The organism is Pseudomonas sp. 9_2_1, from assembly GCF_059295275.1.
Genome location: NZ_CM181239.1, coordinates 5,855,435 through 6,079,831, shown reverse-complemented (window position 1 = coordinate 6,079,831; position 224,397 = coordinate 5,855,435). Strand labels below are relative to the sequence as shown.

Annotated in this window: 209 protein-coding genes, 1 other RNA gene and 1 pseudogene (2 of these 211 only partly in view); 120 read left to right on the top strand and 91 right to left on the bottom strand. The window is 63.3% G+C overall.

Going from position 1 to position 224,397, the window contains the following annotated elements; genetic code table 11:
* Positions 1-685, bottom strand: the 5' portion of a protein-coding gene (gene phoR / locus AC5O5I_RS27575) for a phosphate regulon sensor histidine kinase PhoR (RefSeq protein WP_494511858.1). The gene continues 623 nt to the left of window position 1, outside the view; the window shows 685 of its 1,308 coding nt (coding positions 1-685); it begins with the start codon at positions 683-685; its stop codon lies off the left edge, out of view.
* Between the two features lie 48 nt (positions 686-733).
* Entirely contained in the window at positions 734-1,423 is a 690-nt protein-coding gene (phoB, locus tag AC5O5I_RS27570; RefSeq protein WP_003253341.1) for a phosphate regulon transcriptional regulator PhoB, read from the bottom strand.
* Between the two features lie 172 nt (positions 1,424-1,595).
* Between phoB and AC5O5I_RS27565 the strand changes: the two genes are divergently transcribed.
* The gene (locus tag AC5O5I_RS27565; RefSeq protein ID WP_172228671.1) at positions 1,596-1,964 is read left to right on the top strand and encodes a COG4315 family predicted lipoprotein; all 369 of its coding nucleotides are present in this window, start codon (positions 1,596-1,598) and stop codon (positions 1,962-1,964) included.
* A 120-nt stretch (positions 1,965-2,084) separates the two neighbouring features.
* Here AC5O5I_RS27565 and ubiA read toward each other — a convergent pair whose 3' ends face one another.
* Both ubiA and AC5O5I_RS27555 read right to left on the bottom strand, forming a co-directional pair.
* Complete coding sequence (gene ubiA / locus AC5O5I_RS27560) at positions 2,085-2,975, bottom strand: 4-hydroxybenzoate octaprenyltransferase (protein WP_172228673.1); 891 nt, start codon at positions 2,973-2,975, stop codon at positions 2,085-2,087.
* Positions 2,975-3,532 (bottom strand): chorismate--pyruvate lyase family protein, encoded by a 558-nt coding sequence (locus AC5O5I_RS27555; protein WP_494511857.1) that lies wholly within the window; start codon positions 3,530-3,532, stop codon positions 2,975-2,977. Before AC5O5I_RS27555 ends, ubiA begins: the two co-directional genes overlap by 1 nt.
* 116 nt (positions 3,533-3,648) lie before the next feature.
* Here AC5O5I_RS27555 and rubA point away from each other — a divergent pair, with 116 nt between their 5' ends.
* From rubA to AC5O5I_RS27535, 4 genes are all read left to right on the top strand, one after another.
* Positions 3,649-3,816 carry a rubredoxin RubA gene (gene rubA / locus AC5O5I_RS27550; protein WP_172228677.1) on the top strand — a complete coding sequence of 56 codons (168 nt, stop codon included), beginning with the start codon at positions 3,649-3,651 and terminating at the stop codon, positions 3,814-3,816.
* Between the two features lie 16 nt (positions 3,817-3,832).
* A complete protein-coding gene (locus tag AC5O5I_RS27545; RefSeq protein ID WP_494511856.1) occupies positions 3,833-4,981 on the top strand; it encodes an NAD(P)/FAD-dependent oxidoreductase in 1,149 nt (382 codons plus the stop codon).
* 187 nt (positions 4,982-5,168) lie between these two features.
* Positions 5,169-5,468: an HU family DNA-binding protein gene (locus tag AC5O5I_RS27540; RefSeq protein WP_172233148.1), complete on the top strand. Its 300-nt coding sequence runs from the start codon at positions 5,169-5,171 to the stop codon at positions 5,466-5,468.
* Positions 5,469-5,616: 148 nt separating this feature from the next.
* On the top strand, positions 5,617-5,991 hold the full coding sequence (locus tag AC5O5I_RS27535; protein ID WP_172233151.1) for a helicase: 375 nt from the start codon (positions 5,617-5,619) through the stop codon (positions 5,989-5,991).
* 136 nt (positions 5,992-6,127) lie between these two features.
* On the opposite strand, the gene AC5O5I_RS27530 is transcribed toward AC5O5I_RS27535, so the two are convergent.
* The 6 genes from AC5O5I_RS27530 to exbB form a co-directional block, all read right to left on the bottom strand.
* A complete protein-coding gene (locus AC5O5I_RS27530) occupies positions 6,128-7,531 on the bottom strand; it encodes an aminoacyl-tRNA deacylase and HDOD domain-containing protein (RefSeq protein ID WP_494511855.1) in 1,404 nt (467 codons plus the stop codon).
* Between the two features lie 78 nt (positions 7,532-7,609).
* Positions 7,610-9,688, bottom strand: coding sequence for an ATP-dependent DNA helicase RecG (recG, locus tag AC5O5I_RS27525; protein ID WP_172285890.1), 2,079 nt, complete (start codon positions 9,686-9,688; stop codon positions 7,610-7,612).
* Positions 9,689-9,691: 3 nt separating this feature from the next.
* On the bottom strand, positions 9,692-10,618 hold the full coding sequence (locus AC5O5I_RS27520) for a hydrogen peroxide-inducible genes activator (protein WP_087500924.1): 927 nt from the start codon (positions 10,616-10,618) through the stop codon (positions 9,692-9,694).
* 94 nt (positions 10,619-10,712) lie between these two features.
* Positions 10,713-11,444 (bottom strand): energy transducer TonB, encoded by a 732-nt coding sequence (locus tag AC5O5I_RS27515; protein ID WP_172232091.1) that lies wholly within the window; start codon positions 11,442-11,444, stop codon positions 10,713-10,715.
* Positions 11,441-11,869, bottom strand: coding sequence for a TonB system transport protein ExbD (gene exbD, locus AC5O5I_RS27510; protein ID WP_003253367.1), 429 nt, complete (start codon positions 11,867-11,869; stop codon positions 11,441-11,443). The genes AC5O5I_RS27515 and exbD overlap by 4 nt, the downstream gene beginning before the upstream one ends.
* A gap of 3 nt (positions 11,870-11,872) precedes the next feature.
* A complete protein-coding gene (exbB, locus tag AC5O5I_RS27505; RefSeq protein WP_494511854.1) occupies positions 11,873-12,853 on the bottom strand; it encodes a tonB-system energizer ExbB in 981 nt (326 codons plus the stop codon).
* Positions 12,854-13,043: 190 nt separating this feature from the next.
* Here exbB and AC5O5I_RS27500 point away from each other — a divergent pair, with 190 nt between their 5' ends.
* Entirely contained in the window at positions 13,044-13,901 is an 858-nt protein-coding gene (locus tag AC5O5I_RS27500; protein WP_494511853.1) for an SDR family oxidoreductase, read from the top strand.
* Between the two features lie 69 nt (positions 13,902-13,970).
* Here AC5O5I_RS27500 and AC5O5I_RS27495 read toward each other — a convergent pair whose 3' ends face one another.
* The 5 genes from AC5O5I_RS27495 to AC5O5I_RS27475 all read right to left on the bottom strand — a co-directional run bounded on the left by AC5O5I_RS27495 (position 13,971) and on the right by AC5O5I_RS27475 (position 18,675).
* A complete protein-coding gene (locus AC5O5I_RS27495) occupies positions 13,971-14,702 on the bottom strand; it encodes a hypothetical protein (RefSeq protein ID WP_494511852.1) in 732 nt (243 codons plus the stop codon).
* Positions 14,703-14,761: 59 nt separating this feature from the next.
* Positions 14,762-15,142 (bottom strand): RidA family protein, encoded by a 381-nt coding sequence (locus tag AC5O5I_RS27490; RefSeq protein ID WP_016489827.1) that lies wholly within the window; start codon positions 15,140-15,142, stop codon positions 14,762-14,764.
* Between the two features lie 23 nt (positions 15,143-15,165).
* Entirely contained in the window at positions 15,166-17,274 is a 2,109-nt protein-coding gene (spoT, locus tag AC5O5I_RS27485; protein ID WP_172285886.1) for a bifunctional GTP diphosphokinase/guanosine-3',5'-bis pyrophosphate 3'-pyrophosphohydrolase, read from the bottom strand.
* A 59-nt stretch (positions 17,275-17,333) separates the two neighbouring features.
* Positions 17,334-17,597 carry a DNA-directed RNA polymerase subunit omega gene (rpoZ, locus tag AC5O5I_RS27480; RefSeq protein ID WP_003253383.1) on the bottom strand — a complete coding sequence of 88 codons (264 nt, stop codon included), beginning with the start codon at positions 17,595-17,597 and terminating at the stop codon, positions 17,334-17,336.
* Between the two features lie 205 nt (positions 17,598-17,802).
* Complete coding sequence (locus AC5O5I_RS27475) at positions 17,803-18,675, bottom strand: LysR family transcriptional regulator (protein WP_172285885.1); 873 nt, start codon at positions 18,673-18,675, stop codon at positions 17,803-17,805.
* 245 nt (positions 18,676-18,920) lie between these two features.
* On the opposite strand from AC5O5I_RS27475, the gene AC5O5I_RS27470 reads away from it, so the two are divergent.
* The 3 genes from AC5O5I_RS27470 to AC5O5I_RS27460 all read left to right on the top strand — a co-directional run bounded on the left by AC5O5I_RS27470 (position 18,921) and on the right by AC5O5I_RS27460 (position 22,697).
* The gene (locus tag AC5O5I_RS27470; protein WP_372242450.1) at positions 18,921-20,264 is read left to right on the top strand and encodes a glutamine synthetase family protein; all 1,344 of its coding nucleotides are present in this window, start codon (positions 18,921-18,923) and stop codon (positions 20,262-20,264) included.
* 4 nt (positions 20,265-20,268) lie between these two features.
* Complete coding sequence (locus AC5O5I_RS27465) at positions 20,269-21,042, top strand: gamma-glutamyl-gamma-aminobutyrate hydrolase family protein (protein WP_494511851.1); 774 nt, start codon at positions 20,269-20,271, stop codon at positions 21,040-21,042.
* A 113-nt stretch (positions 21,043-21,155) separates the two neighbouring features.
* A complete protein-coding gene (locus AC5O5I_RS27460) occupies positions 21,156-22,697 on the top strand; it encodes an APC family permease (RefSeq protein WP_494511850.1) in 1,542 nt (513 codons plus the stop codon).
* 162 nt (positions 22,698-22,859) lie between these two features.
* On the opposite strand, the gene gmk is transcribed toward AC5O5I_RS27460, so the two are convergent.
* Together gmk and AC5O5I_RS27450 are read right to left on the bottom strand one after the other, a co-directional pair.
* Entirely contained in the window at positions 22,860-23,480 is a 621-nt protein-coding gene (gene gmk / locus AC5O5I_RS27455; RefSeq protein ID WP_172229259.1) for a guanylate kinase, read from the bottom strand.
* A 14-nt stretch (positions 23,481-23,494) separates the two neighbouring features.
* Positions 23,495-24,358, bottom strand: a complete 864-nt coding sequence (locus AC5O5I_RS27450; RefSeq protein WP_172229257.1) for a YicC/YloC family endoribonuclease — start codon at positions 24,356-24,358, stop codon at positions 23,495-23,497.
* A 228-nt stretch (positions 24,359-24,586) separates the two neighbouring features.
* Here AC5O5I_RS27450 and rph point away from each other — a divergent pair, with 228 nt between their 5' ends.
* Positions 24,587-25,309 (top strand): ribonuclease PH, encoded by a 723-nt coding sequence (rph, locus tag AC5O5I_RS27445; protein ID WP_172229255.1) that lies wholly within the window; start codon positions 24,587-24,589, stop codon positions 25,307-25,309.
* Positions 25,310-25,332: 23 nt separating this feature from the next.
* The gene (locus AC5O5I_RS27440) at positions 25,333-25,701 is read left to right on the top strand and encodes a DUF4870 domain-containing protein (RefSeq protein ID WP_172229253.1); all 369 of its coding nucleotides are present in this window, start codon (positions 25,333-25,335) and stop codon (positions 25,699-25,701) included.
* A 133-nt stretch (positions 25,702-25,834) separates the two neighbouring features.
* Here the strand turns inward: AC5O5I_RS27440 and crc are convergent, their stop codons facing one another.
* Positions 25,835-26,614, bottom strand: coding sequence for a catabolite repression control protein Crc (crc, locus tag AC5O5I_RS27435; protein ID WP_172229251.1), 780 nt, complete (start codon positions 26,612-26,614; stop codon positions 25,835-25,837).
* A gap of 80 nt (positions 26,615-26,694) precedes the next feature.
* On the opposite strand from crc, the gene pyrE reads away from it, so the two are divergent.
* Positions 26,695-27,336: an orotate phosphoribosyltransferase gene (pyrE, locus tag AC5O5I_RS27430; protein ID WP_003253405.1), complete on the top strand. Its 642-nt coding sequence runs from the start codon at positions 26,695-26,697 to the stop codon at positions 27,334-27,336.
* Between the two features lie 174 nt (positions 27,337-27,510).
* On the opposite strand, the gene argB is transcribed toward pyrE, so the two are convergent.
* The 4 genes and pseudogenes from argB to coaBC form a co-directional block, all read right to left on the bottom strand.
* On the bottom strand, positions 27,511-28,416 hold the full coding sequence (gene argB, locus AC5O5I_RS27425) for an acetylglutamate kinase (protein WP_172287983.1): 906 nt from the start codon (positions 28,414-28,416) through the stop codon (positions 27,511-27,513).
* A 30-nt stretch (positions 28,417-28,446) separates the two neighbouring features.
* A pseudogene (locus tag AC5O5I_RS27420) lies at positions 28,447-29,814 on the bottom strand (phosphomannomutase/phosphoglucomutase); the annotation flags it as partial.
* 145 nt (positions 29,815-29,959) lie between these two features.
* Positions 29,960-30,415, bottom strand: a complete 456-nt coding sequence (dut, locus tag AC5O5I_RS27415) for a dUTP diphosphatase (protein WP_494511849.1) — start codon at positions 30,413-30,415, stop codon at positions 29,960-29,962.
* A 5-nt stretch (positions 30,416-30,420) separates the two neighbouring features.
* Positions 30,421-31,632 (bottom strand): bifunctional phosphopantothenoylcysteine decarboxylase/phosphopantothenate--cysteine ligase CoaBC, encoded by a 1,212-nt coding sequence (gene coaBC / locus AC5O5I_RS27410; RefSeq protein ID WP_186671865.1) that lies wholly within the window; start codon positions 31,630-31,632, stop codon positions 30,421-30,423.
* Positions 31,633-31,760: 128 nt separating this feature from the next.
* On the opposite strand from coaBC, the gene radC reads away from it, so the two are divergent.
* Positions 31,761-32,441 (top strand): RadC family protein, encoded by a 681-nt coding sequence (gene radC, locus AC5O5I_RS27405; protein WP_172223127.1) that lies wholly within the window; start codon positions 31,761-31,763, stop codon positions 32,439-32,441.
* Between the two features lie 243 nt (positions 32,442-32,684).
* Here the strand turns inward: radC and AC5O5I_RS27400 are convergent, their stop codons facing one another.
* Both AC5O5I_RS27400 and AC5O5I_RS27395 read right to left on the bottom strand, forming a co-directional pair.
* On the bottom strand, positions 32,685-33,680 hold the full coding sequence (locus tag AC5O5I_RS27400) for an IS110 family RNA-guided transposase (protein WP_494511534.1): 996 nt from the start codon (positions 33,678-33,680) through the stop codon (positions 32,685-32,687).
* 337 nt (positions 33,681-34,017) lie between these two features.
* Positions 34,018-35,625 carry an ABC transporter substrate-binding protein gene (locus tag AC5O5I_RS27395; protein WP_172287607.1) on the bottom strand — a complete coding sequence of 536 codons (1,608 nt, stop codon included), beginning with the start codon at positions 35,623-35,625 and terminating at the stop codon, positions 34,018-34,020.
* A 361-nt stretch (positions 35,626-35,986) separates the two neighbouring features.
* On the opposite strand from AC5O5I_RS27395, the gene rpmB reads away from it, so the two are divergent.
* Both rpmB and rpmG read left to right on the top strand, forming a co-directional pair.
* A complete protein-coding gene (gene rpmB, locus AC5O5I_RS27390) occupies positions 35,987-36,223 on the top strand; it encodes a 50S ribosomal protein L28 (protein ID WP_172223119.1) in 237 nt (78 codons plus the stop codon).
* Between the two features lie 11 nt (positions 36,224-36,234).
* Positions 36,235-36,390 carry a 50S ribosomal protein L33 gene (gene rpmG / locus AC5O5I_RS27385; protein ID WP_003253507.1) on the top strand — a complete coding sequence of 52 codons (156 nt, stop codon included), beginning with the start codon at positions 36,235-36,237 and terminating at the stop codon, positions 36,388-36,390.
* Between the two features lie 66 nt (positions 36,391-36,456).
* Here rpmG and AC5O5I_RS27380 read toward each other — a convergent pair whose 3' ends face one another.
* Positions 36,457-36,660, bottom strand: coding sequence for a hypothetical protein (locus AC5O5I_RS27380; RefSeq protein WP_172223115.1), 204 nt, complete (start codon positions 36,658-36,660; stop codon positions 36,457-36,459).
* Positions 36,661-36,743: 83 nt separating this feature from the next.
* Positions 36,744-37,103, bottom strand: a complete 360-nt coding sequence (locus AC5O5I_RS27375; RefSeq protein ID WP_112249410.1) for a cupin domain-containing protein — start codon at positions 37,101-37,103, stop codon at positions 36,744-36,746.
* 196 nt (positions 37,104-37,299) lie between these two features.
* On the opposite strand from AC5O5I_RS27375, the gene AC5O5I_RS27370 reads away from it, so the two are divergent.
* Positions 37,300-38,793, top strand: a complete 1,494-nt coding sequence (locus AC5O5I_RS27370) for an aldehyde dehydrogenase (protein ID WP_172223110.1) — start codon at positions 37,300-37,302, stop codon at positions 38,791-38,793.
* A 105-nt stretch (positions 38,794-38,898) separates the two neighbouring features.
* Positions 38,899-40,038 (top strand): MFS transporter, encoded by a 1,140-nt coding sequence (locus AC5O5I_RS27365; protein ID WP_172287602.1) that lies wholly within the window; start codon positions 38,899-38,901, stop codon positions 40,036-40,038.
* A 61-nt stretch (positions 40,039-40,099) separates the two neighbouring features.
* Here the strand turns inward: AC5O5I_RS27365 and AC5O5I_RS27360 are convergent, their stop codons facing one another.
* Together AC5O5I_RS27360 and AC5O5I_RS27355 are read right to left on the bottom strand one after the other, a co-directional pair.
* Positions 40,100-41,647 (bottom strand): phospholipase D family protein, encoded by a 1,548-nt coding sequence (locus AC5O5I_RS27360; RefSeq protein ID WP_172223100.1) that lies wholly within the window; start codon positions 41,645-41,647, stop codon positions 40,100-40,102.
* Between the two features lie 60 nt (positions 41,648-41,707).
* The gene (locus tag AC5O5I_RS27355) at positions 41,708-43,138 is read right to left on the bottom strand and encodes an aminotransferase-like domain-containing protein (RefSeq protein ID WP_172287600.1); all 1,431 of its coding nucleotides are present in this window, start codon (positions 43,136-43,138) and stop codon (positions 41,708-41,710) included.
* A 178-nt stretch (positions 43,139-43,316) separates the two neighbouring features.
* Here AC5O5I_RS27355 and AC5O5I_RS27350 point away from each other — a divergent pair, with 178 nt between their 5' ends.
* Complete coding sequence (locus AC5O5I_RS27350; RefSeq protein WP_172223092.1) at positions 43,317-43,547, top strand: DUF1127 domain-containing protein; 231 nt, start codon at positions 43,317-43,319, stop codon at positions 43,545-43,547.
* A gap of 39 nt (positions 43,548-43,586) precedes the next feature.
* On the opposite strand, the gene AC5O5I_RS27345 is transcribed toward AC5O5I_RS27350, so the two are convergent.
* The gene (locus AC5O5I_RS27345; protein WP_172223088.1) at positions 43,587-44,879 is read right to left on the bottom strand and encodes an NAD(P)/FAD-dependent oxidoreductase; all 1,293 of its coding nucleotides are present in this window, start codon (positions 44,877-44,879) and stop codon (positions 43,587-43,589) included.
* A gap of 256 nt (positions 44,880-45,135) precedes the next feature.
* Here AC5O5I_RS27345 and AC5O5I_RS27340 point away from each other — a divergent pair, with 256 nt between their 5' ends.
* Positions 45,136-45,489, top strand: coding sequence for a YkgJ family cysteine cluster protein (locus AC5O5I_RS27340; protein ID WP_172223084.1), 354 nt, complete (start codon positions 45,136-45,138; stop codon positions 45,487-45,489).
* A gap of 2 nt (positions 45,490-45,491) precedes the next feature.
* Here AC5O5I_RS27340 and dadR read toward each other — a convergent pair whose 3' ends face one another.
* A complete protein-coding gene (gene dadR, locus AC5O5I_RS27335; RefSeq protein WP_003258963.1) occupies positions 45,492-45,980 on the bottom strand; it encodes a transcriptional regulator DadR in 489 nt (162 codons plus the stop codon).
* 156 nt (positions 45,981-46,136) lie between these two features.
* On the opposite strand from dadR, the gene dadA reads away from it, so the two are divergent.
* The 5 genes from dadA (at position 46,137) to AC5O5I_RS27310 (ending at position 51,897) form a co-directional block, all read left to right on the top strand.
* Entirely contained in the window at positions 46,137-47,441 is a 1,305-nt protein-coding gene (gene dadA / locus AC5O5I_RS27330) for a D-amino acid dehydrogenase (RefSeq protein ID WP_172223080.1), read from the top strand.
* A gap of 144 nt (positions 47,442-47,585) precedes the next feature.
* Entirely contained in the window at positions 47,586-48,659 is a 1,074-nt protein-coding gene (gene alr / locus AC5O5I_RS27325; RefSeq protein ID WP_494511848.1) for an alanine racemase, read from the top strand.
* A gap of 109 nt (positions 48,660-48,768) precedes the next feature.
* The gene (locus AC5O5I_RS27320) at positions 48,769-49,317 is read left to right on the top strand and encodes a cupin domain-containing protein (protein ID WP_172223072.1); all 549 of its coding nucleotides are present in this window, start codon (positions 48,769-48,771) and stop codon (positions 49,315-49,317) included.
* 136 nt (positions 49,318-49,453) lie between these two features.
* On the top strand, positions 49,454-49,876 hold the full coding sequence (locus AC5O5I_RS27315; protein ID WP_172223069.1) for a c-type cytochrome: 423 nt from the start codon (positions 49,454-49,456) through the stop codon (positions 49,874-49,876).
* 164 nt (positions 49,877-50,040) lie between these two features.
* The gene (locus AC5O5I_RS27310; protein ID WP_494511847.1) at positions 50,041-51,897 is read left to right on the top strand and encodes an acetyl-CoA hydrolase/transferase C-terminal domain-containing protein; all 1,857 of its coding nucleotides are present in this window, start codon (positions 50,041-50,043) and stop codon (positions 51,895-51,897) included.
* A gap of 123 nt (positions 51,898-52,020) precedes the next feature.
* Here the strand turns inward: AC5O5I_RS27310 and AC5O5I_RS27305 are convergent, their stop codons facing one another.
* Both AC5O5I_RS27305 and rep read right to left on the bottom strand, forming a co-directional pair.
* On the bottom strand, positions 52,021-52,593 hold the full coding sequence (locus tag AC5O5I_RS27305; RefSeq protein ID WP_172232644.1) for a xanthine phosphoribosyltransferase: 573 nt from the start codon (positions 52,591-52,593) through the stop codon (positions 52,021-52,023).
* A 65-nt stretch (positions 52,594-52,658) separates the two neighbouring features.
* Positions 52,659-54,668: a DNA helicase Rep gene (rep, locus tag AC5O5I_RS27300; RefSeq protein ID WP_172285942.1), complete on the bottom strand. Its 2,010-nt coding sequence runs from the start codon at positions 54,666-54,668 to the stop codon at positions 52,659-52,661.
* Positions 54,669-54,921: 253 nt separating this feature from the next.
* On the opposite strand from rep, the gene AC5O5I_RS27295 reads away from it, so the two are divergent.
* The gene (locus tag AC5O5I_RS27295) at positions 54,922-56,586 is read left to right on the top strand and encodes a putative bifunctional diguanylate cyclase/phosphodiesterase (protein WP_172285943.1); all 1,665 of its coding nucleotides are present in this window, start codon (positions 54,922-54,924) and stop codon (positions 56,584-56,586) included.
* Between the two features lie 49 nt (positions 56,587-56,635).
* Here the strand turns inward: AC5O5I_RS27295 and AC5O5I_RS27290 are convergent, their stop codons facing one another.
* Positions 56,636-58,024 (bottom strand): NorM family multidrug efflux MATE transporter, encoded by a 1,389-nt coding sequence (locus AC5O5I_RS27290; RefSeq protein WP_494511846.1) that lies wholly within the window; start codon positions 58,022-58,024, stop codon positions 56,636-56,638.
* 153 nt (positions 58,025-58,177) lie between these two features.
* Here AC5O5I_RS27290 and AC5O5I_RS27285 point away from each other — a divergent pair, with 153 nt between their 5' ends.
* Positions 58,178-59,104 carry a LysR substrate-binding domain-containing protein gene (locus AC5O5I_RS27285; RefSeq protein WP_172231453.1) on the top strand — a complete coding sequence of 309 codons (927 nt, stop codon included), beginning with the start codon at positions 58,178-58,180 and terminating at the stop codon, positions 59,102-59,104.
* A gap of 11 nt (positions 59,105-59,115) precedes the next feature.
* On the opposite strand, the gene hglS is transcribed toward AC5O5I_RS27285, so the two are convergent.
* Positions 59,116-60,510 (bottom strand): 2-oxoadipate dioxygenase/decarboxylase HglS, encoded by a 1,395-nt coding sequence (hglS, locus tag AC5O5I_RS27280; protein WP_172285944.1) that lies wholly within the window; start codon positions 60,508-60,510, stop codon positions 59,116-59,118.
* 201 nt (positions 60,511-60,711) lie between these two features.
* Positions 60,712-61,602, bottom strand: a complete 891-nt coding sequence (locus AC5O5I_RS27275; RefSeq protein ID WP_172222527.1) for a LysR family transcriptional regulator — start codon at positions 61,600-61,602, stop codon at positions 60,712-60,714.
* A gap of 135 nt (positions 61,603-61,737) precedes the next feature.
* On the opposite strand from AC5O5I_RS27275, the gene amaB reads away from it, so the two are divergent.
* Together amaB and amaA are read left to right on the top strand one after the other, a co-directional pair.
* Positions 61,738-63,228 carry an L-piperidine-6-carboxylate dehydrogenase gene (amaB, locus tag AC5O5I_RS27270; RefSeq protein ID WP_494511845.1) on the top strand — a complete coding sequence of 497 codons (1,491 nt, stop codon included), beginning with the start codon at positions 61,738-61,740 and terminating at the stop codon, positions 63,226-63,228.
* Positions 63,229-63,377: 149 nt separating this feature from the next.
* Complete coding sequence (gene amaA / locus AC5O5I_RS27265) at positions 63,378-64,664, top strand: L-pipecolate oxidase (protein ID WP_172222535.1); 1,287 nt, start codon at positions 63,378-63,380, stop codon at positions 64,662-64,664.
* A gap of 108 nt (positions 64,665-64,772) precedes the next feature.
* On the opposite strand, the gene AC5O5I_RS27260 is transcribed toward amaA, so the two are convergent.
* On the bottom strand, positions 64,773-66,200 hold the full coding sequence (locus AC5O5I_RS27260) for a mechanosensitive ion channel family protein (protein WP_172222539.1): 1,428 nt from the start codon (positions 66,198-66,200) through the stop codon (positions 64,773-64,775).
* A gap of 309 nt (positions 66,201-66,509) precedes the next feature.
* Here AC5O5I_RS27260 and ycaC (AC5O5I_RS27255) point away from each other — a divergent pair, with 309 nt between their 5' ends.
* The 4 genes from ycaC (AC5O5I_RS27255) (at position 66,510) to AC5O5I_RS27240 (ending at position 70,839) form a co-directional block, all read left to right on the top strand.
* A complete protein-coding gene (ycaC, locus tag AC5O5I_RS27255) occupies positions 66,510-67,139 on the top strand; it encodes an isochorismate family cysteine hydrolase YcaC (RefSeq protein WP_172222542.1) in 630 nt (209 codons plus the stop codon).
* 117 nt (positions 67,140-67,256) lie between these two features.
* Entirely contained in the window at positions 67,257-67,823 is a 567-nt protein-coding gene (locus tag AC5O5I_RS27250; protein WP_494511844.1) for an antibiotic biosynthesis monooxygenase, read from the top strand.
* A 39-nt stretch (positions 67,824-67,862) separates the two neighbouring features.
* Positions 67,863-68,681, top strand: a complete 819-nt coding sequence (locus tag AC5O5I_RS27245) for an alpha/beta fold hydrolase (RefSeq protein WP_172222550.1) — start codon at positions 67,863-67,865, stop codon at positions 68,679-68,681.
* Between the two features lie 175 nt (positions 68,682-68,856).
* Positions 68,857-70,839, top strand: a complete 1,983-nt coding sequence (locus AC5O5I_RS27240; RefSeq protein WP_172222553.1) for an amidohydrolase — start codon at positions 68,857-68,859, stop codon at positions 70,837-70,839.
* Between the two features lie 166 nt (positions 70,840-71,005).
* Here AC5O5I_RS27240 and AC5O5I_RS27235 read toward each other — a convergent pair whose 3' ends face one another.
* The 3 genes from AC5O5I_RS27235 to AC5O5I_RS27225 form a co-directional block, all read right to left on the bottom strand.
* Entirely contained in the window at positions 71,006-72,604 is a 1,599-nt protein-coding gene (locus tag AC5O5I_RS27235; protein ID WP_172222556.1) for an MFS transporter, read from the bottom strand.
* A 1-nt stretch (position 72,605) separates the two neighbouring features.
* On the bottom strand, positions 72,606-73,868 hold the full coding sequence (locus tag AC5O5I_RS27230; RefSeq protein ID WP_494511843.1) for an OprD family porin: 1,263 nt from the start codon (positions 73,866-73,868) through the stop codon (positions 72,606-72,608).
* An 88-nt stretch (positions 73,869-73,956) separates the two neighbouring features.
* A complete protein-coding gene (locus AC5O5I_RS27225) occupies positions 73,957-74,868 on the bottom strand; it encodes a LysR substrate-binding domain-containing protein (protein WP_494511842.1) in 912 nt (303 codons plus the stop codon).
* Positions 74,869-75,003: 135 nt separating this feature from the next.
* On the opposite strand from AC5O5I_RS27225, the gene ycaC (AC5O5I_RS27220) reads away from it, so the two are divergent.
* Entirely contained in the window at positions 75,004-75,633 is a 630-nt protein-coding gene (gene ycaC / locus AC5O5I_RS27220) for an isochorismate family cysteine hydrolase YcaC (protein ID WP_172222571.1), read from the top strand.
* A gap of 176 nt (positions 75,634-75,809) precedes the next feature.
* Here ycaC (AC5O5I_RS27220) and AC5O5I_RS27215 read toward each other — a convergent pair whose 3' ends face one another.
* Positions 75,810-76,103: a hypothetical protein gene (locus AC5O5I_RS27215; protein ID WP_494511841.1), complete on the bottom strand. Its 294-nt coding sequence runs from the start codon at positions 76,101-76,103 to the stop codon at positions 75,810-75,812.
* Between the two features lie 831 nt (positions 76,104-76,934).
* Between AC5O5I_RS27215 and AC5O5I_RS27210 the strand changes: the two genes are divergently transcribed.
* Positions 76,935-77,213 (top strand): type II toxin-antitoxin system RelE/ParE family toxin, encoded by a 279-nt coding sequence (locus AC5O5I_RS27210; RefSeq protein WP_172222579.1) that lies wholly within the window; start codon positions 76,935-76,937, stop codon positions 77,211-77,213.
* 12 nt (positions 77,214-77,225) lie between these two features.
* The gene (locus tag AC5O5I_RS27205) at positions 77,226-77,510 is read left to right on the top strand and encodes a HigA family addiction module antitoxin (protein ID WP_172222584.1); all 285 of its coding nucleotides are present in this window, start codon (positions 77,226-77,228) and stop codon (positions 77,508-77,510) included.
* A gap of 4 nt (positions 77,511-77,514) precedes the next feature.
* Here the strand turns inward: AC5O5I_RS27205 and AC5O5I_RS27200 are convergent, their stop codons facing one another.
* Positions 77,515-79,302, bottom strand: coding sequence for a monovalent cation:proton antiporter-2 (CPA2) family protein (locus tag AC5O5I_RS27200; RefSeq protein ID WP_494511840.1), 1,788 nt, complete (start codon positions 79,300-79,302; stop codon positions 77,515-77,517).
* Positions 79,303-79,543: 241 nt separating this feature from the next.
* The gene (locus AC5O5I_RS27195; protein ID WP_494511839.1) at positions 79,544-80,518 is read right to left on the bottom strand and encodes a GlxA family transcriptional regulator; all 975 of its coding nucleotides are present in this window, start codon (positions 80,516-80,518) and stop codon (positions 79,544-79,546) included.
* Positions 80,519-80,697: 179 nt separating this feature from the next.
* On the opposite strand from AC5O5I_RS27195, the gene AC5O5I_RS27190 reads away from it, so the two are divergent.
* Positions 80,698-81,060 (top strand): helix-turn-helix domain-containing protein, encoded by a 363-nt coding sequence (locus AC5O5I_RS27190; protein WP_172222597.1) that lies wholly within the window; start codon positions 80,698-80,700, stop codon positions 81,058-81,060.
* A gap of 71 nt (positions 81,061-81,131) precedes the next feature.
* Positions 81,132-81,758 carry an isochorismate family cysteine hydrolase YcaC gene (ycaC, locus tag AC5O5I_RS27185; RefSeq protein WP_172222600.1) on the top strand — a complete coding sequence of 209 codons (627 nt, stop codon included), beginning with the start codon at positions 81,132-81,134 and terminating at the stop codon, positions 81,756-81,758.
* 54 nt (positions 81,759-81,812) lie between these two features.
* Here the strand turns inward: ycaC (AC5O5I_RS27185) and AC5O5I_RS27180 are convergent, their stop codons facing one another.
* The gene (locus tag AC5O5I_RS27180; protein ID WP_494511838.1) at positions 81,813-86,861 is read right to left on the bottom strand and encodes a trifunctional serine/threonine-protein kinase/ATP-binding protein/sensor histidine kinase; all 5,049 of its coding nucleotides are present in this window, start codon (positions 86,859-86,861) and stop codon (positions 81,813-81,815) included.
* A gap of 238 nt (positions 86,862-87,099) precedes the next feature.
* Between AC5O5I_RS27180 and AC5O5I_RS27175 the strand changes: the two genes are divergently transcribed.
* Genes AC5O5I_RS27175 through AC5O5I_RS27165 form a run of 3 tightly spaced genes read left to right on the top strand, consistent with a single transcriptional unit; the run spans position 87,100 to position 88,958 of the window.
* Complete coding sequence (locus AC5O5I_RS27175; protein ID WP_494511837.1) at positions 87,100-88,086, top strand: response regulator; 987 nt, start codon at positions 87,100-87,102, stop codon at positions 88,084-88,086.
* Positions 88,083-88,469, top strand: a complete 387-nt coding sequence (locus AC5O5I_RS27170) for a response regulator transcription factor (protein WP_172219317.1) — start codon at positions 88,083-88,085, stop codon at positions 88,467-88,469. The genes AC5O5I_RS27175 and AC5O5I_RS27170 overlap by 4 nt, the downstream gene beginning before the upstream one ends.
* Positions 88,470-88,520: 51 nt before the next feature.
* Positions 88,521-88,958 carry a DoxX family protein gene (locus tag AC5O5I_RS27165; RefSeq protein ID WP_172219315.1) on the top strand — a complete coding sequence of 146 codons (438 nt, stop codon included), beginning with the start codon at positions 88,521-88,523 and terminating at the stop codon, positions 88,956-88,958.
* 102 nt (positions 88,959-89,060) lie between these two features.
* Here the strand turns inward: AC5O5I_RS27165 and AC5O5I_RS27160 are convergent, their stop codons facing one another.
* Entirely contained in the window at positions 89,061-90,551 is a 1,491-nt protein-coding gene (locus AC5O5I_RS27160) for a YifB family Mg chelatase-like AAA ATPase (RefSeq protein ID WP_494511836.1), read from the bottom strand.
* 255 nt (positions 90,552-90,806) lie between these two features.
* On the opposite strand from AC5O5I_RS27160, the gene AC5O5I_RS27155 reads away from it, so the two are divergent.
* A complete protein-coding gene (locus tag AC5O5I_RS27155; RefSeq protein ID WP_494511835.1) occupies positions 90,807-92,825 on the top strand; it encodes a DUF4034 domain-containing protein in 2,019 nt (672 codons plus the stop codon).
* A 2-nt stretch (positions 92,826-92,827) separates the two neighbouring features.
* On the opposite strand, the gene AC5O5I_RS27150 is transcribed toward AC5O5I_RS27155, so the two are convergent.
* Both AC5O5I_RS27150 and AC5O5I_RS27145 read right to left on the bottom strand, forming a co-directional pair.
* Positions 92,828-92,977, bottom strand: coding sequence for a hypothetical protein (locus AC5O5I_RS27150; RefSeq protein WP_372242405.1), 150 nt, complete (start codon positions 92,975-92,977; stop codon positions 92,828-92,830).
* Between the two features lie 13 nt (positions 92,978-92,990).
* A complete protein-coding gene (locus AC5O5I_RS27145) occupies positions 92,991-93,254 on the bottom strand; it encodes an accessory factor UbiK family protein (protein ID WP_172219293.1) in 264 nt (87 codons plus the stop codon).
* Between the two features lie 372 nt (positions 93,255-93,626).
* Between AC5O5I_RS27145 and glnK the strand changes: the two genes are divergently transcribed.
* The 5 genes from glnK to AC5O5I_RS27120 all read left to right on the top strand — a co-directional run bounded on the left by glnK (position 93,627) and on the right by AC5O5I_RS27120 (position 97,379).
* Positions 93,627-93,965 (top strand): P-II family nitrogen regulator, encoded by a 339-nt coding sequence (gene glnK, locus AC5O5I_RS27140; RefSeq protein WP_002555808.1) that lies wholly within the window; start codon positions 93,627-93,629, stop codon positions 93,963-93,965.
* Positions 93,966-94,011: 46 nt separating this feature from the next.
* Positions 94,012-95,343 (top strand): ammonium transporter, encoded by a 1,332-nt coding sequence (locus tag AC5O5I_RS27135; RefSeq protein ID WP_172219292.1) that lies wholly within the window; start codon positions 94,012-94,014, stop codon positions 95,341-95,343.
* Positions 95,344-95,771: 428 nt separating this feature from the next.
* A complete protein-coding gene (sutA, locus tag AC5O5I_RS27130) occupies positions 95,772-96,101 on the top strand; it encodes a dormancy-specific transcriptional regulator SutA (protein ID WP_172286945.1) in 330 nt (109 codons plus the stop codon).
* A 145-nt stretch (positions 96,102-96,246) separates the two neighbouring features.
* Positions 96,247-96,921 carry a hypothetical protein gene (locus AC5O5I_RS27125; protein ID WP_494511834.1) on the top strand — a complete coding sequence of 225 codons (675 nt, stop codon included), beginning with the start codon at positions 96,247-96,249 and terminating at the stop codon, positions 96,919-96,921.
* Positions 96,918-97,379, top strand: a complete 462-nt coding sequence (locus AC5O5I_RS27120; RefSeq protein ID WP_172286947.1) for a hypothetical protein — start codon at positions 96,918-96,920, stop codon at positions 97,377-97,379. Before AC5O5I_RS27125 ends, AC5O5I_RS27120 begins: the two co-directional genes overlap by 4 nt.
* 167 nt (positions 97,380-97,546) lie before the next feature.
* Here AC5O5I_RS27120 and AC5O5I_RS27115 read toward each other — a convergent pair whose 3' ends face one another.
* From AC5O5I_RS27115 to lptM, 6 genes are read right to left on the bottom strand one after another with little or no spacing between them, the layout of a single operon-like run.
* Positions 97,547-98,242, bottom strand: a complete 696-nt coding sequence (locus tag AC5O5I_RS27115) for an HAD family hydrolase (RefSeq protein ID WP_494511833.1) — start codon at positions 98,240-98,242, stop codon at positions 97,547-97,549.
* On the bottom strand, positions 98,239-99,138 hold the full coding sequence (gene xerC, locus AC5O5I_RS27110) for a tyrosine recombinase XerC (RefSeq protein ID WP_494511832.1): 900 nt from the start codon (positions 99,136-99,138) through the stop codon (positions 98,239-98,241). Before xerC ends, AC5O5I_RS27115 begins: the two co-directional genes overlap by 4 nt.
* Positions 99,138-99,848 (bottom strand): DUF484 family protein, encoded by a 711-nt coding sequence (locus AC5O5I_RS27105; RefSeq protein ID WP_172219288.1) that lies wholly within the window; start codon positions 99,846-99,848, stop codon positions 99,138-99,140. The genes xerC and AC5O5I_RS27105 overlap by 1 nt, the downstream gene beginning before the upstream one ends.
* Positions 99,849-99,861: 13 nt before the next feature.
* Positions 99,862-100,692 carry a diaminopimelate epimerase gene (dapF, locus tag AC5O5I_RS27100; RefSeq protein WP_172219286.1) on the bottom strand — a complete coding sequence of 277 codons (831 nt, stop codon included), beginning with the start codon at positions 100,690-100,692 and terminating at the stop codon, positions 99,862-99,864.
* 4 nt (positions 100,693-100,696) lie between these two features.
* Positions 100,697-101,944, bottom strand: coding sequence for a diaminopimelate decarboxylase (lysA, locus tag AC5O5I_RS27095; protein ID WP_172219284.1), 1,248 nt, complete (start codon positions 101,942-101,944; stop codon positions 100,697-100,699).
* 9 nt (positions 101,945-101,953) lie between these two features.
* Positions 101,954-102,169, bottom strand: coding sequence for an LPS translocon maturation chaperone LptM (gene lptM / locus AC5O5I_RS27090; protein ID WP_172219282.1), 216 nt, complete (start codon positions 102,167-102,169; stop codon positions 101,954-101,956).
* A 190-nt stretch (positions 102,170-102,359) separates the two neighbouring features.
* On the opposite strand from lptM, the gene cyaY reads away from it, so the two are divergent.
* The 3 genes from cyaY to rnk all read left to right on the top strand — a co-directional run bounded on the left by cyaY (position 102,360) and on the right by rnk (position 103,475).
* The gene (cyaY, locus tag AC5O5I_RS27085; protein ID WP_172219280.1) at positions 102,360-102,692 is read left to right on the top strand and encodes an iron donor protein CyaY; all 333 of its coding nucleotides are present in this window, start codon (positions 102,360-102,362) and stop codon (positions 102,690-102,692) included.
* A gap of 1 nt (position 102,693) precedes the next feature.
* A complete protein-coding gene (locus tag AC5O5I_RS27080; RefSeq protein WP_172286950.1) occupies positions 102,694-102,918 on the top strand; it encodes a DUF1289 domain-containing protein in 225 nt (74 codons plus the stop codon).
* Positions 102,919-103,064: 146 nt separating this feature from the next.
* Positions 103,065-103,475: a nucleoside diphosphate kinase regulator gene (gene rnk / locus AC5O5I_RS27075; protein ID WP_114171205.1), complete on the top strand. Its 411-nt coding sequence runs from the start codon at positions 103,065-103,067 to the stop codon at positions 103,473-103,475.
* A 118-nt stretch (positions 103,476-103,593) separates the two neighbouring features.
* Here rnk and AC5O5I_RS27070 read toward each other — a convergent pair whose 3' ends face one another.
* Complete coding sequence (locus tag AC5O5I_RS27070; protein WP_172219278.1) at positions 103,594-106,449, bottom strand: class I adenylate cyclase; 2,856 nt, start codon at positions 106,447-106,449, stop codon at positions 103,594-103,596.
* Between the two features lie 170 nt (positions 106,450-106,619).
* On the opposite strand from AC5O5I_RS27070, the gene AC5O5I_RS27065 reads away from it, so the two are divergent.
* Complete coding sequence (locus AC5O5I_RS27065) at positions 106,620-107,078, top strand: YaiI/YqxD family protein (RefSeq protein WP_172219276.1); 459 nt, start codon at positions 106,620-106,622, stop codon at positions 107,076-107,078.
* Between the two features lie 222 nt (positions 107,079-107,300).
* Here the strand turns inward: AC5O5I_RS27065 and elbB are convergent, their stop codons facing one another.
* Together elbB and AC5O5I_RS27055 are read right to left on the bottom strand one after the other, a co-directional pair.
* Entirely contained in the window at positions 107,301-107,960 is a 660-nt protein-coding gene (gene elbB, locus AC5O5I_RS27060; protein WP_172219274.1) for an isoprenoid biosynthesis glyoxalase ElbB, read from the bottom strand.
* Between the two features lie 174 nt (positions 107,961-108,134).
* The gene (locus AC5O5I_RS27055) at positions 108,135-108,779 is read right to left on the bottom strand and encodes a DedA family protein (RefSeq protein WP_172219272.1); all 645 of its coding nucleotides are present in this window, start codon (positions 108,777-108,779) and stop codon (positions 108,135-108,137) included.
* A 213-nt stretch (positions 108,780-108,992) separates the two neighbouring features.
* Between AC5O5I_RS27055 and ppk1 the strand changes: the two genes are divergently transcribed.
* Positions 108,993-111,242: a polyphosphate kinase 1 gene (gene ppk1, locus AC5O5I_RS27050; RefSeq protein WP_172219270.1), complete on the top strand. Its 2,250-nt coding sequence runs from the start codon at positions 108,993-108,995 to the stop codon at positions 111,240-111,242.
* On the opposite strand, the gene ppx is transcribed toward ppk1, so the two are convergent.
* Positions 111,229-112,731 carry an exopolyphosphatase gene (gene ppx / locus AC5O5I_RS27045; protein WP_172219268.1) on the bottom strand — a complete coding sequence of 501 codons (1,503 nt, stop codon included), beginning with the start codon at positions 112,729-112,731 and terminating at the stop codon, positions 111,229-111,231. The genes ppk1 and ppx overlap by 14 nt on opposite strands.
* A 244-nt stretch (positions 112,732-112,975) precedes the next feature.
* Here ppx and trxA point away from each other — a divergent pair, with 244 nt between their 5' ends.
* The 5 genes from trxA (at position 112,976) to AC5O5I_RS27020 (ending at position 118,440) form a co-directional block, all read left to right on the top strand.
* Complete coding sequence (gene trxA, locus AC5O5I_RS27040; protein ID WP_009684153.1) at positions 112,976-113,305, top strand: thioredoxin TrxA; 330 nt, start codon at positions 112,976-112,978, stop codon at positions 113,303-113,305.
* A gap of 324 nt (positions 113,306-113,629) precedes the next feature.
* Complete coding sequence (gene rho / locus AC5O5I_RS27035; protein ID WP_003253661.1) at positions 113,630-114,889, top strand: transcription termination factor Rho; 1,260 nt, start codon at positions 113,630-113,632, stop codon at positions 114,887-114,889.
* A gap of 219 nt (positions 114,890-115,108) precedes the next feature.
* On the top strand, positions 115,109-116,575 hold the full coding sequence (gene ubiD / locus AC5O5I_RS27030) for a 4-hydroxy-3-polyprenylbenzoate decarboxylase (RefSeq protein WP_172219266.1): 1,467 nt from the start codon (positions 115,109-115,111) through the stop codon (positions 116,573-116,575).
* On the top strand, positions 116,575-117,543 hold the full coding sequence (locus AC5O5I_RS27025; RefSeq protein WP_494511831.1) for a CDP-6-deoxy-delta-3,4-glucoseen reductase: 969 nt from the start codon (positions 116,575-116,577) through the stop codon (positions 117,541-117,543). The genes ubiD and AC5O5I_RS27025 overlap by 1 nt, the downstream gene beginning before the upstream one ends.
* A gap of 246 nt (positions 117,544-117,789) precedes the next feature.
* On the top strand, positions 117,790-118,440 hold the full coding sequence (locus AC5O5I_RS27020; RefSeq protein WP_172287058.1) for a gamma-glutamylcyclotransferase: 651 nt from the start codon (positions 117,790-117,792) through the stop codon (positions 118,438-118,440).
* Between the two features lie 131 nt (positions 118,441-118,571).
* On the opposite strand, the gene AC5O5I_RS27015 is transcribed toward AC5O5I_RS27020, so the two are convergent.
* The gene (locus AC5O5I_RS27015) at positions 118,572-119,549 is read right to left on the bottom strand and encodes an NADPH:quinone oxidoreductase family protein (RefSeq protein ID WP_172232277.1); all 978 of its coding nucleotides are present in this window, start codon (positions 119,547-119,549) and stop codon (positions 118,572-118,574) included.
* A gap of 157 nt (positions 119,550-119,706) precedes the next feature.
* Here AC5O5I_RS27015 and AC5O5I_RS27010 point away from each other — a divergent pair, with 157 nt between their 5' ends.
* Entirely contained in the window at positions 119,707-120,111 is a 405-nt protein-coding gene (locus AC5O5I_RS27010) for a flagellar basal body-associated protein FliL (RefSeq protein ID WP_172232280.1), read from the top strand.
* Between the two features lie 239 nt (positions 120,112-120,350).
* Here AC5O5I_RS27010 and AC5O5I_RS27005 read toward each other — a convergent pair whose 3' ends face one another.
* The 4 genes from AC5O5I_RS27005 to AC5O5I_RS26990 all read right to left on the bottom strand — a co-directional run bounded on the left by AC5O5I_RS27005 (position 120,351) and on the right by AC5O5I_RS26990 (position 125,738).
* On the bottom strand, positions 120,351-121,463 hold the full coding sequence (locus AC5O5I_RS27005) for an ABC transporter permease (RefSeq protein ID WP_494511830.1): 1,113 nt from the start codon (positions 121,461-121,463) through the stop codon (positions 120,351-120,353).
* A gap of 1 nt (position 121,464) precedes the next feature.
* Positions 121,465-124,185, bottom strand: coding sequence for a ribosome-associated ATPase/putative transporter RbbA (rbbA, locus tag AC5O5I_RS27000; protein WP_494511829.1), 2,721 nt, complete (start codon positions 124,183-124,185; stop codon positions 121,465-121,467).
* Positions 124,182-125,141 (bottom strand): HlyD family secretion protein, encoded by a 960-nt coding sequence (locus tag AC5O5I_RS26995; RefSeq protein WP_172219513.1) that lies wholly within the window; start codon positions 125,139-125,141, stop codon positions 124,182-124,184. Before AC5O5I_RS26995 ends, rbbA begins: the two co-directional genes overlap by 4 nt.
* 147 nt (positions 125,142-125,288) lie before the next feature.
* Positions 125,289-125,738, bottom strand: coding sequence for an EVE domain-containing protein (locus AC5O5I_RS26990; protein ID WP_172219511.1), 450 nt, complete (start codon positions 125,736-125,738; stop codon positions 125,289-125,291).
* 179 nt (positions 125,739-125,917) lie between these two features.
* Between AC5O5I_RS26990 and AC5O5I_RS26985 the strand changes: the two genes are divergently transcribed.
* Positions 125,918-126,070 carry a hypothetical protein gene (locus AC5O5I_RS26985; protein WP_172219499.1) on the top strand — a complete coding sequence of 51 codons (153 nt, stop codon included), beginning with the start codon at positions 125,918-125,920 and terminating at the stop codon, positions 126,068-126,070.
* Positions 126,071-126,088: 18 nt separating this feature from the next.
* Here the strand turns inward: AC5O5I_RS26985 and AC5O5I_RS26980 are convergent, their stop codons facing one another.
* The 4 genes from AC5O5I_RS26980 to AC5O5I_RS26965 all read right to left on the bottom strand — a co-directional run bounded on the left by AC5O5I_RS26980 (position 126,089) and on the right by AC5O5I_RS26965 (position 127,473).
* Positions 126,089-126,697: a 5-formyltetrahydrofolate cyclo-ligase gene (locus AC5O5I_RS26980; RefSeq protein WP_172287061.1), complete on the bottom strand. Its 609-nt coding sequence runs from the start codon at positions 126,695-126,697 to the stop codon at positions 126,089-126,091.
* A 79-nt stretch (positions 126,698-126,776) separates the two neighbouring features.
* Positions 126,777-126,956: non-coding RNA, 6S RNA (ssrS, locus tag AC5O5I_RS26975), on the bottom strand.
* A gap of 17 nt (positions 126,957-126,973) precedes the next feature.
* Entirely contained in the window at positions 126,974-127,294 is a 321-nt protein-coding gene (locus AC5O5I_RS26970; protein WP_172219495.1) for a cell division protein ZapA, read from the bottom strand.
* Complete coding sequence (locus AC5O5I_RS26965) at positions 127,291-127,473, bottom strand: TIGR02449 family protein (protein WP_029886233.1); 183 nt, start codon at positions 127,471-127,473, stop codon at positions 127,291-127,293. The genes AC5O5I_RS26970 and AC5O5I_RS26965 overlap by 4 nt, the downstream gene beginning before the upstream one ends.
* A 181-nt stretch (positions 127,474-127,654) precedes the next feature.
* On the opposite strand from AC5O5I_RS26965, the gene AC5O5I_RS26960 reads away from it, so the two are divergent.
* The 10 genes from AC5O5I_RS26960 (at position 127,655) to gcvP (ending at position 140,139) form a co-directional block, all read left to right on the top strand.
* Positions 127,655-128,209 carry a YecA/YgfB family protein gene (locus AC5O5I_RS26960; protein WP_172287062.1) on the top strand — a complete coding sequence of 185 codons (555 nt, stop codon included), beginning with the start codon at positions 127,655-127,657 and terminating at the stop codon, positions 128,207-128,209.
* A 21-nt stretch (positions 128,210-128,230) separates the two neighbouring features.
* Positions 128,231-129,565, top strand: a complete 1,335-nt coding sequence (gene pepP, locus AC5O5I_RS26955) for a Xaa-Pro aminopeptidase (RefSeq protein ID WP_172219489.1) — start codon at positions 128,231-128,233, stop codon at positions 129,563-129,565.
* Positions 129,562-130,761 carry a 2-octaprenyl-6-methoxyphenyl hydroxylase gene (gene ubiH / locus AC5O5I_RS26950; RefSeq protein WP_494511828.1) on the top strand — a complete coding sequence of 400 codons (1,200 nt, stop codon included), beginning with the start codon at positions 129,562-129,564 and terminating at the stop codon, positions 130,759-130,761. The genes pepP and ubiH overlap by 4 nt, the downstream gene beginning before the upstream one ends.
* Positions 130,758-131,240, top strand: a complete 483-nt coding sequence (locus AC5O5I_RS26945) for a DUF4442 domain-containing protein (RefSeq protein WP_494511827.1) — start codon at positions 130,758-130,760, stop codon at positions 131,238-131,240. Before ubiH ends, AC5O5I_RS26945 begins: the two co-directional genes overlap by 4 nt.
* Positions 131,241-131,249: 9 nt before the next feature.
* The gene (locus AC5O5I_RS26940) at positions 131,250-132,467 is read left to right on the top strand and encodes a 2-octaprenyl-3-methyl-6-methoxy-1,4-benzoquinol hydroxylase (RefSeq protein WP_172285298.1); all 1,218 of its coding nucleotides are present in this window, start codon (positions 131,250-131,252) and stop codon (positions 132,465-132,467) included.
* A 221-nt stretch (positions 132,468-132,688) separates the two neighbouring features.
* Positions 132,689-133,690 (top strand): extracellular solute-binding protein, encoded by a 1,002-nt coding sequence (locus AC5O5I_RS26935; protein ID WP_172219481.1) that lies wholly within the window; start codon positions 132,689-132,691, stop codon positions 133,688-133,690.
* 115 nt (positions 133,691-133,805) lie between these two features.
* Positions 133,806-135,428 (top strand): ABC transporter permease, encoded by a 1,623-nt coding sequence (locus AC5O5I_RS26930; RefSeq protein WP_172285299.1) that lies wholly within the window; start codon positions 133,806-133,808, stop codon positions 135,426-135,428.
* Between the two features lie 123 nt (positions 135,429-135,551).
* Entirely contained in the window at positions 135,552-136,634 is a 1,083-nt protein-coding gene (gene gcvT, locus AC5O5I_RS26925) for a glycine cleavage system aminomethyltransferase GcvT (RefSeq protein WP_494511826.1), read from the top strand.
* A 50-nt stretch (positions 136,635-136,684) separates the two neighbouring features.
* Positions 136,685-137,068: a glycine cleavage system protein GcvH gene (gcvH, locus tag AC5O5I_RS26920; protein ID WP_494511825.1), complete on the top strand. Its 384-nt coding sequence runs from the start codon at positions 136,685-136,687 to the stop codon at positions 137,066-137,068.
* A gap of 197 nt (positions 137,069-137,265) precedes the next feature.
* Positions 137,266-140,139, top strand: a complete 2,874-nt coding sequence (gcvP, locus tag AC5O5I_RS26915) for an aminomethyl-transferring glycine dehydrogenase (RefSeq protein ID WP_494511824.1) — start codon at positions 137,266-137,268, stop codon at positions 140,137-140,139.
* Between the two features lie 48 nt (positions 140,140-140,187).
* Here gcvP and AC5O5I_RS26910 read toward each other — a convergent pair whose 3' ends face one another.
* The 3 genes from AC5O5I_RS26910 to AC5O5I_RS26900 all read right to left on the bottom strand — a co-directional run bounded on the left by AC5O5I_RS26910 (position 140,188) and on the right by AC5O5I_RS26900 (position 143,921).
* The gene (locus tag AC5O5I_RS26910) at positions 140,188-140,502 is read right to left on the bottom strand and encodes a DUF2388 domain-containing protein (protein ID WP_172219471.1); all 315 of its coding nucleotides are present in this window, start codon (positions 140,500-140,502) and stop codon (positions 140,188-140,190) included.
* Between the two features lie 88 nt (positions 140,503-140,590).
* On the bottom strand, positions 140,591-142,276 hold the full coding sequence (locus tag AC5O5I_RS26905; RefSeq protein ID WP_172219469.1) for a GspE/PulE family protein: 1,686 nt from the start codon (positions 142,274-142,276) through the stop codon (positions 140,591-140,593).
* A gap of 268 nt (positions 142,277-142,544) precedes the next feature.
* Complete coding sequence (locus AC5O5I_RS26900; RefSeq protein ID WP_494511823.1) at positions 142,545-143,921, bottom strand: CYTH domain-containing protein; 1,377 nt, start codon at positions 143,919-143,921, stop codon at positions 142,545-142,547.
* 144 nt (positions 143,922-144,065) lie between these two features.
* Here AC5O5I_RS26900 and argE point away from each other — a divergent pair, with 144 nt between their 5' ends.
* Both argE and argA read left to right on the top strand, forming a co-directional pair.
* The gene (gene argE, locus AC5O5I_RS26895) at positions 144,066-145,208 is read left to right on the top strand and encodes an acetylornithine deacetylase (protein ID WP_172219465.1); all 1,143 of its coding nucleotides are present in this window, start codon (positions 144,066-144,068) and stop codon (positions 145,206-145,208) included.
* A 124-nt stretch (positions 145,209-145,332) separates the two neighbouring features.
* Positions 145,333-146,631 (top strand): amino-acid N-acetyltransferase, encoded by a 1,299-nt coding sequence (argA, locus tag AC5O5I_RS26890; protein ID WP_172219463.1) that lies wholly within the window; start codon positions 145,333-145,335, stop codon positions 146,629-146,631.
* Between the two features lie 161 nt (positions 146,632-146,792).
* Here argA and AC5O5I_RS26885 read toward each other — a convergent pair whose 3' ends face one another.
* Positions 146,793-148,169 carry a glutamine synthetase family protein gene (locus AC5O5I_RS26885; RefSeq protein WP_172219461.1) on the bottom strand — a complete coding sequence of 459 codons (1,377 nt, stop codon included), beginning with the start codon at positions 148,167-148,169 and terminating at the stop codon, positions 146,793-146,795.
* 573 nt (positions 148,170-148,742) lie between these two features.
* Between AC5O5I_RS26885 and AC5O5I_RS26880 the strand changes: the two genes are divergently transcribed.
* The 7 genes from AC5O5I_RS26880 (at position 148,743) to AC5O5I_RS26850 (ending at position 157,051) form a co-directional block, all read left to right on the top strand.
* A complete protein-coding gene (locus AC5O5I_RS26880) occupies positions 148,743-150,101 on the top strand; it encodes a glutamine synthetase family protein (RefSeq protein WP_172219459.1) in 1,359 nt (452 codons plus the stop codon).
* A 48-nt stretch (positions 150,102-150,149) separates the two neighbouring features.
* A complete protein-coding gene (locus AC5O5I_RS26875) occupies positions 150,150-151,511 on the top strand; it encodes an aspartate aminotransferase family protein (RefSeq protein WP_494511822.1) in 1,362 nt (453 codons plus the stop codon).
* 168 nt (positions 151,512-151,679) lie between these two features.
* Positions 151,680-152,777, top strand: a complete 1,098-nt coding sequence (locus tag AC5O5I_RS26870) for a polyamine ABC transporter substrate-binding protein (protein ID WP_172219455.1) — start codon at positions 151,680-151,682, stop codon at positions 152,775-152,777.
* 158 nt (positions 152,778-152,935) lie between these two features.
* Positions 152,936-154,030, top strand: coding sequence for a polyamine ABC transporter substrate-binding protein (locus AC5O5I_RS26865; RefSeq protein ID WP_172219453.1), 1,095 nt, complete (start codon positions 152,936-152,938; stop codon positions 154,028-154,030).
* A 71-nt stretch (positions 154,031-154,101) separates the two neighbouring features.
* Positions 154,102-155,244: a polyamine ABC transporter ATP-binding protein gene (gene potA, locus AC5O5I_RS26860; RefSeq protein ID WP_172219451.1), complete on the top strand. Its 1,143-nt coding sequence runs from the start codon at positions 154,102-154,104 to the stop codon at positions 155,242-155,244.
* A complete protein-coding gene (locus AC5O5I_RS26855; RefSeq protein ID WP_172219449.1) occupies positions 155,241-156,161 on the top strand; it encodes an ABC transporter permease subunit in 921 nt (306 codons plus the stop codon). The genes potA and AC5O5I_RS26855 overlap by 4 nt, the downstream gene beginning before the upstream one ends.
* Positions 156,158-157,051 (top strand): ABC transporter permease subunit, encoded by an 894-nt coding sequence (locus AC5O5I_RS26850; RefSeq protein WP_172219447.1) that lies wholly within the window; start codon positions 156,158-156,160, stop codon positions 157,049-157,051. Before AC5O5I_RS26855 ends, AC5O5I_RS26850 begins: the two co-directional genes overlap by 4 nt.
* A 105-nt stretch (positions 157,052-157,156) precedes the next feature.
* On the opposite strand, the gene AC5O5I_RS26845 is transcribed toward AC5O5I_RS26850, so the two are convergent.
* Complete coding sequence (locus AC5O5I_RS26845; protein ID WP_172219445.1) at positions 157,157-157,612, bottom strand: REP-associated tyrosine transposase; 456 nt, start codon at positions 157,610-157,612, stop codon at positions 157,157-157,159.
* A gap of 459 nt (positions 157,613-158,071) precedes the next feature.
* On the opposite strand from AC5O5I_RS26845, the gene AC5O5I_RS26840 reads away from it, so the two are divergent.
* From AC5O5I_RS26840 to AC5O5I_RS26770, 15 genes are all read left to right on the top strand, one after another.
* Positions 158,072-158,344: a DUF3077 domain-containing protein gene (locus AC5O5I_RS26840; RefSeq protein WP_172219443.1), complete on the top strand. Its 273-nt coding sequence runs from the start codon at positions 158,072-158,074 to the stop codon at positions 158,342-158,344.
* Positions 158,345-158,555: 211 nt separating this feature from the next.
* The gene (locus AC5O5I_RS26835) at positions 158,556-159,644 is read left to right on the top strand and encodes an efflux RND transporter periplasmic adaptor subunit (protein WP_172219441.1); all 1,089 of its coding nucleotides are present in this window, start codon (positions 158,556-158,558) and stop codon (positions 159,642-159,644) included.
* Positions 159,641-160,708 carry an efflux RND transporter periplasmic adaptor subunit gene (locus AC5O5I_RS26830; protein ID WP_494511821.1) on the top strand — a complete coding sequence of 356 codons (1,068 nt, stop codon included), beginning with the start codon at positions 159,641-159,643 and terminating at the stop codon, positions 160,706-160,708. Before AC5O5I_RS26835 ends, AC5O5I_RS26830 begins: the two co-directional genes overlap by 4 nt.
* Positions 160,705-163,758: an efflux RND transporter permease subunit gene (locus tag AC5O5I_RS26825; RefSeq protein ID WP_494511820.1), complete on the top strand. Its 3,054-nt coding sequence runs from the start codon at positions 160,705-160,707 to the stop codon at positions 163,756-163,758. The genes AC5O5I_RS26830 and AC5O5I_RS26825 overlap by 4 nt, the downstream gene beginning before the upstream one ends.
* A 247-nt stretch (positions 163,759-164,005) precedes the next feature.
* A complete protein-coding gene (gene oscA / locus AC5O5I_RS26820) occupies positions 164,006-164,188 on the top strand; it encodes a sulfur starvation response protein OscA (RefSeq protein WP_007975618.1) in 183 nt (60 codons plus the stop codon).
* Between the two features lie 49 nt (positions 164,189-164,237).
* Positions 164,238-165,245 (top strand): sulfate ABC transporter substrate-binding protein, encoded by a 1,008-nt coding sequence (locus tag AC5O5I_RS26815; protein WP_494511819.1) that lies wholly within the window; start codon positions 164,238-164,240, stop codon positions 165,243-165,245.
* A gap of 197 nt (positions 165,246-165,442) precedes the next feature.
* Positions 165,443-166,261 carry a sulfate ABC transporter permease subunit CysT gene (gene cysT / locus AC5O5I_RS26810; RefSeq protein WP_172230435.1) on the top strand — a complete coding sequence of 273 codons (819 nt, stop codon included), beginning with the start codon at positions 165,443-165,445 and terminating at the stop codon, positions 166,259-166,261.
* Between the two features lie 11 nt (positions 166,262-166,272).
* The gene (gene cysW / locus AC5O5I_RS26805) at positions 166,273-167,145 is read left to right on the top strand and encodes a sulfate ABC transporter permease subunit CysW (RefSeq protein ID WP_172285307.1); all 873 of its coding nucleotides are present in this window, start codon (positions 166,273-166,275) and stop codon (positions 167,143-167,145) included.
* Between the two features lie 3 nt (positions 167,146-167,148).
* A complete protein-coding gene (locus AC5O5I_RS26800; RefSeq protein ID WP_172285308.1) occupies positions 167,149-168,138 on the top strand; it encodes a sulfate/molybdate ABC transporter ATP-binding protein in 990 nt (329 codons plus the stop codon).
* 382 nt (positions 168,139-168,520) lie between these two features.
* Positions 168,521-169,318, top strand: a complete 798-nt coding sequence (locus tag AC5O5I_RS26795) for an energy transducer TonB (RefSeq protein ID WP_172232965.1) — start codon at positions 168,521-168,523, stop codon at positions 169,316-169,318.
* A gap of 27 nt (positions 169,319-169,345) precedes the next feature.
* The gene (locus AC5O5I_RS26790; protein ID WP_494511818.1) at positions 169,346-170,065 is read left to right on the top strand and encodes a MotA/TolQ/ExbB proton channel family protein; all 720 of its coding nucleotides are present in this window, start codon (positions 169,346-169,348) and stop codon (positions 170,063-170,065) included.
* Position 170,066: 1 nt separating this feature from the next.
* A complete protein-coding gene (locus AC5O5I_RS26785; RefSeq protein ID WP_172230265.1) occupies positions 170,067-170,468 on the top strand; it encodes an ExbD/TolR family protein in 402 nt (133 codons plus the stop codon).
* Between the two features lie 199 nt (positions 170,469-170,667).
* On the top strand, positions 170,668-171,249 hold the full coding sequence (locus AC5O5I_RS26780; RefSeq protein ID WP_172230262.1) for an alpha/beta hydrolase: 582 nt from the start codon (positions 170,668-170,670) through the stop codon (positions 171,247-171,249).
* 64 nt (positions 171,250-171,313) lie between these two features.
* Positions 171,314-172,144: a sigma 54-interacting transcriptional regulator gene (locus AC5O5I_RS26775; protein WP_172285312.1), complete on the top strand. Its 831-nt coding sequence runs from the start codon at positions 171,314-171,316 to the stop codon at positions 172,142-172,144.
* Between the two features lie 175 nt (positions 172,145-172,319).
* Positions 172,320-173,105 carry a MetQ/NlpA family ABC transporter substrate-binding protein gene (locus tag AC5O5I_RS26770; RefSeq protein WP_172230256.1) on the top strand — a complete coding sequence of 262 codons (786 nt, stop codon included), beginning with the start codon at positions 172,320-172,322 and terminating at the stop codon, positions 173,103-173,105.
* Between the two features lie 259 nt (positions 173,106-173,364).
* Here AC5O5I_RS26770 and AC5O5I_RS26765 read toward each other — a convergent pair whose 3' ends face one another.
* Positions 173,365-175,728, bottom strand: coding sequence for a penicillin acylase family protein (locus AC5O5I_RS26765; protein WP_494511817.1), 2,364 nt, complete (start codon positions 175,726-175,728; stop codon positions 173,365-173,367).
* An 86-nt stretch (positions 175,729-175,814) separates the two neighbouring features.
* Here AC5O5I_RS26765 and AC5O5I_RS26760 point away from each other — a divergent pair, with 86 nt between their 5' ends.
* Positions 175,815-176,366, top strand: coding sequence for a sugar O-acetyltransferase (locus AC5O5I_RS26760; RefSeq protein ID WP_172285314.1), 552 nt, complete (start codon positions 175,815-175,817; stop codon positions 176,364-176,366).
* A 60-nt stretch (positions 176,367-176,426) separates the two neighbouring features.
* Here the strand turns inward: AC5O5I_RS26760 and AC5O5I_RS26755 are convergent, their stop codons facing one another.
* Complete coding sequence (locus AC5O5I_RS26755; protein ID WP_172285315.1) at positions 176,427-176,990, bottom strand: DUF6436 domain-containing protein; 564 nt, start codon at positions 176,988-176,990, stop codon at positions 176,427-176,429.
* 218 nt (positions 176,991-177,208) lie between these two features.
* Between AC5O5I_RS26755 and bipL the strand changes: the two genes are divergently transcribed.
* Positions 177,209-178,135 carry a phospholipase BipL gene (gene bipL, locus AC5O5I_RS26750; protein ID WP_172231778.1) on the top strand — a complete coding sequence of 309 codons (927 nt, stop codon included), beginning with the start codon at positions 177,209-177,211 and terminating at the stop codon, positions 178,133-178,135.
* On the opposite strand, the gene AC5O5I_RS26745 is transcribed toward bipL, so the two are convergent.
* Positions 178,136-178,888 (bottom strand): DUF2059 domain-containing protein, encoded by a 753-nt coding sequence (locus AC5O5I_RS26745; RefSeq protein ID WP_172231775.1) that lies wholly within the window; start codon positions 178,886-178,888, stop codon positions 178,136-178,138.
* 113 nt (positions 178,889-179,001) lie between these two features.
* Between AC5O5I_RS26745 and AC5O5I_RS26740 the strand changes: the two genes are divergently transcribed.
* Positions 179,002-179,634 carry a 2OG-Fe(II) oxygenase gene (locus AC5O5I_RS26740; protein WP_172231787.1) on the top strand — a complete coding sequence of 211 codons (633 nt, stop codon included), beginning with the start codon at positions 179,002-179,004 and terminating at the stop codon, positions 179,632-179,634.
* Positions 179,621-180,112, top strand: a complete 492-nt coding sequence (locus AC5O5I_RS26735) for a 2-thiouracil desulfurase family protein (protein WP_172231772.1) — start codon at positions 179,621-179,623, stop codon at positions 180,110-180,112. Before AC5O5I_RS26740 ends, AC5O5I_RS26735 begins: the two co-directional genes overlap by 14 nt.
* A 122-nt stretch (positions 180,113-180,234) precedes the next feature.
* Here AC5O5I_RS26735 and AC5O5I_RS26730 read toward each other — a convergent pair whose 3' ends face one another.
* A complete protein-coding gene (locus AC5O5I_RS26730) occupies positions 180,235-180,720 on the bottom strand; it encodes a transporter substrate-binding domain-containing protein (RefSeq protein ID WP_494511816.1) in 486 nt (161 codons plus the stop codon).
* Between the two features lie 198 nt (positions 180,721-180,918).
* Here AC5O5I_RS26730 and AC5O5I_RS26725 point away from each other — a divergent pair, with 198 nt between their 5' ends.
* Positions 180,919-181,395: a DUF4399 domain-containing protein gene (locus AC5O5I_RS26725; protein WP_172233421.1), complete on the top strand. Its 477-nt coding sequence runs from the start codon at positions 180,919-180,921 to the stop codon at positions 181,393-181,395.
* 47 nt (positions 181,396-181,442) lie between these two features.
* Here AC5O5I_RS26725 and serA read toward each other — a convergent pair whose 3' ends face one another.
* Complete coding sequence (gene serA, locus AC5O5I_RS26720) at positions 181,443-182,672, bottom strand: phosphoglycerate dehydrogenase (protein WP_172286931.1); 1,230 nt, start codon at positions 182,670-182,672, stop codon at positions 181,443-181,445.
* 171 nt (positions 182,673-182,843) lie between these two features.
* Here serA and AC5O5I_RS26715 point away from each other — a divergent pair, with 171 nt between their 5' ends.
* The 4 genes from AC5O5I_RS26715 to AC5O5I_RS26700 all read left to right on the top strand — a co-directional run bounded on the left by AC5O5I_RS26715 (position 182,844) and on the right by AC5O5I_RS26700 (position 187,020).
* Complete coding sequence (locus tag AC5O5I_RS26715) at positions 182,844-184,241, top strand: FAD-binding oxidoreductase (protein WP_494511815.1); 1,398 nt, start codon at positions 182,844-182,846, stop codon at positions 184,239-184,241.
* Between the two features lie 26 nt (positions 184,242-184,267).
* Complete coding sequence (locus AC5O5I_RS26710; RefSeq protein ID WP_172231549.1) at positions 184,268-184,933, top strand: fumarylacetoacetate hydrolase family protein; 666 nt, start codon at positions 184,268-184,270, stop codon at positions 184,931-184,933.
* 174 nt (positions 184,934-185,107) lie between these two features.
* A complete protein-coding gene (locus AC5O5I_RS26705; protein WP_172286933.1) occupies positions 185,108-186,028 on the top strand; it encodes an SdiA-regulated domain-containing protein in 921 nt (306 codons plus the stop codon).
* A gap of 89 nt (positions 186,029-186,117) precedes the next feature.
* Positions 186,118-187,020, top strand: coding sequence for an SdiA-regulated domain-containing protein (locus AC5O5I_RS26700; RefSeq protein ID WP_172229480.1), 903 nt, complete (start codon positions 186,118-186,120; stop codon positions 187,018-187,020).
* Between the two features lie 133 nt (positions 187,021-187,153).
* Here the strand turns inward: AC5O5I_RS26700 and rpiA are convergent, their stop codons facing one another.
* A complete protein-coding gene (gene rpiA / locus AC5O5I_RS26695) occupies positions 187,154-187,828 on the bottom strand; it encodes a ribose-5-phosphate isomerase RpiA (protein ID WP_172229478.1) in 675 nt (224 codons plus the stop codon).
* A 134-nt stretch (positions 187,829-187,962) separates the two neighbouring features.
* Between rpiA and ilvA the strand changes: the two genes are divergently transcribed.
* Both ilvA and AC5O5I_RS26685 read left to right on the top strand, forming a co-directional pair.
* Positions 187,963-189,477, top strand: a complete 1,515-nt coding sequence (gene ilvA / locus AC5O5I_RS26690) for a threonine ammonia-lyase, biosynthetic (RefSeq protein ID WP_172229476.1) — start codon at positions 187,963-187,965, stop codon at positions 189,475-189,477.
* A 148-nt stretch (positions 189,478-189,625) separates the two neighbouring features.
* Positions 189,626-190,051, top strand: a complete 426-nt coding sequence (locus AC5O5I_RS26685) for a DUF2269 domain-containing protein (protein WP_172229474.1) — start codon at positions 189,626-189,628, stop codon at positions 190,049-190,051.
* A gap of 129 nt (positions 190,052-190,180) precedes the next feature.
* Here the strand turns inward: AC5O5I_RS26685 and AC5O5I_RS26680 are convergent, their stop codons facing one another.
* On the bottom strand, positions 190,181-190,837 hold the full coding sequence (locus tag AC5O5I_RS26680; RefSeq protein ID WP_172229472.1) for a histidinol-phosphatase: 657 nt from the start codon (positions 190,835-190,837) through the stop codon (positions 190,181-190,183).
* Positions 190,838-190,978: 141 nt separating this feature from the next.
* Here AC5O5I_RS26680 and AC5O5I_RS26675 point away from each other — a divergent pair, with 141 nt between their 5' ends.
* Together AC5O5I_RS26675 and ptsP are read left to right on the top strand one after the other, a co-directional pair.
* Entirely contained in the window at positions 190,979-191,458 is a 480-nt protein-coding gene (locus AC5O5I_RS26675) for an RNA pyrophosphohydrolase (RefSeq protein ID WP_003249017.1), read from the top strand.
* A gap of 22 nt (positions 191,459-191,480) precedes the next feature.
* Entirely contained in the window at positions 191,481-193,760 is a 2,280-nt protein-coding gene (ptsP, locus tag AC5O5I_RS26670) for a phosphoenolpyruvate--protein phosphotransferase (protein WP_172229469.1), read from the top strand.
* Between the two features lie 134 nt (positions 193,761-193,894).
* Here ptsP and AC5O5I_RS26665 read toward each other — a convergent pair whose 3' ends face one another.
* Entirely contained in the window at positions 193,895-194,641 is a 747-nt protein-coding gene (locus tag AC5O5I_RS26665; RefSeq protein WP_172233464.1) for an NRDE family protein, read from the bottom strand.
* Positions 194,642-194,770: 129 nt separating this feature from the next.
* On the opposite strand from AC5O5I_RS26665, the gene AC5O5I_RS26660 reads away from it, so the two are divergent.
* The 3 genes from AC5O5I_RS26660 to AC5O5I_RS26650 are packed head-to-tail and all read left to right on the top strand — an operon-like array spanning position 194,771 to position 197,400.
* Positions 194,771-195,553 carry a sulfite exporter TauE/SafE family protein gene (locus AC5O5I_RS26660; protein ID WP_494511814.1) on the top strand — a complete coding sequence of 261 codons (783 nt, stop codon included), beginning with the start codon at positions 194,771-194,773 and terminating at the stop codon, positions 195,551-195,553.
* 16 nt (positions 195,554-195,569) lie between these two features.
* The gene (gene lgt, locus AC5O5I_RS26655; protein WP_172230059.1) at positions 195,570-196,379 is read left to right on the top strand and encodes a prolipoprotein diacylglyceryl transferase; all 810 of its coding nucleotides are present in this window, start codon (positions 195,570-195,572) and stop codon (positions 196,377-196,379) included.
* A 49-nt stretch (positions 196,380-196,428) separates the two neighbouring features.
* Positions 196,429-197,400 (top strand): thymidylate synthase, encoded by a 972-nt coding sequence (locus tag AC5O5I_RS26650; RefSeq protein WP_172230056.1) that lies wholly within the window; start codon positions 196,429-196,431, stop codon positions 197,398-197,400.
* A gap of 73 nt (positions 197,401-197,473) precedes the next feature.
* Here the strand turns inward: AC5O5I_RS26650 and cadR are convergent, their stop codons facing one another.
* Positions 197,474-197,917 (bottom strand): cadmium resistance transcriptional regulator CadR, encoded by a 444-nt coding sequence (cadR, locus tag AC5O5I_RS26645; protein WP_172230053.1) that lies wholly within the window; start codon positions 197,915-197,917, stop codon positions 197,474-197,476.
* Positions 197,918-198,000: 83 nt separating this feature from the next.
* Here cadR and AC5O5I_RS26640 point away from each other — a divergent pair, with 83 nt between their 5' ends.
* The 5 genes from AC5O5I_RS26640 to AC5O5I_RS26620 all read left to right on the top strand — a co-directional run bounded on the left by AC5O5I_RS26640 (position 198,001) and on the right by AC5O5I_RS26620 (position 205,186).
* On the top strand, positions 198,001-200,214 hold the full coding sequence (locus AC5O5I_RS26640; RefSeq protein ID WP_494511813.1) for a heavy metal translocating P-type ATPase: 2,214 nt from the start codon (positions 198,001-198,003) through the stop codon (positions 200,212-200,214).
* A 9-nt stretch (positions 200,215-200,223) separates the two neighbouring features.
* Positions 200,224-201,093, top strand: a complete 870-nt coding sequence (locus AC5O5I_RS26635) for a LysR family transcriptional regulator (protein WP_494511812.1) — start codon at positions 200,224-200,226, stop codon at positions 201,091-201,093.
* Positions 201,094-201,357: 264 nt separating this feature from the next.
* Positions 201,358-202,416: a putative 2-aminoethylphosphonate ABC transporter ATP-binding protein gene (locus AC5O5I_RS26630; protein ID WP_172287164.1), complete on the top strand. Its 1,059-nt coding sequence runs from the start codon at positions 201,358-201,360 to the stop codon at positions 202,414-202,416.
* A gap of 1 nt (position 202,417) precedes the next feature.
* A complete protein-coding gene (locus tag AC5O5I_RS26625; protein ID WP_172232554.1) occupies positions 202,418-204,142 on the top strand; it encodes a putative 2-aminoethylphosphonate ABC transporter permease subunit in 1,725 nt (574 codons plus the stop codon).
* Between the two features lie 18 nt (positions 204,143-204,160).
* Positions 204,161-205,186, top strand: coding sequence for a putative 2-aminoethylphosphonate ABC transporter substrate-binding protein (locus AC5O5I_RS26620; RefSeq protein ID WP_494511811.1), 1,026 nt, complete (start codon positions 204,161-204,163; stop codon positions 205,184-205,186).
* A 108-nt stretch (positions 205,187-205,294) separates the two neighbouring features.
* Here the strand turns inward: AC5O5I_RS26620 and AC5O5I_RS26615 are convergent, their stop codons facing one another.
* A complete protein-coding gene (locus tag AC5O5I_RS26615; RefSeq protein ID WP_172230744.1) occupies positions 205,295-206,659 on the bottom strand; it encodes a GTPase/DUF3482 domain-containing protein in 1,365 nt (454 codons plus the stop codon).
* Positions 206,652-208,043, bottom strand: coding sequence for a DUF2868 domain-containing protein (locus AC5O5I_RS26610; RefSeq protein WP_172230741.1), 1,392 nt, complete (start codon positions 208,041-208,043; stop codon positions 206,652-206,654). Before AC5O5I_RS26610 ends, AC5O5I_RS26615 begins: the two co-directional genes overlap by 8 nt.
* 54 nt (positions 208,044-208,097) lie before the next feature.
* On the opposite strand from AC5O5I_RS26610, the gene AC5O5I_RS26605 reads away from it, so the two are divergent.
* Positions 208,098-208,613: a dihydrofolate reductase gene (locus tag AC5O5I_RS26605; RefSeq protein WP_172230738.1), complete on the top strand. Its 516-nt coding sequence runs from the start codon at positions 208,098-208,100 to the stop codon at positions 208,611-208,613.
* A 72-nt stretch (positions 208,614-208,685) separates the two neighbouring features.
* Here the strand turns inward: AC5O5I_RS26605 and AC5O5I_RS26600 are convergent, their stop codons facing one another.
* Together AC5O5I_RS26600 and AC5O5I_RS26595 are read right to left on the bottom strand one after the other, a co-directional pair.
* On the bottom strand, positions 208,686-208,892 hold the full coding sequence (locus tag AC5O5I_RS26600; RefSeq protein ID WP_172230747.1) for a hypothetical protein: 207 nt from the start codon (positions 208,890-208,892) through the stop codon (positions 208,686-208,688).
* Positions 208,893-209,040: 148 nt separating this feature from the next.
* Complete coding sequence (locus AC5O5I_RS26595) at positions 209,041-210,432, bottom strand: L-cystine transporter (protein WP_172286539.1); 1,392 nt, start codon at positions 210,430-210,432, stop codon at positions 209,041-209,043.
* A gap of 244 nt (positions 210,433-210,676) precedes the next feature.
* Between AC5O5I_RS26595 and AC5O5I_RS26590 the strand changes: the two genes are divergently transcribed.
* Positions 210,677-211,732, top strand: a complete 1,056-nt coding sequence (locus AC5O5I_RS26590) for an HAD family hydrolase (protein WP_494511810.1) — start codon at positions 210,677-210,679, stop codon at positions 211,730-211,732.
* A 175-nt stretch (positions 211,733-211,907) separates the two neighbouring features.
* On the opposite strand, the gene ilvD is transcribed toward AC5O5I_RS26590, so the two are convergent.
* A complete protein-coding gene (gene ilvD / locus AC5O5I_RS26585; protein WP_172286541.1) occupies positions 211,908-213,749 on the bottom strand; it encodes a dihydroxy-acid dehydratase in 1,842 nt (613 codons plus the stop codon).
* A 161-nt stretch (positions 213,750-213,910) separates the two neighbouring features.
* Here ilvD and AC5O5I_RS26580 point away from each other — a divergent pair, with 161 nt between their 5' ends.
* The gene (locus AC5O5I_RS26580; protein WP_256676330.1) at positions 213,911-214,171 is read left to right on the top strand and encodes a hypothetical protein; all 261 of its coding nucleotides are present in this window, start codon (positions 213,911-213,913) and stop codon (positions 214,169-214,171) included.
* A 44-nt stretch (positions 214,172-214,215) separates the two neighbouring features.
* Here the strand turns inward: AC5O5I_RS26580 and AC5O5I_RS26575 are convergent, their stop codons facing one another.
* Positions 214,216-215,412, bottom strand: a complete 1,197-nt coding sequence (locus AC5O5I_RS26575; protein ID WP_172227216.1) for a class I SAM-dependent rRNA methyltransferase — start codon at positions 215,410-215,412, stop codon at positions 214,216-214,218.
* 194 nt (positions 215,413-215,606) lie between these two features.
* Here AC5O5I_RS26575 and AC5O5I_RS26570 point away from each other — a divergent pair, with 194 nt between their 5' ends.
* Together AC5O5I_RS26570 and mutM are read left to right on the top strand one after the other, a co-directional pair.
* Positions 215,607-216,425 carry an HDOD domain-containing protein gene (locus AC5O5I_RS26570; protein WP_172227239.1) on the top strand — a complete coding sequence of 273 codons (819 nt, stop codon included), beginning with the start codon at positions 215,607-215,609 and terminating at the stop codon, positions 216,423-216,425.
* 3 nt (positions 216,426-216,428) lie between these two features.
* The gene (mutM, locus tag AC5O5I_RS26565; RefSeq protein WP_172227218.1) at positions 216,429-217,241 is read left to right on the top strand and encodes a bifunctional DNA-formamidopyrimidine glycosylase/DNA-(apurinic or apyrimidinic site) lyase; all 813 of its coding nucleotides are present in this window, start codon (positions 216,429-216,431) and stop codon (positions 217,239-217,241) included.
* A gap of 111 nt (positions 217,242-217,352) precedes the next feature.
* On the opposite strand, the gene AC5O5I_RS26560 is transcribed toward mutM, so the two are convergent.
* The 3 genes from AC5O5I_RS26560 to AC5O5I_RS26550 all read right to left on the bottom strand — a co-directional run bounded on the left by AC5O5I_RS26560 (position 217,353) and on the right by AC5O5I_RS26550 (position 219,849).
* Positions 217,353-217,604 (bottom strand): YfhL family 4Fe-4S dicluster ferredoxin, encoded by a 252-nt coding sequence (locus AC5O5I_RS26560; protein ID WP_172227220.1) that lies wholly within the window; start codon positions 217,602-217,604, stop codon positions 217,353-217,355.
* 101 nt (positions 217,605-217,705) lie between these two features.
* Positions 217,706-218,191, bottom strand: coding sequence for a pantetheine-phosphate adenylyltransferase (gene coaD / locus AC5O5I_RS26555; RefSeq protein ID WP_172227222.1), 486 nt, complete (start codon positions 218,189-218,191; stop codon positions 217,706-217,708).
* Between the two features lie 227 nt (positions 218,192-218,418).
* Positions 218,419-219,849 (bottom strand): coniferyl aldehyde dehydrogenase, encoded by a 1,431-nt coding sequence (locus tag AC5O5I_RS26550; RefSeq protein WP_494511809.1) that lies wholly within the window; start codon positions 219,847-219,849, stop codon positions 218,419-218,421.
* Between the two features lie 151 nt (positions 219,850-220,000).
* On the opposite strand from AC5O5I_RS26550, the gene AC5O5I_RS26545 reads away from it, so the two are divergent.
* Positions 220,001-220,666: a TetR/AcrR family transcriptional regulator gene (locus AC5O5I_RS26545; RefSeq protein WP_494511808.1), complete on the top strand. Its 666-nt coding sequence runs from the start codon at positions 220,001-220,003 to the stop codon at positions 220,664-220,666.
* Between the two features lie 35 nt (positions 220,667-220,701).
* Positions 220,702-221,556 carry a sulfurtransferase gene (locus AC5O5I_RS26540; protein ID WP_494511807.1) on the top strand — a complete coding sequence of 285 codons (855 nt, stop codon included), beginning with the start codon at positions 220,702-220,704 and terminating at the stop codon, positions 221,554-221,556.
* 83 nt (positions 221,557-221,639) lie between these two features.
* On the opposite strand, the gene AC5O5I_RS26535 is transcribed toward AC5O5I_RS26540, so the two are convergent.
* The 3 genes in view from AC5O5I_RS26535 to AC5O5I_RS26525 are tightly spaced (at most 60 nt apart) and all read right to left on the bottom strand, a layout consistent with a single transcriptional unit that may run on beyond the window.
* Positions 221,640-222,632 (bottom strand): hydrolase, encoded by a 993-nt coding sequence (locus tag AC5O5I_RS26535; RefSeq protein WP_494511806.1) that lies wholly within the window; start codon positions 222,630-222,632, stop codon positions 221,640-221,642.
* A 60-nt stretch (positions 222,633-222,692) separates the two neighbouring features.
* Positions 222,693-224,093 (bottom strand): M16 family metallopeptidase, encoded by a 1,401-nt coding sequence (locus tag AC5O5I_RS26530; protein WP_494511805.1) that lies wholly within the window; start codon positions 224,091-224,093, stop codon positions 222,693-222,695.
* Positions 224,090-224,397 carry the 3' end of a M16 family metallopeptidase gene (locus tag AC5O5I_RS26525; protein WP_494511804.1) on the bottom strand. It continues 1,030 nt past the right edge of the window, so 308 of the gene's 1,338 nt are visible here — the last part of the coding sequence; the start codon falls outside the window, past its right edge; its stop codon occupies positions 224,090-224,092. Before AC5O5I_RS26525 ends, AC5O5I_RS26530 begins: the two co-directional genes overlap by 4 nt.

Below are 224,397 nucleotides of genomic sequence, written 5' to 3'. Positions count from 1 at the left end.
CCAGGTAACCGGTGATGACTGTCAGCGGCGTGCGCAGTTCGTGGGACACGTTGGCGACGAAGTCCTTGCGCATCTGTTCCAGCTGGTGGATGCGTGTGACATCGCGCACCAGCATCAGGTGCTCGTTGTTGCCGTAGCGGGTGATGTGCAGCTGCACGCGCATGCGGTCGTTGATCGGTGAGGGGATTTCCAGCGGTTCGAGGTAGTTCTCTGCCTCGAAGTACTCCTTGAAGCGCGGGTGGCGGACCAGGTTGGTCACCTGCTGGCCGCCGTCCTGTGGGGTCTTGAAACCCAGCAGGGTCTCGGCGGCGCGGTTCCACCATTCCAGGTTGCCATCGCTGTCGAGCATGATCACTGCGTCTCGCAGTGCGGCGGTGGACTCCTGCACCCGGTCGATCACTGCCTGCAGGCGGCCGCGCACGCGCTGGTCGCGGCGTTGCAGGTGGTAGATGCTGTCAAACACCTCGCCCCACAGGCCATAACCATCGGGCGGTGCTTCGTCGGGTTGGTGGTTGCGCAGCCAGTCATGCAGGCGCAACAGTTGCTTGAGGGTCCAGCCCAGGTAAAGCGCAAGGCCGATGGCCAGGCTCCAGCCATAGTAGCCGCTGACCAGCCCGCCTATCAGGCAGACGGTGATCAGCAGCAGCAAGTGGCGAATCAGGGTCGCGTGCCAGTTCTGGTTCAATTGACGGTCCTTGTACAACGACGTGCAGCTTGGCGCTTTTGAACTCGATCAGCTCTTGGTCGAGAAGCGGTAGCCAGTGCCCCGGACGGTTTGTACCAGATTTTCGTAGGCTTCACCCAGCGCCTTGCGCAGGCGCCGAATGTGCACATCGACCGTGCGTTCTTCGACATAGACATTGCCACCCCAGACCTGGTCCAGCAGCTGGCCGCGGGTGTAGGCGCGCTCCTGATGGGTCATGAAGAACTGCAGCAGGCGATATTCGGTAGGGCCCATTTCGGCCGGCTTGCCATCGATGGTCACGCGGTGGCTGATCGGATCGAGCAGCAGGCCACCCACTTCGATCGGCGCTTCGCTGTCGCTCGGGCCAGTGCGGCGCAGCACGGCTTTCAGGCGGGCGACCAGCTCACGAGGTGAGAACGGCTTGGTGATGTAGTCGTCGGCGCCTACTTCCAGGCCCTGGATCTTGTTGTCCTCTTCACCCTTGGCGGTAAGCATGATGATCGGGATGTCGCCGGTCAGCTCGTCGCGCTTGAGGCGGCGGGCCAGTTCGATGCCGGAGGTGCCTGGCAGCATCCAGTCGAGCAGGATCAGGTCCGGCTTGCGGTCGACGATGATCGCATGGGCCTGTTGGGAGTTTTCCGCTTCCAGGCAGTCATAGCCGGCCATTTCCAGGGCAACGGCGATCATCTCGCGAATAGGCGCTTCGTCGTCGACGATCAGAATGTTCCTGCCAACCATGCTCAAAACCTCTCCTGGATTCGGTGTCTTGGCCCGCATTAGATAACGGAATTATTGCAGCTGTGTGACAGGGTGTTGGCCGTTCTGGCGACATTCCATGACTGAACTAGGCTTCAGAGGGCCGCTGAAGCGGCAATCCGAACTCATTTCCCCCGAAACAATGGTGAATCCAATGACACGACAAACGCTGAGCTGGATGGCCCTTTTCACTGCGCTGGCGCTCCCGGGGGTGGCCTCGGCCCACCATGCCATGGAGAAGGATGGCATGTGGGTCGATCATGCTGGCATGACGCTGTACACCTTTGACAAGGATGCGGGCGGCAAGTCGATGTGCAATGGCGAATGCGCTACCAACTGGCCGCCATTGATGGTCAGTGATGGCGAAAAGGCCGAGGGCAAGTGGACGCAGATCAAGCGTGATGACGGCAAGATGCAATGGGCCTATGACGGCAAGCCGCTGTACACCTTCGTCAAGGACAAGAAGGCCGGCGACATGACCGGTGACGGTATGAAGGACGTGTGGCACGTTGCCAAGCCTTGAAGGTGCCGGGGCCGCTGTGCGGCCCATCGCCGGCAAGCCAGCTCCCCCAGGCCATGTACAAGCCCTGAAGGTGGCGCCGTACCTGTTGGAGCTGGCTCGCCGGCGATAGCGCCATCAGCATTAACGCAACGCGTAATCCAGCACCACCCCGATGAACACCAGCAACCCCGCCCAATGATTGTGCAGGAACGCCTTGAAGCACGCGTCCCGGTCCAGCTTGCGCGTCGACCAGTACTCCCAGGCGAAGCACGCCGCCGCACCCAGCAGCCCCAGGTGGAACCAGCCACCCAGCTCGAAACGGCTGCCCGCCAGCAACAGGCAGCCGAGCGATAGCAGCTGCAAGGTCAGGATGATGTTGCGGTCGGCCTCGCCGAACAGGATCGCGGTCGACTTCACGCCAATTTTCAGGTCGTCATCGCGGTCGACCATGGCGTAGTAGGTGTCGTAACCCACCGTCCACAGCAGGTTGGCGATATACAGCAGCCAGGCGCTGGCCGGCAGCCCGCCACCTGCGGCAGTGAAGGCCATGGGGATGCCCCAGGAATACGCTGCCCCCAGTACCACCTGCGGATAGTAGGTGTAGCGCTTCATGAACGGGTAGCAGAACGCCAGGGCCACGGCGCCGAACGACAGCCACACCGTGCGGCTGTTGGTGCACAGCACCAGCAGGAAGCTCACCCCGACCAGGATGGCGAACAGCGCCAGTGCCTCGCGTGGCCGGACCCGGCCACTGGCCAGGGGGCGGTCGGCGGTGCGCTTGACGTGGCCGTCCACCTTGCGGTCGGCAAAGTCGTTGATGCAGCAGCCGGCAGCGCGCATCAGCACCACGCCCAGACCGAATATGAGCACGTTGGCCAAGGTCGGCGAACCGTTGCCGGCAATCCACACTGCCGACAGGGTTGGCCACAGCAGCAGGTAGATACCGATCGGCCGGTCCATGCGGCTGAGCTGGACAAAGTCCCACGCGCGCGGGTGCAGACGGTTGAGCGACTTCAGCAGTTGCAGGTACATCAGCGGTTATCCTCCTTGGCCGCTTGCCACACTGCCGGCAGAAACACTTCTGCTACCAGCAGTTCCAGGCCACCACGTTCGAAGCGCGAGCGACGCCCCCAGAGCGCTGCATCGGCCGCTGCAGGCGGCAGCCAGGCCTGTGGATAAGTGCAGACCTCGATCGGGTGGCGGATGAACGCCTGGTCGCAGAACAGCAACTCTCCCAGCGAACGGCTGCCCAGGGTTTTCAGGTCCAGGCCGCCGCGCTCCAGGGCACTGCGGCTGGCAACGCTGCGGGCGAACACCCAAGGCTGGCCATGGCCACGCAAGTACACCTCGCGCACCCAGCCTTCGGCACCCGCAGCGATACCCAGCGCCTGGCATTCGTCATCGCGCAGCGGCTGCCAGCCCTCGAACAGTGGGGTGACGGAAAACTGGTCATTGGCCAGGCGGGTCAGGCGGCGAGTCAGCGAGCCCTCGTCGAACAGCCAGTCAAGGATCGGCTGGTCGATGTCGGTCGCCAGCTGTGAATACGGCAGCCACGCGACAGCGGCTGCTTGCGGGGATTCGTACGACACGTTGGTATGCTTTGTTACAGCCAGAGAGGCGGCGAGCTTAGCATGATTGCCCTGACTGCTTGCATACTGCCGGCAGGGCCGCTACAAAGCCCTACCCTGTGTGAGGACTGAGCCTGATGAAAAAATGGCAGTGTATTGTTTGTGGCCTGATTTATGACGAAGCCGAGGGCTGGCCGGACGACGGCATCCCCCCTGGCACCCGTTGGGAAGATGTACCGGAAGACTGGCTGTGCCCTGATTGCGGCGTCGGCAAAAGCGACTTTGAAATGATCTTCATCGGCTGATAGAGGAAAGCACGACATGACGTCCCCCGTGGTAATCATCGGTACCGGCCTGGCGGGCTACAACCTGGCCCGCGAGTTTCGCAAGCTCGATACGCAGACGCCGCTACTGCTGATCACCGCCGATGACGGTCGGTCCTACTCCAAGCCCATGCTCTCCACCGGCTTTGCCAAGCACAAAGGCGCCGATGGCCTGTGCATGGCCGAGCCGGGTGCCATGGCCGAGCAACTGAACGCAGAGATACGCACCCACACCCGTATCAGCGGCATCGATCCGGGCCACAAGCGCCTGTGGATCGGCGAAGAAGCCGTGGAATATCGCGACCTGGTGCTGGCATGGGGCGCCCAGACCGTGCAGGTGCCGATCGAGGGCGATGGCAGCCGGCTGGTGTTCCCGATCAACGACCTGGAAGACTACGCGCGCTTCCGGGCTGCAGCTGATGGCAAGCAGCGGGTACTGATCCTCGGTGCCGGCCTGATCGGTTGCGAGTTCGCCAACGACATGAGCCTTGGCGGTTTTCAGGTCGACGTCGTCGCGCCGTGCGAGCAGGTCATGCCAACCTTGCTGCATCCGGCTGCTGCCAGCGCCGTGCAGGCCGGGCTGCAAGCCCTGGGTGTGCGTTTCCACCTTGGCCCGGTGCTGACCCGCCTGCAGCAGGCAGCTCATGGCCTGGAGGCGCATCTGTCGGATGGCAGCGTGATCGCCTGCGACCTGGTGGTCTCGGCCATCGGCCTGCGCCCGCGTACCGACCTGGCCGCCGCCGCCGGCCTGCAGACCAACCGCGGCGTAACTGTCGATCGCCAGCTGCGCACGTCGCACGCCAATATCTACGCGCTTGGCGACTGTGCCGAGGTCGATGGCATCAACCTGCTTTATGTAATGCCGCTGATGAGCTGTGCCAGGGCCCTGGCGCAAACCCTGAGCGGGACACCGACGGCGGTTGCCTACGGGCCGATGCCGATTACCGTAAAAACCCCTGCTTGCCCACTGGTCGTTTCGCCGCCGCCTCAGGGCCGCGAAGGTACCTGGCAGGTAGAGGGGCAGGGCAGTGACCTCAAGGTGCTGTGCCTGGATGCCGACGGCAAACTGCTGGGCTACGCACTGACGGGTGCAGCCGTGATGGAAAGGCTGGCGCTGAATCGCCAACTGCCGCCGCTGATGGCGTAAACAGCGGTCGTTCTGTCGGTTTTATCCTGTTGTTGCCTGCACAATGGCCGCCCAGATACTGGCGCGGCCCCGGTGCACGTGCCATTCTCACTTCCGTCTGCCGCAGATTAGAGCCTGCGGTGCCTTGAGCGCTGCTCCCCGAGGCAGCACGGCATAACAACAAGAATTCCGTCAAAGAGGCTTCACTATGCGCAAACCAGAACTCGCCGCAGTCATCGCCGAAAAGGCCGATCTGACCAAGGAAAAGGCCAATCAGGTTTTGAACGCGATTCTCGACAGCATCACCGGTGCCCTGGACAAGGACACCGTGACCCTGGTCGGTTTCGGCACCTTCGAAAAACGCCATCGCGGCGCGCGTACCGGCAAGAATCCGCAGACGGGTGAGCCGGTCAAGATCAAAGCCAGCAATACCGTGGCCTTCAAACCAGGCAAAAACCTGAAGGACAGCGTCAACGTGCCTGCCAAGCCGGCCAAGAAGGGCAAGTGATCGCTGCCTGACTATCCCAGTGTCAGCCAAACGGGCGCCCCAGAGCGCCCGTTGTGCTTTCTGAAGGCAAAATGCTCCGAATTTGCGTAAATAGTTCTGGAAGAGGATAAACTGCGCGCCTTAGTCATTTTTAATTCGAGGCGCGTTGATGAAGTTCCGCTTTCTTCTCTGGGCCATGGGGCTGTTGATGGCCAGGGCCAGCCGTAAAAACCCGGCATTCCAGCAGCAGCTCAAGGGCAAGGACCTGGTGTTCCAGATGCAGACTCTGGACGGCAAGGTCGCCCGGCACTTCATCGTCAGTAACGAGCGGATTGGCAGTAAAGGCGGTGCACACCCGCAGCCGGCCTTCGCCATTGCGTTCAAGGACGCTGCCTATGGCTTTGCCACCCTGCAGGCGAGCAACAAGCAGTTGGCGTTCATGCAGGGGATTCAGGACAAGAATATCCAGATCAAGGGCAACCCGGCGCTGGTGATGTGGTTTCAGGGCTTGATGAAATACCTGAAACCGAAGAAGAAGGGCTGAAATTTGTAGGGGGCTGCCTTGCAGCCCAATCGCCGGCAAGCCAGCTCCTACAGGTTCGGTACACGCCTGAGGGAAGTGGTGTTCCTGTGGGAGCTGGCTTGCCGGCGATTGGGCCGCAAAGCGGCCCCATTTGATGTCAGTGCGGTGCGTGGAACTGCGAGGCCAGCTCCCGCAACAGGCTCTCGGCTTCGAGCACCTTGTTCACCACGTCGTCTGCCTTGTGCCGGGTAATCCCCAGCCGCTCCAGCAGCTCGTCAGGTATCTCTTCCTGCGGCCCCGAGCCAATTCCTCGCGAGCGCAGCAGGCGGGTTGCCAGGCACACCAGGTTGGGGAATGCAGCATACGCGCCGTCATAAGCAGGGTCGTGCTGGAAGCGCAGCGCGGTCTGGAGTTCCTCCGGCATGTCCCACAGCTTCATCAGCCATGCGCCGATCTGCTCGCGGCTGATGCCCAGCAGGTGCTGTTCTACATAGGTGTGGTGCAGGTGCGGGTTGACCTCCAGGTGGCGGCAGATCAGCGAAAAGTGTGGCGGGAACACGTGCGCCAGCAGCAGGTAGCCAAAGTTGTGCAGCAGGCCGGCCAGGTAGGTCAGGCCCGCCTCGGGGCGTTCAGCCCGTGGCATGGCGCGGGTCAGGCCTTCGATGATCGCGGCGGTGTAGATCGATTGCTGCCAGTAAGGCGTGGCCTGTTGCGGGTGGTCTTTCGGCAAGCTCAGGGTTTTGCCCAGTGCCAGGCCCAGGGCCAGGTTGATCACCAGGTCGAAGCCCAGCACGCGCACGATGGCGTCTTCCACCGAGCGGATCTTGCCCGGTGAGGCGTAGTAAGGCGATGCCGCCCAACTCACCACCTGCGCCGCCAGCGCCGGGTCGGTTTCGACCACGCCGGTGATGTCGTCGATGCTGGCGTTAGGGTCTACCCGCAGCTTGATGATCTTCTGTGCGGTGTCGGCCAGCGGCGGAATTTCGATGGTTTCTTCCAGGCGTTTCTGGATTCGCCGGGCCGTAAAGGCTTGTACCGCCTGGCTGATTTCGTGGGTGTCATCATCGGGGCGATCGAGGTTGGGGTTGATCGCCTCGACCTCCTGCCCAAACGTGCTGGCACTGGCCTTGGCCAGCATCCGCTTGAAATGCGCACGCTCGATTGCCAGCAACAGGCCGGCTTCGCCGGACTGGATGTAGACGGTTTCGGCGTCGAGCAGCGTTTTTTCGTACTGGCTCGGTGAGCTGGTCAGGGCCGGTATGCCCGGCAGGGCCTTGAGCTGGTGCTTGTCGAGCATCTGCTTCAGGCGAGGCATCGACACCGCAGTCAGCTTGCGGCCGGTCAGTTCCGTCAGCCGGTTCAGGTCCAGCAGCTGGCTCTGCGGGAACAGCACCATCAGGGCGCCGACCTCGTCGTCGAGCAGCACGGCCTGTACCCGCGACGCTGCCGGCAGGTGCGAATCTTCGGCCACCTCGCGGTAGGCTACGCCAAGCTTGTCGAGCAGCAGCCTGATGACAGAGGGTGCATGTGGGGTTGCGGTGTCCAGGGCAACTTCAGTCATGGTCCGTATCCACTGATTCTTTTAAACGCGAAGTATAACCAGCCCCGGGGCAAATCTGGATCCATTCTGGGACTGGCGTCACACTTGGCCATATTGCTGGCCATGCCGCAGCCAGCGGTCGAGCAGCGGGCTGACATGATCGGGCCAGCGTGCGATCAGCGCCTGTGCCGCGTCGCGCACGGCCGGCAGCAGGTCGGCGTCGCGCATCAGGTCGGCGACCTTGAACTGCAGCAGGCCGGTCTGGCGAGTGCCCAGCATCTCGCCCGGACCACGCAGCTCCAGGTCTTTTTCGGCGATGATGAAGCCATCGTTGGTTTCGCGCATGATGCCCAACCGCTCGCGGCCGATCTGCGACAACGGCGGGTGGTACAGCAGCACGCAATGGCTGACGGCGCTGCCCCGGCCTACCCGGCCGCGCAGCTGGTGCAACTGAGCCAGGCCCAGGCGCTCGGGGTTCTCGATGATCATCAGGCTGGCATTGGGCACGTCCACGCCCACCTCGATGACCGTGGTGGCGACCAGCAACTGCAGGTTGCCGGCTTTGAACTCGGCCATGATCTCGGCTTTTTCCGCCGGCTTCATTCGCCCGTGGATCAACCCCACCCGCAGCTCGCCCAGGGCGCTGCCAAGCTCCTCGTAGGTGCTTTCTGCCGCCTGGCAGGTCAGTTCTTCGGACTCTTCGATCAGGGTGCACACCCAGTAGGCCTGGCGCCCCTCGGCGCAGGCCGCGCGGACCCGCTCGACCACTTCGAAGCGCCGGCTGTCGACCACCAGTACCGTGTTCACCGGGGTGCGCCCGGGGGGTAGTTCGTCCAGTACCGAGGTGTCCAGGTCGGCGTAGGCGCTCATCGCCAGGGTCCGCGGGATGGGCGTTGCGGTCATGATCAGCTGGTGCGGGCACATCTCGCCGGCCACGCCTTTCTTGCGCAGGGCCAGACGTTGCTGCACGCCGAACCGGTGCTGTTCGTCGATGATCGCCAGTGCCAGATGCTTGAACTTCACTTCTTCCTGGAACAGCGCATGGGTGCCGACCACCATGGGTGCGCCGTTGGCAATCTGCTCCAGGGCGCTGACCCGGGCCTTGCCCTTGAGCTTGCCGGCCAGCCAGGCGACTTCGATGCCCAGCGGTTCGAGCCAGCGCTTGAAGGTGATGTAGTGCTGCTCGGCGAGGATCTCGGTGGGCGCCATCAACGCCACCTGGTAGCCGGCCTCCAGCGCTTGCAGCGCAGCCAGGGCGGCGACCACGGTCTTGCCGGCGCCCACGTCACCCTGCACCAGGCGCAGCATCGGTTCGTGCTGGCTCAGGTCATAGGCAATTTCGTTGGCCACCCGCTGCTGCGCGCCGGTGGGCTGGAAACCGAGGTTGGCCAGGTACTGCGCCTGCAGGCGCTTGGCCTTGGGCAATACCGGTGCCCGCAGGCTGCGCAGGCTCTCGCGCAGGCGTTGCTGCGACAGCTGGTGGGTCAGCAGCTCCTCGAAGGCCAGGCGGTGCTGGGCCCAGTGCTGGCCCTCGGCAAGCTCGTCGAGGTCGGCGTCCGCCGGCGGGTTGTGCAGGTAGCGGATGGCATCGTCCAGCGGCGCCAGCTGGTAGTCCCGGGCCAGCTCGTCCGGCAGCCAGTCGGGCAGGCTGCGCGGGCCGAGCAGGCTCAGGCTTTGCTGGCACAGCAGGCGCAAGCGTTGCTGGGTGAGGCCTTCGGTGGACGGGTAGATCGGCGTCAGGGTCTGCTCGACCGGTGGCGGCGGCTCGTCGCCGTTAAGCGCGCGGTACTCCGGGTGGTAGATTTCCAGGCCCGAGGCACCGGGGCGCGCTTCACCGTAGCAGCGCAGGTGAGTGCCACGCTTAAGGCCTTCCTTTTGCGCGTTACTGAAGTGGTAGAAGCGCAGGCTCAACACCCCAGTGCCGTCGCCCAGGCGCACCACCAGGCTGCGACGCTTGCCCATGGTCACGTCGGCGCCGCTGACCACGCCCTCGATCACCGCGTCCTGGCCGGGCCGCAGCTGGCCGATCGGCACCACGCGGGTACGGTCCTGATAACGCAGGGGCAGGTGGAACAGCACGTCCTGCAAGTTCTCCAGGCCGACCTTGGCGAGTTTTTCCGCCATGGCTTCGCCAACCCCTTTGAGCACGGTGACCGGGACTTTCGACAGCTCACTCATGACTCAGGCCGGTTGTTCTGCAGGGGCCTTGGCCACCGAACACAGACGGATCGAGTCGGCGAGGATCTCGATGGCTTTGGGCCGTGGGAAGCTGGCGCGCCAGGCGATGGCTACCGTGCGGAACGGTGCCGGTGCAGTCAGTGGGCGCACCTCGATGACCCCGGGTGCATAGTGATGGCTGTGCACTGCCGACAGCGGCAGGATCGATACCCCAAGGCCCGATGCGACCATGTGACGGATGGTTTCCAGCGAGCTGGATTCGACCGTGGTGTGCCTGGAGCCTTCACCACCCTTGTTCAGGGTTGGGCAGGCTTCGAGGACCTGATCGCGGAAGCAGTGGCCCTCACCGAGCAGCAGCAGGCTCTTGTCGTTGAGCATGGCGGTGTCGATGGTCTTTTTTGCCGTCCACGGGTGGTCGGCGGGCATCAGCGCGCAGAACGGTTCGTCGTACAGCGGCAGGGTCAGCACGTCGGCTTCGTTGAACGGCAGGGCGATGATCACTGCGTCGAGTTCGCCGTTGCGCAGTTTTTCGCGCAGCACGTGGGTGAAGTTTTCTTCGATGTACAGCGGCATCTGCGGCGCTACGCGGTGCAGTTGCGGGATCAGGTGCGGGAACAGGTAGGGGCCGACGGTATAGATGGCACCCACCTTGAGCGGGGCGGTCAGCTGGTTCTTGCCGGCCTGGGCCAGCTCGCGAATGCCCTGGGCCTGCTCCAGTACCTTCTGGGCCTGGGCGACGATGCTCTCGCCGACCGGGGTCAGGCGCACCGCGCTCTTGCTGCGTTCGAAGATCAGCACGCCAAGCTCATCCTCGAGCTTCTTCACACCGACCGACAGGGTCGGTTGGCTCACGTGGCAGCGTTCGGCGGCATGGCCGAAGTGCTGTTCCTGGGCGAGTGTGACGATGTAGCGTAATTCTGTGAGGGTCATAACGTGCGTCCATGAAGTTGCGGGCCCAGCATAGCGGCTGCAATTGATAGACGCACGTTATCAGACTTGCCGATTTGTGACAGAACCAAAAGTCTCAGCGGCGGTCAAGCGAGTAGACAAACGGTGCCACGACTTCGATCGTGCCATTGTTCAGCAACTCGGGCGGCGGCTTGGGTACCTTGCCGGCCCGACGAATCATTTCCAGGGTCGCCCGGTCCAGTGCTGCACTGCCCGAACCACCTGCCATGGCGTACGACACTACCTTGCCCTCGGCGTCGACCACGAAGCGCAGGCGGTTGATGCCCTGCAGGCCGCGGCGGCGCGCGTCTTCGGGGTACCGCTTGTACTTGGCCAGGTGGCGCAGCAGGTCGCTCTGCCAGGTAGGCAAGGCGTTGCTGTTGGACGCAATGCTCGGTGCCGGTGCCGCGGATTTCTGCGGTGGCGCGGTGCTGGGCGGGGCGTCTACGGTCTGCTCGGTTGGCGGTGCTTCCTTGGGCGGCTCAGGCTTTTTCTCGGGTTTGGGCGGCTGCGGCTTGACCTTCGGCTTGGGCGGCTTGTGGATCGCAATCTTGGGTTTCGGCGCTTCCACCACCTTTGGCAGCGGCGGTTCTTCTACCGGTGCCGGTGGCTGCGGGGCGGCTTTAGGAGGTGGTGGCGGCGCGGGCTCCGGCAGCGGTGCCAGTTCGACCATCATCGCTGCCGGGGGCAGTTCGATGGCCTGAGGCACCGACCAGTTGAGCGTCAGCAGCACGGCGACCACGTGCACGCCCAGCACGATCGCCAGGCTGCCACCGTAGCGCGCCATGTTCGAGCGCGTTTTTGTCATTTCTTGGCTGCCGTCTCTAGTCCGACCAGGCCGACTTTCAGGTAGCCGGCCGCGCGCATGTTGTTCATCACTTCCATCAGGTCACCGTAATCCACGCCTTTGTCGGCCTGGAAGAAGATGGTGGTTTCCTTGTCACCCTTGGTCTTGGCGTCGAGCATCGGGCCAAGCTGGTCGGGTGCCGCTACCTGATCGTCGCCGACATACAGCTTCTGGTCGGCCTTGACGCTGACGAACACCGGTTTTTCAGGCCTCGGCGCCGGTTTGGCGGTCGAGGCCGGCAGATCGACCTTGATGTCGACCGTGGCCAGGGGGGCGGCGACCATGAAGATAATCAGGAGCACCAACATCACGTCGATGAACGGCGTAACGTTGATTTCGTGGTTTTCGGCGAGGTCGTCGCCACCTTCGTTGAGATGCAGGCCCATGGCTTACCCCACTTTCACCATGTGCGGGGCAGCGCGCTCGCTGCCCTGATGGTCCAGGTCACGGCTGACCAGCAGCAATACCTGAGCGGAGGCGTCGGACACCTGGGCCTTGTAGCCGGCGATGGAGCGGGCGAAGACGTTGTAGATGACCACGGCCGGAATGGCCGCGACCAGGCCCAGGGCGGTGGCCAGCAGGGCTTCGGCGATGCCCGGGGCGACCACGGCCAGGTTGGTGGTCTGGGTTTTGGCGATGCCGATGAAGCTGTTCATGATGCCCCAGACGGTACCGAACAGGCCGACGAAGGGTGCGGTGGAACCGATGGTGGCGAGCACGCCGGTGCCGTTGCTCATGGTGCGGCCGCTGGCGTGTACCAGGCGCTCCAGACGGAAGCTGACGCGTTCCTTGATGCCTTCTTTCTCGCGAGCGTTGGCCGAAAGGCGCATTTCTTCGAGAGCGTCGTGGACCAGGGTGTAGGCCAGGGTGCCTTCCTTGTTGGAGACTTCGCTGGCTTCCTTGAGGGTGGCGGACTTCTTCAGCTGGGCAATTTCACCACGCAGGCGACGCTTGGCGCCCATCAGCTCGAAGCCCTTGGCGATCCAGATGGTCCAGGTGATGATGGAGGCGATTGCCAGGCCGATCATGACGATCTTCACCACGATGTCGGCGTTCTTGTACATGCCCCACGGCGACAGGTCGTGGGCCATGCCCAGCGAAGTGTCTTCGACCAGGGCTTCAACGCTCGGGTCTACTGCAGCTGGCGCATCAGCCGGTTTGACAGAGGCGTCGCCAGCTGGCGCCTGGGTATCGGCAGCCGGTGCCGCTGCAGGTGCAGCTGGGGCAGAGGCGGCGGCAGGGGTGGTGCTGTTGGCGGTTGGCTCATCGGCCATGGCTACCGGGGCCAGCACCAGGCTGAGGGTCAGCGCGGCGATGGCGCGCCAGGCGCGCGACGGGGTTGGCGAAGCGGAAGGTTGAATACGTGTCATGCTGGCCGGACCTGATGAAGAAAAAAGTGAACGTTCTCCAAGGCCTCGAGATTGGCCGAGAACAAATTGGCGGCCATTATTGCAAGTAATTCTTGTTAACAAAAGTAATCTTGTTGCTTTTTTCGCCTATGGTCTAGCCGCCCATCGTGTAGCGTGGCTGGGCTGATCAACTGGTCTAGGGAGTTTAGAGATGTCAGACCTTTCCGTAATGGTGGTGGGATGTGGTGATGTAGGTGGGCGTCTTGCCCGGCAATTGCTGGCCCGCGGCTGGCAGGTAAGCGGCCTGCGTCGCGCGGTCGCGCAGCTGCCCGCAGGTGTCGTGCCGGTTGCCGCAGACCTTGCCGACGCATCGATTCCGCCAGCCTGGCCGCAGCGCGCGCCGGACTACCTGGTGTATTGCGTGGCGGCCAGCCAGCACGACGAGGCGGGTTACCAGGCGGCCTATGTCGACGGCCTGCGCCATGTGCTGGCCTGGCTGGCCGAACGTGGCCAGCGCCCGCGTCGCCTGCTGTTCGTTTCCAGCAGCAGCGTGTATGCGCAAAAAGACGGGGAATGGATCGAGGAAAGCGCGGCCACCGAGCCTGAAGGCTATTCCGGGCGGGTGATGCTTGAGGCCGAGCAGCTGGCGCTGGCCAGCGGTATGCCGGCGAGCGTGGTGCGCCTGACCGGCATCTATGGCCCCGGCCGTGAGTGGCTGCTGAGCCAGGTGCGCCAAGGCTACCGCGTGGCCGATGAGCCGCCCCTCTATGGCAACCGCATCCATGCCGAGGATGCCGCCAGCCTGCTGGCGTTCCTGCTGCAGGCCGACGCCCACGGCAAGGTGTTGGACGACTATTACATCGGTGTCGACGACGACCCGGCGCCGCTGGCCGATGTAGTGGCCTGGCTGCGTGGGTATATGGGGGTCACAGAGTGGTCCGATGAGCAGCGGGTGCGGCGTACCGGCAGCAAGCGCTGCAGCAACGCCCGCGCGCGCGCATTGGGCTGGGCGCCGGTGTATCCGAGTTACAAGGAAGGCTATGCGGCAATCCTGAAAGGCGTGCGCTGAGACTGCCGGCCTCTTCGCGGGTGAACCCGCGAAGAGGCCGATAAGGTCCAAGCGCGAGTTCAGTCGCTTTCAGTCCTTCTCCAGCACCCACTGACGCGTACCCGCGGCCAACTGTGGCATTTCATCCGACTGCGCACGGTTCACCGCCTGGAAGATCTCCAGCTTGTCGCCATCGCGCTTGATGATGAACGGCGCACCACGCTGGTTGCGCTCCAGCCACAGGCTGTCGTTGCTGCCACCCATGGTCGCGCAATCGCCGGCCAGGCACAGGGCGAAGCGGTCCGGGCCTGGCAGGCCGGTCACGCTACCGGTATCGCCGAAGCGCACTTTCGCGCCTTGACCCTGGCCTTCGAGAATTTTCCATTCCCCACCCAGGTAAGCCTGGTACAGCGCTTTTTCAAAGCTGCTGCCCAATGGCGCGTTGCCCGCGACGGGGTTCGTCACGCGGACGAATGCCTGTTTGCTGCCGCTCTGGTCGCTGGTCAGCAGTTCGTCACCATCGAGCTCCAGCTGCTCGGTCTGGCCACCAAGGAAAGTGGCCTGCAGCTGTTTTTCAACCGCGCTCAGCTGGCCGTCGGCAGCCTCGAAACCATTGCTGAAGCTGGCCTGGTGGTTGGCGACGTCGAGCTTCCATTCGAATACCGGGCCATGCTGGTTCAGGGCCTGGCGCAGGCTGTTGCCTTTGACGGCGGCTTTGATGGCGTCCTGGTTGATCCAGGTGCCGTTGAAATCTTCAGGTTTGTGGCTGGCGCAGCCGCCCAGTAGCAGGGCTGCCAGCGCGAGGGGCAGTGCTTGACGCATGACGGGGAAACCTTGCAGAGAAGGGAGGGTGACGGGCAGGGCGCCCGTCACCCGAGGCATCATTCGATGACCAGGATGGCGTCCATTTCGACCTGAGCGCCTTTTGGCAGTGCGGCAACGCCGATGGCGGCGCGGGCCGGGTACGGCTGCTCGAAGTAGCGGCCCATCACCTCGTTGACCTTGGCAAAGTGGCTCAGGTCGGTAAGGAAGATGTTCAGCTTGACGATGTCCTTGAACGAACCGCCTGCAGCTTCAGCCACGGACTTGAGGTTCTCGAACACTTGCACGGTCTGGGCTTCGAAGCCTTCGACCAGTTCCATGGTCTTTGGGTCCAGCGGGATCTGGCCCGACATGTATACGGTGTTGCCGGCCTTGATCGCTTGCGAGTAGGTGCCGATAGCGGCAGGGGCTTTGTCGCTGGTAATGACGGTCTTGCTCATGATGACTCCTTGCGGTTGGCGGACTACGTACGCATGCGGGTGATGCGGACCACTCCGGTCAGGGTACGCAGCTTCTTGATCACACGCGCCAGGTGCACGCGGTCGTGCACGCTGACCACCAGCTGGACCACGCTGATACGGCCGTCGCGTTCGTCCATGCTGATCTTCTCGATGTTGCCGTCGGCGGCGTTGACGCTACTGGCCAGCAGGGCGATCAGGCCGCGCTGGTGCTCCAGTTCGACACGCAGTTCGACATTGAACTCGCCCGAGATGTCCTTGGCCCACGAAAGCTGCACGCACTTCTCGGGGTTGTGGCGGATTTCGCTGATGTTGCGGCAGTTTTCCAGGTGCACCACCATGCCCTTGCCGGCCGACAGGTGGCCGACGATCGGGTCACCCGGGATTGGCGTGCAGCACTTGGCGTAGCTCAGCACCAGGCCTTCGGTACCGCGGATCGCCAGCGGGCCTTCCGGCGCCGGCAACTGCTCGCCTTCGGCCGACAGCAGGCGGCGCGCGACCACGTAGGCCATGCGGTTGCCCAGGCCGATGTCTTCGAGCAGGTCTTCGATCAGTTCCAGGCGGTATTCGGCAAGAATTGCCTGGACGCGCTCCTGCGGGATTTTCTCCAGGCTGCTGTCGAAGCCGGTGAGCACCTTGTTCAGCAGGCGTTCGCCCAGGCTGATGGACTCGGAGCGGCGTTGCTGCTTGAGCGCGTGGCGGATGTGCGTGCGCGCCTTGCCGGTGACCACGAAGTTGAGCCAGGCCGGGTTCGGCCGTGCGCCCGGGGCGCTGACGATCTCCACCGTCGAGCCGCTTTGCAGCGGTTCGGACAGTGGCGCCAGGCGGCGGTTGATGCGGCAGGCGATACAGCTGTTGCCGACATCGGTGTGCACCGCGTAGGCGAAGTCGACCGCGGTGGAGCCTTTGGGCAGCTCCATGATCCGGCCTTTGGGCGTGAACACGTAGACCTCGTCCGGGAACAGGTCGATCTTCACGCTCTCGATGAATTCCAGCGAGTTGCCAGCACGTTGCTGCAGCTCGAGGATGCCCTTGACCCACTGGCGGGCGCGGGCATGGCTGCCCTTGGGCTGGTCGTCGTCATTGGACTTGTACAGCCAGTGCGCGGCGATGCCGTTGTTGGCCATCTCTTCCATCTCGCGGGTGCGGATCTGGATTTCGATGGGCACGCCGTGCATGCCGAACAACGTGGTGTGCAACGACTGGTAGCCGTTGGCCTTGGGGATCGCGATGTAGTCCTTGAAGCGCCCGGGCAGCGGCTTGTACAGGTTGTGCACGGCGCCGAGCACGCGGTAGCAGGTATCGACCTTGTCGACGATGATGCGGAAGGCGTACACGTCCATGATCTCGTTGAAGGCGCGGCGCTTGCCACGCATCTTCTTGTAGATGCCATAGAGGTGTTTCTGCCGGCCGCTGACCTCGCCCGCGATGCCGTCGGCAGCCAGGCAGTTGGCCAGCGACTGCTCGATCTTGGCGACGATCTCTTTACGGTTGCCGCGTGCGCTTTTTACTGCCCGGTGAATCAGCGACGAGCGCATCGGGTGCATGGCCTTGAAGCCGAGGTCTTCGAATTCCACGCGCACGGTGTGCATGCCCAGGCGGTTGGCGATGGGGGCGTAGATCTCGAGGGTTTCCTTGGCGATGCGTCGGCGCTTTTCGCCAGACAGCACTTCGAGGGTGCGCATGTTGTGCAGGCGGTCGGCCAGCTTGACCAGGATCACGCGGATATCGCGGGCCATGGCCATGGCCATTTTCTGGAAGTTCTCGGCCTGCGCCTCGGCCTTTGTCTCGAAGTTCATCTGGGTCAGCTTGCTGACCCCATCTACCAGTTCGGCCACTGTCTCGCCAAACTGCTGGCTGAGGGCTTCCTTGGCGATGCCGGTGTCTTCGATCACGTCGTGCAGCATGGCCGCCATCAGGCTCTGATGGTCCATGTGCATGTCGGCGAGGATGCTGGCCACAGCCAGTGGGTGGGTCACATAGGGCTCGCCGCTGCGGCGGCGCTGCCCATCGTGGGCCTGTTCGGCGTAGAAATAGGCACGCCGGACCAGGTTGACCTGTTCAGGGCCCAGATAGGTCGACAGCCGTTCGGCCAAGGCTTCTATACCCGGCATGGGATAACCTCCTGCCGAGGAAGAGGGCCTTGCGCCGTGCGACGTCGACCTGGCATCAATCAGACAGCCTCGTTGTTCTCGTCCTCGAACGCGGCGAACACCGGATCCTCGGTGACGATCTCTTCAGCGGCGATGAACTCGTTGGTGACGATGCCTTCGGCGATTTCACGCAGGGCAACAACGGTTGGCTTGTCGTTTTCCCATGCTACGCGTGGCTCTTTGCCGCCGGTCGCCAGCTGGCGAGCGCGCTTGGTCGAGAGCATGACCAGCTCGAAGCGGTTATCCACGTGTTCCAGGCAGTCTTCAACAGTTACGCGGGCCATGGTCTTCCTCAGTAGCAAATGCGGTGGGCGTGCAGCCCGATAATGGGCAGGCGGACTCGATAGTATAAAAATTCACCAGCCAATAGGGAAGCGCTGTTTTGTCGGGCCGCTTTATCCTCGGGCCTGCCGGCGCACCCTGTGGGAGCGGGTTTACCCGCGAAAGGGCCGCAACAGACACCCTCGATGCATGAGCCCGACGATAACCTCAGAGCATCGCACCGCGCAACCGCGGGGTCAGCTCTTCGAACAAAGTCTGCACCGAGCGCAATGCCCGACAATCCGGGCGGGTAAGCAGCCACAGCTGGGTATCGCAGCCCGGCAGCGGCCCGCTCAGCGCATCCACCCCTGGCAGCGCATGCACCATGTAGTCCGGCAGCGCCGCCACGCCCAGCCCGGTGCTGACCAGCTGGGCGATGGTCGACATGCCACTGCACTGGTAGCGCGGGCTCAGCCCTGGGTGCTGCTGGTTGCGCCAGACCACCGTGGGATGATCCTGCATCGAGTCGTCGGGGGCGATCCAGGGCACGCTGGCAGGCGCCTCGTCCAGGCGCTCGCGCCATTGGGGCTGGCCGCAGATGACATAGGAGGTGGAGCCAAGGTTGCGGCCCACCAGGTGCTCCGGCGGCGTGTTGGTCAGGCGCAGGGCAATGTCGGCATCGCGCCGGCTGAGGTTGGCGAAGGTGTTGGAGGTGCCCATCTCCAGCGACAAGGCGGGGTAGTTGGGCATGAACTCGGCCAGCGCCGGCAGTAGCAGGCTGTGCATGACGGCCTCGGTGCAGGTCAGGCGCACCGTGCCGCTGACCACCTGCTCGCCACTGGTCATGGCGATACGCGCCGCCTCCAGCGCCTGTTCGGCGCGCTCGGCCTGCTCGGCCAGGGCCTGGGCAGTGTCGGTCGGCAGGTAGCCCTTGCGGCTCTTGACGAACAGCGCGGTGCCGAGTGCCGACTCGAGTCGGCGAATCGAGCGGAATACGGTCGAAACGTCGACTTTCAGCAGCTCGGCGGCCTTGGCCAGGGAGCGGCCACGTTCCAGCGCCAGTACCAGTGAAAGGTCGGCATGTGTGATCTGATATTGCATTGGTGCACGCTCTGCTTGCCGAATTGCCAATGTCTGTTGCGTCAGGGCCATTTTATAGTGAAACGGCCCCCCGGAATCAATGCGCCCGGTCGGGCAACCAGTCCCCACGATGGGAAAGTGAAAAAAACAACAGCTGCAACCATCGTCGCCCGTGAGGCGCCAGCCGTATCCCCACATCGCCGCAGCAAATCAAAGGATGTACAGCCATGACGTCGGTAACCCCGTGCGCCAGTTCTTCCAGCGAGATGAGTGACTTCCTCCAGGCCCATCCGGACACGCAGTACGTCGATCTGCTGATCTCCGACATGAACGGCGTGGTACGTGGCAAGCGCATCGAGCGGGCCAGCCTGCACAAGGTGTACGAGAAAGGCATCAATCTGCCGGCGTCGTTGTTTGCCCTGGACATCAATGGTTCCACCGTCGAAAGCACCGGCCTTGGCCTGGACATCGGCGATGCCGACCGCATCTGCTTCCCTATTCCCGGCACGCTGTCCGATGAGCCGTGGCAGAAACGCCCCACCGCCCAGCTGCTGATGACCATGCACGAGCTCGATGGCCAGCCGTTCTTCGCCGACCCGCGTGAAGTGCTGCGCCAGGTGGTGAGCAAGTTCGACGACCTGGGCCTGACCATCTGCGCCGCGTTCGAGCTGGAGTTCTACCTGATCGACCAGGACAATCTCAACGGTCGCCCGCAGCCGCCGCGTTCGCCGATCTCCGGCAAGCGCCCGCATTCGACCCAGGTGTACCTGATCGACGACCTCGACGAATACGCCGACTGCCTGCAGGACATGCTCGAAGCGGCCAAGGAGCAGGGCCTGCCCGCCGATGCCATCGTCAAGGAAAGCGCCCCGGCGCAGTTCGAGGTCAACCTGCACCACGTGGCGGATCCGCTGAAGGCCTGCGATTACGCGATCCTGCTCAAGCGCCTGATCAAGAACGTTGCCTACGACCATGAAATGGACACCACCTTCATGGCCAAGCCCTATCCGGGCCAGGCAGGCAACGGGCTACACGTGCATATCTCGCTGCTGGACAAGAAAACCGGCAAGAACATCTTCGCCAGTGACGACCCGCTGCAAAGCGACGCGTTGCGCCACGCCATTGGCGGCGTGCTGGAAACCATGCCGGCGTCGATGGCTTTCCTGTGCCCGAACATCAACTCCTATCGCCGCTTCGGCGCACAGTTCTACGTGCCCAATGCGCCGAGCTGGGGCCTGGACAACCGTACCGTAGCCGTACGCGTGCCTACCGACAGCAGCGACAACGTGCGCCTTGAGCACCGCGTAGCCGGTGCCGATGCCAATCCGTACCTGATGTTGGCGGCAATCCTGGCCGGCGTTCATCACGGCCTGACCCACCAGGTCGAGCCACAGGCGCCAATCGAAGGCAACTCCTACGAACAGCTGGAGCAGAGCCTGCCGAACAACCTGCGCGATGCCCTGCGCGCGCTGGACGACAGCGAAGTCCTCAACCAATACATCAGCCCGGACTACATCGATATCTTCGTGGCCTGCAAGGAAAGCGAACTGGCCGAGTTCGAAGTGTCGATTTCCGACCTCGAGTACAACTGGTACCTGCACACGGTGTAAGCCCATGAGCGCAACTGCGGTCCCCTTGATCGGTGTCAGCGCCTGCCGTCAGCAGGTGGGGAAGAACTCGTCGCACACAGTGGGCGACAGGTATGTCGAGGCAGCCGGGTTTGCCGGCTTGCCACTGATATTGCCGGCCCGTGACGCAGGCAGCGATACGCAAGCGCTGCTGGGTCTTCTGCACGGCATTGTTTTTACCGGTTCGCCTTCAAATATCGAACCGCATCATTACAATGGCGCCCCCAGTGCGGCGGGTACCCGGCACGACCTGGCGCGTGATCGGCTGACCCTGCCACTGCTGAAGGCGGCCGTTGCCGCCGGTGTGCCGGTGCTGTGCATCTGCCGTGGCTACCAGGAATTGAATGTGGCACTTGGCGGCAGCCTGCACCAGCGCGTGCAGGAACTGCCTGGTTACCTTGACCACCGCGAACCTGAGGACGCACCGACAGAGGTGCAGTACGGCCCTCGTCACCCGGTCGGCATCGAGCCAGGCGGGTTGTTCGAGCGCCTGGGCCTGGCCGCGCAGTTCGAGGTCAACTCGCTGCACAGCCAGGGCATTGACCGCCTGGCCCCAGGCCTGCGCGTCGAGGCACGGGCCCCGGACGGCCTGATCGAAGCAGTGTCCATGCCTGCGGCGCCGGGTTTTGTGCTTGGCGTGCAGTGGCATCCGGAATGGCGCTTCAACGAAAACCCGGTCTCGCTGCGCCTGTTTCAGGCGTTTCGCGAGGCCTGCATTGCCTACGCAGCACGGGAGGGCGCACGGCAGAAGGCATCCTGACGTCAGCCGAAGGTCTCGGATGACGTGTTCCCGGCAGCAAGCTTTCAATGAGTGAAAGCGGGCCTTGTGCGCAAGGCCCGCCAAAACAATTCCAAAATTTACGGCAAATACTCATGAGCAATTACACAGAAACCGGCCGCCCACCCGATATGGCGGCCGACGCGGGCAACACCCACAACAGCAAGGGTCTGGCCAAAGGCCGGCTGGGATTGCTGGCTACCGTGGTGCTGGGCATTTCCACCATCGCGCCGGTTTATACCCTGACCGGTGCCCTCGGCCCGACCGTGCGCGAGGTGGGTGCGCACCTGCCAGCCGTGTTCATCGTCGGGTTCCTGCCGATGCTGCTGGTGGCCCTGGGCTACCGTGAGCTGAACTCGGCAGAGCCGGACAGCGGCACCTCGTTTACCTGGTCGGCGCGTGCCTTCGGGCCGATGATTGGCTGGATCGGCGGCTGGGGGCTGGTGGTTGCCACCACCATCGTGCTGTCGAACCTGGCGGGGGTGGCGGTCGACTTCTTCTACCTGTTCCTTGGTCAGATTACCGGCAAGCATGAGCTGGCGGCGTTGGCTGACAACCTGTTGATCAACATTGTCACCTGTTGCGTGTTCATCGCCCTGGCGGTGTGGATCTGCTGTCGCGGCATAGCCACCACCATGACGGTGCAATATGGCCTGGTGGCCCTGCAGTTGCTGGTGTTGATCGGTTTTGCCTTCGCCGCCTTCGGCAGCACCACGGCGCCGCCACCGCTGGAGTTCGATTTCGCCTGGTTCAACCCGTTCGGTGTCGAGTCGTTCTCGGCCTTTGCCGCAGGGCTGTCGCTGTCGATCTTCATCTTCTGGGGCTGGGATACCTGCCTGACGGTCAGCGAAGAGTCGGTGGGCAGTGAAGAGATGCCTGGCAAGGCGGCCACCTGGACCGTGATGCTGATCCTCGGGCTATACCTGTTCACCGCCATCGCCACCCTGCAGTTTGCCGGGATCAGTGAAACGGGCCTGGGCCTGAACAACCCGCGTATCCAGGAAAACGTGTTTGCTCACCTGGCGGGCCCGGTCATGGGGCCGCTGGCGATCCTGATGTCCATCGCCGTGCTGGCCAGTACGGCGGCGTCGCTGCAGTCGACCTTCGTGGCGCCGGCGCGCACCCTGTTGGCCATGGGTTACTACGGCGCGGTGCCGCCGAAGTTCGCCAGTGTCTGCCCGCGGTCGCAAACCCCGCGCTACGCAACCATTTGCGCCGGCCTGGCCGCAGGCCTGTTCTACGTGACCATGCGTACCCTGAGCGAGAACGTGCTGGCGGATACCATCACCGCGCTGGGCATGATGATCTGCTTCTACTACTCGCTGACCGCGTTTGCCTGTGTGTGGTATTTCCGCCACAGCCTGTTCGGCAGCTTGCGCCACTTCGTCATGCGCGGCCTGTGCCCGCTGGTGGGTGGGGTGATCCTTTCGGTGATCTTCGCGCGTACCGCCATCGACAGCGCCTCGCCGGACTTCGGCAGCGGTTCGCATGTGGGCGGGTTGGGGCTGGTGTTCGTGATTGCCGCGATCATCTCGGTGCTGGGCATCGGGCTGATGATGCTGTCGCGCATGCGTGCGCCGGCTTACTTCCTGGGGGCTACCCTGCGTCAGCAGGCTACCCTGCCTTTGGCCGAATAAGCTGGGGGCGCTTTGCGCCCCTATCGCCGGCAAGCCAGCTCCCACAAAATCTCCACAGTCCTTCAGGTCCTTCAGGTCCGTCGAGTCCTTCAGGTTCTGCAAGGTATCTGTGGGAGCCTGGCTTGCCGGCGAAAGGGCTGCAAAGCAGCCCCGTGCGGTGTTTCAGGAGAGCAGTTCTTTCAGCAGCCCGCTGTTGCGCTGTTGCTGCTTCTTCAGCACCAGCCGGTTCGAACGGAACACTGCCTTCAAATCCTCAAGCGCCACGTCGAAATCATCGTTGATGATCACGTAGTCATACTCGTCGTAGTGCACCATCTCGCTGACGGCTTCTTTCATGCGTCCGGCGATGATCTCTTCGCTATCCTGCCCGCGGCCATCCAGGCGCTGACGCAGCGCTTCCTGGCTTGGTGGCAGGATGAACACCGACAATGCCTGCGGCATCAGCTTGCGCACCTGCTGGGCACCTTGCCAGTCGATTTCCAGGATCAGGTCGTAGCCCTGGTCCAGGGTCTGTTGCAGCGCGCTGCGCGAGGTGCCATAGAAGTTGCCGAACACCTCGGCATGTTCCAGGAAGTCGCCCTGCTCGATCAGCGTGGTGAATTCCTCGTGGACGACGAAGTGATAGTTCACCCCGTGCTGCTCGCCCGGGCGCATGGCGCGGGTGGTGTGCGAGACCGAGACGCGGATCTGCTGGTCGTCCTTGGTCAAGGCGTTGACCAGGCTGGTCTTGCCGGCGCCCGAGGGTGCCGAAACGATGTAGAGGGTGCCGCTGCTGTGGTTCATGGTCGGGGGTGGCCTTACTCGATGTTCTGTACTTGTTCACGCATCTGTTCGATCAGTACCTTCAGGTTGACCGCTGCTTGCGTGCTGCGTGGGTCGAAGGCCTTGGAGCCAAGGGTGTTGGCCTCGCGGTTGAGTTCCTGCATCAGGAAGTCCAGGCGCCGGCCGGCAGCACCGCCACCCTTGAGCACCCGGCGTACTTCGGTGACGTGGGTGCTGAGGCGGTCGAGTTCCTCGGCGACGTCGCTTTTCTGCGCCAGCAGCACCATCTCCTGCTCCAGGCGCTGTGGGTCCAGCTCGGCCTGCATGTCGCCGAAGCGGTCGAGGATCTTTTGCCGCTGCGCCGCCAGCATCTGCGGCACCAGGGCGCGCAGGGTGCTGACTTCGCTGGCCATGTTGTCCAGCCGTTCGTTGATCAGGCGGGCCAGTTCCTGGCCTTCACGCTGACGCCCGGCCTTGAGCTCGGCCAGCGCATCGTCGAACAGCGCCATGGCTTCGGCGTTCAGCGCTTGCGGGTCGCTGGCGTCGGCCACCAGCACCCCCGGCCACGACAACACTTCCAGCGGGTTCAGCGGTGCCGGCTGCTTGATCAGGCCGGCCACTTCCTCGGCAGCCGCGACCAGTTGCGCGGCGCGCTCGCGGTCTACCTTCAACGGCTTGCCGTTACTGTCTTCGTTGAGGCGCAGGGTGCATTCCACCTTGCCCCGCGACAGGCCTTGGCGCAGGCCTTCACGTACGCTGCCTTCAAGGTCGCGCAGGGCCTCGGGCAGGCGCAGGTGCGGCTCAAGGTAACGGTGGTTGACCGAACGCAGCTCCCAGACCAGGGTGCCTTGGCTGCCGGCGCGCTCGACACGAGCAAAAGCGGTCATGCTGTGCACCATGGGGAGTACCTCGCGTAGATGAATGAACGGTGGCAGCCTCTCGGCTGCAAGGCGCAGGATTGTAGCGCAGTGCGGCCTTGGCGCCCAATCTGCCTATGTTACAGAGGGGGGCGTGCAGCAGCAGGAAAAGGCGACGGGCTGTGTCAGCAGCGACGATAGGCATGTCTTCCCCGGGCTGCGGGCTCTATAATGCTCGGCAGATTCAAAGTCCCAGTACAGGTATCCCAGATGAAACGTCCAAGTGGTCGCGCCGCCGATCAGCTCCGCTCGATCCGCATCACCCGCAACTACACCAAGCACGCCGAAGGGTCGGTACTGGTCGAGTTCGGTGACACCAAGGTCATCTGCACGGTCAGTGTGGAAAACGGCGTGCCGCGCTTCCTCAAAGGCCAGGGCCAAGGCTGGCTGACCGCCGAATACGGCATGCTCCCGCGCTCCACTGGCGAGCGTAACCAGCGTGAAGCCAGCCGTGGCAAACAGGGTGGCCGCACCCTGGAAATCCAGCGTCTCATTGGTCGCTCGCTGCGTGCCGCGCTGGACATGAGCAAGCTCGGTGACATCACCTTGTACGTCGACTGCGACGTGATCCAGGCTGATGGCGGCACCCGTACCGCCTCCATCACCGGCGCCATGGTCGCCCTGTGCGACGCGCTGGCAGTGATCAAGAAACGTGGCGGCCTGAAGGGCGGCAACCCGCTCAAGCACATGATTGCCGCCGTGTCGGTGGGCATGTACCAGGGTGAAGCCGTGCTCGACCTGGACTACCCCGAAGACTCCGCTGCCGAGACCGACCTGAACGTGGTCATGACCAGCGCCGGCGGCTTCATCGAAGTGCAGGGCACTGCCGAAGGTGCGCCGTTCCAGCCTGAAGACTTCAATGCCATGCTTGCCCTGGCGCAGAAGGGCATGAACGAAATCTTCGAGCTGCAGCAGGCGGCATTGGCCGACTGAACCCAGCCAGGGAGGTGCGGGGCATGAGCGATTCGAACCTGTCGATCACCCCGCCCAATGCCGAAATCCGGCAGTGGGCGATGTTCTGCCACCTCTCCGCGCTGCTGGGCCTGGTGGTGCCGCTCGGGCACTTGCTGGGCCCGCTGGTGCTGTGGCACCTGAAGCGCGAGCAAGATCCTTTCATCGACGCCCAGGGCAAAGAGGCGCTGAACTTTCAGATCAGCGTGACGGTTGCCGGGTTCATCTGCTTTTTGCTGATGTTCGTGTTCATCGGGCTGGTGCTGTTCGCCATGCTGACGGTGGCGGTGCTGATCCTGATCATCATTGCGGCGGTGCGGGCCAATGAAGGCAAGCCGTATCGCTACCCGATGATCTGGCGGCCGATCAAATAGCAATTGGGGCCGCTTCGCAGCCCATCGCCGGCAAGCCAGCTCCCACAGGTGCAGCACAGGTTTTGAAGTCTGTGGTGACCCTGTGGGAGCTGGCTTGCCGGCGATGGGCTGCAAAGCAGCCCCAATCGGCTTTTTAGATGGTCAACGTCCAGTCATAATCCACAATCAGCGGCGCATGTTGCGAGAAGCGCGGCTGACGCGGCAGGCGGGCGTTACGCACGAAGCGGCGCAGGCCCGGAGTGAGGATCTGGTAGTCGAACCGGTAGCCCAGGTTGAGCATCTCGGCCTGTTCGTTGTCCGGCCACCAGCTGTACTGGTCGCCTTCACGGCTGACTTCGCGCAAGGCATCGACATAACCCATCTCACCGGTGATCGCATCCATCCAGGCGCGTTCCGGTGCCAGGAAGCCCGGCGACTGCTGGCTGTCACGCCAGTTCTTGATGTCGAGCTTCTGCTGCGCCACGTAGAACGAGCCGCAGTAGATGTACTCGCGGCGCTTGCGACGCTGCTTGTCCAGGTACTTGGCAAAGTCGTCCATCAACTTGAATTTCTGGTTCAAGTCTTCGTCGCCGTTCATGCCCGAAGGCAACAGCAGGGTGGCAATACTGACTTTGTCGAAATCTGCTTGCAGGTAACGCCCGTAGCGGTCGGCTGTCTCGAAGCCCAGGCCGGTGATGACTGCCTTGGGCTGCATGCGCGAATAAAGCGCCACACCACCTTGGGCGGGCACCTCCGCGTCGCAGGCATAAAGGAAATAGCCATCGAGCTGGAAAGCTGGGTCGTCGAGTTCAAAGGCCGAGGCGCGGGTATCCTGAAGGCAGATGACGTCGGCATTCTGGGCTTGTAGCCAGCTGAGCAAACCACGCTCGGCCGCAGCCTGAATGCCATTAACGTTCACACTGATGATCCGCATAAATGGCCCCAAAAATCTCGTGCGTGTATGATACCCGAGCTCAACCCATTTAGCTAAATCCGTGGTGTCCGGGACTATTCATGCAGCCGTATCAGCGCGACTTTATCCGTTTTGCCATCGATCGCGGTGTACTGCGCTTCGGTGAATTCACCCTGAAATCGGGGCGTACCAGCCCGTATTTCTTCAATGCCGGCCTGTTCAACACCGGTTCCGCATTGGCCGAACTGGGGCGTTGCTACGCCGCCGCCATCGTCGACAGCAAGATCCCCTTCGATGTGCTGTTCGGCCCGGCCTACAAGGGCATTCCGCTGGCGGCGACTACCGCCGTGGCCCTTGCCGATCAGCATCAGCTCGATGTGCCATGGTGCTTCAACCGCAAGGAAGCCAAGGACCACGGCGAAGGTGGCAGCCTGGTTGGCGCGCCGCTGGCGGGTGACGTGCTGATCATCGACGACGTGATCACTGCCGGAACCGCTATCCGCGAAGTCATGCAGATCATCAACGCCCAGCAGGCCAAGGCCGCCGGCGTGCTGATCGCGCTGAACCGCGAAGAGCGTGGCAATGGCGAGCTGTCGGCCATCCAGGAAGTGGAACGCGACTTCGGCATCCCTGTGGTCAGCATCGTCTCGCTGACCCAGGTGCTGGAGTTCCTGGCCGATGACCCGCAGCTGAAGCAGCACCTGCCGGCTGTCGAGGCCTACCGGGCGCAGTACGGGATCTGATCCTGGCCTGGCAATGAAAAAGGCGACCTTCTTGTGAAGGTCGCCTTTTTTATGCCGCCTGTTCCGGCTCATCGCCGGCAAGCCAGCTCCCACAAGTGCCCCACAGGTTTCAAGGTTTGTGGGGGTTCTGTGGGAGCTGGCTTGCCGGCGACAGGGCCGGTGAAAGCTAGCCAGTCAGCGCGGCTTGCAGTTGGTAATCAGGGTGCCCACGCCGCTGTCGGTGAAGATCTCCAGCAGCACAGCATTCGGCACGCGGCCGTCGATGATGTGCGAGCTGTTGACGCCGCCCTGCACCGCATCCAGCGCGCATTTGATCTTCGGCAGCATGCCGCCGTAGATAGTGCCGTCGGCGATCAGTTCGTTGACCTGCTCGGTGGTCAGGCCGGTCAGTACCTGGCCCTGCTTGTCCATCAGGCCGGCGATGTTGGTCAGCAGCATCAGTTTCTCGGCCTTCAGCGCCTCGGCCACCTTGCCTGCGACCAGGTCGGCGTTGATGTTGTACGACTCACCGTTGGCACCTACGCCGATTGGCGCGATCACCGGGATGAAGTCGCCCTTCACCAGCATGTTCAGCAGGTCGGTGTTCACGCTGACCACTTCGCCTACATGGCCGATGTCGATGATTTCCGGGGTGGTCATCTCGGGGGTCTGGCGGCTTACGGTCAGCTTGCGGGCACGGATCAGCTCTGCGTCCTTGCCGGTCAGGCCGATGGCGCTGCCGCCGTGGCGGTTGATCAGGTTGACGATGTCCTTGTTGACCTGGCCACCCAGCACCATCTCGACCACGTCCATGGTCGCCGAATCGGTGACGCGCATGCCATCGATGAAGTGGCTTTCGATCGACAGACGCTTGAGCAGGTCACCGATCTGCGGGCCACCACCGTGGACCACCACCGGGTTGATGCCCACTGCCTTCATCAGCACGATGTCGCGGGCGAAGCCGGTCTTGAGCTCCTCGCTTTCCATCGCGTTGCCGCCGTACTTGATCACCAGGGTCTTGCCGACAAAGCGGCGAATATAGGGCAGTGCTTCGGACAAAACCTCGGCTACATGGGCAGCGGCATCGCGATCGAGGGTCATGCAGGGCTCCTGTATGGAACAGATAGTCGGTCAGAACGGCAGTTGCAGCTCAGGCTCAACCCGCAGCAACTGGGTACGGAAAACATCCTTGATACGTTGCAACTCGGCGTCGCTGTCGGCCTCGAAGCGCAGCACCAGCACCGGGGTGGTGTTGGAGGCGCGAACCAGGCCCCAGCCGTGGGTGTAGTCGACCCGCACACCATCGATGGTGGTCAGGCTGGCTTCGCCCCAGTCAGCGTCGCGTTGCAGTGCATCAATGATGCTGAATTTACCCTCGTCGGTCACATCAATATTGATTTCCGGCGTGGAAATATCGTTCGGGAAGGCGGCGAACAGGTCTTCGGCGCTCTGGCCAGCCTTGCTGAGGATCTCCAGCAGACGCGCGGCGCTGTAGATGCCATCGTCAAAACCGTACCAGCGTTCCTTGATGAAGATGTGACCGCTCATCTCGCCGGCCAGCAGCGAACCGGTCTGCTTCATCTTCTTCTTGATCAGCGAGTGGCCGGTCTTCCACATCAGCGCGCGGCCGCCATGCTGCTCGATCAGCGGGGTCAGGCGACGGGTGCATTTGACGTCGAAGATGATCTCGGCGCCTGGGTTACGTGCCAGCACGTCCTGGGCAAACAGCATCAGCAGGCGGTCGGGATAGACGATGCTGCCGGTGTTGGTCACCACGCCGACGCGGTCGCCGTCGCCGTCGAAGGCCAGGCCGATATCGGCGCCGGTTTCCTTGACCTTGGCGATCAGGTCTTCGAGGTTTTCCGGCTTGCCGGGGTCCGGGTGGTGGTTGGGAAAGTTGCCGTCGACTTCGCAGAACAACGGAATCACTTCGCAGCCCAGGGCTTCGATCAGCTGCGGTGCAATCACCCCGGCAGCGCCGTTGCCGCAGTCGACCACCACCTTGAGCTTCTTCGCCAGCTTCACGTCGCCGACGATCTGCTGGAAATAGCGCTCAAGGATCCCGACCTTCTCCACGCGGCCTGCGGCCAGGGTCAGGTCGTTGGTTTTCAGGCGGGTCAGCAGGGCCTGGATCTGTTCGTTGGCCAGGGTGTCGCCGGCAATGACGATCTTGAAGCCGTTGTAGTCCGAAGGGTTGTGGCTACCGGTCAGCATCACCCCGGACTTGCCGGCCAGCACGTTGGCGGCATAGTACAAGGCTGGGGTGGGGACCAGGCCCACGTCGCTGACCTGGCAACCGGCGTCGACCAGGCCCTTGATCAACTGTTCCACCAACATCGGGCCGGAGAGGCGGCCATCGCGGCCAACCGAAACCTGCGGTTCGCCCTGGGCCAGGCTTTGCGCGCCGATGGCGCGGCCGATCCAGTAGGCGGTTTCGGCGTGAAGGGTCTTGCCGACCACGCCGCGGATGTCATACGCGCGGAAAATGCTGTCTGGCAATGCGGCGGGGACCAGGTGGGCCATGTCGTTCATCTCTGGAAAACTCCATTAGTCAAAGGCTTTCTGGGCAGGCGCAAACTGAACGCTTGGACGGTGGTTTTGCCAGAGAGTTCGCCATCCGTGGCCTGAACGGTCTGTTGTCGGCTCAGTGGCTGCCGGAGTGACCGAAGCCGCCAGCGCCACGCTGGCTCTCGTCAAAGGCTTGGACTATGTCGAAGTGCGCCTGCACCACCGGGACCAGTACCAGCTGGGCGATGCGCTCGCCAACGGCGATGGTGAACGGGGTGTTGCCGCGGTTCCAGCACGACACCATCAGCTCGCCCTGGTAGTCCGAGTCGATCAGGCCGACCAGGTTGCCCAGCACGATGCCGTGCTTATGGCCCAGGCCCGAGCGCGCCAGGATCATCGCCGCCAGGCCCGGGTCGCCGATGTAGATCGACAGCCCGGTAGGGATCAGCAAGGTCTGGCCCGGCTCGAGAACGGTGTCCTCCTTGAGCAGGGCGCGCAGGTCCAGGCCGGCGGAGCCGGGGGTGGCGTACGTCGGCAGAGGGAAGTCGGTACCCAGGCGTGGGTCGAGGATCTTGGCTTGAAGAGCGTGCATGTAACTTATTGAACCTGATTGAGCCGTTCGGCGATGAAGGCGACCAGTTGCCGGGCGATCTTGCCTTTGCTGGTCTGCGCGAAGAGGGTTTGGTGCTGCTGGCGGTCGATCACGGTCAAGGCGTTTTCTTCGCTGTTGAAGCCGATGCTGGGGTTGGCCACATCGTTGGCGACGATCAGGTCGAGGTTCTTGTCCTTGAGCTTGCGCGTGGCGTAATCGAGCAGGTGTTCGGTTTCGGCGGCAAAGCCGACGCTGAACGGGCGGTCGGTACGGCCAGCAATGGTGGCAAGGATATCGGGATTGCGCACCATCTGCAGCAGCATGCCGTCGCCGGTCGTAGGATCTTTCTTCAGTTTTTGTGTGGCAACGACTTCAGGGCGGTAGTCCGCAACCGCAGCCGAGGCAATGAACAGGTCGCACGGCATGGCCGCCTCGCAGGCCGCGAGCATGTCCCGCGCGCTGACCACGTCGATGCGGCTGACCCGGTCGGGGGTTGGCAGGTGCACAGGGCCCGTGACGAGGGTTACCCGAGCCCCGGCTTCGGCAGCCGCTTCGGCCAGGGCGAAGCCCATCTTGCCGGAGCTATGATTGGTGATGTAGCGCACCGGGTCGATGTTTTCCTGGGTCGGGCCGGCGGTAATCAGCACGTGCTTGCCGGTGAGTGCCTGGCGCTTGAAGCTTTCTGCGGCGCACCAGGCCAGGTCGGTGGCCTCAAGCATGCGGCCCAGGCCCACGTCGCCACAGGCCTGGCTGCCGGAGGCCGGGCCGAACACCTGGATGCCACGGCTCTTGAGCAGCTCGAGGTTGGCCTGGGTGGCCGGGTCGCGCCACATGGCCTGGTTCATGGCCGGGGCCACGGCGACGGTAGCATCGGTGGCCAGCACCAGCGTGGTCAGCAAGTCGTCGGCCATGCCCTGTGCCATGCGCGCCATCAGGTCGGCGGTAGCCGGGGCGATCAGCACCAGGTCGGCCCACTTGGCCAGTTCGATATGGCCCATGGCCGCTTCGGCGGCAGGGTCGAGCAGATCCATGTGCACCGGGTGGCCCGAGAGCGCCTGCAGGGTCAGCGGGGTGATGAACTCGGCACCCCCACGGGTCATGACGACGCGCACTTGCGCGCCGTGCTCGAGGAGACGGCGAATCAGTTCGGCGCTTTTGTAGGCGGCAATGCCGCCCCCCACGCCGAGAACGATGCGCTTGCGATACAGCCGCTGCATAGGCTTGCCTTTTTCCAGTGAGAGCGGGCGGCGACGTTTGAAAATGCCTGCGGCAGAACGTCGCATGTACGAGGCGAAATAGATTAACACAGGGCCGAAACGGGCCGCAGCATGGGCAGAGGGGCGGGATGAATATCAGGGACTGGCCGGCTGAAGAGCGGCCGAGGGAGAAGTTGTTGCAGCGAGGGGCTGCCGTGCTGTCGGATGCAGAGTTGCTGGCGGTGCTGCTGGGCTCGGGAGTAGCCGGGCGTAACGTGCTGGACCTCGCGCGGGGGCTGCTGGTGCGCTTTGGTGGCCTCAGGCAGTTTCTTGAGGCTGATCGTGAAGCCGTGCTGTGCGAGCCGGGTATTGGCGTCGTGAAATACGCACAGCTGCAGGCGCTGTTGGAGATTGGCCGGCGGTACCTGGATGCAAGCATCGAGCGCGCAGCAGTGCTTGATGGCCCGTGGGCGGTGCGGCGCTATCTGAAGGCGATGCTACGGCATGAGGCCAGCGAAGTATTCGGTTGCCTGTTTCTGGACACCAAGCACAGGCCGCTGGCCTTCGAGGTCTTGTTCAGGGGCACCATAGACCGGGCCAGTGTCTACCCGCGAGAAGTTGTGAGGCGGGCGTTGCAGCATAACGCCGCAGCTTTGATCCTGTGTCACAACCATCCTTCGGGCAACAGTGAGCCGAGCCAGGATGATGTGCACCTGACCCTGTCGTTGAAGCGGGGGTTGGCGTTGATCGATGTGCGGGTGCTGGATCACATCATCATTGGTGACGGGGAACCATTGTCGATGGTTGAGCAGGGGTGGATTGTGGCCTGAGGCGGGTCAATAGGGTCAGGGCTGCCGGGCGCCTGTCTTGAGATGTCTGGCGCCTGGGAGATCGAGCGCCGCCCGCGGCGGCGCATCGCGGATAAATCCGCTCCTACATCTGTTGCAACGTGCCGAACCTGTTACGCCATAGTTGCCAGCCCTGACGCATGACTTGAGACTTGCAAGCCGGCTGACAACCATGGCCTCACAGGCATGGCCACGTTGCAACAAATGTAGATACTCTGTTGGCGGTCAAGCTTTTCTGAGGTGTTCAGAGCTGAAAAGCTTGGCCGTATCAAATGGCACATCCCCGCGCATGCATGCCCAGATACCTGTCAGGTATTTGCGCATGACAGCGGCGATAGCTTGCATTTTTTTCTTGCCTCTACCGATCAGCGACTCGTAAAAGGCCTTTGCATAAGGGTCACAGCGCACCGCAGTCAACGCTGGCATATACATGGCTGCGCGTAGATACGCATTCCCACTCTTACCGAGCCGGCCTGGCTTGTCGATGCTTGTTCCAGATTGTGTCTGTCGAACATCCAGCCCCGCATGGCGTGCTACCTGAGAGGACTTGAGCAGTTCAGGCAGTGTGGTCAATTCAGCCAAAGCTGCAAGTGCCGTAACTTCTCCTATTCCGGGGCCTGCGAGTAGTTGCTTGTATTGCTGGGTGAGGGTTGGACATTGGGCGATCAGTTCGCGTCCTGCTTTACGAAAGCGCTCAATGCGAGTGTCCAGGGTGGCAATCGCCTCCTCCTGATCCTCGATCAAAATAGAAATGGTCGTAGCGGTCGCCTGCAGTGCATGCAGCTCATTTTTCGCCCTGGTGCGGTGTCCTACCAGCCGATTGATGTGCCGACCGAGGGCCCTGAGCTCAAGCTGTACAGGGCTTGGCGGTGTCCACAAGCGCGGCGTCATACGCTCGCCGTACTCGGCTAGCAACTGAGCATCTATTGCATCAGTCTTGCTGTTGACCAGCATGAGCTTGGCGAAGTTATGGAAACTTTTGGGGTTGATGACTGAAACAGGAAGGTCGGCCGCATGCAGCTCAAGCGCGAGGTCCAAATAATAGATCCCCGTGGCCTCCATCACGATCGTCTTGGGTTTGAGGGCCTGCAGTTTTTTCACCGCTGCCTTGCGGCCAGCGGGTGTCTGGGCGATGTCCCATTGCCCGACAGGGCGCCCATCTTTACGCACCCCAGCAATCGAAGTACGCGAACCGATATCCACGCCAACACAGACACTCATTCTTCCCACCGCATGTGAGTTAGGTAACAATGGCCTCCGGTTCCCCGACCTCGAAATTCATGCCGCTGCAACCTTGTAATGCGAAGTCCGACTAGTCGGCTTCTCGATACTCTTCGTAGTGGGCAATGAGGCGGGGGACCTCTCTACATACAAGGTCAGGGCAAGCCTGCCTTCAGGAGCGATCGGTCTCCCCGGAAGTGCTTCTCGAACCTGACCAGAATAACCTCTCTCGTCAGGGTCAGACACAACATACAAGGAGCGGATTTATCCGCGATGCGCCGCGCGGGCGGCGCTCGATTTCACAGGCGCCACACCCCTCAAGGCAGGCGCCCCTAACTCACTTGGTCACCGAAACCTTACTGAAGTCCAGCCGCCCGAACGGGCTCACCTGATATCCCTCAACCCCCTGGCGCAGCAGCGTCGCCGCCGTTGGATGCGCCAGTGGCACCCACAGCGCCTGCTGCTGGATCAAGGTCTGCGCCTGCTGATACAGCCGGCTGCGCACGCTCTGGTCATTGGTGGTGCGCCCGGCGCTGATCAGCTGGTCCAGGCGGTTGTCGCAGAAGCGTGCGAAGTTGGTCCCCGACTCCACCGCCGCACAGGAAAACTGCGGGCTGAGGAAGTTGTCCGGGTCGCCATTGTCGCCCGCCCAGCCCATGAACAACAGGTCATGCTCGCCCGCCTTGGCGCGGCGGATCAGCTCGCCCCATTCGATCACGCGGATCTCCGCTTTCACGCCGATCTTGGCCAGGTCGGCCTGCAGCATCTGTGCACCCAGGCTTGGGTTGGGGTTCAGCAGGCTACCCGACGGACGGGTCCAGATAGTGGTGCTGAAGCCTTCTGCCAGGCCAGCCTTGGTCAGCAGGGCCTTGGCTTTTTTCAGGTCCAGTGGGTAGCCGGGCAGATCCTTGGCGTAGCTCCAGGTATTGGGCGGGTAGGGCCCGTTGGCGGCCACCGCAGAGTCTTCGAATACCGCCTTGAGGTAGGCCTGCTTGTCGAAGGCCAGGTTGATCGCCTGGCGCACTTCCGGCTTGTCCAGCGGCGGGTGCTGGCTGTTGATGGCGACGAAGGCGGTCATGAACGCCGGGGTGGTGGCGACCTTGAGGTTGCCATCCTTGCCGGCCTCGGCAATGTCCAGCGGCTTTGGCGACAGGGCCACCTGGCACTCGCCACGCTTGAGCTTCTGCAGGCGCACGTTGGCATCGGTGGTGATGGCGAAGATCAGTGGGTCGACCGCCGGCTTGCCGCCGAAGTAGTCCGGGTTGGCGCGATAGCGCACCACGGCGTCTTTCTGGAAGCGCTGGAACACGAACGGACCGGTGCCGATCGGCTGGCTGTTGAGCTTCTCGGGCGTGCCGGCCTTGAGCAGCTTGTCGGCGTATTCGGCGGAATAGATCGAGGCGAAGCCCATGCTCAGGGTGGCCAGGAACGTGGCGTCGGGGTGGCTGAGGGTGAAGCGCACGGTGTTCGGTGCCGGGGCCTCGATCGCCTTGATCAGGCTGGCCAGCTGCAGCGACTGGGCATGCGGGTAGCCGCCTGGGGCGCTCTTGTGCCAGGCGTGGGCGGGGTAGAGCATGCGCTGGAAACTGAACAGCACATCGTCGGCATTCATTTCGCGGCCGGGCTTGAACCAGGCAGTGGTGTGGAACTTCACGCCATCGCGCAGGGTGAAGTCATAGACCAGGCCATCGGCCGATACTGTCCAGCTAGCCGCCAGGCTCGGTACGACCTTGCCTTGCGCCGCATCGAACTCCACCAGGCGGTTCATCAACACATCGGCCGTGGCGTTGGTGGTGGTCAGCGAGTTGTACTGAACCACATCGAAGCCTTCCGGGCTGGCCTCGCTGCAGACGCTCAGCGGGGCAGCCTGAGCAACGCCGGCGGCGAACAGGGTGCCCGCAGCGAACAGGGAGTTGAAAAACAAGGAAAGGGCGGCAGCACGCATAGTGGCTCCTTGGCTGTCAGTGGCCCATCTGCCAGTGCAGTCTGGAAAAGGCCTACCCTAGTGCGCCCGCCGGTAAATGACCACACCCTTTTTTACAAATCTCGCGACGAGCGGTCGACGGCTGGCGGGGCCTGCCGCTATGCTGGCCCGGCGCGTTCTGGCTTGCAGCAATGTGCATCTACAGTTGTTGCAGCCAAGTCTTTCTGGTATAAAGCAGCGCTCTTTTCTAGGGGCTCGGCCTGTCGCATAAGCGGATCCGGTCGATAAGACCTCCAGAATCACGGCGCCCTGGCGCCAAAGACTGAGAGATTAAGCGGCCAACCCATGCCGGGTTGGGCATGTGGTTTTAGAGGGCTGAGTCATGTCGAGAGTCTGTCAAGTTACTGGTAAGGGTCCAGTAACCGGGAACAACATTTCCCACGCAAACAACAAAACCCGTCGTCGTTTCCTGCCGAACCTGCAGCACCACCGTTTCTGGGTTGAATCCGAGAAGCGTTTCGTGCGTCTGCGCGTTTCCGCCAAAGGCATGCGTATCATCGACAAGCGCGGTATCGACGCCGTTCTGGTCGACCTCCGCAAAGCTGGCACCAAGGTTTAAGGGAGAGCATCATGCGTGAATTGATCCGTCTGGTTTCGAGTGCCGGTACCGGCCACTTCTACACCACCGACAAGAACAAGCGCACCACCCCGGACAAAATCGAGATCAAGAAATACGATCCGGTTGTTCGCAAGCACGTGGTGTACAAGGAAGCCAAGATCAAGTAATTGATCGGCGACCTGAAAAAAACCCGCATCCGTAAGGACGCGGGTTTTTTTATGTCTACAGCCGGCTCAGTTGAAGTCGAAGCCCTGGATCAGCAGGTCGGCGCCGGCCTTGATCTGGATGCGTTCAACGTCGTACTCGCGGGTGCATATCTCATTGGGGCCAACCACCCGCTTGCGGCCGGTGAGGGTGCAGATGGTGTCCTTCAGTTCTGGCGCGTACCGGGTGCCGATCAGGTGGGCGAGGGTTTGCAGGGCTTCTTCGTTGGTCATGGTGATCTTCCTGTTGAAGTTGCGTGGCCCGACATGGGCAGGGCCATGCTCACGCACGCCAGCTGGCTTGCTGCGCTAAATAGTTATTTCTGTTCAAACATCACATAGATCTTGCGGCAAGGCTCCAGCACCTCCCAGGTGCCCTTGAACCCGGCCGGGATGACAAACCGATCACCGGCACGCAGGGTTTTCGCCCCGCCATCCTGGTCGCGCAGCACCGAAACACCCTGGACGATCTCGCAGTACTCGTGCTCGGTGTAGTTCACTGTCCACTGGCCCACCTCACCTTCCCACACACCGGCGGCAAACTGCCCGCAAGGGCTGGAGTAGTGGTTGTAGACCGCCTGGTCCGGTTCGCCCTTGAGGATTTTTTCCGCCGCCGGGCGGTAGCGTTCGGCTTCGGTGATGACCTGTGCGAAGTCGATGATGCTGGCGATACTCATGGTGCGGCTCCTGTTGTTGTTTAATAAAATGAACATCAGTAGGCTTTTGAGCCTTCCGTGTCAAATATATTGATAGTTTACAGCGGCTGGTTTAGGGTATCGCTTGCCCGTGTGCGCTCGTCGCCCGGCCAGAATTTCGACAACGCCTGTGAGTCCTCAGTGCGGCGTTGCACCTAAACAAGAGGAGGAGTTTCGTATGACCACCCTGACCCGTGCGGACTGGGAACAACGTGCCCAGCAACTGAAGATCGAAGGCCGTGCCTTCATCAACGGCGAATACACCGATGCCGCATCCGGTGAAACCTTCGAGTGCCTGAGCCCGGTCGACGGACGCTTCCTGGCCAAGGTTGCCAGCTGCGACCTGGCCGATGCCAACCGCGCTGTGGAAAACGCCCGTGCCACCTTCAATGCCGGTGTCTGGTCGCAACTGGCCCCGGCCAAGCGCAAGGCCAAGCTGATCCGCTTCGCCGACCTGCTGCGCAAAAACGTAGAAGAGCTGGCGCTGCTGGAAACCCTGGACATGGGCAAGCCGATCGGCGACTCCTCCAGCATCGACGTACCGGGTGCGGCCCAGGCCATCCACTGGACTGCCGAAGCCATCGACAAGGTCTACGACGAAGTCGCCCCGACCCCGCACGACCAGCTTGGCCTGGTAACCCGCGAAGCGGTGGGTGTGGTTGGCGCCATCGTGCCGTGGAACTTCCCGCTGCTGATGGCCTGCTGGAAGCTCGGCCCGGCGCTGGCCACCGGTAATTCGGTGGTGCTCAAGCCGTCCGAAAAATCGCCGCTGACCGCCATTCGCATTGCCCAGCTGGCCATCGAAGCCGGTATCCCGGCTGGCGTGCTGAACGTGCTGCCAGGCTACGGCCACACCGTGGGCAAGGCCCTGGCCCTGCACATGGACGTCGACACCCTGGTGTTCACCGGTTCGACCAAGATCGCCAAGCAGCTGATGGTCTACGCGGGCGAATCGAACATGAAGCGCATCTGGCTGGAAGCTGGCGGCAAGAGCCCGAACATCGTCTTCGCCGACGCCCCGGACCTGCAAGCTGCCGCCGAGGCTGCTGCCAGCGCCATCGCCTTCAACCAGGGCGAAGTGTGCACCGCAGGCTCGCGCCTGCTGGTCGAGCGTTCGATCAAGGACAAGTTCCTGCCTATGGTGATCGAAGCCCTCAAAGGCTGGAAGCCAGGCAACCCGCTGGACCCACAGACCACTGTCGGTGCCCTGGTCGACACCCAGCAAATGAACACTGTGCTGTCCTACATCGATGCGGGTCACAAAGACGGCGCCAAGCTGGTCGCCGGTGGCAAGCGCACCCTGGAAGAGACTGGCGGTACCTACGTCGAGCCGACCATCTTCGACGGCGTGACCAACGCCATGAAGATCGCCCAGGAAGAAATCTTCGGACCGGTGCTGTCGGTGATCGCCTTCGACACCGCCGAAGAGGCCGTGGCCATTGCCAACGACACGCCGTATGGCCTGGCGGCGGGCATCTGGACGTCGGACATCTCCAAGGCCCACAAGACCGCCCGCGCCGTGCGCGCCGGCAGCGTCTGGGTGAACCAGTACGACGGCGGCGACATGACCGCACCGTTCGGTGGCTTCAAGCAGTCGGGCAACGGCCGTGACAAGTCGCTGCATGCGCTGGAAAAATACACCGAGCTGAAGGCAACCTGGATCAAGCTGTAATCCAGAGGTTGGGGCCGCCACGCGGCCCTAGCAATAGCCGGGTCGGCTCACGCTGCCCCGGCTTCGTTGTTTTTGCTGTTCAAGAATTTTGCAAGGGAGGCTGCAATGCGTTGGGGTACCTACTTCGCCGTACTGGCGTCCGTGCTCAGCGTCGGGCTGGCGCTCGGCGTCAGCATGCCGCTGGTGTCCCTGCGCCTGGAGGCCTGGGGCTATGGCAGCTTCGCCATCGGCGTGATGGCGGCGATGCCGGCGTTGGGCGTACTGGTGGGTGCCAGCCTGGCCAGCCGCCTGGCCGGCTGGGTCGGCGTGCCTGCGGCCATGCGCCTGTGCCTGTGGGGCGGGGCGCTGTCGATCGGCCTGGTCGCACTATTGCCCAGTTATCCGTTGTGGCTACTGTTGCGCCTGATGATCGGCATGTCGCTGACTGTGGTGTTCATCCTCGGCGAAAGCTGGATCAACCAGCTGGTGGTCGAGCGGTGGCGCGGCCGGCTGGTGGCGCTGTATGGCAGCAGCTACGCCCTCAGCCAGCTGGCCGGGCCGTTGGTGCTGGGCTTTCTCGGCTCTGACGATGACTTCGGCTTCTGGGCCGCAACCGGCCTGCTGCTGTTGGCGCCGCTGATACTTCTGAAGCGTGGCGGTGCACCCAGCACGGAAGCCTGCAATGTCACCTTCCGCGACCTGTTCGCCTTCTGCCGGCGGTTGCCGGTGATCGCCTGGGCCATCGCCCTGTTCGCCTCGTTCGAGGCGATGATCCTCACCTTGCTGCCGGTGTATTGCCTGCAGCAGGGCTTCACTACCGAAATCGCCTTGTTCATGGTCAGTACCGTGGTGGTGGGGGATGCGGTGCTGCAGCTGCCCATTGGCGCGCTGGCCGACCATATGTCGCGGCGTACCTTGTTCACCGGCTGTGCGGTAACCCTGCTGGTGTCCAGCCTGGCGATTCCGCTGTTGCTGCATACCCCGGCCATCTGGCCATTGTGGGTGTTGTTCGGCGCCAGTGCCGGGGGCTTGTTCACCTTGTCGCTGGTGCTGATCGGCGAGCGCTACCGCGATGATGCGCTGGTACGGGCCAATGCCCACGTGGCGCAGCTGTGGGGTATTGGCTGCCTGCTTGGGCCGTTGCTGGCGGGGGCGGGGAGCCAGTGGGTCAGCGGGCATGCGTTGCTGTTGCTGATGGCTGTCGGGGCTGCCGGGTTGGTGGTGCTTACCCAGCGGCGCGGGGCTTTTGAGCCGGCGTCTGCCTGAGGGATTTTGGGGCCGCTTTGCGGCCCATCCGACCGGTCCGGCGCCCCCGGCAAGGCCGCTCCTACAGCATCTTTTCCAGGCCAACTGCCTTGCTGATCCACGCATTGAAGCGCCGCCAGAGCCCACCCGGCTCGGCTGTCAGCATGTGCCGCCGGCCATCGTCCTCGGTCGCCCATACCATCTTGTCCCCCACCAGCTTCACCTGGTAACTCAACGCTGGCGCCATACCCTGGATTGCCAGTTCACGGGTGTATTCCGCCAGCTCCGGGCTATCCACCAGTACGCCGACCTCGGTATTCCACAGCACCGAGCGCGGGTCGAAGTTGAACGAGCCAATGAAGGTCTTGCGCCGGTCGAAGACGATTGCCTTGCTGTGCAGGCTCGAGTCCGAGCTGCCCCGGAAGCTCAGGCGCCCGGCGCTTGGGTCACCTGGCTGGCGACGCAGCTCGTACAACTGCACGCCATGCTCCAGCAGCGCGCGGCGGTAGGGCGCATAGCCGCCGTGCACCGCCGGCACGTCGGTGGCCTCCAGCGAGTTGGTCAGCAGCTTGACCGAAATGCCGGCGTCGGCACTGTGGGTCAGGTACAGCAGGCCGGATTCGCCAGGCACGAAGTACGCCGACACCAGAATCAGTTCGTGCTGCACATTGCCGAGGTCGGGGGCCAGCTGCTGGGTCAGCAGCAGGTGCGGGTCCGGTTCGTCGTCGGCCAGGACTTTGCTGGGCGCATCCCACAGGGCCTGGCTATGGGCCCAGATCAGCTCGTTGCGCCAGATATCCAGGCGAGGCTGCGACTGATAGGCCATCAGGCGGTCGTACAAGGCTTTACGCCTGGTACGTGCCTCGGCCAGGGATGTCTCCAGGCGATGGCGGCTGGCGCGCAGGTCGGCGGCGTCCGGCTGCCGCCAGAGAAAATCGCCGATGGGGCGGCTGAGGGCGCTGTTCCAGTATTGATCGAACCCATGTCCCAGCTGCTCGGCCACCGGGCCTACGCCGAGCAGGTCAATGTCGGTGAAATTGAGGTTGGGCTCGGCATCGAAATACTCGTCGCCCAGGTTGCGCCCGCCAACGATCGCCATGCTGTTGTCCACCAGAAACAGCTTGTTGTGCATGCGCCGGTGCTGGCGCGACAGGTTGAACAGGCGGCCCACGGCGCGCGTCACGCCGGTGCTGCGGCCCAGATGCAGCGGGTTGAAGACGCGGATCTGGATGTTCGGGTGGGCGTCGAGGGTGCCCATGATGGTGTCCAGGCCGTCGCTGGTGGTGTCGTCGAGCAGAACGCGCACGCGTACCCCACGGTCGGCGGCGCGCAGCAGTTCATGGACCAGGGCGCGCGTGCTGAGGCCGTCGTGGACGATGTAGTACTGCAGGTCAATGCTGGCCTGGGCGTTGCGGATCAACTCGGCGCGGGCGCGGAATGCTTCGTTGCTGTTGGGCAGCAGGCGAAAGCCCGAGCGGCCACCGTAGGGTGAGGCCTGGCGCAGCACCGAGCGACCGAAGGCCGAGTCATGGGCGGGCAGCGCCTGGCTGGTTTCGCGGGGTGGGCCGACGCTGGCGCAGCCGACAAGGCCGAGCAGCACCAGCAGGGGCAGGGCTCGCTGGAGTCTCAAGGGTGGATCGTCCTGTGCGGCGAAAGCTTGAAGGGTTGGACCGTGGTGGGCGGCGCAAAGTTACGCGCCGGCGCTATCTTCATCCAGTAGACGAAGGGCGGTTTCACCCACCTTGCGCACGGCAGCTTCGATCTGCGGCGTCGGCCGCGCGGCGAAGTTCATGCGCAGGCAGTGGCGGAACTTGCCCGAGGCCGAGAAGATGCTGCCGACGGCAACTTGCACGCCTTGCTCCAGTAAAGCCCGGTTCAGCCGTAGCGTGTCGAAATGTTCTGGTAATTCCACCCACAGCATGAAGCCGCCCTGGGGCCGGCTGACCCGCGTGCCCGCCGGGAAGTAGCGGGTTACCCAGTCGCTCATCTGGTCGCGGCCGCGCTGATACTGGCTGCGCATGCGGCGAACGTGGGGCTGGTAGTGCCCGCCGGCGATGAAGTCGGCGATGGCCAGTTGCGGTTGGCTGGCACTGCTGCCGGTGCTGATGTACTTCATGTGCAGCACCCGCTCAAGGTAGCGTCCGGGTGCCACCCAGCCCACCCTGAGCCCAGGGGCGAGGGTCTTGGAGAAAGAGCTGCAGAACAACACCCGGCCATCGTCGTCGAACGACTTGAGGGTGCGTGGGCGCGGGTAGGTGTAGGCCAGGTCGCCATACACATCGTCTTCCAGAATCGCCACATCGTAGCGTTGGGCCAGGCTCAGCAGGGCCTTCTTGCGCGCTTCGGGCATGATGTAGCCGAGCGGGTTGTTGCAGCTGGGGGTGATCTGGATGAGCTTGATCGGCCACTGCTCCAGGGCCAGCTCCAGGGCTTCCAGGCTGATGCCGGTGACCGGGTCGGTGGGGATTTCCAGCGCTTTCATGCCCAGGCCCTTCAGGGTTTGCATGGCGCCGTGGAAGCTGGGGGAGTCGACTGCAACAATGTCGCCTGGCTCGCACACTGCGCGAATGCTGCACGACAGCGCCTCATGGCAGCCGGTGGTGATCACCAGGTCAGCCGGGCCGAGGCGGCAGCCGGAGTCGAGCATCAGCCGGGCCACCTGTTCGCGCAGGGCCAGGTTGCCATGGATGTTGTCGTAGTACAGGCCAGGCATGTCCTGGCGCCGACTCAACTGGGCGAGGCTGCGCAGCAGCGGCTTGAGGGTGGGGCTGTCGATATCGGGCATGCCCCGCCCGAGTTGCACCACATCCTTGCGCGGGGTGCTGCGGATCAGCTCCAGCACCTGTTCCCACTGCGAGATATCCACCGGGCGCTGGGCCGGACGGCTCACGGCTGGCAGGGCTGGCAGGTGGCGGTGGTCGCTGACGAAGTAGCCGGACTTGGGCCTTGGCGAGACCATGCCGCTGTCCTCAAGCGTGCGGTAGGCCTGCTGCACGGTGCTCAGGCTCACCCCGTGCTCTGTGCTGAGTGCGCGCACGGATGGCAGCCGCTGCCCAGGGCGGTACAGGCCTTGTTCGATACGGGCACCCAGCAGCTCGGCAAGGTTCAGGTAGAGGGTCACGGCATACTCCTGCGCTGCAATGGCATAACGACCGGTACAGTTACCCTGAAAATACAGCATTCAGTCGGCCTACGGCCAATTCTGTATGGGAATAATAAGGCTGTATTGGATCTGTATTGCCGCTAGTGCCGACGCGCATGCTTTCTCCACGGTATCAACTGAATGGGAGAACGCAGCGATGAGTGGCATGAGCGATGTGCGCTTGCAACTGATGGCCAGGGAGCTGGAAGCCGGGCAGCAGGCCAAGGTGTTCAACGCGCCGCAGGGGCTGGGGCGCTGGGGGCTGATGCTGCATCGCTGGCACACCCGCAGGGCGCTGCTGCAGTTGACTGATGACGAGTTGCGCGATGTCGGGCTGAGCTGGGAGCAGGCGCGGATCGAGGGGCGTAAACCCTTCTGGAAGGACTGATCTGGCAGAGGCTGCGCTCCTGCACAGACCGCGTTGCTTTCAGACCAGCTCTTTAAGACGATGCCAGAGCATCCCCAACGCCAACAGCGGCGAGCGCAGGTGCTGGCCGCCAGGGAAGGTGATGTGCGGCACTTTGGCAAACAGGTCGAAGCGCCCGCTCTCCTGGCCGCTGATAGCCTCGCCCAGCAGGCGCGCTGCCAGGTGGGTGGCGTTCAGCCCATGCCCGGCGTAGGCCTGGGCGTAATACACGTTCGGCTGGCTGGCCAGGCGGCCCACCTGCGGCAAGCGGTTGGCACCAATGCCGATCATGCCCCCCCACTGGTATTCGATGCGCACGTCGGCCAATTGCGGGAAAACCTTGAGCATCTTGGGCCGCATGTACGCGGCGATGTCCTGCGGGTCACGGCCTGAATAATGGCAGGCACCGCCGAACAACAGGCGCTGGTCGGCGGAGAGACGGTAGTAGTCCAGCGCCACGCGCTGGTCGCACACGGCCATGTTCCGAGGCAAAAGCGAGTGGGCACGTTCTTCACCCAGCGGCTCGGTGGCGATGATGTAGCTGCCGGCTGGCAACACCTTGCCGCCCAGCTCGCGGTTGAGGTTGTTGAGATAGGCGTTGCAGCACAGCACCAGGTTTTTCGCACGCACCCGGCCCTGGGCGGTATGCACCTGTACTTCAGCGCCGTAGTCGATGCGGGTGACCTCGGACTGCTCGAACAGCTTCACCCCCAGGCGGCTGGCCACGGCCGCTTCACCCAGGGCGAGGTTGAGCGGGTGCAGGTGGCCGGAGCCCATGTCGACCAGCCCGCCGACATAGCAGTCGGCGCCGACCACGCTGTGGATATCGTCCTTGCCAACCAGGCGCAGCTCGTGCTGGTAGCCGAGGCTGCGCAGCTCTTCGGCATCCTCGGCAAAGCCCTGCAGTTCGGCGGGCTTGTTGGCCAGGTCGCAGTAGCCCCAGGTCAGGTCGCAGGCGATGGCATGCTTTTCGACCCGCTCGCGGACGATCTGCACCGCCTCCAGGCCCATGAGCTTCAAGCTGCGCACACCGTCCTCGCCGATTACCGGCAGGAACTGCTCCAGGCCATGGCCGACGCCGCGGATCAGCTGCCCGCCATTGCGCCCGCTGGCGCCCCAGCCGAGTTTGCGTGCTTCCAGCAAGATCACCGAAAAGCCGCGCTCGGCCAGCTCGATGGCAGTGTTCAGACCCGAGTAGCCGCCGCCGACGATGCATACGTCCGCTGAGTGGTCGCCTTGCAGGAATGAATGGTCAGGGTGTGGCGCGCTGCTGGCGGCGTAATACGAGGCGGCGTGCTGCGCGCTATGGATCATGGGCTGTGTCCTGGGGCTGGTGGGCTAGGGGAGGAGGATAAGCCGGGGCTCCGGGGCGGGCAACCGGCCTCAAGTCTGGTGCGGTCAATTGTAGGAGCGGCCTTGGGTCGCGAAAGGGCCGCAGAGCGGCCCCGGCAATATCAGTGGCGAAGCTGAGGCACTGGGGGCGCTGCGCACCCCTTTCGCGACACAAGGCCGCTCCTGCACGAAGCCGGAGCGCCTATAATCCGGCAAGTCATCAACGTTGAACTCAGCCATGTCCTGCAACCGCCACAAAATCCACTTCCTGCGCGAACTCATCCCCTCGTTCGAGTGCGAGCCCGGCTGCCACGATTGCTGCGGCCCGGTCACCACCTCGACGGAAGAAATGGCCCGCCTGCCGCGCAAGTCCCAGGCCGAACAGGACGCTGCCATGGAGCGCCTGGACTGCGTGCACCTGGGCCCCGACGGCTGCACGGTGTACGAAGAGCGCCCGATGATCTGCCGCCTGTTTGGCACCACGCCGCGCATGGCCTGCCCACGTGGCCGTGGCCCGCAACCGATGATCGAGCCCGCCGCCGAGCAGCTCGTCCACCAGTTCATCGCCACCACCCGGCAGGTGCTGGTCTAGCCTCAGTCCGGGATCGGCAGGCAGAGGCTCTCCTTCACTTCCTCCATCACGATGTAGCTCTTCGACTCGCGCACGTGCGGCAGCTTCAGCAGGATGTCGCCGAGCAGCTTGCGGTAAGACGCCATCTCCGAAATACGCGCTTTCACCAGGTAGTCAAAGTCACCTGACACAAGGTGGCACTCCAGTACATGGGGCAGTTTCAATACCGCCCGGCGGAACTCCTCGAAGGTATCGCCCGACTTGTAGTCCAGGCTTATTTCGACGAACACCAGCAGGCTGCCCTTGAGGTGCTGCGGGTTCAGGCGAGCGTTGTAGCCCATGATGATGCCCTCGCGTTCCAGGCGGCGAACCCGCTCGGTGCAAGGCGTGGTGGAAAGCCCAACTTTCTCGCCCAGTTCGGTGAAGGAAATCCGCCCGTCATTCTGCAGGATACGCAGGATGTTACGGTCGATCTTGTCCAGTTCACGCTTGCTCTGGTGCTGGGTTCTCATAGGGGATGCCCCTCCGTGAAAGGCGATTTTGCCGAGAATTCTCGCCAATAATAGGCTTTTATATAGTGAATTGCACTGGCTTCGAATTTTTATACTGCGCCCATTCATGCCATATCAATAAAAGTCTGCGGCGTGCCGCGTATGAGGGATAAAACGATGCGAGTTCTGGTACTTGGTAGCGGTGTAATCGGAACCGCCAGTGCCTACTACCTGGCCCGGCAAGGTTTCGAAGTGACGGTGGTCGACCGCCAGCCGGCGGTGGCCATGGAAACCAGCTTTGCCAACGCTGGCCAGATCTCGCCCGGCTATGCCTCGCCTTGGGCCGCCCCAGGCGTGCCGCTGAAGGCCATCAAGTGGCTGCTCGAGCGCCACGCCCCGTTGGCCATCAAGCTCACCGGCGACGTCGACCAGTACCTGTGGATGGCGCAGATGCTGCGCAACTGCACCGCCAGCCGTTATGCGGTGAACAAGGAGCGCATGGTGCGCTTGTCCGAGTACAGCCGTGACTGCCTCGACGAGCTGCGCGCCGAAACCGGCATCGCCTACGAAAACCGCAGCCTGGGTACTACCCAGCTGTTCCGCACCCAGGCCCAGGTGGATGCTGCAGCCAAGGACATCGCCGTGCTCGAGCAGTCCGGCGTGCCTTACGAGCTGCTGGACCGTGATGGTATTGCCCGCGTCGAACCCGCCCTGGCGGGTGTGAAAGACATCCTGGCCGGTGCCCTGCGCCTGCCTAACGACCAGACCGGCGACTGCCAGCTGTTCACCAACAAGCTCGCCGAAATGGCGCTGAACCTGGGCGTGGAGTTCCGCTTCGGCCAGGACATCCAGCGCCTGGACTTTGCAGGCGATCGCATCAATGGCGTGTGGATTGACGGCAAGCTGGAAACCGCCGACCGCTACGTGCTGGCACTGGGCAGCTACTCGCCGCAGATGCTCAAGCCGTTGGGCATCAAGGCCCCGGTATATCCGTTGAAGGGCTACTCGCTGACCGTGCCGATCACCAACGCCGACATGGCCCCGACCTCGACCATTCTCGACGAAACCTACAAGGTCGCGATCACCCGTTTCGACAACCGCATTCGCGTCGGTGGCATGGCTGAAATCGCCGGTTTTGACCTGTCGCTGAACCCGCGTCGGCGCGAAACGCTGGAGATGATCGTCAACGACCTTTATCCTCGCGGGGGTGATCTGAGCCAGGCCAGCTTCTGGACCGGCCTGCGCCCGGCAACGCCGGATGGCACGCCGATCGTTGGCGCCACGGCGTTCCGCAACCTGTTCCTGAACACCGGTCACGGGACCCTGGGCTGGACCATGGCGTGCGGCTCCGGTCGCCTGCTGGCCGACCTGATTGCGCGCAAGAAGCCGCAGATCAGTGCCGAAGGCCTGGATATTTCCCGTTATGGCAACAGCCGGGAAGCGGCCGGCCACGGGCAGACTGCGCCGGCTCACCAGCAGTAAGATCGCCTATATCGGCCGCTTCGCGGCTAAAGCCGCTCCCACAGGATTGCGCAAACCTTGGCAATTTGCGGTCCCTGTGGGAGCGGGTTCACCCGCGAAGAACCCAGCATCGTTTTCAACCCGAACCACCATAAGGCAGCCGCCATGCGTCCCGCCCGCGCCCTGATCGACCTCCAGGCCTTGCGCCACAACTACCGTCTGGCCCGTGAACTGACCGGTGCCAAAGCCCTCGCCGTGATCAAGGCCGACGCCTATGGCCACGGCGCCGTGCGTTGCGCCCTCGCGCTGGAGGCCGAAGCCGACGGTTTCGCCGTGGCCTGCATCGAAGAAGCGCTGGAGCTGCGCGCCGCCGGTATCAAGGCCCCAGTGCTGCTGCTGGAAGGCTTTTTCGAAGCCAGCGAACTGGCCCTGATCGCCGAGCACGACCTTTGGTGCGTGGTGCACTCGCTGTGGCAACTGGAAGCCATTGAACACGCCCAGCTGCACAAGCCAATCACCGTCTGGCTCAAGCTGGACAGCGGCATGCACCGCGTCGGCCTGCACCCCAAGGATTACCACGACGCCTATCAGCGCCTGCTGGCCAGTGGCAAGGTTTCACGCATCGTGCTGATGAGCCACTTCGCCCGCGCCGATGAGCTGGATGCCGACGCCACGGCCCAGCAGATCGCCGTATTCGAAGCCGCCCGCCAGGGCCTGGCCGCCGAGTGCAGCCTGCGCAACTCGCCCGGCGTGCTGGGCTGGCCGCAGGCACCCAGCGACTGGATACGGCCAGGCCTGATGCTGTACGGCGCCACGCCATTCGAAGTGGCGCAGGCGCAAGCCCAACGCCTGCAACCGGTAATGACCCTGCAATCACGGGTGATCAGCGTGCGTGAGTTGCCCACCGGTGAGCCGGTAGGCTATGGCGCCAGGTTCGTCAGCCCGCGCCCGACCCGCGTTGGCGTGGTCGCCATGGGCTACGCCGACGGCTACCCACGCCAGGCGCCCAATGGCACCCCGGTGCTGGTGGCCGGCCAGCGCACCCAGCTGATTGGCCGGGTGTCGATGGACATGCTCAGCATCGACCTGACCGATGTGCCGCAAGCGACTGTCGGCAGCCCGGTCGAGCTTTGGGGCAAGCAGGTGCTGGCCAGTGAGGTGGCGGCGCACGCCGGCACCATCCCCTACCAGATCTTCTGCAACCTGAAGCGGGTACCGCGGGACTACTGCGGCGAATGACACGCTGAAGCGGACAGGATGAAGGGCGGTGTGTTGTAAATACTGAACGGCATTGCCATGATATCGTTCACATCCACCCCCCTTACCACCGTTTCAGGAGGCTCCAGCTTTGGACGTCGGCGAACGACTGCAAGCCATCCGCAAGCTCAAGGGCCTGTCCCAGCGCGAACTCGCCAAACGTGCCGGCGTGACCAACAGCACCATCTCGATGATCGAGAAGAACAGCGTGAGCCCCTCGATCAGCTCACTGCGCAAGGTGCTGAGCGGCATTCCCATGTCCATGGTCGAGTTCTTCTCGGTCGAGCTGGAATCCGAACGCCCCGCGCAGATCGTCTACAAGGCCCATGAGCTGATCGATATCTCCGACGGTGCGGTGACCATGAAACTGGTCGGTAAGTCGCACCCCAACCGTGCCATTGCCTTTCTCACCGAGGTGTACCCGCCAGGTGCCGACACCGGCGCCGAAATGCTCACCCATGACGGCGAAGAGACCGGCATTCTGCTTGAGGGACGGCTGGAACTGGTGGTCGGTACCGAGCTATTCATCCTTGAAGAGGGCGACAGCTACTACTTTGAAAGCACCCGCCCGCACCGCTTTCGCAACCCGTTCGACCAGCCCGCGCGGCTGATCAGTGCGGCGACCCCTTCAAACTTTTGATCCAGCGCAGTGCATTGATTCGGCAATACCCCTTTCCCGTGTAGGGTCGTTTCACGGCCTCTGGGTTCCCGCTATACTTTTCAACGCTCGCCGATCCGTGGCCGCGAGCGTGATTAGCCACCATGAGGGTGTACGCGTGAACCAAATCAAGAAGATGCTGGCCGTACCAGCAGCCGTATTCGCCCTCTGGGCAATGAGTGCAACCGCTGCGACCAATGACGACATCGCCAAACGCCTGGAACCGGTTGGCCAGGTGTGTGTCCAGGGCCAGGAATGCAAAGGCATGGAAGTAGCTGCAGCAGCCGCTGGCGGCGCTGCGAAAACGCCGGACGATATCATCGCCAAGCACTGCAATGCCTGCCATGGCAGCGGCCTGCTCGGCGCGCCGAAGATTGGCGATACCGCCGCGTGGAAGGAACGCGCCGACCACCAGGGCGGGCTCGATGGCATCCTCGCCAAGGCCATTACCGGTATCAACGCCATGCCGCCGAAAGGCACTTGCGCAGACTGCTCGGATGACGACCTGAAGGCGGCGATCCAGAAAATGTCCGGGCTGTGAGTGACAGCTGAATTGTGTGAAGCCCGCCATCGATGGCGGGTTTTGTTTTTGTGCTGCCTGTGCCGGCCGCTTCGCGGCTAACGCCGCGAAAGGGCCAGTACAGGCAACCAACCCTTTGAGCTCATGTCCAACCCCTGAACCCACGGATGACTCAGGAGGCCCAGATGCATCTCTGCTCCCTCGACCAAGCCGTCGAGCAAGTCCTGTCACAGCTGCCAGCCCACATCCACATGGGCCTGCCGCTGGGCCTGGGCAAGCCCAACGCCTTCGTCAATGCCCTGTACGCCCGCGTGCGCGAGCTGCCTGAGCGGCGTCTGACCATCTACACCGCACTGTCCCTGGGCCGCCCGCCACTGGGTGATGGCCTGCAACGGCGCTTTCTCGAACCCTTCGTCGAGCGTGTCTTCGCCGACTATGAAGAGCTCAGCTACCTCGCCGACCTGCGCAACGACACCTTGCCGGCAAACATTCGTGTCGAACAGTTCTTCATGCAGCCCGGCAGCCTGCTGCACAGCGAATCGGCTCAGCAGGACTACGTCAGCAGCAACTACAGCCATGCCGCCCGCGACATCAACGGCAAAGGCCTGAACCTGGTCGCGCAACTGGTGGCTGCCAGTCCCGAAAAGCCTGTGCATCTGAGCCTGGCCTGCAACCCCGACATCACCCTCGACTTGTTGCCGATGATCGCCAAGCGCCGTGCGGTCGGCGAAACCATCCTCATGCTGGGCCAGGTGCACGCCGAGCTGCCCTACATGCCGGGCGACGCCGAGCTGCCCATCGACAGCTTCGACCTGCTGATCGATGAAGCGGAGCAACGCCGCCTGTTCTCCACACCGAACATGCCGGTCAGCACCCAGGACCATTGCATTGGCCTGCACGCCAGCAGCCTGGTGCGCGACGGCGGTACCCTGCAGATCGGTATCGGCGCCATGGGCGACGCCGTTGCCGCTGCACTGCTGGCGCGCCAGGGTGACAACGCGGGCTACCGTGCGCTACTCGATGCGCTGGATGTCGGGCCGTGGCAGGCGCTGATCGAGCGGGAAGGGGGCCTTGACGCCTTCGCCCAGGGCCTGTACGGCTGCAGCGAAATGTTCGTCAATGGCCTGTTGGTGCTGGCCGAGGCAGGGCTGTTACGGCGCCCGGCGGATGAGCAGGGCCCGTTGTTGCATGGCGGCTTTTTCCTTGGTCCTGGTGCGTTCTACCAGCGCTTGAGGGATATGCCGCTCGAACAGCGGGCGCGTTTTGCCATGACCCGTATCAGCTTCATCAACGAACTGTACGGGCAGGAAGAACTCAAGCGCCGTCAGCGCCGCGATGCGCGCTTCATCAACACCGTGTTTGGCATGACCCTGCTCGGCGCCGGCGTGGCGGACCAGCTGGAAGATGGCCGGGTGCTCAGTGGCGTAGGTGGGCAGTACAACTTCGTCGCCCAAGGCCATGCGCTGGAGGGCGGGCGCTCGATCCTGTTGTTGCGCAGCTGGCGCGAGGCGGGTGGAGAGGTCAGTTCAAACCTGTTCTGGAGCTATGGCCACTGCACCATCCCTCGGCACCTGCGCGACATTGTGGTGACCGAATACGGCATCGCCGATTTGCGCGGGCAGACCGACAGCGAAGTGATTGCGCGGTTGCTGGCGGTGAGTGATTCGCGCTTCCAGGACGCGCTGATCGAACAGGCGAAGAAGGCCGGCAAACTGGCCCGGGATTTCCAGCTGGAGCCGCGCTTTACCGATAACACACCGCAGCGGCTGGAGGCGATCAGGGCGCAGCATGCGCGGCTGTTCCCGGAGTATCCGCTGGGCACGGACTTCACGACTGAAGAGCGGGACTTGTTGCGGGCGCTGAACTGGTTGAAGAGCAAGTTCAAGCTGAGCGAGATGCTGGAGCTGGGCAAGGCAGCGCTGGAGGCGCCGGGGCCGGAGGGGTATGAGCGGCATCTGGCGCGGATGGGGCTGGATGCTCCGCAGGGATTGAAGCAAGAGCTTTATCAGCGCTTGTTGCTGGCAGGGTTGGCAGCGACCTGAAGATTGCAGGGGCTGCTTTGCAGCCCATCGCCGGCAAGCCAGCTCCCACAGGTACTGCACAAGGCTCGGCCTCTGTGAAATTACTGTGGGAGCTGGCTTGCCGGCGATGGGGCCGGTACAGGCTTACTCGATGAAGGACACCACACCGCCTTCCAGCGACTTCACCCGGGCCAGCGATTCAACGCGGTAGCCCTGGCTGTCCAGCTCGGCACGGCCGCCCTGGAACGATTTTTCGATGACGATACCCACGCCAGCTACGGTAGCACCGGCCTGCTTAATGATCGAGATCAGCGCCTGCGATGCCTTGCCGTTGGCCAGGAAGTCGTCGATCACCAGCACGCGGTCGCTGCTGTTGAGGTGGCGCGGCGAGATGGCCACGGTGTTCTCGGTCTGCTTGGTGAAGGAATACACCGAGGCAGTCAGCAGGTTCTCGGTCAGGGTCAGCGACTGGTGCTTGCGGGCGAAAATCACCGGCACACCCAGCTTCAGGCCGGCCATTACCGCCGGGGCAATGCCCGAAGCTTCAATGGTGACGATCTTGGTCACGCCGGCATCGGCGAACAGGCGGGCAAACTCGTCACCGATCAGCTGCATCAGCGCCGGATCGATCTGGTGGTTGAGAAACGCGTCGACTTTGAGAACCTGGTCGGAAAGCACGATGCCTTCTTCGCGAATCTTCTGATGCAGTGCTTCCACTGTAGTTTCCTCGATGTAACAAAGGTTGCCGCTAGCTAGCGGCAAAGTTTAAGAGTAATGGTTGATCAGCGTTTGAGCATTGCCCGGATATCGGCCAGCGCGTTGTTGCCGCGTGCGGCCTTTACCTCGACCGGTGCATCGTCCAGGCCTTCCCAGGCCAGGTCGTCCGGTGGCAGTTCGTCGAGGAACCGGCTGGGCGTGCAGTCGATGATTTCACCGTACTGCTTGCGCTTGGCAGCGAAGGTGAACGCCAGGGTCTGGCGGGCGCGGGTGATGCCCACGTAGGCCAAGCGGCGTTCCTCTTCGATGGTGTCGGCCTCGATGCTGGAGCGGTGCGGGAGGATTTCCTCTTCCATGCCCATGATGAACACGTAAGGGAATTCCAGGCCCTTGGAGGCATGCAGGGTCATCATCTGCACACCTTCGGCGTTTTCTTCCTCTTCCTGCTGGCGCTCGAGCATGTCACGCAGCACCAGTTTGCCGATGGCGTCCTCGATGGTCATGTCACCCTCTTCATCCTTCTCGAGGGTGTTTTTCAGCGCTTCGATCAGGAACCAGACGTTGCTGATGCGGAACTCGGCAGCCTTGTCGCTGGCGGTCTGCTGGCGGATCCAGTTCTCGTAGTCGATGTCGCGGATCATCTCGCGCAACGCAGCAATCGGGTCGTCCAGGGCGACCTTGTGGCGAACCCCGTCCAGCCAGTGCTTGAAGCGCTGCAAACGCTCGGTGTAGCGCGGCTCCAGGTGCTCGCCCAGGCCTAGCTCCTCGCTGGCGGCGTACATCGAAATACCGCGCTCGGTCGAGTAGTTGCCGAGTTTTTCCAGGGTGGTGGAGCCGATTTCGCGGCGCGGTACGTTGATCACCCGCAGGTAGGCGTTGTCGTCGTCCGGGTTCACCAGCAGGCGCAGGTAGGCCATGAGGTCCTTGACCTCCTGGCGGCCGAAGAAGCTGTTGCCGCCCGACAGACGATACGGCACCTGGTGGTGCTGCAGCTTCAGTTCGATCAGCTTGGCCTGGTAGTTGCCGCGGTACAGGATGGCGAAGTCGCTGTACGGGCGGTCGGTGCGCAGATGCAAGGTAAGGATTTCCATGGCCACGCGTTCAGCCTCGGCTTCCTCGTTCTTGCAGCGGATGACGCGGATCTCGTCGCCGACGCCCATCTCGCTCCACAGCTGCTTCTCGAAATCGTGCGGGTTGTTGGCGATCAGCACGTTGGCGCAGCGCAGGATGCGGCTGGTGGAGCGGTAGTTCTGCTCCAGCATGACCACTTTCAGGGAGGGGTAATCCTCCTTGAGCAGCATCAGGTTTTCTGGGCGGGCGCCACGCCAGGCATAGATCGACTGGTCGTCGTCGCCCACCACGGTGAACTGGTTGCGCATGCCGATCAGCATCTTCACCAGCAGGTACTGGCTGGCGTTGGTGTCCTGATATTCGTCCACCAGCAGGTAGCGCACGCGGTTCTGCCAACGTTCGAGCACGTCGGGGTTTTCCTGGAACAGCTTGACCGGCAGCAGGATCAGGTCGTCGAAGTCCACCGCGTTGAACGCCTTGAGCGTGCGCTGGTAGTGGGTGTAGACAATGGCGGCGGTCTGCTCGCGCGGGTTGCGCGCTTTTTCCAGGGCTTCGGGTGGCAGGATCAGGTCGTTTTTCCAGGCACCGATCATGTTCTTGATCTCGTCGATGCCGTCGTCGCCTGAGTATTCCTTTTGCATGATGTCGGACAGCAACGCCTTGATGTCCGACTCGTCGAAGATCGAGAACCCCGGCTTGTAGCCCAGCCGGGTGTGCTCCTTGCGGATGATGTTCAGGCCCAGGTTGTGAAAGGTGCACACCGTCAGGCCACGGCCTTCCCCCGGACGCAGCAAGGTGGCGACCCGTTCCTTCATCTCGCGCGCGGCCTTGTTGGTGAAGGTCATCGCCACGATGTACTGGGCGCGGATGCCGCAGTTCTGGATGAGGTGGGCAATCTTGCGTGTGATCACGCTGGTCTTGCCCGAACCTGCACCGGCGAGCACCAAAAGAGGGCCGCCGACGTAGTCACGGGCTTCCTGCTGCCGGGGATTGAGTCGGGACATGCTAGAAACCGGGGGTCGCCAGAAAATAGCCGCGCATTCTAACAGGCATGTGGCGGTTGTGGCGTGACCGTCTGACGTGTGAGTCAAATATGTAAACGGGATTTGCCGGGCGGCGCAGTTTCGCGCAGGATGCACGACAAAATACGTCGGGCTGCTACGCCCTGAAAACATGTATAAAAGTGAAAATCATTTTCATTGAATACAGTAGCATACCCGCCAGATCTCGTTGCACCGTGAAGCCTAAGGAGCCCGCTTGTCCACGCCTGTCGAACCTTTGCGTTTGCTGCTGTTGGCTGATGAGCCGGATTGGACAGCTTTGCTGCACGCGTGCATGCCTGCCCTGAATGGCAGCGCCGTGCTGCTCACGGCACCGAACTGGGAGGCGGTCGACAGCCTGTTCAGCCATGACCGCCAGGCCGTGATACTGGCAACCCCTGCCATGCAGCCAGCGCCGGGGCGCTGCGAGCTGCCGACCATCCTGTTGCTGGAGGATGAGCCCGAAACGGCGCCCAGTGGTGCCAGCGACTGGCTGGTCCGTGATCAGCTCAATAGCGATAACCTGCGCCGCTCGTTACGCCATGTGCGCGAGCGGGGTGTGCTGGTGGCCACCTTGCAGCGCCTGGCCGAACAAGATCCGCTGACCGGCATTGCCAACCGCCAGGGTTTTCAGGCACTGCTGACCGCGCGCCTGGCCGAAAACGAGGGGCGCGGCATTGCCCTCGGCCACCTCGACCTGGACAACTTTCGCCACGTCAACGACGCCCTTGGCCACCAGAGTGGCGACCGGCTGATCTTGCAGGTGGTTGCACGCCTGAAGCATCAGTTGGAGGCGGGCGACCAGCTGGCGCGGCTGGGCAGCGACGAGTTTGCCCTGCTGATCGACACCCGCCGCGACGCCAACCGCGCCGAATGGATGGCCGAACGCATCGTCGAGGCCCTGGCCGAACCTTACTGGGTCGATGGCGAAAGCCTGCTGCTGGGCTGCAGCCTGGGCCTGGCCCACGCCCGCGCGCAGGGTGGCGCCGACCCGCTGATGTGGCACGCGCACATCGCCATGCGCCAGGCCAAGGGCAGCCAGGGCTGCACCTTCCATGTGTTCAACGAGCGCATCAACCGTAATGCGCGCAGCCTCGCCGACCTGGAAAGCGAACTGCGCCGTGCCTTGCGCCGGGATGAACTGGAGCTGCACTACCAGCCGCGGCTGAACATGGCCGACGGGCGCATCGTCGGCCTGGAGGCGCTGGTGCGCTGGCGCCATGCCGAGCGTGGGCTGTTGCCGCCCAGCGAGTTCGTGCCGTTGGCCGAGCAAAGCGGCCTGATCGTGCCGTTGGGCTACTGGGTGATTTCCCGCGCCCTGCGTGACATGCAGGTGCTGTGCGAGCGTGGCCTGGAACCGCTGCACATGGCGGTCAACCTTAGCTTCCGCCAGTTTCAGGACAGCCAGCTGTTGGCTACCTTGAGCCGTCTGATCCTTGAGCATGGCGTCGATGCGCGCTGGCTGGAGTTCGAGCTGACCGAAACGGCAGTGATGCGCCGCAACGAGCTGGTGCGCCAGACCATGGACGCGTTGGGGCGCCTGGGCGTGCGCTTTTCCCTCGACGATTTCGGCACCGGCTTTTCTTCTTTCGTACACCTCAACAGCCTGCCGATCGCCTTGCTCAAGGTGGACCGCAGCTTCGTTGCCGAAATGGAAATGCGCGAGGAGAACCGCAAGCTGGTGCACGCCATGATCAACCTGGCGCACAACCTCAACCTCGAGGTGGTGGCCGAGGGCGTGGAGAGCGAAGAGCAGCTGGCACTGTTGCGCGAGTTTGGCTGTGACCAGGTGCAGGGCTTTCTGGTCAGCAAGCCTTTGCCCGTGGCGGAGTTGATGGAGTTTTTGATGGATTGCAGCAAGCCGAAGCTGGTTAGCCTGTGACATCGCGAGGGAGGGCTTTGCCCTCCATCGCAACACAAAGCCCCGGCAATCACACAGACACTGCAGAACCGTCAGCCACACCGGCTTTGCGCAGCAGCCGCTTCATCCGCCATTCAAAGCCGAAGGTCAGCGCCACGGCAGCAAACGCCAGCCCCAATGCCAGCCCCCACCAGATGCCGACCGCGCCGCCGCCCAGGTTGAATGCGAACAGCCAGGCACTCGGCGCGCCCACCAGCCAGTAACAGCACAAGCCGATCAGGAATGTGGTCTTGGCATCCTTGAGGCCACGAATCGAACCCATGGCGATGGTCTGCATGCCATCGAACAGCTCGAACCAGGCCGCGACCATCACCAGTTGCACCGCCAGTTGGTAGATGGCGGCGAAGGCCGGGTCGCTGCGGTCGATAAACAGCCCTACCAGTGCATCGGGCAACAGCCAGAACAGTGCCGCAAAGCCGAACATGATCAGCCCGCCGAAGCCAATCCCGACCCGCCCGGCGCTGCGTGCCGCCAGCAGATTGCCGGCGCCGTAATACAGGCCCACGCGCATGGTCACCGCATACGACAGCCCGGTCGGCACCATGAACGCCGTGGAGACGATCTGCAGGGCGATCTGATGCGCCGCCAGCTCGGTGCTGCCCAGCACACCCATGCACAGGGCGGCGAAGGCGAACAGGCCCACTTCCACCATGTAGGTGCCGCCAATGGGCAAGCCCAGCCACCACAACTCGCGCAGCGCCGGCATTGACGGGCGCGACAGGCCCTTGCGTAGCGGGTAGGCGGCATACGCCGGGTGCCAGCGGATATACAGCGCCAGGGCAATGGCCATGCCCAGCGATACCACCGCGGTGACCAGGCCAATGCCCATCAGGCCCAGCTTCGGCAGGCCGAACATGCCTTCGAGCATGGCGACATTGAGCAGGTAGTTGAGCACCGTGCCGACCACGCTGATGACCATCACCGGGGTCGAGCGGCCGAGGGCGCTGGTGAAACCGCGCAGGGCCATGAAGGTCAGGTAGCTGGGCAGCGCCAGTGGCAGCAGGGTCAGGAACTGCGCCGCCGAGGCCACGTTCTCCGGCTGTTGGCCGAACATCAGCAATACCGGCTCAAGGTTCCACAACGCCAGCGCGGCCACCAGCGCCAGGCCCCAGGCAAGCCACAGGCCGTTTTGCGCCAGGCGGGTAGCGCCCTCGATATCGTTGGCGCCCTTGCGGATGGCCACCAAAGTGCCGACGGCGGCGATCACGCCCAGGCAGAAGATGGACACGAACGAATAGCTGGCTGCGCCCAGTCCACCACCGGCCAGGGCTTGCGGGCTGATGCGGGCCATCATCAGGGTGTCGGTCAGCACCATCAGCATGTGCGCCAACTGCGAGGCGATCAGCGGCCCGGCCAGGCGCAGCAACGCCTTGAGTTCTGTGGTGGGCGCGACGTGCATGGGCTGTCCTTCTTCCGGAGGTGATGTAGCGAAGCGCGATTCTGAGGCTTCGGTCAACTTTGCACAAAAGGATAAAACCGATTGTTGGCATGACTTTGACTCATGCATATATGCTTTCAGGAGTTGCCTCACAGCTCGTATGGCAGGTACCAGATGTCTCGTCAGCTCCCACCGTTGTATGCCCTGCGCGCATTTGAAGCTGCCGCACGCTCAAGCTCTTTCACCCGCGCGGGTGAAGAGCTGTCGATCACCCAAAGTGCGGTCAGCCGGCATATCCGCACGCTGGAGGATCACTTTGCCTGCCGCTTGTTCGTCCGCAGTGGCCGCAGCCTGCAGCTGACCGAAGCGGCGCGGGTGCTGCTGCCTGGGGTGCGTGAAGGTTTTGCCGCGCTGGAGCGGGCCTGCGATACCTTGCGCGGCGAAGATGACATCCTGCGCATGAAGGCGCCTTCGACGCTGACCATGCGCTGGTTGCTGGCGCGCTTGAGTCGCTTCCGTCATTTGCAGCCGGGCAATGAAGTGCAGCTGACCAGCGCCTGGATGGACGTGGACCATGTGGACTTCAACCAGGAGCCGTTCGATTGCGCGGTGTTGCTCAGTGACGGGGCATTCCCGGCGGACTGGGAGGTGCGCAAGTTGTTCCCGGAGTTGCTGATCCCGGTGGGCGCGCCGGACCTGCTGGACGAGGAGCCGTGGGACGTGCGCCGGCTGGCCTGCATCGAGCTGTTGCACCCCACGGTGGACAAGCGTGACTGGCGCGAATGGCTGGAGCGCATGGGGCTCAGCGACAAGGTCTCGCTGAAGGGCGGCCAGGTGTTCGACACTCTGGAACTGGGCATGATTGCTGCTGCGCGTGGTTACGGGATTTCCATGGGCGACTTGCTGATGGTGGCCGAGGATGTGGCGCAGAAACGGCTTAGCCTGCCATGGCCGACGGCGGTGCCCAGCGGGATGGACTATTACCTGGTGTGGCCCCGTACACGGCCGGGGGGCGAGCGTTTGCGGCGGTTGAGCGCGTTTCTGGATGAGGAGGTGGCGGCGATGGATCTACCTGATGTGGAAATCCTGCCGCCCCTCTGATTCCCGCAGCCTTACATCGAGCCCAGATTCAAGGCCTGTGCACAGGCCTGCAACGACCGGCGCTCGCTTTGTGCATACAGCGCCAGCTCATCCTGCACCTGCAGCCCCAACGCCGCTTCGAACGCATCGCGGTTGGCGTTGCTGCCGTACTCGGCCTGGGCATCGTCACCCAGGTTGGACTGGAAGATCCCTGCAGCACTCACCGGCAGGAAGTCCTCGTACACCAGCGCCTCGAAGTGCACATGACCAGCGTCGATCAGGCCCTGCAGGGTGGTCGGTCGATCGTCCTGGCCACGCGCAGCCAGCCCTTTTTCGGTGGCAAAGTAGCGGAAGTACGCCAGGCCCTGTTCACGCATCTGCGCCAGGTCATCCGGGAATTCGACAAAAGTTTCCTGCAGCAGCGCCCTGTAGCGCTCGGCGTTGGCCTCGGCCGGCACACCGCCCAAGGCGGCCCGGGTCGCATCCAGCAGCTTGTCGTACAGCTGGCGCCCTTTCGGCGTCAGCGCCGCACCGCGCTGCTCGATTTCGCCAAAGCGCGCAGTGTGGCTGCCCTCGCTGCCTTGTTGGTCGCGGAAGGCAACCTTTTCCTGCAGCGCCTTGAAGCTGGTCTGGCGCAGCAGGATCGGGTGGCGGCGGGTGGGCGGGCCTTCGACCACGGCCTTGGGCGGGATGCCCTTGGCCGGCATGCCCATCTGGATGGCGTCGATATCCAGGGTGCGTGGGGTCAGGTGGTTGATGTGCGGGCCCTTGAAGGCGACCACGTCGGCGATCAGGCGATGCTGGTCGTGCAACTGCTGGTACTGCTCGGCAGTGACCGTGGCATCATGGTGCCAGCGGAAGGTGTGCAGCGCTTCCTGCACAAATGCGTCGGCATCTGCAGCGTTCAGGCCACCATCGCGTTCGCACTGGGCAATCAGCGCGAGGGCGCGATCCGTGAATATCTGGCGTTTGGCGAGGATGCTCTGGGCCAGTTCACGCAGCTGCGGGTTGTCGATCAGCTCCAGGCGCAGCAGCGAGGTGAACACGCGGAACGGGCTGACGTGCAGCGACTGCTCGTGCACCGCGCGAAACGCGGTGGAGTGCACCGGCACGCCGGCAGAGCTGAGGTCGTAGTAGCCGACCGGCTGCATGCCCATGACGGCGAACAGACGGGCGATGGTGGCCAGCTCTTCAGCGGTGCCGACGCGGATGGCGCCGTGGCGTTCCTGATCCAGGCGCTCGATTTCGCCGGTCCAGCGCAGGGCTTCGGCTACCTCGGGTTGCTGGGCCATGACCTGCTGGTTGATTTCGCTCACCAGCTCCAGCAACGTGCCGTAGAGCGGCACTTCCTGTTTGTACATGAGCGACATGGCGGCAGAGAACTGCGCGCGGATGCTGTCTGGGCTGACGAAATCGTGGGCGGGCATCGCTAGCTTCCTGGTTAGGTTTGGACGCTTACATGAAAGCTGGGAATGCACTTGGCTCACAAGCGAAAAAAAGTGAGTGTGTCATTCCTTTTTTGATCGACCTTCAGGGCCCTTTCGCGGGCATGCCCGCTCCCACAAGTACTGCACAGGGCTTGAACCTGCGCGGTCCCTGTAGGAGCGGGCGTGCCCGCGAAGAGGCCCTCAAGCCTGAAGCTGCTCATCAATCCATTCCACCAACGCCCGCACCTTTGGCACCTCCGCCGCATGCTCGGCATACGCCAGATAATGCGCCCCGCCACTGCGCATTGCATGGTTCCACGGCACCACCAGGCTACCGTCGGCCAGTTCCTTGGCCGCCAGATAACGCGGTACCAACGCCACCCCGCAGCCAGCCTGCGCCGCGCTCAGCGCCATGTAGAACGTATCAAAGCGTGGCCCGTGGTAGGCACTGACGCTCTGCAGCCCCAGCTCCTGGAACCACTCATGCCAGGCCTCCGGCCGCGAGGTGCTCTGAAGCAGTACCAGTTCGGCCAACTCTGCGGCATCGCCCAGCTCGCGCCCGGCCAGCAGCTCCGGCGCGCACACCGGCACCACTTCTTCGCGGAACAGCTCAACGCAGGTGGCCCCCGGCCACGTGCCCTGGCCATAGAAGAACACCACGTCCGCCGACCCCTGCAGCAGCGCAAACGGTTCCATCTCGTTGCGGATATCAAGGTGGATATTGGTGTGGCGTTTGCCAAAGCCCTTGAGGTGAGGAATCAACCAGCGCACGCCAAAGCTCGGCTGAGTAGCTACCTTCAGTATCTCGGTCTGCTCGCCATAGGTCAGGACATAGCGGCTGGACATGTCGACCTGGGTGAGGATCTTGTTGACCTCGGCCAGGTACAGACTGCCAGCCGGGGTCAGTTGCAGGCGCCGGCGAATGCGCAGGAACAGGTGGTGGCGCAGCATCTCTTCAAGCTGCGCTACCTGCTTGCTGACCGCGCTCTGGGTCAGGTGCAGCTCTTCGGCGGCACGGGTAAAGCTTAAATGGCGCGCGGCAGCTTCAAAGCACTGCAGGGCGGTCATGGAGGGCACCAGGCGTTTGGACATAGCGGTCTCTGCGGCTCGAATCATTACCTGACGGAATGATATGCGGAATAAAGGTCGTTTGTTGCACTGGTGTGATCGGATTAATACTGATCCACATCATTTTTCCACCCCATCACCGATATAGGAGATGCACAAATGGTTGCTGGATTGCTCGAGCGCCTTGGCGTTGCCGCCGATGCTTACACCCAGGGCGACTACCCTGTTCACACGCCGATCGACGGCAGCCAGATCGCCTCGGTGAAACTGCTCGGCAAGGCCGAGACCATCGCTCGCATCGATCAGGCCCAGAGCGCCTTCGAAGCCTGGCGCAGCGTACCGGCCCCACGCCGTGGCGAGCTGGTGCGTCTGTTCGGTGAAGTGCTGCGCGAGCACAAGGCGGACCTCGGCGAGCTGGTATCGATCGAAGCCGGCAAGATCACCCAGGAAGGCCTGGGCGAAGTGCAGGAAATGATCGACATCTGCGACTTCGCCGTCGGCCTGTCGCGTCAGCTGTACGGCCTGACCATCGCTTCCGAGCGCCCTGGCCACCACATGCGTGAAACCTGGCACCCGCTGGGCGTGGTCGGCGTGATCAGCGCCTTCAACTTCCCGGTAGCCGTCTGGGCCTGGAACACCGCCCTGGCCCTGGTGGCCGGTAACTCGGTGCTGTGGAAACCGTCTGAAAAAACCCCGCTGACCGCGCTGGCCTGCCAGGCGCTGTTCGACAAAGCCCTGAAAGCCTTCGGCGATGCACCGGCTGGCCTGGCCCAACTGGTGATCGGTGGCCGTGAAGCTGGCGAAGCCATGGTCGATGACCCGCGCGTACCGCTGGTCAGCGCCACCGGCAGCACCCGCATGGGCCGTGAAGTCGGTCCGCGTGTCGCTGCCCGCTTCGGCCGCAGCATCCTGGAACTGGGCGGCAACAACGCCATGATCCTGGCCCCGAGCGCAGACCTGGACCTGGCCGTGCGCGGCATCCTGTTCTCTGCTGTCGGCACCGCCGGTCAGCGCTGCACCACCCTGCGTCGCCTGATCGTGCACCGCTCGATCAAGGACGAAGTGGTTGCCCGCGTCAAAGCCGCCTACGGCAAAGTTCGCATCGGCGACCCACGCAAAGACAACCTGGTTGGCCCGCTGATCGACAAACTGTCGTTCGACGCCATGCAGGGTGCGCTGGCCAAGGCCCGCGATGAAGGCGGCCAGGTATTTGGTGGTGAGCGCCAGCTGGCCGACCAGTATCCGAACGCCTACTACGTGTCGCCAGCCATCGCCGAAATGCCGGCGCAGAGCGAGGTAGTACGCCATGAAACCTTCGCCCCGATCCTGTACGTGCTGGCCTACGACGACTTCGAAGAGGCCCTGCGCCTGAACAACGAAGTGCCACAAGGCCTGTCGTCGTGCATCTTCACCACCGACCTGCGTGAAGCCGAACGCTTCCAGAGCGCTTCGGGCAGCGACTGTGGCATCGCCAACGTCAACATCGGCACCAGCGGCGCCGAGATCGGCGGCGCGTTTGGTGGCGAGAAGGAAACCGGCGGTGGCCGTGAGTCCGGTTCGGATGCCTGGAAAGGCTACATGCGTCGCCAGACCAACACCGTGAACTACTCGCGCGAGCTGCCGCTGGCGCAGGGTATCGTGTTCGACTGATGACCGCAGGCGGGGGCTCTGCCCCCGTTTCGCCGGCAAGCCAGCTCCCACAGAGAGTGTTGTCTACCGTACGCTCTCTGTGGGAGCTGGCTTGTCGGCGACAGGGCCGCACCGCGGCCCCAACAAGAACAAATTGCTGGAGCCGGGCCATGTCCGAACTGCGTCAAGAATGCTTGTGGGAATTCGTCAGCAAACCGACCGTCGCCGACCAGGCCCTGGCCGGTGAGCACAAGGCGGATGTCTGTGTGATCGGTGGCGGCATTACCGGCTTGTCTGCGGCTATCCACCTGCTCGAACAGGGCAAGTCGGTGATCCTGCTGGAGGCCTGGAAGATCGGCCATGGCGGGTCCGGGCGCAACGTCGGCCTGGTCAACGCCGGCACCTGGATTCGCCCGGACGACGTCGAAGCGACCCTCGGCCAGAAGACGGGCAGCCGCCTGAACAAGGTACTCGGCGAGGCCCCGGCTGAAGTGTTCGCCATGATCGAGCGCCTTGGCATCGACTGCCAGGCCCAGCACAAAGGCACGCTGCACATGGCGCACAACGCCACCGGCATCGCCGACCTCGAAGCGCGCCATGCGCAGTGGAGCCGCCGGGGTGCCGACGTGGAGCTGCTGACCGGCGCCCAGTGCCAGGAGTACTGCGGTACCGACAAGATTTCTGCCGCGCTGCTCGACCGCCGCGCCGGCACCATCAACCCCATGGGTTACACCCAGGGCCTGGCGGCTGCCGTGGCGCGTCTGGGCGGCAAGCTGTTCCAGCAATCGTCGGTCGAAGGCCTTGAACGTGACGGCGATGCCTGGCGGGTGAAGACCGCTCGCGGGTCAGTGCGCGCCGACAAGGTGGTGATTTCCACCGGCGCCTATACCGAAGGCGACTGGAGCAACCTGCAGAAGCAGTTTTTCCGTGGGTATTACTACCAGGTGGCTTCCAAGCCTCTACACGGCGCTGCGGCCGACAAAGTGCTGCCTCATGGCCAAGGCTCCTGGGACACCCGCACGGTGCTCAGCAGCATCCGCCGTGACGACCAGGGCCGGCTGTTGCTCGGCAGCCTGGGCCGGGTCGACAACAAGCCGGCGTGGTTTGTGCGCAGCTGGGCGGACCGCATCCAGAGCCACTATTACCCGGAGCTGGGCAAGGTCGAGTGGGAAATGCACTGGACCGGTTGCATCGACTTCACCCCCGACCACTTGATGCGCCTGTTCGAGCCGGCGCCGGGGCTGGTGGCGGTGACTGGCTACAACGGCCGCGGCAACACGACCGGCACCGTGATCGGCCGGGCGTTTGCCGAGTTCCTGCTCAAGGGCGAGGCGGACAGCTTGCCGATACCGTTCTCGCCGATGGCCGGCGTGAGCGCGCCGTCACTGCGCACCGCGTTCTATGAGTCCGGGTTCTCGCTGTACCACGCGGGGCAATGCTTGAGAGTTGTGTTGTAAGTACCGGCCTCTTCGCGGGTAAACCCGCTCCCACAGGTACAACACAGTTTTCGAGACTTGTGATGTACCCGTGGGAGCGGGTTTACCCGCGAAGAGGCCAGTATAGGCTTACTTGTGCAACCAGCTAAGGAAGCCGCCCTTCTTGATCAGGGCCGGCTTCTGCAGCAGCAACGACTCCCGGCTCTGCCGCCGGAAGCGCTGCAACTTGCTCAACGCCGTCTGCACTTCGCCGCGCTGTACCAGGCAGCTCTTCACCTGTTCCTTGTCGATCCGGTACAACACGCAGCTGGTCAGGGTGCGGAACTCGGCAAACGAATCTTCTTCGTCAATGATCCCCTCGACCCCCAGCACCTCACCCGGCCCCATGCGCCCGGCTTCCAGCAGCTTGTCGCCATCGCGCACCGCTGCCGAGACCACACCGCTACCGATTACCAGCAGGTGATCGGAATGCTCGCCCACGCCCAGGATCACCTGATCGGCCAGGTACTCCACTGTCGTCATGCGCTGGCTTAGTGCATCGCGTTCTTCATCGCTCAACGAGCGGAACACCCGCACTTCATCCAGCACCTCGCGCTGGCGGCTGCGCGGCGGCATCGCCAGGTCGACATTCCACATCACCCCGCTGGCCTCCAGGTGCCGGTGGGCCAGGTCGAACAGCTGGTTGCGCGCTTCGGTCTTGAGTGCGGCGTCAGCAATGAAACCACTGGCTTCGTACTCCACCGACTCCAGTGTCGAGGTTTTCACCGAAACCTTGGGCGCTGGCGAGGCGAGCAGGGCGCTGGTGCCCTGCAAGGCCTTTTCCAGGGCGTCGAACACCCGCCTTGGGCGAACCTTGGCCGGCACCACCACGCTGATGGTTACCCCGTGGCGATCGGCCGGGCGGCTATGGTTGAGCAGCTTGGCCTTGGCCGCCACCGAGTTGGGGATGACCGCCAGGCTGCCGGTGCCGGTGATCATGCGCGTGGCCCGCCAGTCGATATCCACCACCTTGCCCTCGGTGCCATCTATGGAGATCGAATCGCCGATCTGATAGGGCCGCGTGGTATTCAGCACGATGCCGCTGAACACGTCGGCCAGCGTGCTCTGCAGCGCGAGGCCGATGACGATGGCCATCACCCCGGACGTGGCCAGCAGGCCCTTTACCGGCAGCTGCAGCACATAGCCTGCAGCAGCGACCACTGCGACCAGGAATATCAGCGCGCCCAGTACATCCTGCAGCAGCCGGCCGCCATGGCTGCCCCTGGCCACCAGCAGCAGGCCGAACACCACGGTGATCGTGCGCGCACCAAACAGCCACCAGCCGATTGCCAGCACCGTGGCCATCAGGTTGCGCGAAACATCGTCAGGCCAGGGTGGCGGTTGCAGCGGGCTCATGCCGGCGGCCACCAGCACCGAGCTGAACAGCAGGAATATCACCAGCCGTGCGCCGATGCGCCAGGCGCGGCGCTGAACAGGGATGAGCTGCCAGAGCACCAGGTCAAGCAGGATCAGGGCGGAGCCGAGCAACAACGGGGACGACTGGATGAACGCCAGCATGGAAGTCTCGGGGGTGAGGGGAGGCTGTGGGTAGTAATAGAGCAGGTTGCCGTCGCAGGCAATGTGAACCTGTGCCGGCCTCTTTGCGGATGAACCCGCTCCCACAGCTCTGAGTTTGGTGAAGTCCCTGTGGGAGCGGGTTCACCCGCGAAGGGGCCAGCAAATTCAGCGCCAATCCATCGTTCACATAACAGAACGCTAAAGCCAAAAACCGCTATCTACCGCTGAAAAGGTGATGGATTTAATCTTCTCCCATCAACGCGAAACACCCAACTTACTGAACAATCAAAACCTTCTGGAGCAACGACCATGACCAACTTCAAATACAACCGCCTGAACAAAGACGACGCCGCCGTACTGCTGGTCGACCACCAGGCGGGCCTGCTGTCGCTGGTCCGCGACATCGAACCGGATGCCTTCAAGAACAACGTGCTGGCCCTGGCCGACCTGGCCAAGTTCTTCAACCTGCCGACCATCCTCACCACCAGCTTCGAGCAAGGCCCCAACGGCCCGCTGGTACCGGAACTGAAGGCACTGTTCCCGGACGCCCCGTACATTGCCCGCCCAGGCCAGATCAACGCCTGGGACAACGAAGACTTCGTCAAGGCAGTGAAGGCCACCGGCAAGAAGCAGCTGATCATTGCCGGCGTCGTGACTGAAGTGTGCGTGGCCTTCCCGGCCCTGGCAGCCCTGGAAGAAGAATTCGACGTGTTCGTGGTGACCGATGCTTCCGGCACCTTCAACGCCATGACCCGCGACGCCGCCCATGACCGCATGAGCCAGGCCGGTGCGCAGCTGATGACCTGGTTCGGCGTGGCCTGTGAGCTGCACCGCGACTGGCGCAATGACGTGGAAGGCCTGGCCGCGCTGTGCTCCAACCACATCCCTGACTACCGCAACCTGATGACCAGCTACAACGCCTTCAACGCCAGCAAGTAAACCGCTACGCCCCGGGCACCGACGGTCGGTGCCCGGCAAGGGCAGCACACCCATCCAATCCTCCGCCCGTTCACCGTTGCACAGTGGATGCGGGCAAGCTCATCCCAAGGAACGCCGATGAACACCGCACTCCAGGACAACCGCAACGTGGTGACCCTGGTCATCCAGCACAAGGTTCGCGCCGCGTCGCTGGCCGACTACGAAGCATGGCTCAAGCGCACAGTAAGCACCGCGCGGCACCAGCCGGGGCACCTGGACGTCAACGTCATCCGCCCCGACGACGGCGGGCTGCACTTCACCACCGTGGTGCGTTTCGCCGATGCCAGTTTGCTGCAGGCCTGGGTCAACTCGGCTGAGCGCCAGGCGCTGGTCAGCGAAGTGCTGCCGCTGCTCGAAGGCGGCGACCATACCCAGGTCCACGATGACCCGGAGTTCTGGTTCACCCCGCCGAGCACCACGGCCGCGCAGCCACCGCGCTGGAAGCAGGCGCTGCTTACCTACCTGGTGATCTGTCCGATGACCATGATCATCCCGCAATTGCTGGCGCCGCTGTTCGCCCGTTTCCCCCAGTTGGGCGGCCCGATCACCGGCAACCTGATCGTCAACCTTTTCGTCATCCTGCCCGTGGTGTTCTACATCATGCCTTGGGTAACCCGCCGCTGTGCCACGTGGCTGCGCGGCTGAGCCACGCCTTTCCCTCGACACTTTCAAGGAGATACCGACATGAGCACGTTCGTTACCCGCGATGGCACCTCGATCTATTTCAAGGACTGGGGCAGCGGCAAACCGGTGCTGTTCAGCCACGGCTGGCCGCTGGATGCCGACATGTGGGATTCGCAGATGGAGTTCCTGGCCAGCCGCGGCTACCGCACCATTGCATTCGACCGTCGTGGTTTCGGCCGGTCGAGCCAGCCATGGTCCGGCTATGACTACGACACCTTTGCCGACGACATCGCCCAGCTGATCGAGCACCTCGACCTGCGTGAGGTAACGCTGGTGGGCTTCTCGATGGGGGGCGGGGATGTCAGCCGCTACATCGCCCGCCATGGCAGCGAGCGGGTGGCCGGGCTGGTGTTGCTGGGCGCTGTGACGCCGGTGTTCGGCAAGCGTGACGATAACCCCGAAGGTGTCGACCTGTCGGTATTCGAAGGTATCCGCGCCGGCCTGCGTGCCGACCGTGCGCAGTTCATCGCCGATTTCGCCACGCCGTTCTATGGCCTGAACCATGGGCAGCAGGTGTCCCAGGGTGTGCAGACGCAAACCCTGAACATCGCGCTGATGGCGTCGATCAAGGGCACCCTGGATTGCGTGACAGCTTTCTCCGAAACCGACTTCCGGCCGGACATGGCCAAGGTCGATGTGCCGACGCTGGTGATCCATGGTGACGACGACCAGATCGTGCCGTTCGAGACCACCGGCAAGCAGGCGGCGGAGCTGATTCGTGGGGCTGAGCTGAAGGTGTACGCCGGGGCGCCGCATGGGTTTGCAGTGACCCATGCGCAGCAGCTGAATGAGGATTTGCTGGCGTTCCTTCAGCAGTAATTGCGCTGGGGCATTCGAGGCGTCGAACCGCCGCGAAGAGGCCAGGCCTGGCAGCACAAAACCTGATCAGGGCTAACCTTCTACAACCCACCGCACATCCATCCAAGCCTTGGCCCGGCACCAACCGGCATGCTCCGCAGTTGCGCCTGCCGCCGCCCCCGAGACGGAGAACCCCATGTCCCAGGACCGCAACGACCAGACCCGTCGCCAGTTCCTCGCCACCAGCACGGTGCTCGGTGCTGCCGGTGCGCTCTGGTCCGCATTGCCATTCACCGGCCAAGCCGGTTCCGCTCACGCATCCACCCAAGGAGGTTCCATGACCGCCGACCTGATTCTGTTCAACGGCAAACTGCACACCGTTGACCGCGAAAAGCCCACCGCCACCGCCGTCGCCATCAAGGATGGCCGGTTCGTTGCCGTGGGCAACGACGCCGAGGCCATGGCCCACAAGGGCGCCACCACGCAGATCATCGACCTCAAGCAGCGCACTGTCATTCCGGGCCTGAACGACTCGCACCTGCACCTGATCCGCGGCGGCCTGAACTACAACCTGGAACTGCGCTGGGAGGGCGTACCCTCGGTGGCCGATGCCCTGCGCATGCTCAAGGACCAGGCCGCGCGCACGCCCACCCCGCAGTGGGTGCGCGTGGTCGGTGGCTGGAACGAATTCCAGTTCGCCGAAAAACGCATGCCGACCCTGGAAGAAATCAACCAGGCCGCCCCGGACACGCCAGTCTTCCTGCTGCACCTGTACGACCGCGCCTTGCTCAACCGCGCCGCGCTCAAGGCCGTCGGCTACGACAAGAGCACGCCGAACCCGCCCGGTGGCGAGATCCAGCGCGACAAGTTCGGCAACCCGACCGGCATGCTGATCGCCCGTCCGAACGCGATGATCCTCTACGCGACCCTGGCCAAAGGGCCGAAGCTGCCGCTGGAATACCAGGTCAACTCCACCCGCCAGTTCATGCGCGAGCTGAACCGCCTGGGCCTGACCAGTGCCATCGATGCCGGCGGCGGCTACCAGAACTTCCCGGACGACTACTCGGTGATCCAGGAGCTGGCCGACAACAACCAGCTGACCGTGCGCATCGCCTACAACCTGTTCACCCAGAAGCCCAAGGAAGAGCTGGACGACTTCAGGAAGTGGACCTCCAGCGTCAAGCTGCACAGCGGCACCGACTTCTTGCGCCACAACGGCGCCGGCGAGATGCTGGTGTTCTCCGCTGCCGACTTCGAGGACTTCCTCGAACCGCGCCCGGACCTGCCGCAGACCATGGAAGAAGAGCTGGAGCCGGTGGTGCGCCACCTGGTCGAGCAGCGCTGGCCGTTCCGCCTGCATGCCACCTACAACGAATCGATCACGCGCATGCTCGACGTGTTCGAGAAGGTCAACCGCGACATCCCGTTCAACGGCCTGCCGTGGTTCTTCGACCACGCCGAAACCATCACCCCGCAGAACATCGAGCGCGTGCGTGCGCTTGGCGGCGGTATCGCCATCCAGGACCGCATGGCCTTCCAGGGTGAATACTTTGTCGACCGCTACGGCGCCAAGGCCGCCGAGCAGACCCCACCCATCAAGCGCATGCTCGACATGGGCGTGCCGGTGGGTGCCGGTACCGACGCCACCCGCGTGTCCAGCTACAACCCGTGGACTTCGCTGTACTGGCTGGTCAGCGGCAAGACCGTCGGCGGCATGGAGCTGTACCCCGAAGGCCTGAGCCGCGATACCGCCCTGCAACTGTTCACCCAGGGCAGTGCGTGGTTCTCCAGCGAGCAGGGCAAGAAGGGCCAGATCAAGGTCGGCCAGCTGGCTGACCTGGCGGCGCTGTCGCTGGACTTCTTCAGCGTCGAGGAAGAAGCGATCAAGGGCATCGAGTCGGTGCTGACCGTTGTCGATGGCAAGGTGGTGTACGGCGCGGGTGAATTCGACAAGCTCGGCCCGCCGCAGGTACCGGTGCTGCCGGAATGGTCGCCAGTGACCAAGGTGCCGGGGCACTGGCGCGTTGGTACCCCGTCGCTGGCAGCGGCGGTGCACCAGTGCTCCGGGCCGTGTGGGGTGCATGCGCACAGCCATGACAAGGCGCGCAAGTCGAGTGTGCCGGTGAGCGACTTCCAGGGCTTCTGGGGTTCACTGGGTTGCTCGTGCTTTGCCTTCTGAGCTGAGCTGATGTGAAGAAGGGGGCCAGTATCTGGCCGCCTTCTTTGTGTTGACTGTTCTGGCCCTATCGCCGGCAAGCCAGCTCCCACAAGACCTCTACTGGCCTTGAGAGCTGTGTAATCCTGTGGGCGCTGGCTTGCCGGCGATAGGGCTGCGAAGGTCAGTATCAGTGGTGAGCCTTGTGCTCCCCACCAGCCAGTAGATGCCTGATCTTCACTTGCACCCCCTCGGTCTGCAGCAACCGCACCCGCGCCTCGATCTTCAACTCACCACGGGTCACCCGATGGTGATGGCGCAGGTGCTCCAGCCACGATTCCTCGAAGAAGAACTCCAGCCACAACGCCGGGTCCGCACTGTCGCGCATCAACCCCCAGGACAACGCGCCATTGCGCTTGCGCATCGCCTCCAGCTCACGGGTCGCCTGCTGGAATGCGTCGGCCTTGGCCGGGTCGATGTGGTACTCCACGGTCACCATCACCGGCCCGCTGTCCTTGTCCATGTCATCGCTCAGCACCGGCACCGGCCAGTGCAGCGACGGCGTCAGCTCTTCGGCCTCGGTTTCCGGCAGGGTCACTTTGCAGGTCAGCAGGGTACCCAGCGCCAGGCCGCCAGCAGCCAGCAGCAGGCTCAAGGTGATCGACGCATGGCTGGCCAGCGTGCCCCACAGCAACCCGCCAGCGGCCATGGCGCCGAAGAAGATGAGGATGTACACCGACAACGCCCGTGCCCGCACCCAGGCCGGTACCGACGTCTGCGCGGCCACCTGCAGGTTGGACAGCACGGCGATCCACGCCGCACCGCTGAGCAGCATCGCCGGCAGCAACACATAAAAGTTGCGTACCAGCGCCAGGGCCAGCAGGAACAGGGCATACAGCAGGCTGGCCAGCAGCACCAGGCGGTCCCGGCTGATGCGTTCGCGCAGGCGTGGCAGCAAGGTGGCACCGGCCACCGCGCCAATGCCGATGGCGGCCAGCAGCAGGCCGAAGTCGGCGGCCGTGCCATGCATCTCGCCGCGTACGATCAACGGCAGCAAAGAGGTGCCGGCGCTGGCGCAGAAAAAGAACGCCAAGGCCCGCAGCAGCACAGCCTGCAACGGCTTGGCGCTGCGGGCAAAACGCAGGCCGGTGCGCATGGCGCCGATAAACCGTTCGGCCGGCAGCAGCGGCTCTTTCACTTCGCGCTTCCACAGCAACAGCACAAGGATGACGCCGGCGAACGAAACCGCGTTCAGGGCGAACGTCAGCCAGGGCCCGACCAGGCTTACCACCACCCCGGCCAGGGCCGGGCCGATGGCGCGGGACACGTTGATGCCGACGCTGGAGATGGCCACTGCATTGGCCAGGTCTTGCTTGCCCACCAGTTCCGGCGTCAGTGCACTCCAGGCCGGCATCATCAGTGCCGTGCCGATGCCCAGCGCCAGGGTCAGTCCCAGCAGCAGGGTAACGTTCATCAGCCCCAGCAAGGTCAGGGTCGCCAGCACCACGGCAACCGCTGACATCCACAACTGCACCAGCAGCAGGTAGCGACGCTTGTCGACGATATCTGCTGCGGCCCCCGCCGGCAGGGCCAGGAAGAACATCGGTAGCGAACCGGCCACCTGGATCAGCGCCACGTGCAGCGGGTTGGACGACAGCGTGGTCATCAGCCAGCCGGCACCCACTTCGTGCATCCAGGTGCCGATGTTGGAGGCGATGGTGGCAATCCACAGCATGCGGAAGGTGGTGTTGCGCAACGGGCTCCAGGCGCCTGAAGGGGAATTGCTCATATCAGAAGCTGCCTTTGAGTGGGTATTCGATGATCAGGTAGAAGCGGTCGATGTCGTCGCCTGCCTGGGCCTGGTTGGCACGATGGCTGACGTGGGAGAACGACAGGCTCAGGTCCTTGGCAGCGCCGGACTGCACCACGTACTTCAGGTCGATGTCGCGCTCCCAGTGCTTGCCGCCCTGGCCGTACTGGTTGACGTAGGCACCACCCGCCGGTGCGTGGCTGCCGTCGATGCCACGGCCGCTGACGTAGCGGCCCATCAGGCTCAGGCCGGGTACGCCAAGGGTGGCGAAATTCAGGTCGTAGCGCAGCTGCCACGAGCGTTCGCCCGGGCCGTTGAAATCGGCGTATTTGATCGAGTTGGCCAGGTAGATCGAGTCACCGCCGACGAAGTCGAACGGGGTATCGCCCTCGACCTTCTGGTAGGCCAGGCTCAGCGCCTGGGCGCCCATGCTGTACTTGGCCAGCAGGCTGTAGGCGAGGGTATAGATCGCCCCGGCGCTGGCGTTGCCGGTGTCGCGGGTGTTGTACAGGTTGCCGTCCAGGCGCCAGTTGCCCTCGGCCAGGTTCAGGTTCAGGTAGGCCTGGCGCCAGGTATCCTCCAGTTGCCCGGCATACAGCGCAGCGCCGAAAGGGCCGGCGGGCGCGAAGGTGGCGCCGGCCAGGCTGATGGCGCGGTTGTGGGTGCTGGCGCCATAGCCGTTGAAATCATCGTGGGCCGAGCTGTTGTCCTGGTTGTTGAAGGCGGTGAAATGCCCAGCCTGCAGGCGCCAGTCTGGCAGGTCGGTGTTGTCCACCAACCAGCCGCTGGCGTATTCCGGGTGCAGGCGTTTGTCGCTGGTGTCGAACACCGGGGTTTCCACGGTCATCTCGCCGTAGCGCAGCTGGGTGTTGCCCAGGCGCAGCTTGAGCGCGGCGCCGGCGCTGGAGTAGTCGGACTCGGCGCGGCCATCGCTGTCGCGCGGCAGCAGGCCGGTACCGGCATGGCCACGACCGCCGTCGAGCTTGAGACCAAGGAAACCGTGGGCGTCGATGCCTACGCCGACGGTGCCCTCGGTGAAGCCGGAGCGGGTTTCACCGATGAAGCCTTGGGCCCATTCCTGGCGGTAGTTCTGGCCGCTGGCGGAGGGCGAGCGGAAGTCGCTGTGCAGGAAGTAATTGCGGCTGAGCAGCGACCAGCCGGGTTCGTCGGCCTGGCTGAGTGCCGGGCACAGGGCGAGGGTGGCGAGCAGGGCGCGGCCTGGTCCGGGGGTGGCGCGGATCATGGGGGCTCCGGGGGTTATGATCCGGGACTGTGGATGAAGGGTAGGGCAGGGGTCTTGTATGTGTGTGCTTTACCTGGCTTTACCTGACTCAAGCCATATCGCTGATTGCGAACTCTTCGGCCAGATGATCGATCAGCGATCGAACCGACGGCAGCAACCCGCGCCGCGACGGGAAAATCGCATGCACGATGCCGCAGCGTGGATGCCAGTCCGGAATGAGCTCCACCAGGCGGCCCTCCGCCATGTCCTCGCGCACAGCCACCCGTGGCAAGTGCGCAATACCCACCCCTGCCACCACGAAATGGCGCAGGGCGAACAGGTCGTCAGTGACCATGCGCGGGGTATGGGGGATGACGATGCTGCGGCTGTTGTCCTCGCCCTGGAACAGTTCCCACTGATACTCCCGCTGGGCACTGCCCCAATGCACGCTGGGCAGCGTGCCGAGCAGCTGCGGGTCGAAACCTTCGGGCAATTGCGCCAGGTATTGTGGGTGGCCGACCAGGCACTGGGTACTGTTGCTGAGCACCTTCATCACCATGTCGGTGTTCTCCAGCGGCGGAAAACGCACCCGCAGGGCGATGTCGAAACCCTCGTGCAACAGGTCGACGCGGCGGTTGGTACTTTCGATGAACAGCTCTACCTGCGGGTACTTGAGCATATAGCGGGTCAGCATCGGCCCGACCCAGGAATTCAGCAGGGTGGTCGGGCAGCTGATGCGCACCAGCCCACGCGGCTCGCTGCGATTGCGCTCGATGATCTCCGCCGCGCCCTCGGCTTCCACGCGCATGGCCAGGCAGCGGTTGTAGTAGGCCTGGCCGATTTCAGTGAGCGAGCAATGGCGGCTGGTGCGGTGCAGCAGGCGCACGCCCAGGCGCTCCTCAAGGTCGGAGATGCGCCGGCTGAGCTTCGACTTGGGCATGTCCAGCGCCCGGCCAGCCGGAGCGAAGCCACCGTGCTCCACAACCTGGGTGAAGTAGTAGAGGGAGTTGAGGTCTTCCAATGATCGTTCTCCAGATGGAACGCTAAAGGCAATTTTCGCAGTCTACCGCCGTGAAGGGGATGATTTTAATCTGTGCCCATCAACGCGAAACACCCCGGATTGCTGAAAAATTCATAACCCTTAGGAGCACGGACCATGAGCAAATTCACCTACAACCGCCTGAACAAAGACGACGCCGCCGTACTGCTGGTCGACCACCAGGCCGGGCTGCTTTCCCTGGTCCGCGACATCGAGCCGGACAAGTTCAAGAACAACGTACTGGCCCTGGCTGACCTGGCCAAGTTCTTCAACCTGCCGACCATCCTCACGACCAGCTTCGAGCAAGGCCCCAACGGCCCGCTGGTGCCAGAGCTGAAAGCACTGTTCCCGGACGCCCCGTACATCGCCCGCCCAGGCCAGATCAACGCCTGGGACAACGAAGACTTCGTCAAGGCGGTGAAGGCCACCGGCAAGAAGCAGCTGATCATTGCCGGCGTGGTAACCGAGGTTTGCGTAGCCTTCCCGGCCCTGGCAGCCCTGGAAGAAGAGTTCGACGTGTTCGTGGTGACCGACGCCTCCGGCACCTTCAACGAAATGACCCGCGACGCCGCCCATGACCGCATGAGCCAGGCCGGTGCGCAGCTGATGACCTGGTTCGGCGTGGCCTGTGAGCTGCACCGCGACTGGCGCAACGATGTGGAAGGGCTGGCGGCGCTGTGCTCCAACCACATTCCGGATTATCGCAACCTGATGACCAGCTATAACGCGCTGACTGCGGGTAAGTGACAGCCTGTAAGTTCTAAGCGTCAAGGCCGGCTCCCTCTATAGGGAGCCGGCCTTTTGCGTTTGCTGTGCCGGCCTCTTCGCGGGTAAACCCGCTCCCACAGGTAATGAACAGCTTCAGAACTTGCGGTGACCCTGTGGGAGCGGGTTCACCCGCGAAGAGGCCGGCACGGGCGATATCAATTCATGGGCTGCGACTCAATCCCATCCAGCAATGCCTCAATCAGCCCTTCTGCCGTCTCGACTGCATTCAGGTTGCTCCAGAACAGGCTCTTGCCGGTTTCATCCAGGTGCTCCAAGGCTTTGTATCCACAGTCATAGGCACCGCGCAGGTATTGGGCGACATGCACCAGGGCATCGTGGGCAGAGACGCCAGGGTTTACTGTGAATAACGGGGGGTGGCCGGCATCGCAGCGGCTGAAAGGGCGTTGTGTGGTGTTGGGGAGGGGTGGATCCGGGACAATCTTTTTCATAGCCAAACTCCGATAGAGGTTGGCCGGCACCATCCGTTTCCACGCGAAGGGTGGCGGCTGCACACGGGGTGGAAAGCCGGGCTATCGGAACCCCGGCAGGCCATAAGGCCTCCCGCGTGCAGCTGCCATGACAACTGCCATTCCGATTACCTGCCGGGTTTCCACACCCGATCGCTGAACCGACAGCGACCCGGTTAGCCTAGAGAGCAGGCCTTCCCCGGACAATCAGACGGGTGTCGACACGGGGTGTAGGATAAATCCTTGGGATTGGCGGTAACGTAGGAAATGGTTCGCGGGGAAGTAGGACCTTGCTGAAAATTGGACGATCTTGTGATGGGTTTTTTGTGTCCGCGTAACGGCAGCGAGGTGATCGTCAGGAGATCGCAGGATGGCCTCCAGTTGTATGGCGATAGGTTTGTGGCGCCTGCGAAATCGAGCGCCGCCCGCGCGGCGCATCGCGGATAAATCCGCTCCTACATTTGTTGCAACGTGGCCATGCCTGTGAGGCCATAGTTGTCAGCCGGTTTGCAAGACTGAAGACCTGCGCCAAGGCTGGCAACCATGGCGTAACAGGTTCGGCACGTTGCAACAAATGTAGGAGCGGATTTATCCGCGATGCGCCGCGCGGGCGGCGCTCGATCTCACAGGCGATATAACTCTCAAGGCATGCTTTTTGGGAAACCTCTTACATTGAAAACGGATGGCATGACGGGGCCAAGCAGGAAGGCCAAGCGCAAACTGGGCAACCCGGAAATCCTTCAGGTGTGCCCCCATGTTCCGTCCAAGTACAAGCTTGAAAAGTGTAAGGCATGACCTTACACTCAACCGTCAATGATCAGAAGTTTCAGGCACAAGGGCCTGAGGCTGCTCCATCAGCAGGGTGACGCATCTGGCGTGCGTGCGGATCATGTCAATCGCTTGCGGCGTTTGCTTGCTTCCCTGGAGGTTGCACAAACGCCAGCAGACATGAACCGTCCCGGTTACCGCCTTCATCCTCTGCACGGAAAGCTGGATAGCTTTTGGGCAGTGAATGTTTCAGGTAACTGGCGTCTGGTGTTCCGCTTCTTGGGTACCGATGTGGAGCTTGTTGATTATTTGGACTACCACTAAAAGGCTTCAATCATGCCTATGTTTGATCCTCCCCATCCAGGGGAGTCCCTGCGAGAAGACGTGTTGCCTTCAATTGGCATGAATGTCTCTGAGTTAGCTCGTCACCTAGGTTATTCGCGGGGGCAGTTATCCACAGTACTCAATGGACGCGCCGCCATTTCTGCCGATCTTGCTTATCGCCTTGAGCTGGCGGGTCTCGGCCCTGCCAGGCAGTACCTTGCCGAACAGGCCGCTTACGATCTTTGGCAGGCTGCCCACCGTGAGCATCCTCAGATAGAGCGGTTAGTGTTCGCCTGACGACTTACCCCGCATCCGAATCAAACAACCGCTCCAACTCCACCCGCGCCTCCTTGGCCGTCTGCATCACTTTGGCCCGGTCATCGCGCACCTGCCCTTGGGCCAGCAGCACCTCTTCATCATGCTGGGTAAACCGCGCAACCCGGTCCGCCGCCTGTTCATCGCTCAAGCCCAACCCCACCAGCGCCCTGCGGGTCATCTCCAGGCTGGAGTAGAACGTCTCGCGAATCGGCTCGGCACCCACATCCACCAGCTTGTGCACATGCTGGCGGTTACGTGCCCGGGCCAGCACTTTCAGGTGCGGGTACAGACGCTTGATGCGCTCCGCAGTGCGGGTGGCGACTTCGGGGTCATCGATGGTGATGACCACATACTCCGCTTCGCCCACCTTGGCGGCGTGCAGCACCTCCGCGCGCAGCGGGTCGCCGTAGAACACCGGCACCTGCTCGAACATGCGGGTCATCTCGATGGCATCCACCGAGGTTTCCAAGGCCAGGAACGGGATTTTCTGCGCCCGCAGGATGCGCGCCACAATCTGCCCCATGCGGCCCATGCCGACAATCACCACCCGAGGTGCATCGGTCTGGATCTGGGTGTATTGCTCAGGCACTTCCCGCACCGGCTGCGGGCGTTTGAGGGCGCGAGCGCAACCGAGCATCAGCAACGGAGTGATGGCCATCGACAGGGTGATTGTCATCAGCAGCAGGTCGTAGGTCTGGGTGTCGAACAGGCCCTGGTCCTTGCCCAGCTTGAACACCACGAAAGCAAACTCGCCACCGGCGGCCAGGACCATGCCCAGGCGCAGGGCGCTGGCGCTGTTCAAGCCACCGGCCAGGCGCCCGACGCCAAACAGCAGCACCAGCTTCACCGTCACCAGCAGCAGGGTCAGGCCCAGCAGCACCAGCGGCATTTCCAGCAGCAGGCTAAGGTTGGCGCCCATGCCGACGCTGATGAAAAACAGCCCCAGCAGCAGGCCCTTGAACGGCTCGATCTGCGATTCCAGCTCGTGGCGGTATTCCGAGTCGGCCAGCAACAGGCCTGCCAGGAAAGCGCCCAGCGCCATGGAAATGCCGGCTTCTTCCATCAGCCAGGCGGTGCCGATCACCACCAGCAACGCCGTGGCAGTGGATACTTCCGGCAGACCGGTGCGGGCGACGGTGCGGAACACCGGGCGCAGCAGGTAGCGGCCGCCGACGATGACCACGGCGATGCTGGCGAATACCTTCAGGCCGTGTTGCAAGCTGTCACCATGGCTGGTGTCGGGGCCAGTGGCGGCCAGCAGCGGTACCAAGGCGATCAGCGGGATGGCGGCGATGTCCTGGAACAGCAGGATGGCGAAGGCCAGGCGGCCGTGCGGGGCGTTCAGCTGCTTGCTCTCGGCCAGGCTCTGCAAGCCAAGGGCGGTGGACGAAAGCGCCAGGCCCAGGCCCAGCACGATGGCAGCAGGCAGGGTCTGGCTGAAGCCGAACAGGGCGATGGCGCCGATGATCGCGCCGGTCAGCAGCACCTGGGCAGTGCCGACGCCGAACACCGACTTGCGCATCAGCCACAGGCGCTTGGGTGACAGTTCCAGGCCGATGATGAACAGCAGCAACACCACGCCCAGCTCGGAAATGTGCGCCACGCTTTCAGTGTCGCGGATCAGGCCCAGTGCCTGCGGGCCGATGGCGACGCCAGCCAGCAGGTAACCCAGCACGGCACCCAGTTGCAGGCGCTTGGCCAGGGGGACGGCGACGACGGCGGCGAGCAGAAAGATCACCGCGGTTTGCAGAAGGCTGCCTTCGTGTGGCATTGGCTCGTACTCCATGAGCTGCCGGGGCAGCGTTTGAACAGTTTGGCGGACAATTCTGGGGGCTGGGGTGGAGTCAGACAATCTGCCATCGGGGAGAAAGATTGTCCTGAAAAATGAGACAACCCGTGCTGGTCTCTTCGCGGGTAAACCCCCTCCAGGTACAGCGGAGCCTGCCAGGCAGGTGCAATCCCTGTGGGAGCGGCTTTAGCCGCGAAGAGGCCAGCACAGGAAAAACACTGACTCAGGCCTCACCAAACTGCGCCCGATACTGCGCCGGCGTCATGCCAATCCGCTCGCAGAACACCTTGCGCATATGCCGGTCACTGCCAAACCCGCACTGCGCCGCTACCACTTTCAGCGGCAGGTCGCTGCCTTCCAGCAGCTTGCGCGCGCGGTCGATGCGCGCATTCTGCAGGTACTGCAAAGGCGTGATGCCCACTTCGCGCTGAAAGGTGCGGGCGAAGTTGCGGCTGCTCATGGCCACCAGATCGGCCATTTTCTGCACGGTGAACACCTGCTCGATGTGATCGACGATGAACGCCTGCACCCGTGCGATCGGCGAATCGTCGCGCGGTACCGCCGCCAGCAGTGGCCCATAGGGCGTCTGCCCACCCTGACGATGGCGCGCAACCAGCAGCACCTTGGCCACTTCCAGTGCCAGCGCCTTGCCGTGGTCCTCCGCCACCACCGCCAGTGCCAGGTCGATCCCTGCAGTGATCCCGCCCGAGGTGATCAGGCAGCGGTCGATCACGTAGATCTGCTCGGTCTCGACCCGGGCATTGGGAAACGCCCGCGCCAGGCGCTCTACATAGTTCCAGTGGGTGGTGCAGCGATAGCCGTCGAGCAGCCCGGCACGGCCCAGCAGGAACACGCCGGTGCAGATCGCACCAAAGCGCCTGGCACTGCGTACGGCCTGCGGTAGCCAGCGCTCGATGCCGGGCAGCGCTATGTCATAGGCCCCCGGCCCACCGGGCACCAGCAGCAGGTCGACGGCCTCCGGCAGGTCATCCAGGCGCAGGTCGGCCAGTACTTTCAGCCCACAAGAGCTGCGCACTGCCGCTTGCCCCTCGGCCAGGGTGAGCAACCGGTATTGCTGGTCTGCAGGCAAAAAGCGGTTGGCGATGGCGAACGCATCCATCGGCCCTGTCACATCCAGCGACAGCACATCGTTGAACAGCACCATGGCCACGGTGCGGTAGGCGGGTTTTTCCTGCATGGCGCTTTTGCCTTTAATGCCGGCCGCCGCAGCGGCCTGTAGCTGAATACGAAACGCATCTTATGGTAACGGCAAAAGGGCCAGGGCCAGCAGTGCTCGATTAAGAACAATTCAGGTTTGGCTCAGGACTTTGTCATGAGTGGAAGGCGAGACTTTACTCATTGAACAGGAGAGTCGCCATGCACCCTTGGACGCCCCAAGAGCAGCAGCAAGCCCCTGGCGCACTGACGCCTGCGCGGTTACGTCAGGCCAAGGAACTGATGCTGCGCAGCTCGCTGTCGATCATCGAGATCGCCGGCGTGTGCAACCTTACCCGCAGCCATTTCTCCCGGGCGTTCAAGGTCAATACCGGGCTATCGCCCCAGGCCTGGCGCTTGCTGGCGCGCATGGAAAAGGCCAAGCGCCTGCTCGCCACCGAAGCACCGATCACGCATGTAAGCCTGGAATGCGGCTTCTGCGACCAGGCCCATTTCACCCGCGCCTTCAGCCGCCTGGTCGGCCAGCCACCGAAGGCCTGGCGCCAGGCGCAGGTCAATCCTTAAGCCTAATCTATCCACCGGTATAGCCCCCTGTGGGCAGTACCGGCCCGTTTCCCAACCCAAGGAGTCACCCCATGAGCCAACCCGATTACAAGCGCCTGAACAAAGACGACGCCGTGGTCCTGCTGGTGGATCACCAGACCGGCCTGATTTCGCTGGTGCAGGACTTCTCGCCCAACGAATTCAAGAACAATGTGCTGGCCCTGGGCGACCTGGCCAAGTTCTTCGGCCTGCCAACCATCCTCACCACCAGCTTTGAGCAAGGCCCGAACGGCCCGCTGGTGCCTGAGCTGAAAGAGATGTTCCCGGACGCGCCGTACATTGCCCGCCCCGGCCAGATCAACGCCTGGGACAACGAAGACTTCGTCAAGGCGATCAAGGCTACCGGCCGCAAGCAGCTGATCATTGCCGGTGTGGTCACCGATGTCTGCGTGGCTTTCCCGACCCTGTCCGCGCTGGCCGAAGGCTTTGAAGTGTTCGTGGTGACCGATGCCTCCGGTACCTTCAACGAAACCGTGCAGCAGGCGGCCTGGGCGCGCATGACCCAGGCGGGCGCGCAGATGATGAACTGGTTCTCGGTGGCCTGTGAGCTGCACCGCGACTGGCGCAACGACATCGAAGGGCTGGGCAACCTGCTGTCGCAGCGTATCCCCAACTACCGCAACCTGATGAACAGCTATTCGGCATTGACTGCCCGTTGATGTAAACCTGTTGCGGCCCCTGCGCGGGCTATTCCGCGAAGAGGCTGCAACAGGCTACGAATGGTTCACCGGCAACGTGAAGCTAATCCGGCACCCACCGAGGTCCGAGGCCAGCGCCTGCAGCTGTCCGCCATGAGCCTGCACCACCGAACTGCAGATCGCCAGGCCCATCCCCATGCCATCGTCCTTGGTGGTGTAGAACGCCCCGAACACCCGCTCGCGCTCGTCGGGCGCGATGCCCGGGCCGTTATCGTCGACGCAGATCTCCACCCTGTCGCCAGCGACCGACGAGGTAATGCGCAGCACTCCATCGCTGCGATATCCCGCCAGTGCCTCCAGGGCATTGGTGATCAGGTTGAACACCAGTTGCTGCAACTGCACCGGGTCAGCCATCACGCTGACCCCCGCCTGCAACCGCGTCTGCACGTCTACCGTGCCCTTGGCGGCATCGGCCGAAGTCAACCGCACCACCTGGCGTATCAGCTCGTCGGGCTTCATCGCCTTGAGCTGCATCGGCGCCTGTTTGGCCAGCGAACGCAGTGCACGCACGATGTTGGCCGCACGTTCGCTGTCGTTGCGGATGTCTTCCAGCCCGGCTATCGCCTCATCCAGGTCGGGCTTGCTGCGCTTCAGCCAGCGCAGGCTGGCCGCAGCGTTAGAGGCGATGCCCAGCAGCGGTTGACTGATTTCGTGGGCGATCGACGCCGACAGCTCGTTCATCACCTGCAGGTGCGCACTGCGTGCGAGCTCTGCACGTGAGCGGCGCAGCTCGGCCTCAATCTGCGCCCGGCTCTGGTTGTCTTCGGCCAGGCGGGTGTAGAACTTGGCGGTTTGCAGCGACACCGCGGCCTGCGAGGCAAGGATTTCCAGCATGGCCAGACGCTGGCTGCCGAACAGGTTCGGCACCAGGCGGTTTTCCAGGTACACCAGGCCGATCAGGACGCCCTGGATCACCAGTGGCAGGCACAGCACCGAACGGGCGTTGCGCGCCTGCAGTTCGTGACGGAAGGCCTCGGGGCAATCGTTCTGCGCATCGTTGAGCACCAGCGGCTTGCGGGTGCGCATGGTGGCGTTGATGATCGACAGCGGTGCCTGGGTCATGAACTTCTGGCAGTTGTCCATGCTCACGTGCAGCCCCGCATCGTCGATGTAGGCCAGGGCAGCCATCTGGAATTCGGCACCACTGACGATCAGCAAAGCGCCATGGTCGGCGCCGGAATGCTGGGTCAGGTGCCCCATCAGGGTTTCGATCAGGCCTTCGAGCAGCACTTCCTCGGACAGCGCCCGTGCCGCCTCGATGCCGGCCTCCAGGTCGAGCTTGGCCTGGTGGGTTGCGCGGTAGGTCTCCTGGATCGGCTGGGTGCGCAGAAACGGATGCAACGTCTCCAGCTGATGCACCTTGCCGGTCGCGCCCCAGATGTGAAAACAGTCCCGGGCGACCCGCAGGTGCAGGTTGGCACCCGAAATCAAGCCACTGGGAATGCATACCTCGGCCAGCTGTTCGTGGGCCAGTGCCTGTTCGTGGATGAAGCCGGCGGCGGTTGCGGCGATCTGGGCCTGGTCGAAGCAACGAATGGCGGCAAGGCCGTCGCCCTCCAGTTTGGCGATCACGCCCTCGATCAGCAGCAGCTTGTTGCGGAACGTGGCCGGGTTGAAACCGGCCCAATGGCCAAAGCGCTCACGCAGGCCCTGCAGCGCGTGCAGCTTTTCGGTCAGGCTGCCAGGGGCCTCCGGGCTGCCCAGGGCCAGGCCGTGGAACAGGTGGTAGTCGGCCAGGTTGATATGCGCCGGTGCCGCCCAGGCGTGTTCTGCGGTTTTCGCCAGGTGCTGCAGGGCGTGGGGGATATTGCCCAGGTAGAACGCCGACATACCGGCAAACAGGTGGCGGAAGAACAGTGTGGTGGGCGAGTCGACTGGTACGGTCGAGACCGGGCAGGGTGTGCCGCTGAGTTCGGCAACGAATGCATGCTGGGCCTGCAGGATCTGTTCGACATCGTGGTAGCCATGGCGGCGCACGGTCGCCAGGCCTTGCGCCACCTCATCGGCAACGTCAGGCAGGTAACGGCCCATGAACAGCGAATCGGAAACCAGGTGATTGCAGGCGTAGCAGCTCATCGCCAGGTCGCCGCTCAGGCGCGCAGAGTCGACTGCCTCCAGCGCGGTGCGGCGAGCAAACTCCATGGGCGAAGTCCAGGCGCTGACCTGGTCCAGGGCCAGCAGCGCGCTGGTCAGGTCAGCCTCGAAGCCGTGGCGTTCGATCAGCTTGAGGGCGGCAAGGCAATAGGCATGGCCGTCATGATAGGCGCCGAAGCGCTGAGCAACCATTACCCCGAACCAGGCCAGGCCATATGTGCTGCCTGGCGCAACGCCATGCAGCAGCGACAGCTCCATGAGTTTGGCCAGGTGCAGGAAGCACAGGTCGTCCTGCACGAAGAACGATGACGACAGTGTCACCAGCAGGCTGATGGCGACCGTTGCTTCCTCCGAATCGGTGCGTGGCAGCGACTCCAGGCAGTGACGACCCTTGTGCTCGATCAGGCTGAGCACATGGGCATGGCTGGCCTCCACGTGTTGCCGATCAACCCCGCGCGGCAAGCGGATCCCCAGCAACTCCAGGCCGGACATGGCGCTGCCGATTGACGCCTGATAGTCACCACGCAAGGTCCACAGGCGTGCCTGCAGCCGACACACCCGTGCCTGGTCCAGCGGCGTGCGTGCGCGCTGCCGGCATACGCCGACCTGGGCCTCGGCCGCGCTCATGCGCGACAGTTGCATGTCGCACTCTGCCGCCATGCAGGCGATGGCAAAGCCATGGCTGGCGCGGCTTTGCAGCGTGCCGCCGTGGTTCAGTAGCTGGTCGGCCGTGTGCAGGTAGCTGACTGCCTGTGCAAAGGCACCGCTGTCGCGGGTGCGCGATGCCGCTTCGCACAAAAGCTGCAGGAACACTTCGCGGTCGTTCGCTGCAAACCCGCATGGGTCGGCGCTTTGCAGCTGGTGGGCGAGTTCGAACAGCACTTCGTGCAAATGCTCGGGCCAGGCCCCGAGCATGGCCTGGGCAATCTGCCCATGCAGCGAGGCACGCTCGGGTATCGGCGTGAGCTGGTAAGCCGCCTCCATTACCCGGTCATGGGCAAAGCCCAGGCCTTTCTGGCCAGGCAACAGGAAACCGGCGGCAATCAAGGCTTTCAACGGTTCGCCTGGTGGCTCTGCGAGGACCTGGCGGAGCAAGCCATCATCACATCGGTTGCCGGCCGCGCTGGCGACTCGCAGCACATCGCGTTGCGCCGCCGGCAGGCGTGTCAGGCGGTGGATCATCAGGTCGGCAACATTGTCGGCATAGCGGTGGCGGGCCACTGCCTGCAGGCACCACGACCAGCGCATGGCCTGGGTGTCGAAGGTGAACAGCTGGTCTTCGACCATGGCCCGGAGAATCTGGTTGATGAAAAACGGGTTGCCCGCGGTCTTTTCGTGCACCAGCCCGGCTAGCGGCAACGCTTGCTCAGGGCCGACGTGGTAGCGCTCGCCGATCAGTTCGGCTACCGCACCAACGGCCAGCGGACGCAGGGTCAGCGTGGTACTGCGCAGGGTTGCCGGCAAGGTGGGCATGGCATTGCCGACAGCCACATCGGTACGCCTGGCGAAGATCAGCAGCAGGTTGCCAGGCGGGTCAGCCAGTAGCTGAGCCAGCAGGCGCTGCGAGGCATCATCGGCCCACTGCACGTCGTCCAGGAACAGCACCAGCGGGTGGCCGGGGCGGCTGAACACTTGCAGGAACTCGACGATGGCCCGCAGCTCCTTCTGCAAGGCCAGGCGCGTGGGTTTCGCTGGCAGCTCGGGCAGGGGACCGAGGATCAACTGCAGGTCCGGTGCCAGCGTGCCGAGGAGCCGGCCGTGGCCTTTGATGCGGCGCAGTATCTCGCGCCGCGGGGCATCAAGGTCCTCGCTGCTCTTGGCCAGTAACTGGGTAGTCAGCGCGCCGAGTATCTCCACCCACGGCCCATACGGCACCGCTTGCTGCAGGCTGTAGCATCTGCCAGTTGCCCAATGGCCGGTGGCGCAGGTTTTCAGCGTGGTTTCGACCAGGCTGGACTTGCCCATGCCAGCGGGGCCGTTGATCAGCAGGGCCTGCGGGGTGCTGTCGCGGCGCATGGCCCTGAGCAGCAGGGTGATGGCTTTCTGTTCGGCGTTGCGGCCATACAGGCGCTCGCGGCTGGGCGAGACCGGGTCGGCGCAACCGGGCTCGAAGGCCGGCAGGGTCCTGGTAGCGGTCCATTGCCGCTGACAGTGGCCCAGGTCTATCGCCAGGGCGCGGGCGCTCTGATAGCGAGCATCGGGTTCCTTGGCCAGTGCCTTGGCCAGGATCCGGCTCAGCGGCTGCGGCACGTTGCTCTCGACTTCGCAGGCGGCGCGCGGCTGCACTCCCGCATGCAGCTGACGCCAGTGCGGGGTGTCGCGCCCGGTCAGCGGCAGCTCGCCCAGCAGTAGCTGGTAAAGGATCGCGCCCAAGGCATAGATGTCACTGCGCCGGTCGCTGCTGCTGCCGTGCGGGCAGACCTGTTCCGGCGCCAGGTACGCCCAGTTGCCGAGCGGGGTGCCCTGTTCGCTGATCAACTGCGCCGGGTCGGCACGAAAGCAGCTCAGGCGCACCCGCTGGTTGCCCTGCAGGCACACATGCGCTGGCTGCAGGGCGCCATGCAGCACATTGCATTCGTGGGCCAGCGCCAGGGCGTTGGCCGCGTTCATGGCAATATCGAGAAACGGCGCGAGCGCCAGTGGGCCGTTGGCGATCAGGTCGGCGACCGAGCGGCCGGCCGGGTACACCAGCAGCGGGCCTTCGGCGGAGCGTACGAATGCCGACGGGATGACCGCCCACTGCGGGTCCAGTTGCAGGCGGTAATCACGTTCCAGCCGCTGGCAGGCGGCAGGGGCTTCGAGCGGAGCGCGCACTGCAATCCAGGCTTGCTGGCTGGCGGGGTCGTGCAGGCGAAAGTAGCTGAGTTCACCTTCCTGGCCCAGCGCGGTAATGTCGCAGCGGTTCAACCAGCCCTCATCGATCGACTGGTCAAAATCGATGGGCCTGTGGGCGAGGCGTTCATCGAGCATCAGGCACCCCTGCTAGCGACATCATGAGACGCGAGTATACGCAGCGCCCCCCCTGTGGATGCGGCTTGCAGCGCGCTTGGCCGTAACGGGCACGCCGTTGTCCGTTATCGCCCCCAGGCCTTTGCCGGGCGCTTGTATAGTCCTTGGGCCAACCTATCCCTCGGGATAATTGTCTGAATGCGTGCGCTGGCCTAGGCTGCCCGGGCTGCGCGAACGCCCGTCGCCGTGCGAGGAAGCCATGATCCGAATAGGTAATGCCCAGGTGTCGCTGGAGCGGCGAGAAGCGTTTCTCGACGGCAAGCCGATCGCGTTGGGCGGGCGTGCATTCGAGGTGCTGGCCACGCTGATCAAGGCCAAAGGCCGGGTGGTCGGCAAGGAGGAACTGTTCAGCCAGGTGTGGGCCGGCACGGTAGTGGAGGACAACAACCTGCAGGTGCAGGTGTCCTTGCTGCGCAAGGCCTTTGCCAATCACGGCCTGATCCAGACCGTGCCACGCCGCGGTTACCGCCTGGCCGCCGATATCAGCCTGGAAGTACCTTGCAAGGCTTTTGCTCAATCGCCGCTGTGCACCTCCACCCTGGAGCCGCTGGTCGACAGCACGCACGTGCCGGTGCTGGTAGTGGACGATGACCCATCGGTGCGCACGGCGCTGGGCCGGCTGCTGCGCGCCCAGGATATCCCGCATCACCTGTTCGCCAGTGCCGAGGCGCTTTTCGATGCGCGCCTGGAAACCCCCTACGCCTGCCTGCTGCTGGACATGCATCTGCCCGGGACCAGCGGCCTGGAGGTGCAGGATGCGCTGCGCCAACTGGCCCTGCCGTGGCCGATCGTGTTCATGACCGGCTTCGGCACCATCCCGATGACGGTCCAGGCCATGCGTGCCGGTGCCGTGGAGTTCCTGACCAAGCCTTTCGACGAGGACCAGTTGCTGGCACTGCTGCAGGCGGTGCGCGCACGGGCTGTGGTCGATGGACGCAAATGGCGCCACGCGCGACAGGTCGAGGACAAGTACCAGCGCCTGACTCAGCGCGAGCGCCAGGTTTTCTCACTGGTGGTCGATGGCCTGTCACACAAGCAGATCGCCAAGCAGATTGGCACCAGCGAGGTGACGACCAAGGTGCACAAGAAGAACATCATGAACAAGATGCAGTCCCGCTCGCTGGTTGAGCTGGTGGCCATGCACCAGGTGATCGGAGCACGGCCTGAAGGCCTGGGCGGCGCATGAACAGATGGGTGTGCATCGTTGACGACGATGCTTCGGTGCGCAAAAGCCTGGCCAACCTGCTGCGCTCGGCCGGGTTCGAAACCTTGCCATTTGCCGCAGGAGAGGTGTTTCTGGCCTCGGAGCTGGCGCCACAGGCGGGCTGTGTGCTGCTTGATTTGCGGATGCCGGGGATGAGTGGTCAGCAAGTGCAGCATGAGCTGATTCGGCTGCAATGGCGTTTACCGGTGATCTGCATGTCAGCGCATTGGGAGGAAGGCGCAGTACGCGCAGCCATGAGCCTTGGCGCCTTGGCCTGCCTGGGCAAGCCTTTTCCCGAGGAAGTGTTGCTGATGGTGGTTGAAGAGGCGCTGGCATCCAGCTCAGCACACCTGCGCAATCAATAGGCTGCCAATCAGGCAATGCTCACGTGTTGATCGATCAGCGAGACCATTGCCATGCCACGCCTGAAGTTTTTCCTCGACCCTCAATCTCCGACCCTGACCGCCACCGGCCTGCTGTTCATGCGGGTGATGGCTGCTGTGCTGCTGCTTTCAATTCATGGCTTGCCCAAGTTGCTGCACTGGAGCGATGAGTTGCAGCGCATCGAAGATCCCTTTGGGCTAGGGCCTTCGCTGACGTTGGGGGTGGCAGTATTCGCCGAGGTGGTATGCCCGTTGCTGCTGCTGTTGGGGGTCGCTGCCCGCCTGGCTTGCCTGCCGGTGCTGGCGGTTTTGCTGGTGGCGCTGGTGGTGGTGCACCCGGACTGGACGCTGGAGCAGGGGCAGTTTGCCTGGTTGCTGGTGGCGCTTTATGGCGGGTTGGCGGTGACCGGGCCTGGGGGGTATTCGGTTTCGGGGTATCTTTGGGGTAAGAGGGGGGCGCGGCAGGGCTGACAGGTGCTTGGCGCTGCATATCTTGCGGCAAGCACCTGTCAGCCCTCACGCGATTCCCTATGGCTAGCTTGTCGGCGATGGGCTACAGCGCATCCCCGCCACCTAACTGCTCCCCGGCCGATACTGCAAAGCCTCGGCCAGATGCCCCCGGGCAATCGCTTCGCAGCCTTCCAGGTCCGCCAGCGTGCGCGCCACCTTCAACAACCGGTGCGCTGCCCGCAACGACAAGGTCAACCGCTCGCAGGCACCTTCCAGCCAGAGCTGGTCCGCCGCTGCCAGGCCACAATGGCGGCGCAACCCCTCCAGGTTCAGGAACGCATTCGCGCAGCCTTGCCGCCGTTGCTGCACCTCCCGCGCTTCAGCAACCCTGGCGGCAACATCGGCACTGGTTTCACCACAAGGCTGGTGGTTCAGCGTGGTGCTCTCGCGGGCCACGGTCAGGTGCAGGTCAATGCGGTCCAGTAACGGCCCGGACAACTTGTTGCGATACCGCGCGATCTGTTCGGTGCTGCAACGACAGCGGCCAGTCGGGTCGCCCAGGTACCCGCAAGGGCACGGGTTCATTGCCGCTACCAGCTGAAAGCGTGCCGGAAAACGCACCTTGTCACGCGCCCGGGCAATCACGATCTCGCCCGACTCCAGCGGCTCGCGCAGCACTTCCAGCACCCGCCGTTCGAACTCAGGCAGCTCATCCAGAAACAGCACGCCATGGTGGGCGAGGGTGATCTCACCCGGTTGCGGTCGGCTGCTGCCACCCACCAGGGCCGGGCCAGACGCGGAGTGGTGCGGGTGACGAAACGGCCGCTGTGGCCAGCTGTTCAGCGGAGCGTGCCCACTGACCGACTGGATTGCCGCCACTTCCAGCGCCTCGTGCTCGTCCAGTGGCGGCAGCAGCCCGGGCAGGCGGCTGGCGAGCAGGGTCTTGCCGGTGCCAGGAGGGCCGGTGAACAGCAAATTGTGAGCCCCGGCCGCCGCCAGCAGCAAGGCCCGCTTGGCCGCCAGCTGGCCCTGCACTTCGCTCAGGTCCGGGTAGGGACGTGGATGCAGGATCAAACCATTGGCTGCGTACGGTGGCAGTGGTACCTGGCCGTTAAGGTGGGCGACCAGCTCCAGCAGGTGACCCACCGCATACACCACCAGGCCACTGGCCAGGCTGGCTTCCTCGGCATTTTCCCGTGGCACCACCAGCGCCCGACCGGCTTCGCGCGCCGCCAGAGCCGCAGGCAACACGCCCTGCACCGGGCGTAACTTGCCAGACAACGCCAGTTCACCGAGGCATTCGACATCGACGAGGGTGGCAATTGGCACCTGACCATCGGCGGCAAGAATGCCCAGGGCGATGGCCAGGTCATAGCGCCCGCCATCCTTGGGCAGGTCGGCGGGGGCGAGGTTCTGGGTAATGCGCCGCTGCGGGTAGTTCAGCCCGGAGTTGACGATGGCGCTGCGCACCCGGTCCTTGCTTTCCTTGACCGTGGTTTCCGGCAGGCCGACCAGGGTGAGATGCGGCAGGCCGTTGGTCAGGTGGGTTTCGACACTTACCGACGGTGCCTGCACGCCCACCTGGGCGCGGCTGTGGACGAGTGCTAGGGACATGGACGCTCCGTTGTCGCTGAAAAGGCCGCTGCCTGCGGGTGGGGCAAGGATAGCCAGCGCGTCAGAGCCAGGCGCAGGAAGTGTGCGACGTGGTTTTACAGGGCAGGTTTTTTCCCTGTGATTTCACTGGAGCCGACTAAAATGGATCCAATTAACTTTGCGCAGCCGCCAGGTATGGCTTAGTGTTGTTGGGCAACGGCGGTTGCCATGGGATGGCACCGCAGCTTCTTCCAAATGGACTTGAGGTATTGCTCCGTGCAAACGCTCACCCGCACGCGCCAGGTCATCCGCGAACTGGCGGACGCCCGTGCATTTGTTGAACTCAACCGTTACTTCGACAGCCTCGAAGCGCAATGGCGACAGGCCCCGAACGGGGAGTTTCCTGCCTACCTGAGTGCCCTGGAAGGGCACATGCTGGTCGACGCCGAGTGCCAGGGCGGCAAGGCCATGAGCCAGGTGCTCAAGGCCTGGATGGATGCCTGCCCCAAGGCTTACCACCCACAGGTGGTGATGGGCTGGCACTGCCTTCAGCGCGCCCGCCAGGTGCATGGCAATGGCCAGCGCAACGCCGCAGCCGCGCTGGCCGTCGAACAAATCTGCGAAACCGCTGCCGCACACTTGGTGCGTGCCATGGACCGCTCAGCCCAGCCAGTGGCAGCGCTTGTGGGCATGCTCCATCTCAGTGCGCGGTTTGCTGAGCCTGGGTGGTTGATCGAACTGTTTCAAGGCCAGCCCGCGCGCTACCGGCCCAGTGCCCAGGCGGACGTGGAAGTGCAGGAGGCTGCGGCGCCGTTGCTGGTGAAGCATGGGCTTTTGCCGCTGGCCGAACTACCGAAAGCGCTGCCGACCTGTCTGGGCAGGCGGGTCGATCACGAGAACGAGGACCCTCGCTATTACTGGTTGCGCCATGCCCTGGTCGCTCGCCCCGGATGCTTTGAAGCGATCCAGGCCCTCGCCATTTCCCTGTCCCCCCGCTGGGGTGCGAGCCCTGACGCGATTGAACTGCTGGCCAATGGGCCATTGTGCGAAACCTGGGATGAAAGCCTGCGAAATGCGCTGCGCTGGATACCCATCGAAGACCGGCTGACGCTACCCCATACCGATCAGTTGCAGGCGGTTGCCGATTGGCAACAGGTGCTGGATGCTTGGTCACAACGCCTGCTCCGGCCCAGGGAAAGTGCGGTAGTGCTGGCGTGGCGGGGCGCCTTGCGCAGCCATGCGTTGCAGGATCACCCGGGCGCCATGCGCGACTTAGCCGCAAGCTTTGCGAGCAATGCCGACCATGGTGCCATCCCCGCAATGGGCGCGCCCTTTCGCTGCCTGGTCGAGCTGATCCTGCGCGACGGCATGGCTGACGAAAAACAGCTGCTGCGCACCGCCATCGAGCGCCTGAGTGAAGGTCGCTCGCATGCTGGCGCCTGTGCATTACGCGCTGCCGGCCACCACTTTGGCTTGTGGGGGTTGCCACGCTCGGCCGAGCAGGCCTGGGCATGGCTGCAGATGGCCGTGAAACGCCAGTGCGCGGGCCAGGCGCCGGGCTTCGAGGTGCTGGAGGTGGCGCGGCTGCTCTGGGCTGCCAATCGGCATGAAGTGGCCTGCTACCTGTATGAGCGTTGCGCCCAACTGAACCTGCCAGGGGCGGCCTTGGGGCTGTATGAGCTGCACCGAGGTGGCATGGGGAATACACCACAGCACTACCTGGATGAGCAAACGGCAGAGTACTGGCTGCAGCGTGCGGTCGCGGCGGGCAGCCGTCAGGCCAAGTACAACCTGGCTTGCCTGCGTATGCATGGCGATGAGGACCTGAACGAGCGCAGCGCCATGCTGGCAGTCCGGCGCCTGCTGGTCGACGCGCTGGGCAATGCGCAGACCAATGCCCGCGCTCGCTTGCACCTGGGGATTCTTTTGCGCCAGTTTGGCGAGGCGCAGGAGCCGGCCGAGGCGGTGGCCTACCTGTCGAGCCTGGTCGAGCACCCGGACCCATGGATCGCCGGGCGTGCCAGCGCCGAACTGGCGCTGGCCTGGATGCAGGGGCGCGGTACACGCAAGCAAAGCCGCTTCGCCGCTATCGAATGGGTCAATCGTGCGGCCACCTTGCAGCCAGGGGATTCGACCATCGAGGATATTCAAGCCGAAGTCCTCAATTCGCATAACCGCGTGAGGACCCTGGTCACCCAGTGCGGTGCTGCACTGTTCCGTGGCACCCTGCATCCCAGTGAGTTACCGCCAAGACAGCCACCATCCGCGCCGGAACGCCTGGGAGCTTCGGCCTGATCTCAGGGCCTGGCGCCGAGGATGATGTGCGAGGCCTTGATCAGCGCCGTGGCTTTCACGCTCGGCGCCGGTCCCAGCCCCTGTACCGCTTCGCGGGTGACGATGGCATGCACCTCGATACCGCCGGCCGGCTTCAGCTCATGCTGAGGCACTCCTTGTCGATTGCTATTCCTTGCCGCCAGGCGCCATCCGCGCTTCCAGCTCGGCGACCTGCTGCTCGAGGGCTTCCAGGCGTGCACGGGTGCGGGCCAGCACGACCATCTGGCTGTCGAATTCATCGCGGCTGACCAGGTCCAGCTTGCTGAAAGCACCTTGCATCAGCACCTTGAACTGGCTTTCCAGCTCTGCACGGGGCTGGGCGGTGTCGCTGCTGAACAGGCGCGAGGCCTGGTCACTCAGGGCGTCGAGAAGGGCTTTAGGCGCGAGCATGAGGCTGTCCACTGAAACTGGGAAATGGCCGGCAGTGTACCACGGGCAATTGCGCTGCCCAGGCTGGCGCGGCTGCACATAATTCGCGCAATGCGGGCTGCTGGTGCGCACCAACTTCGTGCATGTTTTACATGCTGGCGACTGGCCAAGTCCGCCGGATTCACATAACCCCCTGATTTTCGACGCTTTGGCAGAACTGGCAAGGTTTCTGCAAACACCTTTGCGAGCCATGCACTGATGCAGTTCCTTGTGACCAGGCAGTGCGCACGCAGAGCCACATGCCGACGACGCGTTACAAAGCCAACCGCTGCGCTTAGACTTGAGACGGGTTTGTTTTCCTGGGGCAAGTCCACCAAATCGGGAGAGAGTTTCATGAAGCTAGTCACAGCCATCATCAAGCCGTTCAAGCTGGACGACGTGCGCGAGTCACTGTCGGAAATCGGCGTGCAGGGCATCACCGTCACCGAAGTCAAAGGCTTCGGTCGGCAGAAGGGCCACACCGAGTTGTATCGCGGTGCTGAATATGTGGTCGATTTCCTGCCCAAGGTGAAGATCGATGTCGCCATCGATGACAAGGACCTTGATCGGGTAATCGAAGCCATCACCAAGGCAGCCAACACCGGCAAGATCGGTGACGGCAAGATTTTCGTGGTGAATCTGGAGCAGGCGATCCGTATCCGTACCGGCGAAACCGATACCGACGCGATCTAAGCAGCAAAAAAGCCTCACCAAACCCAACGCCCCAGGAGAAAACAACATGACTCTGCGTAAGATCGCAGGGCTAGGAGCCCTATTGCCCCTCGTAATGCCCGGGCTTGCCCTGGCAGAGGAGGCTGCCCCAGCGCTGAACTCCGGCGACACCGCCTGGATGCTGACTGCAACGGCGCTGGTGCTGTTCATGACCATCCCGGGCCTGGCCCTGTTCTACGGCGGCATGGTGCGTTCCAAGAACGTGCTGTCGGTGATGATGCAATGCTTTGCAATCACCGGCCTGATGAGCATTCTGTGGGTCGTCTACGGCTACAGCATGGCCTTCGATACCACCGGTATGGAAAAGGGCGTGCTCAATTTCAATTCCTTCGTCGGCGGCTTTTCCAAGGCATTTCTCAGCGGCGTCACGCCCGACAGCCTGACTTCGGCCACCGCGCTGTTCCCGGAAGCGGTGTTCATCACCTTCCAGATGACCTTCGCCATCATCACCCCGGCGCTGATCGTCGGCGCCTTCGCCGAGCGTATGAAGTTCTCCGCGATGCTGGTGTTCATGGGTATCTGGTTCACCCTGGTGTACGCGCCAATCGCGCACATGGTCTGGAGCGGCGACGGTGCACTGATGTGGGACTGGGGCGTGCTGGACTTCGCTGGCGGCACCGTGGTGCACATCAATGCCGGTATCGCAGGCCTGGTCTGCTGCCTGGTGCTGGGCAAGCGCAAAGGCTACCCGACCACCCCGATGGCGCCGCACAACCTCGGCTACACCCTGATGGGCGCTGCCATGCTGTGGATCGGCTGGTTCGGCTTCAACGCAGGCTCTGCTGCTGCCGCCAACGGTACTGCCGGCATGGCCATGCTGGTGACCCAGATCGCTACCGCCGCTGCGGCACTGGGCTGGATGTTTGCCGAATGGATCGGCCACGGCAAGCCGAGCGCCCTGGGCATTGCCTCGGGTGTGGTTGCCGGGCTGGTCGCCATCACCCCGGCTGCCGGCACCGTGGGCCCGATGGGCGCTCTGGTGATCGGCTTGTCTTCGGGCGTGATCTGCTACTTCTGCGCTACCAGCCTCAAGCGCAAGCTGGGTTATGACGACTCGCTGGACGCCTTCGGCGTGCACGGTATCGGCGGCATCGTCGGCGCCATCCTCACCGGTGTGTTCGCAGCCCCGGCCCTGGGCGGCTTTGGCGCCGTGACCGACATCGGCATGCAGGTCTGGATCCAGGCCAAGGGCGTGCTGTTCACCGTGGTCTACACCGCCATCGTCACCTATGTGATCCTCAAGGTGCTGGATGTGGTGATGGGCCTGCGGGTCAACGAAGAAGAAGAGTCGGTCGGCCTCGACCTGGCTCAGCACAACGAACGCGGCTACAACCTGTAACTGCGACGCGGTAAAAACTTGCCCGGCTTGCCGGGCATTTTTTTGTCAGATTTTCGGCATTTCCTGCACGGCAAACGGTTTATTCGGCACGTTCGCGACGTAGGTAAAAAACTTACAACTTGCAGTGCAATTATGGAGCTTTGCTTTTTCCACGGGCGCGCTAGAATGCGCGCCGAAGGGTGCTTGCGAGTAGTCCGCACACTTCGCCAGCCTTTGCTAGGCTTGCCAGTAGCGAGTGGCCAGCAGGGGCTAATGGATTTGTCAGGTCCTGCCAGGAGCAGGGCCTGCTGGGTGCCGCCTCCCATCCCGGGTGCCGACCCAAGGGCAGTGGCCTAACCCACGGCCAGTTGAATTTTCACTGGTGGCTGCCGGTCTACGGCTGCACTGGTCTATAACTAACCTGCTTTTCGCAAGTCATGAGGTAGAACATGAGCGACGACGATCTGGAAAATGATGACCTCGAAGTAGGCGACGACGACGAGGCTGATGAAGGCCTCGAAGCGGCGGCTGACGATGGCGCCGAAGATGCTGGCGACGACGACAGCAGCCCGGCACCCGCTGCCAAGGGCAAATCCAAGGCGGCCGTCTCGGTAGACGAGATGCCGAGCATGGAAGCCAAGCAGAAAGAGCGTGATGCACTGGCCAAGGCGATGGAAGAATTCCTTTCCCGCGGTGGCAAGGTGCAGGAAGTCGAGGCCAACGTGGTCGCCGACCCGCCCAAGAAGCCGGACAACAAATACGGCAGCCGCCCTATCTGAGTGGCTGCTCGCAAAAAAGCCCGCCGTCGCTGCGGGCTTTTTTGTGCCGAAAACCTGCCGAAATTTCCTACGATAAAAGCAGATTCGTCTGCTAGATCATTTTGTCCGACCTAGGCAAGCATCGCGGATCGAGCCTGGAGGATTTATGGACAAACTCGTTCGCCGTCGTCAGTTGCGTAAGGAAGACATGTCTAAAGTGGAGGATCCTTTTTTTGCCAGGGGGGAAGTGGAGCGTGCCCTCATGAGGCGGAGGCCCCTGTGCGGTGAAGCGGAATTTCTGAGAAGCTGTGGCATCACTTCTGGGCGAGAGCTATCAGAGCACGATCTCAAGGTGGCACTGGAAGAAATCAGAAACGGCAGCTGGCTATTTTTGACCAGCAATCCATTCAAACCCATGAGACTAGATGGTCACTTAGGCACGACACAGTGCTTTCCTGTTTCAGATAAGCTGAAAAGGCAACCTGATTACGAAAAAGGCTCCGGTAAGTGGCGTACTATCGATATCGATTATGACGGGTTGAAGAACACGTTCGCCATCTTGCAAAACCGTCTTGGTTCGCTGGGTGATGAGGGCCGCCTTTTCGGCTCGGAAAGCAAGGATTATGACAACACCTTTCGGGTCGTGACCCAGCAATGGGTTCCTCTTGATAGTCATGATGATCATTTAGCATCACGCTCAGCCATTCATCGCTATGGCAAACTACGGGGCATCACGCAACGGTATCTGGAGGGAGAGGATAAGTGGCAGATCAGTGGAAAATCTTGGCACTGGCAACCTGTTCTTCCTTTTGAAACCTACGAGCACCGAGAAAAGAAATGATGTTCGTAGCACAAAACAAAGAGCGCTGGGTGTTGAGGCTATGGGGCGGGCTGGACGCCCTTTATGTATTGCTCTATGTCGCAGGCAGTATTCGGCGTGGGCATCTGCCTGTAGTTACCGATCTGCAGAGGATGCTGGGGTTTTTGGCCGAACAAGGCTTGCTCACCATGGTGTTGATGGTGATGAATGTGTTTTTACAGGTCTCGATCATTTTCAGTGCCGTGTTTTTTCTTGGCAGTCGAAAGGTGGGAGTCTACGTGGGCCTCGCGCAAATACCGTGGCGTCTGCTGTTCGCTGTGCCGTCGCTTTCGGTACTGTTGATCTGGGCCGGTCTGGTACCTGAATACAACAGGTGGCTGATGTTCTGCGCAATTGTCCTCTCAGAGCTGATCAAGGGTGGGACGCTATTGTGGCTGCTACGCCGCCAACGAAGGCGTCACGTGGTTGCTCGTAGCTGACAAAAAACCGCAGTCGCTGCGAGTGTCTTGTTCTTTTCGATTTTGTGTTTTCTGTGCGAGCCTCTTCGCGGGTGAACCCGATCTCACAGGCTCAGCACTGGCTGAAGGTTCTGCGCGATCCCTGTGGGAGCGGCTTCAGCCGCGAATGGGCCGCGCAGCGGCCCCTGTCAGCGCCAGCGCGAAAGAACGTCGGGCAACTGCGACAGTCGCTGGATTTCGGCATCCGGCGCCTGTTCACCCGTCCAGGCCTTGCCCTGGGGGTTGAACCAGACGGCCCGCAATCCGGCGCGCTGGGCGCCTGCGATGTCATCGCCGGGGTGGTCGCCGATGTGCACCGCTGCGCTGGCGTCCGCGTCACCGCGGCGCAGGGCTTCCAGGAACGGCGCCGGGTCTGGCTTGCCGATGCCAAGGTCCTCGGCACACAGGGCAAAGCTGAAATAGTCCGCCAGCCCCAGGCGGCTCACATCGGCATTGCCGTTGGTGACCACGCCCAGGGTGTAGTGATGGCGCAGAATCTCCAGCACCGGCTGCACTTCAGGGAAAATCTCCACCTGGTGGCGGGCATGCAGGAACACTTCGAAGCCTTCATTGGCCAGCTCCAGCGCCTGCTTGCTGCTGTAGCCGACTTCTTCCAGGGCATGCAACAGCACGCGCCGGCGCAGGGCGCTGATGCGGTGCTTGAGGCCGGGCTCGGCCTGCACCAGGCGCTCGCGAATGGCAAACAGGTGCTCCACCGGTACGCTGCCAAGGATCGGAGCGTTGGCTTCCAGCCAGTCGCGCAGCACGACTTCTGCGCTGGCAATCACCGGCGCGGTGTCCCACAGCGTATCGTCGAGGTCGAAGGTGATCAGCTTGATGCTCATGAGTCTGTGCCTTTGCTGCGTTTAGCCCGGGGGTGGGCACTGTCGTACACCGCCGCCAGGTGCTGGAAGTCCAGGTGGGTATAGATTTGCGTGGTGCTGATGTCGGCGTGGCCGAGCATCTCCTGTACCGCACGCAGGTCCTGGGACGATTCCAGCACATGGCTGGCGAAGGAATGGCGAAGCATGTGCGGGTGCAGGTGCTGGCCCAGCTCACGCTCGCCGGCCGCCTTTACCCTCAGCTGGATGGCCCTGGGGCCCAGCCGGTTGCCCTGACGGGTGATGAACACCGCACCGTCACGAGGGTTGCCGGTACCGCGCAGGCGATACCACGCCTGCAGCGCCTCGCGGGCCTTGCGGCCAACCGGCAGTACGCGTGCCTTGCCACCCTTGCCCAATACCTGCACCAGGCCGCCGGCGAGGTCGAGGTGTTCAAGGTCGAGGTTGGTCAGCTCGGACAGGCGCAGCCCCGACGAGTAGAACAGTTCGAGGATGGCCTGGTCACGGCGGGCGATGAAGTCGTCGTCGACGCCGCCATCGAGCAGTTGCAAGGCCCGGTCGGTGTCCAGCACCTTGGGCAGCCGCCGTTCACCCTTGGGCGCGCTCAGGCCGCTGGCCGGGTCGTGCTGGCACAGGCCTTCGCGGTTGAGGTAACGGTACAGCCCGCGCACTGCCGACAGCAGCCGCGCCAGGCTGCGCGACGACTGGCCGTGGTGGTGCAGGCGCGCGATCAGCTGGCGCAGCTGCTGGATCTGCAGCGCCTGCCAGCCGGCGATACCGTGTTCGTTGCAGTAGGCGATGACCTTGTCCAGGTCGCGCCGGTAGCCCAGCAAGGTGTGCGCCGACACCTGGCGCTCGTTGCGCAGGTGTGCGCAATAAGCCTCCAGCTGGCGTTCCATCAGCGTACCGAGCGCAGGGTCTGGGTGACACGTGGTACAACGCGGCCGAGCACTTCGGCGATATAGCCGAGGAACAGCGTGCCGACGCTGCTCTTGTAGTGTTGCGGGTCGCGGCTGCCGATCGCCAGTACCCCGTGCAGCCCTTGGTACTCAAGGGTCGCCACGGCGCTGGAGCCCACTTCACGGCGCTGTTCTTCGCCAAACAGGAAGGTCAGTTCGTGTTCGCGCAGGTTGCCGCTTACCGTCTTGCCGCCGCCCAGCAGGGCACCGATGGCCTGCTGCGCCTCGGCGTTGCTGACCCAGCGCCCGACCGGTGCGACGTTGTCGCCGAACAGGATCAGGCTGACGAAGGGCACCTGGAACTCCTGGCGCAGGCTGTCTTCGACTGCCATCACCACTTCTTCAAGGCTGGCGGCATCAAGCAGGTCGAGAATCAACCGGCGGGTCTTGTCGAACAGCCGGTCGTTGTCGCGCGCCACGTCCATCAGTTGCGACAGGCGATGGCGCATTTCGATGTTGCGGTCGCGCAGCAGCTTCAGCTGGCGTTCCACCAGCGACACGCTGTCGCCACGCTGGTGCGGAATACGCTGTTCAAGCAGCAGCTCGTCATGCTCGGCGAAGAAAGTGGGGTGGGCGCGCAGGTAGGCGATCACCGCTTCGGCATCGAGCTCGGCGGACTGCTGGGGTACAACCTGTGGCTGATCGGTCATGGCGGTTACTCGCTTAGAGACGAACCTGTCCTTCGTAGACGCGTACGGCCGGGCCGGTCATCAGCACGGGCTGGCCGGGGCCGGCCCATTCGATGTGCAGGCGGCCACCGGGCAGGTCGAGGGACACCGGGGAGTCCATCCAGCCCTGGCTGATTGCCGCCACGGCGGCAGCGCAGGCGCCGGTGCCGCAGGCCTGGGTTTCACCCGCACCGCGTTCCCAGACGCGCAGGTTGGCGCGGTGGCGGTCGACAACCTGGAGGAAGCCGGCATTCACCCGCTGCGGGAAGCGTGGGTGGTTTTCGATCTTTGGGCCCAACTGGTGCACGGGGGCGGTATGCACGTCGTCGACACGCAGCACGGCATGCGGGTTACCCATGGACACGGCGGCGATCGAATGCACTTGGCCGTCGACTTCCAGTGGGTAGTTCAGCGCCTGCTCATCGGCGACGAAGGGGATTTCGGCAGGGATGAAGCGCGGCGGGCCCATGTCGACGCTCACCTGGCCGTCGTTCTGCACGTCCAGGGTGATGACGCCGCTTTTGGTTTCCACGCGGATGCGCTTTTTCGCGGTCAGCCGCTTGTCCAGCACGAAGCGGGCAAAGCAGCGTGCACCGTTGCCGCATTGCTCGACCTCGGAACCGTCGGCGTTGAAGATGCGGTAGCGGAAGTCCACTTCGGGATTGTTCGGCGCCTCGACGATCAGCAACTGGTCGAAACCGATACCGGTGTGGCGGTCACCCCATTGCTTGGCGTGCTTGGGCTGGATGTGCGCGTGCTGGCTGACCAGGTCGAGGACCATGAAGTCGTTGCCCAACCCATGCATCTTGGTAAAACGCAGCAGCATGGGGTTACTCCGGCAGCAGGCTTTCGCCAGCGTACAGTTCGGCGATGGTCTCGCGGCGGCGTACTTCGAAAGCCTGGTCACCGTCGACGAGGATTTCAGCGCAACGGCCGCGGGTGTTGTAGTTGGAGCTCATGACAAAACCATAGGCGCCTGCGGACTGTACAGCCAGCAGGTCACCTTCGGCCAGGTCCAGCACACGGTCCTTGGCCAGGAAGTCGCCCGTTTCGCAGATCGGGCCGACCAGGTCGTAGGCACGGCCTTCGCCGGTACGTGGCTTGACCGCACTGACGCCCATCCAGGCCTGGTACAGGGCCGGACGGATCAGGTCGTTCATCGCCGCATCGATGATGGCGAAGTCCTTGTGTTCGGTGTGCTTGAGGTACTCCACGCGGGTGATCAGCACGCCAGCGTTGGCCACGATGTAGCGGCCCGGCTCGAACACCAGGGCCAGCTCGCGGTCGCCGACGCGCTCGCGGATGGCCTTGATGTAGTCGGCCACCAGAGGCGGTTGTTCGTCGCGATAACGCACACCCACACCGCCGCCCAGGTCCAGGTGGCGCAGGTGGATGCCGCAATCGGCGAGGCGGTCGACCAGGTCCAGCAGGCGGTCGAGGGCATCGAGGAACGGCTCGACGGTGGTCAGCTGCGAACCGATATGGCAGTCGACACCGACCACTTCCAGGTTCGGCAGCTGCGCGGCGCGCACGTAGATGGCCTCGGCGTCGGCGATGGCAATGCCGAACTTGTTTTCTTTAAGGCCGGTGGAGATGTACGGGTGGGTGCCGGCGTCGACATCCGGGTTGACCCGCAGCGACACCGGGGCAACCTTGCCCATTTCGGCGGCTACCACTTGCAGGCGCTCCAGCTCGTCGGTGGACTCGACGTTGAAGCAGTGCACGCCTACTTCCAGGGCGCGGCGCATGTCTTCACGGGTTTTGCCGACACCTGAGAACACCACTCGGTCGGCGCGGCCGCCAGCCGCCAGGACGCGCTCCAGTTCACCGCCGGAAACGATGTCGAAGCCTGCGCCCAGGCGGGCCAGCACGTTCAGCACACCGAGGTTGGAGTTGGCCTTGACCGCGAAGCACACCAGGTGCTCGGCGCCTTGCAAGGCGTCGGTATAGCTGCGGTACTGGGCCTCGATATGGGCGCGCGAATACACGTAGGTGGGGGTGCCATGGCGTTCGGCGATGGCCGACAGGGCCACGCCCTCCGCGAACAGCTCACTGTCGCGGTAGTTGAAAGCGTTCATCTGGTTTCCTTACTGCGCAGGCGACTGCTCGGGCTCGGACTGCAGCTCTGGCTGCTGCTCCTGGGTCTGGACCGGCTTGGCTTTTGGCTGGTGCTGGTGCGACTTGCGGGTGTCCTTGCCGTCCTTGCCGTCTTCAGGCAGGTACAGCGGGCCCTTCTGGCCGCAGGCGGAAACGAGGCAGGCAACAGCGACCAGCGCCGCGAGGGAGGAAATCAGGCGCTTCATGGGTGAAATCCTTAGAAAAATGCAGTATTGCGCCCGAGTATACCGAGCGACCGGCGGCTTGCCTATGCAAGGGCCGGTCCGCCGGGCGGGCTATTCTTGCCGCCTCCAATGGCTAATCTTTGCATTCGGCGGCAAGCGCCCGTATCTTGCCCGGCTTGCCTGTAACGCAGCCAATTTCGAGGTTTCTGCAATGAGTTTGAGTGAAGCGCGTTTCCACGACCTGGTCGACGCGACCCAACAGGCCCTGGAAGACCTGTTCGACGAGAGCGGCATGGACCTGGACATGGAGAACTCCGCGGGCGTCCTGACCATCAAGTTCGACAATGGCAGCACGCTGATCTTCAGCCGTCAGGAGCCGCTGCGTCAGCTGTGGCTGGCGGACAAGTCGGGTGGGTTCCATTTCGACTACGACGAAGAAAGCAAGAAATGGACCTGCGAAAAGACCGACGAGCTGCTGGGCGAAATGCTCGAACGTATTGTCTGGGAGCGGGCCGGCGAGAAGCTGGACTTCGACGAGATCTGACATGAGCAGCACCCAGACCCGGCCACCCAAGCCGCTTTACAGCAACGTCAGCCCCGCCGTGCCATCGCCGTGCATCAGCGTTTGCCGGCTGGACGAACAGCGGGTGTGCACCGGCTGCCACCGGCATGTCGAGCATATCCGCGAATGGCGCTCGGCCGACGACCAGCGGCGCCGGCAGATCTGTCGCGAGGCCCAGGCCCTGCGCGACCAGGCCAAGGCACACTGAACGCAAGGGCTTGAGTATTTGCCCGGCTGTGGTAGTGTCGAGTTCTGCGTCGGTGACGCCAAAGCCTTTTCAAACCCCGCCCTTGGGCGGGGTTTTGCTTTATCTGCACATTGAAAATTGCCTGTTCAAAGGAGTCTGACTGGATCATGAGCACCAAGCCTTCCCTCATCCTCACCCGATTGGACGTACAACGTCTGGAGCGTCTGATCGACAGCCTCGACGAAAGTACGCCGGGTGTGCTCGCCCTGCAGGACGAGCTGGACCGCGCCGAACAGGTGGTCGGTCACGAGGAAGTACCGGCGGGCGTGGTCACCATGAACTCCCGTGTGCACTGCCGTGAGGAAGCCAGCGGCAAGGACTACCACCTGACGTTGGTGTATCCGAAGGACGCCGGGCCGGAAGGCAATGTCTCGGTACTGGCACCGATCGGCTGCGCCTTGCTGGGGCTTTCGGTGGGCGAGCAGATCGACTGGCCGGCGCCGGGGGGCAAGACCCTCAAGCTGAAGCTGCTGGAAGTGGAATACCAGCCGGAAGCGGCGGGCGATTTCGACCTGTAAGGGCCAGAGGGGCCGCTTTGCGGCCCATTCGCAGCACAAGGCTGCTCCTGCACGGGATCGCGTACCCCTGTAGGAGCGGCCTTGTGTCGCGAAAGGGGTGCAAAGCCCCCCCGGCGCTTCAGGATCCCTGCGCCAAAACCTGCTCCAACCCCTCATTCAACGCCTGCTCCAGCACCCGCTTGTAGCTCAGGTAAACCTGCGTCGCCCCCAACCGGTCGTCCAGCAACTCGGACAAGTCCAGGTCGGTGATATAGCACCGGTACAGCGCCCCGCCACGCCGCTGCCCGATGATCTGCCGGGCCACCACTGCATACAACTGCTCGCCATGCTCCAGCCCGGAAAACTCCTGCTGGTCGCAATACAGCGTGACATGAGCAGCGCCCGCCACGCCGGCCTGGATGATGGCCTGGACCTCGTAGTAAGGCTGGTCGCTGCCTTCGACTGGTGCCGGCCGCGGTTCGATGCTGCGGGCCTTGCCAGGGCCGGAGGGCAGCAGTTGCGCATAGTGGATATCCAGCGCGGCCGAGTGCAGGTTGTCCAGCGGCAGCCGGGCATCGCGGCGCATGACCACCGAGCGCAGAAACCGCTGCAGCGGCAGCAGCAGGTGGGCTTCGTCGTGCAGGGGCAGGCGTTGCTGCCACAGCGCATTGTGTTCATCCAGCACATACACGTCGGCCCAGCCATCCTGCAGGCGGTAGAACACCTGTATGCAGGATGGCCGGCCTTGCTCCAGCACCTGGCGCAAATCGTTGTCCTGCAGGGCGTGGGCATCCAGGTACAGAGGGCTATAAGCGCTGCGCTCCTCACCCAGGTGAGTCAACAGCGCCTCATGCTCGGCCAGAGTCGTCAGGCTGACATGCCCGGGCAGCAGTTCCAGTACATGGGTGTGCTGGGCCACCTGTAGCAGGTAGCGGTGGTCGAGGCCTTGGGCCAGCAGTAGTTGCACGGTGTCGAATATTTCCTCCACGCGCTGGCCGATGGCGTGGGCGCGGCTGGGGCAGAAGCAGCGGACCCGCACCCGTGGCCGGTGCCCGTGCGGCATCGGGCTGTTGAGGAAGTCGCGCAGGCAGCGTACCAGCGCATGCGCGCCCTCATAACGCTGCACCAGCACCTCGTTCCAGCTGTTCAGGGTGACCTGGTCCAGGGTCAATACCAGGTTTTCGCGCGTGCCTGCGTAGCTCAGCGAGTCGGTGCGCTCGGTGGTCATCAGGATGTTCAGGTCGCGGTGGTGGCGCAGCGGATCGAGGGCGACGTTGACCAGTAGCAACACCTCGTCGGCGACGCTGGGCTGCAGCAGGCGCACTTCGCTCACCGTCGGCAGGGGTAGGGGGATGCTCTGCTGCAGGCAGCCGACCAGGCTGAACAGCTCGAACTCGCTGAGGTCGCTGACGCCGGGGTGCAATGCCAGGCGCGTGCTGCTGTCGATCACGCCGTTGCGATGGGCCCAGGCCAGCAGCTCCAGCAGCTCGCGGCAGCGCTTTATCGGGCTGAAGTGTTGCACCTCGTGGGTGCTCAGGTTGCCGCTGTACAGTTCCCAGTGATGGCTGCCCGGCTCCTTGCGGTTGGGCTGCTGGACCAGGGTCAGGGTGCCTTCGGCGAGGTCCGGGGCAATCCCGGGGTTGATCACTTCGACCTTGCCGGCACGGCGTTCGAACGCGGCGTACAGGCGCCGGCCCAGCACATTGAGGTCACGCTGGTCGGCGCGGCTGCTGGCGTTCTGGTTGCGGGCGAACTGGCTGAGGAAGCGGTAGCTGTGGTTCAACTCGGCCACCAGTTCGCGGCGTTCGACGGCGACCTGCTGCACTTTCCATTGGCTGCGGCTGTCCAGCAGGGCCAGCTGGCGCTCGTCCCAGCCCCACTCATCGGCCAGGCGCTGCAGCAGCCGGCGTTGCCAACCATTGCTGCGGCCTTGGTCGCTGAGCTTCTTGTTCACCTTCAGGTACAGGCTGCGCCGCACCAGTTCCAGCCGTGCGGGCTCGCCACGTGCCAGCAGGTAGCGCTCGATGCGTCGGTACACCATCACGTAGGGGTCCAGCTCATCGAGGTCGAGCCGATTGGCAAATACCGCCTGCTTGTAGTCCAGGCTCAGGCAACGCACCGCAGGGTGTTCACTGGCGTAGGCTTCGGTCAGCAGCAACTTGAGCAGTGACTTGTAGGGTGAGTCGATCCCTTTGAACAGTTGCCACAGCCCGGCACCGACGAATTCGCCGGGCGGAATGTGCGCCAGGTTGCCCAGGTCCAGAGCGTCCTGGCTGCGGATGAAGCGCTTGGACAGCAGGGTCTGGGTGTATGCGTGATAGTTGTGTTCCTGGTACACCGGCACCAGCCACCACAACGGTGTGCGCCCGGCCAGCCACAGGGTGGTGCGATAGAACTCGTCCAGCAGCAGGTAGTGCTGGGTGGTGCCGCAGTCGTCGGAGCCAAGCTGGCCATCACGCTGACCTTGGGCAAACCCCTGCGTATCGATCAGGAAGAAATGCGCCTCGGCGCCAAGGCTCGCCGCCCATGCCTCCAGTAACTGGCATTTGCGGCGCAGCTCTTCCAGCAGTTGCCCTGGAATGCCGGGCGCATGGCACACCCACAGGTCCATGTCGCTTTGTTCGGCCTGGGCCAGCGAGCCCAGGCTGCCCATCAGAAACAGCCCGTGGATCGGGGATGGCGGGCTGCCATGGCGGGCCTTGTAGGTAAACGAACGCGCCAGGCGCTGGGCCTCTGCAACCAGATCGGCGCTTGGCTGGTAACCCGATACACCCGCAGGGGTGCTGCCGGACACGTAGCCAGGCAAGAGCGGGTGGTTTACATGAAACAGCAGAGGTAACAGCGTCAGCACTTGTTGCTGGCGGGTAGACAAGCCTTCCATTGCCCGCTGCAACCGCCCCTGGTTGAGTTGCAGGAAGCGCGAGCGCAATGTCGCCAGGACCTTGCGGTCGATGCCTTGGTCCAGGTCGGGGCGGATCTCGTGAGGGTGGTTCATTGCGCACTCGGGCAGGCTTGTGGAGCAGTGGCGAGTTTAGCTTGAGTGATGAGGTCGGATAAGCGGCAATTGAAATATTGGCGCCATTTTCCCAACGCCCTGGCGGCGATGCTCCAGCTTTTGCTGCGCTTGAGGCATGATGGTGCCTTGCCCAGATGGAGAGGTTTCCGATGCGTGTATGGATCGATGCCGACGCTTGCCCCAAGGCGGCCAAGGATCTGATCGTCAAGTTCGCCCTCAAGCGCAAGTTCGAGGTGGTGATGGTGGCGGGCCAAGCCGTGGCCAAGCCGGCCTTCGCGATTGTGCGGCTGATTGTTGTACCCAGCGGTATGGACGCAGCGGACGACTACTTGGTCGAGCACGCCGTGCCCGGCGAGCTGGTGATTTGCAGTGATGTGCCGCTGGCTGACCGCCTGGTGAAAAAGGGCGTGGCGGTGCTGGACCCGCGTGGGCGTGAGTTCGATGAGCGCAACATGGGCGACCGCCTGGCGGCGCGCAACCTGTTCACCGACCTGCGTGAGCAGGGCCAGGTAGGGGGAGGGCAGGCGACCTATGGTGAGCGCGACAAGCAGGCATTTGCCAATGCGCTGGACCGGATCATTTCGCGCCTGTCCAGATCTGAGCCGTGACGCGATCCCTGTAGGAGATTACCCAGCCCATTGGGCTGCGCTGTCGCGCAGAGAACTGATGCCGGGGGCTCCGCGTACCCTTTGGGAGCGGGCGCGCCCGCGAAGAATCCAACGCGGTGCATGGCACCGGCTGCGCCGGTGTTCGCGGGCACTCCCGCTCCCACAGGGTCCCTGCTAACTCAGTAAGTTATGTGCAGTTCCATGAGAGCGGGCGTACCAGGCTTATTCGTGGGTCAGCTCCAGCACCCGGTCCACCAGCTTGTAGATCCCGCCCGCCGCCTCGCTGATCGACTTGGCCTCCATGTATGCCGGGGTGCTCACCAGCTTGCGCTGGACGTCTTCGACAATGTCATGCACATCGCATTCTTCATGGGTGCCGCCCATCTTGACCACCGCGTCGGCAGTGCCCGCATCCTTGCCGATGGTGCACACCACGCCCGGCCCGTAGATCTTCGCCGCCAGCGCTGGCGAGATGCAGATCAGGCCAACCGGCTTGCAGGCATCGGCGAAGGCTTCGGCCAGGGCCAGCACGTCCGGGTTGACGCTGCAGTTGGTGCCCTCCACGGCAAAATTGGAGAGGTTTTTCGCCGCCCCGAAACCGCCCGGTACAATCAGCGCATCGAAGTCTTCGGCCTTCGCCTCGCGAATGTCCTTCACCTCGCCGCGGGCAATCCGCGCCGATTCCACCAGCACATTGCGCGACTCGGGCATCTCTTCGCCGGTCAGGTGGTTGATGACATGCATCTGCGCGATGTCCGGCGCGAAGCACTGCACCTGCGCACCGCGCTGGTCGAGGCGCAGCAGGGTGATCACGCTTTCGTGGATTTCGGCGCCGTCATACACGCCACAGCCGGAAAGAATCACCGCTACTTTTTTTGTCATGCTCATTGCTCCAGTGTCGAGGCGCTAAATGTCCTCTAGTTTGGCAGATGGCGCCATAGGCATAACCGGGCCTGCGGACAGTCCTGCGCAAAATCCTGCTTACTTGGATCGCAATTACGCTGGGGTGTTCATTCTTTGAGGCGGTCTGTTCGGCAACGTACCGGCGCACTGGGCTTAGCGGTGGTCGCGCCGCTGGCCTGGGTCCTGCTCGTGCTTTACAGCGTGCTCAGCCTCTGGGGCCTGGGCTTCGCTCGCCGCCTTGCGCTCGGCGCGCAGGGTGCGGAAGCGCCGGCGCAGCCACAGCAAAACGCCCAGCATCAACAAGCCGCCAAGCACCCATAGCTCGTAGCGCTTCACGTTGCCCAGCAGGCCTTCGAGGATGGCGCCGAAGTGGTAGGCAGCCGCGCCCAGGGCGATTGCCCAGATGGCCGCGCCAATCCCGTTCAGCAGCAGGTAGCGGCGTGGCGGATAGCCCGACAGGCCAATGGCCACCGGCATGACCGTGCGCAGGCCATAGACGAAGCGGAAACTCAGCACCCAGATGTCGGGGTGGCGGCGGATATGGTCCAGCGCTCGGGCACCCATTGCCTGCCAGCGCGGTTTGCGCGCCAGAATCCGCCGCCCGTGGCGACGGCCCATGAAATACCACAACTGGTCACCGGCGTAGCTGCCCAGAAACGCCACCAGGCATACCAGCTTGATGTCCATGTAACCGCGGAACGCAAGGAAACCCGCAAGCACCAGGATGGTCTCGCCTTCAAAGAAGGTGCCTAGAAAAAGGGCGAAGTAGCCGAAATCCTGCAGGAATTGTTGAAGCATTTTCTGAGGTGCTGGCGAAATGAACGCGCAGCCTACCCCTTCGCGCGCATTCGTGAAAGTGTCCAAATGTGTCTCGACGTGAACATTTCCTACACGGACAATGCCAGATGCTACGCGTCATCGCTTGCCCTGCTGTGTAATGCAGGCGTCATAATGGTCGCTTATCTTGCCGCTCAATTGATGATAGGGCATTAACGTCCTCAGGAACGCCAGATGAATAATGAAGTGCTAACCCCTGTCGCGATCAAGGATGCTCAAGAGCTCCCCGAAGAGATGCTGCAGACCCCGCCAGACCTGCCGCCGGCGCCCGAGCCCGAGCCAGTGGCAGAGCCGGTGGCCGAGCCTGCCGCCCCCACGCCCGCCCCTGCACCGGCAATCGCCGTGCCTGGCCTGGACGACAGCAGCCTGTACATTCATCGCGAGCTTTCGCAGTTGCAGTTCAACATCCGTGTGCTGGAGCAGGCACTGGACGAGAATTACCCGCTGCTCGAGCGCCTCAAGTTCCTGCTGATCTTCTCCAGCAACCTCGACGAGTTCTTCGAGATCCGCGTCGCCGGGCTGAAGAAGCAGATCAATTTTGCCCGTGAACAGGCCGGTGCCGACGGCCTGCAGCCGCACCAGGCATTGGCCCGCATCAGCGAGCTGGTGCACTTCGAAGTCGACCGCCAGTACGCGATCCTCAACGACGTGCTGCTGCCGGAGCTGGAAAAGCACCAGATTCGCTTCATCCGCCGCCGCTACTGGACACCCAAGCTCAAGACTTGGGTGCGCCGCTATTTCCGCGACGAAATCGCGCCGATCATCACCCCGATCGGCCTCGACCCGACTCACCCGTTTCCGTTGCTGGTGAACAAGAGCCTCAACTTCATCGTCGAGCTCGAGGGCGTGGACGCCTTCGGCCGTGACTCGGGCCTGGCGATCATCCCGGCGCCGCGCCTGCTGCCGCGGGTTATCCGTGTGCCGGAAGAGGTCGGCGGGCCAGGTGCCAACTACGTGTTCCTGTCGTCGATGATCCACGCGCACGCCGACGACCTGTTCCAGGGCATGAAGGTGAAGGGCTGCTACCAGTTCCGCCTGACCCGTAACGCCGACCTGGCGCTGGACTCCGAAGAAGTCGACGACCTGGCCCGCGCCCTGCGCGGTGAGCTGTTCTCGCGCCGCTATGGCGACGCCGTGCGCCTGGAAGTGGCCGACACCTGCCCGAAACACCTGTCAGATTACCTGCTCAAGCAGTTCAGCCTCAGCGAAAGCGAGCTGTACCAGGTCAACGGCCCGGTCAACCTGACCCGTCTGTTCAGCATCACCGGCCTGGACAGCCACCCGGAGCTGCAATACACCCCGTTCACCCCGGCAATCCCCAAACTGCTGGTGAATGCCGACAACATCTTCAGCGTGATCAGCAAGCAGGACATCCTGCTGATGCACCCGTTCGAGTCTTTCACCCCGGTGGTCGACCTGCTGCGCCAGGCCGCCAAGGACCCACACGTGCTGGCTGTGCGCCAGACGCTGTACCGCTCGGGGGCCAACTCGGAAATCGTCGACGCGCTGGTGGATGCGGCCCGTAACGGCAAGGAAGTCACTGCGGTGATCGAGCTGCGTGCGCGCTTCGACGAAGAGTCCAACCTGCAGATGGCCAGCCGCTTGCAAGCGGCCGGTGCGGTAGTGATCTATGGCGTGGTCGGCTTCAAGACCCACGCCAAGATGATGCTGATTTTGCGCCGCGAGCATGGCGAGATCGTGCGTTATGCGCATCTGGGTACCGGCAACTACCACGCCGGTAACGCCCGCCTGTACACCGACTACAGCCTGCTGACCTCTGACGACGCCCTGACCGAGGACGTTGGCAAGCTGTTCAGCCAGCTGATCGGCATGGGCAAGACCCTGCGCATGAAAAAGCTGCTGCACGCGCCGTTCACCCTGAAGAAGGGCATGCTCGACATGATCGCGCGGGAAACCCAGTTCGCCCTCGAAGGCAAGCCGGCGCACATCATCGCCAAGTTCAACTCGCTGACCGATGCCAAGGTCATCAAGGCGCTGTACAAGGCCAGCCAGTCGGGCGTGAAGATCGACCTGGTGGTGCGTGGCATGTGCTGCCTGCGCCCAGGTATTCCGGGGGTTTCGCACAACATCCAGGTGCGCTCGATCATCGGTCGCTTCCTGGAGCACACGCGGGTGTTCTACTTCCTCAATGGCGGCGAAGAGCAGATTTACCTGTCCAGTGCCGACTGGATGGAGCGCAACCTCGACAAACGTGTCGAGACCTGCTTCCCGGTAGAAGGCAAGAAGCTGTTGCTGCGGGTGAAGAAGGAGCTGGAAAGCTACCTGACCGACAACACCCATGCCTGGACCCTGCAGCCAGACGGGCGCTACGTGCGCAGCACCCCGACCGGCAACCAGAACCCGCGCAGTGCCCAGGCGACCCTGCTGGAGCGCCTGAGCAACCCGGTCCTCAACGTACGCTGAGGACGAAGCCGACCCGGGCCAGCCACTCCGCCTCGTTGGCGAAGTCGGCCTGGGTCAGCTGGTTCTGCTCCAGCCAGCCAGCCGGGAACACCACGACGAGGCTGTTATCGGCCGCGTTGAGCTCTACCTTCGGCATTTGCTGAGTACCACGGATGTGGTGGAACAGGATGGCGAAGCGCAGCAGCACGCACAGGCGCAACAGCTTGACGCCTTCCTCGCCCAGGTCGGCGAACTTGTCCTTGGGGATATTGCGCCGATGGCCGCGTACCAGCAGGGCCATCATCTGTTGGTCCTCGCGGGAAAAGCCCGCCAGGTCCGAGTGCTCAATCAGGTAGGCGCCGTGCTTGTGGTAATGGTAGTGGGCGATGTCCAGGCCTATTTCGTGCACTTTAGCCGCCCAGCCCAGCAGATCGCGCCAGTTCCCGCCTTTCAGTCCCCATGCTTCGGCCACTTGGTCGAAGGCATGCAGCGCCTTGCGCTCGACCCGCGCGGCCTGGCCGTGATCTACGTGGTAGCGCTCCATCAGCGAGTTGAGCGTGCGTTCGCGCACATCTTCGTGGTGATGGCGGCCCAGCAGGTCGAACAGTACGCCTTCGCGCAGGGCACCGTCACAGTGGTCCATGCGCTGTAGCTCCAGCGCATCGAAGATGGCTTCGAGAATCGCCATCCCGGCCGGGAAGATGGTCCGGCGGTCGGGTTTGACGCCATCGAAGTCGATCTTGTCGACCTCGCCCAGCTTGAACATCTTGCGTTTGACCCAGGCCAGGCCCTCGGCGTTGACCTCGCCATTGCCCAGCCCGCCGGCCTTGATGGCGGCACCAATGGCGCGGATGGTCCCGGACGAGCCGATGGCCTCGTCCCAGGTCAGGCGGTGCAGCGCGTTCTCGATGCTCATCAGTTCCAGGCGCGCGGCGGTGTAGGCCTGGGCGTAGCGGGCCGGGGTGATCTTGCCGTCGCGGAAGTACCGCTGGGTGAAACTCACGCAGCCCATCTGCAGGCTTTCGCGCAGCAGCGGCTCGAAGCGCTGGCCGATGATGAACTCGGTGCTGCCGCCACCGATGTCGGCCACCAGGCGCTTGCCGGCGGTGTCGGCCAGGGTGTGCGAGACACCCAGGTAGATCAGGCGCGCCTCTTCACGGCCGGAGATGACCTCCACCGGGTGGCCGAGGATGGCTTCGGCGCGCTGGATGAATTCGTTGCGATTGCGCGCTTCGCGCAGGGCGTTGGTACCGACGATGCGCACGGAGCCTGCCGGCATTCCGTTGATCAGCTGGGAGAAGCGCTTGAGGCAGTCCAGGCCTCGTTCCATGGCTTCTTCGCTGAGCATGCGCTCTTCGTCGATGCCGGCGGCCAGCTGAACCTTCTCGCCGAGCCGCTCGAGAATGCGGATTTCGGTATGGTGGGCCTTGGCCACGACCATGTGGAAACTGTTGGAGCCAAGGTCGATGGCGGCGATCAGGGACAGGTTCTTCGCGATGGTATGCGGCATGATCTGGTTGTTCTCGGTCGTTAACCCGGCAATCGTGCCACGATAGCAGGCTGACGCCAACGCGTGACACGGCAAGGCTTGATGCAAGGCAATGTGCCATTCGATGCTATGACACTTGTGTGACAGTTTCGATTCGCGGCGTCTTGCGCAACTATAGTTACACTCAATCGTCCGCGACTTCCTGTAGGGCGTGGGTGCAGCTATGATGGGCCACGTTTTTTTGCTTACGACCCTGGAGATATCCATGAGCAGCGATTTGATCAAACACGTCACCGACGCTACCTTCGAAGCCGAAGTCCTGCAGGCTCAAGGCCCGGTGCTGGTCGACTACTGGGCTGAATGGTGCGGCCCATGCAAGATGATCGCGCCGGTTCTGGACGACATCGCCTCCACCTACGAGGGCAAACTGACCGTAGCCAAGCTGAACATCGACGACAACCAGGAAACCCCGGCCAAGCACGGCGTGCGTGGTATCCCGACGCTGATGCTGTTCAAGAACGGCAACGTCGAAGCGACCAAGGTTGGCGCACTGTCGAAATCGCAGCTCGCCGCGTTCCTCGACGCCCACCTGTGATGTGAAAAACCCCGCCGATGCGGGGTTTTTTTTGCCTGTAGGGGTTGTGGCAGCGGGTTTGCTTGCGAATTCGATGTTGAGCCCCGCGCCGCCTTCACGGGTAAACCCGCTTCCACAGGGCATAATTTACCCGGCCAAAACCACTAGACGCAGAAAAAAGCAAGTGTTACATTCGGCCTCGCACTGCTTCTCCAGTGCCCTCTACATGCCGTCGCCGAAGCATCCCAATTCGAATCAGTACGCGATCTTGTCGCCATCTAGCGGCGCGGCCTCATTAAGCCAGAGCTTAATCCTCCCTTCTTACATGATTACGTCACTCCCCTTATGAACCTGACTGAACTCAAGCAAAAGCCGATTACCGATCTTTTGGAAATGGCCGAACAGATGGGCATCGAAAACATGGCCCGTTCGCGCAAACAGGACGTGATTTTCGCCCTGCTTAAAAAGCACGCGAAAAGCGGCGAAGAGATCTCGGGTGACGGCGTGCTGGAGATTCTCCAGGATGGTTTCGGTTTCCTGCGTTCGGCCGATGCGTCCTACCTGGCCGGCCCGGACGATATCTACGTCTCGCCCAGCCAGATCCGTCGCTTCAACCTGCGTACCGGCGACACCATCGTCGGCAAGATCCGCCCACCGAAGGAAGGGGAGCGTTACTTCGCTCTGCTGAAGGTCGATACCATCAACTTCGACCGCCCGGAAAACGCGAAGAACAAGATCCTGTTCGAAAACCTGACGCCGTTGTTCCCGAACAAGCGCCTGAAGATGGAAGCCGGTAACGGCTCCACCGAAGACTTGACCGGCCGCGTCATCGACCTGTGCGCCCCGATCGGCAAAGGCCAGCGTGGCCTGATCGTGGCTCCGCCGAAGGCGGGCAAGACGATCATGCTGCAGAACATCGCGGCCAACATCACCCGCAACAACCCCGAGTGCCACCTGATCGTCCTGCTGATCGACGAGCGCCCGGAAGAAGTGACCGAAATGCAGCGCACCGTGCGCGGCGAAGTGGTTGCCTCTACCTTCGACGAGCCGCCGACCCGCCACGTGCAGGTTGCCGAGATGGTGATCGAGAAGGCCAAGCGCCTGGTCGAGCACAAGAAGGATGTGGTCATCCTGCTGGACTCCATCACCCGTCTGGCGCGTGCCTACAACACCGTGATCCCGAGCTCGGGCAAGGTGCTGACCGGTGGTGTCGACGCCCACGCCCTGGAAAAGCCAAAGCGCTTCTTCGGTGCTGCGCGTAACATCGAAGAGGGCGGTTCGCTGACCATCATCGCCACCGCGCTGGTCGAAACCGGCTCGAAAATGGACGAAGTGATCTACGAAGAGTTCAAGGGTACCGGCAACATGGAGCTGCCGCTGGATCGCCGCATCGCTGAGAAGCGCGTGTTCCCGGCCATCAACATCAACCGCTCGGGCACCCGCCGCGAAGAGCTGCTGACCGCCGACGACGAACTGCAGCGCATGTGGATCCTGCGCAAGCTGCTGCACCCGATGGACGAAATCGCCGCCATCGAGTTCCTGGTCGACAAGCTCAAGCAGACCAAGACCAACGACGAGTTCTTCCTGTCCATGAAGCGCAAGTAAGCGGTTCAAGTCCGGATTGATTGGGGCTGCTTCGCAGCCCATCGCCGGCAAGCCAGCTCCTACAGGTACTGCGCAGCTCTTGAAGCTTGTGCCGGACCTGTTGGAGCTGGCTTGCCGGCGATGGGGCGCGAAGCGGCCCCAAGTCATTTTTGGCCATTAGGCGCCGAACGGCGCTACACTCTGCACCCCCGACCGATACGGCCAACACGAGGCTCCTGCATGCAGTATCGCGACTTGCGCGACTTCATCCGTGGCCTGGAACAGCGCGGCGAGCTCAAGCGCATCCAGGTTCCGATTTCCCCCGTCCTGGAAATGACCGAGGTCTGCGACCGCACCCTGCGTGCCAAGGGCCCGGCATTATTGTTCGAAAAGCCCACCGGCTTTGACATCCCGGTGCTGGGCAACCTGTTCGGCACCCCGGAGCGCGTGGCCATGGGCATGGGCGCGGAGTCGGTCGAAGAGCTGCGCGAAATCGGCAAGCTGCTGGCATTCCTCAAGGAGCCCGAGCCGCCGAAGGGCCTGAAGGATGCCTGGTCGAAGCTGCCGATCTTCAAGAAGGTCGTGTCGATGGCGCCGAAAGTGGTCAAGGACGCGGTGTGCCAGGAGGTAGTGGTCGAGGGTGATGACGTCGACCTCGGCGCATTGCCGATCCAGCACTGCTGGCCGGGCGACGTAGCTCCGCTGATCACCTGGGGCCTTACCGTTACCCGCGGGCCGAACAAGGACCGGCAGAACCTGGGCATCTACCGCCAGCAGGTCATCGGCCGCAACAAGGTCATCATGCGCTGGCTCAGCCACCGTGGCGGCGCTCTGGATTACCGCGAGTGGTGCGAGAAGAACCCCGGCCAGCCGTTCCCGGTCGCCGTGGCCCTGGGCGCTGACCCGGCGACCATTCTCGGTGCCGTGACGCCAGTACCGGACACCCTCTCCGAATATGCCTTTGCCGGCCTGCTGCGGGGCAACCGTACCGAGCTGGTCAAGTGCCGTGGCAGCAACCTGCAGGTACCGGCCACCGCGGAAATCATCCTGGAAGGCGTGATCCACCCGGGTGAAATGGCCCCGGAGGGCCCGTACGGCGACCATACCGGCTACTACAACGAAGTGGACAGCTTCCCGGTGTTCACCGTGGAGCGCATCACCCATCGGCACAAGCCGATCTACCACAGCACCTACACCGGCCGGCCGCCGGATGAGCCGGCCATTCTCGGCGTGGCGCTGAACGAAGTGTTCGTGCCGATCCTGCAGAAGCAGTTTCCGGAAATCACCGACTTCTACCTGCCGCCGGAAGGCTGCTCGTACCGCATGGCGGTGGTGACCATGAAGAAGCAGTACCCAGGGCACGCCAAGCGCGTGATGCTGGGTGTGTGGTCGTTCCTGCGACAGTTCATGTACACCAAGTTCGTTATTGTCACCGATGACGATATCAACGCCCGCGACTGGAACGATGTGATCTGGGCCATTACCACGCGCATGGACCCCAAGCGTGATACGGTAATGATCGACAACACTCCGATCGACTACCTGGACTTCGCGTCGCCGGTTTCGGGGCTGGGGTCGAAGATGGGCCTGGACGCCACGCACAAGTGGCCGGGCGAGACTACACGCGAATGGGGGCGGGTGATCGTCAAGGACGAAGCCGTTACCCGCCGTATCGATGACTTGTGGGATCAGTTGGGAATAGATTGATGCAGGTAACGTTGCAGCCGTCCGGGGCGGTGCTGGCGCTCGAACCCGGGGAACGGATCCTGGATGGAGCGCGGCGGCTGGGCTATGACTGCCCGAACAGCTGCCGCAATGGCAATTGCCATGTCTGCGCCGCATTGTTGGTCGAAGGCCGGGTACGCCAGGACGGCGTAGTTCGTGACCATGGCGAGTTGTTTACCTGCATTGCCGAACCGCTGGAGGACTGCGTGTTGCTCTGGGATGGTGTGCTCGCCCTGGGCGAGCTGCCAGTGCGCAAGCTGGCGTGCAGCGTCAGTGAGTGCGTCGACGTCGCCGGCGACGTCTGGCGTGTGCGCCTGCGCGCACCTGCCGGCAAGCCGCTGCGCTACCACGCCGGGCAGTACCTGATGATCGAGCGCGAGGGTGGCAAGCCCGCGGCTTTCTCGCTGGCTTCCGCGCCCCACGCCGGGCGCGAGCTGGAGCTGCACGTGCTGGCGCGTGAAGCGAGTGCGCTGCAACTGATCGACCAGCTCAGGCGCGATGGCCTGGCGCGTATCGAAATGCCGTTTGGCGACACCCACCTGGCCGAGTTGCCGGATGGGCCGCTGGTGCTGATCGCTGCAGGCACCGGGATGGGGCAGATGCACAGCCTGCTGGAGCATTGCCGCTCGCAGGGTTTCAAGCACCCGGTACACCTGTACTGGGGCGTGCGCCGGCCTGAGGATTTCTACCAGATCGAGCATTGGGATGAGTGGCAGCGCCTGCCCAACCTGTTCCTGCACCAGGTGGTCAGCGACCTGTGCGGCTGGGAAGGCCGGTGCGGCATGCTGCACGAGGCGGTCTGCGAGGATATTGCCGACCTCAACACCGTGCATGTGTACGCCAGCGGCTCGCCCAACATGATCTACGCCACCCTCGACGCCCTGGTCGAAGCCGGCATGGATGCGCACCGCATGCGTGCGGATGTGTTTGCCTACGCACCGCGCGGTTAATAACCGAAGTTTGAACAAGTGGGTATAAGGCGGTAATTGTTACCGCCTTGGCCAATAAGTTTCGCAGTCCCCGAAACAGTATTTTCCAGTCGTCGGAACCGCCAATGAAAGACTGGCGCCAGGTCTTGAGTATTTCGCCATTTCTGGCCTATGGTTACAGCAAGCGCCCTTGGCGCAGCGGCCCAGAGCCGCAACGCAAGCGCATTTCGCTACATCTGTAGTTCACAAGGATAATGGCGGCAGCTTATGTCGGCACTTGAAAACATGTCCTGGGAAGTTTCATATCCTCCGACACTCGACTTCGGTCAGCAACATACTCACGAACAGTTGTTCAATTCCATGAAGACGACCATGTCGCACCATCAAGGCGGGCCGGTGTGGCTGTTCGCTTATGGTTCCTTGATCTGGCGCCCGGAGTGCAATTCGGTCGAGCGTCAACGCGCGCGGGTGCATGGTTATCACCGTGGCTTGTACCTGTGGTCACATGAACATCGCGGCACCCCGGAAATCCCCGGCCTGGTGTTCGGCCTGGATCGAGGGGGGTCCTGCAGTGGCTTCGCCTACCGGCTGGACGAAAGCAATCTCGACGACTCGCTGATGGCACTGTGGCTGCGCGAGATGCCGTACCCGGCGTACCGGCCGCACTGGCTCAGCTGCCGGTTGGGCGATGGCAGCAAGGTGCAGGCGCTCGGCTTTGTGCTGGAGCGGCACTTGCCGTGTTATGCCGGCGACCTGCCGGATACCTTGCTCAGCCAGATCCTGGCCAGCGCCAAAGGGCGCTACGGCAGCACGCGCGACTATGTAGAGCAGACCTTGAATGCCCTGCGCAGCCACCAGATGCCCGATCGCAACCTGGAGGCACGCTTCAGGCGCTGCCATAACCTGCGAGAAGTCTGATCAACCTGTAAGGGCCCTATCGCCGGCAAGCCAGCTCCCACAGGTATTACACCGGCCTTGAGGGCTGTGGAGTACCTGTGGGAGCTGGCTTGCCGGCGATAGGGCCCTTACAGGAAAAAGCGTATCAAGCGTTACCTGGCCAGTACCACCAACTTGCCCACAGCCCGCCGCTGCCCCAGCTGTTCGATTGCAGCCCCAGCCTCGGCCAGCGGATAAGTCTGCGAAACCAGCGGCTTCAGCTTGCCCTCGGCATGCCAGGCAAACAGTTGCCGGAAGTTGGCCGCGTTATCCTCCGGCTGGCGCTGGGCAAACGCCCCCCAGAACACCCCCACCACCGCCGCGCCCTTGAGCAGCACCAGGTTGGCCGCCAGTTGGGGAATGCTGCCGCTGGCAAAGCCCACCACCAGTAGCCGGCCATTCCAGGCCAGCCCGCGCACTGCCTGCTCGAACAGCTCGCCACCGACCGGGTCGTAGATCACATCGACGCCCTGGCCTCCAGTCAGGCGCTTGAGCTCTTCGCGCAGGCTGGCCTGGCTGTAGTCGATCAGCTCATCCGCCCCGGCTGCCTTGGCCACAGCCAGCTTCTCGGCACTGCTGGCCGCTGCGATCACCCGCGCGCCCATGGCCTTGCCGATTTCCACCGCCGCCAAACCGACGCCACCGGATGCGCCCATTACCAGCAGGGTTTCGCCAGCCTGCAACCGAGCGCGCTGGCGCAAGGCATGCATCGAGGTGCCATAGGTCATGCCGAACGCCGCAGCGGTGGTGAAATCCATGCTCTCCGGGATCGGCAGCACATTGTAGAACGGTACCGCCACCTGCTCGGCGAACGCGCCCCACCCGGTAAGCGCCATCACCCGGTCACCTACCTTGAACGCGCCCGCTTTTTCCCCGACCGCAGCCACCACGCCTGCCGCTTCGCCGCCGGGGGAGAATGGCAACTGGGGTTGGAACTGATACTTCCCTTCGATGATCAGGGTGTCCGGGAAGTTGACCCCGGCCGCCTGCACGTCCAGCAGGATCTCGTTTTTCTTCGGCACCGGGCTGGCCACCTCCTCCAGCGTCAGGTCGCGCGCCGGGCCCAGGGTTTTGCACAACACAGCTTTCATCGGGGCTATTCCTTTGCGGGTAATGGCCGATAAGTGTAGGAGGGCCACCTGCCGGGTCAACGAGCATGCCCCGCCCTGATGGGCCGGCATAAGCCCGGGCTTGGGTTTGAGCGAAGTGCTGGGTAAGCTGGCGCCAATTGTATTGAGGAGCGAATTCGTGAAAGCGTGGATCTTGATGGTGCTGGCGCTGTTGCTGCCGGCTGCGGCCATGGCCGAGGAAGCCAAGGAAGGGGCGCCCAAGGTCGCCTACATCACCCTGAGCCCGCCCTTTGTCGGCAACTATGCCCTCGACGGCGGCCCACGGCTGCGCGTGTACAAGGCCGACGTCGCCTTGCGCGTGACCGGTGACGAAGCGGCCAAGGCGGTGAAATTTCACGAACCCCTGATCCGCAACCAGTTGGTAGCCTTGTTCACCCAGCAGACCGTGGACAGCATGAGCAACGTCGAGGCCAAGGAGCACCTGCGCCAGGAGGCCCTGAAGCAGGTGCAGCAGGTGCTGGAAGCAGAAGAGGGCAAGCCGATCGTTGAAGACCTGTTGTTCAACAACCTGATTGTGCAGTGAACCGTGAATATCCAGCAACAGTGCCGTCTGTTGTCAGTGATACGCATGGTGGTCGATAATCAGCGCGTTCCCGAAAGGGGCTTGCAAGACTCTGCGGATCCTGGTCCAACCAGCAATCACAGAGCCGGGCAGGTGTATGGCGGTGACAAGCCGACCTGTCTGTGAGTAGGGCGCCGAAAGGCGCCCTTTGTCTTTGTGCCACCAGATATGCCCGTTTCAACGTAGCCGGCGTCGAGTCTTCAGGAAGCCAAGCTACGCCGAAACCGGGCCAGCGCCACGCTGAAGAACACCAGGCCGATCAAGGCCAGTGCCAGAATATCCGGCCACACCACCGCCCAGCCGGCGTCGCGGAACAGGATCGCGGCGCCCAGGCTCACGAAGTGCGTCGACGGCGACCCCTGCATCACCCACTGCAGCCACTGCGGCATGCTGTCCAGCGGCGTGCTGCCGCCGGACAGCAACAGCATCGGGATGATCACCGGGATCGCCAGCAGGCCGAACTGTGGCGTTGAACGCGCCAGGGTGGCGAGGAAGATACCCAGCGCGGTACCGGCGAACAGGTACAGCGCAGTCACGGCCAGGAACAGCCCCATCGAGCCGGACAGCGGTACGCCCAGCGCCCCCTCCACCACCACCACCAGCGAAATCCAGGTGCAGATCACCACCACCAGTGCGTTGCTGCCGATCTTCGCCAGCATGATCTCCAGCGCGGTCAGCGGCAGCACCAGCAGGTGATCGAGGGTGCCGTGCTCACGCTCACGCAGCAGCGCGGTGCCGGTGAGGATGATCGCCAGGATGGTGATGTTGTTGACGATCTGGATCACTGCCAGGAACCAGCCGCCCTCCAGGTTGGGGTTGAACAGGGCCTTGGCGTTGATCAGCACCGGGCTCTGGGTGTTGGTCCGTTGGCTGTAGTCGAGCAGTTCGCGTTCGAAGATCCGGCCGATATAGCCCGCGCCCATGAATGCCTGGCTCATGGCGGTGGCATCGACGTTGATCTGCAGCTCTGGCGAGTGCCCCGCCAGCAGGTCGCTCTGGAAGTTGACCGGTATGTTGATGACGAAGGTGTACTGGCCGCTGTCCATGGCCTGGTCCAGGTGCCCGGCAGGCAGTGGCACGGCGGTCTGGAACTCCGGCGGCTGCAGGGCTTCGGCGAGCTTGCGCGAAAGCTGGCTGTGGTCTTCGTCCACCACGGCGACGCTGGCGTTGTGCACGCCGATCACCGAGCCGGCTGCGGGCATGTAGATGGCCACGCTGAAGGCGTACAGCAGAAACAGCAGCAGTACGCTGTCATGGCGCAGGCTGGTCAGTTCTTTCAGGCCCAGGCGCAGGGTGTGGTTCAGGCGCGACATGTCAGGCCTCCTGCTTCTTCAGCATGGCCAGGCTCAGGCCGATAAACACGGCAAAGAAGCTGAGCAGGATCAGGCACTGCGGCCACAGCTCGCGCAGGCCCAGCGCCTTGGTGAAGGTGCCGACCGCGATGTCGAGGAAATACCCCGCCGGGAACAACTGGCCCATTACTGCCGCCGCGCCGTCCAGCGACGAGCGCGGCACGATCAGGCCGGAAAACTGGATGGTCGGCAGGCTGGTGATGATCATGGTGCCCAGAATGGCCGCGATCTGCGTGCGGGTGAAGGCCGAGATCAGCAGGCCCAGGCTGGTGGTTGCCAGCAGGTAGGCCACGCCGCCACAGGCCAGGGCCAGCATGCTGCCCTTGAGCGGTACGGCGAACAGCCATCGGTTCATTGCAACCAGCAGGGCCAGGTTGACCAGGCTTACGGCCAGGTAGGGCAATTGCTTGCCCAGCAGGAATTCCAGGCGGGTGAGGGGTGTGGCGTAGAAATTGGTGATGGAGCCGAGTTCTTTCTCGCGGACGATGCCGAGCGCCGTGAGCATGGCGGGTATGAAGGCCAGGATCAGCGCCATCACACCGGGGCCGATGGCGTTCACGCTGACCACGTCCTGGTTGTAGCGCAAGCGTGTTTCCAGGCGCACCGGGGCCTGGCGTGGCTGAGGCTGTGGGCTGGCGGTGGCCAATTGCTCAAGGTTGGCCTGGTGCACGGCTTCGACGTAGTTGCGGCTGGTTTCGGCGCGGAACGGCATGCCGCCATCGAGCCAGGCTGCCACCACCGGTTGGCGCCCGGCGTACAGGTCGCGGCCAAAGCCGGGCGGGATCTCCAGGGCCAGCTTGATTTCCGAACGCTGCAGCCTCTGGTGCATGTCGCGGCTGTCGCGGATAGCCGGCTGCTCTGCAAAATAGCGCGAGCCGCGGAAGGCTTCGAGGTAGGCCCGGCTTTGCGGGCTCTGGTCCTGATCGTGTACGGCGAACGCGAGGTTTTCCACATCCAGTGAAATGCCGTAGCCGAAAATCACCATCATGAACAGTGCACCCAGCAGGGCAAAGGCCAGCCGCACCTTGTCGCGCAGCAACTCCTTGCCCTCGCGGCTGGCCACCGCCAGCAGCCGGCGCAAGCTGAAGCCCCGGCGCAGGGGGGGCGCGGCCGTGGCAGCCTGCTCCAGCACGGTATTGCCGGTGGCTTGTGGCGCGAGGTCCTGGGCTTGTTCCAGGCAGCGCACGAACGCGTTTTCCAGGGTGCTGCCCTGGTACTGGCGTTGCAGGGCGTCAGGCGTGTCGCAGGCCAGTACCCGGCCGGCGTGCATCAGCGAAATGCGGTCACAGCGCTGGGCCTCGTTCATGAAGTGTGTGGAGAGGAAGATGGTCACGCCCTGTTCGCGCGACAGCTCGACCAGCAGGCGCCAGAAGTCATCTCGGGCAGCCGGGTCGACGCCGGAGGTTGGCTCATCGAGGATCAGCACTTCAGGCCGGTGCAGCACCGCGACCGCCAGTGAAAGACGCTGGCGCAGGCCAAGGGGCAGGGCAGCGGACGGTTGCTCGGCGATGCCGCCGAGGTCGAAGCGTTCGATCAGCTCATCGATGCGCTGGGCGCTCTCTGCCTTGGGCAGGTCGAACAGGCGGGCATGCAAGGCCAGGTTCTGCCGGGTGCTGAGTTCGCCATACAGCGAGAAGCTCTGCGACATGAAACCGACCCGCTTGCGCGTGGCCAGGTCACTGGCGTCCACCGGGCGGCCCAGCAGGCTGGCGCTACCCTCGCTGGCCGGCATCAGGCCGGTGAGCACTTTCATGGTGGTGGTCTTGCCGCAGCCGTTGGACCCCAGGAAGCCGAAGATCTCCCCGCGGCCGATGGCGAAGCTGACCTTGTTCACCGCAGTGAAGTCGCCAAAGCGCAGGGTCAGGTCGTGGGCCTCGATGGCGATCGGGCCATCGGTGGCCGGGCGCGGCGGGATGACCAGCGGCGGGTGTAGCGCCTTGCCCGCGCCCTGGTAGTGGGTGAAGGCGTCGTCGAGCTTGCCGCTGGGGGTGACCGCGGCAAGTTCGTGGCTGGGGCCTGCGGCCAGCAGGCGGCCGCCATCGAGCATCAGGCAATGTTCGAACTGCTGCGCTTCTTCCATGTAGGCGGTAGCCACCAGCAAGGTCAGCTGCGGGCGCTGCGCGCGCACCTGTTCCACCAGTTCCCAGAATCGCCGCCGCGACAGCGGGTCGACGCCGGTGGTGGGCTCGTCGAGGATCAGCAGGTCCGGCTCGTGGATCAGCGCGCAGCACAGGCCCAGCTTCTGCTTCATGCCGCCCGACAGCTTGCCGGCCGGGCGCTCGGCAAAGCGCAGCAGGTCGGTGGCTTGCAGCAGGTTGGCCATGCGCTGCTCGCACTCGCTGCGGCCCAGGCCGAACAGGGTAGCGAAAAAGCGGATGTTCTCGCTGATCGACAGTTCCGGGTACAGGTTGTTGCCCAGCCCTTGCGGCATGAACGCGACTTTCGGGTACAGCGCCGCGCGGTGGCGCCGCTGGCGGATCGAGCCACCCAGCACTTGCAGTTCGCCGGCTTGCAGGCGTTTTACCCCGGCGATCAACCCCAGCAGGGTCGATTTGCCTGCCCCGTCCGGGCCGATCAGCGCGCAGCGGGTGCCTGCAGGCAGGCCGAAGCCGAGGGTATGCAGGGCGACCTGGTCGCCGTACTGGTGGCGGATGCCCTCGGCCAGCAGTGCCGGGGCGCTCATTGCAGGTTAGCCGGCCAGTCCACCTCGGCCGTGCGTACATAGCCGGCCCCCGGCATGCCCGGCTTGGCCTGCGGTACGGCACCGGGGTCGCTCAGCCGCAGCTTCACCCGAAACACCAGCTTCTGCCGCTCGTCGCGGGTTTCCACCTGCTTCGGGGTGAATTGTGCCTTGGCCGCGACAAATGCCACCTTGGCCGGCAGGGCGCGCTCTGGCAGGGCATCGAGCACAATCCGCGCCTGGTCGCCGACGGTCAGCTGGCCGCTGGTGGAGGCGGGCAGATAGAGGTTCATGTACTGGTCGCTCGGGTCGATCAGCATCAGCACACGACCCCCGGCACCGAGTACCTCGCCGGGTTCGGCCAGGCGCAGTTGAATGATGCCGTTGATTGGCGCGCGCAGGCTGCTGTCGTCGATTTCGCTGGTCAGCTGGGCGACCTGGGCTTCGGCGGCGCCGATGGCCGCCTTGATCGCGGCCAGTTGGGCGCGGGCAGCGACCACGCCAGCGTTGGCCGTATCGAAGCGCGCCTGCTGCTGGTCGAGCAGTTGCTGGCTGGCGTATTTGCGTTGGAAGATTTCGCGCACGCGCTTGAGCTCTTGGCTGGCCAGCAGCAATTCACTTTGCCGCAGTTGCACGCTGGCCTGGGCGGCGGCGTAGTTTTCCCGGGCGCGGAGCACTTCGGCTTCGGCCTGGGTGCGTTGGGCCTCCATGGTGCGGGTGTCGATACGGGCAAGTAGCTGGCCGCAGGTTACGCTATCGCCCTCATCGACCAGTACTTCGGCCAGGCGGCCGGGGATTTTACTGGCGATCTGCACCTCGGTGGCTTCGAGGCGGCCGTTGCCCATGCTCAGGCCTTCGGGCAGCTGGTCGTGGAGCGACTTCCAGTACCCCAGCCCTCCGGCTGCCACGAGCAGGGCGAGCAGCGCGGTGGCGAAGATTCGGGGGGCGTATCGGCTCATCGTTGTGCATCCTTGCGCATGTCCACAGGGGATCATGGACTGCGGGCATGGATGGCGTATTGATGTCGGTCAAGGCGGTGAGTGCGGGTGATGCTCGGCTTGTCGGCGATCAGCCCCGGCACGGCTCCAACGACCCTGGCCCCGATTTCACCGCAACGCGACGACCACCGCCCACTGTTCGGCCGTTACCGGCATCACCGACAGCCGGCTGCCCTTTTGCACCAGCGGCAATTCCGCCAGGCCAGCCTGCTGTTTCAGCCAGCCCAGCTCCAGCACCCGCGGGAACGTTTGCACATGGGCCACATCCACCGCGCTCCACGGGTTCTTGTCGGGGGTGGCCTTGGCATCGTGATAGTGGCTCTGCGGGTCCAGGGCTGTCGGGTCCGGGTAAGCAGCGCGAGTGATTCTGGCAATACCGGCGATCCCGGGCTGTGGGCAACTGGAGTGATAGAAGAAAAACTCGTCACCAACGCTCATCGCCCGCAGAAAATTGCGTGCCTGGTAGTTGCGCACGCCGTCCCAGCGCGTTTCACCCAGCCGGCCAAGGGCTTCGATAGAGAGCTCGTCGGGCTCGGATTTCATTAGCCAGTAGGCCATGGATGCTGCTCCTGAAAAGGTTTGAAATAACCTGTTGCACGAAACCGACAGCCGGTTGGCGTCAAGGTTTGCGTGTGGGCGCAGGTTGTCGGAAAATGCGCCCCGTTTAAAGCGCGATGCGCCGGCGGTACCCAGAATATCGCCGAGTACAGAACAGTTTGCCTGGGGGGCAATCTTCAATGAATCAACGTAAAAAGCCGGATCTGCTGTGGATCCTGGTGTTCATCTTCGGCCTGGGTGTGGTCACTACCGGTTATGCGCAAGGGTTCTGGGAGCGCAAGCTGGACGACGCCTATCAGATGCCGGTCGACGCCAGCCAGCCACACCGTTGATACCCCCGCTGGCGCCGCTCAACGCGGTGCCAGGTACCAGTCACGGTCCGACACCGTGCCCTGCAGCGGTACGTCCCAGCTGGCCTGCGCCAGCCGTTCGACCTTCTGGCATTCATGCGCCAGCCCCAGCAGCAAAGGTTTCTTCCAGGTCTGGCGACGTGCCTGGTAGGCCAGGCTGCGATCGTAGAAACCACCGCCCATACCCAAGCGACCACCCACTTCGTCGAAGCCGACCAGCGGTAGCAGGATCAGGTCCAGCGCCCAGATCGGGCGCTGGCGCTTGCGGTCGGTAACCGGCTCGGGGATACCAAAGCGGTTGGGCTTCAGCTTCTCGCCATGCTCGAAGCGCTGGAACACCATGCGCGTACGCGGCCAGGCATGCAGCACCGGCAGGTAGGTGCGCTTGCCGCGGCGCTGGGCTTCGCGCATCAGCAGGCAGGGGTCGATTTCGCCGTCGTTGGGCAGGTACAGGGCAATGTGCCGGGCGCGGCGGAACAGCGGGTGCTGCGCCAGTTGGCGGTACAGACCAAGGGTGGCCTGGCGTTGCTGGGCAGGGCTGAGGGCGCGGCGGGCATTGCGGAGCAGGCGACGGAGCTGGGGACGTGTGAGCGGCGCGGTGTCGGTCATGGCACGATCAATCCCGGATGTGCTGGCCGACAGTGTCGGCCAAAACGAATTGCCCGCCGAGGGGGCGGGCAAGGAATTCAGGCTCCCCGATAAGACCGCTATCGGTGTAGCCCTTGAACCCGAAAGTTCAAGGTGGAGATTGCAGGGGGCGTTAAGGCTTTCCGTCGGGCGGACATGCACACCGGCCCCAGCGTGCAACCCCCGTGGTTGTGCGTATCGGCTCAGGGACATAACCGACTGGCGCATCCACCAGGGAGTGGCGCCAGTATACCAATCTCAGCCGATTTTGGTATCCGTGTCGTCGGACAAAGCCTTGTCGACCCGATCCAGCAGGTCGCGCACCTGTTCACGGTTGGTGTTGCTGACCGGCGCATCGGCCCGGTCTTCCTGGCGGTGGAGCATTTCGTGGGTGATGTTCAAGGCGGCCATCACCGCAATGCGGTCAGCGCCAATCACCTTGCCGCTGCTGCGGATTTCGCGCATCTTGCCGTCCAGGTAGCGCGCGGCGCTGACCAGGTTGTTGCGCTCTTCCGGCGGGCAGATGATCGAGTATTCCTTGTCGAGGATCTGCACGGTGACGCTATTGCTTGAACTCATGAGTCTTGCTCCAGAGCCTTGAGGCGTAAAATCATCGACTCGACTTTGCGCTTGGCGATCTCGTTCTTTTCGATGAGGTGGGCGCGCTCTTCGCGCCAGGATTTTTCCTGAGCTACTAGGAGTGCATTTTGCCGTTTTAGTTGCTCGACGCGCTCGATCAGCAACTCGAATCGGCTCATCAGTGCCTGCAGGTCGTTCTCTTGCGTAGGTTGCACTCGATTCGCTCCGTCGTTCAGTCACCTGGCGATGATGCCTCTCCCTGGGCGGCGACGGCCAGTGCCGATGGTCTTGGCGCGCCTGCCGGTGCTAGGATACAAGGTCTCCATTCTAGTCATTGCGCCGTCTGGCGCCTAGCAGACCATGCCCAATACCCAATCGCCCTACATCGCCTTCGCCATGCTGCTTTCCAGCAATGGCCACCCTGTCACCCCTGCCGAACTGCACGGCCTGCTGATCGGCCGCAGCTGCGCCGGTGCCGGCTTCGATGCCGATGCCTGGCTGGCCGATGCTGCCCAGCTGCTGGAAAACGAACCCGGTGACGCCGTGCGCAACGCCCTCATCGGCCTGCAGGAAATGGTCAAGGGCGAGCTGACCAGCGACGACATGGCGATCGTCCTGCTGCTGCCTACCGATGACGCCGCACTGACCGACCGCGCCACCGCGCTGGGCCAGTGGTGCCAGGGCTTCATTACCGGTTTCGGCCTGAACGCCGGCGGCAAGGACTTGTCCGACGAGGCCAAGGACGTGCTGCAGGACCTGGTGGCCATTTCCCAGGTGCAGGAAGCCCTCGAAGAATCCGAAGACGGCGAGAGCGACTACATGGAGGTCATGGAATACCTGCGCGTGGCGCCCCTGCTGCTGTTCTCCGAGCTGGCCAAGCCGGCCGCACCCGCGCCCAAGCCATCGCTGCACTGATCAACCGGGGGTAGTCTGCCCATGAGCCACATTCCCAAGGCCGAGTATGCCCGTCGGCGCAAGGCGCTGATGGCGCAGATGGTCCCCAACAGTATTGCCATCCTGCCCGCCGCCGCCGTTGCCATCCGCAACCGCGACGTCGAGCATGTGTACCGCCAGGACAGCGATTTCCAGTACCTCAGCGGCTTCCCGGAGCCGGAGGCGGTGATTGCGCTGATCCCCGGGCGCGAACACGGCGAATACGTGCTGTTCTGCCGTGAACGCAACCCTGAGCGCGAGCTGTGGGACGGCCTGCGGGCCGGCCAGGAAGGCGCGGTGCGCGATTTTGGCGCCGACGATGCCTTCCCCATCACCGATATCGACGAAATCCTGCCGGGCCTGATCGAAGGCCGCGAGCGGGTCTACAGCGCGATGGGCAGCAACCCCGAGTTCGACCGTCGGCTGATGGACTGGATCAATGTGATCCGCTCCAAAGCGCGTCTGGGCGCGCAGCCGCCGAACGAATTCGTTGCGCTGAATCACCTGCTGCACGACATGCGCCTGTATAAATCGGCGGCGGAAGTGAAGGTGATGCGCGCAGCTGCAGATATTTCTGCGCGTGCCCATGTGCGGGCCATGCAGGCCTGCCGTGCCGGGCTGCACGAGTACAGCCTCGAAGCCGAGCTGGACTACGAGTTCCGCAAGGGCGGGGCGAAGATGCCGGCCTACGGCTCGATCGTCGCGGCCGGGCGCAATGGCTGCATCCTGCATTACCAGCAGAACGACGCCCTGCTCAAGGACGGTGACCTGGTGCTGATCGACGCTGGCTGCGAAATCGATTGTTATGCCAGTGACATCACCCGCACCTTCCCGGTCAGCGGGCGGTTTTCGCCAGAGCAGAAGGCCATCTACGAGCTGGTACTCAAGGCGCAGGCGGCGGCGTTTGCCGAGATTGCCCCTGGCAAGCACTGGAACCACGCCCACGAGGCGACCGTGCAGGTCATCACCGAGGGCCTGGTTGAACTGGGCCTGCTTGAAGGCGAGGTGCAGGCGCTGATCGACAGCGAGGCCTATCGCGCCTTCTACATGCACCGCGCCGGGCACTGGCTGGGCATGGATGTGCATGACGTTGGCGAGTACAAGGTGGGCGGCGAGTGGCGGGTGCTGGAACCCGGCATGGCGCTGACCGTCGAACCGGGCATTTACATAGGTGCCGATAATCAGGCCGTGGCCAAAAAGTGGCGTGGCATTGGTGTAAGGATCGAGGACGACGTGGTAGTCACCAGGCAAGGTTGTGAAATCCTCACCTCGGGCGTGCCGCGCACGGTCGCGGAGATCGAGGCGCTGATGCTGGCTGCCCGCAAGGACGCCGCATGAATCGAGTGAACCTGGCGATCATCGGCGGTGGCCTGGTGGGCGCAAGCCTGGCCTTGGCCCTGCAGGCCGGGGCCAAGGCACGTGGCTGGAAAATCATGCTGATCGAGCCGTTCGCTCCCGGCGACAGCTTCCAGCCCAGCTACGATGCGCGCTCTTCGGCGCTGTCGTACGGCACCCAGCAGATCTATCAGCAACTCGGCCTGTGGCAGGCCATCGGCCGCCGCGCCGAGCCGATCCGGCAGATTCATGTTTCCGACCGTGGACGCTTTGGCGCCACCCGCCTGGATGCACTGGAAGAAGGCGTGCCGGCGTTGGGCTACGTGGTGGAAAACGCCTGGCTCGGCCAGTGCCTGTGGCAAGGGTTGGACAGCGACGTGGTGAGCTGGCGCTGCCCGGCGGAAGTGACGTCGATGCAGGCCATCGAAGGCGGCTACCGCCTTGTGCTCAACGATGAAACCCAGCTGGAGTGCGACCTGGCGGTACTGGCCGACGGTGGCCGCTCTGGCCTGCGCGAGCAACTGGGGATTCACGTGCGCCATACGCCTTACCAGCAAAGTGCGTTGATCGCCAACATCACCCCGGGCGAGGCCCATGGCGGCCAGGCCTTTGAACGGTTTACCGAAGAAGGCCCGATGGCCTTGCTGCCGCTGCCGGACAACCGCTGTGCACTGGTCTGGACCCGGCAGGGCATGGACGCGCGGCGTCTGGCCGACATCGACGAACGCAGCTTCCTGCGCGAGCTGCAGGGTGTGTTCGGCTACCGCCTGGGTGCCTTGCGCCAGGTAGGCGCGCGGCACCTTTATCCACTGTCATTGATCGAGGCCCAAGAGCAGGTGCGCCCGCACCTGGTGGTGCTGGGCAACGCCGCGCACAGCCTGCACCCCATCGCCGGCCAGGGTTTCAACCTGTCGCTGCGTGACGTGCAGTCGCTGGCCGACGCGCTGCTGGCTGGCCCGCAGCAACCCGGCGACCTGGCCACGCTGCAGGCCTATCGCCAACGCCAGCGTACGGACCAGGCCTTGACCATCGGTTTTTCCGACCAGGTCACCCGGCTGTTCGGCAGCAACCAGCCACTGCTGGCCGCCGGGCGCAACCTCGGCCTGCTTGGCCTGGATCTGCTGCCGCCGGCCAAAAGCTGGTTTGCCCGCCAGGCCATGGGCCTGGGCACCCGCCCCGATCCGCGGGGCCAGGCATGAGCAACCCCCGCAGGCTGGCGCGCCGGGCACGCATGTTGCGCTGGCTGTTGAACCTTTACCCGCCGTACCTCGGTGCCGGCATCCGTATCCAGCACATCAGCCCGGACCTGCGCAGCGTAAAGGTGTGCATGAAGCTGACCCGCTGGAACCGCAACTACGTCGGTACCCAGTTTGGTGGCAGCCTGTATTCGATGGTCGACCCGTTCTACATGCTGCTGCTGATCGAGCAACTGGGGCGCGACTACATTGTCTGGGACAAAGCCGCCAGCATCGACTTCATTTCGCCGGGCAAAGGCCCGGTATATGCCGAATTCCACGTCGATGACGCGCTGCTGGACGACATTCGCCAGCAGGCCGCCACCGGCAAGAAGTGCCTGCCGCGTTTGCAGGTTGATATCCGCGATGGCGCCGGTGAGCTGGTGGCGCGGGTCGATAAAACCCTATACGTGCGGCTGAAGCCGCAAGCGAGGCTGGCGTAAGGCATGGAAATGCGCGCAGATCTGTTGATTGTCGGTGCCGGTATGGTCGGCAGCGCTCTGGCCCTGGCATTGCGCCACAGTGGCCTGCAAATCCTGTTGCTCGACGGTGGCCCGCTGACGGTCAAGCCGTTCGATGCCCAGGCCGCGTTCGAGCCACGCGTCAGTGCGTTGTCGGCCGCCAGCCAGCGCATCCTCGAGCGCCTTGGCGCCTGGGAGGGCATTGCCCGGCGGCGTGCCACGCCTTACTCGGACATGCACGTGTGGGATGGCAGTGGCACCGGGCAGATTCACTTTTCGGCCGCCAGCGTGCATGCCCAGGTGCTCGGCCATATCGTCGAGAACCGGGTGGTGCAGGATGGCCTGCTGGAACGCCTGCATGACAGCGACATCGGCTTGCTGGCCAATGCGCGGCTGGAGCAACTGCGCCGCTCCGGTGACGAGTGGCTGCTGACTCTGGCCGATGGCAGGCAACTGCGCGCGCCGTTGGTGATCGCGGCCGACGGCGCCAACTCGGCGGTACGGCGCCTGGCCGGTTGCGAGACCCGCGAGTGGGATTACCTGCACCATGCCATCGTCACCAGTGTGCGTTGCAGCGCCGGGCACCAGGCTACCGCCTGGCAGCGCTTCACCGATGAAGGGCCCCTGGCCTTCCTGCCATTGACCCGCGATGGCCAGCAGGACTGGTGCTCGATTGTCTGGTCGACCACCCCGGAGCACGCCGAGCGACTGATGGCGCTGGATGAAACGGCGTTCCTGCAGGCGCTGGAGCGGGCCTTCGAGGGCCGACTGGGCGATGTACTGCAGGCCGACCCACGGGTGTGCGTGCCGCTGCGACAGCGTCACGCCAAGCGCTATGTGCAAGAAGGTCTGGCCTTGATCGGTGATGCTGCGCACACCATTCACCCGCTGGCGGGGCAGGGCGTGAACCTGGGCTTTCTGGATGCGGCGGTGCTGGCCGAGGTACTGGTCAATGCCTGCGAGCGTGGCGAGCGGTTGGCGGATGTGAAGGTGCTGAGCCGCTACGAGCGCCGGCGCATGCCGCACAACCTGGCGTTGATGGCGGCGATGGAGGGCTTCGAGCGGTTGTTCCAGGCCAATCCGTTGCCGCTGCGCTGGTTGCGTAACAGCGGGTTGAAACTGGTAGAGCAGATGCCGGAGGCCAAGGCACTGTTTGTGCGTCAGGCGTTGGGGCTCAGTGGTGACCTGCCAGATCTGGCAAAGGCCTGAAGGCCGCCGACAATGCCTTGTTGGAGCAGCCTTGTGCTGCCAAGAGGCTCGGTAGCCTAGCCGAACATCTGGATCAGGCTGCTGGCCCTTTCGCAGCACAAGGCGGCTCCTACAAAGGCAATGTGCGGCTTCTGCAACATCCGGTAACTGCGCGGAGGGTGAGCTGGAAAATGGGATTCACTACCATTTGCGCCTCTCATACGATCCGAGGAGTGCTTTCCATGTTGCCACGCAAGCCCCTACTGGCCGCCCTGGCCCTGACCCTGTTCGGCGGCACTGCCCAGGCAGCAGACGAAGTGGTGGTGTACTCCTCGCGCATCGACGAGCTGATCAAGCCGGTCTTCGATGCCTATACCGCCAAGACCGGGGTGAAGATCAAGTTCATCACCGACAAGGAAGCACCGTTGATGCAGCGCATCAAGGCCGAGGGCGATAACGGCGTGGCCGACCTGCTGCTGACCGTGGATGCCGGCAACCTCTGGCAAGCCGAGCAGATGGGCATCCTGCAGCCGATCAAGTCCGACATCATCGACCAGAACATCCCGCCCCAGTACCGCGCCTCGTCCCATGAATGGACCGGCCTTAGCCTGCGGGCGCGCACCATCATCTACGCCACCGAGCGGGTCAAGCCGCAGGAGCTGAGCACTTACGAGGCCCTGGCCGACAAGCAATGGGAAGGCCGCCTGTGCCTGCGTACAGCGAAGAAGGTGTACAACCAGTCGCTGACCGGCACCCTGATCGAAACCCATGGCGAGGCCAAGACCGAGCAGATCGTCAAAGGCTGGGTCAACAACCTGTCCACCGATGTGTTCTCCGACGACAACGCCGTGATCCAGGCGGTCGCGGCTGGCCAATGCGACGTGGGCGTGGTCAACACCTATTACTACGGCCGCCTGCACAAGCAGAACCCGCAGCTGCCGGTGAAGATCTTCTGGCCCAACCAGGGTGACCGTGGCGTGCACGTGAACCTGTCGGGCATCGGCCTGACCAAGCACGCACCACACCCGGAAGCGGCGAAAAAACTGGTGGAATGGATGACTGGCGAGGAGGCGCAGAAGCTGTTTGCCGACATCAACCAGGAGTTCCCGGCCAACCCTAAGGTCAAGCCTTCGGAGGAAGTCGCGGCGTGGGGCAGCTTCAAGGCTGACAGCATTCCTGTGGAAATTGCCGGCAAGCGCCAGGCTGAGGCCATCCGCCTGATGGATCGGGCTGGCTACAACTAAGCGCCAAGGCTTATCCTTCCGGGGCCTGCAAGGGCCCTTTCGCGGCGGTTCATCGGAACGCCGAACCGCCGCGAACGACCGCGCAGCGGTCGCCATCGCCATCGAGAACCACGCCTTGCCTCACACCCCCCAACGCCGCTGGTACCTCCCGGTCTCACTGATCGCGGCCCTGGTACTCCTGCCCCTCAGCGTCCTGCTGCTGTCCTGGCAATCGATCGACCTGCAGATCTGGTCGCACCTGCTCGACACCCAGATGAGCCGCCTGCTCGGCAATACCCTGACCCTGGTGGTGGGGGTCGGCATCGGCGTCACCGTGCTGGGCGTGAGCCTGGCATGGCTCACCAGCCTCTGCGAGTTCCCCGGCAGGCGCTGGCTGGACTGGGCACTGATGCTGCCATTCGCCATCCCGGCCTACGTGCTGGCATTCGTCTTCGTCGGCCTGCTGGACTTCGCCGGCCCGGTGCAAACCGCCCTGCGCGAGGTATTCGGGCCGATGCGCCTGCCACGCGTGCGCTCCACCGGCGGGGTGATCATCGTGCTGGTGCTGGTGTTCTACCCCTATGTCTACCTGCTGGCACGCACGGCGTTCCTGGCCCAGGGCAAGGGCCTGATGGAAGCGGCCCGCGTACTCGGCTTGTCCCCCCTGCAGGCGTTCTGGCGCGTGGCCCTGCCCATGGCGCGGCCGGCAATCGGTGCCGGTATTGCCCTGGCCCTGATGGAAACCCTGGCTGACTTCGGTGCGGTGGCGGTGTTCAACTTCGACACTTTCACCACCGCCATCTACAAGACCTGGTACGGCTTCTTCAGCCTTTCCAGCGCGGCGCAGCTGGCCAGCCTGCTGTTGCTGGCGGTGATGCTGGTGCTGTACGGCGAGCGCCGGGCACGGGGCGCCAGCCGCAGCGGCAACGAACGCCCGCGGGCGCAGGCGCTGTATCACCTGCGTGGGGTCAAGGCGTTGCTGGCCAGCGGCTGGTGCCTGCTGGTGTTTGCCTGCGCCTTCGTCATCCCGCTGCTGCAGCTGCTGGCGTGGTTCTGGCAGCGCGGCAGGCATGACCTGGACGAGCGCTATGTCGGCCTGGTACTGCACACCCTGTACCTGGGCGGCATGGCGGCGCTGGTGACGGTGTGCGTGGCATTGCTGCTGGCGTTTGCCCGGCGCCAGGCGCCGACAGGCGGTATCCGCGCCGGGGTCGGGCTGGCCAACCTGGGCTATGCCTTGCCAGGTTCGGTGCTGGCGGTGGCGATCATGCTGGCCTTCAGTTACCTCGACAACCACCTGGTCATCCCGCTGTCGACCTGGCTGGGCGGGGCGGGCAAGCCGCTGCTGCTCGGCAGCCTGTCGGCGTTGCTGCTGGCTTATCTGGTGCGCTTCATCGCGGTGGCCTACGGGCCGCTGGAAAGCAGTCTGGAGCGCATTCGCCCGTCATTGCCCGAGGCCTCGCGCAGCCTGGGCGTAGGTGGCGCAAGATTGTTTTTCAAGGTGTATCTGCCGTTGCTGGTACCGGGTGCGCTGAGCGCGGCCCTGCTGGTGTTCGTCGATGTGCTCAAGGAAATGCCGGCCACCTTGCTGATGCGTCCGTTCGGCTGGGATACCCTCGCGGTGCGCGTGTTCGAGATGACCAGCGAAGGCGAGTGGGCGCGGGCCTCGTTGCCGGCGCTGACCCTGATAGTTGTGGGCTTGCTGCCGGTTATCGGCCTGATCCGCCGTTCGGCACGACGACCCGGTCACAGTCAGTGAGGATGCCAGTTCGCGACCTTGCGGCTACAATGCGCGGCATTCGCGCGGCGGGTCCTACAAGAAGAGCTGACGACCAAACGTCATCGACCGCCGCCGCTTCGCCACGCCCGGAAGGAGAAACCCATGGGACAGCGCACGCTTTTGTATGACCTGCACCTGGCGCTAGGTGCCAAGACGGTCGATTTCGGTGGCTGGGACATGCCCCTGCACTATGGCTCGCAGGTGGAAGAGCACCATCAGGTGCGTAGCGACTGTGGGGTTTTCGATGTTTCCCACATGACGGTGATCGATGTCGATGGCGCTGACGCCACTGTCTGGCTGCAGCATCTGCTGGCCAACGATGTCGCCCGGCTCGAAGGGGTTGGCAAGGCGATGTACAGCCCGCTGCTTAACGAGCAGGGCTGCGTCATCGATGATCTGATCGTCTACCGCACGGCAAACGGCTATCGCCTGGTTACCAACGCCGCCACCCGGGCCAAGGTGCTCGATTGGCTTGAGCTTCAGCAGGCCGACCATTCCGTGAGCTTCAAGGCACGCCCCGACCTGGCCATTCTCGCAATCCAGGGGCCGCACGCCCGCGAAAAAGTCGCAGCTTTGCTCAGTGCCTCGCGCGCCGCTCTGGTGCGTGAGCTGCGCCCGTTCGAAGGCGTAGCGGAAGGTGACTGGTTCATTGCCCGCACCGGGTACACCGGTGAAGACGGCCTTGAGATCATCTTCCCGGGTGATCAGGCCGTGGCTTTCTTCAACGATCTGGTCGGTGCCGGGATTGCTCCAAGCGGGCTAGGCGCCCGCGATACCCTGCGCCTGGAAGCCGGCATGAACCTGTACGGCCAGGATATCGACGAAGCCCACACCCCGCTCACCTCCAACCTGGGCTGGTCGATCGCCTGGGAGCCAGCCGACCGCGACTTCATCGGCCGCACCGGCCTGTTGGCGGAAATCGAGCACGGCGTGCAGGAAAAACTGGTTGGCCTGGTGCTTGAAGAGCGTGGTGTATTACGTGCCCACCAGGTGGTACGAGTAGCCGGCATTGGCGAAGGGGAGATCACCAGTGGTAGTTTCTCACCTACGCTGAGCAAGTCCATTGCTCTTGCGCGCGTACCCATGGCTACCGGTGACCGGGCCGAGGTGGAAATCCGCGGCAAGTGGTACCCGGTGCGGGTGGTGAAACCAACCTTCGTGCGCCACGGCAAGATCCTGATCTGAACAATTTTTAACGGCGGGCCTACCGCTGAGCCAATCGAGGAATTCAAGACATGAGCAATATCCCCGCCGACCTGCGTTTTGCCGAAAGCCATGAATGGGCCCGCCTGGAAGCCGACGGCACGGTGACCGTGGGCATCAGCGACCACGCCCAGCAAGCCCTGGGTGATGTGGTGTTTGTCGAACTGGCCGAAGTCGGCAAGGTGTTTGACGCTGGCGACGCTGCCGGTGTGGTCGAGTCGGTGAAGGCCGCTTCGGATATCTACGCGCCGATCGGTGGCGAAGTGATTGCGGTGAACGAAGAGCTGGCCGATAGCCCGGAGCAGCTGAACGAAGAACCTTACGGCGCGTGGATCTTCAAGCTGAAGCCTACTGACAAGGCCGAGCTGGACAAACTGCTGGATGCTGCGGGCTACAAGGCGGCCATCGGCGAGTAATACCGCGTCGCCTGCTTCGCGGCTAAAGCCGCTCCTACACAGATACAGCGCTGCACCCGAAACCGGTGCAGCCCCCTGTAGGAGCGGCTTTAGCCGCGAAGAGGCCGGGCCTGTAAACAAGTTTCCCCGCAGAATCGGCAATCCCTTCCTAGACTTGTAAGTCTCCATGAGACCTGGTCCAGGAAGAGAGCGTCGTCATGTCCCAGTCGCCGTCCCTGCGTCAACTGCAAGAACTCAACCCTTTCCTGCGTCGCCACCTGGGCCCCGATGCCGCGGAGCAGCAGGCCATGCTCGATGCGCTGGGCATTACCAGTCGCAGTGAGCTGATCGAGCAGACCGTACCGCCCGATATTCGCCTCAATCGCCCTCTCGACCTGCCGCCGGCGCTGGACGAGCAAGCCGCCCTGGCCAAACTCGCCGGTTACGCAGAGCAGAACCAGGTCTGGACCAGTCTGATCGGCATGGGCTACCACGGCACCATCACCCCAACCGTGATCCTGCGCAACGTGCTGGAGAACCCGGGCTGGTACACCGCCTACACCCCCTATCAACCCGAGATCGCCCAAGGCCGGCTCGAGGCGCTGCTGAACTTCCAGCAAATGGTCATCGACCTCACCGGGCTGGCCCTGGCCAATGCCTCTCTGCTCGACGAAGCCACCGCCGCCGCCGAAGCCATGGCCCTGGCCAAACGGGTGGCGCGCAACAAGAGCAATGCCTTCTTCGCCGACCAGCACTGCCATCCACAGACCTTGTCGGTACTGAAGACCCGTGCCGAGGGTTTTGGCTTCGAGCTGATCGTCGATTCTGTGGATAACCTTGGCAAACACGCGGTATTCGGCGCTTTGCTGCAGTATCCCGATACCCACGGCGAAGTGCGCGACCTGCGCCCGCTGATCGACCGGTTGCACGGCCAGCAGGCCCTGGCCTGCGTCGCTGCCGACCTGCTCAGCCTGGTGGTACTGGCGCCGCCTGGGGAGCTGGGCGCGGATGTGGTACTGGGGTCGACCCAGCGCTTCGGCGTGCCGATGGGCTACGGCGGCCCCCATGCTGCCTATTTCGCCTGCCGCGACGACTACAAGCGGGCCATGCCCGGGCGCATCATCGGCGTGTCCCGCGATGCGCGGGGCAACACCGCGCTGCGCATGGCTTTGCAAACGCGTGAGCAGCATATCCGCCGCGAGAAGGCCAACTCCAATATCTGCACGGCCCAGGTGCTGCTGGCCAATATCGCCGGTTTCTATGCGGTGTACCACGGGCCGCAAGGCCTGCAGCGTATTGCCCAGCGGGTGCATCGGCTGACCTTGATCCTGGCCGCAGGCCTTGAGGCCAAGGGCATCCAGCGCCTCAACCAGCACTTCTTCGACACCCTTACCGTGGATGTGGGTGGCGCGCAGGCCGCCATCATCGAAAGCGCCGAAGCGGCGCACATCAATCTGCGCATCCTTGGTCGCGGGCACCTGGGTGTCAGCCTGGACGAAACGTGCAACGAGCAGACGGTGCTGCGCCTGCTGGACATCTTCCTGGGTGTCGACCACGGCCTGGACATTGCGGCACTCGACCAGCTGGCACTGCCCGAGGGCATCCCGGCCAACCTGGTGCGGCGCACGCCATTGCTCGCCCACCCGGTGTTCAACCTGCATCACAGCGAAACCGAGATGCTGCGCTACCTCAAGCAGCTGGAAAACAAGGACCTGGCCCTGAACCAGTCGATGATCCCGCTGGGGTCGTGCACCATGAAACTCAACGCCACCAGCGAGATGATCCCCATTACCTGGCCGGGTTTCGCCCAACTGCACCCGTTTGCCCCGGCGGCCCAGGCTACGGGTTACAAGGCGATGATCGACGAGCTGGAAAGCTGGCTGTGTACGATCACCGGTTTCGACGCCATCTGCATGCAGCCCAACTCGGGCGCCCAGGGTGAGTACGCCGGCCTGATGGCCATCACCCGCTACCACCGCAGCCGCCACCAGCCGCAACGAACCCTGTGCCTGATCCCGTCCTCGGCCCACGGTACCAACCCGGCTTCGGCGCAAATGGCCGGTATGGAGGTGGTGATCGTCGATTGCGACAACGATGGCAACGTCGACCTGGCCGACCTGAAGGCCAAGGCCCATGCGGCTGGCGAGCGCTTGTCATGCCTGATGATCACCTATCCGTCGACCCACGGCGTGTACGAAGAGGGCATTCGCGAAATCTGCGAGGTGGTGCATCAGCACGGCGGGCAGGTGTACATGGACGGCGCCAACCTCAATGCCCAGGTGGGCCTGGCGCGGCCGGCAGACATCGGTGCCGACGTTTCGCACATGAACCTGCACAAGACCTTCTGCATCCCCCACGGCGGTGGCGGCCCGGGCATGGGGCCAATCGGCATCCGTGCGCACCTAACGCCATTTGTCGCCAGCCACCCGGTGGTACCGGTGCCGGGCCTGGACCCCAACAACAGCGCGGTCAGCGCCGCACCCTGGGGCAGCGCCAGCATTCTGCCGATCAGCTGGATGTACATTGCCATGATGGGGCCACAGCTGGCCGATGCCAGCGAAGTGGCGATTCTCTCGGCCAACTACCTGGCCAGCCAGCTGGGTGGCGCCTTCCCGGTGCTCTATCGCGGGCGCAACCAGCGGGTGGCGCATGAGTGCATCCTCGACCTGCGGCCGTTGAAGGCCTTGACCGGCATCAGCGAGGAGGACGTGGCCAAGCGCCTGATGGACTATGGTTTCCACGCGCCGACCATGTCATTCCCGGTACCGGGCACGCTGATGGTGGAGCCGACCGAGAGTGAATCGAAGGCCGAGCTGGACCGGTTCGTCGAGGCGATGCTGGCGATTCGGGCGGAAATTGCTGAGGTGCAGGAGGGCAACTGGCCAGCGGAGAACAACCCGCTCAAGCATGCGCCGCATACCTTGGCCGATGTGCTGGGGGCGTGGGAAAGGCCGTATAGCCTGGAGCAGGCGGTGGCGCCCAGTGCTCATGTGCGTCAGCACAAGTACTGGCCGGCGGTGAACCGGGTCGACAATGTGTATGGGGACAGGAATCTGTTCTGTGCGTGTGTGCCGGTGGAGGCTTATCGCTGAGGATGGTGTGGATTCTTCGCGGGCTTGCCCGCGAAGAATCCAGCGCGGTTATTCGGCTACCGCGTTCTTGGCCAGGATGGCATTGGCCAGCTCCATGTCGGATGCCTGCATGCCCGGGTTCTCCGCGCGCACCTGGTTCAGCGCCGACTCCAGGAACGGCCCGCGAATGGCGCCCTCGCTGGCCACGAAGCTGCCGGCGTCATCCTGCGCCGCCATCACCAGCTTGTGATCCCGCGAGGTCAGGTAGCTGGATGCGGTAGTGGCACCGGAAGAAATCACGTTACGCCAAAAGGTATCGGCCATGGCCGAGCCAAGAGGCAGCGAAAGCAAGGCAGCGGCGGCGATGGCGGTTTTGAGACGCATGTTGAAACACCTCGAAGGGTGAGGGTTGAAGATGCGCGGTTTGATCTTGCTTCAGAGGGCAAGTTCCTTGATTACAAGGGTTTTTTGCTCAGGAACAGGCCCGCAGTACTTCCTCCAGCCGGGTCTGCCCGCAGGCCACTTTGGCCTCCCCACAGCTGCGCAAATCGAGCAGCCCATCGGCCACGGCCTGGCGCCGTAGGGTGGCCAGGTCGCTGCCCGGGCCTATCTGCGCACGCAGGCTGTCGCTGGGCACCAATAGTTCGAACAGCCCCGTGCGGCCATGAAACCCGGTGCCGCGGCAAGTACGGCATGGCTGGCCGCTGGTTGCCGCCGCATCGCCCCGGCAGTCGGCACACAGCGTGCGCACCAGTCGCTGGGCCATGACCCCGACCAGCGTTGCCTTGAGCAGGTAGTCGGCAACACCCAGCTCTTGCAGGCGGGTAATCGCCGCGCAGGCGTCGTTGGTATGCAGGGTCGACAGTACCAGGTGACCGGTCAGCGCTGCCTGTACCGCCACCAGAGCGGTTTCGCGGTCGCGAATTTCGCCGATCATGATGATATCCGGGTCCTGGCGCAGCATCGCCCGCACACCGCTGGCAAACGTAAGGTCCAGGGTGGGCTGGACCTGCAGCTGGTTGAAGGCGGGCTCCAGGCGCTCGATCGGGTCCTCTATGGTGCACAGGTTGACCTGCGGCGTGGCCAGCAGCTTGAGGCTGGCATACAGCGTGCTGGTCTTGCCGGAGCCGGTGGGCCCGGTCACCAGGATGATGCCCTGGCGCTGGCGCAGCAGGTCGTGCCACCGGGCCAGTTGTTGCCCTTGCAGGCCGAGCCGGTCAAAGCCCACCTGCAGTTGTTGCGGGTCGAACAGGCGCAGCACCAGCTTTTCACCAAACGGGGTTGGCAGGGTCGATAGCCGCAGCTCCACTTCGCCGCCATCTTGCAGCCGGCTTTGCAGCCGGCCGTCTTGTGGCCGGCGCTTTTCCGCTACATCCATCCGGCCAAGGTGTTTCAGGCGGCTGACCAATGCCAGGGTCACCCCGGCGGGGAAGGCGTACACGTTATGCAGCACGCCGTCGATGCGGTAGCGCAGCTGGCCCTGCTCGCGGCGCGGTTCCAGGTGGATATCGCTGGCGCGCTGCTCGATGGCGTACTGCAGCAGCCAGTCGACGATATGCACGATGTGCGCGTCGTCCGCGCTGGCTTCGGCCTGGCGCTTGCCCAGCTCCAGCAGCTGTTCGAGTTCGCCAAGGCTGGCCGATTGCTGGTGTTGCGCACCTTTTACCGACTGGGCCAGACGGGAGAACGACTGCGCTGACTGGCGCAGTTGCAGTGGGCTGGCAAGGACACGACGGATCGGCCGCCCCAGGCTGCGGGCCAGGTCGGCCTGCCAGTCCTGCTGGTAGGGCTGGGCACTGGCGACCGTAACGCTGGATGGGTCGGCAGCGACGATGAGGATGCCATGGCGCTGGGCGAACGCCGGGGAGATCAGACCCGCGACCTGGGGCAGGTCGAGTTGCAGGGGGTCGATGCGCAGGTAGGGCTGGCCGACCTTGCCGGCCAACCATTGGCAGAGGTACTCCAGGTCCAGGGGGTGGCCAGGGTCCTGGCGGTTTTCAAGGTGGCAGGCGGCAATTTGCTCGAGGGGGTGGCAGGCTGGCTTGGCTGCGGCGTGTTCGAGCACGTGCAGGGTGTCGTTGGCGTGCAGGTGCTGATCAGCCAGCAGCGCTTCGAGGACGCGCTTGAGGTCGAGTGCCGGGTTGTCGGGGGTATGCATGATTGGCGTCCGTGCCTGATGGAAGTGCTGAGCAAGGCTAGCCCGGACGGGGGAGGGTTACCGCGAAAGTTAAGTTTCGAAATCTTGCTGTGCCTGTGCCGGCCTCTTCGCGGGCAAGCCCGTCCTCATAGAAGTGCATATAACTTACTGATTTAGAAGGGACCCTGTGGGAGCGGGCGCGCCGGCTCCCAGAGGTTACGCGGAGCGCCCAGCATCAGTTCTCTGGGCGACAGCGCAGCCCAATGAGCTGGGCAATCTCCTACAGGGATCAGCCCTTGAGCAGGTGCTTCCAGCCGCGGCTCTGATCGACTGCACGCGCCTGGTCGATGCGCGCCTCAAGCAGCTCGTTGGGCTCTTCGCCCAGCGGCGATTCCGCCAGCTCGTGGAGTTTTTTCAGGTCGCCATACAGGCGGTCCATCTGTGGTGCTTCGAGCACTTGGCGGGCATGGTGCAGCCAGGCCAGCAACTGCTCGATACGTGGCAGCTGCTCGGCCAGGTCTTCCGGGCGCTGGGTGTACAACGGCAGCTTCAATGCACGGCCTTCTTCGCCCAGCAGGTGCGCCAGCCAGTTGGCCAGCTGCGCCTTGCCCTGACGTTCGCCGCGGCCCTTGCGGTCCACGGTCCAGGCACGGGCCAGCAGCCAGCGCGAGGTTTCCAGCGAGAACTGGCCCCAGCGCACATCTTCCAGCTCTTCGGCAAACTGCTCGGGGGCGGCGCGGCGGATGTCTTCGTCATCGTTACCGGCCTGCACCAGCGGGCGCCAGTCTTCGAGCAAGGCGTCGAGGCTGCTGCGCAGGTCGCGGGTGGTGGCACGTGGCGCGGCCTGGCCCAGGCTGGCGGTGAGCGCCCGCAGCTCGCTCAGGCAATCGACCCAGTCTTGCAGCAGACGCCAGTGGCCGTTGTGGCGGTATTGCTCGGCCAGGCGCTGGCTGCTGGCCAACAGTTGCCAGGCCACCGCAGCGTAGGCGTCGTCCAAGGCCATTGCGGCGTCCAGCTCGGTGCTGGGCAGGCCCAGCTCGTAGCTGTCCGGCTGCAGCAGGCGGTAGCCACGCTCGGCCTTGCTGATGTCGCAGGGCATCAGCGGCAGGCTGGCGGCCAGCTCGGCGGCCAGCTCCAGCAGGGCTTGCGGCTCACCTTCGCGCAGTTCCAGCTCCAGCTCGCAAATCTCTTCCTTGCGCTTGCCGGCGATGACGAAGCCTTGGTCCAGCGCAGCTTCGATCACCACTTTGCTCTTGCCACGGCCCCAGGCGATTTCGGCGAATTCACGGGTGAAATCGGTGCTGAACAGCGGCTTGATGGTTTTCTTGTCCAGGTCGGCCAGCTGCTCGGGCCAGCAGGTGGCGTCGAGTTTCTTCAGGTCGAGCTTGGCCTTGTCCAGCTGCCATTCATGTTCCTGGCGTACGGACAGACCGGCCACGCTCTGGCCACGGCACTTCAAGGTCTGGATGATGACTTCGCCATCGCGGCGCAGGCGCAGGGCGACGCGGGCCGCAGAAAGCTCGCGCTCGGGGGTGTCGAAGTACTGGTTGGTCAGTTCGCGGGTCTGCCAGCCGGACTTGTTGCGCTTTTTCAGCAGAGGGTGCTCGCGCAAGGCGGCAAGGGTCTCGCGACTGGCGCGGAGCTTGAGTTCGGTTTCTTTGTGCATCACAGACTCGAAGGAGGGGGCGTGGTTGCCAAGGAGTTTACAGCAGTCGGCTGTCGACTGTTGGATCGTGGTCGATTGTTCGCGGGGTTGTCCTGCGAATGGACGGCATTGTTATGATGGGTAACGCTTCCGAGGAGTACGCGCATGCCGTTGCCGACGCTGAAAGACCAGTTTGCCGCCTTGATCGCCGCGCCTTCGGTCAGTTGCACCCAGCCCGCGCTCGACCAGTCCAACCGCCAGGTCATCGACCTGCTGGCCGGCTGGCTGGGCGACCTGGGGTTCGCCTGCGATATCCAGCAGGTCAGCCCCGGCAAGTTCAACCTGCTGGCCAGCCGTGGCAGCGGCCCGGGTGGCCTGGTGCTGGCCGGGCACAGTGACACCGTGCCCTATGACGACCAGCTGTGGGCCAGCGACCCACTGAAGCTGACCGAGGCCGATGGCCGCTGGATCGGCCTGGGCAGCTGCGACATGAAGGGCTTCTTCGCGCTGGTCATCGAAGCGGTCATTCCGTTGCTGGAGCACGATTTCAAGCAGCCGCTGCTGATCCTCGCCACCTGCGATGAAGAAAGTTCCATGTCCGGCGCCCGTGCCCTGGCGGAGGCCGGCCAGCCGCTGGGCCGCGCGGCGGTGATTGGCGAGCCTACCGGGTTGCGGCCGATCCGCATGCACAAGGGCATCCTCATGGACCGCATCGATATCCTCGGGCGCAGCGGCCATTCGTCGGACCCAAGCCTGGGCCGCAGCGCGATGGAGGCCATGCACGCGGTGATGGCCGAGCTGATGGGCCTGCGCCAGCAATGGCAGGAAAACTACAGCAACCCGCAGTTCAGCGTGCCAACCCCTACCCTGAACTTCGGCTGCATCCACGGCGGTGACAACCCCAACCGCATCTGTGGCCAGTGCGCCCTGGAATTCGACCTGCGCCCGCTGCCAGGCATGGATGTGGAGCAATTGCGCGCGGCCATCCGCGAAAAACTGCGGCCCGTAGCCGAGCGCCATGAAGTGCGTATCGACTACGCGCCGCTGTTCCCGGAGGTGCCCGCGTTCGAGCAAGCCGCCGACGCCGAGCTGGTGCAGGTGGCAGAACGCCTGACCGGCCATCGCGCCGAAGCGGTAGCGTTCGGCACCGAAGCGCCTTATCTTCAGCAGCTGGGCTGCCAGACCATCGTGCTGGGCCCTGGCGACATCGCCTGTGCCCACCAGCCCGGCGAATACCTGGAAATGTCACGAATCGAGCCTACCGTGCGTCTATTGCGTGACCTGATCCGGCACTATTGCCTGCACTAAACGTCAATCAAGTTGATTCGTTCCTGCCTAGAGGAGACCGCGCGTGACCGCAAGCCTGTTCCGACGATGATCCTGAACGCCCCCTGTATCGCCGTTCTCCGTCCACTTATCCACAGGCCCTGTCATGCCCGACTACGTCAACTGGCTGCGTCATGCCTCCCCGTACATCAATGCCCATCGCGACTGCACCTTCGTGGTCATGCTCCCTGGCGATGGGGTGGAACACCCTAATTTCGGCAATATCGTTCACGACCTGGTGCTGCTGCACAGCCTTGGCGTGCGGCTGGTGCTGGTGCACGGCTCGCGCCCGCAGATCGAAAGCCGCCTGGCTGATCGCGGCCTCACCCCGCACTACCACCATGGCCTGCGCATCACCGATGCCGCCACCCTGGACTGCGTGATCGATGCCGTAGGCGCCCTGCGCCTGGCCATCGAGGCGCGCCTGTCGATGGACATCGCTGCCTCGCCGATGCAGGGCTCGCGGCTGCGCGTGGCGTCTGGCAACCTGGTCACGGCGCGGCCGATCGGCGTGCTCGAAGGGGTGGACTACCACCACACCGGCGAAGTGCGCCGGGTCGACCGCAAGGGCATCAGCCGCCTGCTCGACGAGCGCTCCATCGTGCTGCTGTCGCCGCTGGGCTATTCGCCCACCGGAGAAATCTTCAACCTGGCCTGCGAAGACGTGGCCACCCGTGCCGCCATCGAACTGGGCGCCGACAAGCTGCTGCTGTTCGGCGCCGAACCGGGCCTGTTGGACGCCGACGGCAAGCTGGTGCGCGAGCTGCGCCCGCAGCAGGTTGCGCCGCACTTGAAGCGTCTGGGCAGCGACTACCAGGGCGAATTGCTGGATGCCGCCGCCGAGGCCTGCAAAGGCGGCGTGGCGCGCAGCCATATCGTCAGCTATGCCGAGGACGGTGCCTTGTTGACCGAGCTGTTCACCCGTGGCGGTGGCGGCACACTGGTGTCGCAGGAGCAGTTCGAAGTGGTGCGCGAGGCGACCATCGAGGATGTCGGCGGCTTGCTGGACCTGATCAGCCCGCTGGAAGAGCAGGGCATCCTGGTGCGCCGCTCGCGCGAGGTGCTGGAGCGCGAGATCGAACAGTTCAGCGTGGTCGAGCGCGAAGGCATGATCATCGCCTGTGCGGCGTTGTACCCGATTGCCGATTCCGAGGCCGGTGAGCTGGCGTGCCTGGCGGTGAACCCGGAATACCGCCATGGTGGGCGTGGGGATGAACTGCTGGAGCGTATCGAAAGCCGGGCGCGGCAGATGGGCTTGAATACCCTGTTCGTGCTGACGACGCGCACGGCGCACTGGTTCCGCGAACGCGGGTTTGCGCCCAGTGGTGTGGAGCGGCTGCCGGCGGCGCGGGCTTCGCTGTACAACTACCAGCGCAATTCGAAGATTTTCGAGAAGTCTTTGTAAACCTTTACTGGCCCTATCGCCGGCAAGCCAGCTCCCACAGGTACTGCACAGCCTTCAAAGCTGGCCTCTACCTGTGGGAGCTGGCTTGCCGGCGATAGGGCCGGTACAGCCGGTGCATTCCCCAGAATGAAAAACGCCGCCCTTGTGGGCGGCGTTTTCATTTACACGGTATGCAGATACCAGTTGTACTCGAGGTCGGAGATCGAGTGTTCGAACTCCTCCAGCTCGCTTTCCTTGCACGCGACAAAGATGTCGATGTACTTCGGATCGATGTACTTGTTCAGGATCTCGCTGTCGTCCAGCTCGCGCAGGGCATCGCGCAGGTTGTTCGGCAGGCTCTGCTCGTGCTGCTCGTACGAGTTGCCCTCGACTGGCGCGCCTGGCTCGATCTTGTTGGTCAGGCCGTGGTGCACGCCAGCCAGCACAGCCGCCATCATCAGGTACGGGTTGGCGTCGGCACCGGCCACGCGGTGTTCGATGCGCACGGCATCCGCCGAGCCTGTTGGTACACGCAAGGCCACGGTGCGGTTGTCCAGGCCCCAGCTGGGCGCGTTCGGCACGTAGAACTGTGCGCCAAAGCGGCGGTACGAGTTGACGTTCGGGCAGAGGAACGCCATCGATGCAGGCAGGGTCTCGAGCACACCGCCGATTGCGTGACGAAGCGCGGCGTTCTGCTCGGGATCCTCGCTGGTGAAGATGTTGTTGCCATCTTTGTCCAGCACGGAAATGTGTACATGCAGGCCGTTACCTGCCTGGCCCGGGTAGGGCTTGGCCATGAACGTGGTGTCCATTTCATGGTCGTAGGCGATGTTCTTGATCAGCCGCTTGAGCAGTACCGCGTAGTCGCACGCCTTGAGCGGGTCGGCCACGTGGTGCAGGTTGACTTCGAACTGCGCCGGGGCGCTTTCCTTGACGATGGCGTCAGCTGGAATGCCTTGTTCCTTCGCGCCTTCGAGGATGTCCTGCAGGCAGTCGGCATATTCGTCGAGGTCGTCGATCAGGTAGACCTGGGTCGACTGCGGGCGCTTGCCCGAGATTGGCGAGCGCGGCGGCTGCGGGCGACCGTTCACGTTCTCCTGGTCGATCAGGTAGAACTCGAGCTCGAAGGCGGCGCAGATGGTCAGGCCCATTTCGTCGAACTTGCTGACGACCTGGCGCAGTACCTCACGAGGGTCGGCGAAGAACGGCTCGCCTTCGATCTCGTGCATGGTCATCAGCAGCTGGGCGGTGGGGCGTTTTTGCCACGGCTCGTTACAGAGCGTGTCGGGAATCGGGTAGCAGATGCGGTCAGCATCGCCGATGTCCAGGCCAAGCCCGGTGCTTTCGACGGTGGAACCGTTGATATCCAGGGCAAAGAGGGAGGCAGGCAGGTTGATGCCTTTTTCGTAAACCTTGTGGAGGCTGGTGCGCTCTATGCGCTTGCCGCGCACCACACCATTCATATCTGCAATCAGAAGGTCAACGTAGAGAACCTCAGGATGTTCCTTAAGGAACGCGTTCGCTTCGTTAAGCTGAACGGCACGCGGGGGTACCGACATGATGCAACACCTTTGTTGTTAAAAATATCAATCAAGGGGGGCTTGCAGGTCCAGTCAATCGAAAAGACAAACTGATGTCAAGCCAACCCCATGATGCCCTGAAATGGCACATCGACGGCAGATTTGCTGCAAATCGGGGCGTGCCATTATCCGCTATTTCTTTCACAAAGGGGTATCTCCGACGTGCCGTGTTTTATTTTTTACGGAGGTGTTGTGTAAAAAAATGAACAAGGCTAAGCTCGGTCTCAACCCAAAACACAATAATACGAGGGTCACATGGTCCGCTTGCCGCGACCTGAAAGCACTGCCTGCGCAGTGCCATCGGGTACCTCCGTCGTTTTTGCAAGCTTCGTCAATGGCGTGGTCGCCCTGGCCGCAATAATTGACGCTTGGCGCTTCCATGCCCGCCCTCGTAGCGGTTTGCTGCCCTTCGTTTCGTCTTTCTGCCCTTCGAACTCATTTTGGACACATCTGTTTTCAGTGTATCCACTGCGGCCGTGCGCGCGTGTTTTGCTTTAGCAATGTACTCCATCCAGAATCAATGCGCGGACCACCTTACCTCCTGAGGTATTTATGAGTAACAACCTCGACCAGCTCACCGATTGGTTGAAAGAGCACAAGATCACCGAAGTCGAATGCATGATCAGTGACCTGACCGGCATCACGCGCGGCAAGATTTCGCCCACCAACAAATTCATCGCGGAAAAAGGCATGCGCCTGCCCGAGAGCGTGCTGCTGCAGACCGTGACCGGCGACTACGTCGACGACGACATCTATTACGAACTGCTCGATCCGGCAGACATCGACATGATCTGCCGCCCCGACGAGAACGCTGTGTTCCTGGTGCCATGGGCCATAGAGCCGACCGCCCAGGTCATCCACGACACCTACGACAAGAAGGGCAACCCGGTCGAGCTGTCGCCGCGCAACGTGCTTAAAAAGGTGCTGCAGCTCTACGCCGACAAGGGCTGGCAGCCTATCGTCGCGCCCGAGATGGAGTTCTACCTGACCAAGCGCAGCGAAGACCCGGACTTCCCGCTGCAGCCACCGGTAGGCCGATCGGGCCGCCCGGAAACCGGCCGTCAGTCGTTCTCGATCGAAGCCGCCAACGAATTCGACCCGCTGTTCGAAGACGTCTACGACTGGTGCGAACTGCAGCAGCTGGACCTCGACACGCTTATCCACGAAGACGGCACGGCGCAGATGGAAATCAACTTCCGTCACGGCAATGCCCTGCACCTGGCCGACCAGATACTGGTGTTCAAGCGCACCATGCGCGAGGCGGCGCTCAAGCACAATGTGGCCGCCACCTTCATGGCCAAGCCCATGACCGGCGAGCCTGGCAGTGCCATGCACCTGCACCAGAGCGTGGTCGATGTTGCCACCGGCAAGAACATCTTCAGCAACGACGACGGCAGCATGAGCGAGCTGTTCCTCAACCACATTGGTGGCCTGCAGAAGTTCATCCCCGAAGCGCTTCCGCTGTTCGCCCCCAACGTCAACTCGTTCCGCCGTTTCCTGCCAGACACCTCGGCACCGGTGAACGTGGAGTGGGGCGAGGAAAACCGCACCGTCGGCCTGCGCGTGCCGGATGCCGGGCCGCAAAACCGACGGGTCGAGAACCGCCTGCCGGGCGCCGACGCCAACCCTTACCTGGCCATCGCCGCCAGCCTGCTGTGTGGCTACATCGGCATGGTCGAAGGCATCGAGGCCAGCGCCCCGGTGCAGGGCCGTGGCTACGAACGCCGCAACCTGCGCCTGCCGCTGACCATCGAGGACGCCCTGGAACGCATGGAAAACAGCCGTGCGCTGGTGCAGTACCTGGGCAAAAAATTCATTACCGGATATGTCGCCACCAAGCGCGCCGAGCACGAAAACTTCAAACGCGTCATCAGTTCCTGGGAGCGTGAGTTCCTGCTGTTTGCTGTCTGATCAACCCTGGTGCCGCAGGAGCGCGGCTGTCGAACAACGGAGAAGCACATGAGCGTCAACAACCCGCAAACCCGTGAATGGCAAACCCTCAGCGGGGAGCATCACCTTGCACCTTTCAGTGACTACAAGCAGCTGAAGGAGAAGGGGCCGCGCATCATCACCAAGGCCCAGGGTGTGCATTTGTGGGACAGCGAGGGGCACAAGATCCTCGACGGCATGGCGGGCCTGTGGTGCGTGGCGGTGGGCTACGGCCGCGAGGAGCTGGTACAGGCGGCAGAGAAGCAGATGCGCGAGCTGCCGTACTACAACCTGTTCTTCCAGACCGCTCACCCGCCAGCGCTGGAGCTGGCCAAGGCGATCACCGACGTGGCGCCCGAGGGCATGACCCATGTGTTCTTCACCGGCTCCGGCTCCGAAGGCAACGACACCGTGCTGCGCATGGTTCGCCACTACTGGGCGCTGAAGGGCAAGCCGCACAAGCAGACCATCATCGGTCGGGTCAACGGCTACCACGGTTCAACCGTGGCCGGCGCCAGCCTGGGCGGCATGAGTGGCATGCACGAGCAGGGCGGCCTGCCGATTCCGGGCATCGTGCATATCCCCCAGCCGTACTGGTTCGGCGAAGGCGGCGACATGACGCCGGATGAGTTCGGCGTCTGGGCTGCCGAGCAGCTGGAGAAGAAAATCCTCGAAGTCGGCGAAGACAACGTCGCCGCCTTCATCGCCGAGCCGATCCAGGGCGCCGGTGGCGTGATCATCCCGCCGCAGACCTACTGGCCGAAGGTGAAGGAGATCCTGGCCAGGTACGACATCCTGTTCGTCGCCGACGAAGTCATCTGCGGTTTCGGCCGCACCGGCGAGTGGTTCGGCTCCGACTACTACGACCTCAAGCCTGACCTGATGACCATCGCCAAGGGCCTGACCTCCGGTTACATCCCCATGGGCGGTGTGATCGTGCGTGACACCGTGGCCAAGGTGGTCAGCGAAGGCGGCGACTTCAACCACGGCTTCACCTACTCCGGGCACCCGGTGGCGGCCGCCGTAGGCCTGGAAAACCTGCGCATCCTGCGCGACGAGAAAATTGTCGAGAAGGTGCGCAGCGAAGCGGCACCGTATTTGCAAAAGCGTTTGCGTGAGCTGCAGGACCACCCGTTGGTAGGCGAGGTACGCGGCCTGGGCATGCTCGGCGCGATCGAGCTGGTCAAGGACAAGACCACCCGCAGCCGTTACGAAGGCAAGGGCGTCGGCATGATCTGCCGTAACTTCTGCTTCGACAACGGTCTGATCATGCGTGCGGTGGGTGACACCATGATCATCGCGCCGCCGTTGGTGATCAGCCATGCGGAGATCGACGAGCTGGTGGAAAAAGCGCGCAAATGCCTCGATCTGACCCTGCAGGCGATCAACTGATCAACTGCTAGGCTAGCGATGTGACATTAAGTCGTTACAGGGCTCTGGTTTCCTTGAAACAGTGCCTTGTAACTTGCCAGACTAGCGACTGATCCAGTCGCCGCGCGCTCTGCACCGTGGGTCCTGGCTGCTGGACAGTTGCCAAATAAAAAATCTGGAGCATTACGCATGAATAAAATGGGTAAGACGTTGCTGGCCGCAGCCCTGATGGGTGCCATGGCTACTGCTGTTCAGGCTGAAGACAAAGTGTTGAACGTCTACAACTGGTCGGACTACATCGCTCCGGACACCATCGCCAAGTTCGAGAAGCAGTCTGGTATCAAGGTCAAGTACGACGTCTTCGACAGCAACGAAACCCTCGAAGCCAAGCTGCTGGCCGGCAAGTCGGGCTACGACGTTGTCGTACCGTCCAACAACTTCCTGGCCAAGCAGATCAAGGCTGGGGTGTACGAGGAACTGGACCGTTCCAAGCTGCCAAACTGGAAAAACCTCGACGAAGACCTGCTCAAGGCCGTCGGTGATGCCAGCGACAAGGACAACAAGCACGCCTTCCCGTACATGTGGGGCTCCATCGGTATCGGCTACAACCCGGAGAAGGTCAAGGCTGCGCTGGGCGTGGACAAGATCGACTCGTGGGACGTGGTGTTCAAGCCCGAGAACATCGCCAAGCTCAAGAGCTGTGGCGTGAGCTTCCTCGATGCACCAACCGAGATGATCCCGGCCGCGCTGCACTACCTGGGCCTGCCGAGCAACAGCACCAAGAAAGAAGACCTGAAGGCCGCTGAAGACCTGTTCCTGAAGATTCGTCCTTCGATCACCTACTTCCACTCGTCCAAGTACATTGGCGACATGGCCAACGGCAACATCTGCGTAGCCGTGGGTTACTCGGGTGACCTGGAGCAGTCCAAGGCCCGCGCCCATGAAGCCGGCGACAAGGTCAAAGTGGACTACGTCATTCCGAAAGAAGGTGCCGGTACCTTCTACGACATGGTCGCCATCCCCAAGGATGCCGAGCACAAAGACGCCGCCTACCAGTTCATGAACTTCCTGATGCAGCCGGAAATCATGGCTGAAATCACCAATGCCGTGCGCTTCCCGAATGGCAACAAGGCAGCCACCCCGATGGTGGACAAGGACATTTCCGGCGACCCGAGCATCTACCCGCCAGCAGACGTGAAGAAGCAGCTGTATGCGATTGCCGCGCCAGACGCCTCGGTGCAGCGTTTGATCACCCGCAGCTGGACCAGGATCAAGTCGGGTAAATAAGCCCGATGCAGCGCCTCTGGGCCGGGGTTTTCCGGCCCAGAGCCAGTGAAAGGCAATTGATGATTGCGGCATCGAAGCTGCGAAGGTAAGTTGCGCGCCGGTTTTGCGTGTGCGGCAGCACTGTCGCTACCCAGGCACTGATTGTGAGGACCACCCACTTGTCTATTTCTGTAATCCGCAAGGCCCTTATGGCTGGCGCGGGCCTGACGCTGGCATGCAGCGTCCAAGCGGCGCCTACGGTGCACTTCTACAACTGGTCCGACTACATCGGCCCGACCACACTCGCGGACTTCGAGAAAGACACGGGCATCAAGCCCGTGCAGGACGTCTTCGACTCCAACGAAACCCTGGAAGGCAAACTGCTGGCCGGCAACACCGGCTATGACGTGGTCGTGCCGTCCAACCATTTCCTCGGCAAGCAGATCAAGGCGGGCGCGTTCCAGCAGCTCGACAAGCACCTGCTGCCCAATTTTGCCAACCTCGACCCGGCGCTGATGAAGCGCCTGGAAAAGAACGATCCCGGCAACCAGTACGCCGTGCCTTACCTGTGGGGCACCAACGGCATCGGCTACAACGTCGAGAAGGTGAAGGCTGCGCTGGGCGTGGACACCATCGACTCCTGGGCCGTGTTGTTCGAACCCGAGAACATGAAGAAGCTCTCCAAGTGCGGTGTTGCGTTCCTCGACTCGGCGGACGAAATGCTGCCGGCGGTGCTCAACTATATGGGGCTCAACCCCAACAGCACCGACCCCAAGGACTACGCCAAGGCCGAACAGAAGCTGCTGGCCGTGCGCCCGTACGTGACCTACTTCCACTCGTCCAAATACATCACCGACCTGGCCAACGGCGACATCTGCGTCGCGGCAGGCTTCTCGGGTGACATCTTCCAGGCCAAGGCCCGCGCCGAAGAAGCGAAGAAGGGCGTGAACCTGGCCTACGCCATTCCCAAGGAAGGCGGCAACCTCTGGTTCGACGTACTGGCGATCCCCAAGGACGCCAGGAACGTCAAGGAGGCGCACGCCTTCATCAACTATTTGCTGAAGCCTGAGGTTATCGCCCAGGTCAGTGATTACGTCGGTTACGCCAACCCGAACCCCAAGGCTGGCGACCTGATGGACCAGGCCGTGAGGACTGACGCCGCGGTTTACCCACCGCAGGAAGTGCTGGACAAGATGTTCGTGAACTCAGAGTTGCCACCCAAGGTGCAACGGCTGATGACCCGTAGCTGGACCAAGGTCAAGTCGGGCAAGTAAAAATCCAGGCCCGCCGCGGCTCCTGCAGAACAGGCCGCGCGGGCACAAAAATCTTGTTGGGAGTTTCACTCATGGCAGTTGCCTCCGGTGCCTATAAGAAAGCCCTCGAGGGTGGCCAGCAACCCAAGCAGGTGCTGGTCAAGATCGACCGGGTCACGAAGAAGTTCGACGAAACGATAGCCGTGGACGATGTGTCCCTGGAAATCCGCAAAGGCGAGATCTTCGCCCTGCTGGGAGGCTCCGGCTCTGGCAAGTCCACCTTGCTGCGCATGCTGGCGGGCTTCGAGCGCCCGACCGAAGGGCGGATTTTCCTCGATGGCGTCGACATCACCGATATGCCGCCTTACGAGCGGCCGATCAACATGATGTTCCAGTCCTATGCGCTGTTCCCGCACATGACCGTGGCGCAGAACATCGCCTTCGGCCTGCAGCAGGACAAGATGGCCAAGGCCGAGATCGATGCCCGCGTGGCCGAGATGCTCAAGCTGGTGCACATGTCCCAGTACGCCAAACGCAAGCCGCACCAGCTGTCCGGTGGCCAGCGCCAGCGCGTGGCCCTGGCCCGCTCCCTGGCCAAGCGCCCCAAGCTGCTGCTGCTCGATGAGCCGATGGGTGCACTGGACAAGAAGCTGCGTTCGCAGATGCAGCTGGAACTGGTGGAGATCATCGAGCGCGTAGGCGTGACCTGCGTGATGGTGACCCACGACCAGGAAGAGGCCATGACCATGGCCCAGCGCATCGCCATCATGCACCTGGGCTGGATCGCCCAGATTGGCTCGCCTGTGGATATCTACGAGACGCCGACCAGCCGCCTGGTGTGCGAGTTCATCGGCAACGTCAACCTGTTCGAGGGCGACGTGGTCGACGACGCCGAAGGGCACGCGATCATTGCCAGCCCGGAACTGGAGCGCAAGATCTACGTCGGCCACGGCATCACCACGTCGGTGGAAGACAAGCACATCACCTACGCCCTGCGCCCGGAAAAACTGCTGGTCACCACTACCCAGCCGGATTTCGAGCACAACTGGTCGCGCGGCAAGGTCCACGACATCGCCTACCTGGGTGGCCATTCGGTGTTCTACGTGGAGCTGCCGAGTGGCAAGGTGGTTCAGTCATTCGTCGCCAACGCCGAGCGCCAGGGCACCCGCCCGACCTGGGGCGATGAAGTGTACGTGTGGTGGGAAGACGACAGCGGCGTGGTACTGCGGTCATGAAACTGCGCAAGCTCAAGCGAGCCTTCCAGCGCCTCACCCCGGAGGGGCGGCACCTGGTGATCGGCGTGCCGTTCATCTGGCTGTTCCTGTTCTTCATGCTGCCGTTCTTCATCGTGCTGAAGATCAGCTTTGCCGAAGCCGACGTGGCGATCCCGCCGTACACCGAAATCTACAGCTACGTCGAAGACAAGATCCAGCTGGTGCTCAACCTGGCCAACTACGGCCTGCTGACCGAGGATGAGCTGTACCTCTCAGCCTACCTGGGCTCGCTGAAGATGGCGTTCTTCAGCACGCTGCTGTGCCTGCTGATCGGCTACCCGATGGCCTACTCCATCGCCAATGCCAAAAAGGAGACCCAGACGGTCCTGCTGCTGCTGATCATGATGCCGACCTGGACCGCGATCCTGATCCGCGTCTATGCCTGGATGGGCATCCTCAGCAACAACGGCCTGCTCAACGGCTTCCTGCTGTGGACCGGGTTGATCGACCAGCCGCTGCAGATCCTCAACACCAACCTGGCGGTGTACATCGGTGTGGTCTATTCGTACCTGCCGTTCATGATCCTGCCGCTGTTCGCCAACCTGGTGAAACACGACCAGAGCTTGCTGGAGGCTGCTTCGGACCTGGGTTCGAGCACCTTCAACAGCTTCTGGAAGATCACCGTTCCGCTGTCCAAGAACGGCATCATCGCCGGCTGCATGCTGGTATTCATCCCGGTGGTGGGCGAGTTCGTGATCCCTGAACTGCTCGGCGGCCCGGAAACCCTGATGATCGGCAAGGTACTGTGGCAGGAGTTCTTCAACAACCGTGACTGGCCGGTGGCATCCGCGCTGGCAGTAGTGATGCTGGCGATCCTGATCGTACCGATCCTGCTGTTCAACCGCAGCCAGGCCAAAGAGATGGAGGGCAGGGCATGAAGCGCTTCAGTTTCTCCAAGCTGATGCTGGTGCTCGGCTTGCTGTTCATCTACCTGCCGATGCTGATCCTGGTGATCTACTCGTTCAACGCCTCCAAGCTGGTGACGGTGTGGGGCGGCTGGTCGGTGAAGTGGTACGTCGGCCTGCTCGACAACACCCAGTTGATGGGCTCGGTGATGCGCTCGCTGGAAATCGCCTGCTACACGGCGGTGGCGGCGGTGGCGCTGGGTACCCTGGCGGCGTTCGTGCTGACCCGGGTCACCCGCTTCAAGGGCCGCACGCTGTTCGGTGGCCTGGTCACCGCGCCGCTGGTGATGCCCGAGGTGATCACCGGTCTGTCGCTGTTGCTGCTGTTCGTGGCCATGGCACAGATGATCGGTTGGCCGCAGGAGCGCGGCATCGTCACCATCTGGATCGCCCACACCACGTTCTGTGCGGCATATGTGGCGGTGGTGGTGTCGGCACGTTTGCGCGAGCTGGACCTGTCGATCGAGGAAGCGGCAATGGACCTGGGTGCCAAGCCGTGGAAGGTGTTCTTCCTGATCACCATTCCGATGATCGCGCCATCGCTGGCGGCGGGCGGCATGATGTCGTTTGCCCTGTCGCTGGATGATCTGGTTCTGGCCAGCTTCGTGTCCGGCCCGGGTTCGACCACCTTGCCGATGGAAGTGTTCTCGGCGGTGCGCTTGGGCGTGAAGCCGGAGATCAACGCCGTAGCCAGTCTGATTCTGCTGTCGGTTTCGCTGGTGACCTTCTTTGTCTGGTTCTTCAGCCGCCGCGCCGAAGAGCGTCGCCGCAAGGCGATTCAGCAGGCGATCGAGGAGGGTGCTGCGGCCAATGCTTCGCAGCCGCAGGTCCGGCGCCCGACGCAGGTGGCTGCTTCGGCCTGATCCGGCCCCTTCGCGGGTGAACCCGCTCCCACAGGGACAACACTGCCTTGAGGCCTGTGATATTCCTGTGGGAGCGGGTTCACCCGCGAATGCCCCAGCACATGTTCAAAGCCAGACTGCATCCCAATGTGGATAGTCCCTGACACTGCTGACCAGGCCAGCTCGCAACGGATTGGCAACGATGTACCTGGCGAAATCCACCATGTTTTCTTCCCTTCTGAGTGCCCGGTCCTGATACCCGGGTTGCCAAACCGGATCATGCTCAACCCCTGCCCGATGCAACACCAGACTGGACCTGGATTTGAATCTTCGCATCAAGGTCCCCAGCGTCGTACCTTTCAACTCAATCAGCCAATGCAGATGGTCCGGCATCAGCACCCAAGCCAATGATCGGCAGGAATGTTCCTCATCCGACTGCCGCAGTTGGTGTATGACCAGTCGAGCATGGTGGAAGTCCTGGAACAGTGGCTTGCGCTGGTGGGTGACGGTGGTTAGCAGATAGAGCCTGCCAAGCTCGGAATAGCGACCACGGCGAAGCAGGTGAGACTGGGCCCGAGGCATTGGTTTCTTCCTTGAAAAGCAGGTGAGCTTTCAAAGGTAGTGGTTGGGAGACAGATACTGTGTAGAGGATGGTTTCTGGATGTGGCAGACGCTTTGGTGGCAATACCGGCCTCTTCGCGGGTAAACCCGCGAAGAGGCCCTCACGGCGTACGACTTTTCATCAACTCAAACCCAATGCTTCATTCGGGTCAGCTTGGGAATTATCCTACGAGCCGCGTGGAAGCTGCTCTGTTGTAGGGGAAATGCCCCAGGGATAACGTCGTTAGGTCGCCAAGCAAGGCGACCGGGTGTGAGAACCCGCTCGATGTTGAACGGGCTTCCTGTCATGGCGGCCTTACGTGGGCAGGCTTCGGTCTGGCCGGGTTCAATGTCCTCGGTTTCTCACCCCACGTTCGGCTGCCACCCCTTGTCCGTGAGAAAGACGAGTTGGTGGTCCAATTAACGACATTGGATTCCACCATGACAAAGCACGCTCAAGATCACCCAGAAAACAGCAGCACCGTCGGCCAGGAAACCTGCATGGACCTGTTCCGTGTCCAGGCCAACATCCCCTTCAATCATGCTTTCTCCGAACTCTCCGTTATGCTCGGCTGCATCACTCACCTGACAACCGAAGCCGAGATGGAAAATGACCGGCTTGCTGGTAGTGCAGCAAGAATTCTCAGTGGCTTTGCCAAAGCTTTGATCGATGACATCGAGCTGGGGCTGAACAAGGCTTCAGTACAGGTTTGACCTGTACCGGCCTCTTCGCGGGTAAACCCGCTCCCACAGGGAAATCACAGCCTTCGAGTGGGTAGTGTCTGTGGGAGCGGGTTCACCCGCGAAGAGGCCCGGGCAGACGCCGACAATGCCGAACTGAGCCCCACCAGTGATGTTTATCGAACCCTGAACTACGCTAACAGTCGCATTACACGAATCATTTGCGCGCAAGCTAGGAGCCTGCATGTCGCTCACGCGTCCGCTGTTGGTCGTTGGTCTGGGGCTGGTTGTTCTGCTCGCGGGCTGTAGCAAAGAGGAAGCGCCCGAGGTGTTGCCGCGGGTCGGGGTGCTGCGGGTCGAACCCACTGATTTCGCTGCCAGGGTCACCCTGACCGGCGATGTTCAGGCGCGGGTGCAGACCGACCTGTCGTTCCGCGTGGGCGGCAAGATCATTTCGCGCAGCGTCGACGTGGGCGACCACGTCAAGGCCAACCAAGTGCTGGCGCGGCTGGACCCGAAAGACCTGCAGAACAACGTCAATTCAGCCAAGGCCGAGGTATTCGCAGCCCAGGCGCGTGTGACGCAAACCGCTGCCGCTTTCGTGCGCCAGCAAAAACTGCTGCCCAAGGGCTACACCAGCCAGAGCGAATACGATTCCGCCCAGGCCGCGTTGCTGAGCAACCAGAGTGCCCTCAAGGCGGCGCAGGCACAGCTGGCCAACGCCAACGAGCAGTTGAGCTACACCGCACTGGTGTCCGAGGCCGATGGGGTGATTACCGAACGCCAGGCCGAGGTGGGTCAGGTGGTGCAGGCGACCATGCCGATCTTCAGCCTCGCCCGCGATGGCGACCGGGACGCGGTGTTCAACGTCTATGAGTCACTGCTGGTGGCGCCGCCGAGCGATGCCGGGGTAATCGTCAGCCTGCTGGACGACCCGAAGGTCAAGGCCCAGGGCTTCGTCCGCGAAATCACCCCTACCGTGTCCGCGCAAAGTGGCACGGTGCAGGTCAAGGTGGCATTGAAAGATGTGCCACCGGGCATGCAGCTGGGCGCCCCGGTGACTGCCACCACCAATGCCCAGGGCCGCCCGAGCATCGAGCTGCCATGGTCGGCACTGACCAAGGCCTTGCATGAACCCGCGGTATGGGTGGTGGGCGAGGGCGACAAGGCTGAACTGCGCAAGGTAGAGGTGTCGCGTTATCTTACCGGCAAAGTGGTGATTGCCAGTGGCATCAAGGGCGGTGAGACCGTGGTGGTAAGCGGTGGGCAGCTGTTGCACCCCGACATGAAGGTGGAAAAAGTCGATGCCAAGGCCGGGGGAGCTGCACCATGAAAAAGCCCCTGTGGATGCTTGCTGCCAGCTTGCTGCTGGCAGCCTGCGGCAGTGAAGAAAAAGCCCCCGAGCCTGTTCGCCCGGTGTTGTCGGTAAAGGTCGAGCCGCAGGTCCAGGCCCAGTTGGGGCGCTTTGCCGGCAACATTCAGGCGCGCTTCGAAAGCACCCTGGGCTTTCGCGTGGGTGGGCGTATCGCCCGCCGCTGGCTCGACGTTGGCGCCCAGGTAAAGCCGGGCGACACCCTGGCCACCCTCGACCCGACCGATCAACAGAACCAGTTGCGCGCCGCCGAAGGCGACCTGGCCAGGGTGCAGGCGCAGTGGATCAACGCCCAGGCCGATGCCCGCCGCCAACAGCAGCTGTACGACCGTGGCGTCGGCGCCCAGGCCCAGCTGGATATTGCCCAGACCAACCTGAAAACCACCGGCGCGTCGCTGGAGCAGGCGCGCTCAGCGGTCAGCCAGGCCCGCGACCAGCTCGACTACAGCACCTTGCGCAGCGACCACGCCGCTGTTATCACCGCCTGGCAGGCCGAGGCCGGGCAGACCGTCACTGCAGGTCAGGCTGTCGTCACCCTGGCCCGCCCGGATGTGAAGGAGGCCGTGATCGACCTGCCAATCGGCCTGGCCGAGCAGCTGGACAAGAACCTTGCCTTTACCGTCGCCTCGCAGCTGGACCCGACCATCAACACCACTGCCACCCTGCGCGAGCTTGAACCCCAGGCCGACGCCACCACGCGCACAAGGCGCGCCCGCCTGACGCTGGCCAGTACCCCCGCCGCGTTCCACCTGGGCACCGCCATCAGCGTGACCTTGAGCTCGCAGGTGACACCGCGCAGCGAGTTGCCCTTGAGCGCCCTGCTGGAACGGGACGGCAAGACCCAGGTATGGGTGATCGATACCCAGCAGAAAACCGTGGCCACCCGTGATGTAGCCCTGCTCGAGCGCACCGCAGACAGCATTATCCTTACCTCCGGCGTGCAGCCCGGGGAGCGGGTGGTGACTGCGGGGGTGAACAGCCTCAAGCCTGGCCAGAAGGTCGCCTTCGACGAGGATGCGCAATGAAAGGAAGCTTCAACCTGTCCGAATGGGCGCTCAAGCATCAGTCGTTCGTCTGGTACCTGATGTTCGTCGGTTTGCTGATGGGGATTTTCTCGTACTTCAACCTGGGCCGCGAGGAAGACCCGTCGTTCACCATCAAGACCATGGTCATTCAGACCCGCTGGCCCGGCGCCACCCAGGACGAAACCCTGTATCAGGTCACCGACCGTATCGAGAAGAAGCTGGAGGAGCTGGATTCCCTCGATTACGTGAAGAGCTACACTCGGCCGGGCGAGTCCACGGTCTACGTTTACCTGCGCGATACCACCAAGGCCAAGAACATCCCCGACATCTGGTACCAGGTGCGCAAGAAGATCCAGGACATCCGCGGGGAATTCCCCTCGGGCATCCAGGGGCCGGGTTTCAACGATGAATTCGGTGACGTGTACGGCTCGATCTATGCGTTCACGGCCGATGGCCTGACCCTGCGCCAGTTGCGCGATTACGTGGAGCAGGCCCGCGCCGAAGTGCGAGAAGTCCCCAATATCGGCAAGATCGAGATGGTCGGCACCCAGGACGAAGTGCTCTACCTCAACTTCTCCACCCGCAAGCTGGCCGCCCTGGGCATTGACCAGCGCCAGGTGATGCAGTCCCTGCAGTCGCAGAACGCGGTTACCCCCGCCGGCGTGATCGAGGCCGGGCCGGAGCGTATTTCAGTGCGCACCACCGGGCAGTTCGCGTCGGAAAAAGACCTGCAATCAGTCAACCTGCGCATCAACGACCGTTTCTTCCGCCTGGCCGATATCGCCGACATCGAACGCGGGTACACCGACCCACCTTCACCCATGTTCCGCTACAACGGCCAGACCGCCATCGGCCTGGCCATCGGCATGAAAGCCGGTGGCAATATCCAGGTGTTCGGCGAGGCGTTGAAGAAGAAGATGGACCGCATCACCAACGACTTGCCGGTGGGGATCGGCGTGCATACCGTTTCCGACCAGGCAGTGGTGGTGAAGAAGGCGGTCGGCGGTTTCACCAGTGCGCTGTTCGAGGCCGTGATCATCGTGCTGGCGGTGAGCTTCGTCAGCCTGGGGGTCCGCGCCGGGCTGGTGGTAGCCTGTTCGATCCCGTTGGTGCTGGCCATGGTCTTTGTATTCATGGAATACAGCGGCATCACCATGCAGCGGATTTCCCTTGGCGCGCTGATCATCGCGCTGGGCCTGCTGGTGGATGACGCCATGATCACCGTCGAGGTCATGGTCACGCGCCTGGAGATGGGTGAGAGCAAGGAGCAGGCGGCGACGTTCGCCTACACCTCCACGGCGTTCCCGATGCTTACCGGCACCCTGGTGACGGTGGCCGGCTTTGTGCCGATCGGGCTCAATGCCAGCTCGGCAGGCGAATACACCTTCACCTTGTTCGCGGTAATCGCCGTGGCCTTGATTGTGTCGTGGGTGGTGGCGGTGTTCTTTGCACCGGTGCTCGGCGTGCATATCCTCAACAGCAAGAAAATGAAGGCCCATGACAGCGAACCTGGCCGTGTCGGCCGAGGGTTCGAACATGGCCTGCTGTGGTGCATGCGCCATCGCTGGTTGACCATCGTCGGCACCATCGTGCTGTTCGTGCTCTCGGTGTTCTGCATGCGCTTCGTGCAGAACCAGTTTTTCCCGTCTTCGGACCGCCCGGAAATCCTCGTCGATCTGAACCTGCCGCAGAACGCCTCCATCGAAGAAACCCGCAAAGTGGTCGATCGCTTTGAAGCCACCTTCAAGGATGACCCGGAAATCGTCAGCTGGAGCACCTACATCGGCCAGGGCGCGATCCGCTTCTACCTGCCGCTCGACCAGCAACTGCAGAACCCGTACTACGCGCAGTTCGTCATCGTCAGCAAAGGCCTGGAAGAGCGCGGCGAGTTGATGGCACGCCTGCAGAAGCGCCTGCAGGAAGACTTTGTCGGCATCGGCACCAACGTGCAGTCGCTGGAGATGGGCCCGCCTGTGGGGCGGCCGATCCAGTACCGGGTCAGCGGCAAGGACATCGACCAGGTGCGCAAGCACGCCATCGAGCTGGCGACCTTGCTCGACCAGGACCCGCACATTGGTGAAATGATCTACGACTGGAACGAGCCCGGTAAGGTCCTGCGCATTGAAATCGCCCAGGACAAGGCACGCCAGCTAGGGCTTTCGTCCGAGGACGTGGCCAACGTGATGAACAGCATCGTCAGTGGCGTGCCGATTACCCAGGTCAACGACAACATCTATCTGATCGATGTGGTTGCCCGCGCCGAAGACAGCGAGCGCGGCTCGCCTGATACCTTGCAGAACCTGCAGATCCTGACCCCCAACGGTACCTCGATTCCGCTGCTGTCTTTTGCCACCGTGCGCTACGAGCTGGAGCAGCCCTTGGTATGGCGACGTGATCGCAAACCGACCATTACCATCAAGGCCTCGGTGAGCGGCGAAATCCAGCCGACCGACCTGGTAGCCCAGCTGAAGCCGAAAATCGATGAGTTCGCCAGCAAGCTGCCGGTGGGCTACGAAGTGGCCACGGGCGGTACTGTGGAAGAAAGCAGCAAGGCCCAAGGGCCGATTGCGGCGGTGATCCCGCTGATGCTGTTCCTGATGGCGACATTCCTGATGATTCAGCTGCACAGCGTGCAGAAGCTGTTCCTGGTGGTCAGTGTGGCGCCGCTGGGGCTGATTGGCGTGGTGCTGGCGCTCGTACCGACGGGCACGCCGATGGGCTTCGTGGCGATTCTCGGCATCCTCGCGCTGGCGGGCATCATCATTCGCAACTCGGTCATCCTGGTGACCCAGATCGACGAGTTCGAAGCGCAGGGCTACTCGCCCTGGGATGCAGTGGTGGAGGCCACCAACCACCGGCGGCGACCTATTCTGCTGACCGCAGCGGCCGCCAGCCTGGGCATGATCCCGATTGCCCGTGAGGTGTTCTGGGGGCCGATGGCGTACGCCATGATCGGCGGGATCATCGTCGCGACCCTGCTGACGTTGCTGTTCCTGCCGGCCTTGTATGTGGCCTGGTACAAGATCCGCGAGCCTGAAAAACACAACTGAAGCCTTGTACGGACCCTGTGGGAGCGGGTTCACCCGCGAATACGATGGTGAAACCACCGCCGCATTCGCGGGTGAACCCGCTCCCACAGGGTCTTGCATTCCCGTCAAGATGGTCTTTTATTTGGTTATATAAAAATTCTTAAACAGTATTTTTAAGAATAATCCCGCCTCACTACTATTGCCCTCAAGCCAGGCAATAACCCCCCTTCAAACCCCTGCCCGGCACCTCACTCCAAGGAGAACGAGCATGAGTGCATCGCTGCGTAGCGTCGACGGTCAGGACGAAGCCACCATTCTGCGTGAAATCCAGAGCGCCCTGCGCGATCTGCGCTTTGGTGCGGTGGAGATCACCGTGCACAACGCCCAGGTGGTGCAGATCGAACGCAAGGAGAAGTTCCGCCTGCAACAGCCAGGCAACAAGCCCGGCTGATCGCACCACACCATTCAAAATTAGAAAAATGCCAATCGGGAGCTTCACCATGTCCATCCGCCGTTATGCGCTCGCCGCCCTGGCCAGTGCTGTTTTTGCCGGTTCCGCCATCGCCAAGGACTACGAACTGCTGAACGTGTCCTACGACCCGACCCGTGAGCTGTACCAGCAGTACAACGCCGAGTTCATCAAACACTGGCAGCAGGCCCACCCGGACGACAAGGTGAAGATCCAGCAATCCCATGGTGGCTCGGGCAAGCAGGGCCGTGCGGTGATCGACGGCCTGCGCGCCGACGTGGTGACCCTGGCCCTGGCCGGCGATATCGACGAAATCGCCAAGCTCGGCAAGACCCTGCCGGACGACTGGCAGACCCGGCTGCCGGATGCCAGCACCCCGTACACTTCGACCATCGTGTTCCTGGTGCGCAAGGGCAACCCGAAAGGCATCAGGGACTGGGGCGACCTGATCAAGAAGGACGTGTCGGTCATCACCCCCAACCCGAAAACCTCCGGTGGCGCACGCTGGAACTTCCTCGCCGCCTGGGCCTACGGGCTGAAGGCCGGCGGTAGCGAGGACAAGGCCAAGGCCTATGTGCAAGAGCTGTTCAAGCACGTGCCGGTACTGGATACCGGTGCCCGCGGCTCGACCATCACCTTCGTCAACAACGGCCAGGGCGACGTGTTGCTGGCCTGGGAAAACGAAGCCTTCCTGGCGCTGAAGGAAGACGGTGGTGCCGACAAGTTCGAGATCGTCGTGCCGTCGCTGTCGATCCTCGCCGAACCGCCGGTGGCCGTGGTCGACAAGAACGCCGAGAAGAAGGGCAACACCGAGATCGCCACCGAGTACCTCAAGCACCTTTACAGCCCGGCGGGGCAGAAGATTGCTGCGGAGAATTTCTATCGCCCGCGTGACGAGAAGGTGGCTGCCGAGTTCGGCAAGCAGTTCCCGAAACTCGACCTGGTGACCATCGACAAAGACTTCGGTGGCTGGAAGACTGCACAGCCGAAATTCTTCAATGATGGCGGTGTGTTCGACCAGATCTATCAGGCACAGTAAAGGCCACGGAAAAGCGGGGCCGCTTTGCGGCCTATCGCCGGCCAGCCAGCTCCCACAGGAATCGCGCAGCTCTCAGGCCTGTGTTAATCCTGTGGGAGCTGGCTTGCCGGCGATGGGCTGCGCAGCAGCCCCAGGATTCAGGATCCTGCACCGCCCCGGCCTGAGCCGGGGCTTGGTGCGTTCAACCAGGGATATTTATGTCACGTCGCATTTCCCCCGTCATACCCGGCTTCGGGCTGACGCTGGGCTACACCTTGGTGTACCTCAGCCTGATTGTGCTGATACCGCTGGCGGCCATGTTCATTCATGCCTCGCAGCTGACCTTCGAGCAGTTCTGGACCATCATCAGTGCGCCACGGGTGATCGCTGCACTCAAGCTGAGCTTCGGCACCGCGCTGTTCGCCGCCATCATCAACGGTGTGATCGGCACCCTGCTGGCGTGGGTGCTGGTGCGCTACACGTTCCCCGGGCGCAAGATCATCGATGCGATGATCGACCTGCCGTTCGCCCTGCCTACCGCCGTTGCCGGTATCGCCCTGACCGCCCTGTACGCCCCCCAAGGCTGGGTCGGCCAGTTCGCCACCGACCTGGGCTTCAAGATCGCCTACACCCCGCTGGGTATCACCCTGGCGCTGACCTTCGTCACCCTGCCGTTCGTGGTGCGCACGGTGCAGCCGGTACTGGCCGATATCCCGCGTGAAGTGGAAGAGGCCGCCGCCTGCCTGGGGGCCAAGCCGCTGCAGGTGTTCCGCCATGTGCTGGCGCCGGCGCTGTTGCCGGCCTGGCTCACCGGCTTTGCCCTGGCCTTCGCCCGGGGCGTTGGCGAGTACGGTTCGGTGATCTTCATTGCCGGCAACATGCCGATGAAGACCGAGATTCTGCCGCTGCTGATCATGGTCAAGCTCGACCAGTACGACTACACCGGCGCGACCGCCATCGGCGTGCTGATGCTGGTGGTTTCCTTCATCCTGCTGCTGCTGATCAACCTGCTGCAGCGCCGCATCGAAACCCCTTGAAGGAGGCCGGCATGTCCAGTTCATCCCTGAGTGCAAACGCCGCCGCCAACGCCGCCCGCAGGGGCAGCGCCACGTCGCGGCGCATCCTGATCGGCCTTGGCTGGCTGGTCTTCGCGCTGTTCTTGCTGCTGCCGCTGGTGATCGTGGTATCGCAGGCGCTGAAAAACGGCTTTGGCACCTTCTTCGAGGCGATCTTCGAGCCTGATGCCTTGTCCGCCCTGAAGCTGACCCTGCTCGCCGTGGTCATCTCCGTGCCGTTGAACCTGGTGTTCGGCGTCAGCGCTGCCTGGTGCGTGAGCAAGTACAGCTTCCGTGGCAAGAGCATTTTGGTCACCCTGATCGACCTGCCGTTCTCGGTGTCGCCGGTCATCGCCGGCCTGGTCTACGTGCTGATGTTCGGTGCGCAAGGTCTGTTCGGTCCGTGGCTGCAGGACCACGACATCCAGATCGTGTTCGCCTTGCCGGGCATCGTCCTCGCGACCATCTTCGTTACCGTGCCGTTCGTGGCCCGCGAGCTGATCCCGCTGATGCAGGAGCAGGGTACCCAGGAAGAGGAGGCTGCACGCCTGCTCGGTGCCAATGGCTGGCAGATGTTCTGGCACGTGACCCTGCCGAACATCAAGTGGGGCCTGATCTACGGCGTGGTGCTGTGCACCGCCCGGGCCATGGGCGAGTTTGGCGCGGTGTCGGTGGTTTCCGGCCACATTCGCGGCGTGACCAACACCTTGCCGCTGCACGTGGAGATCCTCTACAACGAGTACAACCACGTGGCGGCCTTCAGCGTGGCCAGCCTGTTGCTGATCCTGGCGCTCTTCATCCTGCTGCTCAAGCAGTGGAGCGAGAACCGTATTAACCGCCTGCGCCACAGCGCCGCGGAGGAATGATTCATGTCGATCGAAGTTCGTAACGTCAGCAAGCGCTTCAACAGCTTCCAGGCCCTGGACAACATCAACCTGGACATCAACAGCGGCGAGCTGGTGGCCCTGCTCGGCCCGTCCGGCTGCGGCAAGACCACCTTGCTGCGCATCATTGCCGGCCTGGAAACACCCGATCAGGGCAGCATCGTGTTCCATGGCGAGGACGTGTCCGGCCACGACGTGCGTGACCGCAACGTCGGTTTCGTGTTCCAGCACTATGCGCTGTTCCGCCACATGAGCGTGTTCGACAACGTCGCCTTCGGCCTGCGCATGAAGCCCAAGGGCGAGCGCCCGAGCGAGAGCAGAATTGCCGAGAAGGTGCATGAGCTGTTGAACATGGTGCAGCTGGACTGGCTGGCCGACCGCTACCCCGAGCAGTTGTCCGGTGGCCAGCGCCAGCGTATCGCCCTGGCCCGCGCCCTGGCGGTGGAGCCCAAGGTGTTGCTGCTGGACGAGCCGTTCGGCGCGCTGGATGCCAAGGTGCGCAAAGAGCTGCGCCGCTGGCTGGCGCGCTTGCACGAAGATATCAACCTGACCTCGGTGTTTGTCACCCACGACCAGGAAGAAGCCATGGAAGTGGCCGACCGCATCGTGGTGATGAACAAGGGCGTGATCGAGCAGATCGGCTCGCCGGGCGAGGTGTACGAGCAGCCGGCCAACGATTTCGTCTACCACTTCCTGGGCGATTCCAACCGCCTGGCGCTGAGCGAAGGGCACCATGTGCTGTTCCGCCCGCATGAGGTTTCGCTGTCGCGGCATGAGACCGAAGGGCACCATGCGGCCGAGGTGCGGGATATCCGGCCGCTGGGCGCGACCACGCGGGTTACCTTGAAGGTGGAAGGACAGAGCGAGCTGATCGAGGCCGAGGTGGTCAAGGACCATGACAGCCTGACCGGGTTGGCGCGGGGGGAAACGCTATTCTTCCGGCCCAAGGTTTGGCAGAAGGTGGCGGATATCTGAGTCACCGTTGATGAAGAAAAGCCCGGGGTTGGTCCTGGGCTTTTTTCTGCCTGTGAGATTGCCGGGGCTGCGCAGCCAGCCCTCACATCGATCGCATTGACTGCGAGCTATGATGCGGTCCTTGTGGGAGCTGGCTTGCCGGCGATCGAGGGCGCAGCCCTCGCGGCAATCTCATGCCTTGAGCGAATATTTTGCATGCCCGCAGTGCATCGACTTGAGGCCCTCAAGCCACAGCCCGCGAATTCCAAGGCCTTCCCACGAAGAGGGCAAATAAATATTCCCATAAGTTCTAAACATAATTTTAAACATTACTTTAAGAGATAAGCCCCTGGCCCCGATGATTCAGCCACACACCTGAATCGAGACCCCAGGAGTTTGATCAATGGGTAATGTGCAGTCGGCCGTCAGGGCCTACGACCAGCCATGGCGGCCAGCCCCGGGCGACCTGGTCGAGCTTGGGCGCACGCTTCGCTTGCCACTCGGCCAGCTGCGCCTGCAGCGCACGCCGGTCAGTGAGCTCAAGCGCCGCCACAAGCTGCTGTTGGGCTTGCTGGTGCTGGCCCTGCATGGCGCGGCCGCGTACTGGCTGAGTCAGGCGCCAACCCCCGAGCTGCCGGTAGTACCGCCACAGGTGCCACCCATGACCATCGAGTTTGCCGCGCCGACCCCTCCGGTGCTCAAGCCTCCACCGCCTGCGCCTGCTCCTACTGTGGTCGAGCCGCCACCGCCGCCAGTGGTCGACGAACTGGCCGCCAAACCCAAACCCAAGCCGAGGCCTGTGCCCAAGCCGGTGGTCAAGCAGCAGTCGAAACCGCAGCCCAAGCCGGTTGAAGCGCCGCCGCCAGCCCCGGTAGCGGCCCCGGCACCGCCTGCGCCAGCACCACCCGCGCCGGCCCCGGTAACGCCAGCATCGGCCAACGCCGCCTACCTGAAGAACCCTGCGCCGGAATACCCGCAAATGGCTCAGCGCCGTGGCTGGGAAGGCACCGTGCTGCTGCGCGTCGAGGTGCTGCCCAGTGGCAAGCCCGGGCAGATCCAGGTCCAGAAAAGCAGCGGCCGCGATGCCCTCGATGCCGCCGCGCTGGCTGCGGTGAAGCGCTGGAGTTTCGTGCCCGCCAAGCAGGGCGACGTGGCCCAGACCGGCTGGGTCAGTGTGCCGATCGATTTCAAGCTTCGCTAACTTTTCAGAACACAGGAAAACATCATCATGAGCCTGCTGGCATCCCCCCTCGAATCTGTTGAAAGCGCAGTCATCTGGCTGCTGGTCGGTTTTTCTGTCGTCACCTGGGGCCTGGCCTTGGTCAAGGTTGCGCAGTTCGTACGGTTGAGGCGCCAGGACAAGCGCTTCCACCAGCAGTTCTGGGCAGCTTCGAGCCTGGACTCGGCGGCGCAGATCAGCCACGAACAGCCTGGGCCTGCTGCTCGCGTTGCCCAGGCCGGCTACGCCGCGATCGCCGTCGGTGACACCCAGGCCAACGACCTGAGCCACGCCATCAATCATCAAGACCGCCTGGAGCGCGCCCTGCGGCAGCAGATCGTGCGCGAGCGCCGCTCGCTGGAAACCGGCCTGGCAGTGGTTGCCAGTATCGGCAGCACTTCACCTTTCATCGGCCTGTTCGGCACCGTGTGGGGCATCATGGAGGCGCTAAAGGGTATCAGCGCGGCAGGCTCCGCCAGCCTGGAAACCGTGGCCGGGCCAATCGGCGCGGCGCTGGTGGCCACTGGTGTGGGTATCGCTGTCGCCGTGCCCGCGGTGCTGGTCTACAACTACTTCCTGCGCCGCCTCAAGCTGACCGCCGCCGACCTGGATGACTTTGCCCACGACTTCTACAGCCTGGCGCAGAAGAGTGCCTTCCGCGTGCTGGTGCACCCCGCTGTGCACAAGCCCCAGGCCGGGTTCACCCAGCCGGTGAAGGAGGCGTCCTGACATGGCGTTTTCGACCCAGGACAGCGACGAAGTCCTCAGTGAAATCAACGTAACGCCATTGGTGGACGTAATGCTGGTGCTGCTGGTGGTGTTCATTGTCACCGCGCCGCTGCTGACCAACGCCATTCCCATCAACCTGCCCAAGACCGAGGCCGTGGCCCCGGTGGAGCAGAAGGACCCGTTGGTGGTCAGCATCGATGGCGAAGGCAAGCTGTTCATCAACAAAGACCAGATTCAGCCCGACCTGCTGGAAACCCGCCTCAAGGTAGCCAAGGCCAAGGACGCGGATGTGCGCGTGCAGCTGCAGGCCGATGACGGCGTGAACTACGGCGAAGTGGCGCGGGCCATGGCGGCCATCGAACGGGCGGGGATCAGCAAACTGGCGGTGATTACCGCGCGCTGAACCCGATCAATCTTCTTCAGGCAAGTGCTTATGGGCCATATCTCCTGGCAGGGGGTTGGCCCTTTTTTTTGCCGTCACAGGCGACAAATTTCTCAAGGTTAACATTTAGGTTATTAACAAATAGCTTCTTATTCCTTTACTGGTATAGATCGATCCCTATACTTGTCTCCAAGCACGCAAAGTTACCGGAGGCGTCCCCATGCGCAATGAGTCGATTCGTTACCTGATTGTGCCGGGCTGGCAAGGATCGCCAGACAACCATTGGCAAAGTCACTGGCAGCGCAACCTGCCCAACAGCGCGCGGGTCGAGCAGCTCGACTGGCTGACCCCGCAGCGGCAGGACTGGGTGCAGGCGCTGGAGCAGGCGATTGCTGCCGAGCACTCGCCGGTGATCCTGATTGCCCACAGCCTGGGCTGCATCACCGTCGCCCATTGGGCCGCCCAGGCCAGCCCGGCCCTGCTGCGTCGGGTGCGTGGCGCGCTGCTGGTGGCCCCGGCGGACGTCGAGCGGTCGACCTGCGCGCCAGCCCTGCGCAACTTCGCGCCAATCCCGAGCGAGGCGCTGCCGTTCCCCAGCCAGGTGGTCAGCTCGGATAACGACCCGGCCGTGAGCGTGCCGCGGGCACTGTACCTGGCGCAGGTGTGGGGTGCTGAAGCGGGGCTGCTGAGCAACGCTGGCCATATCAACGTCAAGTCCGGCCATGAGCGCTGGGAACAAGGCTTCGCCTACCTGTATCGCTTGCAGAGCCGGGTTGAGCAGCGGGCCCTGCGCCGCGCCTGATCGCCCTTGCTGTTTTCCGTTTGCCTGACGCCCGGCCAATGCAGGCCTGGGGCGGGAGTTTGTCATGACTTTGCAAAACACCTTTGGCCAGCCGTTGCTGACCTTCCCCGAGCTGGACAAGAGCCCACTGAGCATTCGCGCCAAGGCCCTGGTGTTCATCGACCCTCGATCGCAACAGCTGCGCCAGGACCTCGAGCGCCTGGCGCCGCAGCCCTTGCCGGTGCTGATCGGTGGCGAAACCGGCACCGGCAAGGAGCTGCTGGCCCGGCACATCCACCGGGCCAGTGACCGCGGCGGATTGTTCGTCTCGGTCAACTGCGCGGCCATCAGCCCCACTTACGCCGATGCCGAGTTGTTCGGCTACAGCGCCGGCAGCCACGGCGGCACGGCCAGTAGCCGCGCCGGCTGGTTTGGCTCGGCCAACGGCGGAACACTGTACCTGGACGAGATCGCCGACTTGCCGCTGGCCATCCAGGCCAAGCTGCTGGCCGCCCTGGAAAACCGCGAAGTCACCCGCGTCGGTGCGCAGCAGCCACAGCCAGTGGATGTGCGCCTGGTGGCCGCCACCAGCATCGACCTGGCGCGGGTGGTGCGCGCGGGTCGCTTCAACGAGCGCCTTTACCAATACCTGCGCGAGGGCGCGCTGGCACTGCCGCCGCTGCGTGAGCGGCCGGGCGATATTCTGCCGTTGGCCGAGTACTTCGTGGGCATCTACAGCGTGCGCCTGCAGCGGCCTGTGCCGTTGGTGAGCGAGGCCGCGCAGCAGGTACTGGAAGCGCACGCGTGGCCTGGCAACACCCGCGAACTGGAGAACGTCATCCACTTTGCCTTGCTGGTGAATGACAGCGAAGAGATCGTGCCGGAAGACCTCGACCTGCCCAATATCGCGCGCTAGACATGGCTCATAAGCAAACAGGCTGGTGGCAATTTGTTTTTGGAATAAGCAGCTAAATAAAAGATATTGTTGCGGAATAAAAAATCTCGGTATTGTCCGACTCAAGCCCACTGCTGATGCGGCTGGGCACCCGATTCGCCATCCTCGATGGCCCAGATCCAGAACAAGGACCACCATGAAGAAGACCCTGCTGACCACCGCCCTGGCCGCTGCCCTGTCGTTCTCCGGCCTGGCTGCTGCTGCCGAGAAGCTGGTGGTTGCCGCTACCCCGGTACCGCACGCCGAGATCCTCGAGCTGATCAAGCCGACCCTGGCCAAAGAAGGTATCGACCTGCAGATCAAGGTCTTCACCGATTATGTGCAGCCCAACGTACAGGTTGACCAGAAGCGCCTGGACGCCAACTACTTCCAGACCCTGCCGTACCTGCAAAGCTTCAACGAAGGTAAGGGCACCCACCTGGAAACCGTGGTCGGCGTGCACGTCGAGCCGTTCGGTGGTTACTCGAAAAAGGTCAAAAGCCTGAGCGAGCTGAAAGAGGGCGCGACCGTCGCCATCCCTAACGAGGGCAGCAACAGCGGCCGTGCGTTGATCCTGCTGCAGAAGGCTGGCCTGATCACCCTGAAAGACCCGAAGAATGCCCTGGCCACCCCCAAGGACATCGCCGAGAACCCGAAGAAGCTGAAGTTCCGCGAGCTTGAGTCCGCCATGCTGCCGCGTGTGCTGGACCAGGTCGACCTGGACATGATCAACACCAATTACGCACTGGAAGCTGGCCTGAACCCGGCCAAGGATGCGCTGGTAATCGAAGGCAGCGACTCGCCGTACGTGAACTTCCTCGTCGCCCGCCCGGACAACAAGGACAGCGAAGCCATCCAGAAACTGGCCAAGGCCCTGACCAGCCCGGAAGTGAAGGCATTCATTGCCAAGAAGTACCAAGGTGCCGTGCTGCCAGCGTTCTGATCCGCTTGCAATACCGGCATGACCCAACGCCGATACCTTTGTGTCGGCGTTTTCATTTCTGGGCGCAGTCACCTGTGGGAGCGGGCGTGCCCGCGAACACCGGCGTAGCCAGTGCCATCCACCGCGTCGACAGCTTCGCGGGCACGCCCGCTCCCACAGGGTTTGGCATGCGCCGATAAATGTGGGAGCTGGCTTGCCGGCGATGGAGGTACTTCAGGGTAGCGAGAGTGAGCCGAGTGCGGCTAAAGGCAGTGTTTGTTCATATGTCAGGCACAAGCCTGAGGGTGCTCTGCGCGGGGATCACCCCCAGCTGCGCTTTCTGGTACTGCCCTTCGATGTACCCCTTGGCCTGGTCCGCATAGTGCCGGTCGAACGGTACGCCGCTTTGCCCGATCGGGTTGCTGGTCATGGCCTGCCCGGCATCGGCAAAATCGATCAGCCGCCGCGTCGACGGCCCATATGTCACTGGCCATGGCGCCGGGCCGATCTTCGCCGAGAGGTTGTTCGGCACTTCATGGGTGCCTGGCGCAGCGAAGGGCCCGACGTTGAACAGCAGGTTCAGCGGCTTTTTCACCCCCAGCGGATGGTTGTGGGTGAGTGTATGGGCCTTGCCCCATTGCCAGCTGGCCGGGTCGCTGCCCAAGTTGTCGCGCAGATGTTTGAGGCTTTTCTGCCAGGCGATGCGCACGATGGTGGTACGGTCGGTGCGCAGGTTGCCGCCACGGGTGTTCCACCAGGGCGAATTGGCGTCCGCCGCCAGGCGCGGCAGTGCAGCGTCGATGGCGCGGGTGCTGATGAGCACCGGGAACCAGGTGTCACCGAGTTCGTCATGCAGGGCCGCGTAGCTCAGCTCAAAGAGAAACTGGTTGAACAGCGTGGCACTGGTCGAGTCCAGTGGATAGTCACCGCGCCAGGCGGCCAGCTGCTCGACCAGCTCCTTTTCCTCGTCGCCTTCGGCCACCGTGCGCAGTGTCGCCAGCAGCGGTGCAAGGGTGCGCGGGCCGTGATCGCTGGCGGTGTCCAGCTGCAATGCCTGACTGTTCTGCAGGTCCCATTTCACCTCGGGGTTGGCCAGGTGGCGGTCGAGCTGGCGACCACGGTCGGGCAGGTTGTAGTAGCCCGGTATCGGTACCGCCGACGGCGGCTGGTAGTTGGCCGAGACGATATAGCCGCTTGCGGGGTTTTCCTGCTGCGGGTTGGCGCTGAAGGGGTAGAAGCCCAGCTTGCTGGCCTGCGTACTGGCACCGTCGAGGATGAACGCCGGGTCCACGCCTTCAGGGCGGATCGGCAGCTGCGCGGCAGCCCACCAGCCGATATCACCCCGGGCATTGGCCCACACGAAATTCAGCCCAGGCGCATGCACCTTGGCCGCAGCTGCGCGCATCCTGGCCAGCGTGTCGGCCCGGTTGAGCTGATAGAAACCCTCGAGGATCGGGTTTTCGGTTTCCAGGAAGGCCCACCACATGGCGATGGGCGTGGGCCCGGCGGTAGCACCGAGCACGTCGTTGACGATCGGGCCATGGGGCGAACGGCGCAGGTTGAGGGTGACCGGCTGTTCGCCTTTGACGACAATCGTCTGCTCGGTCTTTTCCAGGGTTTGCCACTGGCCATCGATCATCACCTGATCGGGGTTGGCGGGGTTGGTCTTTTCCGCGATCAGGTCGACATCGTCATTCTGGAACATGGTCAGGCTCCAGCCGAAATCGCGGTTGTGTCCGAGCAGGGCGAACGGGTTGAGCGCCTGGAAGTAGCCGTAAAGGTTGAAACCGGGCGCCGACAGCTCGGCTTCGTACCACACCGCCGGTACGGCGAAGCCGATGTGCGGGTCGCCGGCCAGTAGCGGCTTGCCACTGCGGGTGCGGCTGCCAGCGATGGCCCAGGCATTGCTGCCTTCGAACTGCGCGATGCCGGCGTCGGCCAGCGCATCGTTGCCAAGGCGGGCAAGTGCCTCCAGGCTCTGCCAGTCGGCGGCGGCCAACGGCCTGGCCAGCGCACCGTCGGCTTGCCAGCCGAGGTCGAAGATCTTCAGGTAGTCGGGGCCCAGCTGGTCGCGGATGTAGGTCAGTGCGGGCTCGGTGCGGAAGGCGGCGGCAAAACTGTAGGCGAGGTAGCCGGCGATGCTCAGGGTGTCTTCGGCGGTGAAGGGTCGCGGTGTGATGCCGAGCAGGTCGAATTCCATCGGCTTGGGGTGACTGGCCTGCCAGCTGTTGACCCCATCGAGATAGGCTTGCAGGGCCTGCCAGGCGGGTGACTGCTGGTCATGACGCTGGGCCATCAGTGCTGCCTGGTCGCGAATGCGCAGGCTGCGAAACAGGGTGTCGGTGGGCAGCAGTTTGTCGCCCAGCACCTCGGCCAGCTCGCCGCGGGCCAGGCGGCGCAGGATCTCCATCTGGAATAATCGGTCCTGGGCATGCACGTAGCCGAGGGCGCGGTACAGGTCCGGCTCGCTCTGCGCCTGCAGGTGCGGCACGCCGCGGGCGTCGTAGCGCACGCTGACCGGTGCTTGCAGGCCGGCGATGGCCACCTCGCCCGCGCGTTGCGGCAGTTTGCCCTGCACGTACCAGTATCCGGCGCCCGCGGCCACGGCAACCACCACGGCTAACAGGGTCAGGCTGCGTTTCATGCAGACTCCTTGTGCATCAAAGCAGAAAATGTGGTCCGATCATCGGCGGATTCGCGAACAGAGCATAGCCCCGGGAAGGAGATTCCATGTCACTCAGCGAAAAACAGAAGATGCTTACAGGCCAGCTCTATCATGCTGGTTGCCCTGAGCTGCAGGCCGAGCAGATCGCCAACAAACATTGGATGCACCGCTACAACAGCAGCGTGGAACTGCTCAACGACGCACGCCATGGGCTATTGCTGGAGCACTTTGGCCAGGTTGGCGAAGGCACGGTGATCCGCCCGCCGTTCTATTGCGACTACGGCTACAACATCAGCGTTGGCCGCAATACCTTCATGAACTTCAACTGCGTGATTCTCGACGTGATGCCGGTGCGTATCGGTGACGACTGCCAGATCGGCCCGAATGTGCAGATCTACACCGCCGACCACCCGCTGGACGCTGACCTGCGGCGCAGCGGGCTGGAAAGCGGGCGGGCGGTGACCATTGGCAACAACGTGTGGATCGGCGGCGCGGCGATCATCCTGCCGGGGGTGACCATTGGCGACAACGCAGTGGTGGGTGCTGGCAGTGTGGTGACCCGGGATGTGCCGGCGGGGGTGACGGTTGTGGGTAACCCGGCGCGGGTGCGTGGTTGACGCTACGGTAAAATTCCTCCCTCGGCCTGACGCTGTAGATATCTATCGGGTACTCGCTATCTACCAGGGGCAGTAACACCCTATGGCCAAGGTATTGCTGGCCTGCACGGGCCGGCCCTCTAGCAAGGCCTTGATGATGGGCTCCACGAAGCTGTTGCTGGCGTTGCACACGGCGCCCTCGCTGTAGGGGCCGAAGTAGGCGAGGTTGCCTTGCCGGTCCCAGATGGCCACTGCCGGGGAGGCGGGCAGGTGTTCGCTGCCCGGCAGGCTGGCAAGCGGCTTCAGCGCAGTGAGGTTGGCGGGTAGCTGGCCGTGGCTACCGGGCTTTTGCAGCACATGGAAGCTCACACCCAGGTCGCCGAACTGGCTGACCAGGTCGCCCAGGTGTTGCTGGTTGCCGACGTTGCAGGGGCAGGCCGGGTCCCAGAAGTGCACCACACGGACCGGCCCTGGGCCGGCCAGCTCTGCGGGCAGCTGCAACTGACTGCCCTCGAACAGCGTGGCCTGGTTGTCGAACGGGCGCAGGTAGCGGGCCTGGAAGCTGGTGTAGGCTTGCCACAGCAGGGCGGCGCAGAGCAGCAGGGTAACGGTGATCAGGGCGGGTTTTACAAGGCGGGTCTGCATGGATATCCGCGGGTAATTTTGTGGTGGGCTCACTGGTCCTGTCGCCGGCAAGCCAGCTCCCACAGGTTACCAACAGGCCTGAAACCCGGTGATATCCCTGTGGGAGCTGGCTTGCCGGCGACAGGATCCGTACAGGTGACACATAGCCCAAGCTTGCCATGACGCGGGCCAGAGCTGAATATCCCAGATCAATACTTGCTTCACTGTGGATGTACCCTATGCCCACCGCCTTTGACCCTGACCACCTGCGCACCAGCCTGGCGCCGTTGACTGCCCGTCAGCCGCTGTCGGCGCAAGCCCGGGACTACCAGCGTTTCTATGGCCTGGACATGCCGGCGCAAAGTTGGCTGGGCGGCTTTCAGGCGGCGGGCTTCGATGTGGTCGGGCAGGCCTGGCTACCCGACCAGCCGAGCGCGACGCTGTTCCTGTTGCACGGCTACTACGACCACATGGGCCTCTATAGGCACGTGATCGAGTGGGCGTTGCAGCAGGGTTACGCAGTCATCAGCTGCGACTTGCCCGGTCATGGCCTGTCCAGCGGCGAGCGCGCCAGCATCAGTGATTTCGCGGTGTACCAGCAAGTGCTGGATGCCTTGTTCGAACAGGCGCGCACGCTACCACTGCCGCGCCCCTGGCACTTGTGTGGGCAGAGCACCGGTGGCGCCATCGCCGTTGACCACCTGCTGACCCAGGGCGCCCGCAGCCCCATCGATGGCCAGGTAATCCTGCTGGCCCCGCTGGTGCGGCCTTGTTCCTGGCGCTGGTCGAAGTTCAGTTACCGGGTGCTGCGGCACTTCGTCAATGGCATTGAACGGCGCTTCAGCGCAAACACCAATGACCCGGCCTTCCTGGCGTTCCTCGAGGCCGACCCGCTGCAACCGCGCCGCCTGCCAACCGCCTGGGTGGGCGCACTGATTGCCTGGGTCAAACGCATCGAAGCCGCGCCGCGCAGTACGCGGCAACCATTGATCGTGCAGGGGGAGGCCGACGCTACGGTGGACTGGGCCTATAACCTCGAAGTGCTCAAGGCCAAGTTCGCCGAACCGCAGATCCTGATGCTGCCTGAGGCCCGTCATCACCTGGCCAACGAGCTGCCGGGCATTCGCCAGCGCTATTTCGACTTCATCGACCAGCGCCTGGGCTGATCACTTCAGGTCGTTGGCGTTCTGGCCAACCGCCAGGCCTGCACGCACAGCGGCCAGGGCGGCCTGGTAGTAAGCCTTGCCTTCTGGCGACTCGGCAAAGGTGGCGAACTCTTCAAGTTCGGCGTCAGACAAGTCGCGATAGACGTAGAGCAGGGTGTTGTTGAGGTCTTCGCCGATCTGGCCCATCAGGCGTTGTCGCTGGCCGTCGAGCAGGCCCTGGGCCTGGCCGCCGCCGAACAGGCCGGGGATCATCGAACTGAGGCTGTCGGCCGCTACCCCGGCGATAGCCAGGCTGACTTCGGCACCGGCTTCACGGGCCGGCAGGGCCTGGGCCAGATGACCGATGACCAGCAGGCGGTTGTCGCTGGCTTGAATCTTCGGCAAGCCTTTGGCGTTTTTCGCCAGTTCGTCCTTGCGCGTGGCCTTGAGCTCGGCCGCCACCACTTTGCGCCCCAGCGGCGACTGAAAAAAGGCCAGCGCCGGCGCCGGGTTGGGCAGGCTTGTGCGCAGCTTCGCCTGGGCGCGCCGATCCACCGCCTGGGCCTGGAAACGCTGATTGCTGTTGTTGACCAGCGCCTGGTACACGGCGGGGGGCAAACTGTTGCGGTAGCGTTCCTGGGCGGCGCTCAGGGCATCGTTGAAGTGGGCGCGCTGGTCGGGCCAGCCGGCGGCCTTGTACAGTTGATCCAGGTTGTCTGCCCAGACAGGCATGGTGCAGATCATCAGCAGAATCAGGGAAAACAGACGGCGCATTCAGGACTCCTGTCGGCAGATGGCTATTGTCCTTGGCCCGGCGTCGGTTTGTCGAGATATGCGCGTGTTTCTCGGCCAAGTGGCGCTGTGCGCCGGCAGGGCTAATGGATATGATGCGCGCCATGCACATCTCCCCTGAACACCCGATGCTTGCGGCCGTCGTCGACGATCTGGCCACCCATGGCTGGTCCCAGCAGGCACTCTTTCTGCCTGCCGACCTGGTGCGTGCGCTGGCAGCCGAGTGCCGGCGCCGCGATGCCGAAGGCGAACTCAACCCTGCGGGGGTTGGACGCGGGGCTACCCAGGAGGTGCGCGAAGCCATCCGTGGCGACCAGATCCAGTGGATCGACCCTGGGCAGGCCGAGGCTTGCGACGAGTACCTGGCGGCCATGGACCAGTTGCGGCTGGCCATCAACCAGGGCCTGTTCCTGGGCCTGGAAGATTTCGAGTGCCATTTCGCCCTGTATCCACGCGGTGCTTTCTATCGCCGGCATCTGGACCGCTTCCGCGACGATGATCGGCGCATGGTCTCGTCGGTGCTGTATCTCAACGAAGACTGGCAGCCGGATGATGGCGGGCAATTGCGCATGTTTTTGGGCGACGGTGTCGAGCACGATGTGCAGCCGGTGGCGGGTTGCCTGGTGGTGTTCCTGTCCGGCGAAGTGCCCCATGAGGTGCTGCCGGCGGGGCGCGAGCGTTTGTCGTTGACGGGCTGGTTCAGGCGGCGTGGCAATGACCCGTTCTGACGTGCCCAAAGTGCTGGTCAGCGCCTGCCTGCTGGGCCAGCCGGTGCGCTATGACGGCCGCGCCAGCGGCCACCCCGACCTGTTGCAGCAGTGGCAGGCCGCAGGGCGTGTGGTGCCATTGTGCCCGGAAGTAGCCGGAGGTTTACCGACCCCGCGTCCACCGGCGGAGATCCCCGGCGGGCAGGGTGGGCAAGTGCTTGATGGCGACGCACAGGTGATTACGGTGACGGGCGAGGATGTCAGTGCCGAGTTCCTGGCCGGTGCGCAGCTGGCGCTGGCGCTGGTGCGACGGCATGGCATCCGCGTGGCGGTGCTGAAGGCGGGCAGCCCTTCGTGTGGCAACCGGCTGACCTATGACGGCACGTTCAGTGGCGTGAAGGTGCTGGGGGAAGGGGTTACCACGGCGTTGCTGCGGCGGGCAGGGGTGCAGGTGTTCAGTGAGCTGGAACTGGACGAGGCGCAGCGGGCTTTGGGGTAGTCCGGCGCCGGCCCTATCGCCGGCAAGCCAGCTCCCACAGGTACACCACAGTTCTTGAAAGCGGTGATCTTCCTGTGGGAGCTGGCTTGCCGGCGATGAGGGCGGCACAGACAGCTCGAAACTTATTGCCCGGCCGCAGTCTCCTGCACACCCTTGAACCACTTCTGCTCAAGTTCGGCAGTGCGCCCGCTGTCTTTCAGCCGTTGCAGCGCATTGTTCACCGCACTTTCAAACGCCGGGTTGTCCTTCTGGAACGGGATCAACAGCCTGTTAGCGCCAAAGGGCTGGCTGACATCCAGCGAGCCACCCGTGGGCGCATCAGCGGACGGCGTAAGTGCAATGTCGTACTTGCCACTTTCGACGCCGGGCAATACCTCTGCAGCCGACGCTTCGACAAACTCGGCACGCAAGTCCAGCTCCTTGGCGAGATCTTGCCCGAACTCGATGTCGAAACCGGTCAGGCGATCATCTTGCTTGAACGCGTACGGCGAGTTGTCGGCCTGTACGGCTATGCGCAGTTCGCCCCGGTCGGCGATTTCGTCGATCAGCTCCGCCTGGGCCAATGGACTGATCAGTACTGCCAGCAGTACCCCTATGGTCGAACGCATGAATGCCCCTTTTCTTTTAGCAGTTGAATAACTTTCGCCACGGCTTTCTTCCTCGCCGTGATCGAGCGCAGCCTATGACCTTGAAGCCTTGGCGAGGTTTAACCCTAACTGAAATATTTCTCTTTGTGGGCTATGGTGAACTACCGCTGCCGTTCGACATGCTGGTGGCGGTCAATAAGTGAATCACAGGAGAAGTGAATGAACAGCCTATTTTCGCGTGCTGCCGTTGCCGGTCTGCTAATGGGAGCATCGGTGTTCGCCAGTGCCGCGGATGCCCTGAAGAGCCAGGAGCCGCCCAAGGATGCCAAGGTCTTCATCGTTTCCCCCGCCGATGGTGCCACGGTCGACAAGACCTTCACCGTCAAGTTCGGCATCGAAGGCATGGGACTCAAACCAGCCGGTGACCAGACCCCGCACACCGGGCACCACCACTTGCTGGTGGATGTGGACAAAGAACCCGTTGCCGACATGCCCCTGCCGACCAGCCTGATGCCTGAGGCAGGCACCGCGCTGCCGGCGGGGCCGCAGGTTTTGCATTTCGGCAAGGCACAGACCGAAACCAGCATTACCCTGACCCCGGGCAAGCACACGCTGCAGCTGGTACTGGGTGACCAGTATCACGTACCGTTCAAGCCAAGTGTCGAGTCGCAGAAAGTGACTGTCGAAGTGAAATGAAAAAAGGGAGGCCACAAGGGCCTCCCTTTTTCATACCGCCCGCAAACTTAGAACAGGACGCGGGAACGGATGGTGCCCTTGACCTGTTGCAGCTTCTCTTGCGCCAGGTCGGAGTACTCGGCGTCAACGTCGATCACCACGTAACCCACTTTCTCGTTGGTCTGCAGGAACTGACCGGAGATGTTGATACCGTTTTCGGCGAACACCTTGTTGATCTCGCTGAGCACGCCCGGGATGTTTTCGTGGATGTGCAGCAGGCGGTGTTTGCCTGGGTGCGCCGGCAGGGCAACTTCCGGGAAGTTGACCGAAGATACCGAGGTACCGTTGTCGCTGTACTTGACCAGCTTCTCGGCAACTTCCAGGCCGATGTTGGCCTGGGCTTCGGCAGTGGAGCCACCGATGTGCGGGGTCAGGATCACGTTGTCCAGGCCACGCAGCGGGCTTTCGAACTCTTCGTCGTTGGAGCGCGGCTCGACCGGGAACACGTCGATGGCGGCGCCGATCAGGTGCTTGTCCTTGATCGCGGCGGCCAGGTGGTCCAGCTCGACCACGGTGCCACGGGCGGCGTTGATCAGGATCGAGCCCTTTTTCATCGCGCGGATTTCTTTCTCGCCAATCATCCACTGGGTGGATGGCAGCTCAGGCACGTGCAGCGAGACAATGTCGGCCATGCCCAGCAGCTCGTTCAGGCTGGTGACCTGTACGGCGTTGCCCAGCGGCAGTTTGGTCAGCGGGTCGTAGAAGTACACCTGCATGCCCAGGTTTTCGGCCAGTACCGACAGCTGGGTGCCGATCGAGCCGTAGCCGACGATGCCCAGCTTCTTGCCACGAATCTCGAACGAGTTGGCCGCGCTCTTGATCCAGCCGCCACGGTGGCAGGAGGCGTTTTTCTCAGGGATGCCGCGCAGCAGCAGAATGGCTTCGGCCAGTACCAGTTCGGCGACCGAACGGGTGTTGGAGTACGGCGCGTTGAACACGGCGATACCGCGCTGGCGGGCAGCTTCCAGGTCGACCTGGTTGGTGCCGATGCAGAAGCAGCCGACGGCGACCAGTTTCTTGGCGCAGTCGAAGATCTCTTCGGTCAGCTGGGTGCGCGAACGAATGCCGATGAAGTGGGCATCGGCGATCTTTTCCTTCAGCTCGGCTTCCGGCAACGAACCAGTGAGGTATTCGATGTTGGTGTAGCCGGCGGCCTTGAGGGTATCGACCGCGTTCTGGTGCACACCTTCAAGAAGAAGGAACCGGATCTTGCTCTTGTCGAGAGAAGTCTTGCTCATCTGCGTAAACCTGTATCCCGGAGATAAAAATGGCGAGGGTGATGCCAGGCGCCACGGCAGCCTTAGCATGAACAGCGGGAGGGCTATGCTAGCATACGCGACACAATCTGAGCCTATCCCGACAGGTGAAGAGTGCTCAGGGTGACTATGAATAAGTCGAGAGTTCCAGCGATGACCCACCCCGCTGTTATTGATGAACTGATGACCCTTGTCGACCCTGGCAAGGTCCTGACTGACGCGGCTTCGCTTGAAGCGTATGGCAAGGACTGGACCAAGCATTTCCCGCCGGCACCCAGTGCAATCGTGCTGCCGAAGACGATAGAACAGGTGCAGGCGATCGTGCGCTGGGCCAATGCGAACAAGGTGGCGCTGGTGCCCTCTGGCGGGCGCACCGGGCTTTCCGCCGGGGCGGTGGCGGCCAATGGCGAAGTGGTGGTGGCCTTCGACTACATGAACCAGATTCTCGGCTTCAACAACTTCGACCGCACCGTGATCTGCCAGCCAGGGGTGATCACCCGCCAGCTCCAAGCCTTTGCTGAAGAGCAGGGCCTTTATTACCCGGTAGACTTCGCTTCCAGCAGCTCCAGCCAGATTGGCGGCAACATTGGCACCAATGCCGGTGGTATCAAGGTGATTCGCTACGGCATGACCCGCAACTGGGTGGCCGGCCTGAAAGTGGTCACCGGCAAGGGTGAGCTGCTGGAACTCAACAAAGACCTGATCAAGAACGCCACCGGCTATGACCTGCGTCAGCTGTTCATTGGGGCCGAAGGCACCCTGGGCTTTGTGGTGGAGGCCACCATGCGCCTGGACCGTACACCGCGCAATCTCACCGCTATGGTGCTGGGTACGCCGGACTTCGACTCGATCATGCCGGTGCTGCACGCCTTCCAGGGCAAGTTGGACCTTACGGCTTTCGAGTTCTTTTCCGACAAAGGCCTGGCCAAGATCATGGGGCGGGGCGATGTGCCGGCGCCGTTCGAGACCGCTTGCCCGTTCTATGCGCTGCTGGAGTTCGAGGCCAGTACCGAAGAGGTTGCCAACCAGGCCTTGGCCACCTTCGAGCACTGCGTGGAGCAGGGCTGGGTGCTGGACGGGGTGATGAGCCAGAGCGAAACCCAGCTGAAAAACCTGTGGAAGTTGCGCGAATACCTGTCTGAAACCATCTCGCACTGGACCCCGTACAAGAACGACATTTCTGTCACGGTCTCGAAAGTGCCGGCGTTCCTGCGTGATATCGACGCCATTGTCGCCGAGCACTACCCGGATTACGAAGTGGTGTGGTACGGCCACATCGGCGATGGCAACCTGCACCTGAACATTCTCAAGCCCGAGCACATGGGCAAGGACGAGTTCTTCGCCTCGTGCGCCAAGGTCAACAAATGGGTGTTCGAGATCGTCCAGCGCTACAACGGTTCGATTTCCGCCGAGCATGGCGTGGGCATGACCAAGCGCGACTACCTGGGCTACAGCCGCTCGGCCGAAGAAATCGCCTGCATGAAGGCAATAAAGGCCGTGTTCGACCCTAACGGCATCATGAATCCGGGTAAGATCTTCGCACCTGAATAAAAAGCAGTATCCACAGGAGTCGGCCAATGAGTTACCAGCACCAGTACGTAGACGGCACACGCATTCACTTCCCGCTGGGCAAGGTGGTGTGCATCGGCCGTAACTATGCCGAGCATGCCAAGGAACTGGACAACCCGATCCCCAGCGAGCCACTGCTGTTCATCAAGCCGGGCAGCTGCGTGGTGCCGGCCGAAGGTGGTTTCAAGATCCCGGCCGAGCGCGGTTCCGTGCACTATGAGGCCGAAATTGCCGTGCTGCTGGGCAAACCGCTTTCCACCCACCCGACCGAAGAGGAGGTGCTGGACGCGATTTCCGGTTATGCCCCGGCACTGGACCTGACCTTGCGTGACGTGCAGGCCAAGCTGAAAGAGAAAGGCCTGCCCTGGGAGCTGGCCAAATGCTTCGATGGCGCCTGCGTGCTGCCGCCGTTCGTGTCTGCCGCCAGTTTCGAGGATGTGACCGACATCCCGGTACGCCTGACCGTCAATGGCGAAGTGCGCCAGGACGGCAACAGCGCAATGATGCTCAACCCGATCGTGCCGATGATCCAGTACATGGCGGCGCATTTCTCGCTGCAGGCGGGGGATGTGATCCTTACCGGTACGCCGGCGGGCGTGGGGCCGTTCAATGTCGGTGATGAGCTGGTGCTGGAGCTGCCGGGTGTGAGCCGCTTCGAAAGCCGGGTGCTCTGATTCCAGACCGGGTTGGCTTCTTCGCGGGCACGCCCGCTCCACAGGGCTCTCCACAGGCCTGTGACATTCCTGTGGGAGCGGGTTTACCCGCGAAGAGGCCGGTCCTGTTTACCGATTTTTCACACCTTATGCGGATAATGCGCGGACCTCCGCCCATTCTCCCAGGACCTCCGCATGCCATCACCTTCCAGCGCCCCGGCAACCTCCAAGCGCCGTTTCTACCTGCGCTGGCCCTTCGGCCTGGCCGTGGCAGCGGTGATCGGCTATGGCGTGTCAGTGGCCATGCACTGGGATGACCGCGGCGCACTGTGGCTCAAGGAAAGCCTGGAAACCACCGCCGAGCGCAGCGAAAGCGTGTGGCTGCCGGACTACCAGGTCGACATCGACGCCAAACCGCTGCCGGGCATGGATGATGACGAAGCTTCGGACGTGGCCTTCAACCCGCGTACAGGTACCCTGTTCGCGGTCATGGGCAAGAACCCCATCCTTGTCGAGCTGAGCCTGGACGGCGATGTACTGCGCAAGATCCCGCTCAACGGCTGGAACAACCCGGAAGGCGTCGCCGTGCTGGAAGACGACTACCTGGCGATCACCGACGAGCGCCTGCATGACCTGACGGTGGTCAAGGTCGATGCCCGGACCACGGTGTTGAACCACGCCGACTTCCAGAGCCACGACCTGGGCCCGTCGGTGAAGAGCAACAAGGGCTTCGAAGCAGTGGCCTGGGACCCGCTGCGCCAGCGCCTGGTCATCGGCGAAGAGCGCCCACCCAAGCTGTACACCTGGAACACCGATGGCCGCAGCCCGCTCATGGGTGAAAAGCAGCCACTGCCCAGTGACGAGCTCGACCTGCGCAACCTGTCCGCCCTGGGCGTGGACCCGCGCACCGGCCACCTGCTGGTATTGTCCGCCGATTCCAACATGCTGCTGGAGCTGGACGAGCAGGGCCAGCAGGTCAGCTTCATGACTTTGCTCGGTGGTTTCAATGGCCTGCAGGACACCATTCCGCGTGCCGAAGGGGTGACCATGGACGACAAAGGCAACCTCTACATGGTCAGCGAGCCGGCACTGTTTTATCGCTTCAAGAAGCACTGACAGCATCTTCAGGCTTTTCTGACGCTGGCATTAAGCTATGTTTCAGCCATTAATGGTTAGATTCGCCACCCTTGTGCCGAGTCTGCCTTATGCGCCGTTTTGTTCGCCTGTTCCTTGTTGTGGCCGTTATCGGCGTGTTCCTGCTTGGCTGGGCCGGGCAGGAGTTTCGCTTGTTCGAGCGCGGCTGGTTCAACCTGAAGGCGTGGTGGCAGCCCGCCGAGCAGAGCATCGGCCTTGACCGCTACCGGGTAGTGGTAGAGGCGCAGCCGGTCGACGGCTTGGATGACGACCTTTCGGCGCTGACCTACGACCCCGACCGCAAGACCCTGTTCACTGTCACCAATGCCCGCTCGGAGCTGATCGAGCTGTCGCTTGAAGGCCGCATTCTGCGCCGGGTGCCGCTGACCGGCTTTGGTGACCCGGAAGCCGTGGAGTACATCGGGCCCAACAGTTATGTGATCACCGACGAGCGCCAGCAGCGGCTGATTCGCGTGCGCCTGGAGGACGACACGATGTTCCTCGACGCCGGTGACGCCGAACAGCTGACCTTGGGCATTGGCCTGAACGGCAACAAGGGCTTCGAGGGCCTGGCCTACGATTCGGCAGGCAAGCGCCTGTTCGTGGCCAAGGAACGTGACCCGATGCTGATCTATGAGGTGCATGGGTTTCCTCATGAAAACCCGGAGAAGCCCTACGCAGTGCATGTGGTGCAGGACCACAAACGCGATTCGCGGTTGTTCGTGCGCGACCTGTCGAGTCTGCAGTTCGATGAGCGCAGCGGGCACCTGCTGGCGTTGTCGGATGAGTCGCGGCTGGTGCTGGAGCTGGATGTGCAAGGCAGGCCGCTGAGTACCCTGTCGTTGCGCAAGGGTTTTCAGGGTTTGCAGGCGACGGTGCCGCAGGCGGAGGGGATTGCGATGGATGAGGCGGGGACCATCTATCTGGTCAGTGAGCCGAACCTGTTCTATGTGTTCAAGCAGTCGCCAAATTAAGCTGTTGGGGCCGCGTTGCGGCCCATTCGCAGCACAAGGCTGCTCCTACAAGGACCGCATCAGATCCAGTGCCTGCGGCCTTCTGTAGGAGAAGCCTTGTGCTGCGAATCGAGGGCAAAGCCCTCGCCGGGGACTACTCGACCTTCAGGGTCTTGACGCCTTCGCCGGTACCCAGCAGCAGTACATCTGCCGGCCGCGCCGCGAACAGGCCGTTGGTCACCACGCCAACGATGGCGTTGATCTGCGCTTCCAGTTCCACCGGGTTGGTGATCTGCAGGTTGTACACATCGAGGATGACGTTGCCGTTGTCGGTCAATACCCCTTCACGATACACCGGGTCGCCGCCCAGCTTGACCAGTTGACGTGCCACGTGGCTGCGCGCCATCGGGATCACTTCGACCGGCAGCGGGAAGGCGCCCAGAACCGGTACCAGCTTGCTGCCGTCGGCGATGCAGATGAAGGTTCTGGCCACGGCCGCGACGATCTTCTCGCGGGTGAGGGCTGCGCCGCCGCCCTTGATCAGGTTCAGGTGCGCGTCGCTCTCGTCGGCGCCGTCCACATAGAACTCCAGCTCGCTGACGCTGTTCAGCTCGTAGACCGGGATGCCATGGCCCTTCAGGCGCTGGGCAGTGGCCTCGGAACTGGCCACTGCGCCGTCGAAAGCGGTCTTGTGCTGAGCCAGGGCGTCGATGAAGAAGTTGGCGGTCGAACCGGTACCGACGCCGACAACGCTCTTGTCATCCAGCTTGGGCAGAATGAAGTCGACAGCGGCCTGGGCGACGGCCTGTTTGAGTTGGTCCTGGGTCATGCGGGCTCCGGGAGGGGCAGGGGCGGTTTCAAAGTTGCCTAGTATAACGGCTCGCACGGCTTTGCTGTGGTCGCCCGACGTAGCGCTGGGGTAGACTCCCAGCCCTTGTCCCGCGGCCCAGTGATGCTTTCCCGATGCTCGAACAGTACGTCAAGAAGATCCTCACCTCGCGCGTCTATGACGTTGCCGTCGAAACCCCGCTGCACAGCGCCGGGCAGCTGAGCAAGCGCCTGGGCAACCAGATTCTGCTCAAGCGCGAAGACTTGCAGCCGGTGTTCTCGTTCAAGATTCGCGGGGCCTACAACAAGCTGGCGCAACTGACGGCGGAAGAACTGGCCCGTGGCGTGGTCACCGCTTCGGCCGGCAACCACGCCCAGGGCCTGGCCCTGGCCGCGCGCGAGATGGGCATCAAGGCCACCATCGTGATGCCAAAGACCACCCCGGAGATCAAGATCGAAGGCGTGCGCTCGCGCGGTGGCAAGGTGGTGCTGCATGGCGACTCCTTCCCCGAGGCGCTGGCTTATTCGCTGAAGCTGGTGGATGAAAAGGGCTTTGTCTACATCCACCCCTACGACGACCCGCACACCATCGCCGGGCAGGGCACCGTGGCCATGGAAATCCTGCGTCAGCACCCTGGCCGGCTGGACGCGATTTTCGTCCCGGTGGGCGGTGGCGGCCTGATCGCCGGCATTGCGGCCTACGTGAAGTACCTGCGCCCGGAAATAAAGGTGATCGGCGTCGAACCGGACGATTCCAACTGCCTGCAGGCGGCCATGGCGGCCGGTGAGCGCGTGGTATTGCCGCAGGTAGGGCTGTTCGCCGACGGCGTGGCGGTGGCGCAGATCGGGCAGCACACCTTTGATATCTGCCGCCAGTATGTGGATGACGTGGTCACGGTCAGCACCGATGAGATCTGTGCAGCAATCAAGGATATCTACGACGATACCCGCTCGATCACCGAGCCTGCTGGCGCCTTGGGTGTGGCGGGCATCAAGCGCTACGTCGAGCTGTACGGTGTGACCGGGCAGACCTTGGTGGCCATCGATTCCGGTGCCAACGTCAATTTCGACCGCCTGCGGCATGTGGCCGAGCGCGCCGAACTGGGTGAAAAGCGCGAAGCGATCATCGCCGTCACCATTCCGGAGCGCCCTGGCAGCTTCAAGGCCTTCTGCGAAGCCATCGGCAAGCGCCAGATCACCGAGTTCAACTACCGCAAGCACACCTCTGACGAAGCCCACATCTTCGTCGGCATTCAGACTCATCCGGAAAACGATCCCCGTGCAGCCCTGGTGCAGCAATTGACCGAGCAGGGGTTCCCGGTTACCGACCTGACCGATAACGAGCTGGCCAAGCTGCATATTCGCCATATGGTGGGTGGGCATTCGGCCGGGGCCAGTGACGAGATGGTGCTGCGCTTCGAATTCCCCGAGCGGCCAGGCGCGCTGTTCAACTTCCTCAACAAGCTGGGCGGGCGCTGGAATATTTCGATGTTCCACTATCGCAACCACGGTGCGGCGGACGGGCGCGTGGTGGCGGGGTTGCAGGTGCCGGAGGAAGAGCGCCACCTGGTGCCGGCGGCGCTGGCCAAGATCGGTTACCCGTACTGGGATGAGACCGAGAACCCGGCGTACAAGCTCTTCCTTGGTTGAGCAGCTAAGCTGGGGCTGATGGCCCTATCGCCGGCAAGCCAGCTCCCACAGGTACTGCGCAGGCAGCAGGCCTTGTGATATCCCTGTGGGAGCGGGCAAGCCCGCGAAGTCGCCACCGCTAAATGGCCTGCTCAAGGACAACAGAAGCATGGAACACCTGACCACCCTGAAAACCCTGCATATCATCGCCACTGCAGTGCTGCTGCTGGGCGCCCTGGGCCTGGCGATCTGGACCGTGCGCGCCCGCCGTCATGGCGATACCGAGGCCTACGCCAAGCTGCTGCGCCGGCCTCTGGTGTTTGTCTGGCTGGTGATGGGCCTGTGCCTGGCAAGCATGCCGTTCACCGGCTGGTGGCTGGTACACCTGGTGGGCTGGCCGCTGGGGCAGACCTGGGTGCTGGCCTCCAGTGTCATCTACACCGTGGGCGCGTTTGCCGTCTGGTGGCTGCTGGTGCGGCTGAACCGGTTGCGCAAGGCTGAAGTTGTGGGGTTGCGGCTTACCTTGGCGCTGGCGGTGTTCAGCGGGGTCTGTTTCTTGTCCATCGCCGGGTTGATGGGCGCCAAGCCAGTCTGACAGTTCAGGGTTGCCTGTGCCGGCCCTTTCGCGGGTCAACCCGCTCCCACGGGGACTGCACAATGCCTGAGGGCAGCGCGATACCTGTGGGAGCGGGTTTACCCGCGAAGAGGCCAGCCCAGGAAAACTTCAATCGCGCAACGAAACCACCGGCCACCCACGCTTCCCGGCCTCGGCCCGCAACAGCGGGTCCGGGTCCACCGCCACCGCATGCGTCACCCGCTGCAGCAACGGCAAATCATTCATCGAGTCGCTATAGAAGTAGCTGTCCTCAAGATCAAAGCCGTTCTCCAGCATCCAGCGCTCCAGCCGCGTCACCTTGCCTTCACGAAAACACGGTATATCGGTACTACGCCCGGTATAGCGGCCGTCGCGCATCTCGCATTCGGTCGCCAGCAGCACGCGAACTCCAAGGCGGCGGGCGATCGGTGCGGTGACGAAGCGGTTGGTGGCGGTGATGATCAGCAGCTGGTCGCCAGCCTCACGGTGCTGCTGCAGCAAGGCCAGGGCCTTGGGCAGGATGATCGGCTCGATGCAGTCGCGCATGAAGTCGCGGTGCCATTCGTCGAGCCGGGACGCAGGCGTTGCCGCCAGGACTTCCATGGAAAAGGCCAGGTAGGCCGGCAGGTCCAGGGTGCCGTCGAGGTAGTCCTGGTAGAAACCATCGTTGCGTTGCTTGTAGGCAACCGGGTCGAGGATGCCACGCTGGCAAAGGTAGTCACCCCAGGCATGGTCGCTGTCGCCACCGAGGAGGGTATTGTCCAGGTCGAATAAAGCCAGGCGCATCGCGGTCACTCGCATCAGCCACAAGGTAGGCCCGCAGAATACGGAGTTTTCACGCTGCTGCACATAAGCTTGGCGGGCGCGTTGCTGCGCTCGCAGGCTTTGTGGAACAATGCGGTGACATGCGTTTGCGAGGTTGCTGCCGTGATCGACCCGGATGGTTTTCGCCCCAATGTCGGGATCATTCTCACGAATGATGCCGGGCAGGTGCTATGGGCTCGACGGATCAACCAGGATGCCTGGCAATTTCCCCAGGGTGGTATCAACCCTGACGAGACGCCGGAAGACGCCCTGTACCGTGAGCTGAACGAAGAAGTTGGCCTTGAACGCGATGATGTGGAAATTCTTGCCTGCACCCGCGGCTGGTTGCGTTATCGTTTACCCCAGCGCCTGGTCCGTACCCACAGCCAGCCGCTGTGCATCGGCCAGAAGCAGAAGTGGTTTCTGCTGCGTCTGGTCAGCAATGAACAACGGGTGCGGATGGACCTGACCGGCAAGCCGGAATTCGACGGCTGGCGCTGGGTCAGCTATTGGTATCCGTTGGGCCAGGTTGTGACATTCAAGCGCGAGGTGTATCGACGCGCACTGAAAGAGCTAGCACCGCGTCTGCTGACGCGCGACTGACGACGGAGTTCGACCCCGAGCCATGCTCAATACGCTGCGCAAGATCGTCCAGGAAGTAAACTCCGCCAAAGATCTCAAGTCGGCGTTGGGGATCATTGTCTTGCGCGTCAAGGAGGCCATGGGCAGTCAGGTCTGCTCGGTCTACCTGCTCGACCCGGAAACCAACCGCTTCGTGCTGATGGCCAGCGAAGGCCTGAACAAGCGTTCCATCGGCAAGGTCAGCATGGCCCCCAACGAGGGCCTGGTCGGCCTGGTCGGTACCCGCGAAGAGCCGCTGAACCTGGAAAACGCCGCCGACCACCCGCGTTATCGCTACTTTGCCGAAACCGGCGAAGAAAAATTCGCCTCCTTCCTGGGGGCGCCGATCATCCACCACCGCCGAGTGGTCGGGGTATTGGTTATCCAGCAAAAGGAGCGCCGCCAGTTCGACGAGGGCGAAGAAGCCTTCCTGGTCACCATGAGCGCCCAGCTCGCCGGGGTTATCGCCCACGCCGAAGCCACCGGTTCGATCCGTGGCCTGGGCCGCCAGGGCAAGGGTATTCAGGAAGCGCGCTTCGTCGGTGTGCCGGGCTCGCCAGGCGCCGCTGTGGGGCGTGCGGTGGTGATGCTGCCGCCGGCCGACCTGGAGGTGGTGCCGGACAAGGCCGTCGATGACATCGACGCCGAACTGAAGCTGTTCCAGAACGCCCTCGAAGGCGTGCGCGACGACATGCGCAAGCTGTCGGCCAAGCTGGCCACCCAGCTGCGCCCGGAAGAGCGCGCGTTGTTCGACGTGTACCTGATGATGCTTGAAGACGCAGCCCTGGGCGGCGAGGTGACCGAGGTCATCAAGACCGGCCAATGGGCCCAGGGCGCCCTGCGCCAGGTGGTCGGCGAGCACGTCAACCGCTTCGAACTGATGGACGATGACTACCTGCGCGAGCGCGCCTCGGACGTCAAGGACCTGGGGCGGCGCCTGCTGGCCTACCTCCAGGAAGCCCGCTCGCAGTCGCTGGTGTACGCCGACAACACCATCCTGGTCAGTGAAGAACTGACCCCGGCAATGCTCGGCGAAGTGCCGGAAGGCAAGCTGGTTGGCCTGGTTTCGGTACTCGGCTCGGGCAACTCCCACGTCGCCATCCTGGCTCGCGCCATGGGCATCCCTACCGTGATGGGCCTGGTCGACCTGCCGTATTCCAAGGTCGATGGCATCGAGCTGATCGTCGATGGCTACAAGGGCGAGGTGTTCACCAACCCCAGCGAAGTGCTGCGCAAGCAGTACAGCGAAGTGGTGGAGGAGGAGCGCCAGCTGGCTCAAGGCCTGGACGCCTTGCGCGAACTGCCATGCGTCACCCCCGACGGCCATCGCATGCCGCTGTGGGTCAACACCGGCCTGCTCGCTGATGTTGCCCGCGCCCAGCAGCGCGGCGCTGAAGGGGTAGGGCTGTACCGCACCGAAGTGCCGTTCATGATCCAGCAGCGCTTCCCCAGCGAGAAGGAGCAGCTGGCGATCTACCGTGAGCAACTGGCGTCGTTCCACCCGCTGCCGGTGACCATGCGTACCCTGGACATCGGCGGCGACAAGGCGCTGTCGTACTTCCCGATCAAGGAAGAAAACCCGTTCCTGGGCTGGCGTGGCATCCGCGTCACCCTCGACCACCCGGAAATCTTCCTGGTGCAGACCCGCGCCATGCTCAAGGCCAGCGAGGGCCTGAACAACCTGCGCATCCTGCTGCCGATGATTTCCGGGATTCACGAGCTGGAAGAGGCCCTGCACCTGATCCACCGCGCCTGGGGCGAAGTACGCGACGAGGGCACTGATGTGCCCATGCCGCCAGTGGGCGTGATGGTGGAGATTCCTGCAGCGGTGTACCAGACCAAGGAATTGGCGCGGCAGGTGGACTTCCTGTCGGTAGGGTCCAACGACCTGACCCAGTACCTGCTGGCGGTGGACCGCAACAACCCGCGGGTGGCCGACCTTTACGACTACCTGCACCCGGCGGTGCTGCAGGCACTGAACACGGTGGTGCGCGATGCCCATGGTGAAGGCAAGCCGGTCAGCATCTGTGGCGAAATGGCCGGTGACCCGGCTGCGGCGATCCTGTTGATGGCCATGGGCTTTGACAGCCTGTCGATGAACGCCACCAACCTGCCCAAGGTGAAATGGATGCTGCGCCAGGTGAACATGAGCAAGGCCAAGGAGTTGCTGGCCGACGCCTTGAGCCATGACAACCCGCAAGTTATCCACAGTTCGCTGCAATTGGCCCTGAAGAACCTTGGGCTGGCGCGGATGATCGGGCCTGGGGCCAATAAGACCCTGTGAATGTGATGTTGCCTGTGCTGACCTCTTCGCGGTCAAATCCGCTCCCACAGGGACTACTACAAGCCTGAGGCCTGTGCTGAACCTGTGGTAGCGGATTCACCCGCGAAGAGGCCCGCCCAGGCAACACCGAAGGTTCAGACCACCAGCTCAACTTCCCCCAAATGCCCGCCAAACGGCCCGAAACTGCGCTCGATCAGCCGCCTTTTGCCCTGATCATCCACAATCAGCACGGTACTCGCCCGGGTACCATAGTTCTGGCTGGCAATAAACACGCTTGAAAGCAGCTTCTCGGTCCCCAGGCCCACGCCTGTGTCCGGCAGATCGCCGTCAGCCGCGGGTTCACCATCAGCCAGCAATGCCAGCAACTGCTGCGGATCTGCCGTCTCAAGCATCCCCTCCAGCCCGCTACGTGCCTTGACCAGCTTCGGCCACGGTGTGTCCAGCCCGGCATTGGAAAGCCCGTAAACCCCAGCCTCCAACAGGCGTGGCGTAGCTTGCCGGGCATTCAAGTACCCCAGTTGCCGCTCATCACCCACTAGCAGGTTGAACCCCGAGTACTGGCCGCGGCGGTCGGCCACCTGGTCCAGGTAAGCCTCAACGCCCAGCTCACCCCGCAGATACGCCGCCACCAGCTCACCACGCGAGCGTGGCCCCAGCACCTGGCCCGGGTCGCGAATATTGGTCAGCGCCGCAAACCGCCCTTGCGGCCCCACGCCAAGCCAGGTACCGCCGGCCTCCAGGTCGCGCCCGGCATACACGCCAGGGGCATCCTCCCAAGCCGCCAGGGCTTGGGTGGGGCGAGCATGAAACTCGTCGCGGTTGGCTGCGACGATCAGCGGCAGGGCGTGCCCCGGCCGCCAGGCAAATACGATCAGGCACATCGGTCGGGCCTCTGGGTTTTTTGCCACTGTACCCACACTGGCTGGGCGGATCCATCCTGACACAGACTTCACTAGAGCCCCGAGGCTGGCTTCCGTTACCATGCCGGATTGATTTCTCGGGGACGCCGAATGGAATTCGTGCTCTATCTGCTGTTGGGCGCCTGCGCGGGCGTGCTGGCCGGGCTGTTCGGCGTGGGCGGCGGCATCATCATCGTGCCGGTGCTGGTGTTCAGCTTTACCCTGCAGGGCTTCGATACCTCGGTGCTGACCCACCTGGCAGTCGGCACGTCGCTGGCAACCATCGTCTTCACCTCGATCAATGCCGTGCTCGAACACCACCGCAGGGGCGCGGTGCAGTGGCCGATCTTCGGCTGGATGACCCTCGGCATCCTGCTGGGGGCCGGTGTTGGCGCCAAGACCGCGTCGCTGATCCAAGGCCCGCTGCTGCAGAAGATCATCGGCGTGTTCGCCCTGGTCATCGCCGCACAGATGGCCCTGGACCTCAAGCCCAAGGCCAGCCGTGGCATCCCCGGCAAACCCGCATTGATCGGCGCCGGGGGAGTGATCGGCTGGGCTTCGGCCATTTTCGGCATTGGCGGTGGTTCGCTGACTGTGCCGTTCCTGACCTGGCGCAGCCTGCCCATGCAGCAGGCGGTGGCCACGTCTTCGGCCTGCGGCCTGCCCATCGCCGTGGCCAGTGCTCTTAGTTTCATGCTGCTGGGCTGGCATGAGCAGCATCTGCCGGCCCATAGCGTGGGTTACGTGTACCTGCCGGCTTTGGTCGGCATTGCCGTGACCAGCATGTTTTTCGCCCGCTACGGCGCGCGCCTGGCGCACAAGCTGTCGCCACGTTTGTTGAAACGTCTGTTCGCGGCACTGCTGTTCAGTGTCGGCCTGAGCTTTTTGATTTGAATCGAGAGGAAGTTCCATGCTGCCTTACCCGCAGATAGACCCCGTGGCCGTGGCCCTCGGGCCGCTGAAAATCCACTGGTACGGCCTGATGTACCTGATCGGCATCGGCGGCGCCTGGCTGCTGGCTTCGCGCCGGCTCAACCGCTTCGACCCCACCTGGTCCCGTGAAAAGCTGTCCGACCTGGTGTTCTGGCTGTCGATGGGGGTGATTGTCGGAGGCCGGCTGGGTTATGTGCTGTTCTACGACCTGCACGCCTACCTGGCCAACCCGACGCTGATCTTCGAAGTGTGGAAGGGCGGCATGTCGTTCCACGGCGGCTTCATTGGCGTGATGCTGGCGGCCTTGTGGTTCGGCAAGCGCAACAACAAGTCGTTCTTCGAGCTGATGGACTTCGTCGCACCGTTGGTGCCGATTGGCCTGGGCGCCGGGCGCATCGGCAACTTCATCAATGCCGAGTTGTGGGGCAAGGCCACCGATGTGCCGTGGGCGATGGTGTTCCCGCCGTTCAGCGACCCTGCGCAGTTGCCGCGTCACCCGTCGCAGCTGTACCAATTTGCGCTTGAAGGTGTGGCATTATTCCTGATCCTTTGGCTGTACTCGCGCAAGCCGCGCCCGACCATGGCCGTTTCCGGCATGTTCGCGCTGTTCTACGGCATTTTCCGCTTCATCGTGGAGTTCGTGCGAGTGCCCGATGCCCAGCTCGGCTACATTGCCTTCGGCTGGTTGACCATGGGTCAGTTGCTGTGTCTGCCGATGATCGTCGGCGGCCTCTTCCTGATCTGGTGGGCGTACAACCGTAAACCGACGGCCAAGGCCGCAGTTTGATTCTTGCGGCAGGGGGCGTTCCCCCTGCCGTTCTTGTTACAGGTAAGCCATGAAACAGTATCTAGACCTGGTCCGTGAGGTCATTGAAAACGGCACGCTGCAGGAAAACCGCACCGGCATCCGCACCATCAGCCTGCCGGGCGCCATGCTGCGTTTCGACCTGCAGAAGGGCTTTCCGGCCATCACTACGCGCAAGCTGGCGTTCAAATCGGCGATCGGCGAAATGGTCGGTTTCCTGCGTGGCGTGAAAAACGCTGGCGAATTCCGCGACCTGGGCTGCAAGGTCTGGGACCAGAACGCCAACGAAAACGCCCAGTGGCTGGCCAACCCGTTCCGCCAGGGGCATGACGACCTCGGCGAGATCTACGGCGTTCAGTGGCGGCAATGGCCGGGTTACAAGCGCATCCCGCTGAGCAACCCGGCAGCCATCGAAATGGCCGAGAAGGCGGGCTTCCGCCGCATTGCCCAGGACGAAGAGGACGGCGTCGCGTTCGTAGTCTTGTACAAGGCCATCGACCAGGTGCGCCAGTGCCTGGACACCATCGCCAACGACCCGGGCAGCCGCCGTATCCTGTTCCACGGCTGGAACTGCGCGCAGCTGGATGAAATGGCATTGCCGCCGTGTCACCTGCTGTACCAGTTCCACCCGAATGTCGAGACCAGGGAGATTTCCCTGACGCTGTACATCCGCTCCAACGACCTGGGCCTGGGCACGCCGTTCAACCTGACCGAAGGCGCAGCGCTGCTGTCGCTGTTCGGCCGCCTGACCGGCTACACCCCGCGCTGGTTCACCTACTTCATCGGCGATGCCCATGTGTATGAAAACCACCTGGACATGCTCAACGAGCAGCTCAAGCGCGAGCCGCTGGAAGCGCCGAAGCTGGTGATCAGCGACCGCGTGCCGGCGTTTGCCGAGACGGGCAAGTACGAGCCAGAGTGGCTGGAGAAAATCGAGCCGAGTGATTTCAGCCTGGAAGGGTATGAGCACCATGCGCCGATGACGGCGCCGATGGCGGTGTAAACCGTTGTATCGCCGGGGCTGCTTTGCAGCCCATTCGCCGGCAAGCCAGCTCCCACAGGGTGCAGCTTTAGGCTCAATGGCCGTGGCTTCGCCCCACATGTGAGTGCTCGGTTTCCGGCACTGATACCGCCCCGTTCGTCTCCAGTTGCTGCAAGATCGCGCACTCAGTCCCTTGAGTGTTACAGCGTCGCCGCAGCTCCACCAGCTGTTCCTGCAGCGCCACCAACCCATCGATTCGCGCTTGTACATGCTCGATGTGCTCATCGATCAGCGCATTGACGCTGCCGCATGAATCATCCGGGCTATCGCGCAGCCGCAGCAGGCTGCGGATCTCGTCCAAGGTCATGTCCAAGGTGCGGCAGTTGCGGATAAACGTCAGCCGTTCCACGTGCGCCTGGGTATACAGCCGGTAGTTTCCATCTGTACGCGCCGGCTCCGGTAGCAACTGTTCGCGCTCGTAGTAGCGGATGGTTTCCACTGCGCAGTCGGTGGCTTTGGACAGTTCCCCGATCTTCATCACGAAATCTCCAACAAGTGGCTTGACCCTATAGTGGCTACAGGGTGTTCACTTGGCAACAGGCTCAATTTAAGGATGACCCCATGAACCAGCCTGTCAGCCACGAACACAAGCACGACCACCACGCCCACAGTTGCTGTGGCACTGCTGCTGCACCCGCCAAGGTACGACTCAGCGACATGCCCAGCAGCGATGCCCGGCTAAGCCGCTTCCGCATCGAGGCCATGGATTGCCCCACCGAGCAGACCCTGATCCAGGACAAGCTGGGCAAGCTGGCGGGCATTGAACAGCTGGAATTCAACCTGATCAACCGCGTGCTTGGCGTGCGCCACACCCTGGGTGGCACCGCGGAAATCGAACGGGCCATCGACAGCCTGGGCATGAAAGCCGAGCCGCTGGGCGCTGAAGGCGGTGACACCTCCAGCGCCCCACCGGCCGCCAAGACCCGCTGGTGGCCGCTGGCGTTGTCCGGTATTGCCGCGATCGCCGCCGAAATCGTGCACTTTGGGGCGCTCGCTCCGCAGTGGCTGGTGGCCGCACTGGCGCTGGCGGCCATCCTCGGCTGCGGCCTGGGCACCTACAAGAAGGGCTGGATCGCCCTGAAAAACCGCAACCTCAACATCAACGCGCTGATGAGCATTGCCGTGACCGGCGCGGTGCTGATCGGGCAGTGGCCGGAAGCGGCCATGGTGATGGTGCTGTTCACCGTCGCCGAGCTGATCGAAGCCCGCTCGCTGGACCGTGCGCGCAATGCCATTGGCGGCCTGATGCAACTTACCCCGGACATGGCCACCGTGCGTCAGGCCGACGGCCAGTGGCGTGAAGTGGATGTGCGCGAGGTCGCTATCGACGCCTTGGTGCGGGTGCGCCCCGGGGAGCGTATCGGCCTTGACGGCGAAGTCACCGGTGGGCAGTCCAGCGTCGATCAGGCGCCGATCACCGGCGAAAGCCTGCCTGTCGAGAAGGCTGTGGGCGATAAACTGTTTGCCGGCACTATCAACCAGGCTGGGGCACTCGAGTTTCGCGTTACTGCCGGCGCCGGGCAATCGACCCTGGCGCGCATCATCAAGGCCGTCGAGCAAGCGCAGGGCGCGCGGGCGCCTACCCAGCGCTTCGTCGACCGTTTCTCGCGCATCTACACCCCCGTGGTGTTCGCCATCGCCCTGGCCGTTGCGGTAATCCCGCCGCTGTTCATGGCCGCTGCCTGGTTCGACTGGATCTACCGCGCCCTGGTGCTGCTGGTGGTCGCCTGCCCGTGCGCCCTGGTGATCTCGACCCCGGTGACCATCGTCAGCGGCCTGGCCGCTGCCGCGCGCAAGGGCATCCTGATCAAGGGCGGCGTATACCTGGAAGGTGGCCGCCACCTGGACTTCCTGGCCCTGGACAAGACCGGCACTATCACCCACGGCAAGCCGGTGCAGACCGACGCCAGGGTGCTCGACCCGTTGTTCGAAGGCCGCGCGCAGGCCCTGACCGCCAGCCTGGGAGAACGTTCGGACCACCCTGTTTCCCGCGCCATCGCCCAGTTCGGCAAGGCGCAAGGGCTTGCCTTGAGCGAAGTCGATGACTTCGCTGCCCTGGCCGGCCGTGGCGTGCGAGGCAGCATTGCGGGTGAGGTCTACCACCTGGGCAACCACCGCCTGGTCGAGGAGCTGGGGCTGTGCTCGCCCGAGCTGGAGGCGCAGCTGGACGCGCTGGAGCGTCAGGGCAAGACCGTGGTCCTGCTGCTGGACCGTTCTGGCCCGCTGGCGCTGTTTGCCGTGGCCGACACGGTCAAGGACAGCAGCCGCCAGGCGATCGCCGAGCTGCACGAATTGGGCATCAAGACTGTCATGCTGACCGGTGACAATCCGCATACCGCCCAGGCCATTGCCGCTGTGGTCGGGATCGACCGTGCCGAAGGCAACCTGCTGCCGGCGGACAAGCTCAAGAGCATCGAGGCCCTCTATGCCCAGGGCCACCGGGTGGGCATGGTCGGGGACGGCATCAACGATGCCCCGGCCCTGGCCCGCGCCGAAATCGGCTTTGCCATGGCTGCTGCCGGTACCGACACCGCCATCGAAACTGCCGATGTGGCGCTGATGGACGACGACTTGCGAAAAATCCCGGCCTTCGTCAGGCTGTCGCGCCAAAGTGCGGCGATCCTCATGCAGAACATCGTTCTGGCGTTGAGCATCAAGGCGGTATTCTTGGCGATCACCTTTGCCGGCATGGCCACCATGTGGATGGCGGTGTTTGCCGACATGGGCGTGAGCCTGCTGGTGGTGTTCAACGGTTTGCGCCTGTTGCGCAAATAGAGGACGGGCATGTTGAGTTCCGAGCTGAAAGCCTTCTACATGGTGGCCCGCCTGGGCAGTATCACCCTGGCGGCGAAAAAGCTCGGGCTCAGCCAGCCCACGGTGACCACGCAGATTCGCAACCTCGAAAGCCAGTACGCGGTAGAGCTTTTCTATCGAGGCGGTCGGCGCCTGGTGCTGAGCGAGGAGGGCGTGCGCCTGCTGCCGATGGTGAAGGCGCTGTTGCAGCAGGAGGCGGACATCGAGTTCGAGCTGCGCAACAGTGGCCAGGCCCAGGGCAGCTTGCGGATCGCCGCGACCGCGCCTTACTACATCCTCGACCTGGTGAAGATCTACCGTGAGCGCCTGCCGCATGTGGACGTGGCAGTGGAAATCGGCAACTCGCAGCAGGTGCTGGAAATGCTCGAGGACTACCGGGTGGACATCGCCGCTTCGTCGCAACTGCTGGAAGACGCCCGGCTGGTGCGGCGGGTGCTGGGAACTGACCCGTTGGTGGTGGCGGTGCACCGCAACCACCCGCTGGCCCATCGCCAGACGGTGTCGATCGAGGTGGTGGCCGGGCATTGCCTGCTGATGCGCGAGAAGGGCTCGACCACGCGCAAGCTGACCGAGCAGATGATGCAGGAGGCTGGGGTGAAGGCCGGGGCTTTGCTGGAGATCGGCAGCCGCGAGTCGATCCGTGAGGCGGTGCTGCGCAATATCGGCATCAGCGTGATTGCCCGGCACGAGGTGCCGCACAACCCCGAACTGCGGGTACTGGCGCTGGAAAACGCACCGGTGATGCATGAGTACCTGTACTGCCTGAAGGAACGGCGCCAGGCCAGGTTGCCGGCCACGTTCCTGGGCGTTGCGCAGGAAGTGGCCGGTTCCCAATTCTGATTCGAAGCACACAGCCACTGTAGGAGCGGCCTTGTGTCGCGAAAGGGCTGCGCAGCAGCCCCTGCAATTTGTGCAGCGAAGCTGAGACCCTGGGGCCGCTCCGCAGCCCTTTCGCGACACAAGGCCGCTCCTACAGAGACTGCATCAGACGATCGGGCCACTACAAAATCTGCCTATAGCACTATCACCCGCTTTTGCCTCAACGCCACAGAACCTTCGCACAGGCTTCCTAGCATGGCCCCATCTCTTCGATGAGGCCATGCCATGAACCGCACCACCCCCGGCGCACAGATGAAAGTGCGCAATATCCACAAGCGCTTCGGTGCCTTCACGGCGCTCAACGATGTCTCGCTGGACATCGCCGCTGGCGAACTGGTGTGCCTGCTTGGCCCGTCCGGCTGCGGCAAGACCACACTGCTGCGATGCATCGCCGGGCTGGAGCGCCAGGACCGCGGTACCCTGTACATCGGCGAGCGTGATATCTCCGAGCTGCCGCCCCAGGCCCGCGACTACGGCATTCTGTTCCAGTCCTACGCGCTGTTCCCCAACCTCACCGTCGAAGCCAACATCGCCTACGGCCTGACCGGCAGCAGCCGCGAACAGGCTCGCCAGCGGGTCGCCGACATGCTCGCACTGGTTGGCCTGGCCGGCAGCGAGAAGAAGTACCCTGGCCAGCTCTCCGGTGGCCAGCAACAGCGTGTTGCCCTGGCCCGTGCCCTGGCGCCGTCGCCGTCGCTGCTGTTGCTCGACGAGCCAATGTCGGCGCTGGACGCCCGTGTGCGTGAGCACCTGTGTACCGAACTGCGCCAACTGCAACGCCAGCTGGGCATCACCACCTTGATGGTTACCCACAATCAGGACGAGGCCATGCTGATGGCCGACCGCATTGCGGTGATGAACAACGGCCAGGTCGAGCAGTACGCCACCCCGCAGGCAATCTACGACCAGCCCGCCACGCCGTTCGTTGCCGAGTTCGTCGGCCAGGGCAACTGGCTGCCATTCCAGCGTAGCGGCGACAGCCATGCGCAGGTGGGCGGCATGAACATGCGCCTGGCGCCGGGTTCGGCCCAGGCCAGCAGTGGCCGGTTGTTCTGCCGCCCGGAGGCCATCACGGTGAACCCGTTAGTGCACGAAGAAAACCTGTTTCCGGCCATGGTCCGCGAAATTACCTTTCTCGGTAACCGCTGCCGCATGAGCTTCGAGCTCAAGGCCCTGCCAGGCCATGCCTTGCTGGCCGAGCTGGCCCCGGAGGCCATGCCGCGGCTGGGCTCGCAGGATATCTGGGTGGCGTTGCCACCGCAGAGCCTGCAGGTGTTTGCCTGAGATGGCCGCGCCAATGTCCCTGCCGCATACCCAGGCCAGGCGTGCGCAGCGCAGCGACGTCGCACTGGGTGACCGGCTGTTCGTCGTCGGTGGCAAGAGCGTTCTGCTGGTTCTTCTGCTGCTGGCAGTGGTAATGCCGCTGCTGGCCATTTTCTGGAAAGGCTTCAGTGGTGAAGCTGGCCAGGGCGGTGGCCTGCTGGCGGCGCGGGAGCTGTTCGCCAGTGACAACTTCCGCTGGTTGCTGGGCAACAGCCTGTCGGTGGCGGTCACCGTTGCGGCCATCGTGGTGCCGCTGGCCTACCTGTTCGCCTACGCCCTGCAACGCACGCTGATTCCGGCCAAGGGCCTGTGGCGTGGGATCTCGCTGTTGCCGCTGCTGGCGCCATCGATGCTGCCGGCCATAGCCCTGGTCTACCTGTTCGGCAACCAGGGGCTGCTGCGCGGGTTGCTCAGCGACAACATCTACGGCTTCTGGGGCATCGTGCTGGGCGAGGCTATCTACACCTTCCCGCATGCGCTGATGATCATGCTGTCGGCGCTGTCGCTGGCCGATGCTCGCTTGTTCGACGCGGCTTCCAGCATGGGCGCCGGTTCATGGCGGGCGTTCTCCAGCATCACCTGGCCGGCCACGCGCCAGGCAGTGTTTGCGGCGTTCTGCCTGGTGTTCACGCTGACCATCACCGACTTCGGTGTCCCGGTGGTAGTGGGTGGTGACTATCAGGTGCTTGCCCTGGAGGCCTACAAAGCCGTAGTCGGCCAGCAACAGTTCGGCCGCGGCGCGCTGATCGGCATGGTGTTGCTGGTGCCAGCCCTGTTCAGCTTCAGCGTTGACGCCTGGCTGCGCCGGCGCCAGGGCGAGGCCATGAGCGGCCGCGCCCAAGTGTTCGAGCCCAAGCCGTCGCCCGGCCGCGATGCCTGCTTCCTGGCCATTGTGCTGCTGGTATGCGCGGTCTTGCTGTTGGTGGTCGGCATGGCGGTGTACTCGTCGCTGGTCACCTTCTGGCCTTACAACCTGTCGTTGTCGCTGCGTCATTACATGTTCGAAGACACCGCCGGGGGCGGCTGGCTGGCTTACCGCAACAGCGTGACCATGGCCATCGGTACTGCATTGATCGGCAGCATCCTGATCTTCACCGGTGCCTACCTGATGGAGAAAACCCAGGGTCAACGCCTGCTCAACCTGGCGCTGCGCCTGCTCAGCTTTATCCCCATGGCTGTGCCGGGCCTGGTGCTTGGCCTGGGTTATGTTTTCTTCTTCAACCTCAACGGCAACCCGCTGCATGTGCTGTATGGCGGCATGGGGCTGTTGGTGGTGTGCACCATCGCCCATTACCTGACCACCGCGCAGATGACCGCTGCCACTGCCCTGCGCCAGCTCGACGGCGAGCTCGAGGCGGCGGCGCTGTCGCTGAAAGCGCCGCTGTACAAGCATTTTTTGCGGGTAACAGTACCGATCTGCCTGCCAGCGTTGCTCGACATCATCCGCTACCTGTTCGTCTCGGCGATGACCACCGTGTCGGCAGCGATCTTCCTGTACAGCCCCGACACCATCCTGGCCGCCGTCGCCGTGCTGAACATGGACGACGCGGGCAACGTCGGCGGTGCTGCCGCCATGTCCACCCTGATCCTGCTGACCAGTGCCGGCGCTTCACTGCTGCTGGCCGCAGCCTCGCGCGGCCTGCTGCGCCGCTCCCAAGCCTGGCGCCAACGCGCCGCGACCGTCTGACCTGTAAGGAACCTACCCATGTACCAGCACCTTGCACTTGCCGCTGCCGTTTCCGCCGTGTTCAGCCTGCAGGCAGCGGCCGCCGACACCCAGTTGACCGTCTACACCGCGCTGGAAGCCGAACAACTGAAGAGCTACAAGCAGGCCTTCGAGAAAGCCAACCCCGACATCGAGATCAAGTGGGTGCGCGATTCCACCGGCATCATCACCGCCAAGCTGCTGGCCGAGAAGGGCCGCCCGCAAGCCGATGCGGTGTGGGGCCTGGCGGCGTCCAGCCTGGCCATCCTCGACCAGAATGGCATGCTGGAAGCCTATGCGCCGAAGGACCTGGGCAAGATTGCCCCCAACTACCGCGACGCCGCCAACCCGCCGGCCTGGGTGGGCATGGACGTGTGGGCCGCGACAATCTGCTTCAATACCATCGAGGCCGAGAAGCAGGGGCTGAGCAAACCGGTGAGCTGGCAGGACCTGACCAAGCCCGAGTACAAAGGCAAGATCGTGATGCCGAACCCGGCCTCGTCCGGCACCGGCTTTCTGGATGTGAGCGCCTGGCTGCAGACTTTCGGCGAGCCGCAGGGCTGGGCCTACATGGATGCGCTGCACCAGAACATCGGTCAGTACGTCCACTCCGGCTCCAAGCCTTGCAAGCTGGCAGCGGCGGGCGAGTTCCCGATCGGTATTTCGTTCGAGTACCCGGCCGTGCAGCTCAAACGCCAGGGCGCACCGCTGGACATCGTGCTGCCCAAGGAAGGCCTGGGCTGGGAGATCGAGGCGACTGCCGTGATCAAGGGTTCGCCCAAGGCTGATGCGGCCAGGCGCCTGGCCGACTTCTCGGCCAGCCCGGCAGCCATGGAGCTGTACAAGGACAACTTCGCCGTGCTGGCCGCGCCGGGGATTGCCAAGCCGCAGACCGAGTTGCCGGCAGACTATGAGCAGCGCCTGATCAAGAACGACTTCGCCTGGGCCTCGAAAAACCGTGACCAGATCCTTGCCGAATGGCGCAAGCGCTATGACGGCAAGTCGGAGAAGGTGGCCCAGCAGTAAGCCTGCACCTTGCAGGTCTGGCCTGTTCGCGGGTGAACCCGCTCCCACAGGGATGTGCATTAGTGCTGCGGGAGCGGGTTCACTCGCGAAGGGGCCAGAACTGGTTGATCAAAATTGTGAAACCAACGCCTCCAGCTGCTCCTGCCGCTCAGCCTGGTTCAGCTTCGCCCCGGGATTGAGGGTGGACCACTGCGGATGCGCCCGCGCCCTGACCAGCGCCTCTGGCAACTTGCCCTCGCGCCAGGCTTTTTCATCCAGCTCACCCAGGTGAATGCTGCTCTGCGCGGCATGCCCGCGGTTATCCAGCGCCACCATCAGCTGTTGCTGACGCAAGGCCAGCAGGCGCAATACCGTGTCGTCCACGGTCAGCTCGCGCTTGCCCTTGAGCTTGCCCATCAACCGCGACCCATAGTTGCGCGCAGTCTGCAGTGCTCCCCCGGCTATCGCCCCGGCCAGCGCGGCGGCGCCCAGGGTCAACCCGCCGACCAGCAGATCGACCCCGGCCCCCGCAGCGGCACCGGCCGCCACACCGCTACCCAGGCGTACGCCCAGCAGCTTCAAGGTTTCGGGATTGAACAGGTCATCGCCCCAGCGGCCATCCAGCAGAGGCAGATCGCTGGCATGGGCATCCTCGGGGCGGAAGGCATACAGCTTGAGCAATGCCTCGACGCAACGCTGTTCGCGCTGACGCACATCCTGGCGCAATGCCTCGATTGCCCTGGCCTCGGCTGCCGGCTCGGCGTCAACGCTACGCCGGCAGGCTGCGCAGTCCAGCAGCAGCTCGGCAATCAGGCGCTTGCCACTGTGCTGGCGCGCCAGGCGCTGCGCCTGCTGGTCGTCTATCAGCCGCTGCAGCGCCGGGCGGGCGTCTTCCAGCAGCAGGGCCAGGCTCTCGTACAAACGGCGCTCGCCATCCTCTGGCGGAGCCACGCTGTCAAACCGTACCAACGCGTGAAGCCCAAGCCGGGCAAGGGCTTCACGCCATTGCGGCTCGCGGTGCTGGTGGCTGGCGACGAAATTGAGCACCGGCAGCAACGGCTTGCCGCAGCTGGCCAGCACTTGCAGTTCGTCGCGGTACTTGGCCAGCACCGGCTCCCGGGCATCGATCACATACAGGCCGGCATCGCTGGCCAGCAGCTGGCGCAGTACCTTGGCCTCCTGCTCGAAACGCTGGCGCGCTTCGCTGCCCTGCAGAAAACGCTCCAGGCGCGCCGGGCCGTCCAGGCGCTCGCCCGGGCGCTCCAGGCGTTCAAGGTAGTCGAGCAGGGCGATGGCGTCTTCCAGGCCCGGAGTGTCGTACAGCTCCAGCAAGGGTTCGCCATCCACCGACAGGCGCGCACCCTCCACATGGCGGGTGGTGCTGGGGCGGTGCGATACCTCGCCAAAGCCGACGTCGCGGGTCAGCGTGCGCAGCAGCGAGGTCTTGCCCACATTGGTGTGGCCGACCACGGCCAGTTTCAGCGGCTCAGTCATGGCCATGCTCCAGCCAGGTCAGCGGTGAAGTATCGGCATGCGGCAGGCCAAGCCGGTCGAGGGCTGCGTGCCAGTCGCCCAGGCGCTGGGCATCGAGTGGCTGGCCGGGTGCGGCCTGGAGTAGCCAGACACGGGTGGCGCCGGCGTTGCGCGCGAGTTCGGCGAGCAGCGCCAGGCTGCCACGGTCGGGCGAGCGCTGTGGGTCGCAGGCGATGGCCAGGCGTGCCGGGGGGAAACGGCTCAACTGCTCGAGCAGGCGATTGCGCGACTCGCGGCTGTCGAGCACACCGGCGTTGGTCACGCTTTTTGGCAGAGCAGGCGGCCAGGGGCGTTGGTCGTCCAGTTCCAGCCCGACCAGCAGGGCACCGCTGCTGCCGCTTTCCAGCTGGCCGGCGGCGAATTCAGGCAATGCTTCGGGCGCGGCATCCTGCACGCCGATGCGTTCACTGCGGGGCATCAGCGCTTCACGCAGTTGCGCATAGCCCGGCAGGCTCAGGTCCAGCGTCAGGCGCTCGCTGCCCTGGCGCCAGCGCCACAGGCACAGCCCGGCCAACAGCAGGCGCGGCAGCAGGCCATACACCAGTACCACACCTAGCAGCCAGCTGGCCCAGGCTTGGCGGGCCAGGTCCAGGGCTGGCAGGGTGTCGCCGCTGGCGCGGATCATGGCCTCGTCGGGCACGGCAAAACCCAGCAACGAGGGCAGGGCGCCCAAGGCCTGCGTCAGGTGGATAAACGGGTCGGCCGCGAGCAGGGTGGTTTCCCAGACAAAACCGTAGCGGCGGGTGGCCAGCAAGGCCAGCAGCATGCCGAGTGCCGTGAGCATCGCCAGCAGCCACAGGCCATGTACCAGCAGGCCAAGCAGCCAGCGGGTGAGCCGCTGGCGCTGCAGCAGCACCAGCAGCGCCGGCGCCAGGTGCGCGGCCTTGGCGTCGCGGGCAAAGCGTTCGCTCAGCCACAGCCACAGGCGCCCCAGCCCTGCGCCATGCTCGCCGCTGAGGGCAAAGCCGATTGCCCAGCCCAGCAGCATAAGCAGGTTCAGCCCGAGCAGGCTGCCCAGCGCCCAGAACACATTTACCGGGCGCTGCCCGTCACCCAACGCAGCCAGCGCCAGCCCGGCGCCGCTGAGTATCGCCATCAGCAGCAAGGCCAGTAGCGCCAGGCGCGCGCCCTGTTTCCAGTGACGCAGGGCTGTAGTGATGCCGTCGCGTTCGGCCAGGAACAGCGCCCGGGTTTCGATGCGGCTCGCCAGGTCGCCGCCTGCCTGGCGGGCGCGGCGGTTGGCTTCCTGGTCCTCCAGGGGGCCGGCATGTTCCTCGCGCAGGCGTACCGCTTCGGTGAGCCAGCGCTTGTCCAGTGGAGTGGGTGCAGTCACAAGGTCTTCCATTGCACAGGTCAGGGCAGAAGCATAACCCACACGCCCGGTGCTATCCTCGCCCGCATGAATACATCACTCCCCCTCAGCCTGATCGCGGCTCACGCCGAGAACCGCGTGATCGGCATCGACAACTCCATGCCCTGGCACTTGCCAGGGGATTTCAAGTACTTCAAGGCCACCACCCTGGGCAAGCCGATCATCATGGGTCGCAAGACCTGGGACTCGCTGGGCCGGCCGCTGCCCGGGCGGTTGAATATCGTCGTCAGCCGCCAGCCGGGGCTGGAACTGGCGGGGGCCGAAGTGTTTGGCTCGCTGGAGCAGGCGCTGGTGCGGGCCGAGCAGTGGGCGCGGGAGCACGGAGTCGATGAGTTGATGCTGATTGGCGGGGCGCAGCTGTATGGGCAGGCGCTGGAGAAGGGGCTGGTCAGCCGCATGTACCTGACGCGGGTGGAACTGTCGCCGGCAGGAGATGCCTGGTTCCCTGAGTTTGACCAGGGCCAGTGGCAGCTGACTTCGAGCGCGGCACAGGCTGAAGAAGGGAAGCCTGGGTATCACTTCGAGGTCTGGGACAAGGTTTGATGGTGCCGGGGCTGCTTTGCAGCCCTTCGCGGGCAAATCGGATCGCCGTACCGCCGCTCTTACCGGGGGCGCTCAGGTGAGCAGCTTGATGATTACTGCGGTGACAGTAGCGACCGTGGTGACGAATCCGACAGCAATGGCAACCGGATACCAGAAGGTTTCGCGGGTCATTTTGACGGCTTCAGCATTCAGCTTGGGCGTCTCGGCGATCAGTTTGTCCACCTCGACGCGGATCTTGGCGACTTCAACCCGAATCTCTTCGGCTTCGGCCTGGGTCATGTCTTGCGAGTGCATGGGCAGGTCCTTCCCCTCGGAGTATTCGCAAAGCCCAGGCTGAAGTATAGCGGCGCCCGTAGCCAGCTGTTGCTCGCTTCCCATGTCATTGCGTTACTGGATATTGGGGCTGCAAAGCAGCCCCGGCCACCCGTCAGGAATGACTCAGCTCGGCATGCTCATCGCCTGCCAGCACGTCCTTGTCGGTTTCTTTCAGCAACTGGCTGGTTACCACGCCCGCAGTCATCGAACCGTTCACGTTCAGTGCCGTGCGGCCCATGTCGATCAGCGGTTCCACGGAAATCAGCAACGCCACCAGTTCAACCGGCAAGCCCATGGCCGGCAGCACGATCAGCGCGGCGAACGTGGCGCCGCCGCCTACCCCGGCAACCCCGGCCGAACTCAGGGTGACGATGGCCACCAGCGTGGCGATCCACAGCGGGTCGAAGGTGTCGATGCCAACCGCCGGCGCCACCATCACCGCCAACATGGCGGGATAGAGCCCGGCGCAGCCGTTCTGGCCGATGGTGGTGCCGAACGAGGCGCTGAAGCTGGCGATGGACTGTGGCACGCCCAGGCGGCGAGTCTGCGCTTCGATATTCAGCGGAATGCTGGCGGCGCTGGAGCGGCTGGTGAAGGCGAAGGTCAGCACTGGCCACACCTTGCGGAAGAAGCGCAGCGGGCTCACCCCGGTCGCAGCCAGGATGACGGCATGCACCACGAACATCAGCCCAAGGCCCAGGTACGAAACCACCACGAAGCTGCCCAGCTTGAGGATGTCTTCCATGTTGGAGCTGGCCACGACCTTGGTCATCAGGGCCAGTACGCCATACGGGGTCAGCTTCATCACCACCCGTACCAGGCGCATTACCCAGGCCTGCAGGGTGTCGATGGCCGACAAGGCGCGTGCGCCTTTCTCGGCGTCATCCTTGATCAGCTGCAATGCGGCCAGGCCGACGAACACGGCGAAGATCACCACGCTGATGATCGAGGTCGGCTTGGCCCGTGCCAGGTCACCCACCGGGTTGCTGGGGATGAACGACAGCAGCAGCTGCGGGATGTTGAGGTCGGCGACCTTGCCCGCGTAGTCGCTGTGGATGACCTGCATGCGCGCGCTTTCCTGCACGCCGGCCACCAGGCCTTCGGCACTGAGGCCGAACAGGTTGGTGAGGACGATGCCGATCAGTGCGGCAATGGCGGTGGTCAGCAGCAGGGTGCCGATGCTCAGCACGCTGATGCGGCCCAGCGACGACGCGTTGTGCAGGCGGGCAACGGCACTGAGGATCGAGGCGAAGATCAGTGGCATGACGATCATCTGCAACAGGCCGACATAGCCGTTGCCCACCAGGTCAAGCCAGGCGATGGTGGCTTTGAGCACCGGGTGGCCAGCACCATAGACCGTATGCAGGGCCAGGCCGAAGACCACGCCCAGCACCAGGCCCAGCAGTACCTTCTTGGCCAGGCTCCAGTCGGTGCGGCGGGTTTGTGCCAGGCCCAGCAGCAGGGCCAGGAACGCCAGCAGGTTAAGAGACAGCGGCAGGTTCATTGAAGCTCCAGCAGAAAAAAGCAGATGAGGCATCGCCTCTGTGAGCGATTGCGAACGGAAATGCTAACAGGCTGAAAACAAACGAATTTATACCCAAATGGAATTTGCATAGTCGTTTATGGAATAACGGCCTGTCGCGGATTGCAATGAACGCGGCGTTTACAGCTGCATAGGGGTCGCTAACGAAGGTTGTTGGCAGGGATTGTTGCACTAGCGTTTCTGGGTCATTTCAGGAGATTCGGCCATGAAGTTCGCTGCGAAAGCTGTCGCTCTCAGTCTGTCCGTGCTGTTCAGCCTCGAAACCTATGCCACCGAGCTCAAGCATTGGCCCGCCGAGGCTGCCAGGCAGCTCGACAGCATGATTGCTGCCAATGCCAACCAAGGCAATTACGCGGTGTTCGACATGGACAACACCAGTTACCGCTACGACCTTGAAGAGGCGTTGCTGCCTTTCATGGAAAACAAGGGCCTGCTAAGCCGTGAGAAACTCGACCCTTCGCTGAAACTGATGCCATTCAAGGATACCGCCGAGCACAAGGAAAGCCTTTTCAGCTACTACTACCGGCTGTGCGAAGTGGACGACATGGTCTGCTACCCGTGGGTGGCCCAGGTGTTCTCCGGCTTTACCCTGCAGGAGCTGAAGGTGCAGGTAGATGAGCTGATGGCCACCGCCCAGCCGATCCCCAGTACCTATTACGAAGGGGATCAGGTCAAGGCCATCGAGGTACAGCCGCCCAAGGTCTTCAAGGGCCAGGCCGAGTTGTACAACAAGCTGATGGAGAACGGTATCGAGGTCTATGTGGTTTCTGCCGCCTCCGAGGAGCTGGTGCGCATGGTCGCCTCGGACCCTAAGTACGGCTACAACGTGAAGCCGCAGAACGTGATTGGCGTAAGCCTGCTGCTCAAGGACAGGGCCAGCGGCCAGCTGACCACCGCGCGCAAGCAGATCAGCGCCGGGCAATACGATGCCAAGGCCAATCAGGGGCTGGAGCTGACCCCGTACCTGTGGACCCCGGCCACCTGGATGGCGGGCAAGCAGGCAGCGATCCTGACCTATATCGATGAGTGGAAGAAGCCGGTGCTGGTGGGCGGTGATACGCCGACCAGTGACGGCTACATGCAGTTTCATGGCGTGGACGTGAGCAAGGGTGGCATCCACTTGTGGATAAACCGCAAGGCCAAGTACATGGACCAGCTGAACGGGATGATTGCCAGGAACGCGGCGGCGCAGGCCAGGGAAGGATTGCCGGTGACGGCGGACAAGAACTGGGTGATGGTGACGCCGGAGCAGATTCAGTAATTGTTGTGTTGCCTGTACTGGCCCTGTCGCCGGCAAGCCAGCTCCCACAGGTACTCCACAGCATCTGAAATCTGTGCAGTACCTGTGGGAGCGGGTTTACCCGCGAAGAGGCCGGCACAGGCATAAAAAAACCGGCGCTCAAGGCGCCGGTTTCTCATTTCCGCCAGAGAGAGCTTCAGAGCCCTTCGAGCATCGCCTTGTTACGCACAGCACCCTTGTCGGCACTGGTCGCCAGCAGGGCATAAGCCTTCAGCGCGGTAGTCACCTTGCGTGGGCGAACTTCAACCGGTTTCCAGCCCTTCTTGTCCTGCTCGATACGACGCTGAGCCAGCTCTTCGTCACTGACCAGCAAGTTGATCGAACGGTTGGGGATGTCGATCAGCACCTTGTCGCCGTCGCGCACCAGGCCGATGGCACCGCCTGCGGCAGCTTCCGGCGAGGCGTGGCCGATCGACAGGCCCGAGGTACCGCCCGAGAAGCGACCGTCGGTGAGCAGCGCGCACGCCTTGCCCAGGCCTTTGGACTTCAGGTACGAGGTCGGGTAGAGCATTTCTTGCATGCCCGGGCCGCCTTTCGGGCCTTCGTAGCGAATGATCACGATGTCGCCCGCCTGCACTTCGTCGGCAAGGATGCCGCGTACGGCGCTGTCCTGGCTTTCGAAGATCTTCGCGTTGCCTTCGAACACGTGGATCGACTCGTCGACACCGGCGGTTTTTACCACGCAGCCGTCGAGGGCGATGTTGCCGTACAGCACGGCCAGGCCGCCCTCTTGCGAGTAGGCGTGTTCAAAGCTGCGGATGCAGCCGTTTTCACGGTCGTCGTCGAGGGTTTCCCAACGGGTCGACTGGCTGAACGCAGTCTGGGTCGGGATGCCGGCAGGGCCTGCCTTGAAGAAGGTGTGCACTGCTTCGTCATCGGTCTGGGTGATGTCCCACTTGGCGATGGCTTCTTCCATGCTGTTGCTGTGCACGGTCGGCAGGTCGGTGTGCAGCAGGCCGCCACGGGCCAGCGAGCCGAGGATGCTGAAGATGCCGCCGGCGCGATGCACGTCTTCCATGTGGTACTTCTGGATGTTTGGCGCAACCTTGCACAGCTGCGGCACCGTGCGCGACAGGCGGTCGATGTCGCGCAGGTCGAACTCGACCTCGCCTTCCTGGGCTGCTGCCAGCAAGTGCAGGATGGTATTGGTCGAACCGCCCATGGCGATGTCGAGCATCATGGCGTTTTCGAACGCCTTGAAGTTGGCGATGCTGCGCGGCAGCACGGAGGCGTCGTTTTCGCCGTAGTAGCGCTTGCACAGCTCGACGATGGTGCGGCCGGCAGTGAGGAACAGCTGCTCGCGGTCGGAGTGGGTGGCCAGGGTCGAACCGTTGCCTGGCAAGGCCAGACCCAGGGCTTCGGTCAGGCAGTTCATCGAGTTGGCGGTGAACATACCCGAGCACGAACCGCAGGTCGGGCAGGCGCTACGCTCGTACTCGGCGACTTTTTCGTCGGAAGCCGAGGAGTCCGCAGCGATGACCATGGCATCGACCAGGTCCAGGCCGTGGCTGGCCAGCTTGGTCTTGCCGGCCTCCATCGGGCCACCGGAGACGAAGATGACCGGGATGTTCAGGCGCAGGGCGGCCATCAGCATGCCGGGGGTGATCTTGTCGCAGTTGGAAATGCACACGATGGCGTCGGCGCAGTGCGCATTGACCATGTATTCCACGGCGTCGGCAATGATCTCGCGGCTTGGCAGCGAGTACAGCATGCCGTCGTGGCCCATGGCGATGCCGTCGTCCACCGCGATGGTGTTGAATTCCTTGGCCACGCCACCGGCGCGTTCGATTTCACGGGCGACCAGCTGGCCCAGGTCCTTCAGGTGCACGTGGCCCGGGACGAACTGGGTGAACGAGTTGGCGATGGCGATGATCGGTTTCTTGAAATCGTCGTCCTTCATGCCGGTGGCGCGCCACAGGGCACGGGCGCCGGCCATGTTGCGGCCGTGGGTGGAAGTCTTGGAACGATAATCAGGCATGAAACACTCCTGGCGGCTTAATCAGGTCACATAAAGGGGAGTGAGCTTCTCTTTTCCTTTGCGCCGCAGGCCGGTTGCCACTGGCACGGATGGGGCCGAAGACACCACGGGATCGCCGCGTGCTTGGCCAGAGCTCATAAACCCGCCGGGGATGACTGGCGATGAATAGGCCGATTCTACACCGCTGGCGCGGCGAGGGAATGGCGATGTGTCTGGGCGGTGGCTTTGGTCAAATGAGCGGCGGTTTGCAGGATGCTTCTGAGACGCGTCAGCCTGCTGTACCGCAAGCGGGTGCGGTGGCTGATGCTGCTGGTATCTGGCAATCTTTTCTCGGGCGCGGGTATCGCCGCATTCGAGGAAACCATTACCGCGCATATGTGCTGGTGCACTTCGGGATTGCGTCCTGCGTGCTGGATATCTGAGCGACCACTGGGCCGCAATGCGGCCCCAGTGGCGTCAGTGTGTATCAGCTGTTCGGCAGCAGGCGGCAGGTGATGCTCTTGATGTAGCGGGTTTCGGCAATGGCCGGGTGCACCGGGTGGTCCGGGCCCTGGCCGCCGCGCTCGAGCAGCTGCAGGTTGCGGTCCAGGTGGCGGGCGCTGGTCAGCAGGATGTTGTTCAGGTCATCTTCCGGCAGGTGCATCGAGCAAGAAGCACTGACCAGGATGCCATCCTTGTTGAGCATGCGCATGGCTTGCTCGTTCAGGCGGCGGTAGGCGGCTTCACCGTTTTTCAGGTCTTTCTTGCGCTTGATGAAGGCGGGTGGGTCGGCAATGATCACGTCGAAGCGCTCTTCGGCAGCCTTGAGCTCGCGCAGGGCTTCGAACACATCGCCTTCGATGCAGGTCAGCTTCTCGCTGATGCCGTTCAGTGCCGCGTTACGCTCCACGCCATCCAGGGCGAAGCCCGAGGCATCGACGCAGAACACTTCGCTGGCGCCAAACGCACCGGCCTGCACGCCCCAGCCACCGATGTAGCTGAACAGGTCGAGCACGCGCTTGCCCTTCACATAAGGTGCCAGGCGCGCACGGTTCATGCGGTGGTCGTAGAACCAGCCGGTCTTCTGGCCTTCGCGTACCGGGGCTTCGAACCTGACGCCGTTTTCTTCCAGCGGGACCCAGTCCGGGACTTCGCCGTAGACCGTTTCGACATAGCGTTGCAGGCCTTCGGCGTCGCGCGCTGCGGAATCGTTCTTGAACAGGATGCCGCTGGGCTTGAGCACCTGGATCAGGGCCGCGATCACGTCATCCTTGTGCGCTTCCATGGTGGCCGAGGCCAGTTGCACCACGAGGATGTCGAAGAAACGGTCGACCACCAGGCCTGGCAACAGGTCGGAGTCACCGTAGACGAGGCGGTAGCACGGCTTGTCGAAAAGGCGCTCGCGCAGGGACAGGGCGACGTTCAGGCGGTGTACCAGCAGCGACTTGTCCAGCGGCAGCTTGATATCGCGCGACAGCAGCCGGGCGCAGATCAGGTTGTTCGGGCTCAGTGCGACGATGCCCAGCGGCTTGCCATTGGCCGCTTCGAGCACGGCCTGCTGGCCGGCCTGAAAGCCTTGCAGCGGGGTCGCGCTGACGTCGATTTCGTTGCTGTAGACCCACAGGTGTCCGGCGCGCAGGCGGCGGTCGGCATTGGCTTTGAGGCGAAGGCTGGGCAGGGACATGACGTCGCTCCGGGAAAAAAGAGCGGGAGTATAGCCTGTCTGCCCATTGATCGGTGCAGGGCCTCGACAAAGGGAACAAGGCATGCGCCACGGCTGCTGCTGCCGGGTTAGAATCCCCCGTCCTAAACGAGTGTGCACGCATGTCCCAAGAACTCAGCGCCGAACAGATCCAGCAAGCCTTGCAAGGCATCACCATCCCGCCGCAACCGCAGATCATGGTCGACCTGCAGTTCGAGCAGTACATGCCTGACCCGGACCTGGAAACCATCGCCAAGCTGATTTCCCAGGACCCGGGCCTCTCGGGCGCCTTGCTCAAGCTGGTCAACTCTGCGCATTTCGGCCTTTCCAACAAGATCGGTTCGATCCAGCGCGCGGTGAATCTGCTGGGCAGCCGCTCCATCATCAACCTGATCAACGCCCAGTCGATCAAGGGCGAGATGAGCGATGAAACCATCGTTACCCTCAACCGTTTCTGGGACACCGCCCAGGACGTGGCGATGACCTGCCTGACCCTGGCCAAGCGCACGGGCATCCAGGCAGCAGACGAGGCTTACACGATGGGGTTGTTCCACGACTGCGGCGTGCCGCTGATGCTCAAGCGCTTCCCCAACTACATGGAGGTGCTGGAACAAGCCTACGCCAATGCCGATGGGGACACGCGGGTGGTCGACACCGAAAACCGCGCGTTCAACACCAACCATTCGGTGGTCGGCTATTTCACTGCCAAATCGTGGCGCCTGCCCGAGCACCTGACTGCGGCTATCGCCAACCACCACAACGCCTTGGCGGTGTTCCGCGACGATACCTCGCGCAATACCCAAAGCCAGCTGAAAAACCTGCTCGCGGTGCTGAAGATGGCCGAGCATATCTGTGCATCCTATCGGGTGCTGGGCAACCAGGCCGTGGACCATGAATGGAATGTGGTCGGCCCGCTGGTGCTCGATTACATTGGCCTGTCGGAATACGATTTCGAAAACCTCAAGCAGAACATTCGCGAGCTGGGCGGGCACTGACACATGCCGGAATTACCCGAAGTAGAAACCACCCGGCGCGGTATCGCGCCACATCTGGAGGGCCAGCGGGTCAGCCGCGTGGTAGTGCGTGACCGGCGCTTGCGCTGGCCGATCCCTGAAGACCTGGACGTGCGCCTGTCAGGCCAGCGCATCGTCAGCGTCGAGCGGCGCGCCAAATACCTGCTGATCAATGCCGAGGTCGGCACCCTGATCAGCCATCTGGGCATGTCGGGCAACTTGCGTCTGGTCGAGCTGGGGCTACCGGCGGCCAAGCATGAGCACGTCGACATCGAGCTGGAGTCGGGGCTGATGCTGCGCTACACCGACCCGCGCCGCTTCGGCGCGATGCTCTGGAGCCCCGACCCGCTGAATCACGAACTGCTGTTGCGGCTGGGGCCGGAGCCACTGACCGACCTGTTCGACGGTGAGCGGCTGTTCCAGCTGTCGCGCGGGCGGTCGATGGCGGTGAAGCCGTTCATCATGGACAACGCGGTGGTGGTGGGGGTGGGCAACATCTACGCCACCGAGGCGCTGTTTGCCGCAGGTATCGACCCACGGCGGGCCGCGGGCGGGATTTCCCGGGCGCGCTACCTGAAGCTGGCTATCGAGATCAAACGGGTGCTGGCGGCGGCGATCGAGCGAGGGGGTACCACCCTGCGCGACTTCATCGGGGGCGACGGGCAGCCGGGGTATTTCCAGCAGGAGCTGTTTGTGTACGGGCGTGGCGGGCAGCCGTGCAAGGTGTGTGGCACGGAGTTGCGCGAGGTCAAGCTGGGGCAGCGGGCCAGCGTATTCTGCCCGCGCTGCCAGCGCTAAGGCTCAGGGCCCTATCGCCGGCAAGCCAGCTCCCACAGATACTGCACAGCCCTCAAGAGCGGTGATATCCCTGTGGGAGCTGGCTTGCCGGCGATGAGGGCTGACCTGATATCAGGCCTTGCCGGTGATCCGCTGGTACTTGGCCATCAGCTGTTCTTCGGTTTCCGGGTGTGCTTCATCCAGCGGGATGCAGTCGACCGGGCAGACCTGCTGGCACTGCGGCTCGTCGTAATGGCCCACGCACTGGGTGCACAGGTTAGGGTCGATCACGTAGATCTCTTCGCCTTGGGAGATGGCCTCGTTCGGGCACTCGGGTTCGCAGACGTCGCAGTTGATGCAATCGTCGGTGATGATCAGGGACATGGGGGCTCCGGCCGGGGCTCAGCGCCCGGGCATGTTCAACGCAATGGGCACAATTGTGCCGCATTCGCGCCCGCAGTGCACGCGGGCGCGACAATCAGGCATCAGACCTGCTTCTTGAAGCGTTCGGTCAGCGCCTCGGCCACCACCGGGTGGACGAACTTGGTGATGTCACCGCCCAATGCGGCGATTTCCCGGACCAAGGTCGAGGAAATGAACGAATACCGCTCCGAAGGCGTCAGGAACAGGCTCTCGACATCGGGTGCCAGTTGCCGGTTCATGTTCGCCAGCTGGAATTCGTACTCGAAGTCGGACACCGCACGCAGGCCGCGCAGGAAGACGTTGGCGCCCTGTTCCTTGGCAAAATGTGCCAGCAGGGAAGAGAAGCCGATGACTTCGACATTGGGCAGGTGCTTGGTGACCTCACGGGCGAGCTCCACCCGTTGTTCCAGCTGGAACAGCGGGTTTTTCTTGGGGCTGGCCGCCACCGCGATGATCACGTGGTCGAACAGCCGCGAAGCGCGCTCGACCAGGTCGCCATGGCCTTTGGTAATGGGGTCGAAAGTACCCGGGTACAACACTCGGTTCATCGCGTCATCCTGGCTGGAGTGCGTTGGGGAGTCGGATGGTAGCGCAGCGACGGCGCCCCGGCCAAGTCATGCGGCCAGCTGATGGCACTATAGACAGGGGCGTTGTTGCTTGTCATGCACTGTGTGCCAGGCGGGCGACCAGGGCCGCGCTGAGCCTGGCGCCGGCAAGGAAATCACAGACGGGCAGGTCGAAGCGCGGCAGGGCACGGCGTTGGATGGCCCGGCCCTCAGCGGATGAACAGCTTGTAGACCAGGCGCTGCAAGGCCTTGCCATAAGGTGGGTAGATCAGCCGGGCGGCGTTGAAGCGTTGCTTGGCCAGCACCGCCTTGGCCTTGCTGAAGGTCAGGAAACCGTCATGGCCATGGTAATGGCCCATACCCGAAGGGCCGATGCCGCCGAAGGGCAGGTCATCCTGAGCGACATGCAGCAGGGTGTCGTTCAGGCACACGCCGCCAGAATGGGTATGTTGCAGCACATGCTCCTGGCCGGCGCGGTCATAGCCGAAGTAATACAGCGCCAGTGGGCGCGGGCGCTGGTTGATGTACGCCAGCGCCTGATCGAGGCCGTCGTAGGGCACCAGTGGCAGCAGCGGGCCGAAAATCTCGTCCTGCATCACCTGCATGCTGTCGTCTACCCGCAGCAGCAAATGTGGCGGCAGGCGACGGCCCTGGCGGGTTTCGTCAGGGTACAGGTCGATCACCTGCGCACCCTTGGCACGGGCATCGTCCAGTAGGTGCTGCAGGCGCTGCAACTGGCGCGGGTTGATGATGGCGGTGTAGTCGGGGTTGTCGGCGATGTGTGGGTACAGGCGGCGCACGGCGCCCTGGTAGGCGTCGCTGAAGGCGTCCAGGCGTTCGCGCGGCACCAGCACGTAGTCGGGCGCCACGCAGGTCTGGCCGGCGTTGAGGGTCTTGCCGAAGGCGATGCGCTCGGCGGCAGCGTCGAGCGGCACATCGGCCGAAACAATGGCAGGTGACTTGCCGCCCAGTTCCAGGGTGACCGGTGTCAGGTTCTGCGCAGCAGCTAGCATTACCTGACGGCCCACGCTGGTGGCTCCGGTGAACAGCAGGTGGTCGAATGGCAGGCGGGCGAACGCCTGGCCTATCTCGACTTCACCCAACACCACGTTGACCAGGTCGCTGGGGAATACCTGCGCCAGCAGTTGCTGAAGCGCAAGGCCGGTAGCGGGCGTGGCTTCGCTGAGCTTGAGCATGACCCGGTTGCCGGCTGCCAGGGCGCAGGTCAGCGGACCGATGGCGAGGAACAGCGGGTAGTTCCAAGGCACGATGATGCCGACCACCCCCAAGGGTTGATAGCGCACCTGCGCCCTGGCGGGCTGAAAGGCCAGGCCGGCTCGCCGCCGGCTGGGGCGCATCCAGCGCTGCAGGTGTCTTTCGGCGTGGCGCAGGCCTTGCACCGACGGTAGCAGTTCGGCCAGCAGGGTTTCATCGGCGCTACGCCCGGCAAAGTCCTGTGTGATGGCTGCGATCAATTCGGCCTGGCCACTCAGCAGGGCTTCGCGCAGGCTTTTCAGCCACTGGCGCCGCTGCGCCTCCGGTGGCGACGGGTTACCGGCAAAGGCCTGGCGTTGGGCAGCAAACATCGCTGCAAGGTCGAGGTCGAATTGCACAGGGGGCAAGGCACTGGGCGAGTTCATGATGGTGTCGAATCCGGGCGAGGGAACCTCTAGAGCCTATACTCTAACTTGCACGGTGGTGCGACTTTTTGCTGGTGATCCAGCGGTGCATTCGACCGCTAATACACCGTAAGATAAGCCTTTACCAAGGCCCGCAGACTGGGAGCCGAGCATGGCACTGCGCATTAAGACCCGAGAGCGCATCGTGCAGAACAGCCTGGAGCTGTTCAACCAGCAGGGCGAACGCAGCGTCAGTACCAACCACATTGCCGCGCACATGGAAATTTCGCCCGGCAATCTCTATTACCACTTCCCCAACAAGCAGGCGATCATCGCGCTCCTGTTCAGCCAGTACGAAGCGCTGGTGGACAGCTTCCTGCGCCCGCCGCAGGGCCGTGCGGCGACTGTCGAAGACAAGCGCTTCTACCTCAAGGCCTTGCTTGCGGCGATGTGGAACTACCGCTTCCTGCACCGTGACCTCGAGCACCTGCTGGACAGCGACGCGGAGCTGGCGGCCCGTTACCGGCGTTTTTCCGAGCGCTGCCTGCGCCAGGGCCAGGCGATTTACCGCGGTTTCGTCGAGGCCGGCATCCTGGCCATGGCACCTGCGCAAATCGAGTCGCTTACCATCAACGCCTGGATCGTGCTGACCTCCTGGGTTCGTTTTCTCAGCACCACGCGTGAACATTCCGCGCACCTGGGTGAAGAAGCCTTCAAGCGCGGTGTCTATCAGGTACTGGTGCTGGAACTCGGCTTCGTCACCGACAACGCCCGTACTGCCGTGGATGCCCTGTGCCAGGAATTCCACGTACCGTTCAATCAGGCCCTGGAGCACTAACCCAGGGCTCTTGTGCCATCGATCAGGAGATAGTCATGCCCCTTGCGCAATTGATCACCCCGCAGCAATTGGCCGAGCGTCTGGAGGAGCCCGGGTTGGTGATCCTCGACTGCCGCTTTGCCCTCGAGGATGTGGACTATGGGCAACGCAGCTATGCCCAGGGGCATATTGCCGGGGCGCACTTTGCCGACCTGGAACGCGACCTGAGCGGGCCGGTGAGCAAGGGGCGCACCGGGCGGCACCCGTTGCCGGATGCGCAGCTGCTGGTCGGGCGCCTGCGTGAGTGGGGCCTGGACAATGACAGTGAGGTGGTGCTGTACGATGATGGACCGGGGGCCTTCGCGGCCCGCGCGTGGTGGCTGCTGGCCTGGCTGGGCAAACGCAGCGGCGTGGCGATTCTCGATGGCGGCTTGAAAGCCTGGCATGCAGCGCACTTGCCGCTGAGCCTGGACCCGCCGCACAAGCGCGATGGCACTTTCAGCGGTGAGCCGGACAGCACGTTGCTGATCGATGCCGGGCATCTGGCCAAGCGTCTGGGCGCTGCGGATCTGACGTTGATCGATGCCCGGGCCTTGCCGCGTTTTCGCGGTGAAGTGGAGCCGATCGATCCGGTGGCCGGGCATATTCCTGGGGCCCAGTGCGCGGCGTTTAGCGACAACCTGGGGGCCGACGGGTGTTTTCTGCCGGCAGATCAGCTCAGGCAGCGCTTTGCCGAGAAGCTGGGCGGACGGGCGCCGGAGCAGCTGGTGTCGTACTGCGGGTCTGGGGTGACGGCTTGCCATAACGTGTTTGCGTTGGCGCTGGCAGGGTATCCGCTGGGCAAGCTGTATGCCGGGTCGTGGAGCGAGTGGATCAACAACCCCGCGCATGGCGTGGCAACTGGCGAGTAACAAGATCGACGTTTTAGCAGGGACCAGGTGGGAGCGGGTTTACCCGCTCCCACAGAAATCGCGCAGGCTCAGGAGGGTTGAGGCTAGTTACCCTCGAGCAGCCACTGCGGAATACGCCGCTCCAGGTAATACCCAGGATTACGCAGGCTGCCATCGACAAACCCCACATGGCCGCCCCTGCTGTGCAGCTCGAAGCGAGTCTGTGCCGCCAGCTCGCGGGCGGTGGGCAGGCTATGGCCGGCAACGAAGGGGTCATCGCTGGAATGGATGATCAGCGTCGGCGTGCGATTCTGGCCAAGGTAGAAATGGCTCGATGAACGGCGATAGTAATCGTGAACGTCAACGAAGCCATTCAACGGTGCGGTGACCTTGCCGTCGAAGTCCCAGAACGTGCGCAGGTTGGTCAACGGGCCAAGTCGTTGCAAGCTGGCGAGTCGTTCATGCTCGCCTTTTTCATGGAAGTGGTGTTGCTTGAGCTGCACATAAGCCAGCATTTCGCGCATGAAATGCGCCTGGTACACCTTTGAAAAGCCCTGCCCGATGCGGTCTGCGCAATGGTCGAGGCGGAACGGCACCGACACTGCCACCGCGGCCTCCAGCTGGCTGGCGAGGCCGCTTTCGCCCAGGTATTTCAGCAACACATTGCCACCCAGGGAGTAACCCACCGCATACAGCGGTGCCAACGGGCGTTGAGCGCGCAGATGGTTGATGATTTCGGCCAGGTCTTCGCTGGCGCCCGAATGGTAGCTGCGTGGCAGCAGGTTGGGCTCGCCCGAGCAGCCGCGCCAGTTCACCGCCACGCTGGCCCAGCCGCGCGCCTGCAGGGATTGCTGCAGGCCTTTGACGTAGGGCGAATGAGATGAGCCGGTGAGGCCGTGCAGTACCAGCACGAGTGGCGCCTGAGCTTGGTGCGGGCCGTGCCAGTCCAGGTCGATGAAGTCGCCATCGGCCAGCCACAGCCGCTCGCGAGTGCGATGCAGTTCAGGCAGCTTGCGCCACAGCGGCCCCCACAAGGTTTGCAGGTGGGGGTTGGAGAGGCCGATGGCCGGGCGAAATGTGGCGCTGTAGCTTGGCATACTGGGCAACTCGTGATGTGCCTGCCTAGAGTGCCATGAAACAGCGCGACTGTACCTGCGCTATTGGTCGACCGACGCAGGCTCCGGCAGTGGCAGTTGCTCGGTGTCCGCTCCTATGGAGACGAATACTTCCGGGGCGTTGCGCAGCCACACTTGCGCGGCTTCACGAAGGTTTCCGGGTGTCAGTGTGCCTAGCTTGTCGAGGTAGGTAGCAAGATGGTTCCCCGGCAATCCATGGTGACTGTAAGTCGCAAGGGCTTTGGCCAGTTTCGCTTTATCCAGAAGTTCTTTATGCAGTTGACCCGCTAGCTGGTTCAAGGCCATGTCGCATTCGGCCTGGCTAGGGCCACGGTCGCCCAGGCACCGCATAATGCTGGATATCAGCGCCGCTGCCCCGTCTCGGTACTGTGGTGCGACGTCCCAGAGTATGTGCAACAAGCTGCCGGCATCATGGGGTGTGAGCGAGGAATAGATGGCATAGGTCAGACCGCGTCGGACACGTAGTTCCTGTATCAGACGGGATTCATAACCCCCGCCCAGGATTGCGTCCAGTAGCGTCAGGGCGGGATATACCATGTCACCCGCTGTGACATTCGATGAAATGGTCAGCATCCCGCGGGTCGTGGTACTGGAGCGTTCGATGTGCCGGACAAAGGTCGAGTGTGGGGCTACCGGCGGCAAATCCTGCGCGACCCAGTGCTGAGGGAGCGCGCGAACGAGTTTGCCGACCAGGTCTTCGGCCTCTTCGCGCGTCAAGTTCCCCACCAGGCCTATATCGAGATTACTGGCCGAATAGGCTCGCTGGTGGAAAGCCCTCAACTGCTCGCCGGTGAATTTGCTGATGTCTGCCGGAATCGAAGCTGTCGCATAGGGATGACCCTTGAAGACATGTGCGTTGGTCGTTTCAAGCAGCCGGTTAATCGTGCCGCGTGCCTGGGCAGAACCCAGGAAAGCCAGCCGTTCTCGGATCTTGTCCACATCAGCAGTTCTGAACGCCGGGTGTGCAAGCATGTCCGTGAGCAGTTGCATGACGCTGCTGCGAAGGCTTGGCAAGCTAAGGCAGCGCAGTGTGATGAGGGCGCTGCTGGTTTTCAGTCGGGTCTCCAGTACTGCTCCCAGCCCCTCGATTTGTGCTGCAAAGTCGGCCGCCTCCAGCTGCTCCGTCCCTTGGTCGAGGCTGTAAAGCACCAAGGCAGCGAGCCCCGGTTCGGGGCCATCCAGCACGCTGCCGGCCCGGAAGCGCAACGACAGATCGAACATCGGGCGGTCATGAGACGCAATGAAGCTGACCCTTGCTCCTTCGCGGGTCTGCCATTGCTGCGCTTCGGCTTGCAACGGCGGTATTTTGCCAAGCTCGATGTCATGGGCTGATTGCAGTTTGGTCATGGCTGCTACAGCAGTGTCGGTCGCCGGGCCATCGCACAGCAATGGAGGCGTGGTGAGGGTGTGGTCGTGGGTCATGCTGCTGCTCCTGGCTGAAAGTAGGTGATGGTCAGCCGCTCGCGTCCCAGGTAGGCAAGCGCCACGCTCTGCACCGTGGCACTGTCCAAACTTCCGATAATGCGGGCTTCCTGATCCAGAACTGAGGGGGACAGGCCGGCAGCAGCGGCCGCGCCAATTCGTGTTGCCTGCCCTTCAAGGTCATCGAGGCTGAACAGCCGTCGCGTGAGCATTCGCAACTTTGCACGTTCCAGCTCTTCAGATGACAGTGGCGCCAGTCGCAGCTCGGCAATCATCTGGTAGATCGCCTCTGCGGCTTGCTCGG

Bases quoted from the DNA above. Each gene is read 5' to 3' on its own strand.
- phoB (WP_003253341.1), bottom strand. From the start codon at position 1,423: ATGGTTGGCAGGAACATTCTGATCGTCGACGACGAAGCGCCTATTCGC.
- AC5O5I_RS27565 (WP_172228671.1), top strand. From the start codon at position 1,596: ATGACACGACAAACGCTGAGCTGGATGGCCCTTTTCACTGCGCTGGCG.
- ubiA (WP_172228673.1), bottom strand. From the start codon at position 2,975: ATGTACCTGCAACTGCTGAAGTCGCTCAACCGTCTGCACCCGCGCGCG.
- rubA (WP_172228677.1), top strand. From the start codon at position 3,649: ATGAAAAAATGGCAGTGTATTGTTTGTGGCCTGATTTATGACGAAGCC.
- AC5O5I_RS27545 (WP_494511856.1), top strand. From the start codon at position 3,833: ATGACGTCCCCCGTGGTAATCATCGGTACCGGCCTGGCGGGCTACAAC.
- AC5O5I_RS27540 (WP_172233148.1), top strand. From the start codon at position 5,169: ATGCGCAAACCAGAACTCGCCGCAGTCATCGCCGAAAAGGCCGATCTG.
- AC5O5I_RS27535 (WP_172233151.1), top strand. From the start codon at position 5,617: ATGAAGTTCCGCTTTCTTCTCTGGGCCATGGGGCTGTTGATGGCCAGG.
- AC5O5I_RS27530 (WP_494511855.1), bottom strand. From the start codon at position 7,531: ATGACTGAAGTTGCCCTGGACACCGCAACCCCACATGCACCCTCTGTC.
- recG (WP_172285890.1), bottom strand. From the start codon at position 9,688: ATGAGTGAGCTGTCGAAAGTCCCGGTCACCGTGCTCAAAGGGGTTGGC.
- AC5O5I_RS27520 (WP_087500924.1), bottom strand. From the start codon at position 10,618: ATGACCCTCACAGAATTACGCTACATCGTCACACTCGCCCAGGAACAG.
- AC5O5I_RS27515 (WP_172232091.1), bottom strand. From the start codon at position 11,444: ATGACAAAAACGCGCTCGAACATGGCGCGCTACGGTGGCAGCCTGGCG.
- exbD (WP_003253367.1), bottom strand. From the start codon at position 11,869: ATGGGCCTGCATCTCAACGAAGGTGGCGACGACCTCGCCGAAAACCAC.
- exbB (WP_494511854.1), bottom strand. From the start codon at position 12,853: ATGACACGTATTCAACCTTCCGCTTCGCCAACCCCGTCGCGCGCCTGG.
- AC5O5I_RS27500 (WP_494511853.1), top strand. From the start codon at position 13,044: ATGTCAGACCTTTCCGTAATGGTGGTGGGATGTGGTGATGTAGGTGGG.
- AC5O5I_RS27495 (WP_494511852.1), bottom strand. From the start codon at position 14,702: ATGCGTCAAGCACTGCCCCTCGCGCTGGCAGCCCTGCTACTGGGCGGC.
- AC5O5I_RS27490 (WP_016489827.1), bottom strand. From the start codon at position 15,142: ATGAGCAAGACCGTCATTACCAGCGACAAAGCCCCTGCCGCTATCGGC.
- spoT (WP_172285886.1), bottom strand. From the start codon at position 17,274: ATGCCGGGTATAGAAGCCTTGGCCGAACGGCTGTCGACCTATCTGGGC.
- rpoZ (WP_003253383.1), bottom strand. From the start codon at position 17,597: ATGGCCCGCGTAACTGTTGAAGACTGCCTGGAACACGTGGATAACCGC.
- AC5O5I_RS27475 (WP_172285885.1), bottom strand. From the start codon at position 18,675: ATGCAATATCAGATCACACATGCCGACCTTTCACTGGTACTGGCGCTG.
- AC5O5I_RS27470 (WP_372242450.1), top strand. From the start codon at position 18,921: ATGAGTGACTTCCTCCAGGCCCATCCGGACACGCAGTACGTCGATCTG.
- AC5O5I_RS27465 (WP_494511851.1), top strand. From the start codon at position 20,269: ATGAGCGCAACTGCGGTCCCCTTGATCGGTGTCAGCGCCTGCCGTCAG.
- AC5O5I_RS27460 (WP_494511850.1), top strand. From the start codon at position 21,156: ATGAGCAATTACACAGAAACCGGCCGCCCACCCGATATGGCGGCCGAC.
- gmk (WP_172229259.1), bottom strand. From the start codon at position 23,480: ATGAACCACAGCAGCGGCACCCTCTACATCGTTTCGGCACCCTCGGGC.
- AC5O5I_RS27450 (WP_172229257.1), bottom strand. From the start codon at position 24,358: ATGGTGCACAGCATGACCGCTTTTGCTCGTGTCGAGCGCGCCGGCAGC.
- rph (WP_172229255.1), top strand. From the start codon at position 24,587: ATGAAACGTCCAAGTGGTCGCGCCGCCGATCAGCTCCGCTCGATCCGC.
- AC5O5I_RS27440 (WP_172229253.1), top strand. From the start codon at position 25,333: ATGAGCGATTCGAACCTGTCGATCACCCCGCCCAATGCCGAAATCCGG.
- crc (WP_172229251.1), bottom strand. From the start codon at position 26,614: ATGCGGATCATCAGTGTGAACGTTAATGGCATTCAGGCTGCGGCCGAG.
- pyrE (WP_003253405.1), top strand. From the start codon at position 26,695: ATGCAGCCGTATCAGCGCGACTTTATCCGTTTTGCCATCGATCGCGGT.
- argB (WP_172287983.1), bottom strand. From the start codon at position 28,416: ATGACCCTCGATCGCGATGCCGCTGCCCATGTAGCCGAGGTTTTGTCC.
- dut (WP_494511849.1), bottom strand. From the start codon at position 30,415: ATGCACGCTCTTCAAGCCAAGATCCTCGACCCACGCCTGGGTACCGAC.
- coaBC (WP_186671865.1), bottom strand. From the start codon at position 31,632: ATGCAGCGGCTGTATCGCAAGCGCATCGTTCTCGGCGTGGGGGGCGGC.
- radC (WP_172223127.1), top strand. From the start codon at position 31,761: ATGAATATCAGGGACTGGCCGGCTGAAGAGCGGCCGAGGGAGAAGTTG.
- AC5O5I_RS27400 (WP_494511534.1), bottom strand. From the start codon at position 33,680: ATGAGTGTCTGTGTTGGCGTGGATATCGGTTCGCGTACTTCGATTGCT.
- AC5O5I_RS27395 (WP_172287607.1), bottom strand. From the start codon at position 35,625: ATGCGTGCTGCCGCCCTTTCCTTGTTTTTCAACTCCCTGTTCGCTGCG.
- rpmB (WP_172223119.1), top strand. From the start codon at position 35,987: ATGTCGAGAGTCTGTCAAGTTACTGGTAAGGGTCCAGTAACCGGGAAC.
- rpmG (WP_003253507.1), top strand. From the start codon at position 36,235: ATGCGTGAATTGATCCGTCTGGTTTCGAGTGCCGGTACCGGCCACTTC.
- AC5O5I_RS27380 (WP_172223115.1), bottom strand. From the start codon at position 36,660: ATGACCAACGAAGAAGCCCTGCAAACCCTCGCCCACCTGATCGGCACC.
- AC5O5I_RS27375 (WP_112249410.1), bottom strand. From the start codon at position 37,103: ATGAGTATCGCCAGCATCATCGACTTCGCACAGGTCATCACCGAAGCC.
- AC5O5I_RS27370 (WP_172223110.1), top strand. From the start codon at position 37,300: ATGACCACCCTGACCCGTGCGGACTGGGAACAACGTGCCCAGCAACTG.
- AC5O5I_RS27365 (WP_172287602.1), top strand. From the start codon at position 38,899: ATGCGTTGGGGTACCTACTTCGCCGTACTGGCGTCCGTGCTCAGCGTC.
- AC5O5I_RS27350 (WP_172223092.1), top strand. From the start codon at position 43,317: ATGAGTGGCATGAGCGATGTGCGCTTGCAACTGATGGCCAGGGAGCTG.
- AC5O5I_RS27345 (WP_172223088.1), bottom strand. From the start codon at position 44,879: ATGATCCATAGCGCGCAGCACGCCGCCTCGTATTACGCCGCCAGCAGC.
- AC5O5I_RS27340 (WP_172223084.1), top strand. From the start codon at position 45,136: ATGTCCTGCAACCGCCACAAAATCCACTTCCTGCGCGAACTCATCCCC.
- dadR (WP_003258963.1), bottom strand. From the start codon at position 45,980: ATGAGAACCCAGCACCAGAGCAAGCGTGAACTGGACAAGATCGACCGT.
- dadA (WP_172223080.1), top strand. From the start codon at position 46,137: ATGCGAGTTCTGGTACTTGGTAGCGGTGTAATCGGAACCGCCAGTGCC.
- alr (WP_494511848.1), top strand. From the start codon at position 47,586: ATGCGTCCCGCCCGCGCCCTGATCGACCTCCAGGCCTTGCGCCACAAC.
- AC5O5I_RS27310 (WP_494511847.1), top strand. From the start codon at position 50,041: ATGCATCTCTGCTCCCTCGACCAAGCCGTCGAGCAAGTCCTGTCACAG.
- rep (WP_172285942.1), bottom strand. From the start codon at position 54,668: ATGTCCCGACTCAATCCCCGGCAGCAGGAAGCCCGTGACTACGTCGGC.
- AC5O5I_RS27290 (WP_494511846.1), bottom strand. From the start codon at position 58,024: ATGCACGTCGCGCCCACCACAGAACTCAAGGCGTTGCTGCGCCTGGCC.
- AC5O5I_RS27285 (WP_172231453.1), top strand. From the start codon at position 58,178: ATGTCTCGTCAGCTCCCACCGTTGTATGCCCTGCGCGCATTTGAAGCT.
- hglS (WP_172285944.1), bottom strand. From the start codon at position 60,510: ATGCCCGCCCACGATTTCGTCAGCCCAGACAGCATCCGCGCGCAGTTC.
- AC5O5I_RS27275 (WP_172222527.1), bottom strand. From the start codon at position 61,602: ATGTCCAAACGCCTGGTGCCCTCCATGACCGCCCTGCAGTGCTTTGAA.
- amaB (WP_494511845.1), top strand. From the start codon at position 61,738: ATGGTTGCTGGATTGCTCGAGCGCCTTGGCGTTGCCGCCGATGCTTAC.
- amaA (WP_172222535.1), top strand. From the start codon at position 63,378: ATGTCCGAACTGCGTCAAGAATGCTTGTGGGAATTCGTCAGCAAACCG.
- AC5O5I_RS27260 (WP_172222539.1), bottom strand. From the start codon at position 66,200: ATGCTGGCGTTCATCCAGTCGTCCCCGTTGTTGCTCGGCTCCGCCCTG.
- ycaC (WP_172222542.1), top strand. From the start codon at position 66,510: ATGACCAACTTCAAATACAACCGCCTGAACAAAGACGACGCCGCCGTA.
- AC5O5I_RS27250 (WP_494511844.1), top strand. From the start codon at position 67,257: ATGAACACCGCACTCCAGGACAACCGCAACGTGGTGACCCTGGTCATC.
- AC5O5I_RS27245 (WP_172222550.1), top strand. From the start codon at position 67,863: ATGAGCACGTTCGTTACCCGCGATGGCACCTCGATCTATTTCAAGGAC.
- AC5O5I_RS27240 (WP_172222553.1), top strand. From the start codon at position 68,857: ATGTCCCAGGACCGCAACGACCAGACCCGTCGCCAGTTCCTCGCCACC.
- AC5O5I_RS27235 (WP_172222556.1), bottom strand. From the start codon at position 72,604: ATGAGCAATTCCCCTTCAGGCGCCTGGAGCCCGTTGCGCAACACCACC.
- AC5O5I_RS27230 (WP_494511843.1), bottom strand. From the start codon at position 73,868: ATGATCCGCGCCACCCCCGGACCAGGCCGCGCCCTGCTCGCCACCCTC.
- ycaC (WP_172222571.1), top strand. From the start codon at position 75,004: ATGAGCAAATTCACCTACAACCGCCTGAACAAAGACGACGCCGCCGTA.
- AC5O5I_RS27215 (WP_494511841.1), bottom strand. From the start codon at position 76,103: ATGAAAAAGATTGTCCCGGATCCACCCCTCCCCAACACCACACAACGC.
- AC5O5I_RS27210 (WP_172222579.1), top strand. From the start codon at position 76,935: ATGATCAGAAGTTTCAGGCACAAGGGCCTGAGGCTGCTCCATCAGCAG.
- AC5O5I_RS27205 (WP_172222584.1), top strand. From the start codon at position 77,226: ATGCCTATGTTTGATCCTCCCCATCCAGGGGAGTCCCTGCGAGAAGAC.
- AC5O5I_RS27200 (WP_494511840.1), bottom strand. From the start codon at position 79,302: ATGCCACACGAAGGCAGCCTTCTGCAAACCGCGGTGATCTTTCTGCTC.
- AC5O5I_RS27195 (WP_494511839.1), bottom strand. From the start codon at position 80,518: ATGCAGGAAAAACCCGCCTACCGCACCGTGGCCATGGTGCTGTTCAAC.
- AC5O5I_RS27190 (WP_172222597.1), top strand. From the start codon at position 80,698: ATGCACCCTTGGACGCCCCAAGAGCAGCAGCAAGCCCCTGGCGCACTG.
- ycaC (WP_172222600.1), top strand. From the start codon at position 81,132: ATGAGCCAACCCGATTACAAGCGCCTGAACAAAGACGACGCCGTGGTC.
- AC5O5I_RS27180 (WP_494511838.1), bottom strand. From the start codon at position 86,861: ATGCTCGATGAACGCCTCGCCCACAGGCCCATCGATTTTGACCAGTCG.
- AC5O5I_RS27175 (WP_494511837.1), top strand. From the start codon at position 87,100: ATGATCCGAATAGGTAATGCCCAGGTGTCGCTGGAGCGGCGAGAAGCG.
- AC5O5I_RS27170 (WP_172219317.1), top strand. From the start codon at position 88,083: ATGAACAGATGGGTGTGCATCGTTGACGACGATGCTTCGGTGCGCAAA.
- AC5O5I_RS27165 (WP_172219315.1), top strand. From the start codon at position 88,521: ATGCCACGCCTGAAGTTTTTCCTCGACCCTCAATCTCCGACCCTGACC.
- AC5O5I_RS27160 (WP_494511836.1), bottom strand. From the start codon at position 90,551: ATGTCCCTAGCACTCGTCCACAGCCGCGCCCAGGTGGGCGTGCAGGCA.
- AC5O5I_RS27145 (WP_172219293.1), bottom strand. From the start codon at position 93,254: ATGCTCGCGCCTAAAGCCCTTCTCGACGCCCTGAGTGACCAGGCCTCG.
- glnK (WP_002555808.1), top strand. From the start codon at position 93,627: ATGAAGCTAGTCACAGCCATCATCAAGCCGTTCAAGCTGGACGACGTG.
- AC5O5I_RS27135 (WP_172219292.1), top strand. From the start codon at position 94,012: ATGACTCTGCGTAAGATCGCAGGGCTAGGAGCCCTATTGCCCCTCGTA.
- sutA (WP_172286945.1), top strand. From the start codon at position 95,772: ATGAGCGACGACGATCTGGAAAATGATGACCTCGAAGTAGGCGACGAC.
- AC5O5I_RS27125 (WP_494511834.1), top strand. From the start codon at position 96,247: ATGGACAAACTCGTTCGCCGTCGTCAGTTGCGTAAGGAAGACATGTCT.
- AC5O5I_RS27120 (WP_172286947.1), top strand. From the start codon at position 96,918: ATGATGTTCGTAGCACAAAACAAAGAGCGCTGGGTGTTGAGGCTATGG.
- AC5O5I_RS27115 (WP_494511833.1), bottom strand. From the start codon at position 98,242: ATGAGCATCAAGCTGATCACCTTCGACCTCGACGATACGCTGTGGGAC.
- xerC (WP_494511832.1), bottom strand. From the start codon at position 99,138: ATGGAACGCCAGCTGGAGGCTTATTGCGCACACCTGCGCAACGAGCGC.
- AC5O5I_RS27105 (WP_172219288.1), bottom strand. From the start codon at position 99,848: ATGACCGATCAGCCACAGGTTGTACCCCAGCAGTCCGCCGAGCTCGAT.
- dapF (WP_172219286.1), bottom strand. From the start codon at position 100,692: ATGCTGCTGCGTTTTACCAAGATGCATGGGTTGGGCAACGACTTCATG.
- lysA (WP_172219284.1), bottom strand. From the start codon at position 101,944: ATGAACGCTTTCAACTACCGCGACAGTGAGCTGTTCGCGGAGGGCGTG.
- lptM (WP_172219282.1), bottom strand. From the start codon at position 102,169: ATGAAGCGCCTGATTTCCTCCCTCGCGGCGCTGGTCGCTGTTGCCTGC.
- cyaY (WP_172219280.1), top strand. From the start codon at position 102,360: ATGAGTTTGAGTGAAGCGCGTTTCCACGACCTGGTCGACGCGACCCAA.
- AC5O5I_RS27080 (WP_172286950.1), top strand. From the start codon at position 102,694: ATGAGCAGCACCCAGACCCGGCCACCCAAGCCGCTTTACAGCAACGTC.
- rnk (WP_114171205.1), top strand. From the start codon at position 103,065: ATGAGCACCAAGCCTTCCCTCATCCTCACCCGATTGGACGTACAACGT.
- AC5O5I_RS27070 (WP_172219278.1), bottom strand. From the start codon at position 106,449: ATGAACCACCCTCACGAGATCCGCCCCGACCTGGACCAAGGCATCGAC.
- AC5O5I_RS27065 (WP_172219276.1), top strand. From the start codon at position 106,620: ATGCGTGTATGGATCGATGCCGACGCTTGCCCCAAGGCGGCCAAGGAT.
- elbB (WP_172219274.1), bottom strand. From the start codon at position 107,960: ATGACAAAAAAAGTAGCGGTGATTCTTTCCGGCTGTGGCGTGTATGAC.
- AC5O5I_RS27055 (WP_172219272.1), bottom strand. From the start codon at position 108,779: ATGCTTCAACAATTCCTGCAGGATTTCGGCTACTTCGCCCTTTTTCTA.
- ppk1 (WP_172219270.1), top strand. From the start codon at position 108,993: ATGAATAATGAAGTGCTAACCCCTGTCGCGATCAAGGATGCTCAAGAG.
- ppx (WP_172219268.1), bottom strand. From the start codon at position 112,731: ATGCCGCATACCATCGCGAAGAACCTGTCCCTGATCGCCGCCATCGAC.
- trxA (WP_009684153.1), top strand. From the start codon at position 112,976: ATGAGCAGCGATTTGATCAAACACGTCACCGACGCTACCTTCGAAGCC.
- rho (WP_003253661.1), top strand. From the start codon at position 113,630: ATGAACCTGACTGAACTCAAGCAAAAGCCGATTACCGATCTTTTGGAA.
- ubiD (WP_172219266.1), top strand. From the start codon at position 115,109: ATGCAGTATCGCGACTTGCGCGACTTCATCCGTGGCCTGGAACAGCGC.
- AC5O5I_RS27025 (WP_494511831.1), top strand. From the start codon at position 116,575: ATGCAGGTAACGTTGCAGCCGTCCGGGGCGGTGCTGGCGCTCGAACCC.
- AC5O5I_RS27020 (WP_172287058.1), top strand. From the start codon at position 117,790: ATGTCGGCACTTGAAAACATGTCCTGGGAAGTTTCATATCCTCCGACA.
- AC5O5I_RS27015 (WP_172232277.1), bottom strand. From the start codon at position 119,549: ATGAAAGCTGTGTTGTGCAAAACCCTGGGCCCGGCGCGCGACCTGACG.
- AC5O5I_RS27005 (WP_494511830.1), bottom strand. From the start codon at position 121,463: ATGTCGCGCCTGAACCACACCCTGCGCCTGGGCCTGAAAGAACTGACC.
- rbbA (WP_494511829.1), bottom strand. From the start codon at position 124,185: ATGAGCGCCCCGGCACTGCTGGCCGAGGGCATCCGCCACCAGTACGGC.
- AC5O5I_RS26995 (WP_172219513.1), bottom strand. From the start codon at position 125,141: ATGAGCCGATACGCCCCCCGAATCTTCGCCACCGCGCTGCTCGCCCTG.
- AC5O5I_RS26990 (WP_172219511.1), bottom strand. From the start codon at position 125,738: ATGGCCTACTGGCTAATGAAATCCGAGCCCGACGAGCTCTCTATCGAA.
- AC5O5I_RS26985 (WP_172219499.1), top strand. From the start codon at position 125,918: ATGAATCAACGTAAAAAGCCGGATCTGCTGTGGATCCTGGTGTTCATC.
- AC5O5I_RS26980 (WP_172287061.1), bottom strand. From the start codon at position 126,697: ATGACCGACACCGCGCCGCTCACACGTCCCCAGCTCCGTCGCCTGCTC.
- AC5O5I_RS26970 (WP_172219495.1), bottom strand. From the start codon at position 127,294: ATGAGTTCAAGCAATAGCGTCACCGTGCAGATCCTCGACAAGGAATAC.
- AC5O5I_RS26965 (WP_029886233.1), bottom strand. From the start codon at position 127,473: ATGAGCCGATTCGAGTTGCTGATCGAGCGCGTCGAGCAACTAAAACGG.
- AC5O5I_RS26960 (WP_172287062.1), top strand. From the start codon at position 127,655: ATGCCCAATACCCAATCGCCCTACATCGCCTTCGCCATGCTGCTTTCC.
- pepP (WP_172219489.1), top strand. From the start codon at position 128,231: ATGAGCCACATTCCCAAGGCCGAGTATGCCCGTCGGCGCAAGGCGCTG.
- ubiH (WP_494511828.1), top strand. From the start codon at position 129,562: ATGAATCGAGTGAACCTGGCGATCATCGGCGGTGGCCTGGTGGGCGCA.
- AC5O5I_RS26945 (WP_494511827.1), top strand. From the start codon at position 130,758: ATGAGCAACCCCCGCAGGCTGGCGCGCCGGGCACGCATGTTGCGCTGG.
- AC5O5I_RS26940 (WP_172285298.1), top strand. From the start codon at position 131,250: ATGCGCGCAGATCTGTTGATTGTCGGTGCCGGTATGGTCGGCAGCGCT.
- AC5O5I_RS26935 (WP_172219481.1), top strand. From the start codon at position 132,689: ATGTTGCCACGCAAGCCCCTACTGGCCGCCCTGGCCCTGACCCTGTTC.
- gcvT (WP_494511826.1), top strand. From the start codon at position 135,552: ATGGGACAGCGCACGCTTTTGTATGACCTGCACCTGGCGCTAGGTGCC.
- gcvH (WP_494511825.1), top strand. From the start codon at position 136,685: ATGAGCAATATCCCCGCCGACCTGCGTTTTGCCGAAAGCCATGAATGG.
- gcvP (WP_494511824.1), top strand. From the start codon at position 137,266: ATGTCCCAGTCGCCGTCCCTGCGTCAACTGCAAGAACTCAACCCTTTC.
- AC5O5I_RS26910 (WP_172219471.1), bottom strand. From the start codon at position 140,502: ATGCGTCTCAAAACCGCCATCGCCGCCGCTGCCTTGCTTTCGCTGCCT.
- AC5O5I_RS26905 (WP_172219469.1), bottom strand. From the start codon at position 142,276: ATGCATACCCCCGACAACCCGGCACTCGACCTCAAGCGCGTCCTCGAA.
- AC5O5I_RS26900 (WP_494511823.1), bottom strand. From the start codon at position 143,921: ATGCACAAAGAAACCGAACTCAAGCTCCGCGCCAGTCGCGAGACCCTT.
- argE (WP_172219465.1), top strand. From the start codon at position 144,066: ATGCCGTTGCCGACGCTGAAAGACCAGTTTGCCGCCTTGATCGCCGCG.
- argA (WP_172219463.1), top strand. From the start codon at position 145,333: ATGCCCGACTACGTCAACTGGCTGCGTCATGCCTCCCCGTACATCAAT.
- AC5O5I_RS26885 (WP_172219461.1), bottom strand. From the start codon at position 148,169: ATGTCGGTACCCCCGCGTGCCGTTCAGCTTAACGAAGCGAACGCGTTC.
- AC5O5I_RS26880 (WP_172219459.1), top strand. From the start codon at position 148,743: ATGAGTAACAACCTCGACCAGCTCACCGATTGGTTGAAAGAGCACAAG.
- AC5O5I_RS26875 (WP_494511822.1), top strand. From the start codon at position 150,150: ATGAGCGTCAACAACCCGCAAACCCGTGAATGGCAAACCCTCAGCGGG.
- AC5O5I_RS26870 (WP_172219455.1), top strand. From the start codon at position 151,680: ATGAATAAAATGGGTAAGACGTTGCTGGCCGCAGCCCTGATGGGTGCC.
- potA (WP_172219451.1), top strand. From the start codon at position 154,102: ATGGCAGTTGCCTCCGGTGCCTATAAGAAAGCCCTCGAGGGTGGCCAG.
- AC5O5I_RS26855 (WP_172219449.1), top strand. From the start codon at position 155,241: ATGAAACTGCGCAAGCTCAAGCGAGCCTTCCAGCGCCTCACCCCGGAG.
- AC5O5I_RS26850 (WP_172219447.1), top strand. From the start codon at position 156,158: ATGAAGCGCTTCAGTTTCTCCAAGCTGATGCTGGTGCTCGGCTTGCTG.
- AC5O5I_RS26845 (WP_172219445.1), bottom strand. From the start codon at position 157,612: ATGCCTCGGGCCCAGTCTCACCTGCTTCGCCGTGGTCGCTATTCCGAG.
- AC5O5I_RS26840 (WP_172219443.1), top strand. From the start codon at position 158,072: ATGACAAAGCACGCTCAAGATCACCCAGAAAACAGCAGCACCGTCGGC.
- AC5O5I_RS26835 (WP_172219441.1), top strand. From the start codon at position 158,556: ATGTCGCTCACGCGTCCGCTGTTGGTCGTTGGTCTGGGGCTGGTTGTT.
- AC5O5I_RS26830 (WP_494511821.1), top strand. From the start codon at position 159,641: ATGAAAAAGCCCCTGTGGATGCTTGCTGCCAGCTTGCTGCTGGCAGCC.
- AC5O5I_RS26825 (WP_494511820.1), top strand. From the start codon at position 160,705: ATGAAAGGAAGCTTCAACCTGTCCGAATGGGCGCTCAAGCATCAGTCG.
- oscA (WP_007975618.1), top strand. From the start codon at position 164,006: ATGAGTGCATCGCTGCGTAGCGTCGACGGTCAGGACGAAGCCACCATT.
- AC5O5I_RS26815 (WP_494511819.1), top strand. From the start codon at position 164,238: ATGTCCATCCGCCGTTATGCGCTCGCCGCCCTGGCCAGTGCTGTTTTT.
- cysT (WP_172230435.1), top strand. From the start codon at position 165,443: ATGTCACGTCGCATTTCCCCCGTCATACCCGGCTTCGGGCTGACGCTG.
- cysW (WP_172285307.1), top strand. From the start codon at position 166,273: ATGTCCAGTTCATCCCTGAGTGCAAACGCCGCCGCCAACGCCGCCCGC.
- AC5O5I_RS26800 (WP_172285308.1), top strand. From the start codon at position 167,149: ATGTCGATCGAAGTTCGTAACGTCAGCAAGCGCTTCAACAGCTTCCAG.
- AC5O5I_RS26795 (WP_172232965.1), top strand. From the start codon at position 168,521: ATGGGTAATGTGCAGTCGGCCGTCAGGGCCTACGACCAGCCATGGCGG.
- AC5O5I_RS26790 (WP_494511818.1), top strand. From the start codon at position 169,346: ATGAGCCTGCTGGCATCCCCCCTCGAATCTGTTGAAAGCGCAGTCATC.
- AC5O5I_RS26785 (WP_172230265.1), top strand. From the start codon at position 170,067: ATGGCGTTTTCGACCCAGGACAGCGACGAAGTCCTCAGTGAAATCAAC.
- AC5O5I_RS26780 (WP_172230262.1), top strand. From the start codon at position 170,668: ATGCGCAATGAGTCGATTCGTTACCTGATTGTGCCGGGCTGGCAAGGA.
- AC5O5I_RS26775 (WP_172285312.1), top strand. From the start codon at position 171,314: ATGACTTTGCAAAACACCTTTGGCCAGCCGTTGCTGACCTTCCCCGAG.
- AC5O5I_RS26770 (WP_172230256.1), top strand. From the start codon at position 172,320: ATGAAGAAGACCCTGCTGACCACCGCCCTGGCCGCTGCCCTGTCGTTC.
- AC5O5I_RS26765 (WP_494511817.1), bottom strand. From the start codon at position 175,728: ATGAAACGCAGCCTGACCCTGTTAGCCGTGGTGGTTGCCGTGGCCGCG.
- AC5O5I_RS26760 (WP_172285314.1), top strand. From the start codon at position 175,815: ATGTCACTCAGCGAAAAACAGAAGATGCTTACAGGCCAGCTCTATCAT.
- AC5O5I_RS26755 (WP_172285315.1), bottom strand. From the start codon at position 176,990: ATGCAGACCCGCCTTGTAAAACCCGCCCTGATCACCGTTACCCTGCTG.
- bipL (WP_172231778.1), top strand. From the start codon at position 177,209: ATGCCCACCGCCTTTGACCCTGACCACCTGCGCACCAGCCTGGCGCCG.
- AC5O5I_RS26745 (WP_172231775.1), bottom strand. From the start codon at position 178,888: ATGCGCCGTCTGTTTTCCCTGATTCTGCTGATGATCTGCACCATGCCT.
- AC5O5I_RS26740 (WP_172231787.1), top strand. From the start codon at position 179,002: ATGCGCGCCATGCACATCTCCCCTGAACACCCGATGCTTGCGGCCGTC.
- AC5O5I_RS26735 (WP_172231772.1), top strand. From the start codon at position 179,621: ATGACCCGTTCTGACGTGCCCAAAGTGCTGGTCAGCGCCTGCCTGCTG.
- AC5O5I_RS26730 (WP_494511816.1), bottom strand. From the start codon at position 180,720: ATGCGTTCGACCATAGGGGTACTGCTGGCAGTACTGATCAGTCCATTG.
- AC5O5I_RS26725 (WP_172233421.1), top strand. From the start codon at position 180,919: ATGAACAGCCTATTTTCGCGTGCTGCCGTTGCCGGTCTGCTAATGGGA.
- serA (WP_172286931.1), bottom strand. From the start codon at position 182,672: ATGAGCAAGACTTCTCTCGACAAGAGCAAGATCCGGTTCCTTCTTCTT.
- AC5O5I_RS26715 (WP_494511815.1), top strand. From the start codon at position 182,844: ATGACCCACCCCGCTGTTATTGATGAACTGATGACCCTTGTCGACCCT.
- AC5O5I_RS26710 (WP_172231549.1), top strand. From the start codon at position 184,268: ATGAGTTACCAGCACCAGTACGTAGACGGCACACGCATTCACTTCCCG.
- AC5O5I_RS26705 (WP_172286933.1), top strand. From the start codon at position 185,108: ATGCCATCACCTTCCAGCGCCCCGGCAACCTCCAAGCGCCGTTTCTAC.
- AC5O5I_RS26700 (WP_172229480.1), top strand. From the start codon at position 186,118: ATGCGCCGTTTTGTTCGCCTGTTCCTTGTTGTGGCCGTTATCGGCGTG.
- rpiA (WP_172229478.1), bottom strand. From the start codon at position 187,828: ATGACCCAGGACCAACTCAAACAGGCCGTCGCCCAGGCCGCTGTCGAC.
- ilvA (WP_172229476.1), top strand. From the start codon at position 187,963: ATGCTCGAACAGTACGTCAAGAAGATCCTCACCTCGCGCGTCTATGAC.
- AC5O5I_RS26685 (WP_172229474.1), top strand. From the start codon at position 189,626: ATGGAACACCTGACCACCCTGAAAACCCTGCATATCATCGCCACTGCA.
- AC5O5I_RS26680 (WP_172229472.1), bottom strand. From the start codon at position 190,837: ATGCGCCTGGCTTTATTCGACCTGGACAATACCCTCCTCGGTGGCGAC.
- ptsP (WP_172229469.1), top strand. From the start codon at position 191,481: ATGCTCAATACGCTGCGCAAGATCGTCCAGGAAGTAAACTCCGCCAAA.
- AC5O5I_RS26665 (WP_172233464.1), bottom strand. From the start codon at position 194,641: ATGTGCCTGATCGTATTTGCCTGGCGGCCGGGGCACGCCCTGCCGCTG.
- AC5O5I_RS26660 (WP_494511814.1), top strand. From the start codon at position 194,771: ATGGAATTCGTGCTCTATCTGCTGTTGGGCGCCTGCGCGGGCGTGCTG.
- lgt (WP_172230059.1), top strand. From the start codon at position 195,570: ATGCTGCCTTACCCGCAGATAGACCCCGTGGCCGTGGCCCTCGGGCCG.
- AC5O5I_RS26650 (WP_172230056.1), top strand. From the start codon at position 196,429: ATGAAACAGTATCTAGACCTGGTCCGTGAGGTCATTGAAAACGGCACG.
- cadR (WP_172230053.1), bottom strand. From the start codon at position 197,917: ATGAAGATCGGGGAACTGTCCAAAGCCACCGACTGCGCAGTGGAAACC.
- AC5O5I_RS26640 (WP_494511813.1), top strand. From the start codon at position 198,001: ATGAACCAGCCTGTCAGCCACGAACACAAGCACGACCACCACGCCCAC.
- AC5O5I_RS26635 (WP_494511812.1), top strand. From the start codon at position 200,224: ATGTTGAGTTCCGAGCTGAAAGCCTTCTACATGGTGGCCCGCCTGGGC.
- AC5O5I_RS26630 (WP_172287164.1), top strand. From the start codon at position 201,358: ATGAACCGCACCACCCCCGGCGCACAGATGAAAGTGCGCAATATCCAC.
- AC5O5I_RS26625 (WP_172232554.1), top strand. From the start codon at position 202,418: ATGGCCGCGCCAATGTCCCTGCCGCATACCCAGGCCAGGCGTGCGCAG.
- AC5O5I_RS26620 (WP_494511811.1), top strand. From the start codon at position 204,161: ATGTACCAGCACCTTGCACTTGCCGCTGCCGTTTCCGCCGTGTTCAGC.
- AC5O5I_RS26615 (WP_172230744.1), bottom strand. From the start codon at position 206,659: ATGACTGAGCCGCTGAAACTGGCCGTGGTCGGCCACACCAATGTGGGC.
- AC5O5I_RS26610 (WP_172230741.1), bottom strand. From the start codon at position 208,043: ATGGAAGACCTTGTGACTGCACCCACTCCACTGGACAAGCGCTGGCTC.
- AC5O5I_RS26605 (WP_172230738.1), top strand. From the start codon at position 208,098: ATGAATACATCACTCCCCCTCAGCCTGATCGCGGCTCACGCCGAGAAC.
- AC5O5I_RS26600 (WP_172230747.1), bottom strand. From the start codon at position 208,892: ATGACCCAGGCCGAAGCCGAAGAGATTCGGGTTGAAGTCGCCAAGATC.
- AC5O5I_RS26595 (WP_172286539.1), bottom strand. From the start codon at position 210,432: ATGAACCTGCCGCTGTCTCTTAACCTGCTGGCGTTCCTGGCCCTGCTG.
- AC5O5I_RS26590 (WP_494511810.1), top strand. From the start codon at position 210,677: ATGAAGTTCGCTGCGAAAGCTGTCGCTCTCAGTCTGTCCGTGCTGTTC.
- ilvD (WP_172286541.1), bottom strand. From the start codon at position 213,749: ATGCCTGATTATCGTTCCAAGACTTCCACCCACGGCCGCAACATGGCC.
- AC5O5I_RS26580 (WP_256676330.1), top strand. From the start codon at position 213,911: ATGAATAGGCCGATTCTACACCGCTGGCGCGGCGAGGGAATGGCGATG.
- AC5O5I_RS26575 (WP_172227216.1), bottom strand. From the start codon at position 215,412: ATGTCCCTGCCCAGCCTTCGCCTCAAAGCCAATGCCGACCGCCGCCTG.
- mutM (WP_172227218.1), top strand. From the start codon at position 216,429: ATGCCGGAATTACCCGAAGTAGAAACCACCCGGCGCGGTATCGCGCCA.
- AC5O5I_RS26560 (WP_172227220.1), bottom strand. From the start codon at position 217,604: ATGTCCCTGATCATCACCGACGATTGCATCAACTGCGACGTCTGCGAA.
- coaD (WP_172227222.1), bottom strand. From the start codon at position 218,191: ATGAACCGAGTGTTGTACCCGGGTACTTTCGACCCCATTACCAAAGGC.
- AC5O5I_RS26550 (WP_494511809.1), bottom strand. From the start codon at position 219,849: ATGAACTCGCCCAGTGCCTTGCCCCCTGTGCAATTCGACCTCGACCTT.
- AC5O5I_RS26545 (WP_494511808.1), top strand. From the start codon at position 220,001: ATGGCACTGCGCATTAAGACCCGAGAGCGCATCGTGCAGAACAGCCTG.
- AC5O5I_RS26540 (WP_494511807.1), top strand. From the start codon at position 220,702: ATGCCCCTTGCGCAATTGATCACCCCGCAGCAATTGGCCGAGCGTCTG.
- AC5O5I_RS26535 (WP_494511806.1), bottom strand. From the start codon at position 222,632: ATGCCAAGCTACAGCGCCACATTTCGCCCGGCCATCGGCCTCTCCAAC.
- AC5O5I_RS26530 (WP_494511805.1), bottom strand. From the start codon at position 224,093: ATGACCCACGACCACACCCTCACCACGCCTCCATTGCTGTGCGATGGC.